96 protein-coding genes and 216 pseudogenes are annotated in these 177,037 nt (G+C 72.9%); 77 read left to right on the top strand and 235 right to left on the bottom strand.

Going from position 1 to position 177,037, the window contains the following annotated elements; all coding sequences use genetic code 11:
• Window positions 1–443: 443 nt before the first annotated feature.
• From UK94_RS43805 to UK94_RS07740, 4 genes and pseudogenes are all read left to right on the top strand, one after another.
• Window positions 444–532: pseudogene (locus UK94_RS43805) on the top strand (tyrosine-protein phosphatase); the annotation flags it as partial.
• A 1-nt stretch (window position 533) separates the two neighbouring features.
• A partial coding sequence (locus UK94_RS43800; protein ID WP_235486910.1) for a tyrosine-protein phosphatase occupies window positions 534–732 on the top strand: 199 nt, incomplete at both ends.
• A 10-nt stretch (window positions 733–742) separates the two neighbouring features.
• Window positions 743–1,199, top strand: a 457-nt coding sequence (locus tag UK94_RS43795) for a tyrosine-protein phosphatase (protein WP_235486908.1), incomplete at its 5' end; no start/stop codon positions are given.
• Window positions 1,200–1,278: 79 nt separating this feature from the next.
• Window positions 1,279–1,803 carry a lytic transglycosylase domain-containing protein gene (locus tag UK94_RS07740; RefSeq protein WP_041939745.1) on the top strand — a complete coding sequence of 175 codons (525 nt, stop codon included), beginning with the start codon at window positions 1,279–1,281 and terminating at the stop codon, window positions 1,801–1,803.
• Between the two features lie 82 nt (window positions 1,804–1,885).
• On the opposite strand, the gene UK94_RS07735 is transcribed toward UK94_RS07740, so the two are convergent.
• A complete protein-coding gene (locus UK94_RS07735) occupies window positions 1,886–2,104 on the bottom strand; it encodes an RNA-binding S4 domain-containing protein (RefSeq protein ID WP_173402704.1) in 219 nt (72 codons plus the stop codon).
• Between the two features lie 628 nt (window positions 2,105–2,732).
• Here UK94_RS07735 and UK94_RS07730 point away from each other — a divergent pair.
• The 15 genes and pseudogenes from UK94_RS07730 to UK94_RS43735 form a co-directional block, all read left to right on the top strand.
• Window positions 2,733–4,193, top strand: a complete 1,461-nt coding sequence (locus tag UK94_RS07730; protein WP_235486906.1) for a helix-turn-helix domain-containing protein — start codon at window positions 2,733–2,735, stop codon at window positions 4,191–4,193.
• A 217-nt stretch (window positions 4,194–4,410) separates the two neighbouring features.
• Window positions 4,411–4,558, top strand: a pseudogene (locus tag UK94_RS43790) (ACP S-malonyltransferase); the annotation flags it as partial.
• Between the two features lies 1 nt (window position 4,559).
• A pseudogene (locus tag UK94_RS07725) lies at window positions 4,560–5,339 on the top strand (ACP S-malonyltransferase); the annotation flags it as partial.
• Window positions 5,340–5,441: 102 nt separating this feature from the next.
• Window positions 5,442–5,733 (top strand): annotated as a pseudogene (locus UK94_RS43785) (3-oxoacyl-ACP synthase); the annotation flags it as partial.
• A 14-nt stretch (window positions 5,734–5,747) separates the two neighbouring features.
• Window positions 5,748–5,822, top strand: a pseudogene (locus tag UK94_RS43775) (hypothetical protein); the annotation flags it as partial.
• A 1-nt stretch (window position 5,823) separates the two neighbouring features.
• A pseudogene (locus UK94_RS43770) lies at window positions 5,824–5,967 on the top strand (3-oxoacyl-ACP synthase); the annotation flags it as partial.
• Between the two features lies 1 nt (window position 5,968).
• A partial coding sequence (locus tag UK94_RS43765; protein ID WP_313949464.1) for a 3-oxoacyl-[acyl-carrier-protein] synthase III C-terminal domain-containing protein occupies window positions 5,969–6,380 on the top strand: 412 nt, incomplete at its 5' end.
• A gap of 178 nt (window positions 6,381–6,558) precedes the next feature.
• Window positions 6,559–6,804 carry an acyl carrier protein gene (locus tag UK94_RS07715; RefSeq protein WP_009742445.1) on the top strand — a complete coding sequence of 82 codons (246 nt, stop codon included), beginning with the start codon at window positions 6,559–6,561 and terminating at the stop codon, window positions 6,802–6,804.
• Window positions 6,801–7,018 (top strand): annotated as a pseudogene (locus UK94_RS43760) (beta-ketoacyl synthase N-terminal-like domain-containing protein); the annotation flags it as partial. The gene UK94_RS07715 and the pseudogene UK94_RS43760, both read left to right, overlap by 4 nt.
• 1 nt (window position 7,019) lies before the next feature.
• Window positions 7,020–8,027 (top strand): beta-ketoacyl-ACP synthase II (locus UK94_RS07710; RefSeq protein WP_235486904.1); only part of this gene is annotated, 1,008 nt, incomplete at its 5' end.
• Between the two features lie 469 nt (window positions 8,028–8,496).
• Window positions 8,497–8,694, top strand: a pseudogene (locus tag UK94_RS43755) (carboxyl transferase domain-containing protein); the annotation flags it as partial.
• 1 nt (window position 8,695) lies between these two features.
• Window positions 8,696–9,336 (top strand): annotated as a pseudogene (locus UK94_RS43750) (carboxyl transferase domain-containing protein); the annotation flags it as partial.
• Window position 9,337: 1 nt separating this feature from the next.
• Window positions 9,338–9,382: pseudogene (locus UK94_RS43745) on the top strand (hypothetical protein); the annotation flags it as partial.
• 1 nt (window position 9,383) lies between these two features.
• Window positions 9,384–9,728 (top strand): annotated as a pseudogene (locus UK94_RS43740) (carboxyl transferase domain-containing protein); the annotation flags it as partial.
• Between the two features lies 1 nt (window position 9,729).
• Window positions 9,730–9,827: hypothetical protein (locus tag UK94_RS43735; protein WP_235487015.1), on the top strand; the 98-nt coding region annotated here is incomplete at its 5' end.
• 162 nt (window positions 9,828–9,989) lie between these two features.
• On the opposite strand, the gene UK94_RS07700 is transcribed toward UK94_RS43735, so the two are convergent.
• On the bottom strand, window positions 9,990–10,357 hold a 368-nt coding region (locus UK94_RS07700), incomplete at its 3' end, for a DUF222 domain-containing protein (protein WP_235487013.1).
• A 291-nt stretch (window positions 10,358–10,648) separates the two neighbouring features.
• Here UK94_RS07700 and UK94_RS43730 point away from each other — a divergent pair.
• The 5 genes and pseudogenes from UK94_RS43730 to UK94_RS43705 form a co-directional block, all read left to right on the top strand.
• Window positions 10,649–10,841, top strand: a pseudogene (locus tag UK94_RS43730) (MFS transporter); the annotation flags it as partial.
• Between the two features lie 26 nt (window positions 10,842–10,867).
• Window positions 10,868–10,910: pseudogene (locus UK94_RS43720) on the top strand (hypothetical protein); the annotation flags it as partial.
• Window position 10,911: 1 nt separating this feature from the next.
• Window positions 10,912–11,552, top strand: a pseudogene (locus tag UK94_RS43715) (MFS transporter); the annotation flags it as partial.
• Window position 11,553: 1 nt separating this feature from the next.
• A pseudogene (locus UK94_RS43710) lies at window positions 11,554–11,651 on the top strand (hypothetical protein); the annotation flags it as partial.
• A gap of 1 nt (window position 11,652) precedes the next feature.
• The coding region (locus tag UK94_RS43705) for an MFS transporter (protein WP_235486903.1) at window positions 11,653–12,031 on the top strand (379 nt) is incomplete at its 5' end.
• Between the two features lie 51 nt (window positions 12,032–12,082).
• Here UK94_RS43705 and UK94_RS43700 read toward each other — a convergent pair.
• The 8 pseudogenes from UK94_RS43700 to UK94_RS43660 form a co-directional block, all read right to left on the bottom strand.
• Window positions 12,083–12,510, bottom strand: a pseudogene (locus tag UK94_RS43700) (ATPase); the annotation flags it as partial.
• 1 nt (window position 12,511) lies between these two features.
• A pseudogene (locus UK94_RS43695) lies at window positions 12,512–12,581 on the bottom strand (hypothetical protein); the annotation flags it as partial.
• Window positions 12,582–12,615: 34 nt separating this feature from the next.
• A pseudogene (locus tag UK94_RS43685) lies at window positions 12,616–13,118 on the bottom strand (ATPase); the annotation flags it as partial.
• Between the two features lies 1 nt (window position 13,119).
• A pseudogene (locus UK94_RS43680) lies at window positions 13,120–13,389 on the bottom strand (AAA family ATPase); the annotation flags it as partial.
• Window position 13,390: 1 nt separating this feature from the next.
• Window positions 13,391–13,790, bottom strand: a pseudogene (locus UK94_RS43675) (AAA family ATPase); the annotation flags it as partial.
• A 15-nt stretch (window positions 13,791–13,805) separates the two neighbouring features.
• Window positions 13,806–14,292: pseudogene (locus UK94_RS43670) on the bottom strand (ATPase); the annotation flags it as partial.
• A gap of 85 nt (window positions 14,293–14,377) precedes the next feature.
• Window positions 14,378–14,572, bottom strand: a pseudogene (locus UK94_RS43665) (hypothetical protein); the annotation flags it as partial.
• Window positions 14,573–14,625: 53 nt separating this feature from the next.
• A pseudogene (locus tag UK94_RS43660) lies at window positions 14,626–15,007 on the bottom strand (hypothetical protein); the annotation flags it as partial.
• Window positions 15,008–15,923: 916 nt separating this feature from the next.
• On the opposite strand from UK94_RS43660, the gene UK94_RS07680 reads away from it, so the two are divergent.
• The gene (locus UK94_RS07680; RefSeq protein ID WP_011606752.1) at window positions 15,924–16,346 is read left to right on the top strand and encodes a hypothetical protein; all 423 of its coding nucleotides are present in this window, start codon (window positions 15,924–15,926) and stop codon (window positions 16,344–16,346) included.
• On the opposite strand, the gene UK94_RS43655 is transcribed toward UK94_RS07680, so the two are convergent.
• From UK94_RS43655 to moaA, 3 genes are read right to left on the bottom strand one after another with little or no spacing between them, the layout of a single operon-like run.
• Entirely contained in the window at window positions 16,310–16,747 is a 438-nt protein-coding gene (locus tag UK94_RS43655; protein ID WP_231861339.1) for a DUF6457 domain-containing protein, read from the bottom strand. The two genes, UK94_RS07680 and UK94_RS43655, sit on opposite strands and share 37 nt — an antisense overlap.
• A 2-nt stretch (window positions 16,748–16,749) precedes the next feature.
• On the bottom strand, window positions 16,750–17,367 hold the full coding sequence (locus UK94_RS07670) for a molybdenum cofactor guanylyltransferase (RefSeq protein WP_041939747.1): 618 nt from the start codon (window positions 17,365–17,367) through the stop codon (window positions 16,750–16,752).
• Window positions 17,364–18,350: a GTP 3',8-cyclase MoaA gene (gene moaA / locus UK94_RS07665; RefSeq protein WP_011606755.1), complete on the bottom strand. Its 987-nt coding sequence runs from the start codon at window positions 18,348–18,350 to the stop codon at window positions 17,364–17,366. Before moaA ends, UK94_RS07670 begins: the two co-directional genes overlap by 4 nt.
• Window positions 18,351–18,727: 377 nt before the next feature.
• On the opposite strand from moaA, the pseudogene UK94_RS43650 reads away from it, so the two are divergent.
• The 5 genes and pseudogenes from UK94_RS43650 to UK94_RS43630 form a co-directional block, all read left to right on the top strand.
• A pseudogene (locus UK94_RS43650) lies at window positions 18,728–19,150 on the top strand (ROK family protein); the annotation flags it as partial.
• Between the two features lies 1 nt (window position 19,151).
• Window positions 19,152–19,597, top strand: a pseudogene (locus tag UK94_RS43645) (ROK family protein); the annotation flags it as partial.
• Between the two features lie 246 nt (window positions 19,598–19,843).
• Window positions 19,844–21,507: pseudogene (sepH, locus tag UK94_RS07655) on the top strand (septation protein SepH); the annotation flags it as partial.
• A gap of 986 nt (window positions 21,508–22,493) precedes the next feature.
• Window positions 22,494–22,991: pseudogene (locus UK94_RS43640) on the top strand (YhjD/YihY/BrkB family envelope integrity protein); the annotation flags it as partial.
• Between the two features lie 35 nt (window positions 22,992–23,026).
• Window positions 23,027–23,651, top strand: a 625-nt coding sequence (locus tag UK94_RS43630; RefSeq protein ID WP_235486902.1) for a YhjD/YihY/BrkB family envelope integrity protein, incomplete at its 5' end; no start/stop codon positions are given.
• Window positions 23,652–23,983: 332 nt separating this feature from the next.
• On the opposite strand, the pseudogene UK94_RS43620 reads toward UK94_RS43630, so the two are convergent.
• The 4 pseudogenes from UK94_RS43620 to UK94_RS43605 form a co-directional block, all read right to left on the bottom strand.
• A pseudogene (locus tag UK94_RS43620) lies at window positions 23,984–24,120 on the bottom strand (LytR family transcriptional regulator); the annotation flags it as partial.
• 1 nt (window position 24,121) lies between these two features.
• Window positions 24,122–24,271: pseudogene (locus tag UK94_RS43615) on the bottom strand (LytR family transcriptional regulator); the annotation flags it as partial.
• Between the two features lies 1 nt (window position 24,272).
• Window positions 24,273–24,452, bottom strand: a pseudogene (locus UK94_RS43610) (LCP family protein); the annotation flags it as partial.
• Window position 24,453: 1 nt separating this feature from the next.
• Window positions 24,454–25,213 (bottom strand): annotated as a pseudogene (locus UK94_RS43605) (LytR family transcriptional regulator); the annotation flags it as partial.
• Between the two features lie 1,167 nt (window positions 25,214–26,380).
• Here UK94_RS43605 and UK94_RS43600 point away from each other — a divergent pair.
• The 7 pseudogenes from UK94_RS43600 to UK94_RS43570 form a co-directional block, all read left to right on the top strand.
• Window positions 26,381–26,803: pseudogene (locus UK94_RS43600) on the top strand (aminopeptidase P family protein); the annotation flags it as partial.
• Between the two features lies 1 nt (window position 26,804).
• A pseudogene (locus UK94_RS43595) lies at window positions 26,805–27,056 on the top strand (aminopeptidase P N-terminal domain-containing protein); the annotation flags it as partial.
• Window position 27,057: 1 nt separating this feature from the next.
• Window positions 27,058–27,266 (top strand): annotated as a pseudogene (locus tag UK94_RS43590) (aminopeptidase P family protein); the annotation flags it as partial.
• A 1-nt stretch (window position 27,267) separates the two neighbouring features.
• Window positions 27,268–27,374 (top strand): annotated as a pseudogene (locus UK94_RS43585) (hypothetical protein); the annotation flags it as partial.
• 1 nt (window position 27,375) lies between these two features.
• A pseudogene (locus UK94_RS43580) lies at window positions 27,376–27,810 on the top strand (M24 family metallopeptidase); the annotation flags it as partial.
• 1 nt (window position 27,811) lies between these two features.
• A pseudogene (locus UK94_RS43575) lies at window positions 27,812–27,916 on the top strand (M24 family metallopeptidase); the annotation flags it as partial.
• Window position 27,917: 1 nt separating this feature from the next.
• Window positions 27,918–28,072 (top strand): annotated as a pseudogene (locus tag UK94_RS43570) (aminopeptidase P family protein); the annotation flags it as partial.
• 220 nt (window positions 28,073–28,292) lie between these two features.
• On the opposite strand, the gene UK94_RS07630 reads toward UK94_RS43570, so the two are convergent.
• The 10 genes and pseudogenes from UK94_RS07630 to UK94_RS43535 form a co-directional block, all read right to left on the bottom strand.
• Window positions 28,293–28,634: an Lsr2 family protein gene (locus tag UK94_RS07630; protein ID WP_011606763.1), complete on the bottom strand. Its 342-nt coding sequence runs from the start codon at window positions 28,632–28,634 to the stop codon at window positions 28,293–28,295.
• A 1,603-nt stretch (window positions 28,635–30,237) separates the two neighbouring features.
• Complete coding sequence (locus UK94_RS07620) at window positions 30,238–31,062, bottom strand: ABC transporter ATP-binding protein (RefSeq protein ID WP_055749241.1); 825 nt, start codon at window positions 31,060–31,062, stop codon at window positions 30,238–30,240.
• Window positions 31,063–31,156: 94 nt separating this feature from the next.
• Window positions 31,157–33,219: pseudogene (locus tag UK94_RS43565) on the bottom strand (SpoIIE family protein phosphatase); the annotation flags it as partial.
• 1 nt (window position 33,220) lies between these two features.
• Window positions 33,221–35,083: PAS domain-containing protein (locus UK94_RS43560; protein ID WP_268761245.1), on the bottom strand; the 1,863-nt coding region annotated here is incomplete at its 3' end.
• Window positions 35,084–35,172: 89 nt separating this feature from the next.
• A pseudogene (locus UK94_RS43550) lies at window positions 35,173–35,509 on the bottom strand (acetate--CoA ligase family protein); the annotation flags it as partial.
• 1 nt (window position 35,510) lies between these two features.
• Window positions 35,511–35,833 (bottom strand): annotated as a pseudogene (locus UK94_RS43545) (acetate--CoA ligase family protein); the annotation flags it as partial.
• A gap of 1 nt (window position 35,834) precedes the next feature.
• A pseudogene (locus UK94_RS07610) lies at window positions 35,835–37,556 on the bottom strand (GNAT family N-acetyltransferase); the annotation flags it as partial.
• 1 nt (window position 37,557) lies between these two features.
• A partial coding sequence (locus UK94_RS43540) for a hypothetical protein (RefSeq protein WP_235486900.1) occupies window positions 37,558–37,818 on the bottom strand: 261 nt, incomplete at its 3' end.
• Window positions 37,815–38,893, bottom strand: a pseudogene (locus tag UK94_RS07605) (acetoin utilization protein AcuC); the annotation flags it as partial. The pseudogene UK94_RS07605 and the gene UK94_RS43540, both read right to left, overlap by 4 nt.
• Before the next feature lies 1 nt (window position 38,894).
• Window positions 38,895–39,083 (bottom strand): annotated as a pseudogene (locus UK94_RS43535) (acetoin utilization protein AcuC); the annotation flags it as partial.
• A 219-nt stretch (window positions 39,084–39,302) separates the two neighbouring features.
• On the opposite strand from UK94_RS43535, the pseudogene UK94_RS43530 reads away from it, so the two are divergent.
• From UK94_RS43530 to UK94_RS43510, 5 genes and pseudogenes are all read left to right on the top strand, one after another.
• Window positions 39,303–39,782, top strand: a pseudogene (locus tag UK94_RS43530) (AMP-binding protein); the annotation flags it as partial.
• Between the two features lies 1 nt (window position 39,783).
• A pseudogene (locus UK94_RS43525) lies at window positions 39,784–40,059 on the top strand (acetoacetate--CoA ligase); the annotation flags it as partial.
• Between the two features lies 1 nt (window position 40,060).
• A pseudogene (locus UK94_RS43520) lies at window positions 40,061–40,173 on the top strand (hypothetical protein); the annotation flags it as partial.
• Window position 40,174: 1 nt separating this feature from the next.
• Window positions 40,175–40,452 (top strand): annotated as a pseudogene (locus UK94_RS43515) (acetoacetate--CoA ligase); the annotation flags it as partial.
• A 1-nt stretch (window position 40,453) separates the two neighbouring features.
• A partial coding sequence (locus UK94_RS43510) for an AMP-binding protein (protein WP_235486898.1) occupies window positions 40,454–41,312 on the top strand: 859 nt, incomplete at its 5' end.
• 192 nt (window positions 41,313–41,504) lie between these two features.
• Here UK94_RS43510 and UK94_RS43505 read toward each other — a convergent pair.
• The 4 genes and pseudogenes from UK94_RS43505 to UK94_RS43485 form a co-directional block, all read right to left on the bottom strand.
• A pseudogene (locus UK94_RS43505) lies at window positions 41,505–41,677 on the bottom strand (sigma factor-like helix-turn-helix DNA-binding protein); the annotation flags it as partial.
• Window position 41,678: 1 nt separating this feature from the next.
• Window positions 41,679–42,012, bottom strand: a pseudogene (locus UK94_RS43500) (sigma-70 domain-containing protein); the annotation flags it as partial.
• A gap of 39 nt (window positions 42,013–42,051) precedes the next feature.
• Window positions 42,052–42,241 (bottom strand): annotated as a pseudogene (locus UK94_RS43490) (sigma-70 family RNA polymerase sigma factor); the annotation flags it as partial.
• Between the two features lies 1 nt (window position 42,242).
• Window positions 42,243–42,770: sigma-70 factor domain-containing protein (locus tag UK94_RS43485; RefSeq protein ID WP_313949463.1), on the bottom strand; the 528-nt coding region annotated here is incomplete at its 3' end.
• Window positions 42,771–43,797: 1,027 nt separating this feature from the next.
• On the opposite strand from UK94_RS43485, the pseudogene UK94_RS43480 reads away from it, so the two are divergent.
• A pseudogene (locus UK94_RS43480) lies at window positions 43,798–44,159 on the top strand (glycoside hydrolase); the annotation flags it as partial.
• 1 nt (window position 44,160) lies between these two features.
• Window positions 44,161–44,918: trehalase family glycosidase (locus tag UK94_RS43475; protein ID WP_268761244.1), on the top strand; the 758-nt coding region annotated here is incomplete at its 5' end.
• A gap of 127 nt (window positions 44,919–45,045) precedes the next feature.
• Here UK94_RS43475 and UK94_RS43470 read toward each other — a convergent pair.
• From UK94_RS43470 to UK94_RS07575, 8 genes and pseudogenes are all read right to left on the bottom strand, one after another.
• A pseudogene (locus tag UK94_RS43470) lies at window positions 45,046–46,970 on the bottom strand (vitamin B12-dependent ribonucleotide reductase); the annotation flags it as partial.
• Window position 46,971: 1 nt separating this feature from the next.
• Window positions 46,972–47,172: pseudogene (locus tag UK94_RS43465) on the bottom strand (hypothetical protein); the annotation flags it as partial.
• Between the two features lies 1 nt (window position 47,173).
• A pseudogene (locus UK94_RS43460) lies at window positions 47,174–47,437 on the bottom strand (hypothetical protein); the annotation flags it as partial.
• A 1-nt stretch (window position 47,438) separates the two neighbouring features.
• A pseudogene (locus UK94_RS43455) lies at window positions 47,439–47,741 on the bottom strand (vitamin B12-dependent ribonucleotide reductase); the annotation flags it as partial.
• Between the two features lie 42 nt (window positions 47,742–47,783).
• Window positions 47,784–48,093: pseudogene (locus UK94_RS43445) on the bottom strand (vitamin B12-dependent ribonucleotide reductase); the annotation flags it as partial.
• Between the two features lie 780 nt (window positions 48,094–48,873).
• Window positions 48,874–49,144 (bottom strand): annotated as a pseudogene (locus tag UK94_RS75860) (ATP cone domain-containing protein); the annotation flags it as partial.
• A 1-nt stretch (window position 49,145) separates the two neighbouring features.
• Window positions 49,146–49,323: pseudogene (locus UK94_RS43435) on the bottom strand (transcriptional repressor NrdR); the annotation flags it as partial.
• A 385-nt stretch (window positions 49,324–49,708) separates the two neighbouring features.
• Window positions 49,709–50,014, bottom strand: coding sequence for a LysM peptidoglycan-binding domain-containing protein (locus tag UK94_RS07575; protein WP_011606776.1), 306 nt, complete (start codon window positions 50,012–50,014; stop codon window positions 49,709–49,711).
• Between the two features lie 521 nt (window positions 50,015–50,535).
• Between UK94_RS07575 and lexA the strand changes: the two genes are divergently transcribed.
• Window positions 50,536–51,297: a transcriptional repressor LexA gene (gene lexA, locus UK94_RS07570; RefSeq protein WP_011606777.1), complete on the top strand. Its 762-nt coding sequence runs from the start codon at window positions 50,536–50,538 to the stop codon at window positions 51,295–51,297.
• 223 nt (window positions 51,298–51,520) lie between these two features.
• Here lexA and hflX read toward each other — a convergent pair.
• Both hflX and UK94_RS43430 read right to left on the bottom strand, forming a co-directional pair.
• A pseudogene (gene hflX / locus UK94_RS07565) lies at window positions 51,521–52,793 on the bottom strand (GTPase HflX); the annotation flags it as partial.
• 1 nt (window position 52,794) lies between these two features.
• Window positions 52,795–52,981, bottom strand: a pseudogene (locus tag UK94_RS43430) (GTPase HflX); the annotation flags it as partial.
• 437 nt (window positions 52,982–53,418) lie between these two features.
• Here UK94_RS43430 and UK94_RS75855 point away from each other — a divergent pair.
• Window positions 53,419–54,291 (top strand): annotated as a pseudogene (locus UK94_RS75855) (helix-turn-helix transcriptional regulator); the annotation flags it as partial.
• A 1-nt stretch (window position 54,292) separates the two neighbouring features.
• Here UK94_RS75855 and UK94_RS07555 read toward each other — a convergent pair.
• The 8 genes and pseudogenes from UK94_RS07555 to miaB all read right to left on the bottom strand — a co-directional run.
• The coding region (locus UK94_RS07555; RefSeq protein ID WP_235487009.1) for a glyoxalase at window positions 54,293–54,611 on the bottom strand (319 nt) is incomplete at its 3' end.
• Between the two features lie 366 nt (window positions 54,612–54,977).
• Window positions 54,978–55,831 (bottom strand): diaminopimelate epimerase (gene dapF, locus UK94_RS07550; protein WP_235487007.1); only part of this gene is annotated, 854 nt, incomplete at its 3' end.
• A 147-nt stretch (window positions 55,832–55,978) separates the two neighbouring features.
• Entirely contained in the window at window positions 55,979–56,869 is an 891-nt protein-coding gene (locus UK94_RS07545; protein ID WP_011606782.1) for an EAL domain-containing protein, read from the bottom strand.
• A gap of 108 nt (window positions 56,870–56,977) precedes the next feature.
• Window positions 56,978–57,170 (bottom strand): annotated as a pseudogene (locus tag UK94_RS43420) (tRNA (adenosine(37)-N6)-dimethylallyltransferase MiaA); the annotation flags it as partial.
• A gap of 10 nt (window positions 57,171–57,180) precedes the next feature.
• Window positions 57,181–57,913 (bottom strand): tRNA (adenosine(37)-N6)-dimethylallyltransferase MiaA (miaA, locus tag UK94_RS07540; protein ID WP_235486896.1); only part of this gene is annotated, 733 nt, incomplete at its 3' end.
• A gap of 71 nt (window positions 57,914–57,984) precedes the next feature.
• Window positions 57,985–58,857, bottom strand: coding sequence for an alpha/beta fold hydrolase (locus UK94_RS07535; RefSeq protein ID WP_055749234.1), 873 nt, complete (start codon window positions 58,855–58,857; stop codon window positions 57,985–57,987).
• Between the two features lie 13 nt (window positions 58,858–58,870).
• Window positions 58,871–59,704 (bottom strand): class III extradiol dioxygenase subunit B-like domain-containing protein, encoded by an 834-nt coding sequence (locus UK94_RS07530; protein ID WP_011606785.1) that lies wholly within the window; start codon window positions 59,702–59,704, stop codon window positions 58,871–58,873.
• Complete coding sequence (miaB, locus tag UK94_RS07525) at window positions 59,701–61,194, bottom strand: tRNA (N6-isopentenyl adenosine(37)-C2)-methylthiotransferase MiaB (RefSeq protein ID WP_011606786.1); 1,494 nt, start codon at window positions 61,192–61,194, stop codon at window positions 59,701–59,703. Before miaB ends, UK94_RS07530 begins: the two co-directional genes overlap by 4 nt.
• A 329-nt stretch (window positions 61,195–61,523) precedes the next feature.
• Between miaB and UK94_RS07520 the strand changes: the two genes are divergently transcribed.
• The 11 genes and pseudogenes from UK94_RS07520 to UK94_RS43375 all read left to right on the top strand — a co-directional run.
• Complete coding sequence (locus UK94_RS07520) at window positions 61,524–62,258, top strand: amino acid ABC transporter ATP-binding protein (protein ID WP_011606787.1); 735 nt, start codon at window positions 61,524–61,526, stop codon at window positions 62,256–62,258.
• A gap of 229 nt (window positions 62,259–62,487) precedes the next feature.
• Window positions 62,488–63,088 (top strand): annotated as a pseudogene (locus tag UK94_RS43415) (transporter substrate-binding domain-containing protein); the annotation flags it as partial.
• A gap of 1 nt (window position 63,089) precedes the next feature.
• Window positions 63,090–63,148: pseudogene (locus UK94_RS43410) on the top strand (hypothetical protein); the annotation flags it as partial.
• A gap of 1 nt (window position 63,149) precedes the next feature.
• Window positions 63,150–63,219, top strand: a pseudogene (locus UK94_RS43405) (hypothetical protein); the annotation flags it as partial.
• Between the two features lies 1 nt (window position 63,220).
• On the top strand, window positions 63,221–63,480 hold a 260-nt coding region (locus UK94_RS43400; protein ID WP_235486895.1), incomplete at its 5' end, for a transporter substrate-binding domain-containing protein.
• A 102-nt stretch (window positions 63,481–63,582) separates the two neighbouring features.
• Window positions 63,583–63,702, top strand: a pseudogene (locus UK94_RS43395) (amino acid ABC transporter permease); the annotation flags it as partial.
• A 1-nt stretch (window position 63,703) separates the two neighbouring features.
• A pseudogene (locus UK94_RS43390) lies at window positions 63,704–63,768 on the top strand (amino acid ABC transporter permease); the annotation flags it as partial.
• 1 nt (window position 63,769) lies between these two features.
• Window positions 63,770–64,084 (top strand): annotated as a pseudogene (locus UK94_RS43385) (ABC transporter permease subunit); the annotation flags it as partial.
• Between the two features lies 1 nt (window position 64,085).
• A pseudogene (locus tag UK94_RS43380) lies at window positions 64,086–64,203 on the top strand (amino acid ABC transporter permease); the annotation flags it as partial.
• A pseudogene (locus tag UK94_RS07505) lies at window positions 64,200–64,903 on the top strand (amino acid ABC transporter permease); the annotation flags it as partial. The pseudogenes UK94_RS43380 and UK94_RS07505, both read left to right, overlap by 4 nt.
• 14 nt (window positions 64,904–64,917) lie before the next feature.
• Window positions 64,918–65,117, top strand: a pseudogene (locus UK94_RS43375) (amino acid ABC transporter permease); the annotation flags it as partial.
• Between the two features lie 71 nt (window positions 65,118–65,188).
• Here the strand turns inward: UK94_RS43375 and UK94_RS43370 are convergent.
• The 11 genes and pseudogenes from UK94_RS43370 to UK94_RS07485 all read right to left on the bottom strand — a co-directional run.
• Window positions 65,189–65,680 (bottom strand): annotated as a pseudogene (locus tag UK94_RS43370) (HDIG domain-containing protein); the annotation flags it as partial.
• A 1-nt stretch (window position 65,681) separates the two neighbouring features.
• Window positions 65,682–65,806 (bottom strand): annotated as a pseudogene (locus UK94_RS43365) (hypothetical protein); the annotation flags it as partial.
• Window position 65,807: 1 nt separating this feature from the next.
• Window positions 65,808–65,918, bottom strand: a pseudogene (locus UK94_RS43360) (hypothetical protein); the annotation flags it as partial.
• Between the two features lies 1 nt (window position 65,919).
• Window positions 65,920–66,790 (bottom strand): annotated as a pseudogene (locus UK94_RS43355) (Rnase Y domain-containing protein); the annotation flags it as partial.
• Between the two features lie 920 nt (window positions 66,791–67,710).
• A complete protein-coding gene (gene recX, locus UK94_RS07495; protein WP_011606792.1) occupies window positions 67,711–68,313 on the bottom strand; it encodes a recombination regulator RecX in 603 nt (200 codons plus the stop codon).
• A 3-nt stretch (window positions 68,314–68,316) separates the two neighbouring features.
• Window positions 68,317–68,538, bottom strand: a pseudogene (locus tag UK94_RS43350) (DNA recombination/repair protein RecA); the annotation flags it as partial.
• Between the two features lies 1 nt (window position 68,539).
• Window positions 68,540–68,867, bottom strand: a pseudogene (locus UK94_RS43345) (DNA recombination/repair protein RecA); the annotation flags it as partial.
• Window position 68,868: 1 nt separating this feature from the next.
• A pseudogene (locus UK94_RS43340) lies at window positions 68,869–68,911 on the bottom strand (hypothetical protein); the annotation flags it as partial.
• Between the two features lies 1 nt (window position 68,912).
• Window positions 68,913–69,026 (bottom strand): annotated as a pseudogene (locus UK94_RS43335) (DNA recombination/repair protein RecA); the annotation flags it as partial.
• Between the two features lies 1 nt (window position 69,027).
• Window positions 69,028–69,357: pseudogene (locus UK94_RS43330) on the bottom strand (DNA recombination/repair protein RecA); the annotation flags it as partial.
• Between the two features lie 167 nt (window positions 69,358–69,524).
• Window positions 69,525–69,713: pseudogene (locus tag UK94_RS07485) on the bottom strand (DUF3046 domain-containing protein); the annotation flags it as partial.
• A gap of 191 nt (window positions 69,714–69,904) precedes the next feature.
• Between UK94_RS07485 and UK94_RS73055 the strand changes: the two are divergent.
• From UK94_RS73055 to UK94_RS07470, 8 genes and pseudogenes are all read left to right on the top strand, one after another.
• A pseudogene (locus tag UK94_RS73055) lies at window positions 69,905–70,016 on the top strand (hypothetical protein); the annotation flags it as partial.
• A gap of 1 nt (window position 70,017) precedes the next feature.
• Window positions 70,018–70,328 (top strand): annotated as a pseudogene (locus UK94_RS43325) (DEAD/DEAH box helicase); the annotation flags it as partial.
• A 1-nt stretch (window position 70,329) separates the two neighbouring features.
• Window positions 70,330–72,243, top strand: a pseudogene (locus UK94_RS43320) (helicase-related protein); the annotation flags it as partial.
• 32 nt (window positions 72,244–72,275) lie between these two features.
• Window positions 72,276–72,574, top strand: a pseudogene (locus UK94_RS43310) (DEAD/DEAH box helicase); the annotation flags it as partial.
• Between the two features lie 42 nt (window positions 72,575–72,616).
• A pseudogene (locus UK94_RS43300) lies at window positions 72,617–74,656 on the top strand (DEAD/DEAH box helicase); the annotation flags it as partial.
• Window positions 74,653–75,694: pseudogene (locus tag UK94_RS07475) on the top strand (MFS transporter); the annotation flags it as partial. The pseudogenes UK94_RS43300 and UK94_RS07475, both read left to right, overlap by 4 nt.
• A gap of 1 nt (window position 75,695) precedes the next feature.
• Window positions 75,696–75,753: pseudogene (locus tag UK94_RS43295) on the top strand (hypothetical protein); the annotation flags it as partial.
• Between the two features lie 528 nt (window positions 75,754–76,281).
• Window positions 76,282–77,187 (top strand): DNA-formamidopyrimidine glycosylase family protein, encoded by a 906-nt coding sequence (locus tag UK94_RS07470; protein WP_011606797.1) that lies wholly within the window; start codon window positions 76,282–76,284, stop codon window positions 77,185–77,187.
• 212 nt (window positions 77,188–77,399) lie between these two features.
• Here UK94_RS07470 and UK94_RS07465 read toward each other — a convergent pair whose 3' ends face one another.
• From UK94_RS07465 to rimP, 74 genes and pseudogenes are all read right to left on the bottom strand, one after another.
• Window positions 77,400–77,963, bottom strand: a complete 564-nt coding sequence (locus UK94_RS07465; RefSeq protein ID WP_011606798.1) for a sigma-70 family RNA polymerase sigma factor — start codon at window positions 77,961–77,963, stop codon at window positions 77,400–77,402.
• A 516-nt stretch (window positions 77,964–78,479) separates the two neighbouring features.
• Complete coding sequence (locus UK94_RS07460; RefSeq protein ID WP_157734151.1) at window positions 78,480–79,235, bottom strand: hypothetical protein; 756 nt, start codon at window positions 79,233–79,235, stop codon at window positions 78,480–78,482.
• Window positions 79,236–79,398: 163 nt separating this feature from the next.
• Window positions 79,399–80,160: pseudogene (locus tag UK94_RS07455) on the bottom strand (PspA/IM30 family protein); the annotation flags it as partial.
• A gap of 1 nt (window position 80,161) precedes the next feature.
• Window positions 80,162–80,281, bottom strand: a pseudogene (locus tag UK94_RS43285) (PspA/IM30 family protein); the annotation flags it as partial.
• A gap of 1 nt (window position 80,282) precedes the next feature.
• A partial coding sequence (locus UK94_RS73050; protein WP_255355680.1) for a hypothetical protein occupies window positions 80,283–80,334 on the bottom strand: 52 nt, incomplete at its 3' end.
• A gap of 145 nt (window positions 80,335–80,479) precedes the next feature.
• A complete protein-coding gene (locus tag UK94_RS07450) occupies window positions 80,480–80,674 on the bottom strand; it encodes a hypothetical protein (protein WP_011606803.1) in 195 nt (64 codons plus the stop codon).
• Between the two features lie 189 nt (window positions 80,675–80,863).
• Window positions 80,864–81,331 carry a DNA starvation/stationary phase protection protein gene (locus UK94_RS07445; RefSeq protein WP_011606804.1) on the bottom strand — a complete coding sequence of 156 codons (468 nt, stop codon included), beginning with the start codon at window positions 81,329–81,331 and terminating at the stop codon, window positions 80,864–80,866.
• A 341-nt stretch (window positions 81,332–81,672) separates the two neighbouring features.
• Window positions 81,673–81,952, bottom strand: a pseudogene (locus UK94_RS07440) (helix-turn-helix transcriptional regulator); the annotation flags it as partial.
• 220 nt (window positions 81,953–82,172) lie between these two features.
• A pseudogene (locus UK94_RS43280) lies at window positions 82,173–82,819 on the bottom strand (nicotinamide-nucleotide amidohydrolase family protein); the annotation flags it as partial.
• 1 nt (window position 82,820) lies between these two features.
• On the bottom strand, window positions 82,821–83,406 hold a 586-nt coding region (locus UK94_RS43275; RefSeq protein WP_235486893.1), incomplete at its 3' end, for a competence/damage-inducible protein A.
• Window positions 83,396–84,046 (bottom strand): CDP-alcohol phosphatidyltransferase family protein, encoded by a 651-nt coding sequence (locus tag UK94_RS07430; RefSeq protein ID WP_235487005.1) that lies wholly within the window; start codon window positions 84,044–84,046, stop codon window positions 83,396–83,398. The genes UK94_RS07430 and UK94_RS43275, both read right to left, overlap by 11 nt.
• A gap of 191 nt (window positions 84,047–84,237) precedes the next feature.
• Window positions 84,238–85,833, bottom strand: a pseudogene (locus UK94_RS07425) (radical SAM protein); the annotation flags it as partial.
• A 142-nt stretch (window positions 85,834–85,975) separates the two neighbouring features.
• Window positions 85,976–86,745, bottom strand: a pseudogene (locus UK94_RS07420) (helix-turn-helix domain-containing protein); the annotation flags it as partial.
• 1 nt (window position 86,746) lies between these two features.
• Window positions 86,747–86,843: pseudogene (locus tag UK94_RS73045) on the bottom strand (helix-turn-helix domain-containing protein); the annotation flags it as partial.
• Window positions 86,844–86,947: 104 nt separating this feature from the next.
• Window positions 86,948–87,167 (bottom strand): annotated as a pseudogene (locus tag UK94_RS43270) (DNA translocase FtsK); the annotation flags it as partial.
• Between the two features lies 1 nt (window position 87,168).
• Window positions 87,169–89,176, bottom strand: a pseudogene (locus UK94_RS07415) (DNA translocase FtsK); the annotation flags it as partial.
• Between the two features lies 1 nt (window position 89,177).
• Window positions 89,178–89,590 (bottom strand): annotated as a pseudogene (locus tag UK94_RS75850) (cell division protein FtsK); the annotation flags it as partial.
• A gap of 402 nt (window positions 89,591–89,992) precedes the next feature.
• Window positions 89,993–91,314, bottom strand: a pseudogene (locus UK94_RS07410) (ribonuclease J); the annotation flags it as partial.
• Between the two features lies 1 nt (window position 91,315).
• The coding region (locus UK94_RS43260; RefSeq protein ID WP_235486888.1) for an MBL fold metallo-hydrolase at window positions 91,316–91,678 on the bottom strand (363 nt) is incomplete at its 3' end.
• Window positions 91,675–91,817 (bottom strand): annotated as a pseudogene (locus UK94_RS43255) (4-hydroxy-tetrahydrodipicolinate synthase); the annotation flags it as partial. The pseudogene UK94_RS43255 and the gene UK94_RS43260, both read right to left, overlap by 4 nt.
• A 1-nt stretch (window position 91,818) precedes the next feature.
• Window positions 91,819–92,301 (bottom strand): annotated as a pseudogene (locus UK94_RS43250) (dihydrodipicolinate synthase family protein); the annotation flags it as partial.
• Window position 92,302: 1 nt separating this feature from the next.
• A partial coding sequence (locus tag UK94_RS43245) for a dihydrodipicolinate synthase family protein (protein WP_235487002.1) occupies window positions 92,303–92,682 on the bottom strand: 380 nt, incomplete at its 3' end.
• Window positions 92,683–93,250: 568 nt separating this feature from the next.
• Window positions 93,251–93,445, bottom strand: coding sequence for a hypothetical protein (locus tag UK94_RS07400; protein ID WP_041939753.1), 195 nt, complete (start codon window positions 93,443–93,445; stop codon window positions 93,251–93,253).
• Window positions 93,446–93,466: 21 nt separating this feature from the next.
• Window positions 93,467–93,868 (bottom strand): annotated as a pseudogene (locus UK94_RS43240) (hypothetical protein); the annotation flags it as partial.
• A 3-nt stretch (window positions 93,869–93,871) separates the two neighbouring features.
• Window positions 93,872–94,057: pseudogene (locus tag UK94_RS43235) on the bottom strand (hypothetical protein); the annotation flags it as partial.
• Window positions 94,058–94,140: 83 nt separating this feature from the next.
• Window positions 94,141–94,606: pseudogene (locus tag UK94_RS43230) on the bottom strand (hypothetical protein); the annotation flags it as partial.
• Window position 94,607: 1 nt separating this feature from the next.
• Window positions 94,608–94,885: pseudogene (locus UK94_RS43225) on the bottom strand (hypothetical protein); the annotation flags it as partial.
• A 68-nt stretch (window positions 94,886–94,953) separates the two neighbouring features.
• Window positions 94,954–95,146 (bottom strand): annotated as a pseudogene (locus tag UK94_RS43220) (hypothetical protein); the annotation flags it as partial.
• A 33-nt stretch (window positions 95,147–95,179) separates the two neighbouring features.
• Window positions 95,180–96,295 carry an acetate/propionate family kinase gene (locus tag UK94_RS07390; protein WP_011606815.1) on the bottom strand — a complete coding sequence of 372 codons (1,116 nt, stop codon included), beginning with the start codon at window positions 96,293–96,295 and terminating at the stop codon, window positions 95,180–95,182.
• A gap of 62 nt (window positions 96,296–96,357) precedes the next feature.
• Complete coding sequence (locus UK94_RS73040) at window positions 96,358–96,492, bottom strand: hypothetical protein (RefSeq protein WP_011606816.1); 135 nt, start codon at window positions 96,490–96,492, stop codon at window positions 96,358–96,360.
• Between the two features lie 100 nt (window positions 96,493–96,592).
• Window positions 96,593–97,085 (bottom strand): annotated as a pseudogene (gene thyX, locus UK94_RS07385) (FAD-dependent thymidylate synthase); the annotation flags it as partial.
• 1 nt (window position 97,086) lies between these two features.
• Window positions 97,087–97,187, bottom strand: a pseudogene (thyX, locus tag UK94_RS43215) (FAD-dependent thymidylate synthase); the annotation flags it as partial.
• Between the two features lies 1 nt (window position 97,188).
• Window positions 97,189–97,366 (bottom strand): annotated as a pseudogene (gene thyX, locus UK94_RS43210) (FAD-dependent thymidylate synthase); the annotation flags it as partial.
• 567 nt (window positions 97,367–97,933) lie between these two features.
• Window positions 97,934–98,082 (bottom strand): annotated as a pseudogene (locus UK94_RS43205) (histidine--tRNA ligase); the annotation flags it as partial.
• Window position 98,083: 1 nt separating this feature from the next.
• Window positions 98,084–98,457, bottom strand: a pseudogene (locus UK94_RS43200) (ATP phosphoribosyltransferase regulatory subunit); the annotation flags it as partial.
• Between the two features lies 1 nt (window position 98,458).
• A partial coding sequence (locus tag UK94_RS43195) for an ATP phosphoribosyltransferase regulatory subunit (protein WP_235486886.1) occupies window positions 98,459–99,256 on the bottom strand: 798 nt, incomplete at its 3' end.
• A gap of 207 nt (window positions 99,257–99,463) precedes the next feature.
• A pseudogene (locus UK94_RS43190) lies at window positions 99,464–100,213 on the bottom strand (UDP binding domain-containing protein); the annotation flags it as partial.
• Window position 100,214: 1 nt separating this feature from the next.
• Window positions 100,215–100,987: nucleotide sugar dehydrogenase (locus UK94_RS43185; protein WP_235486884.1), on the bottom strand; the 773-nt coding region annotated here is incomplete at its 3' end.
• A pseudogene (locus tag UK94_RS43180) lies at window positions 100,968–101,113 on the bottom strand (UDP-glucose 4-epimerase GalE); the annotation flags it as partial. The pseudogene UK94_RS43180 and the gene UK94_RS43185, both read right to left, overlap by 20 nt.
• Window positions 101,114–101,126: 13 nt before the next feature.
• Window positions 101,127–101,359 (bottom strand): annotated as a pseudogene (locus UK94_RS43175) (NAD-dependent epimerase/dehydratase family protein); the annotation flags it as partial.
• Window position 101,360: 1 nt separating this feature from the next.
• Window positions 101,361–101,608 (bottom strand): annotated as a pseudogene (locus UK94_RS43170) (GDP-mannose 4,6-dehydratase); the annotation flags it as partial.
• Window position 101,609: 1 nt separating this feature from the next.
• Window positions 101,610–101,825: pseudogene (locus tag UK94_RS43165) on the bottom strand (NAD-dependent epimerase/dehydratase family protein); the annotation flags it as partial.
• A 1-nt stretch (window position 101,826) separates the two neighbouring features.
• Window positions 101,827–102,012, bottom strand: a pseudogene (locus UK94_RS43160) (SDR family NAD(P)-dependent oxidoreductase); the annotation flags it as partial.
• A gap of 455 nt (window positions 102,013–102,467) precedes the next feature.
• Window positions 102,468–102,907: pseudogene (locus UK94_RS43155) on the bottom strand (GDP-mannose 4,6-dehydratase); the annotation flags it as partial.
• A 9-nt stretch (window positions 102,908–102,916) separates the two neighbouring features.
• Window positions 102,917–102,993, bottom strand: a pseudogene (locus UK94_RS43150) (hypothetical protein); the annotation flags it as partial.
• A 1-nt stretch (window position 102,994) separates the two neighbouring features.
• Window positions 102,995–103,136 (bottom strand): annotated as a pseudogene (locus tag UK94_RS43145) (SDR family NAD-dependent epimerase/dehydratase); the annotation flags it as partial.
• A gap of 1 nt (window position 103,137) precedes the next feature.
• A pseudogene (locus UK94_RS43140) lies at window positions 103,138–103,184 on the bottom strand (hypothetical protein); the annotation flags it as partial.
• A 1-nt stretch (window position 103,185) separates the two neighbouring features.
• Window positions 103,186–103,418: GDP-mannose 4,6-dehydratase (locus tag UK94_RS43135; RefSeq protein WP_235486882.1), on the bottom strand; the 233-nt coding region annotated here is incomplete at its 3' end.
• Between the two features lie 1,085 nt (window positions 103,419–104,503).
• Entirely contained in the window at window positions 104,504–104,887 is a 384-nt protein-coding gene (locus UK94_RS43130) for a hypothetical protein (RefSeq protein ID WP_235486881.1), read from the bottom strand.
• 2,062 nt (window positions 104,888–106,949) lie between these two features.
• Window positions 106,950–108,686, bottom strand: a complete 1,737-nt coding sequence (locus tag UK94_RS07350; RefSeq protein WP_235487000.1) for an Hsp70 family protein — start codon at window positions 108,684–108,686, stop codon at window positions 106,950–106,952.
• A 138-nt stretch (window positions 108,687–108,824) separates the two neighbouring features.
• Window positions 108,825–109,577, bottom strand: coding sequence for a 4-hydroxy-tetrahydrodipicolinate reductase (dapB, locus tag UK94_RS07345; protein WP_041939755.1), 753 nt, complete (start codon window positions 109,575–109,577; stop codon window positions 108,825–108,827).
• A gap of 116 nt (window positions 109,578–109,693) precedes the next feature.
• Window positions 109,694–110,337: pseudogene (locus UK94_RS43125) on the bottom strand (pitrilysin family protein); the annotation flags it as partial.
• Between the two features lies 1 nt (window position 110,338).
• Window positions 110,339–111,027 (bottom strand): pitrilysin family protein (locus UK94_RS43120; RefSeq protein WP_235486879.1); only part of this gene is annotated, 689 nt, incomplete at its 3' end.
• Window positions 111,028–111,091: 64 nt separating this feature from the next.
• Window positions 111,092–112,048 (bottom strand): annotated as a pseudogene (locus tag UK94_RS43115) (polyribonucleotide nucleotidyltransferase); the annotation flags it as partial.
• 1 nt (window position 112,049) lies between these two features.
• Window positions 112,050–112,139, bottom strand: a pseudogene (locus UK94_RS43110) (hypothetical protein); the annotation flags it as partial.
• Between the two features lies 1 nt (window position 112,140).
• Window positions 112,141–112,535 (bottom strand): annotated as a pseudogene (locus UK94_RS43105) (polyribonucleotide nucleotidyltransferase); the annotation flags it as partial.
• A gap of 1 nt (window position 112,536) precedes the next feature.
• Window positions 112,537–113,226 (bottom strand): annotated as a pseudogene (locus tag UK94_RS43100) (polyribonucleotide nucleotidyltransferase); the annotation flags it as partial.
• Between the two features lie 278 nt (window positions 113,227–113,504).
• Window positions 113,505–113,774 carry a 30S ribosomal protein S15 gene (gene rpsO, locus UK94_RS07330; protein ID WP_009742365.1) on the bottom strand — a complete coding sequence of 90 codons (270 nt, stop codon included), beginning with the start codon at window positions 113,772–113,774 and terminating at the stop codon, window positions 113,505–113,507.
• 217 nt (window positions 113,775–113,991) lie between these two features.
• Window positions 113,992–114,620: pseudogene (locus UK94_RS07325) on the bottom strand (riboflavin kinase); the annotation flags it as partial.
• 1 nt (window position 114,621) lies between these two features.
• A pseudogene (locus UK94_RS43095) lies at window positions 114,622–114,921 on the bottom strand (bifunctional riboflavin kinase/FAD synthetase); the annotation flags it as partial.
• Between the two features lie 66 nt (window positions 114,922–114,987).
• Entirely contained in the window at window positions 114,988–115,911 is a 924-nt protein-coding gene (gene truB / locus UK94_RS07320) for a tRNA pseudouridine(55) synthase TruB (protein ID WP_011606829.1), read from the bottom strand.
• Complete coding sequence (locus UK94_RS07315) at window positions 115,908–117,137, bottom strand: bifunctional oligoribonuclease/PAP phosphatase NrnA (RefSeq protein ID WP_235486877.1); 1,230 nt, start codon at window positions 117,135–117,137, stop codon at window positions 115,908–115,910. Before UK94_RS07315 ends, truB begins: the two co-directional genes overlap by 4 nt.
• A gap of 94 nt (window positions 117,138–117,231) precedes the next feature.
• Window positions 117,232–117,719, bottom strand: a pseudogene (locus UK94_RS07310) (ribosome-binding factor A); the annotation flags it as partial.
• Between the two features lies 1 nt (window position 117,720).
• Window positions 117,721–117,837 (bottom strand): annotated as a pseudogene (locus UK94_RS43090) (ribosome-binding factor A); the annotation flags it as partial.
• A 221-nt stretch (window positions 117,838–118,058) separates the two neighbouring features.
• Window positions 118,059–118,391, bottom strand: coding sequence for a DUF503 domain-containing protein (locus tag UK94_RS07305; protein WP_011606832.1), 333 nt, complete (start codon window positions 118,389–118,391; stop codon window positions 118,059–118,061).
• Between the two features lie 86 nt (window positions 118,392–118,477).
• A pseudogene (locus tag UK94_RS43085) lies at window positions 118,478–118,897 on the bottom strand (translation initiation factor IF-2); the annotation flags it as partial.
• 31 nt (window positions 118,898–118,928) lie between these two features.
• A pseudogene (locus tag UK94_RS43075) lies at window positions 118,929–118,979 on the bottom strand (hypothetical protein); the annotation flags it as partial.
• 13 nt (window positions 118,980–118,992) lie between these two features.
• Window positions 118,993–119,827 (bottom strand): annotated as a pseudogene (locus UK94_RS43065) (GTP-binding protein); the annotation flags it as partial.
• 1 nt (window position 119,828) lies between these two features.
• Window positions 119,829–121,543 (bottom strand): translation initiation factor IF-2 N-terminal domain-containing protein (locus tag UK94_RS43060; protein WP_235486875.1); only part of this gene is annotated, 1,715 nt, incomplete at its 3' end.
• 348 nt (window positions 121,544–121,891) lie between these two features.
• Window positions 121,892–121,979, bottom strand: a pseudogene (locus tag UK94_RS43055) (YlxR family protein); the annotation flags it as partial.
• 1 nt (window position 121,980) lies between these two features.
• Window positions 121,981–122,095: DUF448 domain-containing protein (locus UK94_RS43050; RefSeq protein WP_235486998.1), on the bottom strand; the 115-nt coding region annotated here is incomplete at its 3' end.
• A 7-nt stretch (window positions 122,096–122,102) separates the two neighbouring features.
• A pseudogene (locus tag UK94_RS43045) lies at window positions 122,103–122,349 on the bottom strand (transcription termination/antitermination protein NusA); the annotation flags it as partial.
• A gap of 1 nt (window position 122,350) precedes the next feature.
• Window positions 122,351–123,200, bottom strand: an 850-nt coding sequence (gene nusA / locus UK94_RS07295) for a transcription termination factor NusA (RefSeq protein ID WP_235486873.1), incomplete at its 3' end; no start/stop codon positions are given.
• Window positions 123,201–123,318: 118 nt separating this feature from the next.
• The coding region (rimP, locus tag UK94_RS07290; protein ID WP_268761242.1) for a ribosome maturation factor RimP at window positions 123,319–123,973 on the bottom strand (655 nt) is incomplete at its 3' end.
• 1,130 nt (window positions 123,974–125,103) lie between these two features.
• On the opposite strand from rimP, the gene UK94_RS07280 reads away from it, so the two are divergent.
• Window positions 125,104–125,637: a DUF4439 domain-containing protein gene (locus tag UK94_RS07280; protein ID WP_011606839.1), complete on the top strand. Its 534-nt coding sequence runs from the start codon at window positions 125,104–125,106 to the stop codon at window positions 125,635–125,637.
• A 15-nt stretch (window positions 125,638–125,652) separates the two neighbouring features.
• On the opposite strand, the pseudogene UK94_RS43040 reads toward UK94_RS07280, so the two are convergent.
• The 36 genes and pseudogenes from UK94_RS43040 to UK94_RS42905 form a co-directional block, all read right to left on the bottom strand.
• A pseudogene (locus UK94_RS43040) lies at window positions 125,653–125,801 on the bottom strand (transcriptional regulator); the annotation flags it as partial.
• Window position 125,802: 1 nt separating this feature from the next.
• Window positions 125,803–126,108: Rrf2 family transcriptional regulator (locus UK94_RS07275; RefSeq protein ID WP_235486871.1), on the bottom strand; the 306-nt coding region annotated here is incomplete at its 3' end.
• Between the two features lie 237 nt (window positions 126,109–126,345).
• Window positions 126,346–127,079 (bottom strand): annotated as a pseudogene (locus UK94_RS07270) (ABC transporter permease subunit); the annotation flags it as partial.
• 220 nt (window positions 127,080–127,299) lie between these two features.
• Window positions 127,300–127,720, bottom strand: a pseudogene (locus tag UK94_RS43030) (ATP-binding cassette domain-containing protein); the annotation flags it as partial.
• Window position 127,721: 1 nt separating this feature from the next.
• Window positions 127,722–127,989 (bottom strand): annotated as a pseudogene (locus UK94_RS43025) (ATP-binding cassette domain-containing protein); the annotation flags it as partial.
• 130 nt (window positions 127,990–128,119) lie between these two features.
• Window positions 128,120–128,327 (bottom strand): annotated as a pseudogene (locus tag UK94_RS43020) (sulfonate ABC transporter substrate-binding protein); the annotation flags it as partial.
• 1 nt (window position 128,328) lies between these two features.
• A pseudogene (locus UK94_RS73035) lies at window positions 128,329–128,412 on the bottom strand (hypothetical protein); the annotation flags it as partial.
• Between the two features lies 1 nt (window position 128,413).
• Window positions 128,414–128,529: pseudogene (locus UK94_RS43015) on the bottom strand (sulfonate ABC transporter substrate-binding protein); the annotation flags it as partial.
• 1 nt (window position 128,530) lies between these two features.
• Window positions 128,531–128,683 (bottom strand): annotated as a pseudogene (locus UK94_RS43010) (sulfonate ABC transporter substrate-binding protein); the annotation flags it as partial.
• 1 nt (window position 128,684) lies between these two features.
• Window positions 128,685–129,199 (bottom strand): ABC transporter substrate-binding protein (locus UK94_RS43005; protein WP_235486869.1); only part of this gene is annotated, 515 nt, incomplete at its 3' end.
• 313 nt (window positions 129,200–129,512) lie between these two features.
• Entirely contained in the window at window positions 129,513–130,364 is an 852-nt protein-coding gene (locus UK94_RS07255) for a DUF4081 domain-containing GNAT family N-acetyltransferase (RefSeq protein WP_011606844.1), read from the bottom strand.
• Window positions 130,365–130,377: 13 nt separating this feature from the next.
• Window positions 130,378–131,426: pseudogene (gene ispG / locus UK94_RS07250) on the bottom strand (flavodoxin-dependent (E)-4-hydroxy-3-methylbut-2-enyl-diphosphate synthase); the annotation flags it as partial.
• 18 nt (window positions 131,427–131,444) lie between these two features.
• A partial coding sequence (locus UK94_RS73030) for a hypothetical protein (protein WP_268761246.1) occupies window positions 131,445–131,532 on the bottom strand: 88 nt, incomplete at its 3' end.
• A 123-nt stretch (window positions 131,533–131,655) separates the two neighbouring features.
• Window positions 131,656–131,995, bottom strand: a pseudogene (locus UK94_RS43000) (site-2 protease family protein); the annotation flags it as partial.
• A 1-nt stretch (window position 131,996) separates the two neighbouring features.
• Window positions 131,997–132,256 (bottom strand): annotated as a pseudogene (locus tag UK94_RS42995) (peptidase M50); the annotation flags it as partial.
• A gap of 1 nt (window position 132,257) precedes the next feature.
• Window positions 132,258–132,840: site-2 protease family protein (locus UK94_RS42990; protein WP_235486867.1), on the bottom strand; the 583-nt coding region annotated here is incomplete at its 3' end.
• A 178-nt stretch (window positions 132,841–133,018) separates the two neighbouring features.
• Window positions 133,019–133,489, bottom strand: a pseudogene (locus UK94_RS42985) (1-deoxy-D-xylulose-5-phosphate reductoisomerase); the annotation flags it as partial.
• A gap of 1 nt (window position 133,490) precedes the next feature.
• A pseudogene (locus UK94_RS42980) lies at window positions 133,491–134,242 on the bottom strand (1-deoxy-D-xylulose-5-phosphate reductoisomerase); the annotation flags it as partial.
• Window positions 134,243–134,830: 588 nt separating this feature from the next.
• Window positions 134,831–135,060, bottom strand: a pseudogene (locus UK94_RS73025) (plasmid partitioning protein); the annotation flags it as partial.
• A 1-nt stretch (window position 135,061) separates the two neighbouring features.
• Window positions 135,062–135,700 (bottom strand): PHB depolymerase family esterase (locus UK94_RS42975; RefSeq protein WP_313949462.1); only part of this gene is annotated, 639 nt, incomplete at its 3' end.
• Between the two features lie 61 nt (window positions 135,701–135,761).
• A pseudogene (locus UK94_RS42970) lies at window positions 135,762–136,092 on the bottom strand (23S rRNA (adenine(2503)-C(2))-methyltransferase RlmN); the annotation flags it as partial.
• A gap of 1 nt (window position 136,093) precedes the next feature.
• Window positions 136,094–136,729, bottom strand: a pseudogene (rlmN, locus tag UK94_RS42965) (23S rRNA (adenine(2503)-C(2))-methyltransferase RlmN); the annotation flags it as partial.
• 1 nt (window position 136,730) lies between these two features.
• Window positions 136,731–137,030 (bottom strand): annotated as a pseudogene (locus UK94_RS42960) (23S rRNA (adenine(2503)-C(2))-methyltransferase RlmN); the annotation flags it as partial.
• 184 nt (window positions 137,031–137,214) lie between these two features.
• Window positions 137,215–138,132, bottom strand: a complete 918-nt coding sequence (locus tag UK94_RS07225; protein WP_041939758.1) for a phosphatidate cytidylyltransferase — start codon at window positions 138,130–138,132, stop codon at window positions 137,215–137,217.
• Window positions 138,133–138,273: 141 nt separating this feature from the next.
• A pseudogene (locus UK94_RS42955) lies at window positions 138,274–138,409 on the bottom strand (ribosome recycling factor); the annotation flags it as partial.
• Window position 138,410: 1 nt separating this feature from the next.
• A pseudogene (locus UK94_RS42950) lies at window positions 138,411–138,589 on the bottom strand (ribosome-recycling factor); the annotation flags it as partial.
• Between the two features lies 1 nt (window position 138,590).
• Window positions 138,591–138,643, bottom strand: a pseudogene (locus tag UK94_RS42945) (hypothetical protein); the annotation flags it as partial.
• Window position 138,644: 1 nt separating this feature from the next.
• Window positions 138,645–138,727: pseudogene (locus tag UK94_RS42940) on the bottom strand (ribosome recycling factor); the annotation flags it as partial.
• A 1-nt stretch (window position 138,728) separates the two neighbouring features.
• Window positions 138,729–138,831, bottom strand: a pseudogene (locus tag UK94_RS42935) (ribosome recycling factor); the annotation flags it as partial.
• A gap of 342 nt (window positions 138,832–139,173) precedes the next feature.
• Window positions 139,174–139,661 (bottom strand): annotated as a pseudogene (locus UK94_RS07215) (elongation factor Ts); the annotation flags it as partial.
• Between the two features lies 1 nt (window position 139,662).
• Window positions 139,663–139,788 (bottom strand): annotated as a pseudogene (locus UK94_RS42930) (elongation factor Ts); the annotation flags it as partial.
• A gap of 302 nt (window positions 139,789–140,090) precedes the next feature.
• A pseudogene (gene rpsB / locus UK94_RS42925) lies at window positions 140,091–140,602 on the bottom strand (30S ribosomal protein S2); the annotation flags it as partial.
• Window position 140,603: 1 nt separating this feature from the next.
• Window positions 140,604–140,689: pseudogene (locus UK94_RS42920) on the bottom strand (30S ribosomal protein S2); the annotation flags it as partial.
• Between the two features lies 1 nt (window position 140,690).
• Window positions 140,691–140,781, bottom strand: a pseudogene (locus UK94_RS42915) (30S ribosomal protein S2); the annotation flags it as partial.
• A 1-nt stretch (window position 140,782) separates the two neighbouring features.
• A pseudogene (locus UK94_RS42910) lies at window positions 140,783–140,880 on the bottom strand (30S ribosomal protein S2); the annotation flags it as partial.
• Between the two features lies 1 nt (window position 140,881).
• Window positions 140,882–140,961, bottom strand: a pseudogene (locus tag UK94_RS42905) (30S ribosomal protein S2); the annotation flags it as partial.
• A gap of 184 nt (window positions 140,962–141,145) precedes the next feature.
• On the opposite strand from UK94_RS42905, the pseudogene UK94_RS75845 reads away from it, so the two are divergent.
• A pseudogene (locus tag UK94_RS75845) lies at window positions 141,146–142,501 on the top strand (peptidoglycan DD-metalloendopeptidase family protein); the annotation flags it as partial.
• Between the two features lie 72 nt (window positions 142,502–142,573).
• On the opposite strand, the gene UK94_RS07200 reads toward UK94_RS75845, so the two are convergent.
• From UK94_RS07200 to UK94_RS42625, 60 genes and pseudogenes are all read right to left on the bottom strand, one after another.
• Entirely contained in the window at window positions 142,574–143,641 is a 1,068-nt protein-coding gene (locus UK94_RS07200) for a tyrosine-type recombinase/integrase (RefSeq protein ID WP_011606854.1), read from the bottom strand.
• A 278-nt stretch (window positions 143,642–143,919) separates the two neighbouring features.
• Window positions 143,920–144,160, bottom strand: a pseudogene (locus UK94_RS42900) (DNA-protecting protein DprA); the annotation flags it as partial.
• Window position 144,161: 1 nt separating this feature from the next.
• Window positions 144,162–144,707: pseudogene (locus UK94_RS42895) on the bottom strand (DNA-processing protein DprA); the annotation flags it as partial.
• A gap of 1 nt (window position 144,708) precedes the next feature.
• Window positions 144,709–144,921: pseudogene (locus tag UK94_RS75840) on the bottom strand (DNA-protecting protein DprA); the annotation flags it as partial.
• Between the two features lie 314 nt (window positions 144,922–145,235).
• Window positions 145,236–145,583: pseudogene (locus tag UK94_RS42885) on the bottom strand (ATP-binding protein); the annotation flags it as partial.
• 1 nt (window position 145,584) lies between these two features.
• A partial coding sequence (locus UK94_RS07190; RefSeq protein ID WP_235486866.1) for a YifB family Mg chelatase-like AAA ATPase occupies window positions 145,585–146,774 on the bottom strand: 1,190 nt, incomplete at its 3' end.
• Window positions 146,774–147,130 carry a YraN family protein gene (locus tag UK94_RS07185; protein WP_041940994.1) on the bottom strand — a complete coding sequence of 119 codons (357 nt, stop codon included), beginning with the start codon at window positions 147,128–147,130 and terminating at the stop codon, window positions 146,774–146,776. The genes UK94_RS07185 and UK94_RS07190, both read right to left, overlap by 1 nt.
• Before the next feature lie 297 nt (window positions 147,131–147,427).
• Window positions 147,428–147,724: a DUF2469 domain-containing protein gene (locus UK94_RS07180; RefSeq protein WP_011606858.1), complete on the bottom strand. Its 297-nt coding sequence runs from the start codon at window positions 147,722–147,724 to the stop codon at window positions 147,428–147,430.
• Window positions 147,721–147,995 (bottom strand): annotated as a pseudogene (locus UK94_RS42880) (ribonuclease HII); the annotation flags it as partial. The pseudogene UK94_RS42880 and the gene UK94_RS07180, both read right to left, overlap by 4 nt.
• A gap of 1 nt (window position 147,996) precedes the next feature.
• Window positions 147,997–148,446: ribonuclease HII (locus tag UK94_RS42875; RefSeq protein WP_235486865.1), on the bottom strand; the 450-nt coding region annotated here is incomplete at its 3' end.
• Window positions 148,447–148,721: 275 nt separating this feature from the next.
• Window positions 148,722–149,687, bottom strand: a 966-nt coding sequence (gene lepB, locus UK94_RS07170) for a signal peptidase I (protein WP_235486863.1), incomplete at its 3' end; no start/stop codon positions are given.
• A 121-nt stretch (window positions 149,688–149,808) separates the two neighbouring features.
• Window positions 149,809–150,133 (bottom strand): 50S ribosomal protein L19 (rplS, locus tag UK94_RS07165; RefSeq protein WP_235486861.1); only part of this gene is annotated, 325 nt, incomplete at its 3' end.
• A 263-nt stretch (window positions 150,134–150,396) separates the two neighbouring features.
• Complete coding sequence (gene trmD, locus UK94_RS07160; protein ID WP_011606862.1) at window positions 150,397–151,191, bottom strand: tRNA (guanosine(37)-N1)-methyltransferase TrmD; 795 nt, start codon at window positions 151,189–151,191, stop codon at window positions 150,397–150,399.
• An 83-nt stretch (window positions 151,192–151,274) separates the two neighbouring features.
• Window positions 151,275–151,817, bottom strand: a complete 543-nt coding sequence (gene rimM, locus UK94_RS07155; RefSeq protein WP_011606863.1) for a ribosome maturation factor RimM — start codon at window positions 151,815–151,817, stop codon at window positions 151,275–151,277.
• 47 nt (window positions 151,818–151,864) lie between these two features.
• Window positions 151,865–152,098 carry an RNA-binding protein gene (locus UK94_RS07150; RefSeq protein ID WP_009742328.1) on the bottom strand — a complete coding sequence of 78 codons (234 nt, stop codon included), beginning with the start codon at window positions 152,096–152,098 and terminating at the stop codon, window positions 151,865–151,867.
• A pseudogene (rpsP, locus tag UK94_RS07145) lies at window positions 152,099–152,468 on the bottom strand (30S ribosomal protein S16); the annotation flags it as partial. It abuts the gene before it with no gap.
• 23 nt (window positions 152,469–152,491) lie between these two features.
• Window positions 152,492–152,638: pseudogene (locus tag UK94_RS42860) on the bottom strand (30S ribosomal protein S16); the annotation flags it as partial.
• 206 nt (window positions 152,639–152,844) lie between these two features.
• Window positions 152,845–153,412 (bottom strand): annotated as a pseudogene (locus UK94_RS42855) (signal recognition particle protein); the annotation flags it as partial.
• 1 nt (window position 153,413) lies between these two features.
• A pseudogene (locus UK94_RS42850) lies at window positions 153,414–153,885 on the bottom strand (signal recognition particle protein); the annotation flags it as partial.
• Window position 153,886: 1 nt separating this feature from the next.
• Window positions 153,887–154,169: pseudogene (locus tag UK94_RS42845) on the bottom strand (signal recognition particle protein); the annotation flags it as partial.
• Between the two features lies 1 nt (window position 154,170).
• A pseudogene (locus tag UK94_RS42840) lies at window positions 154,171–154,218 on the bottom strand (hypothetical protein); the annotation flags it as partial.
• A gap of 1 nt (window position 154,219) precedes the next feature.
• On the bottom strand, window positions 154,220–154,340 hold a 121-nt coding region (locus UK94_RS42835), incomplete at its 3' end, for a signal recognition particle receptor subunit alpha (RefSeq protein ID WP_235486990.1).
• A 483-nt stretch (window positions 154,341–154,823) separates the two neighbouring features.
• Window positions 154,824–155,200 (bottom strand): annotated as a pseudogene (locus UK94_RS42830) (signal recognition particle-docking protein FtsY); the annotation flags it as partial.
• Between the two features lies 1 nt (window position 155,201).
• Window positions 155,202–155,277: pseudogene (locus tag UK94_RS42825) on the bottom strand (hypothetical protein); the annotation flags it as partial.
• Between the two features lies 1 nt (window position 155,278).
• Window positions 155,279–156,092 (bottom strand): signal recognition particle receptor subunit alpha (locus tag UK94_RS42820; protein ID WP_235486859.1); only part of this gene is annotated, 814 nt, incomplete at its 3' end.
• Between the two features lie 69 nt (window positions 156,093–156,161).
• Window positions 156,162–156,771: pseudogene (locus tag UK94_RS42815) on the bottom strand (AAA family ATPase); the annotation flags it as partial.
• A gap of 1 nt (window position 156,772) precedes the next feature.
• Window positions 156,773–157,102 (bottom strand): annotated as a pseudogene (locus tag UK94_RS42810) (hypothetical protein); the annotation flags it as partial.
• A gap of 9 nt (window positions 157,103–157,111) precedes the next feature.
• Window positions 157,112–158,328: pseudogene (locus tag UK94_RS42805) on the bottom strand (chromosome segregation protein SMC); the annotation flags it as partial.
• Between the two features lie 252 nt (window positions 158,329–158,580).
• Window positions 158,581–159,050: pseudogene (locus UK94_RS42795) on the bottom strand (chromosome segregation protein SMC); the annotation flags it as partial.
• A gap of 104 nt (window positions 159,051–159,154) precedes the next feature.
• Window positions 159,155–159,390: pseudogene (locus UK94_RS42790) on the bottom strand (hypothetical protein); the annotation flags it as partial.
• 1 nt (window position 159,391) lies between these two features.
• Window positions 159,392–159,504: pseudogene (locus UK94_RS42785) on the bottom strand (hypothetical protein); the annotation flags it as partial.
• Window position 159,505: 1 nt separating this feature from the next.
• A pseudogene (locus UK94_RS42780) lies at window positions 159,506–159,611 on the bottom strand (hypothetical protein); the annotation flags it as partial.
• A gap of 1 nt (window position 159,612) precedes the next feature.
• Window positions 159,613–159,667: hypothetical protein (locus UK94_RS42775; protein ID WP_235486988.1), on the bottom strand; the 55-nt coding region annotated here is incomplete at both ends.
• 10 nt (window positions 159,668–159,677) lie between these two features.
• Window positions 159,678–159,821, bottom strand: a pseudogene (locus UK94_RS42770) (hypothetical protein); the annotation flags it as partial.
• A gap of 1 nt (window position 159,822) precedes the next feature.
• Window positions 159,823–159,998, bottom strand: a 176-nt coding sequence (locus UK94_RS42765) for an AAA family ATPase (RefSeq protein ID WP_235486986.1), incomplete at its 3' end; no start/stop codon positions are given.
• Window positions 159,999–160,837: 839 nt separating this feature from the next.
• Window positions 160,838–161,011: pseudogene (locus UK94_RS42760) on the bottom strand (acylphosphatase); the annotation flags it as partial.
• Between the two features lies 1 nt (window position 161,012).
• The coding region (locus tag UK94_RS42755) for an acylphosphatase (RefSeq protein ID WP_235486983.1) at window positions 161,013–161,122 on the bottom strand (110 nt) is incomplete at its 3' end.
• 419 nt (window positions 161,123–161,541) lie between these two features.
• Window positions 161,542–161,915, bottom strand: a pseudogene (locus UK94_RS42750) (DUF2786 domain-containing protein); the annotation flags it as partial.
• Between the two features lies 1 nt (window position 161,916).
• Window positions 161,917–162,306 (bottom strand): DUF2786 domain-containing protein (locus UK94_RS42745; RefSeq protein ID WP_235486857.1); only part of this gene is annotated, 390 nt, incomplete at its 3' end.
• Between the two features lie 205 nt (window positions 162,307–162,511).
• Window positions 162,512–162,875, bottom strand: a pseudogene (locus tag UK94_RS42740) (zinc finger domain-containing protein); the annotation flags it as partial.
• 1 nt (window position 162,876) lies between these two features.
• A partial coding sequence (locus UK94_RS42735) for a DNA-formamidopyrimidine glycosylase family protein (RefSeq protein WP_313949461.1) occupies window positions 162,877–163,477 on the bottom strand: 601 nt, incomplete at its 3' end.
• A gap of 97 nt (window positions 163,478–163,574) precedes the next feature.
• Window positions 163,575–163,731, bottom strand: a pseudogene (locus UK94_RS42730) (ribonuclease III); the annotation flags it as partial.
• A 1-nt stretch (window position 163,732) separates the two neighbouring features.
• A pseudogene (locus tag UK94_RS42725) lies at window positions 163,733–163,846 on the bottom strand (putative dsRNA-binding protein); the annotation flags it as partial.
• A gap of 1 nt (window position 163,847) precedes the next feature.
• Window positions 163,848–164,164: pseudogene (locus UK94_RS42720) on the bottom strand (ribonuclease III); the annotation flags it as partial.
• Window position 164,165: 1 nt separating this feature from the next.
• Window positions 164,166–164,229, bottom strand: a pseudogene (locus UK94_RS42715) (hypothetical protein); the annotation flags it as partial.
• 1 nt (window position 164,230) lies between these two features.
• Window positions 164,231–164,362 (bottom strand): annotated as a pseudogene (locus tag UK94_RS42710) (ribonuclease III); the annotation flags it as partial.
• Window positions 164,363–164,777: 415 nt separating this feature from the next.
• Window positions 164,778–165,455 (bottom strand): annotated as a pseudogene (locus tag UK94_RS42700) (phosphate starvation-inducible protein PhoH); the annotation flags it as partial.
• Between the two features lie 14 nt (window positions 165,456–165,469).
• Window positions 165,470–165,640 carry a 50S ribosomal protein L32 gene (gene rpmF, locus UK94_RS32250; RefSeq protein WP_009742317.1) on the bottom strand — a complete coding sequence of 57 codons (171 nt, stop codon included), beginning with the start codon at window positions 165,638–165,640 and terminating at the stop codon, window positions 165,470–165,472.
• A 57-nt stretch (window positions 165,641–165,697) separates the two neighbouring features.
• A pseudogene (locus tag UK94_RS42695) lies at window positions 165,698–165,785 on the bottom strand (DUF177 domain-containing protein); the annotation flags it as partial.
• Between the two features lies 1 nt (window position 165,786).
• Window positions 165,787–166,254, bottom strand: a 468-nt coding sequence (locus UK94_RS07100) for a YceD family protein (RefSeq protein ID WP_235486855.1), incomplete at its 3' end; no start/stop codon positions are given.
• Window positions 166,255–166,600: 346 nt separating this feature from the next.
• Window positions 166,601–166,772: pseudogene (locus UK94_RS42690) on the bottom strand (pantetheine-phosphate adenylyltransferase); the annotation flags it as partial.
• Between the two features lies 1 nt (window position 166,773).
• A pseudogene (locus UK94_RS42685) lies at window positions 166,774–166,841 on the bottom strand (pantetheine-phosphate adenylyltransferase); the annotation flags it as partial.
• Window positions 166,842–166,876: 35 nt separating this feature from the next.
• Window positions 166,877–167,089: adenylyltransferase/cytidyltransferase family protein (locus UK94_RS42675; protein ID WP_235486854.1), on the bottom strand; the 213-nt coding region annotated here is incomplete at its 3' end.
• Window positions 167,086–167,226: pseudogene (locus UK94_RS42670) on the bottom strand (16S rRNA (guanine(966)-N(2))-methyltransferase RsmD); the annotation flags it as partial. The gene UK94_RS42675 and the pseudogene UK94_RS42670, both read right to left, overlap by 4 nt.
• Window positions 167,227–167,241: 15 nt before the next feature.
• Window positions 167,242–167,643: RsmD family RNA methyltransferase (locus UK94_RS32245; protein WP_235486981.1), on the bottom strand; the 402-nt coding region annotated here is incomplete at its 3' end.
• 11 nt (window positions 167,644–167,654) lie between these two features.
• Window positions 167,655–167,775: pseudogene (locus UK94_RS42660) on the bottom strand (hypothetical protein); the annotation flags it as partial.
• A 13-nt stretch (window positions 167,776–167,788) separates the two neighbouring features.
• Window positions 167,789–168,919, bottom strand: a pseudogene (locus UK94_RS42650) (helicase-related protein); the annotation flags it as partial.
• Between the two features lie 41 nt (window positions 168,920–168,960).
• Window positions 168,961–169,361 (bottom strand): annotated as a pseudogene (locus UK94_RS42640) (ATP-dependent DNA helicase RecG); the annotation flags it as partial.
• A 1-nt stretch (window position 169,362) separates the two neighbouring features.
• A pseudogene (locus UK94_RS42635) lies at window positions 169,363–169,461 on the bottom strand (hypothetical protein); the annotation flags it as partial.
• Window positions 169,462–169,504: 43 nt separating this feature from the next.
• Window positions 169,505–169,832 (bottom strand): annotated as a pseudogene (locus UK94_RS42625) (ATP-dependent DNA helicase RecG); the annotation flags it as partial.
• Window positions 169,833–170,049: 217 nt separating this feature from the next.
• Here UK94_RS42625 and rpmB point away from each other — a divergent pair.
• From rpmB to UK94_RS42610, 4 genes and pseudogenes are all read left to right on the top strand, one after another.
• Window positions 170,050–170,238 carry a 50S ribosomal protein L28 gene (rpmB, locus tag UK94_RS07085; RefSeq protein WP_055409184.1) on the top strand — a complete coding sequence of 63 codons (189 nt, stop codon included), beginning with the start codon at window positions 170,050–170,052 and terminating at the stop codon, window positions 170,236–170,238.
• Between the two features lie 1,520 nt (window positions 170,239–171,758).
• Window positions 171,759–172,100 (top strand): annotated as a pseudogene (locus tag UK94_RS42620) (D-alanine--D-alanine ligase A); the annotation flags it as partial.
• Between the two features lies 1 nt (window position 172,101).
• Window positions 172,102–172,341 (top strand): annotated as a pseudogene (locus UK94_RS42615) (D-alanine--D-alanine ligase A); the annotation flags it as partial.
• A gap of 1 nt (window position 172,342) precedes the next feature.
• Window positions 172,343–172,862 (top strand): annotated as a pseudogene (locus UK94_RS42610) (ATP-grasp domain-containing protein); the annotation flags it as partial.
• 72 nt (window positions 172,863–172,934) lie between these two features.
• Here UK94_RS42610 and UK94_RS73020 read toward each other — a convergent pair.
• The 4 genes and pseudogenes from UK94_RS73020 to UK94_RS07065 form a co-directional block, all read right to left on the bottom strand.
• Window positions 172,935–173,027, bottom strand: a pseudogene (locus tag UK94_RS73020) (hypothetical protein); the annotation flags it as partial.
• Window position 173,028: 1 nt separating this feature from the next.
• Window positions 173,029–173,331: pseudogene (locus UK94_RS42605) on the bottom strand (DUF3515 family protein); the annotation flags it as partial.
• 1 nt (window position 173,332) lies between these two features.
• On the bottom strand, window positions 173,333–173,527 hold a 195-nt coding region (locus tag UK94_RS42600), incomplete at its 3' end, for a hypothetical protein (RefSeq protein WP_235486850.1).
• A gap of 225 nt (window positions 173,528–173,752) precedes the next feature.
• The gene (locus UK94_RS07065) at window positions 173,753–173,986 is read right to left on the bottom strand and encodes an Lrp/AsnC ligand binding domain-containing protein (RefSeq protein WP_009742309.1); all 234 of its coding nucleotides are present in this window, start codon (window positions 173,984–173,986) and stop codon (window positions 173,753–173,755) included.
• A gap of 271 nt (window positions 173,987–174,257) precedes the next feature.
• On the opposite strand from UK94_RS07065, the pseudogene UK94_RS42595 reads away from it, so the two are divergent.
• From UK94_RS42595 to UK94_RS75835, 6 genes and pseudogenes are all read left to right on the top strand, one after another.
• Window positions 174,258–174,406: pseudogene (locus tag UK94_RS42595) on the top strand (bifunctional hydroxymethylpyrimidine kinase/phosphomethylpyrimidine kinase); the annotation flags it as partial.
• A 1-nt stretch (window position 174,407) separates the two neighbouring features.
• On the top strand, window positions 174,408–175,091 hold a 684-nt coding region (gene thiD / locus UK94_RS07060; RefSeq protein WP_235486848.1), incomplete at its 5' end, for a bifunctional hydroxymethylpyrimidine kinase/phosphomethylpyrimidine kinase.
• Window positions 175,092–175,276: 185 nt separating this feature from the next.
• A pseudogene (locus tag UK94_RS42590) lies at window positions 175,277–175,515 on the top strand (UDP-N-acetylglucosamine 1-carboxyvinyltransferase); the annotation flags it as partial.
• Between the two features lies 1 nt (window position 175,516).
• A pseudogene (locus UK94_RS42585) lies at window positions 175,517–176,202 on the top strand (UDP-N-acetylglucosamine 1-carboxyvinyltransferase); the annotation flags it as partial.
• Between the two features lies 1 nt (window position 176,203).
• A pseudogene (locus UK94_RS42580) lies at window positions 176,204–176,377 on the top strand (UDP-N-acetylglucosamine 1-carboxyvinyltransferase); the annotation flags it as partial.
• Between the two features lie 33 nt (window positions 176,378–176,410).
• Window positions 176,411–176,587 (top strand): annotated as a pseudogene (locus UK94_RS75835) (UDP-N-acetylglucosamine 1-carboxyvinyltransferase); the annotation flags it as partial.
• Window positions 176,588–176,698: 111 nt separating this feature from the next.
• Here the strand turns inward: UK94_RS75835 and UK94_RS42565 are convergent.
• A pseudogene (locus UK94_RS42565) lies at window positions 176,699–177,032 on the bottom strand (NAD(P)H-dependent glycerol-3-phosphate dehydrogenase); the annotation flags it as partial.
• Window positions 177,033–177,037 lie beyond the last annotated feature (5 nt).

The following is a 177,037-nucleotide window of genomic DNA, read 5'->3' as shown; positions in this document are numbered from 1 at the left end:
ACCACAGCCCCTCGACCGACCACAGCCCCTAGACCAGCCATGGCCCCCCGACCGGCCACGGCCCCTCGATCGACCGCGCCCCCTCGACCCACCACAGCCCCTCGACCGACCACAGCCCCTAGACCAGCCATGGCCCCCCGACCGGCCACGGCCCCTCGATCGACCGCGCCCCCTCGACCCACCACAGCCCCTCGACCGACCACAGCCCCTCGACCAGCTGAGGCCGCCCGGCGACCACACCGGCCGCCCGCCCGGCCAACGCGACGCCCCGGCACCGGGCTGAGCGCGCCTGCCTCGCGGACTGACGGCGCCCCGGCATCCGGAGCACGCCGGGCTCCCCGTGGGCTGCGAACGCCTCGGCCCCGGGCGGTCCGGGCCGGCCGGCAGCACCGATTCGCCTGTTTCGGCCCGGCGGATGGCACCTGTGGTCCTAGGATCGCCTTGTGGAGCGTTGGTTCAACCTCGCGGGCTGCGACAACGTACGCGATCTAGGCGGGCTGCCCACCGTCGACGGAGCGGCCACCCGGCACGGNGTGTTTCTGCGATCCGATTCGGTACAGACGCTGACCGAGGCCGACGTCATCCTGCTGCGGGAGACCTTCGGCCTGCGGACGATCATCGACCTGCGAGCCAGGGAGGAGGCGGCCCGAGAAGGCCGGGGTCTCCTCGCCGAGCAGCCCATCGACTATCACAACCTGTCGTTCCTGCCCGGTGAGTGGGTGATGCCCGACGNCCCGCGATNCCCCGCGATCGTCCGGGACCTCGACTCGGTTGACCGCATCGAGCACTACCTGGACTACCTGCGCCTTGCCGGCCCCGCCGTGGCACAGGCACTGCGGGTGCTGGCCCAGCCCACCGCGGGCCCCGCGCTGTTCCACTGCGCGGCCGGCAAGGACCGCACCGGCGTCCTCGCGGCCCTGCTGCTGAGCATCGCCGGGGTCGACCGGGACGCCATCGTCGCCGACTACGCCCAGACCAACGAGCGGATCCACCTGGTCAACGCACGCCTGGCGAAGCGTCCCTCCTACAACCGGCCGACCGCCCCGCTCACTCCCGACCAGCTCTCCTGCCGTCCGGAGGTCATGCGGGGCTTTCTCGCCGGTGTCGACGCCGGTTGGGGTGGCCCCGCCGCCTGGGCCATCAAGGAGGGACTCACCGAGTCGGACCTGATCGCGCTACGCCGGACCCTGGTCGCGTAGTCAGGGCCGGGAACGGCTCGTCCGGAGCGCCATGACCGACCGGACCCCGCCTACGGCGCCGCCGCCGGACGATGAGCACATGGTCCACCGCGTGCCCCCGAAGGCGGTCCTGGCCGCCCTGCTGGCGGTCGTGCTGGTGGCGAGCTGCGGCGTCCTGCGGCGGACCCACCGCGTGCCGGACGACCTGGTCCCGGTGTTCCGCTCGGCCGCCACCGCGTACGGCATCCTCACCGCCGCCCAGCTCGCCGCGCAGGCACGCGTGGAAAGCAAGTTCGACGCGCAGGCGGTGTCGCACGCCGGTGCCCGCGGCATCATGCAGTTCCTGCCGACCACCTGGGCGGCATTCGGGCTCGACGGCAACAAGGACGGCGTGGCGGATCCGCTGGACCCCCGCGACGCCATCCCGTCGGCCGCGTACTACGAATCGTGGCTCGCCGAACAGGTGGCGCACCTGCCCGGGGATCGCGTCTCGCTGATCCTCGCCGCCTACAACGCCGGGCCGGACGCCGTGCGCCTCGCGGGCGGCATCCCCGACTTCGGCGAGACCCGGGCGTACGTGACGAAGGTCCGGGACTGGGCGGACACCTTCTCCGACCAGCTCTGACCCAACCTGCTCCGACCCCCAACCTGCTCCGACCCCCAACCTGCTCCGACCTCCGGCCAGCCCGGACGGACCACCCGATTCCTCAGCCCACCCGCAGCCGCTCCCCCGACACCACGACCTCGTCGCCGGGGACCAGCTGGCGTCCGCGGCGGCTCTCCACCTCGCCGTTGACCCGCACCATCCCTCCCGCCAACAGCCCCTTCACATCCGACCCGACCCCGACGACGTCGGCGAGCTTGAGGAACTGGCCCAGCCGGATCGCGTCACCCTGGATGCTCACCTCGCGCATGCCCTCAAGCATCGCCGGTCCCCGAAACCGGGCGCGCGGGGCATCCCCCGATGCGCCCGCCCCGGTGCAGCCGCCCCGTCGCGCCCGCCCGGTCCGCCGGCCTTGCGCCGGACACGCCGCACAGCGGGCTGCTCGCGGCCGACGCCCCGCACAGGCACCATCGGGCGTGACCGGCGCGACCGCGAACACACCCGCTCACCCGCGGCACCGGCCCCTCCGGACCATCGTTCGGGAACGACAATCCACATCCCGGGCGGAGGGCTGAGGCATGCTGGCGGACGTGGCAGGTATCCCCTCGGACCCGTCGGACGGCACGGGCAGACGCGGCAGCGGATCCCCGCGACCAGCGAAAACGCCCGGTAGCGGTCCGCCGGCACCGCGCGCCGCGCGCCCGCCTGTCGCGCCGGACCGCCGGACCGTCCCGCTCCCCGGCTCGCCCGCCGCGCCGGCCGACCCGCTCGGTCCACCAGACGGCCCGCAGGACTCCCCGGACAGCCTGCTTGACTCGGACGAGCCGCGCGCTCCGTCGGAGAGTCCCTTCGCCTCGTCCGGAGACGGGGACGGGGACCCCACGCCGGCCGAGGCCGATCGGGCTGCGGCGCGACGGCGCATCGCCGCGCGCGGGCGGGCAAGGCGCGGCGTGCGCACCCCAGCCCTCGGCACCGCGGCCCCCGGCGAGCTGCCCGCCCTCGACGACTACCCGGACCAGCGCATCCCCCCGCTGGACAACCTGCGAACGGGTGCCCCGACCGGCGACGGCCCGGGATCGGCAACCGTCGGCGGCACCAGCGAGGACGTGGTCCGCCGGGTCGAACGCTCCAGCGGGATGCTCGCCTCCCGCGCCGCGGCGCGGATGAGCGAGGTCCTGCCCTGGTTTCCGGCCATGTCGGCGAGCCATCGGGCCGGGATCCAGCTCGTGGTCCAGGCCGGCATCTCCTCGTTCGTCGAGTGGTGTCGGCGACCGGAGCACGCCCGGGAGCTGTCGGAGGACGTCTTCCGGGTCGCCCCGCGCGAGCTCGTGCGGGCGGTGACCTTCCGTCGCCTGGTCGATCTGGTCCGGGTCGCGGTGGAGGCGATCGAGGCCGAGGTGCCGAACCTGGCCGGCCCCGAGGACGAGCTGCGGCTGCTCGCCGACGTCCTGCGCTACTCCCGCGACATCGCCTTCGCCGGTGCGGTCGTCTACGCCCGCGCGGCCGAGGAGCGCGGCGCCTGGGACGCCCGGCTGGAAGCGCTGGTCGTCGATCACGTGGTGCGTGGCGAGGTGGACCGGGCGCTGCCGTCGCGGGCGGCGGCGGTGGGCTGGCGCAACCCGCCGGCCGTGACCGTCATCGTCGGCGGCGCCGAGGGCAACGCGCCGGAGGCGGTGGTCGACGAGGTGCACCGGCTGGCTCGGGCGGCCCAGCTGGAGGTGCTTGCCGGGGTCCATCACAACCGGCTGGTGATGGTGGTCGGCGGCCGGTTCGCCACCTCCGACTTCGCCACCTCCGACGACATCGGTCGAACCGACGGGCTGGCGGCCGCCACCGCGGCCGGGGACACCGCGACCGCCGGCGGCCCCTCCGGCGCCGGCGCGCCGGGCGGCCAGGCTCCCGACCGGCAGCCCGGCGCCACGGTGCACACCGCACTCGACGCGGCCCGGGCACTGCTGCCCGCCTGCGGTCCGGGGCCGGTCGTCGTCGGCCCGGTCGTCGCCGACCTGACCGGCGCACCGCGCGCCGCCCGGGTGGCGCTCGCCGCGACCGACGTCGTCGCCGCCTGGCCGGCCGCGCCCCGGCCGGTCCAGGCCCGGGCGCTGCTGCCGGAGCTGGCGCTGGCCGGGGACGCCGATGCCCGGCGGGTGCTCGTCGAGGAGGTCTACCTGCCGCTGCGCGACGCGGGCACGCCGTTGTTGGAAACCGCCGGGGCGTATCTCGACTTCGGTTCGTCCCTGGAGGCCACGGCCCGAGCCCTCTACCTCCATACCAACACTGTCCGTTACCGGCTCCGAAAGGCCGCGGAGGTCTGCGGACTCGACCCCGCGGATCACCGGGAGCGTTTCATCCTGCATGTTGCGCTCGTCCTGGGACGCCTCGACGGTGCGTTATCTACAGGGAAAACATGATCGGGCGCATCGCTCCGGAGTCGTCGCACCCCAGTGCGAGAACGGTCACATCGGGCCACTCTGCTGGCCTGTCACGCGAATCCGGCCCGATGCCCGCAGCACGAACGAATTCACGGTGACGGCAGATCGGTTTGTAGGCCATCTACAACGCCCGGTCGGGACATCGGTGAGTGGCCGCCAGCGACAAGTAGTCCTCCCGAAGGGTTAGGTAGTACACGTGCTCGCGATCCTCGCACCCGGCCAGGGTGCACAGACCCCCGGACAGCTCCGCGCCTGGCGCGGTCTCCCCGGGGCGGAGGAAAGGCTGCGCTGGTGGTCGGCCGCGGCTGGCATCGATCTGCTGGAGGTCGGGTGCGAGGCGCCTGNCGAGACGATCCGGGACACGGCGATCGCCCAGCCGCTCATCGTCGCCAGCGGTCTCGTCGCCGCCGAGCAGCTCGGCCTGCCGGTCGCCGCCCCGGTCGGCACCACCTCGCTCGTCCTGGCAGGCCACAGCGTCGGGGAGATCACCGCCGCGGCCCTCACCGGCATCCTCTCTGCGGAGGAGGCCCTGGTCCTCGTGGCCCTGCGCGGCCGCGCGATGGCCGAGGCGGCCGCGCGGACCGAGACCGGGATGACGGCGCTGCTCGGCGGGGAGCCTGAGGCCGTGACCGCCCGGCTGGCCGAGCTCGGCCTGACCGCGGCGAACCGCAATGGCGCCGGCCAGATCGTCGCCGCCGGCACGACGGAGGACCTCGCCCGGCTCGCGGCGGAACCGCCCGCGGGCGTCCGGCTGCGCCCGCTGTCCGTCGCCGGCGCCTTCCACACTCACCACATGTCCTCGGCGCGCGACGCGCTCGGCGCCGTCGCCGGCGGCATCCGGCCGGCCGCGGCCCGGGTGGCGACCCTGTCCAACGCCGACGGTACGGTCGTCACGGACCCGGCCGATCTCCTCTCCCGACTCGTCGCCCAGGTTGCCGCGCCGGTCCGGTGGGACCTGTGCCTGGCGACGCTGCGGGGGCTCGGCGTCACCGCGGTCATCGAACTGCCGCCGGCCGGCACCCTGGCCGGCATCGCGCGTCGCGAACTGCCCGGCGTGAAGATCCTCGCCGTGAAGAGCCCCGACGACCTGCCCGCCGCGCGGGAGCTGATCGCCGAGCACGTCGGNACCGACCACCTCAGCCAGGCGCCGGCGAGCCCAGCGCCGCGGACGCCGCCGGACCTGGCGACGGACGACGCGGCCCTCGTCGGGGTGCGGGCGTGAGNGCCGTGAGCGGAGCCCGGATGCTCGGGCTCGGCGTCTACCGCCCGACGCGGCTCGTCACCAACGACGAGATCGCCCAGCGGGTGGACACCTCGGACGCGTGGATCCAGAGCCGCACGGGCATCGCCACCCGGCGGGTCGCCGACGAGGAGGAGACGACCGTCGCCATGGGCGCGGCCGCCGCGGAGAAGGCGCTCGCGGCCGCCGGCCTGACGGCCGACACCATCGACCTCGTCATCGGCGCGACCTGTACCTCGCCTTCGCAGATTCCCGGCGCCGGGCCGCAGATCGCCCACCNCATCGGGGCCGGNAACGCCGGCGCCTTCGACATCAACGGTGCCTGCGCCGGGTTCAGCTACGCGGTGTCGACGGCCGCCGACATGGTGNGCGCCGGCAGTGTGCGCCACGTCCTCGTGGTTGCCACCGAGCGACTGTCGGACTACACCGACTGGGATGACCGCAGCACCTGCATCCTGCTCGCCGACGGTGCCGGGGCGACCGTGATCGGCACGGCCGAGACCGACGAGATCGNCCCGGCGGTCTGGGGCCATGACGGCTCCCGACCGGAGGTGATTCGCGTCCCCGGCTACGGGGACAACATGTTCCGCATGGAGGGCCAGGCGGTCTTCCGCTGGGCGATCTCCCTGGTGCCGACCGTGCGGCAGATCTGCGAACGGGCCGGCGTGGCGCCCGACGAGCTCGCGGGTATCGTTCCGCATCAGGCCAACCTGCGGATCGTCGAGGCACTCGCGACGGGCATCGGCGCCACGAACGCCGCCGTCGCCCGCGACGTCGTCGACTCGGGCAACACCTCCGCCGCGAGCATTCCGCTGGGGCTCGCCCGCCTGCTCGACACCGGCGAGATCCGCCGGGGCGACCCGGTGCTGCTGTTCGGTTTCGGCGCCGGCCTGACCTACTGCGGGCAGGTCGTGCGATGCCCGTGACCCTGTTCGACCTCGCGGCGCGGACACCCGCGCGCCGCGCCGTGCCCCCGGCGGCCCGATGACCAGGCCCGCCGCACCCCTGTCCCAGGTACCAGCATCCTGGCGCCTGCCCGCGACGATCGCCTGATCGCGCGCAGCCAGCGCCGCCACCAGCCCAGCTCTCACAGGAGGAACCACCGTGTCCCAGGACATTCTCGCCGGCCTCGCCGTCATCCTCGAAGAGGTCGCCGGTGTCGACCCCGCCGACGTCACCCCCGAGAAGACCTTCATCGACGACCTGGACGTGGACTCGCTGTCCATGGTCGAGGTGGTCGTCGCCGCGGAGGAGAAGTTCTCCGTGAAGATCCCGGACGACGACGTGAAGTCCCTCAAGACCGTCGGCGACGCGGTCTCGTACATCCAGCGGGCTGGTGTGGCGGCGTGACCACAACCCCAAGGCAGGTCGTCGTCACCGGCCTCGGGGCAACCACTCCCCTCGGTGGCGATGTCGCCTCGACGTGGGAGGGTCTGCTCGCGGGCCGCTCCGGCGCCCGGCGGCTCACCGAGGAATGGATCGAGAACCTTCCGGTCCAGATCGGCGCGCCGCTCGCGGCGGAGCTCCCGCTGGGTCGGGTCGAGGCACGCACCCTCGACCGCAGNCAGCAGATGGCACTGGTCGCCGCCCGCGAGGCGTGGGCTGACGCGGGCTCGCCCGACGTCGACCACGAGCGCCTCGCGGCCTGCGTGGCCTCGGGGATCGGCGGCGTGATCACGCTGCTCACCCAGCACGACGTGCTGCGGGAGAAGGGTGCCCGGCGGGTCTCGCCGCACGTGGTGCCCATGCTCATGCCCAACGGACCGGCGAGCACCGTCGGCCTGGAGTTCAAGGCAAAGGCGGGCGTGCACGCCCCGGTCAGCGCCTGCGCGTCCGGCTCGGAGGCCATCGCCCTCGGGCTGGACATCATCCGGGCCGGCCGGGCGGACGTCGTCATCGCCGGCGGGACCGAGGCCGCGATCGCGGCCCTGCCGATAGCCGGCTTCGCGCAGATGCAGGCCCTGTCCCGCCGCAACGACACGCCGGAGACGGCGTCCCGCCCGTTCGACAAGGCGCGGGACGGCTTCGTGCTTGGCGAGGGCGCGGCGATCCTGGTCCTCGAGGCCGCAGAGCACGCGGCCGCCCGCGGCGCGCGGGTCCACGGCACGCTGGCGGGCGCCGGGATCAGCTCGGACGCCTACCACATCGCCGCGCCGGATCCCACCGGTGCCGGCGCCGCGCGGGCCGTTCGTGCCGCGTTGCGCTCGGCGTCGCTGGAGCCCACCGACATCGTCCACATCAACGCGCACGCCACGTCGACCCCGGCCGGTGACGTGGCCGAGGCGGTGGCCCTGCGCTCCGCCCTGGGCGACCACATCGACGCGGTCGCGGTGACGGCGACCAAGTCGATGACCGGTCACCTGCTCGGGGCGGCCGGCGCGGTGGAGGCGGTGGCCAGCATCCTGGCCCTGCGCGAGCGGATCGTCCCGGCGACCCGCAACCTCGACGCCCTCGACGACGAGATCGCGCTCGACGTGGTGAGCATCGACAACCGCAAGATCGGCACGGGTGCGGCCCTGTCGAACTCGTTCGGCTTCGGCGGCCACGACGTCTGCCTGGCCTTCACGGTCTGACGGCCCCGCCGCGGGGACGGCCCATGCCGCCCCGCATCGGCCGGAATTCCGGCCGGCCCGGCCGGCACCGTCGGCACGCCGGCGGAACCGCACGCCGCGCCCAGCCGGGCGCGGATCCGGATCCGCCGGCCGCAGCGACAGGGCACCGAGCGGGTGCCCGCACGGCTCAGCACCACCCCCGTTCCACCGCTGAGCACCGCACCAGATCCGCCCATCGCAGTCACCTACATGTCGCCGTGACGCCGGCCGCCCCACCGCTGCCACGGCACCGCCCGCCGGTGCGGCGGGCGCCCATGGTCGCCGGACCGAGTGTGTCGCGGGTACCGGCGCGTACCCCAGGTGGTCGCGCGTCGGCCGATGAACCGGTCCGGCGCCGTTCAGGCAAGGAGACGCACGGTGAGTCTGTCCACGATCGACCGAGTTGACCCACGCACACCCGAGGCCCGGCTTGCCCGGTTCTTCGACGCCNACACGGTGTCCCTGTTCGCAGCCGGCGACACATCCGGGGTCGTCGCCGGCCAGGGCCTCGTCGACGGGAACGAAGTCGTCGCATTCGCCACCGACCCGACCGTACAGGGTGGGGCGATGGGGCGCGACGGCTGCGCCCGGATCGTCCACGCCATCGAGTCCGCCGTCCGACTGGGCTGCCCGGTCGTCGGCATCTGGCNCTCCGGTGGCGCCCGGCTCCAGGAGGGTGTCGCCTCGCTCGACGGCGTCGGACGGATCTTCGCCGCGACCGTCCGGGCCTCCGGCCGCGTCCCGCAGCTCTCGCTGGTGCTCGGCGCGGCGGCGGGCGGCGCCGCCTACGGCCCCGCGCTGACCGACATCGTCATCATGGGGCCCGAGGCGAAGGTCTTCGTCACCGGCCCGGACGTGGTGCGGTCGGTGACGGGCGAGGAGTGCACCGCCACCAGCCTCGGCGGCCCCGAGGTGCACTCCAAGCGCAGCGGGGTCGTGCACGTGACCTGCGACTCCGAGGACGAGGCGATCGAGCGGACCCGCGCGCTCGCGGTCCTGCTCGCCGACCAGCGTGACATCGGCCAGGTCGCCGGGCGCGAGCTCGCCGAGCTGCTGCCCGAGAACCCGCGCCGGGCCTACGACGTGCGGCCGCTGGTGAACGCCGTGCTGGACGGCGAAGGCATCGAGCTGCACCCGAAGTGGGCCCCGAACATCGTGACCTCGCTCGGCCGGCTCGGTGGCCGCACTGTCGGGGTGGTCGCGAACAACCCGCTGCGCCGCGGTGGCTGCCTCGACGCCACCTCCGCCGAGAAGGCGGCGCGCTTCGTGCGCATGTGCGACTCGTTCGGCGNGCCGCTGGTCGTCCTGGTCGACGTGCCCGGCTACCTGCCGGGCGTNGGACAGGAGTGGGAGGGTGTCGTCCGCCGGGGGGCGAAGCTGCTCTACGCCTTTGCCGAGTGCACCGTGCCGCGGGTCACCGTCGTGACGCGCAAGGCCTACGGCGGCGCGTACATCGCGATGAACGCCAGCTCGCTCGGGGCGACGGCCGTGTTCGCGTGGCCGACGGCGCAGGTCGCCGTCATGGGCGCCGAGGCCGCCGTCGGCATCCTGCACCGGCGCAAGCTGGCCGAGGTGCCGGCCCAGCGCCGGCCGGACGTGCTGGCGGAGCTCACCGAGGAGCACATCCGCACCGTCGGCGGCATCGACCGGGCCGTCGAGCTGGGCGTGATCGACGCCGTCGTCNCCCCGGCCGCGACCCGAGGCGCCGTCGCCTCCGCGCTGGCCAGCGCGCTCGCCGACGCCCGCGCCGACAAGAACGTCCACGGCAACATCCCCCTGTAGCGGCCACCGGGGCCACCGCGCCCCGTCTCCCAGTGCCCTCGGACCCCCCTGACCCGGGGCCCGAGCCGCAGATCGTTCCGACGCCGACCGCCTCCCCCGGCCGCCGCGCCGCCCGATCGTGACGCTCATCCGTCCGCCAACTGCATCCAGGTGCGCACGACNTTGCTCATCTGCCGCGGGTTCATCCACAGGGCGGCACGGGCGAAGATCGGATCCGCCCGCAACGCGACCTCACGTCGCTGCGGTGCGGCGGCGGGCGCGATCGCCCGCATGTGCTCGAAACTGAGGGTGCCCGCGCGGAAGGCCGCGCCGGAGGCCGGCAGCGCCTCGACGGCATGCGCGACCGCCAGTGCCGTGGCCGTCGTGGGGTGCACCAGCCGGCATTCCCGCCGCAGCCAGGCCGCGGCCGACCGCGCACCGTCGAGCCGCCAGAGCTCGCGCCGGTCGAACTCGGCCAGCAGCCGGATCCACAGCGCGTCGGTGGCGTCGACCAGCCGGCGGACGTCGACGACCAGCAGGGCGACCTCCACATCGGGCAGCTCGCGCGCGTCGACGGCGACGACCCCGCCCAGCAACGCCTCGACATCGATCACGATCACCAACCCCTCCCACACCGATGCACCGCACCGGACTCCGGCGGAACTCCGCCCACCCCACGGCACATCAATCGAACGTCTGTTCGCATAGTAGATCGGGACGCGCCGAAAGCCAACCGCCGGTTCAGCTCCGTCACCGACCGGGTCATCACCATCGGGCGAGACGTTTACCTGTTGNGAAATAACGATCTGCCGCCGGGCGTTGGTCAGCCTGGAGGTGTGTGCATGTCCCTGCAGGTCGACAGTCCCGGCCGGCCCCCGGCGACGGAGCCGGACCGGCCGGACCCCGACACCACCGCCACGGACGGATCCGCCGTGGTGGCCTCATCGAAGGGCGGCACCTTCGCCGCCCTGCGGATCCCGAACTTCCGCCGCTTCCTCACCGGCCAGGTCGTCTCGCTGTGCGGGACCTGGATGCNGACCATCGCCCTGGGCTGGCTGGTNCTCTCGCTGGGCGCCTCGGGGACCGCCCTCGGCCTGGTGACGGNCGCGCAGTTCCTGCCGGTGCTGCTCTTCGGGCCCTACGCCGGCCTGATCGCCGACCGGACCAACCGGCGGCACCTGTTGATGTTCACCCAGGTCGGTTCCGGGCTCGCCGCGCTGGCCCTGGGCGTCCTGGATCTCACGGGCACCGCCCGGCTGTGGATGGTCGCGGTGGCCGCGGCGCTCATCGGCCTGTGCAACGCGGTCGACAATCCGGCCCGACAGACCTTCGTGCAGGAGATGGTCGGCTCCGACCACCTGCCGAACGCGATCACCCTGAACTCGGTGACAGTGAACGCGGCCCGCATCGTCGGACCGGCCATCGCGGGCGTGGTCATCCTGGCCGTCGGCACGGCCGGGTGCTTCCTGTTCAATGCGGCGTCGTTCGGTGCGGTGCTGGTCGCCCTGCACCGGATGGACACCTCGGCGCTGCACGAACGGCCGCCGGTGCAGCGGGCACCGGGGCAGCTACGGGCCGGTTTCGCCTACGTCCGACGCACCCCGGCACTGCGGATTCCGCTGATCATGATGCTGGTCATCGGCGCGCTGTCGTACGAGTTCCAGGTCGTGCTGCCGCTGGTGGCGCGGGAGACGTTCGGCGGCAACGCGGCGACCTACAGCCTGATGACCTCCGCCATGGGGGCCGNCGCGGTCGTCGGCGGGCTGCTGGTCGCCCGTCGCCGCCGCATCGGCGTCCGGCCGTTGGGAATGATCGCCGCAGCCTTCGGTCTCGCCTTCCTTCTCGNCGCCGCCGCGCCCTCCATCGAGCTGGAGCTGGCCGCGCTCGTGCTGGTGGGCGGGACGAGCGTCGCGTTCATCTCGACGGGGAACGCGACCGTGCAGCTCTCCGCCGACCCGGCCATGCGAGGGCGGGTGATCGCGCTGTGGTCGGTGGCGTTCCTCGGCACGACCCCGTTCGGCGGCCCGATCGCGGGCTGGGTCGCGCAGACTTTCGGCCCGCGTGCCGGCCTGCTGCTCGCCGCCGGCGCAGCCCTCGCCGCGGCCGCGTTCGCCTTCGCCTCGCTGCGCCCCGCCGCCTCGCCACGCGCCGCCGCCATCCAGGCCCAGCCCCAGCCCGGGACGGGCGAAGGCGATCGCCTGCCCCTCGACGGCCGCTCGACCTAGACACTCGGCCCAGACGCTCGGCCCAGACGACGCTCGACCCAGACGCTCGACCTAGACGCCGGGGCCCTCCTGGCCCTGACCGGCGGCCGACGGCCGGCCGGCGGGTGGGACCGGCGGGGCCACCGCCGGCGCCGCGGACGACGGCCCCGGCGCCTCGACGGAGCTGCTCGCCGCCACGCGGCCGAGCTCGGGCAGCTTGTGCAGCTCCCGGGTCTGGCCGCGGTGCGCCCGCACGGCATCCGAGTGGTAGCGCTCGGCAACGTTGAGGAAGTCCGGCTCGTGGTAACGACGGCCGTCGACGGTGGGCCCCGTGCGGCCCTCCATGATGGCTTCCACATCCTCGCCGGTGATCGTCTTGTGGGTCTCCAGCGCGTGGGTCAGGGCGAGGATCTCCCGCCGGTTCGCGCCCAGCACCGCCTCGGTCCGCTCGTAGAGCTCGCGCAGTTTGACCTCGACCTGCTCACCGAAGGGCCGGTCGGNGTCGATGGAGGCGTTGCCCATCTGCTGTTCGAGCATGGACAGCCGGGAGGCCAGGGTCTCGCCCATCGCCNCCGAGGAGATGAAGTTCGCGACGAGCAGCGTGNCACTGCGCAGGTCACCGCCGACCCCGACGGTGTTGTCCCCCTCGAAGAACATCCGCTCCCCGGCGAGGGACGCCAGCGAGACCATCACCTGGATCTCGATCTCGGACTTCCACATGAACATCCGGTCCTCGACGGCGACGTGGGCCACGAAGCCGCCGACCCCGCCGCGCCGCTCGATGGTGGCCAGGTCGATCACGCGACCGCGCTGCATCCGGTAGGCGACGACGGCGTGGCACGCCTCGTGCAGGGCGATGCTGTGCCGTTCCCGGTCGATGTGCTCGTGGTCGTCGGCGAGGCCGTACTCCTTGATCACCCGGGCTCGGAGAATGTCCTGCCAGGTGATGACCTCGCGACCGTCCTTGACCGCCTGCACCAGCGCCTCGTTGACGGTGTCCTTGATCGTCGCGCCGGTGGACTCCGGGCTCATGATGGCCAGCCGCTCGATCTGCTCCGGGGTGAGCTCGTGGCGCACCTTCGCGAGGTAGCCCTCGAAGGTGCGGATGNGGCCCTCCTTGCTCGGGTAGCCGACCTTGTACTGGCGGTCGATGCGGCCGGGACGCAGCAGCGCCTCGTCCAGCGACTGCGGCATGTTCGTCGCCATCATCACCAGGATGCGGTACTTCGGCGGCGGCTTCGGACGCATGCCGAGCGTGCGGCGCACCACCCGGTTGAGGAACCCGCGCGGCTTCTTCAGCCCCGACATCTCGGTGAGCAGCGCCTGCAGGGTGCCGTCGAACCCGCCGCCACCGCCGCCCATCACGAACTGCTCGCGGGNGGCCTCCCGGGTGATCTCCGAGCGGGCGGCGGAGCTGAGGTAGGACAGCCCGTTACACAGGTCGCCGACGCCTCCGTCGCGCGCGCCGAACGCGTCCGGGCGACGGCCGGCCGCCCCCGGCCCACCCAGGCCTCCCGGCGCGGCCGAGGCGGGGGAGCCCTGGCGGGCGAACCATGACCGGGCGCCGTTACCCATCCCACCGAAGCCGCCGTTCAGGGCGCCGCGGCTGCCCAGCGTGTCGGCCTCGTCGAAGAAGACGATCACACCGCCATAGCGCAGCGAGAGCTTGCGCAGCTTGCGGAACAGCGACTTGACCTTGAGGATGCCCACACCGATGAACATCGCCGAGAAGGCACCCGGGTCGACGAACACGAAGGGCTTGCCGGTCTCGCCGGCCACCNCCTCCGCGATGAGNGTCTTGCCGGTGCCGGGCGGCCCCCACAGCAGGATGCCCCCGGGCACGTGGCCGCCGCGGCTCTCGATCTCCTCGGGCCGTTCCAGGTAGAAGACGTTCTCCTGGACCCGGCTGACGACGTGGTCCTGGCCCCACACGTCGGCGAAGCGGGTGGTGATGTCCTCCGGGAAGTAGGTGTCGACGCCGCCCTTGGACAGGAACCAGAACATGACGACGAACTGGCCGACGACCAGGACCATCAGCAGGACGATCTGCAGGACGAACGGGATGGCCTTCCACAGGTCGCCAGGCACCTGGACGAGGGCGTCGAAGACCGAGGTGTGGGACAGCCGGGCGTAGACGAACAGGGCGAGGGCGAGCGCCACGATCCACTTCGCCGCGCGGCTGAGCCGGTAGCGGTTCCAGTCGTTGAGCCGCAGCATCCGGCGTTCCGCCCGGCCGAAGACCCGGTCGGTCCAGAACACGTGGTACGCCGACCACCGCTCGGNGATGAGCATGTGGAGCTGGTGCAGCACCTCGAGGCCGAACAGGACGAGCACCCAGGCGCTCTTGCGGGCCTGGATCCGCAACGNGTCGGCCCAGGTCATCAGCGGATCGCCGGAGACGTCCGCGGCCACCACGAACAGGAACACGGCGCCGAGCAGGATCAGGAACTTCACCCGGTCCCACAGCGGGAGCGGTCGGCGGCGTGGCTTCCCGTCGCCCTCGGCCGTCGTCTCCGGCTGTGCCGCCGCGGTCGACGCCGCCGACCCGCCGGGCGGCGTGGGNCCGCCCGGTCCGTCTGNGCGGATCCCGTCTGCGTGGTCCATCACGCCCATCTCTACTGCCCTCGGTCCGTCGGCTCGATCGTGAAGGACTTGGCCACATCGCCGATCTGGTCTGCGTGTTGCGCGTAGCACAGCGACGAACACGCGAGGATGAGCTGATAGAGAACCGTCTGCCCGTTGTCGAGCAGACTCGTCTGGTCGATGGTGACCAGGCCGGCGTCGGTCTGCACCTGGTAGACGAGATGCACCCCGTGCACGCCGTCCTTCTTGTGCACGACCTCATCCGCCAGCAGCAGGAAGTCGGGCGTCAGCCGGGCGCCGTAGGGGTCCTGGCGCACGGCCTTCTCCTGGGCGGCCACCGCGTCGTCCACCGACAGGACGAAGTTGCGCAGGTCGTTGGTCGACACCGCGTTCGCCTCCTCCGGCAGCAGGTGGNGAACCTGNGCGAACCCCTTGGGCAGGGTGGCGTCCGGGACGAGCAGGNGCGAGGCGTCGAATCGCCGGGCCGCGTCGATGCCCACGACCCANTCCCGTGACATCAGCCCCTGCAGCATCTCGGGACTGACGTTGCGGGCATCGATACCGAACAGGGCGGGGCCGGGCATCTCCTGGTGATTCCACCCGTTCGGAACCTTCAGGAACGCGCCGTCCTTCTTGTTCGTCACATATTCGTAACTCGGCGAGCCGCAGCCGCCGACCAAAAGCACCGCCGTCGCTACCGTGAGCAGTAGCAGGGTGNCTGGAAGGGACTTTCGGCGCGGACAGGTCGTCCGACGTCGAGCCGCCACGGCAAACCTCCCGCCTCGCAAGGTCGAACGCATGGTGCGGCGCCGGGCCATGGGTCCATAACGCTTTCTCCGAAAAGTGTGGCCCAGAAGCCGCCCGACGTGCACAACCTTCACCAAAAAGGGTGAGGCTCCATACCCTCCGCTGTCGGGCGTCGACCGGCGACGCCACCGTCCCGTGCAGGCGCGCCACCTGCCCATGAAGGGCCCCCGAGGGCCGGTCCGACGCCGCGGGGCCGGTCCTTCGGGCGGCCAGAATCACCGTCCCGTGCCGGCCCGGTCGTCGGCCCGCAGGTCGCCCCGGGCACGACGTGCATCACCGCGCGTCGGGCCGGTCGGGTCCCTGTTGGATTACCCGGAAGGCCCTGGCCGAATCCGCGGGAGGCGGTCCGCNCCGCCTGCTCACCCACACCGGGTCTCACCCATCGGACGAGCGTGCCGGTCGATCTCCCGGCCGGAGCCGACGCAACCCCCCGCGGTTCCCAACCGACCACATGGGGACACGACGGCCACGGGGGACCCGCCGGCCGCATGAGGACACGGCGGCCGTGGGGCACACTGTCGGTATGGCGCACTATCGGCGTGGCCGGAAGGTTCCCGCGCTTCGTCCCACGCGACGCCACCTGGTCGGGGGACTGACGGTGGTCGTGGTGTTCGCGCTGGTGGGGCTGACGGCGTGGAAACCGATCGCGGCCGTGCCCGCGCTGGCGACGATCGTCGTCCTCGGCGTGATCGACTGGGCCGTCGTGACGGCCGCGCCCGGCGCGGACGACCTGCCCTCCGGGCCGGCGGCCTTCACCGGCGACGAGCCCGAGTGGCCCGACGACCTCGACACCCCGACGCAGGTGCTACCCCGCCTGACCTTCGGCTACGCCCGGGCCACGAGCGGTGGCGAGCAGTACGAGGAGCCCGACCAGGACGCGGTGCGCACCATGGCGATCGACATGCGCGGCTACCTCGACGAGGCGGGCCCCGGCCGGATGGGCTGAGCGGTCTCGGCCCCGGCTGCGGTCTCGGCCCCCGCTGCGGTCTCGGCTGCGGTCTCGGCCCCGGCCTCGGCTGCGGCCGCGCGCCGGTCGAGCAGGCCGAGCACGGCGGCCGTCGCCGCCCGGACCGCCGCCGCCGCGTCGGTGCCGCCGACGGCGGCGTCCCGGCCCGCCGCGAGGCCCACCAGGAACGCGGTCAGCGGCGCCGCCGGGCGCGCGACCCCGTGGGCGACGTCCCGGGTGAGGTCGAGCAGCGCGGCCACGTCGACGCCCGCCAGCTCCAGGCCGAGCTCGGCGCCGACCTGCGCGAACCATCGGTCCAGGACGTCGCCGCCGGCACCGCGCGGCGAGCCCTCCCCGGGCGGCTGGCCGTGTCCGGGTCGCGGGCTGTGGGCGGAGGTCATCGTCACATCGTGCCCGGTCGGACCCGGCCGGCCCAGCGCCGGGCACGGGCCACGTCGGCGGGCGCGTCACAGTCCAGGCACGCGAGTGCGTCCGCGCGCACGGACATCACCACCTGGTCGGCGAACAGACCGCGCACCGGCCGCCCGACCGGGTCCGCGGGCAACGCGGCACGCAGCCTCGCGGTGCGCCAGACCGCGGCGAGGTACTGGCGCCGCCCGCCCGGGTCGACCAGCACGGCGGCGTGCGCCGCCGGCTCCTCGGCGCCGCGGCGCAGCAGTTCGATCTCCCGACCGGTGAGGAACGGCAGGTCGGCCGCGAGGACGGCGACGAACGGGGTGGCGATCGCGACCAGCCCCGCGGCGATCGCCGCGACCGGGCCGCCGCCCGGCGGGTCCTCCCGGCACCACCACACCCCGCCCTCGGGAGGCGCCGCGAGGTCGCGGCGGGGGCCGACGACGACGATGCGCTCGGTACCGGTGCCGCCGGCGACCGCGGCGAGCACCCGATCGAGCAGCGTGGTGCCGCCGACGACGACGCCCGGTTTGTCCCGGCCACCGAGGCGGCGAGCGGCGCCGCCGGCGAGCACGAGCGCGCTGCAGCCGGCCTGCGGGACGGTCATCCGCCGATCGCCGACATGGGCCGGTCCGGCTGCCGGAATCCGTGCTCGCCGATCCCGTGGCCGGTCTTCTTCCCCCGCACCGCGGCCCGCCACAGCGCGGCGAGCCGCTCGTCGTCCGCACCGGCGCGCAGGGCCGCGCGCAGATCGCTCTCCTCCCGCGCGAACAGGCAGTTGCGCACCTGACCGTCGGCGGTCAGCCGAACCCGGTCGCAGGCCGCGCAGAAGGGCGCGGACACGGAGCCGATCACCCCGACCCGGCCGGGGCCGCCGTCGACCTCGAACAGCTCGGCGGGCGCGCTGCCGCGCCCCGGCAGGGGCCGCAGCGTGAACTCGGCGCGCAGGGCGGCGAGGATCTCCGCCGCGGTGACCATCGTCGAGCGCTGCCAGCCGTGCTGGGCGTCGAGCGGCATCTGCTCGATGAACCGCAGCTCGTAGCCCCCGGCCAGCGACCAGCGCAGCAGGCGGGCGGCCTCGTCGTCGTTGACGCCCCGGACGAGGACGCTGTTGACCTTGACCGGGGCGAGGCCGGCCGCCGCGGCGGCGCGCAGCCCCGCGAGCACGTCGCCGTGCCGGTCGCGGCGGGTGATCCGGGCGAAGCGGGTCGGGTCCAGGGTGTCCAGGGAGACGTTCACCCGGTCCAGGCCGGCCGCGCGCAACGGCTCGGCCAGCCGGACGAGCGAGAGCCCGTTCGTGGTGAGCGAGAGCTCCGGCCGCGGGCGCAGGGTGGCGAGCCGGGCCACCAGCGCCGCGAGACCCGGCCGCAGGGTCGGCTCACCGCCGGTCAGGCGGACCTCCGTCACGCCGAGCAGCCGCACCGCGATGCCGACCAGCCGAACGACCTCGTCGTCGGTCAGCAGGCGCGCCGACGCCAGCCAGGGCAGGCCCTCGGCAGGCATGCAGTAGACGCACCGCAGGTTGCACCGGTCGGTCAGCGACACCCGCAGGTCCGTCGCAATGCGACCATGGGTGTCGACAAGACTCACCGGCCTAGCGTATAGAGCCCAAGCGCCCGAACCCACCGGACCCTTCGGATGAGGCGAACTGCCGAGCGGACCGACCGGTGATGCCGACGGGGCAGACCCGGTCGGGCCGGCCGCACCGCGCCCGGCACCGTCCACGGACGCCGCCGGGCGGCGGGCCGGGGACGTCGCGTCGCGTCCGCCGACGACCACCGCAGGGGCTGGCGGGCGGGCGGGCGGCGCCCGTGGTCAGCGGGCCTGCGAGACTTAGCACTCGGCGGTCGATGGACCGGCCCACCCGGGCGCGCGTGCGGCGGGGGGCGCCGTCCGCGCACGCGACCGCGGGGCCGGCGACGCCGGCGCCACAGGCGGGCACTTTCGGCGCGGGGAGGGGCTGGGCAATGCAGGTCTTCGGAGTTGACGTCGGAGGGAGCGGGATCAAGGGCGCTCCGGTCAACGTCGAGGACGGCACGCTGGCCGCGCCCCGGTTTCGGATCCCGACCCCGCAGCCCGCCGAGCCCGCCGCCGTCGCGGCGACCATCGCCGAGGTCGTCGGCCACTTCGACTGGTCCGGTCCGGTGGGTGTCGCCCTGCCGTCGGTGGTCAAGAACGGCGTGGCGCTGACGGCGGCGAACATCGCGCCGTCCTGGATCGGCACCGACATCGTCGGCGTGCTCGCCGGCGCCCTCGGCCGCGCCGACGCCGACGCCACCTCGGTGCCGGCGCAGCCGGGCGGATCCGCCACTGCGGCGGACATCACCACGGTGAACGACGCGGACGCGGCCGGGATCGCGGAGATGGCCTTCGGGGCGGGCCGCGACACCNCCGGGCTGGTCGTCATGACGACGTTCGGCACCGGCATCGGAACCGCCCTGTTCCTGCACGGGCAGCTCGTTCCGAACACCGAGCTCGGGCACCTGGAGATCCACGGACACGACGCGGAGACGAAGGCCTCCGACGCGGCCCGCGAGCGGGAGGACCTGTCGTGGGAGAAGTGGGCCAAGCGGGTGACCCGGTACCTCAACACGCTCGAGGCACTGCTCTGGCCCGATCTGATCATCATCGGCGGCGGGGTCAGCAAGAAGGCCGACAGGTTTCTCGACCAGCTCGAGCTGCGCACCCGGGTGGTGCCGGCGCAGCTCCAGAACGAGGCGGGCATCGTCGGTGCCGCGCTGTCCGGCCTGGCCGATCAGAGCCGCCCGCGACCCTCGGCCCGCCCGGCGCGGCGGCGGGGACCGGCGACCCGGCCGCCCGGCGGCCGGCGACCGTAGGATCATCCGGCCGGCTCCCGGCCCGGACGGACAGGCCCGACTCGGTCAGACTGTGCGTGTCGTCCGCCGCCAGCCCGCCAGCCGGCCGCATCGATGGCAGGCTGTCACCTACCGGGACGCACAGGCCTAAGGCGGGTTCGGGTGCGTCATGCCGATCTGCCCGCGGGCTCGTCGGCCGACCGGCGCGATGTGCGCCGCGGCGTGCCGACCCGGGCAGGGTACGGCTTCGAGTGAACAGGAGGCGCCATGCGTGAGCTGAGGGCGGTCGCACTCAGCGAGGACGGCGGCTACCTCGTGCTCGCGGACGCAGGCGGCAGGACCGACGGCGAGCAGTTCCGCGTGCCGGTGGACGACCGGCTCCGTGCTGCCCTGCGCGGAATGCGCCGCAGCGAGGTGCGCACCGAAAGCGCGCTGACCCCGCGGGAGATCCAGGCCCGGCTGCGCGCCGGGGAGACCGCTGCGGAGGTCGCCAGAGCGGCCGGCATACCCGTGGAGCGCGTGGAGCGTTACGAGGGTCCGGTGCTGGCCGAGCGTGCGCGCGTCGTGCAGGAGGCCCGGGCTGCGCTGCTGCCCAAGGACCCCGGTGGGGTGCCCGGACGGCCGCTCGGCGAGGTCGTCGACGCCCGGCTGATCGTCGCCCAGGACAATCCCGCCGCCGCCCAGTGGGACGCCTGGCGCCGCGTCGACGGGATCTGGCTCGTCCAGCTCACCTCGGACAGCCGCTGCGCCCGCTGGACGTGGGATCCGGTCGTGCGCCGGGTGCGCCCCCACGACGACGCCGCCCGGGCGCTGGTCGCCCCGGAAAGCACCGAGCAGGCCCCCCCGCCGCCGCCCGCGCCGCCCGTGCTGCGGGCCGCCGGTCCGGCGCTGACACTCGTCTCCGACCAGGGTCTGCCCGCCACGCCGGCGCAGCCGGCGGTCGCCGCCGCCCCGCTCCCGGCGGTGCCGCAGGAGCCCGTGGTCCGGCCCCATGTCCAGCCCACCGCCTTTCCCGCCGTCCCGGCGGCCGCCTACCCCGCCGAGGATCGTCCGTCAGGTGGCGGCGGGACGACCCCGCAGCGCCCCGCGGCCGTGCCGCCGGCCGCCGCCACCATGCGGCACCCGTCGCCACGCGGCGACGGTCGCTGGCAGCCGGCGCCCCGGGAGCACTGGGACGAGCCTGCCCGGGCCGAGACCTTCCGCGCTGTGCCGGAGCCGGGCCCGGCCGCCGGCCACGACGACCCGCCCGCCGACTACACCGCTGACTACACCGCCATCACCCGGCCCGAGCCGGACCCGGCCGGCGCGGCGGCCGGCCGGTCGGCCGACGGGCCGGCTCTGGGCGCCAGCACGCGGCCAGCCGAGTCCTGGGCCGCCCCGGTGGGGGGCGAGGCGGCCGGCGAGGCTCCTGATCCTTCCCTGCCCGCGGAGGAGGCTGGTGCCCGCCGCCCCGAGCCGCAGACACCGCGGCGCACGGCGGCGACCCGGGTCGGCTCCCTCTCCCGAGGGACCGGCCGCCGGGTCGCACCCGAGCCGGGCGGTACCAGGGCCGGCAGCGCGCCGCCGGCAGCCGCCCCCGGTCGCGCCGCGCCGGCCGCCCGGTCCCGACCGGCCGCCTCGGCCCCGGGTGCGGCCGGATCCGCGCGAACGGGAGGAACCTCCCGAGCCGCCGTCGCCCAGGCCGGCACACCGGCCGTGACTTCCGCCACATCGCCAGCCGGATCCGCCGCGGTGTCCGGCCCGAGCGCCGCCGCCGAGTCCCCCACCGGTCCGGCTGGGCCGGTCGTCACCCCTGCGGGCCGGCGTCCGCGCCAGGCCGACGATGCCGTCGCCGCAGCGCCATCCGCGGGCGGCGGCGCCTCCACCACCCCCACCGAGGAGTCCGCCCGGACACCCGCGGTGAGCCCACCGTCGGGCCCGAGCGTCGCGGANGGGGCCCCCGGCGCGGCCGTGAGGCAACGTCGAGGCGCATCGGCGCCGGCAGCCTCGGACGAGCCGACTTCCACCGATCCGGAGGAATCGACGACAGAGGGTGTCGACGAGTCGACCACAGAGAAGTCGGGTGNACCCGCTGCGTCACGAGGCCGCCAGAATAACGGCACCCGTGGGGGGGAACGTCCCGCAGGCGGTCGACGCGGACGCAAGTCAGTGCCAGCATGGGACGACATCGTCTTCGGCGCCCGACGGCCCTGATCAGGCCGCAGCTCGCCGGGGGNGAGCAACCGTCCGCGGATCCGAAGCTCCGCGGACACCACGCCGCTCTGGATGCAATGACGCCACGAGAGCCGGCTGTGAGTAAACCGTCACATGGTCAGCAGGAACGTCTGACCGCCTAACACAGTTGGAGTAGATGTGACAGGGACTACCACGAAGCCGACGCTGACCAACCTCGATCGTTGCGACCGGTGCGGTGCCCAGGCATACGTGCGGGTGGTGCTGCCTGGCGGCGGGGATCTCCTTTTCTGCCGGCATCACGCNAAGTCGCACGACTCCAAGCTGCGTGAGATGGCCGTCGAATACCACGACGAGACCGACAAGCTCAGCGTGTCCTGAGCCCGACGCTCAGGTATCAAAGGGGCATGCCACGACCACGTGGCGTGCCCCTTTCGCTNCTCCTCGGCGTCACGGGGAGTGGACACGGTNACCTCGGGCCACGCGTTTTCCCGTCCGTTCCCCCGATCGGGGGATCTACCCCGACACCGCGTGGGCGCCGTTGACCTCCCTGCTCTCCACCAGGCCATACGGTGGGGCCGTGTCCGCCATGGGGAAGGAGGCGTCCACCCCCGTGGCTCCCAGCCCGGTGCGGGGCCGCTGGTCGGTGCTGCTGCGCCGGGCCGTCCTCGAGGCCAATCCGGAACTGGTCGCCCACGCCCGGGAGCGCCGCACGGTGGCCCAGGCGAAGGTGNGGCGCAGCGCGATGTTCCGTCGTCTTGACCGCCAGCAGCGCCGGGTCCCCCGGGGGCCGTTGCGGCTGGCGCGCACGACGCTCGCCAACGCCTGGCGCCACCGGGTGCTGGGCCTGGCGGCGGAGGCAGGATTCTGGCAGTTGCTGTCCCTGCCCCCGTTGCTGCTGTCCCTGCTCGGCGCGCTCGGCTACGTCGCCGACGCCATCGGCGGGGACGCGCTCAGCAGCATCCGGGACAGCATCCTGCGCGGAGCCGGTGACCTGCTGACCGAGTCGGTGGTCGACGACGCGGTCCGGCCCACCGTGGACGAGATCCTCTCCCGCGGCCGGCCGGATGTGATCTCCATCGGCTTCGTGCTGTCGCTGTGGACCGGTTCGACGGCGATGGCGACCTTCGTCAACACCATCACCATCGCCTACGGCCAACGTGACCGGCGTTCTGCGGTGCGTAGCCGACTGGTGGCGCTGGGGCTTTTCCTCGCGCAGGTCACCAGCGGCGTGATCATCCTGNCGGCGCTGATCCTCGGACCCGGGCTGATCTCCCNCATTCTCGACGCCGACCAGCACCCGTCGGTCGACCATCTGCTGACCCTGCTGTTCTGGCCGGTCGTCGGGCTGGTCGCGCTCACGATGCTGACCTCGCTTTACCACCTCTCCCTGCCAGTGCGCAGGCCCTGGTGGCGGGCGCTTCCGGGGGCGACCCTGGCGCTGGTGTGCTGGCTGGTCGGCAGCGACGTGCTGCGGCTGTACCTGGAGATCGTGTTCAGCCACGAGCTGGTCTACGGCTCGCTGGGTGCACCCGTGGCCGCGCTGCTGTTCTTCTACATCACCGCGCTGGCGGTACTGCTGGGCGCCGAACTCAACGCGGCGCTGGACGAGCAGTCCTCGCAGCGGCGGAAGAGGCGGGACGGCGGCCCCGCCACCGACGACACCCCGCCTCCCCCCGCCAGCCCACCCGCTGCCGACGCTCAGCCCGCCGATGGTCAGCACGCTGACGCTCAGTCGGGCGGCGGTCAGTCCACCGGCGGCTCGCCCCCCGGCGACGGTCCGTACTCGGTCGACGGGCAGGCCGATCCGCCCGGCCCCGGCGGCGTCTCGTTCGACCGTTGCGCCGTCGACGACATCCCCACCGCGCCGACGACCGCGCTGTGGCCAGGGGCTGCTCAGTAGGTGCAGGAGACGCCCGCCGGGGCGGCGGCCGCAGTCGGCTGTGCGCCGGCCGGGGCGCCGTCGCCCGCGGCCACGGCCGCCGGGCGGGACCAGGACACCGCGACGGCCCTAGTGGTGGCCGGACCGGCAGGCAACGCGCCCGCCGGGCTCGCCGTGGCGGCGCGACCACCGAAGGGCTTCAGAAAGGCACCGAGCTGGTCGGGATCGGGCACCAGCACGCTCTGCCCGGCACGTTGACCGGCCGCGGCCGGCACCGTGGCGAACNCAACCCCCCCGGAGCCGACGGACTGCATGCGGACCGCCAGCAGGCGCAGATCGGCCAGTGAGGTGCNGTCGTCGAGGGTGATCGCGGAAGTCGCGGCGTCGACCACATTGATCAGCTTCGCTGGATTGAGCAGCGTGTCGGTCGAGGCGATCCGTTGGAAGACGACCCCCAGGAACTGCTGCTGGCGGCGGATCCGGTCGATGTNGCTCTCCGGCAGACCGTAGCGCTGGCGGACGAAGGCGAGGGCCTGCGCGCCGGTGAGCCGGTTCTCCCCCACCTGGCCGGAGAACCCCGAGTAGTGGTCGTGCAGGTTGTCGAAGCCGCGCGCCTTCAGCTCGGCCGGCAGCTCCCTGATNCAGACGGTGACTCCGCCGAGCGCGTCGGTCATCCCCTGGAAGCCGACGAAGTCGATCTGGACGTAGTGGTCGACGCGGATCCCGGTGAGACCCTCGATGGTCGCGACCAGCAGGGACGGGCCCCCGTAGGAGAAGGCCGAGTTCAGCTTGGAGCGCTGAGCCGCATGCTGGGTGCCCCGCNCATCGGTGTAGGCCGGGATCCGCACCCACAGGTCACGCGGGAAGGAGATCAGGGTCGTCGACCCGTTGCCGTCGAGGTGGGCGAGGATCGTGGTGTCCGACCGCTGCCCCTCGGCCACCCCGAACTCGCCGTTGGTCCCCGCCCGGGTGTCGGATCCGACCAGCAGGATGTTCTGCGTCCCGCCGGCGGCCGACGCCGGCCGGTCCACGCCGGCGGAGAAGGTCAGGGGGGTGTGTCGGACCCTGCCGTCGTAGTGTCGCAACACGGCCCAGCCGCTGGTGGCCAGCACGAGCACGACCGCCGCCAGCACCGCCGCGACCGCCGTGACGCCGCGGCGGATCGAGCTGCGGCGCGGCCCGGGTTCGCCGGTCTCGGGCAGGTCCGGCCGGGTGGGGCCGGGCGGCGCGGCAACCCGACGGCCGGCGTGCGGCGCTGCGCGGCCGGCCCGAGGATCACGCTCGGTGTAGGGATCACGTCCCGCTCCGGGATCGCCGTACGGATCGCCGTAGGGATCGCGGGAGCCGCCGCCCGCGCCGGGCTGGGCCCGCGGACGAGCCGGACGATCCACCGCGGGTGGAGGCGACCCGGCGTCGCGGCGCGGCCACTGCCCCGCGGGCCAGTTCTCCTCGGACGCGGGCCGGGGGGCATCGCGTCGAGGGACATCGCGTCGAGGGACATCGCGTCGCCGGCCGTCATCCTCTCCCCCGCGGCGTTCCTCGGGCGGCCCGTGCCGTTCCGGCCGATCCGGAGGCCAGGTCATGGCCGCCTCCCCCTCCCTCATGCACCGGGAGCAGATCTCCCGCGCCGGTGACACCGTCGGTGTTCCGGGCATCCGTTCCAGGCGGGCCGCCCCGCCAGTGTCGCGCGCCTCACGCCCGCCGACGCGACCGCCGTCCGCATCCGACAGCCCGGCGATGCGCCCGGCGGGGGCAGGACGCCGAGCGGGCCGACCTCGCCGAGCCCGCCGTTCACACCGAGCCGGCGGCCGCCGAACCACCGGGCCGCCGGCGCCGGCCGGCCCGCGATCGACGCGGTGCCGTCGATCGCGGCGGCAGGCCGCGAGCCGACGAACGGAACACTCCGGGACAGCCTCTCACCGATCCCGTGCTGTGGTGCACCCTCGCCGTCCTCGGCCGCTGTCGGATGGGCGACCGGCCATGCCGGCTACCGCGAGTCCGACGACCGCGGTCCGACGCGCCCGATCCGACGAGCCCAGTCCGACGAGCCCGGTCCGACGACGGCGGGACGAGTCCGACGAACGCTCGGCGTGCGGTGCCGACTCGCAAATCCATGGGCGAGGCCGTCGAACCGCAATTGCGGGCCTGTGTCGACGATCGGGCCGACAATGCTGACCTCGCCCGGATGTGAGGTCACTGACAGCACCCTCGTGGCGTCACCCTCGTCGACTCGGATGTCGGGGCTCGGCGGGGGCCGCCCGAGCCTGCCCCGGCAGGCGGATGAACGCGTGGATATCGGACCAGGATTGGCGGGGACCGACGACGTCCGCACCCGGACCGATCCTCCCTCGGACACACCGCCCCGGGCCCTTACCCGGGGTCCGGCACCCCCGTCAACGGACAGCGACAGAAAGTTACGTAACGGCACATTGGGCGGATCTCGCACAACCGGTTGCTTGCTCGCGTTAACCCGTTCGAAGTGGGAAGGCCAGCCCTTGGGTAACCCACCNATGCCGCCGGGCACGGCCGGCATGCTCCCTCGACCACGCCGATCGGATGACGGCATGCGTGAGTACCCGATCGCCGAGCGGCGGATCGGCTCGGGCGCCATCCGGATCTCACTTCATCCGGACGATCGGCGTACCGAAAATCCGGCTCCGATCNCGGCGAGATGTCCACCGCGGTCCCGATGGACGATGGACCGGTTCAGCACTACCCACCGGCGCTCGACCCGGCCTACCGTTAACGGTATGAGTGCCCAGTCCCACCAAAGCACACCTCCAACGGCCGGCACGGGGGTACCCGAGGGAGCCCCGGCGGAGCGTGACCAGAACGTCATCACAGCCGACGAAGCGGACGTTGTCCGCCCCCGCACCGATGTACCCGGGGTGGCGACGGATTCCACCGGCGCGGAGTCGGATTCGGCGCCGGCGGCCGCCGGGGCCGGCGAGTCGACGGTCGAACCGACGGCGTCTTCCGGCCGCGAACCCGGCCAGGCCAACCACGATGAGGAACCGCACGCGGCGTTCCGGCGGTTTATGGCAACCGGCTGGGCGCCCATTGACGACGCTGCGCCATCCCGCGATGACTGTGCACCCTACACCGCGAAACGCCGCGCCTTGTTGGGCTCACGGTTCCCGACCGATGCCCTCGTGGTGCCCAGCGGCGGCCTGNGGGTACGGGCAAACGACACGGATTTTCCGTTCCGTCCGGGAAGTGACTTCTTCTGGTTGACAGGCTGTCATGAACCCGATGCGGTGCTGGTTCTGCTACCCAACGCGGCCGGTGAGCACGATGCCACGCTGTATCTCGCCGGCCGCTCGGACCGGTCCAGCTCGGCGTTCTACACCGACCGCCGATACGGGGAACTCTGGGTCGGTCCCCGGCCGGGGGTTCGCGAGACAGCCGCGGCCCTGGAGATCGAGTNCCGGCCGCTGACCGATCTGCCGGGCGCGCTGGCCCGGCTGGCCCCGGGAAACACCAGGACGCTGCGGGGAATCGATCCGCTGGTCGACCGCTCGGTGCTGCGGTGGTCGGACGACAGATCGGGCGACGACCGCGATGTGGTCCTCGCGCAGGCCCTTTCCGAGCTCCGGCTGGTCAAGGACGACTTCGAGATCGCCCGGTTGGACGAGGNGGTCGCGGCGACGGCGCGAGGCTTCACCGAGTGCGTGGGGGAAATCGGCCGCGCGATGGAGCTGCCCAACGGGGAACGCTGGTTGGAGGGCACCTTCTGGCGGCGTGNCCGGGTCGACGGCAACGACGTCGGCTACGGCTCCATCGTCGCCTGCGGACACCATGCGACCACCCTGCACTGGGTGCGCGACGACGGACCGGTGCGCGCCGGTGATCTGGCCCTGCTGGACATGGGCGTGGAGGGCAGATCGCTCTACACCGCCGACGTCACCCGCACGCTGCCGATCACCGGCCGATTCACGGACCTGCAGCGCCAGGTATACGACGTGGTTCTGCGCGCGCAACAGGCCGGCATCGACGCGGTCCGCCCGGGAGCCTCGTTCCTGGCTCCACACCGAGCGGCGATGCAGGTCATCGCCACCGCGCTGGCGGACTGGGGGCTGCTGCCGGACGGAGCCCAGGCATCGCTGTCGGAGGACCCGCACGCGCCGGGCGCCGGGATCCACCGCCGATACACGTTGCACGCCACGTCGCACATGCTCGGNCTGGACGTGCACGACTGCGCCCAGGCGCGGGACGAGACCTACCGGGATGCGGCGCTGGAGCCGGGGATGGTGCTGACGGTCGAACCGGGTCTGTACTTCCAGCCCNACGACCTCACCGTTCCGCCCGAGCTGCGCGGCATCGGGGTCCGGATAGAAGATGACATCCTGGTCACCGGGCAGGGATGGCGCAACATGTCCGCCGGGCTTCCGCGAACCTCGGAAGACGTCGAAAACTGGATGGGCCGCCATCTGCCCAACTGACGGAACGAACAGAGCCGACGACAGCGCGCGTCGGCTCTGAGGTCAAACGTTCCTGCCACACCGGCCAGGCCGGTGTGGCAGGAACCTGCCCTGGCAAAACCTGATCAGCAGGTCTTCGGGCAGCGGGGCCTGCGGCCCGCGGCCGAATACCGCGGGCACGACGGGTACTACTGGGTCCACCGCTTCGAGTCTCGACCCGGAAAAGTCGTCAAGACCAGGATCAGTGGGCCTTGTCGTACGCCTCGACGATGTTGGAGGCGATACGGCCACGGTCACTCACCGTGTATCCGTTGCTGCGCGCCCACTCGCGAATGTCGGCGGTGCGGTCGGTTCCGCCGGTACGCCGCGAAGCGGTACGCACGCCACGGCGGCTGCCCGCCGCACGGCCGCCGGAACGGCGGGCCGCGGTCACGAACGGGGCCAGCGACTCACGCAACTTCGTCGCGTTCTTCTCCGACAGGTCGATCTCATACTGCGCACCGTCGAGGCCGAAGCGGACAGTCTCGTCGGCCTCTTCTCCACTGAGATCGTCAATCAACGAGACGATGGTCTTCTGGGCCATGCCACACTCCTTCAGGTCAGCGGACCGCAGAACTCACGCGTCTAGTATTACCACGAGAACACCGGGAACTGTCACGCCTGGTTCGGCGGACTCNCAGACTTGGGGCCGCCGAACACGAAGACACCGGTCTAGGCACGCTGGTGAGGCTGTCGGAGTGCGGAACCCAAAGACTGTGGCCAAGCTCGGCATGATAGAGGCGATCATGTTCTGCGAATCACACCTTCCGAGCCGAAACGCCGGCCGCAAGCGGACAGTTGGGCCGCCGTCGGCCGGGCGGCGACCATGTCCGCCGACCTTGGGACACCGATCGTGTTCGTCTACCGACTCCGGGGCCGATTGCCGGGCAATCGGCCGGCATCAGCCGGCGGGTGCTTTGGGGTGCTGGCGCCGCGAGCGGAACCGACCGGTACGAATGCCAAAGGGGATCGTGGCGGCGGATGAGTACGCCTGATTCCGGCGCCGACCCTATGGCTCGGCGCACGGACGAGTACCCACGGACGTGGGTGGTGGACGGTGNCAACGTCATTGGGTCCCGGCCCGACGGCTGGTGGCGCGACCGTCCGGGCGCTGCCCGGCGCCTGCTCGCCGATATTTCGGCCTGGATCGCCGGGTCCGACGGGCACGTCGGATCGCAGCGGTCAGCGGAATGGCCGACGGGGATCGTGGTCGTTCTGGAAGGGGCGGCCCGGGCCGGGGTTCCCGCCGCGGGGGTGGTCGTCGGGCCGACTCCGGCGAAGCCCCTGGCTCCCGACGCCCACTCCGCCGGGAACGGCGGCCGGCGCACGGGGAAGGGCGAGCACTCCGCCGAGAACGGCGATCGCGTGAGGAAGGTCCGCCGCTCCCTCCCGGACGGCGACGGCAATTCCGGGAACAGCACCGATCCATCGGACGCGACGATCAACGACGGTGCCGGCGACGACGGTGCCGGCGACGACGGTGCCGGCGCCACACCCACGCTCACAGTCGTCCACGCCCCCGGAAGCGGCGATGACGCGATCGTCGATGCCACCCGCGAGGCCGGCCCCGGCGTCGTCGTGATCACCTCGGACCGCGGTCTGGCCGCCCGCGTCCGAGCCCTCGGCGCCGAGGTGCGCGGCGCCGGGTGGCTGCGGGACCGGCTTCGGCGCTGAAGGCGCCCGCCGCCACCCGGCCGCGCCCGGCCCCGCCCGGCGGGCGGCCCCGCCCGGCGGGCTCACTGCCCGACAGCTCCCGGCCGGGGCCCGCGCGGCATACCCCTTCCGGGGCTCTCAACGCGCGTTCGGGGCCAGGGGGGTGCTGTGGGAGAAAAAAGACCCGGCCCTCGCGTCAACACGATTCTGGCGCCTTCTGAGGGCCTCGCGTCGCCCGGGCGCATCAGGCCGCGCCGCGGCAACCACGCAACACCTGGGGTACCCGCCGGCCGATACGCCTGCGCGGCTCACCCAGGCGGTGGTCCGCCGGCGCGATGCCGGCCGCGTCGAACCCCGGCTCCCTCCTTCACGCCCGGCACCCTCCGATCCGCCAGACGGTCCCTGAGACCCGTGGCGCGGCCGGCCAGCTCAGCAGAGCCGGGCGAAGCAGAGGGGCGAAGCGGAGCCAGCCGGGCCGGCGGGCGGGCGCAGGCTCAGACGGCCACGGACACCGGTCGCCGCGGCGGCGGGCCGGCGGCCAGACGGGCGGCGTAACGCCCGGCCGTGACGCTCACGTCGAGGGGAATGCCGAAGCAGTCGGACAACCGGGATGCGGTGAGCACCTCGGCCGCCCGACCCGCCGCCCGCACCTGGCCGCCGCGCACCAGCAGGGCGTGGGTGACGCCCACCGGGATCTCCTCGACGTGATGGCTCACGAGGACGCTGACGGGCGCCGACGGGTCGGCGGCGAAACGGGTCAGCCGGCGCAGCAGTGCCTCCCGGGCCCCGAGATCAAGCCCGGAGGCGGGCTCGTCGAGCAGGAGCAGCTCCGGGTCACTCATGAGCGACCGGGCGATCAGCACGCGCTTGCGCTCGCCCTCGGAGAGCGTTCCGAAGCGCCGGTCCCGCAGCTCCCGGCAGCCGAACTGGGCCAGCAGGCCGGCAGCACGGGCGAGGTCGACGTCGTCGTACGGCTCGTCGCCGCGCCCGAGCACCGACCAGCCGGCGGTGACCACGGCATCGAGCACCCGCTCGTCCGGGGGCGGCGTCTCGACCAGCGCCGGGCTGACGGCGCCGACCCGGTAGCGCAGCTCGAGAAGGTTCACCGTGCCCAGCCGATGACCGAACAGGTCGACCGCGCCCGAGGTCGGGAACAGCCGGCCCGAGGCCACCTGCAGGAGGGTCGTCTTTCCCGCGCCGTTGGGGCCGAGGACGACCCATCGTTGACCGGGAAGCACCTCCCAGGAAACATTTCGCAGAAGGTACGACCCATCCCGCACGACATTGACGTTGTCGAGCCGCAGCACCGCGTCCGGCATGCCGCTCACGTTACGCGAGCGGTGCCCGCCCGGCGGAGTCGGGACGGCCCGACCCCACCACACTCGCCCCGTGCCGCCCGCGCGGGCGAGCCGATCACGGCGCGCCCGGATCGGCGGGGACCGACTCCACCAGATCGACCTCCGCCCAGACCACCTTGCCGTCGGGGATCGGACGGAAGCCGTGCCGCACGGCGAGCCGGGAAACCAGGTCGAGCCCGTGCCCGGCCTCGTCGTCCGGCGCTGCGTGCCGGCGCCGGGGCAGCCGGCCGCCACCGTCGGCGACCTCGACGACGGCCCGGTCGCCGAGCCGCCGCAGCCGCACGGACAGCGGCGGGCGGCCGTGGCGCACGGCGTTGCTCGTCAGCTCGGACAGGACCAGGACGACGGTGTCGATGATCTCGACCGGCAGGTTGGCGTTCTCCAGCGCGAGCCGGCACTGTGCCCGCGCCGCCCGCAGCCCGGACGGCCCGTCGACGGTGACGTCGAGCAGCGTGGGCCCGGCGGTCGGTTCGTCGGGCAGGCGGGCGAGCAGCAACGCCACGGCGTCGTCGGCGGGTGCCGGCTGGTTGTCGCGGCCGAGGCCCGCGCAGGCGGCGCTCGCCAGCGCGTCGAGGTTGTCGTCGGACGCGTCGCTGGTGCGGGCCAGGACGGCCGCGAGGTCCGAGACGCCGGCGTCGACGTCCCGGCCACCCCCGCGGACCAGGCCCTCGGTGAACAGGGCGATGAGGTAGCCCCGGCCCAGACGGACGGTGTACTCGGTGGCGTCGGTGTGCCCCGACGGATCCCGGAGGACGTCGCCGAGCGGGGAGCCGACCGCCATGTAGAGCCGCGAGACGAGGCCGTCCGGGGCGACCACGAGGGGCGGCGGATGGCCGGCGCTGGCCAGGGTCAGCACGCCCGTGTCGAGCTCGGCGATCGCGTAGATGCAGGTCGCGATCTCGTGTCCGGGCATGTCCGCGACGACGCCGTCGAGCAGCGCCAGCACCTCGCCGGGTGGCAGATCGAGCCGGGCGCAGGCCCGCGCGGCGGCGCGTAGCTGCCCCATCACGGCGCTCGTGCGCAACCCCCGGCCCCGGACGCCGCCGATCACCAGGGCAGCCCGGCCCGCCCCGAGGTCGATCACGTCGAACCACTCGCCGCCGGCGTCCCCCTCGGCCCCGGCGGGCAGGTAGCGCGAGGCCACCTGCAACCCCCGGGGCACCACCGGCGCCGCGCCGCGCAGGGTCTCGTGCAGCTCGTCGGCGCCGCTGCGCGCGCTGTGCTCGCGGTCGATGCGCTCCAGGGCGACCCCGGCGCGGGCGGCGAGCTCGGTCAGGAAGGCCAGGTCGGCCTCGGTGAACGGGGCCCGGTCACCGACGGCGGTCAGGCTGAGCACGGCCGCGACCCGGCCGGCCAGCACCACGGGTAGCACGGCCGTCGTGTGGGCACCGGCCTGCCGGATCCAGCGCGCGATGTCGGACGGCGGCTCCCAGCCGTCCGCGGCGTGGCTGACGATCTCCCCGACCCCCCGGGCCGCGACCTGGCTGACCGGGTTCGACGACGAGGCGAGCGCGGCGATCCAGGCGCCGGTCGAGGGCACGGCGCCGGTCGCGGCGGAACCGGCGAGGATCAGCGGCCGGAGCTGGGGAGTCGGCGGCGCCCCACCCGTCCGCCCGGCGCCGTCCGGCCCGGCCCCGGCGACCGGTTCAGTTCCAGCGACCGGTTCAGTTCCAGCGACCGGCGCAGATCCGGCGATCTGCCCGGACCCGCCGACCTGCCCGGATCCGCCGTCCCGCTCGGTTCCGGTGACCAGCGCGCCGTCGCCCGCCGCCGGGACCGCGGTGGGCGCGAGAGCCGGACGGGCCGCGACCAGGTGGACCGCGCACAGGTCCGCGATCTCCGCCACGATGAGCTCCGCGACGGCCCGCAGGGACGACTCCGGGTCCTCGGCCGCGGTCACGATCTCCGTGGCCCGGGTCAGCAGGCGCAGCCGCTGGTCGCTGCGCTGCCGGGCCGCACGCTCCTCCGCCGCCGCGGTGAGCGCCGCCTGAGCCCCCGCCGCCTCGGTCACGAGCCGCTCGTGCGCCCTGGCCCGTTCCAGCGCCCGTGCGCCGGCTGCGGCGATGCCAGCGAGGTAGGCCCGGTCGGCGGCGGTGAAGGTCCGCGGGGCCGGAAAGGNGAAGGTCACCACCCCGAAGGCCGAACCGTCGACGGCGACCAGCGGCAGCATGGCCCACGCCTGCTCACCCGCCGCCGCGGTGGCGTCGGCGAGACCGGACACCGGCCAGCGAGCGAGCAGCTCCTCCCGGTCGGCCAGGAACAGCGGTCGCGCTCCCCGCACCACCTCGGCCACCGGATGCACCGCTCCCAGCGCCACGTCCGGCCAGCGGCCGGGCCGCTGTGCCGGGTCCCCGCCGGGACGGGTGAACCGCAGCTCCTCGCGGCCGTCGTCGACCAGCGCGACCCCGCGCCCGGCCGCCCGCGCCGCCTGACCGCCGACGTCCAGGATCGCCGCGAGGACCTCGTCGACCGTGCTGGCCCGGGCCAGCGCGACGGAGTACAGCCCGCCGGACTCGGCCCGCTGCGCGGCCGCCTCGGCCTGTTCGACGGCCGCCTCGGCCCGCTGATCGGCATCGGCCCGCGCCGCCTCGGCGGCCCGCTCCCCGGTGAGGTCGCGGACGACGCCGAGCCACTCGGTCGGCCGGCCGTCCCGCGCCGGCCCGTTGCCGGCGGCGGCCTGGCCGCCGGCGGCATCCTCCGGGGGCCCGGACACGGGCAGCACTCGGGCGGTGACGACGCGCTCGGCGACCCCCACGCCGCTCGGCGCGGAGATCCGGAACTCGGCCTCGAAGGTCTCGCCGCGTTCGACCGCCCCCCGCCACAGCCGCGCGACCCGGTCCCGGTCGTCCGGATGCACCCCGGCCAGCCAGCCGCCGCCGGCCAGGGCCCCCGGTTGCTGGCCGGTGGCGGAACGCCAGCCGGGCAGGTCGACGTCGAGCGCGCCGTCCGCCGTCGCGTGGAACACGTCCAGGCCGGCGGCGTCGGCGAGCCCGCGGTAGCGCGCCTGTGCCCGCAGCCGCTCCCGATCGGCGATCTGCAGGCCGGTGACGTCCAACGCGACGAAGGACACCCCCACCGGACCAAGCTGCGGATCGCTCACCGGGAACCAGCTCGCCAGCCAGGTCAGCGGCGTCCCGGCCGGTCCCGCGACCCCCACCTCCAGATCCACCACGGGCTCGCCGGTACGCAGCACCCGGGCCAGCAGGGCGTCGAGTTCGGCATCGCTGTCACCGAGCACCTCGGACACGGTGCGGCCCAGATGGTCCCGGGCGGACCGGCGGTCCAACCGGGTGAGCGCGTCGTTGACACGTACGAACCGGCCGGCCCGGTCGAGCAGGGCGAGTCCGACGGGTGCCCGGACGAACAGGGCGTCCACCATCGCGTACGCCGCCACCGCGGGATCCACCCCGCCACCAGCACCAGCACCGCCACCACCACTGCCACCACCGCCACCCCCGGTCGGCGCCGGTGCCGGTGGCCCGCCGCGGGCAACGCTCAGCGGCCCGCGCTCCGGGGGGGCGTCCTCGGGGACTCGCCGCGGGCCGGTCCCGTCGATGACGTCGCGCGGCGTCGCATCACCGGCCGGCGGCCGATCGACCCGCGGGACCAGTGGCCATCCCGCGGGCAGCACGGGCAGGTCCCGGCCGGCGCCGCGCTCGGGGTCCTGGCCGGGCACGCGGGTCGGCCCCGTCGAGGCCGGCCCGGTGGTGATCGGCCTCGTCGAGATCGGCCCGGTGCTGGTCGGCCCGGTGGTGATCGGCCCCGTCGAGATCGGCCCGGTGCTGGTCGGCCCGGTGGTGATCGGCCCCGTCGAGATCGGCCCGGTGCTGGTCGGCCCGGTGCTGATCGGCCTCGCGCCGTCCGGACCGCTGCCGGCGGGACCTGTCGCCCCCGATTCGGGCGGCCGCTGCGCACCCCGCTCCGGGCCGTACATCGGCACCAGCTGCGCCTGCCCGGGTGTCCCCGCCCCGGGGGTGCTCATGGCCTCGATGGGCCCCCCGGAATCGGACTGCGGCACCCCGAAGGCGCCGGATGCGGGCCAGACGGGCGGCTGCCCGGAGTACGGCGACGTCATGGGAGACGATTGTGGACGGTGTGACCATGTTGTGCCGAACCGCCCCGGACGGGGGATCGGTCGACTACAGGCAGCGCCGGGGTCCAGAAACGCCGCGGTCCGGCGTCCGCCCGGGGGACGGACGGGCCGGCCACGACCTCCGCCGACAGCACGGTGACCCGCCCGGTCGACACGATGACCGGGTCAAGAGTGAGATGAACCACCTCGGGGACGTCGTCGGCGAGCCGGCCGACGCGCAGCACGAGATCCTCCAGCGCCGCGATGTCGACGGGAGTCGAACCGAGGTAGCCCAGCAGCAGCGGCGCCGCCCGCACCGAACGGACCAGCCGGGCGNCGTCGACGTCGGTCAGCGGCAGGATGTGGTGGGCCCGGTCGCCGAGCAGCTCCGTCGCCGGGCCCGACAGGCCGAAGGAGACCAGCGGGCCGTACTGCGGATGCTCCTCGGACCCGACGACCACCGACACCCCGACCGGCGCCATCCGCTGCACGACGATCGGCACCTCCGGCCCGAGCTGGGAGCGCAGCGACGTCCAGGCCGCGCTCACCGCCGCCGCGTCGGGCAGGTCGAGGCGCTGCCCGCGCAGGTCCGGCCGGTGCCGGTACGGGCGTGAACGGGCCTTGACGGCCACCGGGTACCCGAGCCGCTGCGCCGCCTCGNCGGCGCGCCGCGGCGAGGTCACGAGCTCCGCCGGCTCCACCGTGATGCCGTAGCAGTCCAGCAGCGCGGCGGAGCGTTCCTCGGGCAGCCGACCGGTCAGGCCGGCGATGAGCGCGCGGGCCTCGTCGGTCCGCACGGCCGTCGCCGGCTCGGTGCCGGTCGGGCGGGACCGCCACTGCGCGTAGCCGACGACGCGACGCAGTGCCGTCACCGCGGCCTCCGGGGACGCGTAGGCCGGGATGCCGGCGAGCTCGCTCGGCATGTCGACGCCCTGCACGGAGGCCAGGATCGGCACGGTGATGCGCTCGGCCGCCTCGACGGCGCCGGCGGCGACCGGGCCCGACGACGAGGGCGGCAGCCGGGCCAGCGTCACGACGAGTGCGTCGGCCCGGTGCGCCGCGGCGAGCAGCGCGGCCGTGATCGCCGCCGAACCGCTGCCCGCGGGCAGCAGGACCTCCTCGGCGATCAGGCCGGCGGCGTCGGCGGCGTGCGCGGTGAGCCGGACCAGTGCCCGGGAGTCACCGATCACCGCGACCCGGTTTCCCGCGGGCAGCGGCTGCGAGGTGAGCAGCAGCGCGACGTCGAACGCCTGCGAGATGCGGTCCACGCCGATCACGCCGGCCTGCCGCAGCAGGGCGTCGTCGAGCGCGGAGCGGCCGGAGTAGACGGTCACGATCGGCTTGCGCCGGCCGAGACGGCGCGCCAGCCGGGCGAACTTGCGCGGGTTGCCGAACGTCTCCAGGTGCATGATCACCGCGTCGGTCTCCGGGTCCTCCTCCCAGTACTGGAGCAGGTCGTTGCCGCTGACGTCGGCCCGGTCCCCCGCCGAGACGAACACGGACAGCCCGACCCCCCGCGCGGCGGCCGCCGCCAGGATCGCCCCGCCGAACGGGCCGGACTGCGAGTAGCAGCCGACCCGCCCGGCCGGCGGCATCTTCGGCACCATCGACGCGTTCAGGCCGCCCGCCGGGTTCTGGATGCCCATGCTGGCCGGGCCCACGACGCGCATGCCGTCGGCTCGCGCCTCGGCGGCCAGGGCGGCGTCGGCGGCGTCGTCGCGCTGGTCGGTGAGCACGACCAGGCCCCACACGCCGGCCCGCCCGCAGGCGGCCACGACCCCGGGCACCTCGGCCGGCGGCACGCACACGACGGCCAGGTCGATCGGGCGGGGCACCTGTTCGATGCCGCTGTAGGCGCGGATCGAGGCGACCGCGGTGCCGGCCGCCGCGGCGGCCGGGTTCACCGGGTAGACCGGCCCGTCGAAGCCGCCGGTGAGCAGGTGGCGCAGCACCGAGTTGCCCACCGAGCCCGCGGCCCGCCCGGCGCCGATGACGGCGATCGACCGGGGATGCAGCAGCCGGCCGATGGAGGCCGCCTCCGCGCGGTGCTCGCGGGCGCGCATCACCGTCACCGACTTCTCGGTGGGGGTGATCTCGAACGACAGCCGGACGGCGCCGGAGTCCCAGGCCCGGGCGACGGTGTAACCGGCGTCGAGGAAGACACGGATCATCTGGCGGTTCTCGCCGAGCACGTCGGCGTCGAAGCGGCGGATCCCGCGGTCCCAGGCCGCGGCGGCGAGGTGCTCCAGCAGCACCGAGCCGAGACCCCGACCCTGCTGGGCGTCCTCCACGAGGAAGGCCACCTCCGCCTCGGTCGGCCGGGCCGCGGCCCCCTCCCAGTGCGCCACCGCGACGAGATCGTCCCCGATCATCGCGACGATGGNGCCGCGCAGCCGCTGGTCCACCACGGTCATCCGGTGGATGTCGGCGTCGCTCAGCGCCCGGCGGGCGGTGAAGAAGCGGAAGTAGATCGACTGGGGGGACAGCCGGGTCCAGAACGCCCGCAGCAACGGACCGTCGGTCGGCAGGATCGGCCGGATGTGGGCCGTGCCGCCGTCGGTGAGGATGACGTCGGCCTCCCACTCCGCCGGGTACGCCAGGGGCGTCCCGTCCCCGGCCGGGGAGGGCAGCGGCGCGGCGCTCACCGGTCCACGGTCGGGTCGAGACCGTGCAGGGGCAGCACCTCGCGCCGGGTGGCGGCGACCGCACGGTCCAGCGGGTCGTCGGGGTCGCCCTCGCCGGCGTCCCAGGGCCGGTACCGCACGCTCACCCCGTCGCCGAGGGTCCGGGGCATCCCCGCGGTGGCCCCGACGGAGTCGTGGCCGGTGGCGGCCCGCACCCGCTGCGGGGCCTCGACGCGCCACTGCGCCGGCAGCGCGGTACCCGGTTCGAGGGAGTGGTGGGCGGCGACGGCCAGCAACTGCGTCCACGCCCGCGGCACCACCGCGTCCAGCGCGTACCCGCCGCCGCCGCAGGCCAGCCAGCGGCCGTCGCACAGCTCGTGGGACAGCGCGTGCAACGCCTCGTAGGAGGCCCGCTGCCCGTCGACCGACAGCTCCAGATCGGCCAGCGGATCGAGGGTGTGGGTGTCGCAGCCGTGCTGGGTCACCAGCACCTGCGGCCGGAACGACCGCAGCAGCACCGGCACGACGCCGGAGAAGGCCCGCAGCCAGCCGGCGTCGCCGGTGAACGCGGGCAGCGCGACGTTCACGGCGCTGCCCGCGGCGCCGGGCGCGCCGACCTCGTCGGGGAAGCCGGTGCCGGGGAACAGCGTCCGCCCGGTCTGGTGCAGCGAGATCGTGAGCACCCGCGGGTCGTCGTAGAACGCCGTCTGCACCCCGTCGCCGTGGTGCACGTCCACGTCGACATAGGCGATCCGGCTCACCCCGGCGGCGAGCAGCCAGGCGATCGCGATCGCGGGATCGTTGTAGATGCAGAAGCCGCTGGCCATCCCCGGCATCGCGTGGTGCAGACCGCCGGCGATCGACACGGCGTGGCGCGCCGGTCCTCCCCACACCGCCCGGGCGGCCTCGAGCGTCCCGCCGGTGATCAGGGCGGCGGCCTCGTGCATCCGCTGGAAGACGGGATTGTCGGCGGTGCCGAGGCCGAACAGGGCCGCCATCCGGGCCCGGGTGGGGTCGGGCGCGGCGCGGACCGCGTTGAGGTACAGCGGATCGTGGACGAGTTCGATCAGCTCGTCGGGGGCCAGGGTCGGGGTGGNGATCCGCAGCCCCGGGGCGTCGAGCACGCCCAGACTCTCGGCGAGGTCCATCGTCAGGCCCAGCCGGACGGGGTGCAGCGGATGCTGCGGCCCGAAGTCGTAGCCGGCCATGGCCGGATCCCACGCCAGGATGGTGGGTTCGACCGCCGACGGCAGGGTGCCGCCGGACCGCTGTGTTCCGCCCGGCACCGTCACCCCTCGACGGTAGCCCGAACGGGTCCTGTGCCGGTAGCGGTGGTGANGGTCCCGACCGGCCACCGGCGGATCGAGGTTCGCCGTAGATCCGCGCGAAATGCCCTAGGGTCAGTGCCCGTGGCAGCAGACGGACCCGTGGCAGCAGACGGAACGGCACCGCAGCGTCCGGTGCCGGCGGGCGCGGAGCACTCCGCGGCCGCCTCCTCGACCGGGGTGCGTCCCGGCACGCCGCTGTGGGAACCCTCCGCGCGGCGGGTCGAGCAGGCGGCGGTGACGAACTACCGCGGCTGGCTCGCCGCCGAGCGCGGCATTACCCTCGGCGACGAGGCGGCCCTGTGGGAATGGTCGGTCACCGAGCTCGGCCCCTTCTGGGAGTCGATCTGGGACTTCTGCGCGGTCGAGGGCGAGCGCGGCGACGGCCCGGCCCTCACCGGGACCGGGATGCCGGGCGCCGTCTGGTTCCTCGGCGCCCGGGTCAACTACGCCGAGAACGCGCTCACCCGGCGGGGTGGCGCGCCGGCGGTGATCGCCGTGCGGGAGGACGGCGCGACCGCGGTGGTCTCCTGGGATGAGCTGCGTCGCCAGGTCGCCCGCGCCGCGGCCGGCCTGCGCGCCCTGGGCGTCACCGAGGGCGACCGGGTCTGCGGGGTGCTGCCGAACACCGTCTACGCGACGGTGGCGATGCTCGCGGCCNCCAGCATCGGCGCGGTGTGGTCGTCCTGCTCGCCCGAGCTCGGCGCCACCGCCCTCACCGCCCGCTTCGCCCAGATCGCCCCGAAGGTACTCGTCGGCGTCGACGGCTACACCTACCGCGGCCAGAGTCACGACACCGTCGCCGCACTCGCCGCGCTCGCCGCCGACCTGCCCGGACTCGCCGCGACGGTCATCGTGCCCTACCTGGCGCCGGACGCGTTCGCCCGGGCCCGCGACGCGGGGCTGCCGGGCCTGCTCACCTGGGACGAGCTGATGGNGGCGGAGAACGCCGAGCTGGAGTTCACCCGGGTCGCCTTCGACGCGCCGCTGTGGATCCTCTACTCCTCCGGCACGACGGGACCGCCCAAGGCGATCGTGCACGGGCACGGCGNCATCCTGCTGGAGCACCTCAAGGCGCTGGCGCTGCACCTCGACCTCGGCCCCGACGACCGGTACTGCTGGTTCACCACGACCGGCTGGATGATGTGGAACTACCTCGTCTCCGGCCTGCTGGTCGGCGCGACGGTCGTGCTCTACGACGGCGCCGCCGGCCACCCGGCGCTCGGCACCCTGTTCGGCCTGGCCGAGGCGCTCGAGGTGACCTGCCTCGGCACGTCCGCGGCCTACCTGCAGTCCTGCCGCGACGCGGGCCTCGTGCCCCGCGACCATGNCGATCTGTCCCTGTTGCGCACCATCGGGTCCACCGGGTCGCCGCTGTCCGCCGCCGCCTACGCCTGGGTGTACGAGGCGGTCAGCCCGCAGGTGATGCTGACGTCGGTCAGCGGCGGCACCGACGTCTGCACCGCGCTGGCGGCCGGCCTGCCGACCATGCCGGTGCGCGCCGGGGAGATCGGCTCGCGGGCGTTGGGCTGCGCCGTGGCGGCCTTCGACGCCGACGGCAAGGAGGTCGTCGACGAGGTCGGCGAGCTCGTCGTGACCGCGCCGATGCCCTCGATGCCGCTGTTCCTGTGGGGTGATCCGGACGGCAGCCGGCTGCATGACAGCTACTACGCGACCTACCCCGGGGTCTGGCGGCACGGCGATCGGGTGCGGATCACGCCCGACGGCGCGGTCGTCGTCGAGGGACGGTCGGACGCCACCCTCAACCGCGGCGGGATCAGGATCGGCACCGGGGAGCTCTACAGCGTCGTCGAGGAGCTCGCCGAGGTCACCGACAGCCTCGCCGTGGACACCTCGGACGCCCCCGGCGGCGGGTTGCTGCTGTTCGTCGCCCTCGCCGAGCCGGGCCTCACCGCGGAGCTCGCGCAGCGGATCCGGCAGACGCTGCGCACCGAGCTCAGCCCGCGGCACGTGCCGGACCGGATCCTCGAGATCGCCGCGGTGCCGCGGACGCACACCGGCAAGAAGCTGGAAGTCCCGGTCAAACGGCTGCTCACCGGCGCGGCGCTGGCGGACGTGGTGAGCCTCGACGCGGTCGCCAACCCGCAGGCCCTGCTGGCCATCGCGGCCGCCGCCGAACAGGCCCGAGCTGCCACCGGCGAACAGGCCCGAGCGGCCGCCGGCGACTAGGCCTCGACCAGGCCTCGACCAGGCACGCGGCCACCACCGACAGCAAAGCCGGATCTTCGCTGGTCCCAGCGAAGATCCGGCTTCCATGGAACACCCGGCCACGCCGTCACCGGCGTGCCGTGCCCCCCGCGGGGGCTGCCACCCGTGGCCCTGTGCGCGCCCGCCGTGCCGGCGGTCTTCGGCCGCGAGCGGTCAGTCGAGAAACTCCCGCAGCCGGCCGGCGACGGCGGGCTTGCGCAGCTCACGCAGCGTGTCCCGCTCGATCTGGCGGATCCGCTCACGGGTGAGCCCGAGCCGGTTACCCACCTCGGCGAGGGTGTGCTGCTTGCCGTCGGCGAGGCCGAAGCGCAGCCGCATCACCTCCCNCTCCCGCGGGTTGAGGCCACCGAGGACGTTCTCGATCTCGTCCTGCATCGCGCCGTACGAGGCCGCGTCGGCGGGGGAGGTCGCGTCCGAGTCCTCGATGAAGTCGCCGAGCACGGAGTCGCCGTCGTCGCCGACGGAGGTCTCCAGGCTCACCGTGTCCTGCGCGTAACGGCGCAGCTCGACGACCTGCTCGATCGGCATGTCCAGCTCGAGGGCGAGCTCCTCGTCGGTCGGCTCGCGGCCGAGCGTCGAGACGAGCTGGCGCTGCAGCCGCGTGATCTTGTTGATCTGCTCGACCACGTGGACCGGGATCCGGATGGTCCGGGCCTGGTCGNCCAGCGCTCGGCCGATGGCCTGGCGAATCCACCAGGTNGCGTAGGTCGAGAACTTGTAGCCCTTGGCGTAGTCGAACTTCTCCACCGCGCGGATGAGCCCGAGGTTGCCCTCCTGGACCAGGTCCAGCAGGGTCATCCCGCGGCCGCTGTACTTCTTCGCGACGGAGACGACCAGGCGCAGGTTCGCCGAGACGAGCTGCTGCTTGGCGGCATGGCCGTCCTTCACCANCAGGCCCAGGTCACGGCGGAGGTCCGCGGGCAGGTCGGGGTCGGACTCCAGCTTGTGCTCGGCGAAGAGACCGGCCTCGACCCGCTTGGAGAGCTCGACCTCCTGCGCGGCGTTGAGCAGCGGCACCTTCCCGATCTCGCGCAGGTACATGCGCACGAGGTCGGCGGTGCCGGCGTGCTCGGCGGTGGAGCGGGTGGCGGCGGTGACGTCGTCGGTCGTCTCCTCCTCTTCGAGGAGTTCGACGCCGGCGGCGCTCAGCTTGGCGATGAGCGCGGGCAGCAGCTCGAGGCCGATGTCCGCGGACTCGAGCGCGTCACGCAGCTCGGACCGGCTGATCTCGCCGGCCTCGCGACCGCGCGCGATGACCTCGGCGACGGCACTCACATCGAGTTCGTCGCCGTCATCGGGAACGGCGGCCAGCGAACGGCTGGGGGTACGGGCAGAGGCAGCGGACCGGCGAGTGCGCCGCGGGCTACGCGGGCGGTTCTCGTCGGTGCGCTCGGCAAGTTCCAGGGCAGGCAGCGTCATCAGTGGCAAATCCGATGGTCGGTGCGGGTGGGACGTCTGTTTCCGTGCACGTGGGAGGTAACGAACGAAGTCGCGGAACCATTCCCCGTGCAGGCGCACCCGGACATCAGCGATCGCCGGGCCTACCGGCAGTGTAGACCCATGCCCTCGAGACGCTGAACTCGCTGTCGCGAAGACTACCTGGCAGATCCCGTGGTGTGGCGCGTTCCGCGAACTATCTTGACCTTCTCGCGTGGNCAGACCCCCGTCGAGAGNCCAGATCCTGAACGTTGAGTACTCGACCACTCACCAGGTGTGAGGATTTTCGAGGGGCTGNCGTCCGCACCACATTTTCCGTCCAGTACCGCCATCGGGCGGCGTCGGTCANCCGACAATCCCGACAGTGCCGCCGCGTCTCCCCGATGCCCCCCCGATGCCTCCCGAGACCCCCTCGAGAACCGGCTCGGCAGCGTGGCCCGGACTCGGATCCGGCCGGATCGGCATATCCGTACCACCCACTCGGGCGGCACCCGGCGCCCGGCCTGTCTCACCCCGAGACCGCCACAGCGCCAGGAACCCCACAGCCCCGAGGCACCACAGCCCCGAGAGCACCACAGCCCCGAGAGCACCATGCCGGTGAGACCGGGACGCCCAGTGAGACCGCGACACCCGGTGAGACCGCGACGCCGCGACCGCCCGCGGTCCTGTCCTCGACCGCCGGTCGCCCGACGCATCCGGTCGGCCGCGGGGTGCCAACGAGGTTTTCGTTAGGCAGACCACACCAGGGGCACCCTCCCCTTGTGCACAGCGTGTGACGGCTACTCTCACACGATGTCCGTCCCCAGCCTCCCGGCAGAGNTGGCGGAGTTGCGCGAGACCGCGGTCTCCGTGCTGCGCGGCAACGACCTCGGCGACATCACGNGGCCGTCGCCGACGCTGTACCCACACCAGTGGCTGTGGGACTCCTGCTTCATCGCGATCGGGCTGCGCCATCTCGACCCGCAGCGCGCCGCCGCCGAGATCCTCTCCCTGCTGCGCGGGCAGTGGNCGAACGGCATGATCCCGCACGTGATCTTCGCGGAGACCACCGACTTCTACCATGCGGGTCCGCAGCGCTGGCGCTGCGATCGGGTGACGACCACCGCCGGCGGCGCGCAGAGCACCGGCGTCACGCAACCACCGATGATCGCCGAGGCCGCGGTCCGGGTCGGTGCCCTGATGTCCGACTCCGAACGCGGGGAGTTCTACCGCCGGCTGTTCCCCGGGCTGCTGCGCTTTCACCAGTGGCTCTACGACGAGCGCGACCCGGACGACGACGGTCTGGTGTCACTCGTTCACTCCTGGGAGTCCGGGATGGACAATACCCCGACCTGGATGGAGATCACCAGGCCGGTGGCGCCGCTGGGCGTGNGGGCGCTGCGGCGCATCAACGGCGACGATGCCCTGGACGCACTGCGCCGCGATTCCAAGGAGGTCCCCTCGGACGAGCGGCTCACCTCGGGCGACCTGTTCACGCTGTACCGGATCGTGCGCGAGCTGCGCCGGGCGCACTACAACTTCCGCGAGATTCGGCGGACCATCGTGCCGCTCGTGCAGGACGTGGCGTTCAACGCGATCCTGGTCCGCGCCAACGAGCACCTGAGCACCATCGCCGCCGAGATCGGCGAGGTCATCCCTGCCAGGTTGCGCCGGTCGGCGCGGCGCACCCGGGAGGCGATGGGGGAACTCGTCGTCGACGGCGTCTACTACAGCCGCGACTTTCGGACCCGGACCCTGCTACGCCACGAGACGATCGCCGGCCTGCTGCCGCTCTACGCCGGCGTCGTGCCCGAGGACCGCGTCGACGAGATGGTCAAGACACTCACCTCGCCGCGCTACTGGTCGCGCTTCGGCGTCGCGAGCGTCCCTCTGGACGACCCGAACGTCCTGCCCCGCTGCTACTGGCAGGGCCCCCTCTGGGTCAACATGAACTGGCTGATCGCCGACGGGCTGGAGCGCTACGGTCGGCTCGACGCCGCCGAGAACCTGCGCCGCAACACGGTCGACGTGATCGCCTCCTCCGGGGCGATGTTCGAGTACTACTCGCCACTCGACGGTTCGGGCGCCGGCAGCAACCGGTTCTCCTGGACCGCCGCGCTGCTCATCGACCTGCTCGCCGCCGAACGCTGATCTCCTGCGAGACGACAGCCCTGGGTCGATGCCACCGCTGGTGGCAACGCGGCGGACCGTCATCGCCGGCTGGCCGGCCCGGCCGGCGGAACCCCTCCCGGCCGGGCCGCGGACCCCACCGGACCGCTCAGCTGCAGCCGCTGGTGGAGCCGCACTGCTCGCAGACGTAGCAGCTCCCCGCGGGGCGCATCGTCACCCCGCAGGTGAAGCACAGCGGCGCGTCGACGACCGTCTGGGCGAGCAGCGACTCGCCGGGCGTCGCCAGCCGCAGCTCGCGCGCCACGTGCGCGGGCCCGTGGCCGACAGCGACCCCGTTGCTGCCCGGCCCCGGACGGCTGGCCGGCGGCGCCGACCCGGCGCCGACCGGACCCGCGGCAGAACCCCCCACGGCAGAACCCGCCGCGGCTGAACCCACAGCCGAACCCGCGCCCGGCTCCGGGGCGTGCGCGCCGGGCAGCGCGTCCGCGAGTGGCCCGGCGGGCGCCTCGACGGGGTCGACGACCGCGTCGGCCTGCACTCCGTACCGGCCGTTGACCTCGCGGAGCCGTTCGGCCGCGGTGGAGATGCCGAGCTCGGCACGGCGGTCGGCGTCGAGGTAGTCCAGAGCCAGCCGGCGGAACAGGTAGTCCATGATCGACTGAGCGATCCGGACGTCCGGGTCGTCGGTCATCCCGGCCGGCTCGAAGCGCATGTTGATGAACTTGCTGACGTACGCCTCCAGCGGCACCCCGTACTGCAGGCCGATCGAGATGGCGATCGCGAAGGCGTCCATCACGCCGGCCAGCGTGGAGCCCTGCTTCGACATCTTGATGAAGACCTCGCCGAGGCCGTCGTCCGGGTAGGAGCCCGCGGTCAGGTACCCCTCCGCACCGCCGACGGCGAACGAGACCGTCTGCGACGGGCGGGTCTTCGGCAGCCGCCGGCGCACCGGCCGGTACTCGATCTCGGCGGCCCCGGCCGCGGCGGTCCCGACGAGCGCGGTCCCGACGGGCGTGGGCGCGCCGGCCGGGGGCGCCGCCAGGGCCGCGGCGGTCGCGGCGCTCGCCGCGGCGTCCCGCTTCGCCCCCCGGACGTCGGACAGCGGCTGGCCGACCTTGCAGTTGTCCCGGTAGATCGCCAGCGCCTTCAGGCCCAGCCGCCAGCCCTCCAGGTAGATCTCCTCGACCTCCTCGACGGTCGCGGTCGAGGGCATGTTCACCGTCTTGGAGATCGCGCCGGACAGGAACGGCTGCACCGCGGCCATCATCCGCACGTGCCCCATCGGGGAGATGGCCCGCTCGCCGATCGCGCAGTCGAACACGTCGTAGTGCTCCGGACGCAGGCCGGGGGCGTCGACGACGTGGCCGTGCTCGGCGATGAACTCGACGATCGCCTCGAGGGTCTCCTCCGGGTAGCCGAGCGCGCGCAGCGCCGCCGGGACCGTCTGGTTGACGATCCGCATGCTGGCGCCGCCGACCAGCTTCTTCATCTTCACCAGGGCGAGGTCCGGTTCGATGCCGGTGGTGTCGCAGTCCATCGCCAGGCCGATCGTGCCGGTCGGGGCGAGCAGGCTCACCTGGGCGTTGCGCCAGCCGTGCCTGTCGCCGACGGTCTGCGCCCGCGCCCATTCCTTGGACGCCACGGCGAGGACCCGGGTGTCCTCGGTGTGCACGGACCGTACGGCGTCGTTCGCGGCGGAGTGCTTGCGCACCACCCGGCGGTGCGCGTCGGCGTTGCGGGCGAAGCCGTCGTAGGCGCCGACGATGCCGGCGAGCTCCGCCGAGCGCCGGTAGGCGGTGGCGGTCATCAGCGAGGTGATCGACGCGGCGAGCGCGCGGCCGCCGTCGGAGTCGTAGGCGCGGGCGCTGGCCATGAGCAGCGCCCCGAGGTTGGCGTACCCGATGCCGAGCTGGCGGTAGGCGCGGGTGACTGCGGTGATCTCCGGGGTCGGGAAGTCCGCGAAGCAGATCGAGATGTCCATCGCGGTGATGATCAGCTCGACCGCGGCGACGAACCCCTCGGCGTCGAAGGTCCGGTCCGGGCGCAGGAACGTCAGCAGGTTCAGCGACGCGANGTTGCAGCTCGAGTTGTCCAGGTGCACGTACTCGCTGCAGGGGTTGGAGGCGCTGATCCGGCCGCTCTCGGGGCAGGTGTGCCAGTCGTTGATCGTGCCGTCGTACTGGATGCCGGGATCCGCGCAGGCCCACGCCGCCTCGGCGATGGTGCGGAACAGCCCCTTGGCGTCGATCGTCTCGATGGTCCGACCGTCGAGGCGNGCCCGCAGGTCGAAGCTGCTCCCATCGACGACCGCGCGCATGAACTCGTCGGTGACCCGGACCGAGTTGTTGGCGTTCTGGTACTGCACGGAGGCGATGTCCCGCCCGCCGAGGTCCATGTCGAACCCGGCGTCCCGCAGTGCCCGGATCTTGTCCTCCTCCCGGGCCTTCGTCTCGACGAACTCGACGATGTCCGGGTGGTCGACGTCGAGCACGACCATCTTCGCCGCCCGCCGGGTCGCCCCACCCGACTTGATCGTGCCCNCCGACGCGTCCGCGCCGCGCATGAAGCTCACCGGGCCGGAGGCCGTGCCGCCGGAGGACAGCAGCTCCTTCGAGGAGCGGATGCGGGACAGGTTGAGCCCGGCCCCCGAGCCGCCCTTGAAGATCAGCCCTTCCTCGCGATACCAGTTGAGAATCGACTCCATAGTGTCATCAACTGAAAGGATGAAACACGCGGAGACCTGCTGGGGGGCTGGGGTTCCGACGTTGAACCAGACCGGGGAGTTGAAGCTGAACACCTGGTGAAGCAGCATCCAGGTCAGCTCGTGCTCGAAGATCTCGGCGTNGGCGTCGGTGGCGAAGTAGCCGTGCTCGCGGCCGGCGGTGNCGTAGGCGCGCACGACCCGGTCGATGAGCTGGCGCAGGGAGGACTCCCGGCCCGGCGTGCCCAGCGCCCCGCGGAAGTACTTGCTCGTCACGATGTTCGACGCGTTGACCGACCAGGATGCGGGGAACTCCACCCCACGTTGTTCGAAGTTGACCGAGCCGTCCCGCCAGTTGGTCATGACGACGTCCCGGGTCTCCCAGGTGACCTCGTCGTACGGGTGGACGCCGGCGGTGGTGCGCGAGCGCCGGATCTTCAATCCGCTCGCCCTGGCCGCAGACCTGCCCGCCTTCGTGCCGCGACTTTCGGTCATGACGCTCCTCGTCCTGTCTTCTCATCGGCGCGCGCTGGCGCACTGGTGGTGGCATCCCCGCCCGGGCCCGGTCCACTGCATGCGTGGACGGCGGACCGCGGGCGAATCGGCGTGCCGGCCGAGCCGAACCCCGGGGTCAACCGGTCCGGCGGGAGCGGCACGCATGGCGAACACACCGACCCCGGCGGCCCGACTCCCATCCCGGCGCCCGTCCGGCCACGGACACGGCCAGGTGGGGGACGGCCGGGACACGCGAAACCGGGTCGCCGCGACCGGGCCGCGCGGGCATCGAGTAACGCGGAATCGGGTCACACGGGTTCGGACGCCCACGCCGGCCGGGTCAGGTCGTCCCGTGCGCGCGGGAACGGGCCGGCGGGGCGGCGATGCTGCTGGTGGGACGGGCGGGCGGGGCCTGCGCGGCCCGGCGGCGGCCCGTCAGGTGCGGGTGGCCGAGGCGCCGCGCGCCCGGCCGACCTCGTACTCCCCCGTACTCGGCTCGGCCCGGCCGAGGCCGCCCTCGACGATGTTCAACGGGTTCCCGCCGCTGCGGCGGCCCGGGGTCTCCGGGTGCTCGCGAACGGCGGCGAGCATGTCCCGGCCTGGGCGGCCGGGGCGTGAGGTGTCCGAGTCGACCCGCCGGCCACCGGACGGGGGGCTGTCGGGGCCGGCCCGCTGCATCGGGTCCGCCGGGTCGGTGAACGCCCCACCGGTGTGGCGGCCGGCCGGGCCCCCCAGCTCGTCGAGATCGTCGAGGTCGTCCGGCTCGGCGCCGCGGCGGGTACCGGACGTCTCGGCCCGCAGCGCCGCGATCGCGTTCTCGAAGTCGCCGAGCGACTCGAAGGCCAGGTACACCGAGGCGAAACGGAGGTAGGCCACCTCGTCGAGCTCGCGGAGCGGGCCGAGGATCGCCCGGCCGATCGCCTCCGCGGGGACCTCCGCCGAGCCCGAGGAGCGCACGGCATCCTCCACGCGCTGGGCCAGCAGAGCAAGATCATCGTCGCGCACCGGCCGGCCCTGGCACGCCTTGCGCACGCCGGTGATCACCTTGGCGNGGCTGAAGGGCTCCGCCACGCCGCTGCGCTTGAGCACCCGCAGCGACGCCTCCTCCATGGTGGTGAACCGGCGACCACACGACAGGCAGGATCGCCGCCGCCGAATCGCCGAGCCCTCTTCGGCCTCCCGGCTGTCGACGACACGGCTGTCCGGATGCCGGCAGAACGGGCATCGCACGCGATACGCCTCCTTCGTCCGGTCCGGCGCGGACCACCCGGCGCGGCGGGACGACGAGCCGGGAGCCGGCCCACGCCCGAGCACCGGCCAAGCCGTCCTGTGGACGGCCGCCCGCACCTCTGTGGAAAGCCTGTGCATCAACCTGTGGATGACTTACGCCCTCGTAAGCACCAGATGTTGTGTCCAACCTAGCGCACAACCCCAGTGATGGGGACACCGGCCCCCCCGCGTGTCACACCGGGACATCAGCCCGCGGGGGCGCGACAACCCTGCGCGAGGGCGCCTCACCCGCCCGCTGCCGCCGGAGACCGGCCCGTCACGGCGACGAGCCGCCGAGCGCCGGCCGGGATCAGACGGTGGCGGAGTGGACCGCCCGACCGGNGGGTCAGCCCAGCACCAGAAACTGGCCGGGGGTGAGCTCGACCGAGGGGAGATGGTTGATCCGCATCAGCCGATCCACGACGACACGGGTGTCGGCGTCGGGGTCGAGCGCAACGGCGATCTCCCACAGCGTCTCTCCGGCGAGCACCAGGTGACCCCGCGGCGGCTCGCCGGACCACGCGATCGAGGCGCGCGGCAGGACGCCCACCAGCACCGCGGCGAGGGCCAGCGCGACGACGGCGACCACGACAACCCGGCCGCGGCGGGTCAGCCGCAGCGGCGGCAGCGGCTCGCCGGCGCCACGGCGCACCGCCGACCGAGAGACCGGCGAGCGAGAAACCGGTGAACGAGACAGGCACGCCCCCGGAACCGGCCTCCCGGCACCGACCCCGGCGGCCGGCCGGGCCACTCGCACCCGCGCCGGACCGCCCGCCGGCCATCTCCCGGCCCGGCGCGCCGCCCGTTCCCGGGCAGCCGCCAGATCGACCACCTGCGTGGTGTGCGCGCTGTGCACGGCTTCCTCCCCAGGCACCCCGAACCAGGTCGCGGACGCCACGAACTCCCGTTCGATCGAACCCCTGATCGATTGTCGCACCGGAGACCCGCCAGGAAAAGGGACACGCTCGAACAGACGTTTGAGATTCCGCGACCGGGCGGTTACCGTCGAGACGATCAGGTTTGCACCGGGCGGTTTCCCCCGGTCGCGGACAGCCGGGTGCCGTGGGGGGTGCCGGTCTCGCCGGGCGAGGCCGTCAGCCGCGCGCACGTCCGGCGCGCGGCCGCGCGGCGACCAACCGGCGACGGAGTAGGCGACGAGGAGAGCGGTAGGCGATGACCAGCCAAGGCAGGGGTACACGCCGGGGCGGGGCCCGCGGCAACGTGCGGGCCTTTCCCGAAAACCCCGCGGACGCAGCCGGCCTGACCCCCCGGCAGCGCAAGGTGCTCGAGGTCATCCGGGCCGAGGTGGAACGGCGCGGGTACCCGCCCAGCGTGCGGGAGATCGGGGAGGCGGTGGGGCTGACCAGCACGAGCAGCGTGGCGCATCAGCTCAAGGTGCTGGAGGAGAAGGGCTACCTGCGCCGGGACCCGAACCGTCCGCGGGCCATGGAGGTGCTCAGCCCCGACCGGCCACGGCGCAAGGCCGATTCCGGCGCGGCGGCTGTCGTGTCGACGTTCCCGGGCGCCGCGGCGGCGCCGGCCGGGGTGGGCGGCGAGGGGTCCGCGGCCTACGTGCCGGTCCTCGGGCGGATCGCCGCCGGCGGGCCGATCCTGGCCGAGCAGGCGATCGAGGACGTCTTTCCCCTGCCGAAGGAGATCGTCGGCGAGGGCACTCTGTTCCTGCTCCGGGTCGTCGGCGAGTCGATGATCAATGCAGCGATCTGTGACGGCGACTGGGTGGTGGTGCGCCAGCAGCCGGTCGCGGACAACGGTGAGATCGTCGCCGCGATGATCGACGGCGAGGCGACGGTCAAGCGCCTACGGGTCCGCGACGGGAAGATCTGGCTGCACCCGGAGAATCCGACGTTCAGCGACATCCCCGGCGAGGAGGCGACGATCCTCGGGCGGATCGTCGCCGTGCTGCGCCGGATCTGACCGTGGACGGCCGGCCGCGCGAGGCGGCCGGCCGGTTCGGCTGCCACGAACCGCGGGACAGGTGCCACCGGCCGTGCCGTGCCCGTCGGCGGCGGGTCAATGCCGGTCCCGACAGCCCCGGTCCCGACAGCCCCGGTCCCGACAGCCTCGGTCCCGAGGGAACAGGGCTGACGGGCCAGGGCTGGGGGAATGGGTCAGGGCTGAGGGCAGGTCAGGGCTGGGATCAGGGCTGGAAGGCGTGCAGTTCCGCGGCGAGCGACGGGGACACCCTCGCGAGCAGGCGGGTGCCGTCCGCGGTGTGCTCCAACTCGAGCACCTCGCCGTGGGCGTGCACCCGTGAGACGAGATCGCCCCGCGTGTAGGGGACGAGGACCTTCATCTCCACGTCGGGGTGGGGAACCCGGGCGCACAGGGCGTCGACGAGCGCGGTCAACCCCTCCCCCGTGCGCGCCGAGACGAAGACAGCGTCGGGCGCGAGCTGGCGCAGGCCGGCGAGGACGGTCGGCTCGGTGGCGTCAACCTTGTTCACGACAATCAACTCGGCAACGTTGCCCGCGTCGATGTCGTTGAGCACCTCGCGCACCGCGGAGATCTGGGCGGCCGGGTCGGGAGCGGAGCCGTCGACGACGTGCAGGATGAGGTCCGCGTCGGCGACCTCCTCCAGGGTCGAGCGGAACGCCTCGACGATCTGGTGCGGCAGGTGCCGGACGAAGCCGACCGTGTCGGTGAGGGTGAACGCCCGGCCGTCCGGCAGGGTCGCGCGCCGCACGGTCGGGTCCAGCGTGGCGAACAGCGCGTCCTCGACGAGGACGCCGGCGCCGGTGAGACGGTTGAGCAGCGATGACTTGCCGGCGTTGGTGTAGCCGGCGATCGCCACCGCGGGCACCTCGCCGCGCCGGCGAGCCGACCGCTTCGTCTCCCGCACGGTCGCCATCCCGGCGAGCTCCCGGCGCAGGCGTGCCATCCGGGCGCGCAGTCGCCGGCGGTCCGTCTCGATCTTCGTCTCGCCGGGTCCACGGGTCCCGATGGGGGCACGTCCGCCGCCGCTGGCCGCAGCGCGGGACATCGACTCACCCCAGCCACGCAGGCGGGGCAGCATGTACTGGAGCTGGGCGAGCTCGACCTGAGCCTTGCCCTCCCGGGACGTCGCGTGCTGGGCGAAGATGTCGAGGATGAGCGCCGTCCGGTCGATGACCTTGACCTTGACGACCTCCTCGAGCTGGCGCAGCTGGCCCGGGGTGAGCTCGCCGTCGCAGATCACCGTGTCCGCGCCGGTCGCGGCGACGACCTCGGCGAGTTCGCGGGCCTTGCCGGACCCGACATAGGTCGACGCGTCCGGCCGGTCGCGACGCTGCACGAGCGCGTCGAGCACGACCGAACCCGCCGTGGTCGCGAGGGCGGCGAGCTCCGCCATGGAGGCCTCGGCCGACCGCAGCGAACCCGACGTCCACACTCCGATGAGGACGACCTGCTCCAGCCGAAGCTGGCGGTACTCGNCCTCGGTGACGTCGTCGAGCTCGGTGGCCAGCCCGGGCACACGGCGCAGTGCCGCGCGCTCCTCCAGGTCGAAGCCGTCTCCCGAATCGTCATAGAAACCCGAGAGGTACGCCGAATCCGCATCGGCGAGGTCGATGAGGGATCTGTCGAAAGTGGACGCCGTCAGGGCGTCGGCAGGAAGAGTCATACCATCCGTTCTCAACGCGGCTCNCTGCCGCGAGATTCCGCGCCGCTTCGTCCGGCCAGGTCACGCGCNGGTTCCGGCGACCTGATGAGGTCCGCGACAGGGGCCGGCGCGGGCGTCGGTCGCTGCCTTGCGGATTCATCCCGTCTCCGACCAGGGTCCCACGCCGCCATGACGATCGCGAACGGTTTCCGGGTTGGCATGCCGTGGCCTTCACATCGGCCGGCACAGGCACCCGGAACGGGGCATGGGCGCCCAGACAGCGCAACGGACCCTCGGCGGCCACCTCACCGCGCTGCGGGCGCCCTGGCCTCGCCGACCTGACGCAAAGCGCTCCCGTGCACCACTGTCGTGACCGCGGGTCGACAAGCCCCCGGCACGAGGTAGACGCCCCGTTCGGGGCGCCCCGAACGGGACGTCGGNCGCGTACCGTCGACGCCGTGTACCGGGAACGACCGGCGACCCGGCTGCCGGCCACGATCTGGTCCGCGCACGGCCCGTCCGGGCCTGCCGGCGGCCTCGATCAGGCGGGGGCCGACCCGCTGCGGCGACGCCTGCCAGCGGGTGGCCCGGCCCCCGACGGGCGGGTGGCGCAGGTCCACCGGATCCTGCCCGACGGCTGCATCGACATCATCTGGAGCTCCGACGGCCGACTGATCGTCGCCGGCCCGGACACGGTCGCCACGCTCGCGAGCTGGGCGCCGGGGGTGCGCCACCTCGGCCTGCGCTTCGATCCCGGGTGCGGTCCGGCCCGGCTCGGGGTGCCCGCCGCGGAGCTGCGCGACCGCCGCTCGGAGCTTGCCGACCTGTGGGGCGCGGGGCCGGCTCGGCGACTCGCCGAGCGGCTCGCCGACGCGGGCGACCCGGCGTGGGTGCTCGAGACGTGCGTTGCCGCCCGTCCCCGCCACCCGGCACTGGGCGATCCGCTCATGCCGACGATCGTCGCCGGCATCCGGGCCGGATTGCCGGTGGCCGAGGTGGCGCGGGCAGCCGCGCTCAGCGAACGTCAGCTCCTGCGCCGCTGCCGGCAGATGTTCGGGTATGGCCCGAAGACACTCGCCCGCATCCTGCGGCTGCAGGACGCGCTGCGCTCGGCGCGGGCCGGCCGGCGCCTGGCGGTGGTGGCCGCCGACGCCGGCTACGCCGATCAGGCCCATCTGGCCCGGGAGGTGCGTGCCCTGGCCGGCGTCACGCTGACCAGCCTGCTGGACCCCCCGCCGAGGCCCCGGAGGACGGCGGGGGACAAGCCTGCCGGTTCTTGCGGTCAGGCAGTCGCGACGGCGGGTAGCGGGGCGAACAGGTCGACGTGGTTGNCGTCCGGATCGAGGACGGTCGCGTAGCGCTGGCCCCAGAAGGCGTCCCAGGGCGGCAGGTGGCCGGGGTGGCCGGCGGCGAGCAGGTCGGCGTGGAGCGCGTCCACCTCGGCGGGACTGTCACAGGCGAAGGCCAGGGTCACCCGCCCGGCGCCGCCGGTGGCCGGCGACCAGTCCGGGTCGAAGGAACGGATCGTCTCCTCGGTGTCGAAGGCCAGGCGCAGCCCGCCGGGCAGGGACACCTCGACGTGCGGTTCGGCGTCGGCGCCGGCCGGCGGGTCGAGCCCGAGCAGGCGGTAGAAGGCCAGGCTGCGGCCCATGTCGGCGACGATCAGGCCGATGAGACTGAACGTGGATGGCATGACCGCACCGTAGGACGTCGCAGGCCAGGCGGTCTTGTCGAAAACGGACGTCGCCGTCGGCGGACACGCCCGAGGTCCGCCGGAGCGGATCAGCGGCCGGAGGAGCCGGGCAGTCCGGCGGCCGCCAGGATCTCGGTGGCGTCGGCGACCCCGGCCACGTCCGCGCTCGCGGCCGCGCCCTGCCCGCCCGGGTCCGCCGGGCCCAGGGTGGCCGGGCCCAGGCTGGCCGGGCGCAGCACACCGTCGTAGACCAGCTCGGCCGGTCCCCGCAGCAGCACGGTGCCGGGACGCCAGACGACCACCAGGCCGCCGCCCGGGACGTCNACCTCGACCTCGACCTCGACCGCCGACGGCGCCGCGCCGGCGCCGTGGCGCACCCCCGACACAGCCGACGGGCGGACGCCCGCCGCCGCGCTTTGCCCCGGCTCGGCGTCAGGCGCGGGCTCGGAGGCGAGGGCAGATCCGGGGGTGGGACGCAGACCCTGGCGGGCGGCCCAGGCCACCGCGACCGCGCAGGCACCGGTGCCGCAGGAGGCCGTCTCCCCGACCCCGCGTTCGTAGACCCGCATGGCGACCCCACCCGGCCGCTCGACGACGATCTCGACGTTCACCCCGTCCGGGAAGTCCACCGGGGAGAACGCGGGGGGGCGGGTCAGGTCGAGATCGCGCAGCGCGGGCACGTCGAGATCGTCGGCGAAGCAGACCGCGTGCGGGTTGCCCATCGACACCCCGACCGCCGTGAAGTCGCGCTCGGCGACGGTCACCGCCGACCCGGCCCCGGCAGACAGCCTCGGCGGCCCCATGTCGACCGTGACGTCCCCCGCGGCCGGCACCTCCACGAGGCGCAGGCCGGCGCGGGTCGCGATGGTGAAGCGGCCGGGCTGGGCGTAGCCGGCGGCGACCAGGTAGCGGGCGAACACGCGGGCGCCGTTGCCGCACATCTCGGCGACGGACCCGTCGGCGTTGCGGTAGTCCATGAACCAGCGGGCGGCCCCGGCGAGGGGGGCGACCTCGGGGACGGCGGCGGACAGCACGACCCGCAGCACGCCGTCCGCGCCGACGCCGGTGCGCCGGTCGCACAACGCACGGACCAGGTCCGCGGTGAGCTCGAGGTCGCCGTCCGGGTCGGGCAGCACGACGAAGTCGTTGCCCGTGCCATGGCCCTTGACGAAGCGCAGCTCCCGGTCGTCCCGCACGAGGCGATCGTACGGCGCGACAACCCAGGCCGCCGAGCCGCCCGGGCCGATGGGGCCGCCCGGGCCGATGGGGACGATGGGGACGATCAGCGGATCAACCGTTCAGGTCGATCACACCGACGCCGCGACTCATCCCCCGGCGGCGCGCACCCACTCCCCCATCCGGTCGTCGGTCCGCGCCGGCGGCCTGTACCAGCGGTCCGGGCGGCCCCGCCCCAGCGCGATCATCCGGGCGTCCTCCACCGGGACCGGCGGGCAGAACACCGGCCCGATCGCCCGGTCGCAGCCGAGCTCGACCACCCGGGCGGCCAGCCGGGCGGTGTCCACGCCGTCGGCGACCACGGTGAGCCTCCGCTGGTGAGCCAGCCGGGCGATCGCCGCGACGACGGCCTCCCCCTCCAGGTCGCGCATGGTCGCCCGCAGGAAGACGCCGTCGAGCTTGACGAGGTCCAGCGGCAGCAGGTCGAACATCGCCAGCGACCCGAACCAGGTGCCGAACGACTCGACGGCGATCGCGACGCCGAGGCCGCGCAGCCGCTCCAGCAGGCGGGGCACCACCGGCGCGGCGAGCCCGAGGTCGCGCTCGCTGAACTCCAGGCCGATCGCCCCCGCCGGCAGCAGCCGGCCGGAGAGCAGCCGGTCGACCTCGGCGACGAAGGCGGGGCTGGCGAGCTGGCGGCCGTCGACGTTGACCCACAGCCGGGGCGGGCGGATCGGCGTGCCCACGGCCATCCGGTGCCAGGTGCGCGCCTCCGTCACCGCCATCCGCAGGACCCACTGGTCGACCTGGTGGACGAGGCCGGCGGCGGCGGCGATCGGCATGAACTCCGCCGGGCCGAGCACGCCGCGCTCAGGATGCTGCCAGCGCGGGTGGGCTTCCATTCCCGGAACCGAGCCGTTACGCAGGTCCACCTCGGGTTGGAAATGCAATCGCAACGAGCCGTCGTCGAAAGCGGCGTAGAGGGCGGGAACGAGAGTCAGGTCGGGTGGGGAACCGGCAGCAGCGGAGGGCGCGGTCACATCGATCTCTCCAGACGCCGAGCGGGACCGGCCGCCGCACGCCGCGCGTCGGTGACGCCGTGGTTCGGCGCCGACCCGTCGCCCCGGAGCCGTTTGACCGATCACCCGTCAGAGCGAACCCACCAGCCGTAGCACCTGGGTGACATCCGGTTGGTCCAGCCAGACTATCCGCTCGTCCCGACGAAACCAGGACCTTTGCCGTCGGGCAAAGCGTCGCGTCGCGGTAATTGTGGCCTGCTTGGCCTCCTCGGCGGAGTCCATTGCTCCGTCGAACCAGGCGAGCAGCTGAGCGTATCCCAGCNCACGGGACNCCGTACGACCTTCCCGGAGGCCCATTTCCGCCAACCTTCGCACTTCGTCGGGAAAACCCGCGCCCCACATTCTCTCCACCCGTTCGACGATCCGTTCGTCGAGATCGGTCCGGTCGATCCCGATCTGGACGACGTCGTAGACGGAGCGATGCTCGGGCAGGGTGGCCTCGAAGGTTCCGGTCAGCTCGACGACCTCCAGCGCGCGCACGATGCGGCGACCGTTGGTGGGCAGGATCGCCGCCGCGGCCCGCGGCGCGAGCCGCGCCAGCTCGCCGTGCAGCGCCGGCGCCCCGCGGCTGGCCAGCTCCCGCTCCCAGCGCGCCCGCACGGCCGGATCGGTGCCCGGGAAGGTCAGATCGTCGAGGGCGGCGCGCAGGTACAGCCCCGACCCACCGACCAGCACCGGGGTCCGGCCCACCGCGAGCAGGCCGTCGATCACCCGTCGGGCGTCGGCCTGGAAGCTGGCGACGTCGGCGGCGCGGGTCACGTCCCAGACGTCGAGCAGATGGTGGGGCACCCCGCGGCGCTGCTCCAGCGGGACCTTGGCGGTGCCGATGTCCATCCCGCGGTAGAGCTGCATCGAGTCGGCGTTGACGACCTCGCCGCCGAGCGCGAGCGCCAGCTCGATGCCGAGATCGCTCTTGCCCGCGGCCGTCGGCCCCACCACCGCCACCACCGGTCCCGGTCCCGAACCCGACTCTGATCCCGACCCTGACCGCTCCCGCGTGCTCATCGCCCCGATCGTGCCACGCGCCGGCGCGGCATCGGCGCGCCCGCCCGATCGGCAGCCCTCGGCCCAGCCGGTCAGGCGGCTCCGGAGCTGGCCTCGGCGACGGCGGGCGCCTGCCGCCGCGCCGGCAGGCCCGACGACCGCCAGAAGCCGACCAGTGTGGCGACCAGCGCGTCCGGGGCGTCGGCCGCCGGGTCGTGGCGGGCACCCGGCAGCACCTCGTAGCGGGCCGCGAGCCGGCGGGCCATGTCGGCCTGCACGGCGGCCGGCCATCCGTCGTCGCTCTCACCGTGCGCGACGAGCACCGGCAGGCCCACGCCGCGGGCGACCGCCGCCAGCTCCGTGACCCGGTCGGGGGTGTCGAGCAGGTGCTGGGCGATCGCCATCAGGGCGGTCTGGTTGTGGGCGAAGAACCGTCGTCGCAGGAAGTCGGCCGTCGGCGCCGGCCGGGGCCGCTCCATGGCGTGCAGCGCCGCCCACACCGCGGCCGGCCCGCCCCGCTCCAGGACCAGCCGGATCGTGCGCAGCGCGGCCTGACGCCGCCCGACGATCCCGGCCGGTCCGGAGGACAGCAGGGTCAGCGTGCGGATCCGGCCGGGGTCGGCGATGACCGCCGCGCGGGCGACGAGGCCGCCGAAGCTGTGCCCGACCAGGTGCACGCCGTGCCCGCCCGGTGCGCCCGCCTGCAGGCCGAGCGCGCCGATCACACGATGCACGTCCTCGGCAAACGCCTCCAGGCTGTAGGCCGCGATCTCGTCGGGGCCGGGCGACTCGTGCTGGCCCCGCTGATCGAGCGCCGTCGCGGCAAAGCCCGCGGCGGCCACCGCCGGCATGATCGGCAGAAAGTCCTCCTTGCTCGCCGCGTAGCCCGGCAACAGCAGAACCGCCGGGGCGTCCACCGACCCGCACCGCAGCGCGGCCAGGCCGGCGACATCGGTCCGCCACACACCTGGCGGCAGCTCAGCCGGACTCCCTACCACCTTGCGCGACCCCCCGATTCCAAACGGCAACCAGATAGCCGACACCGTAGGGCGCGTCGTCATAGGTGAGCTCGCTGGACCAGGCTTCGGTTGGCGTGTCGTCCCGAGTCGCGGCGAGTAGCGCACCGGCGAGGACCTGCCACGAGGCCCGGCCGGCGGCCAGCAGCTCGGCCGCCAGCTCGGGATCGAGGTCGAGCAGCGCACCGGGATCGGGTCCGGCCAGGGCCGCCGCCGCGGCGGCGTCGAACGCCGCGGCGCGCTCGTCAAACCCCCCAGGCGCCTTCAGGGTGCGCCGCGCCGAGCCGTCCCCCATGACCAGCAGCGCGAGCCGCTGCCCGGGCCGGGCCTGCACGACGAGGCGTTCACCGAGGTCGGCCGCCTGCCGCGGGGAATGGCCGGCCGGCACCCCGAGCGCCGCGCGATCCCCGGACCAGCCGGCGCTCGCCAACAACCAGGCGCCGACGGTCAACGACAGAGGCAACGACGGCGCCACGGCGGCGGACGGCCCTGGGACCGGCGGCCCCGCGAACGGCGGCCCTGCGAACGGCGGCCCTGCGAACGGCGGGCCGGCGGGGGGCGGCCCGAGCGGCACGCGCAGGTCCACGCCGAAGCCGGCGAGCGATCCGGCCGACTCGGACCCGAAGCGCGTCTCGGCCGGTGCGTCCCCGACGACCACGATGCCGTCCGGCCGCGCGGCGCACAGCCGCCGCACCGCGTCCACGGCGGCGGCGCGGGCGTGGACCTGCTCACCGCGGCCGACCTCGGGGACCAGCAGCGGCGGGTGCGGGCAGACGGCCGCGGCGACGAGGGTCACCGACGGCCCGGACTCGGCGCCGGGCCCACCGACGGCATGCCGAGGGCGACGGTCTGCCGGGCCGCCGTGGTGCCGGCACCGTCGCCGGCGGCGGGCACGGGGGCGGTGCGGGCGAGTTCCCAGGCGTCACCCGCGCGGGTGCGGCGGTGGGACAGCAGCGGACCGTCGGCCGTCAGATGATGCGGCGCCGCCCGTGTCACCACGGTCTCCACGACGTCACCGGGCCGTGCCGCAAGTCCCGCACCGGCCCGGAAGTGCACGAGACGACCGTCGCGCGCCCGGCCGGACAACCGGCCGGTGGCGTCGTCCTTGCGACCCTCGCCCTCCGCGACGAGCAGCTCGACCCGCCGGCCCACCAGCTCGCGGTTCTGCGCCCAGGAGACCTCGTCCTGCAGCGCGACCAGGCGGGCGTACCGCTCGGCCACGGTGGTCCGGTCGATCTGGCCGTCCATCGTCGCCGCCGGGGTTCCCGGACGCGGGGAGTACTGGAAGGTGAAGGCCCCGGCGAAGCGCGCCTGGCGCACCACGTCAAGGGTGTCGGCGAAGTCCGCCTCGGTCTCGCCGGGGAAGCCGACGATGATGTCGGTGGTGATGGCCGCGTCGGGCATCGCCGCCCGCACCCGCTCGACGATGCCGAGAAACCGGTCCCGCCGGTAGGAGCGGCGCATCCGGCGCAGCACGTCGTCCGAGCCGGACTGCAGGGGCATGTGCAGCTGGTGGCAGACGTTGGGCGTGGCGGCCATCGCCTCGATGACGTCGTCGGTGAAGTCCCGCGGATGCGGCGAGGTGAAGCGCACCCGCTCCAGGCCGTCGACCCGGCCGCAGGCGAGGAGAAGCTTGGCGAACGCCCCCGGGTCGCCGAGCGAACGGCCGTAGGAGTTCACGTTCTGCCCCAGCAGGGTGATCTCCAGCGCTCCCTCGCCGACGAGCGCCTCGACCTCGGCCAGCACGTCGCCCGGCCGGCGGTCGCGCTCGCGGCCGCGCAGGCTGGGCACGATGCAGAAGGTGCAGGTGTTGTCGCAGCCCACGCTGATGCTGACCCAGGCCGAGTGGTGGCTGGCCCGCCGCGTCGGCAGCGAGCTGGGAAACACCTCCAGCGCCTCGGCGATCTCCAGCTCGGCGGCGGCGTTGTGCCGGGCCCGTTCCAGCAGCACCGGCAGGCGATGCAGGTTGTGGGTGCCGAAGACGACGTCGACCCAGGGCGCCCGGTCGAGGATCGTCGAGCGGTCCTTCTGCGCCAGGCAGCCCCCGACGGCGATCTGCATCCCCGGGTGGCCCTTCTTCACCGGGACGAGCTGGCCGAGGTTGCCGTACAGCCGGTTGTCGGCGTTCTCCCGCACCGCACAGGTGTTGAACACGACGACGTCGGCCTCACTGCCGGGGGGGGCCGGAACGTAGCCGGCGGACTCGAGCAGTCCGGAGAGCCGTTCGGAGTCGTGAACGTTCATCTGGCACCCGAACGTGCGTACCTCGTAGCTGCGGCCCGTCACGTCAACCAGCCTACGGCGCGTCGCTCGCGGCCAGGTGGGCGACCGGCGCCCCGCCAGGCCGGACCGCCGGGCCGGGTCGACCGCACCGCGACGTCGCCCGGAGGGACGTGGACCCCCGAATCCATGTCGTTAAATATACAGATTCGCGGTCTTCGACGGCCCGTCGCGTATCATCCNCGAATGTCGCCGCAACGGTCCGGAAACGCTGGCGCAGCGGCCGTCCACCTGTCCGGCCCACGACAATCCGCGCGCCTGGCCCGTCCGTCCCGGATCCGCCGGGATGCTCGGTCCACCACCACACCGTTCTGCCATTGTGTCGGGAGGTCGATGTGCCCCTGGTGACCCTGGAGGGAGTCGGGAAGTCCTTCGGCGACAACCGGGTACTGAGCGACGTCGATCTTTCTGTCGAGGCGGGAGAGGTCGTTGTCGTCATCGGGCCCTCCGGGTCCGGGAAGTCGACGCTGTGCCGCTGCATCAACCGGCTGGAGACGATCGACGAGGGCCGTATCCTGTTCGAGGGGAACCCGCTGCCCGCGGAGGGGCGGGAACTCGCCCGGATGCGCTCCCGGGTGGGAATGGTTTTCCAGTCGTTCAATCTGTTCGCCCACCGCACGATTCTCGACAACGTGACGCTCGGGCCGACGAAGGTGCTCGGACAGAAACGGGGCCAGGCCGAGGCCCGCGCCCGCGAACTGCTGACCAGGGTCGGCATCGCGGACAAGGCCGACCGGCTCCCCCGGCAGCTCTCCGGCGGCCAGCAGCAGCGCGCCGCCATCGCCCGGGCGCTGGCCATGGACCCGGTTCTCATGCTGTTCGACGAGCCGACCTCGGCCCTGGATCCCGAGATGATCTCCGAGGTGCTCGACGTCATGCGGTCCCTGGCCGCGACGGGAATGACCATGATCGTGGTTACCCACGAGATGGGCTTCGCCCGCTCCGCCGCCGACCGCGTGGCCTTCATGGCCGACGGTCGCATTCTGGAGATCGCGCCGCCCGACGACTTCTTCGGCGCGCCAAAGTCGGACCGGGCCAGGGACTTCCTGGCCAGGATCCTGCAGCACTGATGCGCAAGCACTGAACGCAAGAGCTGGTCGCAACGCAAGGGCTGGTCGCAAGCACCGACGCAAGCACTGCCACAAGCACTGACCGGGGCCGGCCCCGGCGCCGGGCCACCCCCATGGCCCGCCGCGCGCCGGGCGGGAGCCGCGCCCCGGGCGGCACACCGGGACACCTCCTTCGACACCAGACCCCGTTCCGGACCCGGCGGTCCGGGGCACCGCGAGAGGATCGGTCATGCGTACACCGTTCAGTCGGGGCCGGCGGCCATCCGCCGGGCGTCCTACCGGTGACCCCGGGCAACCCGGCGGGAACTCACCCCGACGTTCCGCCGGGTCCGGCCGCGCCCGGCGGCGCGGCGGCGCGCTGCTGCTCGGCGCCGCGATGGTCGCCACCCTCGGCCTGACCGCCTGTGGCAGCAGCGACGACGACACCAAGGACGCGGCGCCCACGGGCGCCGCGGCCAGCTTCGCCCCGGGCACCACGATGGCCCGCCTCCACGACGCCGGGAAGATCACCGTCGGGACGAAGTTCGACCAGAACCTGTTCGGCCTGAAGAACCTCAGCGGCAAGCCCGAGGGCTTCGACGTCGAGATCGCGGAGATCATCACGGATGCCCTCGGGATCCCCCGGGACAAGGTGAACTTCGTGGAGACGGTGTCGGCCAACCGTGAGCCGTTCATCCAGCAGGGCCGGGTCGACATGGTCGTCGCCACGTACACGATCAACGACAAGCGCAAGAAGGTCGTCGACTTCGCCGGGCCGTACTACGTCGCCGGACAGTCGATCATGGTGGCGAAGAAGAACACCGACATCACCGGCAAGGACTCCCTCGCCGNCAAGAAGGTGTGCTCGGTCAGCGGGTCCACCCCGGCGGAGAACATCCGCAAGGTGGCACNGGCCGCCCAGCTGGTGCTGTTCGACGTGTACAGCAAGTGCGCGGACGCGCTGAAGAACGGGCAGGTGGACNCGGTCACGACCGACAACGTGATCCTGCTCGGCCTGATCGACAAGGATCCGGACGCCTTCAAGCTCGTCGGCGGCACCTTCACGAAGGAGCCGTACGGCATCGGGATCAAGAAGGGCGACACGGCCTTCCGGACGTTCATCAACGACACGCTGGAGGCCTCGTACTCCGACGGCCGCTGGGCGAAGGCGTTCAGCTCGACCGTCGGGAAGGTCGAGCCCAACACCCCGACCCCGCCGCCCGTCGACCGCTACACCTCCTGACCCACCGGTCGCGGTGATCGGCTGGTTCCGCCGGTCACCGCGACCAGGCGTTCCACCGCACGAGGGAGCTTCGCGATCGACGCCGTCTTCGACAACCTCGACATCTTCGCCGAGGGATTCCGCCGCACGGTGGGCCTGAGCCTGTTCGCGGCGATCGCGGCGCTGATCCTCGGCACCGCGCTCGCGGCGATGCGGGTCTCGCCGGTGCCTCCCCTGCGCTGGNTCGGCACCGCCTACGTGGAGATCGTCCGCAACACCCCGCTGACAGTGGTGTTCTTCTTCGTCGTGNTCGTCCTGCCGCAGGTCGACATCGTGTTCTCCTACTTCACCTTCGCGGTGGTCGCCCTGTCGATCTATCACGGAGCGCTGGTCTGCGAGGCGGTCCGCTCGGGCATCAACGGGGTCGACCTCGGTCAGGCGGAGGCCGCCCGCGCGCTCGGCCTGACCTTCACCCAGTCACTGCGGATGATCGTGCTGCCGCAGGCGTTCCGCAACGTGCTCCAGCCCCTCGGCAGCGTGATCAGCGCCCTGATCCGCAACACCTCGATCGCCGCGGCGTTCGGCGTCCAGGAGCTGACCGGGGTCGTGCAACGGCTGACGACGGNGAACCCGGACTCGGTCATCGCCGTTCTGCTCGGCGGCGTGGTCGCCTACCTGATCCTCACCCTGGCACTGGCGGGCGCACTGGCCCTGACCGAACGACGGGTGGCGAGGGCACGATGAGCGGCACGCCGATCGTCCTGGCGGATCCGCCCGGCCCCCGGGGCCGGCGGCGCATCCTGATCTCCAGCATCGTCGCGCTCGCCGTCATCGCCGGGCTGATCACGTTGGCCCTGCTGCGGCTGGCGGACCACGGGCAGCTCGACGGCGAGCTGTGGAGCGTGTTCGTCGACCAGCCAGACCTGCGGACCCTGCTGTGGAACGGCCTGCTCGACACGCTGCGTGCGGCGCTGACGGCGATGGTCTTCGCCGTGGTCCTCGGCGTCGCGCTGGCGATGGCGCGGATGTCGCGGCACCGCGCCGTGCGCATCCCCGCCACCGCCGTGGTCGAGCTGTTCCGCAGCCTGCCGGTGCTCATGCTGATCCTGTTCGCCTACCTGGGGCTGCCGGCGCTCGGCTGGAAGCTGTCGGCTTTCTGGGCCCTGGTGCTCGGCCTGACCGCCTACAACGGGGCGGTGATCAGCGAGATCTTCCGGGCGGGGATCGCCTCGATCGACCGGGGGCAGACCGAGGCCGCCGCGGCGCTCGGGCTGCGGCCGGTGCAGGTCTTCCGGCTCATCCAGTTCCCGCAGGCGGTCCGGCGGATGAGCCCGACCCTGATCAGTCAGCTGGTGACCCTGCTCAAGGACACCTCCCTCGGTTTCGTCATCGCCTACAGCGAGCTGCTGCGCTCCGGGCGCGGCGCCGTGGAGTTCCTCGGCAGNCGGTACGCCCTGNCGATCTACACGGCGATCGCGGTCATCTACATCGTGACCAACAGCCTGCTGTCGGCACTGGCCCGGTGGCTCGACCGGCGGCAGAACCGCCGGCTCGGCGGCGGGCACGCGCAGCTGCCCCTGGACGCCGCGACGGCCGCCGGCGCCCCGCCGGCGGCAGCGGTGCCCGAGCAGGGCGGCTCGGGTGGCACCCTGACCTGAGCCGTCCCGACCGGGCGCCCGGTCCAGCGATCCGACAGGACGCGCGGTCAGCGGGCCGACGGGACGCCCGGTCAGCGAGCCGTGCCCACCGCCCGGGTCTCCCGGACCACGGTCACCCGGATCTGACCCGGGTAGGTGAGCTCGTCCTCGATCTGCCGGGCGACGTCGCGGGCGAGCAGGTGGGCGGCGACGTCGTCAACCTCCTCGGGGACGACCATGACCCGCACCTCCCGGCCCGCCTGCATCGCGAACACCCGGTCGACCCCCGGGCGATCACCGGCGATCTGCTCGATCCGTTCGAGCCGCTTCACGTACGACTCCAGGCTGTCGCGGCGCGCCCCCGGCCGGCCGCCGGAGATCTGGTCGGCCGCCTGGGTCAGCACGGCGCACAGCGAGCGGGGCGCGACCTCGTTGTGGTGCGCCTCGATCGCGTGCACGACCTCCTCGGACTCCCCGTAGCGGCGGGCCACGTCCGCGCCGATGAGGGCATGGGACCCCTCGACCTCGTGCGTCAGCGCCTTGCCGAGGTCGTGCAGCAGCGCCGCGCGCTTCGCCAGGGGCAGNGCCATCCGCAGCTCCGCGGCCATGATCCCGGCGAGGTGAGCGCTCTCGATGAGGTGCGCGAGCACGTTCTGGCCGTAGCTGGTGCGGTAACGCAGCCGCCCGAGCAGGGTGACCAGCTCGGGGTGNATCTCGGAGATCCCGGTCTCGAGCAGCGCGTCCTCGCCGGCGCGCACGCAGCGCTCCTCGACCTCCACCTGAGCGCGCGCGTACTCCTCCTCGATGCGATGCGGGTGGATGNGCCCGTCGGACACCAGCGCCGCGAGCGTGATCCGGCCGATCTCCCGGCGCACCGGGTCGAAGCAGCTCAGCAGGACCGCCTCCGGGGTGTCGTCGATCAGCACGTTCACCCCGGTGACGGACTCGAAGGTCCGGATGTTGCGCCCCTCGCGGCCGATGATCCGGCCCTTCATCTCGTCGCCCGGCAGGTGCAGCACGGTGACGACGGACTCGGTGGTCTGGTCGGAGGCGACCCGCTGGATGGCCGTGGTCACGATTCGGCGGGCGCGTTCCTCGCCCTCCTCCTCGGCCCGCGCCTCGATCTCACGGACCAGCAGGGCAGCCTCGCGGCGGGCCTCGTGCTCGATGGTCGAGACGAGCTCGGCCCGGGCCTGGACCGCGGTGAGCTCGGCGATGCGCTCCAGCGCCGCCTGCCGGGCGGCCTCGTCGTCGGCCGCCTCCGCCGTCCTGTGGGCCAGCTCGTCCTCCCGGTCGAGCAGGTCCTGCTCACGCCCGGCGAGCCGGCTGGCGTGCTCGTCCAGACCGGCGGTGCGCTCTTCGACTCGCTGTTCCCGGGCCGCAAGTGCCTCCTCCCGGCCGCGCAGTTCGGCCCGCCGGACCCGCAGCTCCTCCTCGAAGGAGGTCCGGGCCGTGGCGATCTCGGCCCGGGCGGCCTCCAGCTCGACGCGGGCCGCGTCGCGTACCGCGGCCTCCGCGCGGGAGGCGTCGGCCGCAGCCTCGGCACGAGCCTGGTTACGCAGCGAGGCGACCTCGTCCTCGCCGCGTCGGCGGATCTCCGCGGCCTCCCGCTCAACCCGGGCGAGTCGCTCCGCGGCCTCACGTTCCGCCCGAGCGACGATCTGCGCCGCCTCGCGCTCGGCCGCCCGTCGCACNGACGCCGACTCCCCCGGCGCCGACTCCCGCAACGCCGACTCCCGCAATGGCGCTTCGAGCGATGTGTCCTCCGTCGCGGCAACCCGGCTAGGCGTGTCGGCGACGGCCGCCACGGCGAGGACCGTCCCCGTGTCGACCGTCTCGGCGATCCGGCCCGTATCCGACGCGTCGGCGGGTGATCCGGCGGCCGGCGTGGGTGCACCACCGATCGCCGCCCCGGGCTCCGGCGCGGCGGCCGCATCGTGGTGGGGCGCCCGAGGGGCCGGGGAGCCGAGGCCGGCGTCCGGTGCGGCCGCTGACTCGCCGTAGGCCGCACCGGGAGCGTCACCCGCCGGCCGTTCGCCTTCGGCCGCGGGCCGGACGGGGGGCAGTACCCGCACCGCGGGTCCGTCGTCGTCGTCGAGCGCAAGCGCGTCGACGGAGGCCGCCATACCCGAGGAGCTCCGGGTTGCGCGTGTCGCGGCGCCGTAATGCCGGTCCCCCCGCGCCGTGCGCGCCAGCCACGCCACGGCGAGGATAAGNGCGACGAGCACGAGGAGAACGAGCGACAAGAGGATGACGAGAACGCCGTCCACCGCTGCTCCCTCCGCTATCGTCGGACCCGCCCAGGCGGGCTGGATCGGAGCGGCGAAGGACCCACGACCCGGCGCGATCAGCCGTGGAGGGGCAGCGCGGACTCCANCATTACGATAAGAAGCCCATGGCGGCAAGCTGGAGCAGACCATCAACAGAGATGGCCCATCCCGNCATGGCGACTCGGANACCCGCTCGCGGCGGCTGCCTCCTTGTGAAGTTGAACGAGCTATCGTCACCGCGTCCCCGCGGAGGATCCTGTCACCTTTCTGGGAGAATAAGACGGGTCACATTCTCCGGTCAAGAAATTCGTCACATTGACAACAGGCGGAATTCCCGCTAGAGCTCAGGCGGAGGGGCCGAGGTCGCCGTCGTCCCACGTCGGCGGCTCCTCCTCTTCGGTACCGGCGCCGACCAGCTCCTGCACGACCCGGATCGCGAGCTCGGCCGGATAGCCCCGCCGCATGAGCATGGCCAGCAGCCGTCGCGTCCGCGCCTGCTCGGGCAGCCGGTCCATCGATCGCAACCGGCGCCGGACCAGATCCCGGGCCGCGTCCTCCTCGTCCTGCGCGGCGAGAGCGGACGTGGCCCCCTCGACCACGTCCGGCTGGACTCCCCGCCGACGCAGCTCCGCGGCGAGTGCCTGCCGACCCAGCCCGCGGTGGGTACGCGCCGAGGACACGAAGGCGGCGGCGAAGGCCTTGTCGTCGACGAGCCCGACTGCGGTCAGTCGGTCGAGCACCGTCGCGGCGACGTCGTCGGTCACGCCTCGACGGCGCAGGGTCGCGGCCAGTTCGGCCCTGCTACGCGCCCGCGCCGCCAGCTGGCGCAGGCAGATCTCCCGCGCGACGACGACCGGATCGGCCGGCCGACCGGCACCGGGATCGCCTGCGGCGTCGGTGCCGGCGGCCGGACGGCGGCCGGCGTCGCGCCGACCGGCTCCCACCATCGGTCAGAGGTCGATGGGGACCGGTGCCACCGCGTCGGATTCGACGCTGGGCAGGATGCCGAGCTTTTCCTTGATCTTCTTCTCGATCTCGTTGGCCAGGTCGGGATTGTCCCGCAGGAACGACCGGGCGTTCTCCTTGCCCTGGCCGAGCTGGTCGCCGTCGTAGGTGTACCAGGCACCGGACTTGCGGATGATGCCGTGTTCGACGCCCATGTCGATGAGGGANCCCTCGCGACTGATACCACCGCCGTAGACGATGTCGAATTCGGCGGTCCGGAACGGCGGGGCGACCTTGTTCTTCACCACCTTGACTCGCGTGCGGTTACCCACGGCCTCCGTGCCGTCCTTGAGCGTCTCGATACGGCGGACGTCGAGGCGCACCGACGCGTAGAATTTCAGCGCCTTTCCACCGGTCGTGGTCTCCGGCGAACCGAACATGACGCCGATCTTCTCGCGGAGCTGGTTGATGAAAATCGCGGTCGTGCCGGAGTTCGCCAGCGCGGCCGTCATCTTGCGCAGGGCCTGCGACATCAGCCGGGCCTGGAGGCCGACGTNGCTGTCGCCCATCTCACCCTCGATCTCGGCCCGCGGGACCAGCNCCGCCACCGAGTCGATGACGATGATGTCCAGCGCACCGGACCGCACCAGCATGTCCGCGATCTCAAGCGCCTGCTCACCGGTGTCCGGCTGGGAGACCAGCAGGTTGTCGATATNGACCCCGAGCTTCCCGGCGTACTCCGGGTCGAGGGCGTGCTCGGCGTCGATGAACGCCGCGATGCCGCCGGCCGCCTGCGCGTTCGCCACGGCGTGCAGGGCGACGGTCGTCTTCCCGGACGACTCCGGGCCGTAGATCTCGATGACGCGGCCCTTCGGAAGGCCACCGATACCGAGCGCGACATCCAGCGCGATCGAGCCCGTGGGGATGGCCTGGATCGGCGGCCGGGTGTCGTCCCCCAATCGCATGACCGATCCCTTGCCGAACGCCTTGTCGATCTGCGCCAGGGCATTGTCCAGCGCCTTGTCACGGTCGAGTCCTGCCGCCATTGGGGTTACTCCATGCTGAGGTCGTCGATTCTTGGCCACGGAGGTGACGTTAGGCCGTGGGTCCGACAGTTTCGAGGGCCGGGGGTGATCTGTGGATAAGTGCCCNCATGGGGATAACTCTAGCCGAACAGGCGTTCGACGNCTCGGCGACACGCCGATCGGCGCGCTCAGCGCTCCCGGGCGGGCACGTCGAACTCGTCGCACACGGCCCGCCACACGGTCTTGGCGTCGTCACCGCGGGCCAGGGCCGCCTCCACCGTCGCGCCGCCGAGCCCCGCGAGCACATGATCGCGGGCAAACGACTCCGCGTAGGCCGAACCGAACCGTATGTCCATCTTCGCCCAGAACTCGGTCAGNCTCACCTCACCAGTGTGCACCGGCCGGAAAGGGTCGGGTCAACCGCCGCCGCGGCGATCGGTCCCCCTCTCGGCGGGCGCCGCCGGACCCGAACGCACCCGGCGCAACCGGGCGGCCCACAGCCGGACTCCCGAGCCCGACGGACCGCGGCCGCCGGAATCTGTCGGTGCCGCGTCGCAGACTGGACGACGTGCCCAGTCGCAGCCCCACCGATCAGCCGGATCCGCTCGCGCCGTTCTCCGCGCCGACGCGGAGCTGGTTCGGCGCGGCCTTCGCCGCCCCGACGCCCGCCCAGCACGGTGNGTGGGAGGCGATCCGTGGGGGCGGCAACGCGCTGGTCGTCGCCCCCACGGGCTCCGGAAAGACCCTCGCCGCGTTCCTGTGGTCCCTGGACACGCTGGCCCGGTCGCAGCCGCCGCCAGAGCCGACGCGCCGGTGCCGGGTGCTCTACATCAGCCCGCTCAAGGCGCTCGGCATCGATGTGGAACGCAACCTGCGCGCCCCGCTGGCGGGGATCCGGGGTGCCGCGCAGCGCCTCGGCCTGCCCCAGCCCGACATCACCGTGGGGGTTCGTTCGGGCGACACCCCGGCCGCCCAGCGGCGCGGCTTCGGGANCCGTCCGCCCGACATCCTGATCACCACGCCGGAGTCGCTGTTCCTCATGCTGACCAGCGCGGCCCGCGAGGCGCTGCGCGGAGTCGGCACGGTGATCGTCGACGAGGTGCACGCGGTGGCCGGCACCAAGCGCGGCGCCCACCTGGCCCTCAGTCTGGAGCGCCTCGACGCGCTGCTGGACCGGCCGGCACAGCGGATCGGCCTGTCGGCCACGGTGCGCCCGGTCGAGGAGGTCGCGCGCTTCCTCGGTGGGGCGGCCCCGGTGGAGGTGGTCCGGCCGCCGGCGGCGAAGACCCTCGAGATCGAGGTCGTGGTCCCCGTGGAGGACATGACCCGGCTGGGCGAGCCGCTCGTCGACGCGCCGGCGGACGGCTCCGCCGCGGCCGCCCCGCCCCGGGCGTCGATCTGGCCGGCGGTCGAGGAGCGCGTGCTCGACCTGGTGCTGGCGCACTCGTCGACGATCGTGTTCGCCAACTCGCGGCGGCTCGCCGAGCGGCTGTGCGCACGGCTGAACGAGCTCTACGCCGACCGGCTGGTCGAGGCCGCGGCCGCTGCCGACGGGCCGGAGTCGAGCCCGGCCGCGGCCAGTTCCGACGGCGCCGGCGCACCCCCGGCGCGCCTGGCCCCGGCCGCGATGATGGGCGCGGCCGGCCAGGGCGGCGGCACCGCCGCCGGGTGGCCGGAGGTCGCGCGGGCCCACCACGGCAGCGTCAGCCGCGAGCAGCGGCTGCTCATCGAGGAGGATCTCAAGGCCGGGCGGCTGCCGGCGGTCGTGGCGACCTCCAGCCTGGAGCTGGGCATCGACATGGGCGCGGTCGACCTCGTCGTCCAGATCGGCTCACCGCCGAGCGTGGCCGCCGGCATGCAGCGCGTCGGGCGCGCCGGTCACCAGGTCGACGCCACGAGCCTCGGCGTCGTCCTGCCGCAGCATCGCGGGGACCTGCTCGAGAGTGCCGTCGTCGCCGAGCGGATGCGGGCGGGGGCGATCGAGGAGGTCCATGCTCCACGCAACCCGCTCGACGTGCTCGCCCAGCAGATCGTGGCGATGACGGCGATGGACGACTGGTCCGTCGCCGATCTCGGCGTGCTGGTCCGGCGGGCGGCGTCCTTCGCGTCCCTGCCGGGGTCGGTTCTGGAGGCCGTGCTCGACATGCTCGCCGGGCGCTACCCCTCCGACGCCTTCGCCGAGCTGCGCCCCCGCATCACCTGGGACCGGGCCACCGGCATCCTGCACGGCCGGCCCGGCGCGCAGCGGCTTGCGGTGACCAGCGGCGGAACGATCCCCGACCGGGGCATGTTCGGCGTGTTCCTGATCGGGGAGAAGGCCAGCCGGGTCGGGGAGCTCGACGAGGAGATGGTCTACGAGTCGCGGGTCGGCGATGTCGTGCTGCTCGGCTCGTCGAGCTGGCGGATCGAGGAGATCACCGCGGACCGGGTGCTGGTCACCCCGGCGCCGGGCCGCCCCGGCCGGCTGCCCTTCTGGCACGGCGACGCCCCCGGTCGGCCCGCCGAGCTCGGCCGCGCGCTCGGGGCCTTCCTGCGCGAGGTCGGCCGGCTGCCGGCGCCGGCGGCGGCCGAGCGGATGCGGGCCGCCGGGCTCGACGACTGGGCCGCCGCGAACCTGCTGCGCTACCTCGACGAGCAGCGGGCCGCCGTCGGGCATCTGGGGGACGACCGGACGATCGTCGTCGAGCGGTTCCGGGACGAGATCGGCGACTGGCGCCTCGCGGTGCACTCGCCGTTCGGCGCCCCGGTCAACGCCCCCTGGGCCCTGGCGCTCGGGGCGCGGCTGCGGGAGCGGTACGGCACCGAGGTACAGATCATGCACACCGACGACGGCATCGTCGCCCGGATCCCGGACGCGGCGGAGGTGCCGGGCGCAGATCTCGCCCTGTTCGAGCCGGACGAGATCGANGCGATCGTGCGGGCGGAGATCGGCGGCAGCNCCCTGTTCGCCAGCCGGTTCCGCGAGTGCGCCGGGCGGGCCCTGCTGCTGCCGCGGCGCACCCCCGGCCGGCGGACCCCGCTGTGGCAACAGCGCCAGCGCAGCGCCCAGCTGCTCACCGTCGCCGCCACGTTCAGCGACTTCCCGATCGTGCTGGAGACGATGCGGGAATGCCTGCAGGACGTGTTCGACACCCCGGCGTTGGTCGGGCTCATGCGCGAGGTGGCAGCCCGATCGCTGCGGGTGGTCGAGGTGGAGACGGCGTCCCCGTCGCCGTTCGCCTCGTCGCTGCTGTTCGGCNACGTCGCCGCGTTCCTGTACGACGGCGACGCGCCGCTGGCNGAACGCCGCGCCCAGGTGCTGTCGCTGGACAGCTCGCTGCTCGCCGAGCTGCTCGGCGAGGCCGACCTACGGGAGCTGATCGATCCCGCCGCGCTGGCCCAGGTGACCGCCGAGCTCACCCGGCTCGCTCCCGAGCGGCGCGCCCGCGACGCCGAGGGGGTCGCCGACCTGCTGCGCATCGTCGGCGACCTGACCACGGCGGAGGCCCTCGCCCGGGGGGCCACCCCGGCCTGGCTCGCCGAGCTGGAGCACGATCGCCGGATCCTGCGCGTGCGCATCGCCGGGGAGGAACGCTGGGTGCCCGTCGAGGACGCGGGCCGGCTGCGCGACGCCCTCGGCGTTCCCCTGCCGGTGGGAGTGCCCGAGGCGTTCACCCAGCCGGTGCGCGACCCGCTGGGCGATCTCATCTCCCGCTACGCCCGCACCCACGGGCCGTTCGACGCCGAGGAGCCCGCGCGGCGCCTGGGGCTGGGCACGGCGGTCGTCGTCGGGGTACTCGAGACCATGGCCGCCGAGGGCCGGCTGGTGCGCGGCGAGCTACATCCCGAGCGCACGGGCCTGCAGTGGTGCGACGGCGGGGTGCTGCGCGCGCTGCGCCGGCGCAGCCTCGCCGCGCTGCGCCGCGAGGTCGAGGCCGTGCCGACCCGGGCACTCGGCGCCTTCCTGCCCGCCTGGCAGGAGGTGACCAGCGGTCGGGGCCGGGGGGTCGACGGCGTGCTGCGGGCCGTCGAGCAGCTCCAGGGCGCCCTGATCCCGGCGAGTGCCTGGGAGCAGCTCGTCCTGCCGGCCCGGGTCACCGACTACTCCCCGGCGATGCTGGACGAGCTGTGCTCCGCCGGCGAGGTCCACTGGGCAGGCGCCGGCGGTCTACCCGGCGGCGACGGCTGGCTGACCCTGGTCACCGCCGACGCCGCCGCCCTCCTGCTGCCCGCGGCCGACCTCGACGCCGCCGCCGGGCAGCCGCACGCGGCGATCCTCGACGCCCTCGCGGACGGCGCGGCGCTGTTCTTCCGGGCCCTGTCGGACCGGGTCGGCGCGCTCGACGACACCGCCCTGACCGCGGCCCTGTGGGATCTCGTCTGGGCAGGCCTGATCACCAACGACACCCTCGCACCGCTGCGCGTGGCCCTGGGTGCCACCGGCGGTACCGCCGCGGGCGCGGCGCGGCGGCGCCCCCCGCGGCCGCGGCAGTCCCGCTACGGTCGGCCGACGCTGCCGCGGCGGACCGGTCCCCCCACCGCGGCCGGCCGGTGGTCGCTGCTTCCCGAACGCGACGAGGACCCCACCCGCCGTGGCCACGCGCTCGCGGAGGCACTGCTCGACCGGCACGGCATCGTCACCCGGGGGGCGGTGACCAGCGAGCGGCCGCCCGGCGGTTTCGCCGCGGTCTACCGGGTGCTCAGCGCGTTCGAGGACGCGGGCCGGGCCCGGCGCGGCTACTTCGTCGAGTCACTGGGCGCCGCCCAGTTCGCCGTGCCCGGCGCGGTCGATCGGCTCCGGGCGATCGCCGCGGCGCAGCGTGACGCGGCCCAGGTCCCGTCCTGGGCACCGCCTGCGATCGGGTCCGCCCCCGGCACCTCGGCGGAGAACGGGGGCCTGTGGGCGCGAGCGGATCCCCGCCGGCCCGGATCCGCGACGGGTCGGGCCGGCGGCGGCCCCGCGGCGGTAGTTCTCGCCGCCACCGATCCGGCCAACCCCTTCGGTGCCGCACTGCCGTGGCCGGAGCGGCCGGGACCGGGAGCGGACACGGCGGCCGGGCACCGGCCTGGCCGGAAGGCGGGAGCCCTGGTCGTCCTCGTCGACGGCGAACTGGTCCTCTACGTGGAGCGTGGCGGACGGTCCCTGCTGTCGTGGACGGCGGACGAGCGCCTCACCGGGACCGCCGTGGAAGCCCTGGCCCGCGCCGTCGTGGACGGCTCACTCGGCCGGCTGACCGTGGAGAAGGCCGACGGGGAGCCGATCGCCGCGAGTGGCCTCGGCGCGGCCCTCGAACGCGCCGGCTTCCATCCGACGCCGCGTGGCCTGCGGCTGCGGGCTTGACCAACCAGATCGGCGCCCGCGAGGAGGGCGGGCGCGGGCCGGCGGTGCGATCCCTGTGGGACCACCGGGTCAGGGCGCTGACCGTCGGTCTCGTCACGATCATCACGCTGGTCGCGTTCGAGGCCCTCGCCGTGGTCACGGTGCTGCCGGACGTCGCCGCCGATCTCGACGGCCTCGGCCTGTACGGCTGGGCGACCAGCGCGTTCTTCCTCGGCACGACGGTCGGCATCGTGCTGGCCGGTGCCGGCGCCGACCGGACCGGGCCGGCCCGCCCGTTCGCGGTCGGGCTGCTGTTCTTCTGCGCCGGGCTGCTGCTCGCCGCGCTGGCGCCGACGATGGGCCTGCTCGTCGTCGGCCGGGGGCTGCAGGGCCTCGGCGGCGGGTCGATCCCGGCGATCGCCTACGCCACGATCGGCCGCGTCTACCCCGCCGAGCTGCGACCCCGGGTGTTCGCGGTGCTCTCCACCGCCTGGGTGGTGCCGGGCCTCGGCGGGCCGGCGCTGGCCGGCCTGATCGCCGCCCACGCCGGTTGGCGCTGGGTCTTCGGCGGACTGCTGCCGCTGACCGTCGCCGCGGGGGGCATCCCCGTCCGGGCGCTGCGCGCGCTGCCGGGGCGACCGGCCGGTGGGCACGTCCGGATCCCGATCGTCGCGGCGGTGCGGATCAGCGGCGGCGCCGGCCTCGTCCTGGCCGGGCTGACGAACCGCTCGCCGTCCGGCCTGCCACTGATCGCCGCCGGCATCGCCTGCGGTCTCGGCCCACTGCGCCGGCTGCTGCCGGCCGGTACCCTGCGCCTGCGTCCCGGCGTCCCTGCCGCCGTGGCCGCCCGAGGCCTACTGACCTGGGCCTTCTTCGGGGCGGACACCTTCGTGCCCCTGTCGATCACCGCGGTGCGGCACGCGTCGACGACGACGGCGGGACTCGCGGTGTCGACGGCGACGCTCTGCTGGACGGCGGGCTCCTGGACGCAGGCCCGACTCGCCGAGCGCCGGTCGTACCGGGAGCTCATCGGGGCAGGACTCGGCCTGGTCGCCCTCGNCACGGGCGGGTTCGCCTCCGTGCTGCTGCCCGCGAGCGTGCCGCTGGCCGTCCCGATCNCCTGCTGGGGAGTCGCCGGGATCGGCATCGGCCTGTCGTACTCGACCGTCGTCACGCTGGTCCTCGGCGAGACGCCGCCCGACCGGCACGGGATGGCCAGCACCGCGGTGGCCCTCAGCGACAACCTGGGCACTGCGTTCGGCGCCGGGCTGAGCGGGGTGGCGGTCGCGGCGAGCCAGGCGAGGACCGGCGCGCCGGACACCGGGCTCGCGGTCGCCTTCGGCCTCACGGTCGGCGTCGGGTTGTTCGGCGCGATCGTGGTCGCCCGGCGGCTACCGCGACACCGCTCGCCCAGCCCGGCACGCGCACCCCGGCCGTGACCGGTCCCGTTCCCGGGACCGGGACCGGGACCACAGCGACAGGTGACGCAAGGAGTCGAACGACGGAAGGTGGACGACGGATGGCAGAGAGCGCATGACGGAGGTCGGAAGGCGGACGACGCAAGGCCGACGAGCAAGGCCGACGAGCAAGGCCGACGGCGCAGGCACCGGGCGCGTCGGCCCGGAGGATGCAGGGAGGATGCGGGGATGCCCGAGGGCGACACCGTGTGGCGGGTGGCCCGGCGGATGGACGCCGCGCTCGCCGGCGCGCGGCTGCTGAGCAGCGACTTCCGGGTGCCACACCTGGCCACGGCCGACCTGTCCGGCCAGCGGATCATCGGGGTGGCGGCGCGCGGCAAGCACCTGCTGACCAGGTTCGACGGCGGGTTGAGCCTGCACACCCATTTTCGGATGGAGGGCTCGTGGCACCTCTACCGTCCGGGGGTGCCCTGGTCGGGCGGTCCGGCCTGGCAGATCCGGGTCGTGCTCACCACCGCGGAGCAGGTCGCGGTCGGGTACCGGCTGGCGATCGTCGAGCTGCTGGCGACGAGCCGCGAGCAGGACGCCGTCGGCCATCTCGGCCCGGACGTGCTCGGCCCGGACTGGGATCTGGACGTCGTGGTGGCGGCGCTGCGGGCAGTGCCGCAACGGCAGATCGGTGCCGCGCTGCTCGACCAGCGGATCATCGCCGGCCTGGGCAACATCTGGCGGACCGAGGCCTGCTTCGTCGCCGGGGTCTCCCCCTGGACGCCCGTGGGCGACGTACCCGATCTACCGGGGCTCGTCCGACGAGCCCAAGCGATGATCAGGACCGGCGCCCACGGCGGGCATCAGGTGACGACCGGGTCTACGCGACCCGGGGAGGAGCACTGGGTCTACGGCCGGGCCGGGCGGCCCTGCCGGCGGTGCGGAAGCCGGATACTCACAGCCGACCAGGGCCGGCTACCCGGCCGGATCGACGAGGAGAGCCGGCGCACCACCTGGTGCCCCCGGTGCCAGGCCGGACCGGCGGCTCCCGCGGGAGCCGTCGCCCGTCGCGGACGTGCGAACCGAGGCGCCGAGGCGCGCTCCGGCCGCGTCCGCCGGCCTGATGCCGGGGAAGGTGGTGCCTGATGGTGCCCGAAAGTGCCTGGTGACGGCCGGTAGAACCGGATGCTGCCTGGTGGTACCGGATAAGTGCCTGGTAGTGCGCCAGAGGTGCGTGGTGGTGCTGGAAGAGCGTGGTGGTGCTGGAAGAGCGTGGTGGTGCTGGAAGAGCGTGGTGGTGCTGGAAGAGCATGGTGGTGCCGGAGGTGCATGGTGCACGCCGAATCCTGGCGAGACCGTCAGTTCCGCGAGAAGGAGATCAGTCGCGCCCGGCCGCGGGTGAACGCACCCTCGGCCGCCTTGAGGCTGATCTCCAGGTCCGCCGCCGCCTCCCGCGTGCTCATCCCGGCCGCCCGCGCCATGATCACCTGGCGCTCGCGACCGCGCAGCGAACCGGCCCGGGCCAGCAGCCAGCGGGCCTCCGCCCGGTCGCAGACGGCGTCGTCCGGCGCCGGTTCCCACGGCTGCAGGTACCCGCGGACGACCGCCCGCTCCGCGCGCTGACGGGCCCGGTGGTGGTCGACGCACAGGCGCAGCACCGTCGTCGTCAGGAACTGACCGACGCGGCTCGCGTCGAGGTCCCGGAAGCCTGCCGCACGGATGAACGCCTCGTGCACGCAGTCCTCCGCGTCTGCCTTGCTCGGCAGCCGACGGCGGGCGATGTGGATCAGCCGCTCCCGGTGGGGCAGCATCAGCGACCATCGCTGCTCGCTGTAGGGCCGGTCCAGCTCGGCCAGGGATGTTGCAGTTGCCGTCGCGGTTGCGGAATCAACCGGGGGGAACTCCCCGGCAGGGCATGTCACGGTTCAGTCCACCTCTGACTTGCTCGGACCGCGCCACCCCCCAGCGCGATCACGGCCGGCCCGGTGCGCGCCAGCACCGGCAGAACCGCGATGCGCCTTGGTCTTCTATGTCCGCTGAGTGCCAAGCAGCGGACTTTGGACAAGCCGGACATTACNCATCCACTCCTGGGCAAGCCAGTCCCGACTTCTCCGTACACGCGGGACGGCCGCCCAACATGCACGCACCGTACGCTCCACGGACCCGGAACCGACGCTCCGTTGCNGGAGCAACACCACCAAACGGTGGCAAAATGNCAAGAAACCCAGGAGAATGGCGTTCTCNAGCCCAACGGACGGTATGCCTAATTGCCATTCGTCACGCACCGTATTCAGTGAACCGGCTGTAAACGTGGCGATCTACGACCCGAAGGTGCTACCCAGTCGAATAGACGACACGTGGTCGGAGCCTCGCAGTTCGTACCGGCCCGAGCATGGGTGCTCTCGCCGCACGCGGCGGGGCCGCGGCAAACCGGACGGCTAGACGCCCGCGAGATCCCGCAGGGCGGCCGCGTATCCCCGCAGCGTCTCGGTGTCCTCGCGCAGCCTGATCAGGCCGGGTGCCGACGACGACACGGTACCGACCGCCTCTCCGGCCGCGGCGAGCAGGTCGTCGAAGACCGCGACCGACGTCGTCATCGACGCCACCAGGGCCTCGGTGGTCCGGGCGAGTTCGGCCCGCCGCCCGGAATCGGAGACTGCCCGAGTAGCCGCCTCGCAGGCGACGACCCGGGCCGCCCCGACGCGCAGGCCGTCGACCAGATCCGCCGCTCCGGCCGCCGCCGTCTGCAGCAGCGATCGGGCCGCGCCCGGGCCGAGGGAGCGGGTCATCGCCATGAGCGCGGCCAGCCCCGCCTCCCCGCGGCGCAGTGGCTCGGCGGCCGCGGACCGGCGCAGCTCCCACGGACTCGGCGCGGGGGTGCGCGGCAACGGGAGCCCGCCGTCGGCCCGTCGCAGCAGCGCGAGCTCGCGTCCGGCGAGGGCCGCCCGGGCGAGGGCGGCCCCGCCGGCCACCAGCCAGCCCCAGGAGTCGTCGACCACGGCGGCCACAGGCGTCAGCGCGGCGACCCCGGTCCAGATCGACACGGCGGCCGCCTCCCGGCGCCGAGCCCAGCGCAGCCCGCGCCCGGCCCGGCGCTCGGCCCGCACCAGCGACCGTCGCTCGACATCGGCGCCGACCCAGGCCGGCAGGGAGGGCACGACGGCGGCTGCGGCGTCCGCGGTCGCACGCGCCACGCTGGACCGCCCGTCGAGAAACGCCTGAACGCGATCCCACGCCCGGCTCTTGGGACCGGAAGGACCGGAAGGACCGGGGGTGCCGGAGACGCGGGAGGAGCCGGGGGAAGCGGCCCGGCCGTCGCGCGTCGACCAGTCCGTCACCGTCGGCTCCCCACGTGCTTCACGCCGCCGGACCGCCCGGCGCGGCCGCGGGGCCGCCGGCACCCTGGCCGCCCGCGGCGGGCGGCGGCGCGCTCCGGCCGGCGGCATCGGGCGCCCGGTACGGCTCGCCGTCGGACTGCCCCTTCGTCAGCGACGCCCGCTGCGGGTCGCCACCGGCGCCGGCGCCGAGGGCGTTCGGTGTCCCGCTGCCCAGGGCCGCACCTGGGCCGCCCCCGCCGCCGAGATCACCGCGCAGCTCGGCCAGCCGGGACAGGGCCCGGGCATCCATGGTGGCGCGGCGGACCTCGACCATCCGCGCCTCCATCCCCTGCGAGGCGAGCTCGTGGCGGCCGAGCGCCACCGCGTAGCGGTGCTCGACCTTGTCGCGGATCTCGGCGAGCGTCGGGGTGTCGCCGGCCGGGGCCAGCGTCGACATGCCCTCCATCGCCTGGGTCATCTGCTCCTGCATGGCGGCGTGCTCGATCTGGGTCAGCAGCCTGGCCCGCTCCGCCAGGTGGCGCTGCATCCGCGCCGTGTTGTCCTCGACGGCGGTGCGGGCCTGGGCCGCCGACGCCGCCGCCTGGCGATGCAGGTTCTTCAGGTCTTCCAGCGAGGTCTCCGCGGAGACGAGCTGGCTGGCGAACGCCTGCGCGGTTTCCTCGTAGCCGGCCGCGGAGACCGGATCACCCGAGGCTCGCGCGTTGTCGGCCAGCAGCAGCGAGGAGCGGGCCGACTCGGTCAGGCCGGCGACCTCCTCGGCCTGCCGGGCCAGCCGCATCTCNAGTTGACGCTGATTTCCCACGACGAGCGCGGCCTGCTGCACGAGCGCCTCGTGTTGGCGGCGCGCCTCCTCGATGGCCTGGTCGATCTGCACCCGCGGGTCGGCCCGCTCGTCGAACTTGNGGTTCGCCGACGCGGACAGATACCGGGCAATCTTGCGGACGACATTCGCCATACCACGATCGTNGCACGACCTCGGCCCACTGGTGACCCGGCCGGCACACCAAACGCGTCGTCCTTCCGTCAGACGGGAAGGCCTGCCGGCAGACCTGAGGGCCCACGTCACACGGGCGGGCCCACGTCACACGGGCGGGCCCACGTCACACGGGCGGGCACAGCGGAGTACGACCTCGTCCCCGGCAGACCAGGCACGACCGGCAGGCCGGCACGAAGCCGCCGCGCGCCGTGGCGAAGACGACCAGTTGCTCGCCCAGGCCGTTACAGGCCTTGCAGACCTGGATCGGCAGGTGTGCCGGGGCCGCGTCATCCTCCTCGGGTTGCGAGGCGGTGCTCACCTGATCTTCTCTCCCTGCAGGCCAGGCCCGGGAGCCAGGCCCGGGTGGACGACGACGAACGCAAGCTGCACCGCGAGAACTACCCGGGGAGAGTGGCAGACCGACCCGCACGCCGCCACCGGAGTCGCCCATTCGGGCGGGTACCCCGGCGGCGGCCCTGTGGGCGGCGGCCCCGGATGCGGACCGGGCTCAGACCATCGCCTGGAACATCCAGTGCTGTTCCTCCAGCTCGCGCACGACGTCGATGATCAGATCCTGGGTGACCGGGTCGGGCTGCTCGGTGGCGTCCATTCGGGTGCGCGTCCGGGTGATGACCTCGGCGAGCACGTCGGTGATGAGCCGGACCACCTTCTCGTCGGCGAGGTAACCGACCTCGACTCCGTGCAGGTGGGTGCCGCGGGCGATCGTCGACGACTGGCCGTCCGGGTTGACCCCGATGGCCACGGCCCGCTCGGCGACGGCGTCCGCGAAGCGACGGCTCAGCTCCACGACCTCGTCGAGCTGGCGATGCACGCTGCGGAAGTTCCGGCCGATGACGTTCCAGTGCAACTGCTTCGCGAACAGGGACAGATCGATCAGATCGACCAACGCGCCCTGCAATGCCTCGCCGGTGACGGAACGGGCCTCGTCGGACAGTGGGCTACGGATCGCACTCATGCTCGTCCTCTCGGGTCGGAGCCGTTTGCGTTCCCTGGCGTGCCCCGCAAGGAGATCCGTACGCGGAACCTCCGCTACCGTCCCGCTCCGTCACCGTAGCCCGCTGTCACCCAAGCCGATTGTCACCCAAGCCCGTTCGACGAAGCCCGACCGGGGCCCGACCCGTCCGCCACCACGCGGGAGGTGCCGAGGTGCCCAGGTGCCCAGGTGCCGAGCGGTGACCTGTCCCGCACCGACCGCTGACAGTCAGCGGCGGGACGCGACACACAGAGATCAACTCGGGACGACGATCAGCTCAGAACGGAGCCTGCGGCCGTCGGGCGAACGCCGACCGACGAGGCTCAGGCAGCCCGATCCACGACCGTCGGGCGGGCCGGCACCACGACCGTGGCTCCACCGACGCCCGCACCGACCGCCAGCTCGGCGAGCTCCAGATCCTCGCTGACCTCACGCAGCAGGTCCGCGAGCCGGACTCCCAACGCCTCGCAGATGGCTGCGAGCAGCTCGGAGCTGGCCTCCTTCTGCCCACGCTCCACCTCGGAGAGGTAGCCCAGCGACACCCTGGCCGCCGAGGACACCTCCCGGAGCGTGCGGTGCTGATCTTGACGGCGGCGGCGCAACNCCTCGCCGATCATGCGTCGGAGCAGGACCATCGAGCCTCCTCCTTCGTCCGCGGGATGCGTTCACCGTATACCCACCACCGTGGCCCTCGGGCCCTCGTTGATGGGACTGTAACTGTGTAAGCACCTCGGGTCCGGCGATTACTCCCGCGATCCGCCGGTGGCGTCGTCGACGAAGGCGGCGATGTCGCTGCCCGGCAGTCCTGCCAGGGTACGCCGCNCCAGGTCCAGAGCGGTCACGGCGGCGAAGGCGCGCACCCGCTCGCGGTCACCGGGCAGGCGGAGCGAGCGGGTGATCGTCCCGTCCGGGCCGGCGAGACCCAGGTGCACCGTTCCCGCCGGCTTGCCCTCCAGCTCACCCGGACCGGCGACACCCGTGGTGGCCAGCCCGTAGTCGGCACCGAGGCGCACCCGCACCCCGGCCGCCATCGCCGCGGCGGTGTTGGCCGACACCGCCCCCTCGGCGGCGAGCAGGGCCTGATCGACCCCGAGCGCCGACGCCTTGACGTCGGTCGCATAGGACACGACGCCGCCGCGGAACACCACACTCGACCCGGGCACGTCGGTCAGCCGGCCGGCGAGCAGCCCGCCGGTGATGGACTCGGCGACGGCGAGCGTCGCCGACCGCGCGCGCAGCAGCCCCAGCACGACGCTCTCCAGCGAGTCCTCCTCGCCGCCGTAGACCCCGGCGCCGAGCGCCGCGCGCGCCGCGGCCTCCACCGGGGCGATCAACGTCTCCGCCTCGGCCCGGTCCCGCGCCCGGGCGGTGATGCGAACCCGGGTCTGGCCGCCGCTGGCCAGGAACGCGATCCGCGGGTTGCCGATCGGTGCCAACCGGTCGACCTCGGCCGCGAGCGCCTCGGCGACCNCCGACTCCCACATCCCGGCCGTGCGCAGCACCCGGTGCACGACCACCGCCGGCTGGCCTGCGCGGCGCAGGATGTCGGGCAGGACACTCGCGGTGAACATGTCGTTCATCTCGAAGGGGACGCCCGGCATGGCGTACACGACGCCCGCACCGATCTCCATCCGGATGCCCGGTGCGGTGCCCGGCCCGTTGGGCAGCGGCTGCGCACCCACGGGCAGGTCCGCCTGCCGGTAGTTCATCACCGGGACGTCGCGGACCTCGCGTCGGCCCATCGCCCGGAACCGCCGGCGCAGCTCGGCCTCCAGGAAGTCGTCGCGGCGCAGCTCGACACCGGCCGCCGCGGCGATGCCCTCGCGAGTCAGGTCGTCCTGGGTCGGCCCGAGACCTCCGGTCATCACGACGGCGTCGGCGCGCTCCAGCGCCACCCGGATCGCCGTGGCGATCACGTCGACGTCGTCGCCGACGACCGTGGAGGTCTCGATCGTCACCCCGACGTCGGCGAGCTGCCGGCCGAGCCACGCGGCGTTGCCGTTGACGATGTCGCCGTAGAGGAGCTCGTCCCCCACCGCCAGCAGTTCAGCGCGCATCCGTCAGCCCCTCGTCGTCGGTGATGCCCGTCCCGGCCGCGGGCTCGCCGGCCGCGTCGCGCGCGGTCTGGCGCCGCAGCGCGAGCGCCCGGTAGACGTAGTCGATCCCGGTGGCGACGGCGACGACCACGCCCGCGGCGAGGATCACCGCCCGGCTGGTCGCGGCGACCCCCGCCAGGGGCAGCACATAGAGCCCGATCGCCACGTTCAGCAGCAGTGTCTTCGCCTTGCCCCCGCGGCTCGCGGCGATCACCCCGAAGCGGATCACCCACAGCCGCAGCAGCGTGACCCCGACCTCGCGCAGCAGGATCACCGCCGTCACCGGCCACGGCAGCTCCCCGAGGACGGACAGCGAGATCAGCGCGGCGCCGGTCAGCGCCTTGTCGGCGATCGGGTCGACGAGGATGCCGAAGTCGGTGACAAGGTGCCAGTGGCGGGCGATGGACCCGTCGACCTGGTCGGTGATCGCGGCGACGGCGTAGGCGACGAAGGCCGCGTAGCGCCAGCCGTCGTCGTCGGGACCGGCGAACAACACCAGCACGAAGACCGGCACGAGGATCAGCCGGATGATCGTCAGCAGGTTGGCGACGTTGAGTACGGACACGCTCGGACGCGGGTCCGCCCCGTTCGCGGCGGCCAGGGGACCACCGCGATCGACGGCGCCTGGTTCGGGCGGGGCCGAGGAGAGGTCGACGGGTGGCAGCTCGCGGGTGGGCTGACCGGCCGGCGACGGCCGCCGGCCGCCGACGCCGCGCAGGGCATCGGCTCCGCCCAGGGCATCGGCTCCGCCCAGGGCATCGGCTCCGCCCGGGGCGTCGGCTCCGGACGCCGTCACGTCCCATCCGCGCGGGGCCGGCCCACCAGGACCGTCGCCCGCGCCCCGGTCGCCGACGGCGCGGCCTCGCCCCGCCCGGCCGAGGGACGGGCCCGGTCGAGCACCGCGGTGAACTCGGCGACCAGGTCGACCCCCTCGGTCGCGACGACCCGGGCCTCGATCAGGTCCCCCACCTCGACACCAGGCTGGCCGGGCTGGCCGGGCAGACCGGGCTGGCCGGTGCCGGACGGGCCCCCGGCGGGCGGGCCGGCCGCGGCACCGGCGGGGCCGGGCAGGCGGACCAGGCAGGAGCCGTCGGCATCGGGCTGCTGGTGGCCGGCACACCCGGCGGCGATCCCGTCGGTGATCTCCTCGACGAGGACCTGGACCCGGCTGCCGATCCGCTCCTGCGCCCGGGTGGCGGTGAGCTGTTCGACGAGATCGGTGATCTGCACCCGGCGCCGCTCGATCTCCTCCTCGGCGATCTTGCCTGGCAGGGAGACCGCCTCGGTGCCCTCCTCGTCCGAATAGCCGAACACGCCGACCGCGTCGAGCTCGGCGGCCTCGAGGAACTCCGCCAGGATGTCGACGTCCGCTTCGGTCTCCCCGGGAAAACCGACGATGACGTTCGACCGGGCGCCGAGGCCGGGCAGCAGGCCGCGACCGCGGTCGAGCAGGTCGAGGAAGTGCTCGGAGCCGCCGAACCGACGCATCCGGCGCAGCACCGCCGGGCTCGCGTGCTGGAACGACAGGTCGAGGTAGGGGGCGAGACCCGGCGTGGTCAGCAGCACCTCGAGCAGCGACGGGCGCAACTCCGCCGGCTGCAGGTAGACCGTCCGCACCCGCACGATGCCCGGCACGGCGGCAAGCTGCGGCAGCAGCTTCTCCAGCGCCCGCAGGTCACCGAGATCCTTGCCGTAGGAGGTCGAGTTCTCGCTGACCAGCACCAGCTCGCGCGCACCCTCGCCGGCCAGCCACTCCGCCTCGGCGAGGACGTCGTCGGCGGGACGGGACACGTGCGAGCCGCGGAACGACGGGATCGCGCAGAACGCGCACCGCCGGTCGCAGCCGCTGGAGATCTTCAGGGCGGCGACCGGCCCCGCCGTCAACCGGCGCCGGCCCGGGCTACCCGCTGCACTCCCACCCGCAACACCCCTGGCGTGCCCGGGAACGTGCACGGCGACGTTCGCCGACGCGCCCCGTTCCACCGGGGTGATCGGCAACAGGGTGCGCCGGTCCCGCGGGGTGTGGGCGGGCACCGTGGCGCCGCCGAGGACCGCGTCGAGATGCTCGCCGATGCTCGGGTAGGCGTCGAAGCCCAGCACCGCGTCGGCCTCGGGCAGGCTCGCCGCCAGCTCGTTGCCGTAGCGCTCCGCGAGGCAGCCGACGGCGACCACCGCACGCGGGCCCGCCCCGGCCGGTTCGCCGTCGCCGGCCCGCAGGTCGTCCGCGGCCAGCAGGGCGTCGATGGAGTCCTTCTTCGCCGCGTCGACGAATCCGCAGGTGTTGACCAGCACGGCGTCGGCGTCGGCGGCGTCGGCGACCAGTTCCCACCCCTGGGCGGCGAGCCGGCCGGCGAGTTCCTCCGAATCCACCTCGTTCCGGGAACAACCNAGCGTGACGAGAGCTACCCGGCGCGGGACGTGAGTGGACACCAGGTCAGGCTACCGGGGCGGTGGCACCCGGCGCCGCACCAGCCCGACATGGCCGACTCGCGCAGGGCGTCCGCCGGTCGCGATCAGTCGACGGGCGCGNCAGGCGCCGTGGCGAGCGCGGACGGCGCCGGGCCCGCGGCGAGGGGGCTGCGGCCGGCATCCCCGACCTCGCACTCGCCGGAGGCGGCCACGCTGACCCGGATCGTCACCACCTGACCATCGCCGCCGGAGGGGCCGAGGCTCCTGCCGTTGCACGACACGTCGACCGCGCCCGCATTACCCATCCTGATGCTCAGCGCCCCCGGCGCCGTGACGGTGCGGCTGTCGCCGGAGTGCAGCAGCTGCGCGAGCAGCACGTGCCGGTCGTCGTCACGCACCTCCAGCCAGCTCTGCGCGTCGCGCGCCGCCAGCACGACGTTCACCCCCGCCGGGGGGGTGGTGCTGGGTGCGGCGGCGGGTGCGTTGCTCGGCGCCGCGATCGGTGCCGGCGCGGTCGGCGGGGGTGCGGCGGCGTCGCCCTGCCGGGTGGACCCGGAGGAGCCGGACGACCCGGAACCGGGTATCAGCAGGGCGATGACGGCGATCAGGCACACCGCGGCCAACGACACGATCATCGCGGCGCCCCAACGGAACCCACCGTGCCGGCGCCGGGACCCGCCTCGCAGCGGGTCGAACTCGCCGGGCGGGACGCCGAGCACCGGCCCGGTCAACACCTCGTGGGAGGCGTCGTAGGCGTCCAGGACGGGGCCGGGGTCGAGACCGAGGCTGGTGGCGATGCTGCGCAGGTGGCCGCGGGCGTAGACCGTGCCGCCGCAGCGGGAGTAGTCGTCCCGTTCGATCTGGTCGATCAGGCTTGCCCGCACCCGAGTGNGCTCACTGACCTCGTCGATCGTCAGGTTGCGCTCGCGGCGGGCCGCGGCGAGCAGCGAGCCGGCACTGACCGGCTGCGGATCGTCCACGGATTGCATGAGCGACCTCCGCAAGCGTGAGTTTCTGCCTACCGTGGNGGCACCGGCTCAGTTTACGGTCCGTCACCCGGCCTCGACAGCGCAGACCCGGCCACCGGCACTTCCTAGCCGCTACGCAGGGTCGTGAGCAGGCCTTCCAGCTCGTCGGGCATGACCAGCACGTCGCGGGCCTTCGAGCCCTCGCTGGCCCCGACGATGCCCCGGCTCTCCATCAGGTCCATCAGCCGGCCCGCCTTGGCGAACCCGACGCGCAGCTTGCGCTGCAACATCGACGTGGAGCCGAACTGGGTACTCACCACGAGCTCGACGGCCTGCAGGAACAGCNCCAGATCGTCGCCGATCTCCTCGTCGATCTCCTTCTTCGCCTCGCCGCCCCCGTCGAACACGTCCTCCCGGAACGCCGGCGGCGCCTGTTCCTTCGTGTGGTCGACGATCGCTGCGATCTCGTCCTCGGAGACGAACGCGCCCTGGATACGGGCCGGTTTGCCCGCGCCCATCGGAAGAAACAGCGCGTCGCCCAGACCGACCAGCTTCTCGGCGCCGGCCTGGTCGAGAATCGTGCGGCTGTCGGCCAGCGACGCCGTCGCGAACGCGAGCCGGGACGGCACGTTGGCCTTGATCAGACCGGTCACCACGTCCACCGACGGCCGCTGGGTCGCGAGCACCAGGTGGATGCCGACCGCGCGGGCCATCGCGGTGATCCGGCAGATCGCGTCCTCGACGTCGCGCGGGGCGACCATCATCAGGTCGGCGAGCTCGTCGACGATGGTCAGGATGTACGGATACGGCGTGTACACCCGCTCGGAGCCGGGCGGAGCGACGATCTCACCTTTGCGGACCTTGCGGTTGAAGTCGTCGACATGGCGCACCCCGCAGGCGGCGAGATCCTCGTAGCGGTTCTCCATCTCCTTGACGACCCACTGCAGCGCGTCGGCCGCCTTCTTCGGGTTCGTGATGATCGGCGTGATCAGGTGCGGGATGCCCTGGTAGTTCGTCAGCTCGACCCGCTTGGGGTCGACGAGGACCATCCGGACCTGGTCCGGCGTCGCCCGCGCCAGCACCGAGGTGATCAGCGTGTTGATGCACGTGGACTTGCCGGCGCCGGTCGCCCCGGCGATGAGGATGTGCGGCATCTTCGCCAGGTTCGCCAGCACGTAGCCGCCCTCGATGTCCTTGCCGAGGCCGACGACCAGCGGATGGGAGTTCGCCAGCGCCTCACCGCTGCGCAGCACGTCGCCGAGCGAGACCAGTTCCCGGTCGGTGTTGGGGATCTCGACGCCGACCGCGCTCTTACCCGGGATCGGGCTGATGATCCGCACGTCCGGGCTCTTCACGGCGTACGCGATGTTCTTCGCAAGCTGCGTGATCCGCTCGACCTTCACCGCGGCACCGAGCTCGACCTCGTACCGGGTCACCGTCGGACCCCGGGTGAAACCGGTGACCCGGGCATCGACCTTGAACTGGCCGAAGACATCGGTCAACGAGGCGATCACGCCGTCGGTCGCCGCGGACCGGACCTTCGGCGGCGTACCGGAACGCAGCAGCGTCGGCGAGGGCAGCGTGTAGTCGCCGTCGGTCGGCGGGACCAGGTGCTCGATCTCGTCCGGGGCGCTCGGGGACCCCGGCCCGGGCACGCCGGTCGCCGTGTCCGCGGCGCCGCCGGTCACCTTCGCCGCCCGGGTCCGCCCGCGTCGGGCCGCGGCCGCCGCCGGCCGCGCCGCCGCAGCGGCCGCAGCGGCCGCACCGGCCGCCAGGTCCTCGTCGTCGGGCTCGCCGGCATAACCGGTGTCGGCCTCGGGGCCGGCGAGCTCCCCGAACAGGTCGAGGCCGAGGTCGCCGGCCGCGGACGCGGCGTCGGCAGCCTCGGCGTCCGCGGCGACACCCCGCCGGGAGCGACGCCGGGACCGGCCCCCGCCCTGCCCGGCAGCCTCGATGTCGAACACCTCGTGGGGCCCCGGATCGGACAGGCCCGCGCCGCCCAGGTCCGTGCCGTCCACGTCCGCGCCATCCGCTCCGGGGGGCGCGGCGCCCGCCCGGCCGCGGCGACGGCCCCGGGCCGGCCGGGTTCCACCGGCGGCGTCCTCGTCGAGCAGATCGTCGGCGAGCGCCGCATCGTCGAGCTCGTCGTCGTAGTCGGAGTCATAGCCGTCGTCGAGGCGCGCCGCGGGATCGCGCACCCCGGCGGTGAGCCGCTCCACGAGCTCGGCGAGCCGCTCGGGCACCTGCCGGATCGGCGTCGCCGTGATCACCAGCAGGCCGAAGGCCGCGATCAGCAGCAGCAACGGGACGGCGACGAACGGCGTCACAGCGCTCGCGAGCGGCAGACCGCCGAGNAGGCCGACGAGGCCGCCGGCCCCCCGGACCCGCCCGATGCCGTCGGAGAAGTCGGGCAGCCCGCGGGCGATGTGCACGACGCCGAGCAGGCCGACCCCGAGCGCGGCCCAGCCGATCACCACCCGACCGCGGCTGTCGGGGTCGCTGGGCGCACGCACGAGCCGCCAGGCGGCCCCCAGACCGAACAGGGGCAGCGCCCACGCCCCGGCGCCGACGAACAACTCCAGGACGGCGGCGACGAAGGATCCGACGGGCCCGCCCGCGGAGAACCAGACCGCGACGGCGGCCAGGATCGCCCCGCCGAAGGCCGCGAGCCCCAGCCCGTCGCGCCGGTGGGCGGGATCGATGCGCAGGTCGCGTGCGCCCCGCCCGGTTCGACGCAGCAGGGTGCCGAGCAGCGTCGCCGCCGTCATCCAGACCTGGTAGACGGTCCGGACGACGGCCCGGCCGACCATCAGGGTCAGCGGCGGGCGGCGCTGGCGGTCCTGCGCCTTCGCCCGGCCGGCGGGCGCGGACCGGGTGGATCCCCCGGGCCGCGCCGCACGGCCGCCCGCGGGCGCGCGGGCCTTACCGCCGGCGGCCGGGCGGCTCCTGCCGCCCGCGCCACCGCGCGTTGCTGTCCGACGCCCATCGCCCCCCGGCGGGGACGTGGCCGTCCCCGTCTGCACACGCGTACGCGCGCCGCTGGTACGTGTGGCCACCGTCGAAACGGTACACAGCCAGGTGGCCGAGTCCCTGCAACCCCGACGAACCGGGCGCGCCGTGCTGGGCACAACCACCCGCACGGGCAGGCGAGGACGGGCCACCCCGCCGGCTCAGACCTCCAGGACCACCGGAACGATCATCGGCCGACGGCGGTAGTGCTCGTTGACCCAGCGGCCGACCGTTCGCCGCACGAGCTGCTGCAGGGCGGAAGTGTCGTTCATCCCGCCGCGCATCGCGTCCGCCAGCCCGTCGCTGACGAGCCGGGCCACCGAGTCGAAGGTGGCGGGCGAGTCGGTGAAGCCGCGGGCGGACAGGTCGGGGCCGACCACGACCTTGCCGGCGGCGGCGTCCACCACGACGGTGATCGTGATGAACCCCTCCTCGCCGAGGATCCGGCGGTCCTTCAGGCTCGGCTCGCCGACGTCGCCGACCGCGGCGCCGTCGACGTAGACGTAGCCGCAGGGCACCGCGCCGGTGATGCGCGCCCGGCCGTCGATCAGGTCGATGACCATGCCGTCCTCGGCAAGCACCACGTGGTCCGCCGGCACGCCGGTGGCCTCGGCGAGCTTCGCGTGCGCCCGCAGGTGACGCCACTCGCCGTGCACCGGCATGACGTTGGACGGCCTGGTGGCGTTGAGGACGTAGAGCAGCTCACCCGCGGGGGCGTGGCCGGAGGTGTGCACCTTGGCGACGCCCTTGTGGACGACCTTCGCGCCGTAGCGGGTCAGGCCGTTGATGACCCGGAAGACCGCGTTCTCGTTGCCGGGGATGAGGCTGGACGCCAGCACGACGGTGTCCCCGGCCTGGATGCGGATCTGGTGGTCGCGGTTGGCCATCCGGGACAGCGCCGACAGCGGCTCGCCCTGCGACCCGGTGGAGATCAGGCAGATGTTGCGGTCGGGCAGCGAGTCCACGTCCCGGGCGTCGACGATCAGACCCGGCGGCACCCGCAGCAGGCCGAGATCACGCGCGACGCCCATGTTGCGCACCATCGAACGGCCGACGAAGCAGACCGAGCGGCCGTGCGCCTCGGCGGCGTCGAGGACCTGTTGCACGCGGTGCACGTGGCTGGCGAAGCAGGCGATGATGATCCGGCGGGTCGCGTCCCGGAACACCCCGTCGAGCACCGGGGCGATCTCCCGCTCCGAGGCGACGAACCCGGGCACCTCGGCGTTGGTCGAGTCGGACAGCAGCAGGTCCACGCCCTCGCGGCCGAGCCGGGCGAAGCCGCCGAGGTCGGTGAGCCGGCCGTCGAGCGGAAGCTGGTCCATCTTGAAGTCGCCGGTGTGCAGGACGAGGCCGGCCTCGGTGCGGATGGCGACGGCCACCGCGTCCGGGATCGAGTGGTTCACCGCGAAGAACTCGCACTCGAACGGCCCGTAGGTGTGCCGTTCCTCCTCGCGGATCTCCTGCGTGACCGCCTTGATCCGGTNCTCGGCGAGCTTCGCGTTCAGCAGCGCCAGCGTGAGGCGGGTGCCGACGATCGGGATGTCGCGGCGCTCCCGCAGCAGGTACGGCACGGCGCCGATGTGATCCTCGTGCGCGTGGGTGAGGATCAGCGCGTCGATGTCGGCCAACCGGTCCCGGATGGCGGTGAAGTCCGGCAGGATCAGGTCGATCCCGGGCTGGAAGTCCTCGGGGAACAGCACGCCGCAGTCGACGATGAGCAGTCGGCCGGAGTGCTCGAAGACGGTCATGTTGCGGCCGATCTCGCCGACTCCACCGAGCGGGATGATGCGCAGGCCGTCCGCGCGCAGCGGCGGGGGCGGGCCGTAGTCGGGGTGCGGGCGGCTCATGAGACCTCACCCGCCGCCGCGACGGCGAAGCCGGCCGACGGACCGGACGGTAGCCGGCGTGTGCCGGGCCCGCGCGGGTCACCGACGTCCAGCGTCGCCTCGGCGAGGTCGGCGCGCAGCCGCGCGACCTCGGCGGGGGNGGCGTCGACCAGCGGTGGCCGGACCGGACCAGCCGGCAGCCCGGCGAGCCGCAGCGCGGCCTTGGCCAGGATCACCCCCTGGGTTCGGAAGATTCCCTCGTACGCGGGCAGCAAGCCCTGATGCAGCGCGATCGCCCGACCCACCTCACCGGCCCCAATGGCCTCGATCATGGCACGGATCGCCGGGGTGGCCACGTGCGAGACGACGCTGACGACCCCACAGGCCCCGATGGACAGAAGCGGCAGGGTAAGCGCGTCCGTGCCGGAGTAATACGCCAGGTCCGTCCGCGCCATCACCCAGGAGGAGGCGGCCAGGTCGTCCTTGGCGTCCTTGACCGCGACGATACGCGGGTGTTCGGCCAGCCGCACCAGGGTGTCGGTCGCCACCGGCACCCCCGTCCGGCCGGGAATATCATAGATCATCACGGGCAGGCCGGTCGCGTCGGCGACGGTGGTGAAGTGCAGGACGAGTCCGGCCTGCGGNGGCTTGCTGTAGTAGGGCGCGACGACGAGCAGACCGTCGGCACCCGCGGCCTCGGCCGCCCGGGCGAGCTCCGCCGTGTGGGCGGTGTCGTTGGTCCCGACGCCGGCGACGACGCGGGCGCGCCCGGCCACGGCCTCGACGACGACCCGCACCAGGCGGGCCTTCTCCGCGTCGGTCGTGGTCGGCGACTCCCCGGTGGTGCCGTTGACGACGAGCGCCTCGTTGCCCGCATCCACCAGGCGGACCGCGAGCTGCGCCGCACCCGCCTCGTCGAGAGCGCCGTCCGCCTGGAACGGCGTGATCATCGCCGTGATCATGCGCCCGAACGGCGCCGGCGGCAACACTGACATACCGGTCACGCTAGAGCGCACCTCCGACATCATCTCTCCGGCCCGCGCGAAACCGCCGAGCCCGCGGACAACCACCCTTGCCGCACCCATCCCTGCTGCGCCCGGCGCCGTTCGGCACCCGGCGCGGACCCATCGTCCGCCCGACCCGCCACCCCGGCCAGACCGGCGCGGCCCAGGCCGGGCGTGCCCACCCAGGCCAGACGGCCGCACCGCCCCGCGCCGACGGACAGGCCGCCCGCCGCCGCCGGGTCCGCATCACCCGCACGCACAGGGGCCACCACACCCGCCACCCTGCACCCGCGCCCCAACGCCTCGTCCTGCCTCCGCCGCGGCCGGCACCGACGCGCCGCGGCGGAGGAGGACCGGGCTGCACCCGGCCGAGCCGCCGCCCAAGCCGGCCGCCACGCCGGCGGTCGCGATCTCGTCCGGCCCGGCCCGGCCAGCATGGCCGACATCCCGGACGCGCTCCCGACCCCCGATCCACCCGCTACCGCCGGCAACGGCGCAGGCCCCGCCACTGACGGCGCCCGCCGCGAAACCCGACCGCGGCACCGGCCGGCACCGAACGGGCCGACGAGGCGCGGACAAGGGGGACAGACTAGTGCGTGCGAACGGACCCCCCGGGCGCCCGGCCGGGCGATCCCAGCCCCGGCATGCTCCCGCGGCTGCCCGCGCCCAGCATGTTGCGGTCGAGCCGGAACCACAGGTCCCGGCGACCCAGGCGCACCAGCGACCGCAGCCCACCGGAACGAAGCGGGCCGAGCGCCACACCCGGGCCGTAGTTCTTCGGCATCCGCCACCGTCCCGTTCGCCGCTACAGAGCCTCCAGCGTACCGCCACCGGGTCCGGCGGGGACGGTCGCGGCGGCTCCCGCGGGCCGTGCGGGTGGATCCGTCCCGGCGACCGGGCGGGCGGGGGCGGGGGCGGGCGGCGTCGAATCGGGTGGGGCGTGCCAGCCGGCGGCCCGCAACCCGGCGAGGACCGCCAGCGCCACCAGCAGGGCGAGCAGGGTCGTCTTCGCCGGACCGAGGACCCAGGCGGCCAGGCTGCTGCGCTCCCGGGTGAGCAGCACCGTCGCCGCGAACGAGGAGGGCAGCGTGATCACGGCGACGGCGTCCGGGGCCAGCTCGACGGGCACGGCCGACAGGCCCACGGTGAGCAGCATCAGCACACCGATCGCGCCGGTGATGCGGGAGACGTCCGCGGAGACGCTGAGNCNCACGACCAGCCGGGACCGCGGCGGCCGGCGCGCGTCGGTGGTGTAGAAGGCGTACACCTCCCGGTTGCGCTGGACGTCCTCGATGTAGGTGCGCGGCACCGGGTCGCCGAACAGGTCGATCATCATCGGGGTGTCGAGTTCGATGCTCGTGTCGTCGGTGCCGATGCTGACGTGGTAGCTGCCCGTNCCACCCGAGTCGACGTCGACCAGCGCCGCGGGGTGCAGGAGCTGGCGCCACGGCGGCCCGGACCGGCCGAGCACCGGGCGGNCGCGGACGAGCACGGTGCGCAGCTCCTCGCTTGTCTTGATCAGAAACGGCCGGTAGGGGTCGAGGGTGACGGCGGCGAGCGCCTCCCAGCGCCGCCCGTACTCGGCCACGGTCGTCAGCACCGGTTCGGCCGCCGCCCCAACGCCGACGAGCGCGTCGATCCAGGTGGTGAACCCGGTCAGGTACCCCTCGACGGCGGCCAGATCACGCCCGTCGGGGACGTCCGGGTCCCGCCAGAGCTCCCCGACGGCGAGCAGCAGCGTCTCGGCGCTGCTGAGGGGGTCGAACGGCTCGGCGAGGGCGGCGGCCAGCACCCGTTCGGCGTCGACGACCAGGTCCTGCCACCGGCGCAGGCGGGACACCGGCACGGCGAGCTCGGCCTCGCGCTCCAGGTAGGTGCGGATCGCGTCGAGCCGCAGCGGGCGCCCCCGCCCGGGCACCAGGCGCGGGTAGTTACCGGACAGCCGNCCGGGGCGGAAGCGGGAGATGGCGTCGACCATGCGGCGGGCCGGTTCCTCCAACGGCACCCCGAGCGGATCTGCGAGCCTGGCGATCAGGTTGCCCTGGAGTGCCACCGACGTGCCGTAGGGCATCAGGTGCGCGTCCGAGCCCCCCGGACCGGTCAGGTCGAAGGCCACCAGGGCCCGCTTGGACAGCGTCGAGACCGGCAGCAGCACCAGCACCTCGGGCGGCAGCCGGCCGACGGTGTTCACCCGGCCCGCCCCCGTCACCGGGACGATCTGGTTNAGCGCGTCGTCCAGCGGACCCCAGTTGACCGAGCGGGCCAGCCGGCACCGGTTGGCGCTGAGGATCNTGAACTGGTCGACCACCCGCCGCCGCAGTCCCTGGAAGGGCGCCGGCGGAGCGAGCAGGGTCAGCGTGACCTCGTCGACGTCGGTGAGGTCGAGGACGGGGGCATGCTCGGCGTCGTCGCGCCGGCTCCACCGCCGCAGCCGACCGATGGCGCCCGGCCCGGCCGCACCGGGCGCACCGGTGGTTCCCGTCACGGATCAGGACATTACCGGCTCAGCCGGTCGCACTCACCCTGCGCCACCGGCGAGGACGTCGCGGACCCCGCGGGCAATCTCCAGATCCTCCCGGGCGGCGAGGACCAGCGTGCGCACCGGCGCTTCCGGCGGGCCGATCTCGCGGTCGACCGTGCCGTCGGCCGGGGCGGCGTTGCGCGCCGGGTCGACCGCCACCCCCAGGTGGCCGAGCCCCGCCGCGGCGCCGGCCCGGACCGTCGCCGAGCCCTCTCCGACCCCGCCGGTGAACACCAGGGCGTCCAGACCGCCGAGCGCCGCGGTCATCGCCGCGATCTGCGCCCGCAGGCGGTGCAGGTAGACATCCAGGGCGAGCGCGCAGGCCGGGTCGCCACCGGCGGCGCCGGCCTCGACCGCGCGCAGGTCCGCTGTGCCGGCGAGCCCGAGCAGTCCGGACGAGCGGAAAAGACCATCGGTGAGCTCCGCGGCGCTCACCCCGGCCTCGGTCTGCAACCACAGCAGGGCGCCCGGGTCGACGCTGCCCGAGCGGGTCGCCATCACCAGGCCCTCCAGCGGGGTGAAGCCCATGGTCGTGTCGACGCCGACCCCGTCGAGCACGGCGGCGAGCGAGGCGCCCGAACCCAGGTGGCAGGTCACGATGCGCCGGGCGCCGGTGAGCCGGGCGGCGCGGCGGGAGGCGTGGGCGTGGGAGAGCCCGTGGAAGCCGTAGCGACGGATGCCGTACCGTTCCCGCCACGTCGCCGGCAGGGCGTAGGTCACCGCCGCCGCGGGCAGCCGGCTGTGGAATGCCGTGTCGAAGCAGGCAACCTGGTCGGCCTCGGGCAGCGCCGCCCGCACGGCGTCGAGCGCGTCGAGCGCCGCCGGCTGGTGCAGCGGGGCGAGCGCGGTCAGCGCGCGCAGCCGGCCGGCCACCGCCTCGTCGACGACCACCGGCCGGGTGAACTCGGTGCCGCCGTGCACGATGCGGTGCCCGACCGCGACCGGCTCGCCGTGCGCGGCGCCGGCGAGCTCGCCCAGCGCCGCGGCGAGCTCGCCCGGGTCGGCGCGACCGGCCGGAGAGTCGAGGTCCCGGGCGGCGAGCAGGGTGTCGTCCGGGCCGACCAGCCGCAGCTTGAGGCTGGCCGACCCGGCATTGACCACCAGGACGTTCACCGTCGAACCGGGTGCCGCCGGGCCGGGCCCCGTCAGACCGGGAGCTGTCGGAGGGGGCACCGTCAGTACGGCCGGGCCCAGTCGCGGATCGCCGGATCGACCTCGTCGTAGGTGTCGGGCAGTTCGAGCTCCGCGGCGGGCAGCGGGCCCGTGGCCTCGGAGTCCTCCCGCCGCACGGCGTCGACGACGTTCGCCATGCGCTGTTCCTCCCTCCGCCGGCGCGGCGCCGGCTGTCCCGGCGCCGGCTGTCACAGCGCCGGGCTGTCACAGCGCCGGGCTGTCACAGCGCCGACTGACTCAGCCCTCCCCGACCAACGGACTGGAGGCGACTTCCGTGCCGTCGTCCAGGGTGGAGATGCGGAAATCCGAAAAGACGTTGGGCGCCACCGCGTGCAGCTCCCGCAGGATCGCGACGGCGAGTCCGCGAATCTCCACGTCGGCGTGCTCGCTGGCGCGCATCGCGATGAAATGCCGCCAGGCCCGGTAGTTCCCGGTGACGACGATGCGGGTCTCGGTCGCGTTCAGCAGCACCGAGCGGGCGGCCTGCCGGGCCTGCTTGCGCCGCGAGGTGGGGGCGGCGATGTCGGCGAATCGCTTCTCCAGCCCCTCCAGCAGCCGGCCGTACGCCTCCAGGGACGCCGCCGCCGCCTGCTCGAACAGGGCGTGCAGCTCCGGGTCCCCCGCCACGACCTCGGGCTCGACGATCGCCGCGTCACGCTCGGGGACGTAACGCTGGGACAACTGGCTGTAGGAGAAGTGCCGGTGGCGGACCAGCTCGTGGGTGAGGCTGNGCGAGACACCGGTGAGGTAGAGCGAGACGGTGCCGTGCTCGAGCACGGACAGGTGCCCGACATCGAGGATGTGGCGCAGGTAGCCGGCGTTGGTCGCGGTCNCCGGGTTGGGCTTGCTCCAGCTCTGGTAGCAGGCCCGGCCGGCGAACTCCGCCAGCGCCTGCCCGCCGTCCGCATCGGTGCTCCACGGCACGTCTGCCGGCGGAAGGAACTCGGTCTTCGCGATCACCTGGACCCGCAGCCGGGCCGTCGCCGGACCGGTGGGCGCCGCCGCGGGCACCGGCGTCGCGACGCCGGGTACCGCCTGGGATGCCGTCCCGGGAGTCAGGTCGGACGCCGGCTCGGACACTGCCNCCTCCATCGCCCACCGCGGCACCCGGGGCGGCCCTTGCCCCGGCGCGGACTTCCACCACGGTAGCCGCCACGAGGTTCCCGGCGTGCGCCGGACCTCGCGGACCGGCCCGCGGCCGCCTGCCCTCCCGCCGGGCGGTGCGCAATCAGTCGAGCCGGTCAGCAATCAGTCGAGCGGGCCAGCAATCGCCCAACGCGGCCGGTGTCGGCACCCACTTACCCGTCCGGTCACGCGATCGGCGCACAGGGATTGGGGGTCGGCGCGAGCGTGGTACACCGGTTGTGGACGCCTCGTCAGTCCCCAACGACGAGGAGTCGCAGTGCCCGCTCACGCGACGTGGTCTGGCGCGGTCGGGGGTCTCCGCCCCCGTCAATCCCCGGCCGCCCAGCCACGTCGCGGCGGGCAGCCCTCCCCCGCGATGGCGCGGCGGCCCACCCGCCGCGCGCATCCCGGAGAGCCCGCCAGGCCGAGCGCGAGGCCAAGCCGGCGTCGGGGTCAGGACGGGGTCGGCAGCCAGGCGGCGGGGTCGGCAGCGGCCTGGTCACCGGTCGCCATGTTCTTCACCTCGTGTTCCCGCCCCTCGTCGAAGGGCGGGAACCAGACGAAGCCGATGCCCTTGCGGGCGGCGTAGCGGACCTGCTTGGNGATCTTGTCCGGCTGGTGGTAGGTCTCGACCTTCAGTCCGCGGGCGCGCAGGGCGGTCGCGGTGGCCAGCGCCGCCGCCCGGCGCTGCGCGGCGGGGATCACCACGAGCACGTCGGCGGGGCTCGCCGGGCCGCTCGGCAGCAGGCCCTCGGCGAGCAGCTTGGCGAAGATGCGGGTCAGGCCGATGGAGATGCCGACCCCGGGCAGGGCGCGGCGGATGAACGAGCCGGCGAGGTTCTCGTACCGGCCGCCGGAGCAGATGCTGCCGAAGTCCGGCCAGTCGACGAACTTCGCCTCGTACACCGTGCCGGTGTAGTAGTCGAGGCCGCGGGCGATCGACAGGTCGGCGACCACACTGCCCGTGGGCAGGTCGGNGAGGTCGTCGAGGACCTGGGCGAGCTCGTCGAGGCCCTCGGTGAGCAGATCCGACTTCACGCCGAGGCGGCGCACCTCGTCGACGACCCCGGGGCCCGTCGCCCGGATCGCGGCGAGGTCCAGGCAGGCCCGAACCTGGTCCGCGTCCAGCCCGGCCTGGGCGCCGAGCAGCGTCGCGACGCCGTCGGGGCCGATCTTGTCCATCTTGTCGGCGATCCGGATGACCGCGAGCGGATCGCCGATCCCCAGCCCCTCGTAGAACCCCTGCAGCACCTTGCGGTTGTTGATGTTGAGGGTCCAGGGCGGGACGCCCAGGGTGCCGAGCACCTCGTGGACGATCCGGGGCAGTTCGGCGTCGAAGTGCAGGGGCACCCGGTCGACGTTGATGACGTCGATGTCGCACTGGGTGAACTCGCGGAAGCGGCCCTCCTGGGGCCGCTCGCCGCGCCACACCCGCTGCATCTGGTAGCGCTTGAACGGGAATACGAGCTCGTTGAAGTGCGCCGCCACGTACCGGGCGAACGGCACGGTCAGGTCGAAGTGCAGGCCGAGGCGGGCGCTGTCGTCGTCCGCGTCGGCCTGCAGGCGGCGCAGCGTGTAGACCTCCTGGGAGGTCTCCCCCTTCGCGGTGAGCACGTCCAGCGCCTCGACCGACGGGGTCTCCACCGAGCAGAACCCGTAACGCTCGAAGGTCGCCCGGATCGTGTCGAGCCAGCGCTGCTCGACGATCCGGACCTCGGGCAGCCACTCCGGAAAACCGCTGACGGGCAGGGGGCGGACGATCGGCGCGTCACTCATCGCCGGGAGGTCTCCTCATCGATCTCGAACGGACGGGCACCTGCCGGCCCGGGCGCGGCCGACCGCGACGCCGGGCGGGGCTCACCGATGTCGAACGAGACGACGCATGCGTTGCACCCTACCGCAGCGGATCACCCGGACCGTCCCGCCGGGACGGGGCCGCTGCTCCATCGGGCCCCGTGCCGGCGGGCGGCACACCCGCGCCGGTCAGGACCGGCGTCCCACCGGCGCCTCGATCTCCGTATCACGCACGGCCGCGGCGTCCGGGCCGGCCGCGGCGGGCAGCCCGAACCGCGGCCGCTGCTCCGGCACGGGGCTGGGAATCACGCCGGTGGGCCGGCCGGGGGCCAGGTAGACCCAGCCGGCCTGGCGCCACCGGTCGCCGTCGAGGGCGTGCCGGGCGTCGATGATCAGCTTGCGGCGGACGAGCTGGCCCAGCCGGGCCGGGTCGAGCTCGGCGAACTGGCGCCACTCGGTGAGCAGGACGACGGCGTCGGCGTCCGCGGCCACGTCCTCGACCGTCTCGCTGTAGGTGACGCCGGGCAGGGCGCGCCGGGCGTTGGGAATCGCCACCGGGTCGACGACGGTCACGTCGGCGCCGGTGCGGGCCAGCAGGTCCGCGACCGCGAGCGCCGGCGAGTCCCGCACGTCGTCGGAGTTGGGCTTGAAGGCGGCGCCGAGCACGAGCAGCCGCCGGTGCGCCAGCGTGCCGTCGAGCGCCGCGGCGACCAGGTCGACGACCCGGTCCCGGCGCCGGTTGTTGATCTCGTCGACCTCGCGCAGGAACCGCAGCGCGACGCCGACACCGAGCTCGTCGGCCCGCGCCTGGAAGGCGCGGATGTCCTTGGGCAGGCAGCCGCCGCCGAACCCGACGCCGGGACGCAGGAAGTTGCCGCCGATGCGGACGTCGTGGGACAGCGCCTCGGCGAGGGTGAGCACGTCGGCGTCGACGGCCTCNCACACCTCGGCCATCGCGTTGATGAAGGAGATCTTCGTGGCGAGGAAGGAGTTCGCCGCGGTCTTGACGAGCTCGGCGGTCGCGTAGTCGGTCACGATCACCGGCACGCCCTGGGCGATCACCGGGGCGAAGGCCGCCCGCAGCGCCCCCTCGGCGGCGGGCGAGGCCACCCCGAACACCAGCCGGTCGGGATGCAGGGTGTCGGCGACGGCGAAGCCCTCGCGCAGGAACTCCGGGTTCCAGGCGAGCTGGACGCCGGCCAGGTCGGAGACGGTGTCGGCATCGGTCCCGGCGTTCGCCGGGGCGAGCCGGGCGAGGGCGCGGGCGATCCCGGCGGCCGTGCCGGCCGGGACGGTGGACTTGCCGACCACCAGGCACGGCCTGGTCAGCAGGGGCGCCAACCGCTCGATGGCCGCGTTGAGATGGCTGAGATCGGCCCCGTAGCCGTCGGGACGCTGCGGTGTGCCGACACACACGAAGTGCACGTCGCCGAACTCTGCGATCTCCTCGAAGGAGGTCGTGAAGCGCAGCCGGCCGGTCGCGAGGTTCGCCCGCAGCAGATCGGCGAGATCGGGCTCGAAGAACGGGATCTCGCCCGCGGAGAGCCGGGAGATCTTCGAGTGGTCGACGTCGACGGCAAGCACCTCGAAGCCCAGCTCGGCCATGCAGACCGCGTGCGTGGCGCCGAGGTAGCCGGTGCCGATGACCGTCAGCCGCGGTCGGGGCCCGCCGCCCGCCGGCGCCGCGTCCTCATCACTGTCCGACGTGCTCATCAGGCTCCCCTTCATCGTCGTACCCCCCTGGATTGAGGCGCTGGAACTGCCAGGCGTCCCGGCACATGTCCGCGACGCTGCGGCGAGCGGTCCAGCCGAGCGCCTCGCGGGCGAGCGTGGCGTCGGNGACGAGCGCGGNGACGTCCCCGGGCCGCCGGGCCACGACACGGTAGGGAAGATCCCGGCCGCAGGCGGCGGAGAACGCCGCGTGCAGCTCCCGCACGGACGTCCCGGCGCCGGTCCCCAGGTTGACGACCCGGTGTCCCGACTGGTCGGCAAGGTGGTCGAGGGCCAGGCGATGGCCCTCGGCGAGGTCGACCACGTGGATGTAGTCGCGCACCCCGGTGCCGTCGGGGGTGGGGTAGTCGTCACNGAAGACGGACAGCTCGGCGCGGCGGCCCACCGCCACCTGGGCGAGGTAGGGCATGACGTTGTTCGGCACCCCACGGGGATCCTCGCCGAGCAGGCCCGACTCGTGCGCGCCGACGGGGTTGAAGTACCGCAGCGAGATGACCTGCCAGGCCGGATCGCGGGCGCAGACGTCGGCGAGGATCTGCTCGCACATCCACTTGGTGCGCGAGTAGGGGTTGGTCGGCCGGGCCGGCGTGTCCTCGGTGATCGNCACCGTGTCGACCGTGCCGTAGATGGAGCAGGACGAGGAGAAGACCAGCCGGTGCACGCCGTGCTCGGCCATGACGCCGACCAGGCCGAGCGTGGCGTTGACGTTGGTGTCGTAGTACTCCAGCGGCATCTCGACCGACTCGCCCACCGCCTTGAGGGCGGCAAAGTGGATCACGGCGTCGATCGGCTGGCGGCGGAACACCTCGCCGAGAGCCGCNCGGTCCCGGACGTCGAGCCGGACGAACTCGAGGTCCCGGTCGGCAACCTTGCGCAGCCGGTCCAGAACCCGCGGGGAGCTGTTGACGAAGTTGTCCACACCGACAACCCGGTGCCCCGCCGCGAGGAGGTCGACACACGTGTGCGAGCCGATGAATCCCGCGGCGCCGGTGACCAGGACCGTCCCGNTCCGGTCCGTCGACGTCATACCTCGACCATCCCGTTCCTCTTCGTCAACTCGCTCACCTTCGTCAGTCACCCCGGACGACCCGGGTTCCCGGCGGACGGCTCGAGGGGCACCACAACGCACGCGGCCCGGACAACAGGCACAGGAGAACATAACCCCCAGGTCGAACGGTCACCGCCCCCGCGTTCCCGGTCGGCCTGCCGCTGCCGGCGGCGCCGACATCCGCGCCCTCGGGCCGGCCGGCGCTCCACGTTCGCCGGCCCACACCCGTCGCGGCGGCACCGTGAGCGCGCGGTTTCCGGAGTGTCGCACCGGACACCGCGCGGGCCCGGATCTTCGGTGACCTCGGGTACGCGTTGCGCGCCCGGACGACGCCGGCGGGTAGAGGCCCGGGAAACGGTTCGGATCCCGCTGCGGCGCGCGGCGGCCGGGGCGCCGACAGAACCCACCGCGTGCTCAGGCGACCTGGCGGCTCTCGGTGAGCTGGCCGGCAAACCAGGAGATGGTGCGGGTCAGGCCGTCGTGCAGGCTCGTCCTGGGCTCCCAGCCGAGCCGGGTACGGGCGATGGTGATGTCCGGCTGCCGGACGGAGGGATCGTCCTGGGGTCGAGGGACGAAGGTGATCGGCGCCGTCGACCCGCACAGGTCGCGCACCAGCTTTGCCGTGTCGAGGATCGACATCTCGTGCGGGTTGCCGATGTTCACCGGGCCGGGCAGGTCCGAGTGCAGCAGCCGGAGGATCCCGTCGATCAGGTCGTCGACGTAGCAGATGGACCGGGTCTGGGATCCGTCGCCGGCGACGGTGATGGGCTCCCCGCGCAGCGCCTGGGAGACGAAGGCGGGGATGGCGCGCCCGTCGTCCACCCGCATCCGGGGACCGTAGGTGTTGAAGATCCNCACGATCNCCGTGTCGACGCCGTGCTTGCGGCGGTAGGCCATCGTCACCGCCTCGGCGAACCGCTTCGCCTCGTCGTAGACGCTGNGCGGGCCGACCGGGTTCACGTTGCCCCAGTAGGTCTCCGGCTGCGGATTGACCTGCGGGTCCCCGTAGGACTCCGAGGTGGAGGCGAGCAGAAAGCGGGCCCGCTTCTCCCGGGCGAGACCCAGGGCGTGGAACGTGCCGAGNGAGCCGACCTTGAGTGTCTCGATCGGCAGCTCATAGTAATCGAGAGGNGAGGCCGGAGAGGCGAAGTGCAGCACGACGTCGACCGGGCCGGAAACATAGATGAAATCATTCACGTCCCGGTTGACCAGCCGGAAACGGGGATCGACGAGCAGGTGCTCGACGTTGTCCGGCCGGCCCGTGAGGAAGTTGTCGAAGCAGATGACCTCATAGCCGTCGCCGAGCAGACGCTCACAGAGGTGACTGCCGAGGAAACCGGCGCCGCCGGTGACTATCGCACGCACGTCGAGTGCTCCCGGATCTGAAACATCGAGGACCCTGGAAAGCGGCCACCGACCGCCGGTGGGACGGGCGGCGGCGCGGATGGACCACATCCCGAGAGCCTGGCAGGAGTGNGNCGCAGCGGGTCGGACGGCGCCGCGTGAGCAGGTGAAACCGGACCTCAGATCATCCGGAATCGAGGGATCACCGTAGCCACTCGTCCGCCCGGGTGGTCAGCACAGCCACTGCCGGATCGGCCAGGAAAGGCCGCGCGACACCACCACAGCACTACCCCCCAGTAGCCTAGACGGCCGGCTACGCCGACCTCTGGGGCATGGTACACAGGACGTCGCCCGGATAGTCCACCGCCCCTCCCCCAACGTCAGCCTGATACAGGAAATCCGCGGTCGGGCACCATCCGTGGTCACGCCGCGTGGACGGTCAATGCTCCGACTGAGCCGTTCGCATTCGGTGAGCAAACCGCCGCGGTCCGGCCGGTGGAGGCTGCGGTGCGTCGCGGGCCCGAGTCGCCTGGCAGTCGCGCGGACGCTTCCCGGCCGATTCCCGGGCCGGGCCGGCCCCCTCGATCAGCGCGGGTCGCGCTCGAGAGCGATCGCGTGCCGCATCGCCGCGCGTCCCCGGCGGGTGTCCCCGGCGTCGCCGTAGGAGACGGCGAGCCGGTACCAGCGTCGCCAGTCGCCCGGGTCCGCCTCCACCTCGGCACGCCGTCGCGCGAACACGGCGTCGGCGGAGGCCCGATCGATGCGCCCCGAGGGCCGGCGAACCAGGACCGGCTCGCCCGCCTCGACCGCCTCGGCCCCGCCCGCCCTGTCCGAACTCCCGGAACTGCCGAGACTGTCGGCACCACCCGCCCCGGCCGCCCCGGCCGCCCCGGCCGCCAACAGGCGGGTGAGCCGACCGCTTTCGCGGCCGAACCGCAGCTCGCGCGCGAGGACGACGAGCCCGACCACGGGCAGCAACAGCACCCCGGCGCCGAGCCCGCGGGNGGCCCAGCGATCGTCGCCGAGCAGGACGACACCGCGCCAGCCGATCAGGCCGAGATAGAACAGGCAGGCAGCGACCAGGACGGCGACCGTCGCCCGGGCCCTCACCGGCCAGCCCCGTCGCCCCCGGGCGCAAGCCGGAGCCGGGCCCCGGCCGAGGCCGCCACCGCCAGACGCCCCGCCTGACGCGCGCAGCAGAACAACGCGACGTGCAGGGGACGGCCCGGCGGCAGGGAGACTCCGCCGTCGATCTCGTAGCGGGTGTTGGTCACCTTACGGGCCTGCGCGCGAGGATCGTCGGCGGCTGTCGGCGGCCCGTCCGGCCGGCAGACCACCATCATCTCCGTGCAGCCGGCCGGCCAGGTCCACTGCAGCCGTTCACCGGCCCACCGTAGCCCGACGGGCGGGGGCAGGACGTCGGCGGCGTTGACGGCAGGCGCGGCGGTGCCCGCATCCGGCTCGTCGGGACGTCTGGTCGGAGGTGGCACCGGGCCAGCGGTCGACGGCGGCACCGGGTGAGCGGCCGGCGGCTCAGCGGTCGGCGAAGCGGACACCGGCGAAGCGGACGACGGCTCAGCGGTCGGCGAAGCGGGCACCGGCGAAGCGGNCGGCGAAGCGGGCACCGGCGAAGCGGGCACCGGCGAAGCGGACGACGGCGGGTGGAACGCCGGCGAGTCGGACGACGGCGGGAGCAGCGACGGCGGGAGCGGCGACGGCGGAACCGGATCGGCCGTCCCGACCGGTGCGGACCAGGCTCCGCCCACACCCGCGGCGACCTCGTAACGCGGCATGGCACCGTCGGGCGGTGCGCCACCGTCCTCGAGGCTGGTGCCCGCGGTCACGCCGACCGCCCGGCCCACGCCGTCGGCGGCGAACCTGGTGACCCGGTATCGCACCTCGCCGGCGGTCGTCGATGGTTGCCAGCTCACCAGGACCGAGCGGGCATCCCGCCGCGCCCACACCGCCGTCGGCGAGGCGACGGCGCCCCCGGGCGGGTTCACGCCCGCCGGTCCACCCGGCACGGCGGGGTCGGGGCGGCTTCGCGCGAGCAACGCCGAGGCCTCGGCGTGGTCGGTGACCAGGGCGAGGGCCTCGGCAAGCAGGCGTTCACGGTCGAGCGCACCGGCCGTCCGGGCGCGGGCGACGAGCGCGTCCGCGGCGGTACAGCGAGCCTCGGCCAGGGACAGCAGCTCCCCGGCGAGCTGGTTGTCCGGGCCGGGCACGTCAGCGGCGGTCTCGGCGAGCCGCCGGGCCGCGGGAACGACCGCCTGGTAACGCCCGGCCGCGATCAGCGGCGCGAGCGCCGCCCACCGGCCGGCCGCCACTCGAATCGCGGTCTCCACCTCGTCGTCCATCGCCCGGATGGGCGGCAGGGTCTCGCCCGCGTACTCGCGGGCGGCCGCCACGTGCTCGCCGGCCTCCACCGGGCGGCCGGCCCGCAGCGCCGCACGGGCGCGGGACACCGCCGCGCGCCAGGCGTCCGCGCGCGCCGATGGCGGGCTGCTGGTGGGCCGAGCGCCCCCGGGCGGTCGGTGTCCCGCCGCGGCGGCCGGGGGCGGCAGCGGCGGTGCGGGGACACCCTGCTCGCGGGCGAGGGAGCGGATCACGGCACGCGCGCGGTGCGGGTCGAGGCCGTCCGCCTCCGCCTCGGCGACGAGGTCGGCCGCCTCCGCCGGGAGCAGCGCGTCCTCGACGAGGACCGCCGCCGCCACCCGCGGCCGCAGCCGCTCGCTCGTCGCGGCGGCGAGCGCGTCGAGGTAGGCGTCCGCGTCCCCGTCGACCAGCAGCGCGCCGACGGCGGCCAACAGGTCGTCGAGCAGCGCGCGGCGGCGGTCCGGCCGCCGGGCGCGATTGCGGGCCAGCGCCTCGTCGCGCAGGTCCCGGATCCGCTCGCGCGAGGCGCCGGGCGGCACGCCGAGCAGGTCGAACAGGCTGCGCGGCGGGTCGGACGCGGTGATCCGGCCGAGCTCGTCGAGGTCCGCGCGGATCTGACGGAGCACCTCGGCGGGAATCGGATCGGGCCGCGGGCGGTCGGCCGGCCCGGTGGCCGGGGTCGCGGGGACGATCCGATGGNGCCGCGTCCGCAGCGCGAACGCGGACTCGTCGATGCCCTGGGTTGCCGCCCACGCCCGCAGGCCGGCGACCCGGTCGGCCGGGATGCCCCCGAACCGGGCGACGAGGCGGGCGACGGCGGCGTCGAGCACGGCGAACCGCTCGTCGTCCCGGGCGGCGCGGGCGGCGGCGACCCGATCCCGCAGGGCGAGGCGCGAGGTGCGGTCGGTGAGCGCCGCGGCCAGCTCGGTGTGCAGGTCGAGCAGGCCGATGATCACACCGCGATAGCGGGGATGGTCCCGGCTGCGCTGCCAGAAGGCCCAGACCTCGGCGATGCGGGCACGGATCGCCGCGTCGTCGAGCGTGTCCACCTCCGCCAACGGGATGTCGTAGATCTCGAACGGGTCGCTGTGCTCGGCGCCGCCGCGGCGGTGCACCACGGCGAGCACCCGGCGACGGTAGTCGTCGGAGTCGAAGGCCCGCATCGTCGTCCCCCCGTCAGACCCGGCCACCCGGCGGACCACCCAGCCCGTCCTTCGACCCGCCCGGGAGGCCACCGCGTTCCCGGCGGGCCCGGGCGACCTGCTCCCGCTCGCGGGCCACGTCGGCCTGACTCAGCGCCGCCGACGTCTCGACCCGCACCGTCAGCGGGCGGTCGGCGAGACCCTCGTGGGTGGCCGTGACCTCGAGGATGCCGTCGAAGCCCATCCGGAACACGATCTGGATCTGCGACCCGGCCGGGAAGCCGGGCGGGATGCCGGTGATCTCGGCCTCGGCTATCACCTTGTTGTCCTCGACCCGGGTCGACTCCACCCCGCCGGCCTGTTCGACCACGTAGACGGTGACGGCATCCTGGTCATCACGCACAGTTCCGAAGGAACGCCGGACCGCGATCGGCAGCCGGTCGTTGCGGTGCACCAGGAACACCGCGCCCTGCTCGCCGTGGCGGCTGAGCGCCAGGACGCCGAAGCCGCGGGAGACGACGTTGACGACCTGCACCTCGACGGTCCGACGCACCCGCTGGGCGGTCAGGCCGAGTGCGTCGGCGAGCCGCCGGCAGGCCGCGTCGAGATCGGCCGGGGCGGCGGCGTCCACCCCGGCGCCGTCGACGAGCTGACCGCGAGTGACCAGATCGGCGACCACCAGCCGTTCCAGGGCCTTCTTCTCGCCGTAGACGGCGGCGCCGCGGGCAACCGCGAGATCCGGGTCGGTCAGCTCGACGGGCACCCCGAACTCGGCGGCGAGGCGGCGGCCCACGGCGGGCATCCGGGAGGCGCCGCCGACGAGCAGGATCCGGTCGATGCCGCGGACCCCGCGGGCGAGCGCCGCGTCGCGGGCGGCCCGGGTCAGGGCGACGGTCCGGTCGAGCAGCCCGGCGGTGAGCCGTTCCAGCTCGTCGCGGGTCAGCACCACCCCGGTGCGGCGACCGGCGTGCTCGACGACGACGGTGGTGGCAGCGGCGTCGGTGAGGTCCCGGCGCGCCCGCTCGGCGGCGAGCAGCAGCGCCTGGGAGCTCTCGCCGGCGTCGAGGGGGTCCGGGGCGCCCGGATGCTCGACGAGGAACCGGTCGCACAGGTGCAGCACGATCTTCTCGTCCCAGTCCGCGCCACCGAGCTGATGATCGCCGTCGATGGCGACGACGGAGACCCGCCGGTCCGCGAGCTCGACGACGGTGACGTCGAACGTTCCGCCGCCCAGGTCGTAGACGAGGGCGACCTCCTCGGCCGTGGCGCCGGGGCCACCGAGGGTGCGCCGGCTGCCCATCTCGAAGCGGGCGAACCCGTAGGACAGGGCCGCCGCCGTCGGCTCGTTGATGACGTCGACGACGTTGAGCCCCGCGTACTCGCCGGCCAGCACCGTCGCCCGGCGCTCCTCGTCGCCGAAGTACGCCGGAACGGTGATCACGACGTCCTCGACCCGCTCGCCGGTGGCCAGCGCCGTGTCGGCGACCAGCGCCTTGAGGATCAGACCGCTGACGGCCGGCGCCGACCAGGCCGCGCCCTGGGTGATGAAGCGCCAGTCACCGTCGCCCATCCGCCGCTTGACCAGCGAGCAGACGTCGTCGGGCCGGGCCCGGGCGAGCTCGCGGGCGGTCTGCCCGGTGAGGTAGTCGTCCGCGCCGACGAACAGCACGACGCTCGGCAGCGTCAACGCGCCGTCCGACAGCGGCACGATCAGCGGCTCGCCGGCGTTCGACACCCGGGCCAGGCAACTGAACGTCGTGCCCAGATCGATTCCGAAGACGCTGCGGGTGGCCGCCNGTGGCCGGCGGTCGACGTGTCCGACCACACCCGGAACCTATCTTNCGCGGCCGAGCCGGGGTCCGTCGAGGCCGAGGGATCAGAGGCCGAGGGATCAGTCGAGGTCGAGGGATCAGTCGAGGTCGAGCAGGTGCTCCAGGCCGACGGTCAGGCCGGGACGGTCGGCGATGCGTCGCACGGCGAGCAGCACGCCCGGCATGAAGGAGGTGCGGTCGTAGGAGTCGTGCCGCAGAGTCAGCGTCTCTCCCGCGCCGCCGAGCAGCACCTCCTGGTGGGCGACGAGCCCCGCGAGGCGCACGGCGTGCACCGGCACGCCCGCAACCCGGGCACCGCGGGCGCCGTCGAGCGCCGTGGCCGTCGCGTCCGGACCGCCCGGCGCGAGTCCGGCGGCCTCGCGGGCCTGCGCCACAAGCTCGGCCGTGCGCCGGGCGGTGCCGCTCGGCGCGTCGACCTTGTTGGGATGGTGCAGCTCGACGATCTCGACGGAGTCGAAGAAGCGGGCGGCCCGCGCGGCGAACATCATCATGAGCACGGCGGCCACGCCGAAGTTCGGGGCGACCAGCACTCCGACCTTCGGCGCGTCGCCGAGCCAGCCGCGCACCGTGGTCAGCCGCTCGTCGTCGAAGCCGGTGGTGCCGACGACGACGTGCCGGCCCGCCTCGACGCACCAGCGGACGTTGTCGAGCACCGCGTCCGGCGTGGTGAAGTCGACGACCACGTCGGCTGCGGCGAGCGCCGCCCGGTCGTCACCGGCGTCGATCGCGGCGACGAGCGCGAGGTCCCCGGCGGCCTCGACGGCGGCACACACCGTCGATCCCATGCGCCCGCGCGCACCGAGAACCCCCACCGCGAGCTGCTCGCTCATGCCTCTCCCCTCCGCCGGCCGGCGGCCGCTGCCCGGCTCAACGGGCGACGGCCGCGCCGAAGTCGTGGTCGTCGAACGGCCCGATGACGCCGAGCGCCCAGGGCTGCTCGACGAGNCTCGCCGCGACCTGCCTGACGTCGTCCAGGGTGACCGCGTCCACCCTGGCGATGATCTCGTCGACGGACAGCAGCTCGCCGTGGACGAGCTCACTCTTGCCGAGGCGGCTCATTCGCGAGCCGGTGTCCTCCAGGCCCAGGACGAGGGAACCGTGGCTCTGCCCGCGGGCGCGGTCGAGCTCCTCGGCGCTGATCCCGCGTTCGGCGATGGACCGCACCTGGTCCCGGGCGATCGCCAGGACCTCGTCGGCGCGCTTGGGCGCGCAGCCGGCGTAGACGCCGAACAGACCGGCGTCGGCGAAGTGCGACGCGAACGAGTACACCGAGTACGCCAGGCCCCGCTTCTCGCGGACCTCCTGGAACAGCCGGGAACTCATCCCACCGCCCAGCGCCGTCGAGAGCACCCCGAGGGCGAAGCGGCGCGGATCGTGCCGGGACACCCCGACCGTGCCCAGCACGAGGTTCGCCTGCTCGGTGGGCCGCTCCGACACGACGATGCCGGGCGCCGGCGGGTAGTCGTAGCGCCCGGCGCGCACCGCCGACGGATCCCCGGCCGACGTCAGATGGTCGCCGAAGGCATCCGCGACGAGCGCGAGCACGCGATCGTGCTCCAGGTTCCCGGCGACCGAGACGACCATCGCCGGNGGCACGTACCGGGATCGGTAGTAGTCGGCGATCGTCTCACGGCCGAGCCCCTCGATCGACTCGATCGTGCCGAGCACCGGCCGGCCGAGCGCCGACGCACCGAGCATCGCCTCGGCGAAGACGTCGTGGACGACGTCGCCCGGGTCGTCCTCGTGCATGGCGATCTCCTCGAGGATCACGCCACGCTCGGCCTCGACGTCGTCGGCGGTCACCAGCGAGTTGGTGACCATGTCGGCGACGACGCCGACGGCCATCGCGAGGTCGGAGTCCAGCACCCGCGCGTAGTAGCAGGTGTACTCCTTGCCCGTGAAGGCGTTGAGGTCACCGCCGACCGCCTCGACCGACGCGCTGATCGTCAGGGCGTCCCGGGTCGGGGTGCCCTTGAACAGCAGGTGCTCGAGGTAGTGGGAGCAGCCGGCGGTCACCGGGGTCTCGTCCCGCGAACCGACGCCCACCCAGACGCCGATCGCGGCCGAGCGGACTCCGGGGACACGCTCGGTGATCACGCGCAGCCCGCCGGGCAGCACGGTGCGCCTTACCGCGCCGCCCAGCAACGTCTCGCTGCCGGAGCCCCCGGCGAGCAGGCGGGCCACCCGCTCGCCGGCGTCCGCGGCGCCCCGAACCGAGGCGCCGGTGCCGCCGGCGCCGTCGGTGGAGCGGGTCAGGTCAGGGGTGGGGGTGTCGGACACGGCGGGCCGTCAGGAAGCCGCCGCCGCGTCCGCGGCCTCGGCACTCGGCGAAAGGCTGATCTTNCCGCGGGCGTCGATCTCGGTGATCTCCACCTGGAGCTTCTGTCCCACGGTCAGCACGTCCTCGACCTTCTCCACCCGCTTGCCGCCCGAGAGCGTCTTGAGCTTCGACACGTGCAGCAGGCCGTCCCGGCCCGGGGTGAGCGAGACGAACGCCCCGAAGTTGGTGATCTTGACGATGGTACCGAGGTACCGCTCGCCGACCTCGGGCATCTGCGGATTGGCGATCGCGTTGATCGCCGAGCGGGCGGTCTCCGCGGACGTGCCGTCCGCCGCGCCGATGTAGATCGTGCCGTCGTCCTCGACGGTGATCTCGGCGCCGCTGTCCGCCTGGATCTGGTTGATCATCTTGCCCTTGGGCCCGATGACCTCGCCGATCTTGTCGACCGGGATCTTGACCGAGATGACCCGCGGGGCGTGCGCGGACATCTCGTCCGGGCTGCCGATCGCCTCGGCCATGACGTCGAGGATCGCCAGCCGCGCGCCGCGGGCCTGTTGCAGGGCCGAGGCCAGCACCGAGGCGGGAATGCCGTCGAGCTTGGTGTCGAGCTGCAGGGCGGTGACGAAGTCGCGGGTGCCGGCGACCTTGAAGTCCATGTCGCCGTACGCGTCCTCGGCGCCGAGGATGTCGGTCAGCGTGACGTAGGCGTCGTCGGCGTGCACGAGCCCCATCGCGATCCCGGCGACCGGCGCCTTGAGCGGCACGCCGGCGTTGAGCAGGGACAGCGTGCTCGCGCAGACCGACCCCATCGACGTCGAGCCGTTGGAGCCCAGCGCCTCGGAGACCTGCCGGATCGCGTAGGGGAACTCCTCGCGGCTGGGCAGTACCGGCAGCAGTGCCCGCTCGGCGAGCGCACCATGGCCGATCTCGCGCCGCTTCGGCGACCCGACGCGACCGGTCTCGCCGGTGGAGTACGGCGGGAAGTTGTAGTTGTGCATGTAACGCTTGGTGCGGTCGGGGNTGAGCGTGTCGACCGTCTGCTCCATGCGCAGCATCGCCAGCGTGGTGACGCCGAGGATCTGGGTCTCACCCCGCTCGAACAGCGCCGAGCNGTGCACCCGCGGGATGTAGTCGACCTCGGCCGACAGCTCGCGGATCTCCGTCGTCGACCGGCCGTCGATCCGCACGCCCTCGGTGACGATGCGGGAGCGGACGAGCTTCTTGGTCAGCGCCCGGTAGGCGGCGCCGATCTCCTTCTCCCGCCCCTCGAACTGGGCGGCGACCTTCTCCGCGGCCAACTGGCGGACCCGGTCGAGCTCGTTCTCCCGCTCGGACTTGCCGGCGATGCGCAGCGCGGCGGACAGCTCGTCGCCGACGGCGGCGGACAGCGCCTCGAGCACGTCGTCGTGGTGGTCGATGAAGACCGGGAACTCCCGCGTCGCCGCCTTGCCGGCGAGCGAGGCCAGCTCGCTCTGGGCGCGACACAGCTCGCGGATGGCGGGCTTGGNGGCCTCGAGGCCCGCGGCGACGACCTCCTCGGTCGGCGCGGGCGCGCCGCCGGCGATCAGCTCCACCGTGCCCGGGGTCGCCTCGGCCTCGACCATCATGATCGCCACGTCCGAGCCGTCCTCGACGACACGACCGGCCACGACCATGTCGAAGGTGGCCCGGGCCAACTCCGCATGCGTCGGGAAGGCGATCCACTCGCCGTCGACGTACCCGACCCGGGTGGCGCCGATCGGCCCGGTGAAGGGCAGCCCGGACAGGGTCGTCGACGCGCTGGCCGCGTTGATCGCGACCACGTCGTAGAGCGTGTCCGGGTCGAGGGCCAGCACCGTGGCCACGACCTGGATCTCGTTGCGCAGCCCCTTGGCGAACGAGGGGCGCAGCGGCCGGTCGATGAGGCGGCAGGTGAGGATCGCGTCCTCACTGGGCCGGCCCTCGCGACGGAAGAACGAGCCGGGGATCCGCCCCGCGGCGTACATCCGCTCCTCGACGTCCACCGTCAGGGGGAAGAAGTCGAGCTGTTCCTTGGGCTGCTTGCTGACCGTCGTCGCCGAGAGCACCATCGTGTCGCCCAGGTAGGCGACGGCGGAACCGGCGGCCTGCCTGGCCAGCCGACCGGTCTCGAAGCGCACCGTACGGTTTCCGGCCGGGGTCGCAATGACCGCCTCGGCCGCATGTGTCGAGTCGTCCACTCGAACCACTCCATCCTCTTCTTCGGCCGGGTCCACGCAGCCGATCTTGTTCTTCGGCCGGGTCCGCGTCCCGAGGATGCCGGTGCTCAGTCGAAGCCCCCGGGGAGGACGAAGCCCGCTCCCGGCGACCACGACCGAGGACCGGCGGCTCTCGCCGCCACGGACCCGGTCAGGTCCTCCGATCCGCCGACGGAGACCTCCGCCGACGGGCGACGCATCTGGTATCTACCCCCGATGCGTCAGAGGGAGCGTCCCCGAAGGGCCGCTCCCTCTCCGCGCTACCGCCGTAGCCCGAGTCGCTCGATCAGGGCCCGGTATCGGTTGATATCCGTCTTCGACAGGTAGTTCAGCAGCCGGCGGCGGCGCCCGACGAGCAGGAGCAGACCGCGGCGGCTGTGGTGGTCGTGCTTGTGCACCTTGAGGTGCTCGGTCAGGTCGCTGATCCGACGGGTCAGCATCGCGACCTGCACCTCGGGTGAGCCGGTGTCCCGCTCAACGGTGGCGTAATCGGACATGATCTTCTGCTTGACGTCGCTCGCGAGCGGCACGCTCCACCCTCTCCTTCTGCTTCGGGACGGCGCGCGCCCGGGGTCTGCCTCACCCGAACCGACCGCCGGACCACGGCCTCATCGCCGTGTGGTCCGGACACGCCGCACCCGCCTGGACCCGAAGCCTATCAACCCGAGGGGAACCGCTCGGACACCGGTGTCCCCCGCACCCGCGGGTCGCCACCCAAGGCCCCCCGCGCTTGGACGAGGCCCGCGCTCAGACGGGCAGGGTGACCGTCCTGGTCGCCTCGACGTCGGCAGCCATCTGGGTGACGAGCTCGTCCACCGACTCGAAGCGCAGCGTCGGACGCAGGCGGCTGGTGAACTCGTAGGCCATGTACTCGCCGTAGAGATCGCCGTCGAAGTCCAGCAGGAACGCCTCCACCCGCCGCTCCCGGCCGGCGAACGTCGGGTTCGTCCCGATCGAGATCGCGGCGGGCTGACGGTGGCCGTCCCAGCAGGCGAAGCCCGCGTACACCCCGTCGGCCGGCACCGCCGCCCATGGCGTCACCTCGACGTTGGCCGTCGGATAGCCGATCGTCCGGCCGCGGGCGTCGCCGTGCACGACCACACCCTCGACCCGGTGTGGCCGGGCCAGGGCCGCGGCGGCCGACTCCACGTCGCCCTCGGCGACGCGGCGGCGGATCTCCGTCGAGGACAGCACCCGGTCCCCCGAGCGGACCAGGCGGACCCCGTCGACCTCGAACCCCTCCCGGGCCCCGTCCGCCGCCAGCGTGGCCAGCGTGCCGGCGGCCCGGTGGCCGTAGGTGAAGTTCTCCCCCACGACTACCACCCTCGCACCGAGCTGTTCGACGAGCATCCCGTGCACGAACTCGGGCGGGGGGANCCGGCTGAAGTCCAGCGTGAACGGCTGCACGCACAGCGCGTCGACGCCGATCGCCGCGAGCAGCTCGGCCTTGTGCCGCAGCGTCGTCAGCAGGGCCGGATGGCTGCCGGGACGGAGCACCTCCCCCGGATGCGGATCGAAGGTGAGGACGACGGCCCGCTCGCCGCGCTCCCGGGCGCGGGCCACCGCCTGCCCGATGATCTGCCGATGCCCGAGGTGCACCCCGTCGAAGAAACCGATCGTGACGACCCCGCCGCGCCACTCGGCCGGCGTGTTCTCCGCCCCTCGCCACGTTTGCACGTGGGAAGCCTAGGACATTCTCGCGCGGCACGGTCGAGCGCCGCCCGCCCCCGGCCGTGCGAGGGGTCAGGCCGGAGCGAACACGACCAGCGAGCGGACCGCCTCGGCGCTCTCCTCGACCAGCGCCAGCACGGACCCGTCCGGGCCGAACACGCCGTAGGTACCCGGCCGCCCTACCGGCGCCAACCGGCGGCCGTGGCGCACGTCGACCGCCGCGTCCCCGGCCACGTCCCGGCGCGCAAAACCGGCCGAGACGGCCTCCGACAGGCCGACGACCGCACCCGCGCCCAGCTCGGCGAACGTGTCGAGGCTCACCGCCCGGTCCAGCCCGAACGGCCCCACGACGGTGCGCCGCAACGCCGTCAGGTGCCCTCCGCAGCCCAACGCCGCCCCAAGGTCGCGGGCGAGCGCCCGGATGTAGGTCCCGCTGGAGCAGCCGACCGTCACGTCGAGATCACAGCCCCGCTGGTCCGCCGCGCCGTCGGCGTCGCGGCGGGCGACCAGGTCGAAGCGGTGCACCGTGACCCGGCGGGCGGCGAGCTCCACCTGCTCGCCGGCCCGCACCCGCGCGTAGGCGCGCACCCCGCCGACCTTGACCGCGCTGACGCTCGACGGAACCTGGTCGATCGTCCCGGTCAGGGCCGCCATCGCCTCCGCGAGCCGCGCGGGGGCGACGTCGACGGGTCGGTCCTCGAGCGGCTCACCCTCGGCGTCGTCGGTCGTCGTGGTGCGGCCGAGCCGGATCGTCGCGTCGTACACCTTGTCGGTGAGCGCGAGGTGACCCAGCAGCCTCGTGGCCCGGCCGGCGCCGAGCAGGAGCACGCCGGTCGCCATCGGGTCCAGGGTGCCGGCGTGGCCGACGCGACGCTGGCCCAGGATGCGCCGGGCGCGGGCGACCACGTCGTGCGAGGTGAGCCCGGGCGGCTTGTCGACGACGACCAGGCCGTCGACCTGCGGTCCCCCCGCCGAGCGGGACCCCCGCGGGCTCACCGGACGCTCACGGCCGGGCCCCGCCCGGCCCGATCCTGGCCGGGAGCAGCGGCGAGGTGGGGGGTCGGGTTGGAGGCCGGGTTGGAGGTCGGACTGGAGGCGGGGTCGGGGGCGGGGGTGGAAGCAGGGGCAGGGGTGGAAGCAGGGGCGGGTGCGGGAGCGGGCGCGCAGGCACGCCCGGCCGCGGCGTCGGGGCCGGTCAGTCCCCCGCCCGCGGGGTCGGCCAGCCGCGGCGCCCGAGCCAGCGCCGCCCGCACGGTGTCCATGAGCTCCGTCAGCTCCGCGCTCGTCACGAACCCCGCGGCCAGGCGGTGGCCGCCGCCCCCGAGACCGGCGCACAGCGCGCCGACGTCCACGCTCCCCTTGGACCGCACGGAGACCTTCCAGACGCCGTCGTCCTGCTTGCAGATCAGGGCGACCTCGGCCTCGGACGCCGTGCGCAACGTGTCGATGAAGCCCTCGATCTCGTCGTAGTCCAGCCCGGCGGCCCGCAGGTCGCCCTGGCCGCACCAGGTCCAGGTCAGGTCGTGCTCGGGTTCCAGCCGGGCACGACCCAGCACCTCGCCGAGGAGCTTCAGGTAGCCGAACGGGTGGGTGTCCCACAACGCCCGGCTGATCAGATCGTGCCGAATGCCGGTGGCCAGCAGGCGCGCGGCGAGGCGGTGCACCGCGGGTGTCGTCGCCGCGAACCGGAAGGAGCCGGTGTCCGTGACCAGGCCGGTGTAGATCGCCGCGGCCAGGTCGGCGTCCAGCGACACCCCGAGGGCGTCGATCAGGCCGACGACCATCGCGCTGGTCGAGGCGGCCTCGCCGTCGACGAGGTTGAGGTCGCCGAAACGCGTGTTGGAGGCGTGATGATCGACGACGATCATCCGGCTGCCGGCGGCGATCCGGGCGAGCCGGCCGAGCCGGGACCGGCTGGCCGCGTCCAGGCAGACCACGAGACCCGGCCGGGCGGTGATCGCCGCCGGATCGACGAGCAGCTCCTGGCCGGCGAGGAAGCGCAGCGTCCGGGGAACGGCGAAGGGCTCGGCGTCGAAGGACACCTGCGGCCGCGCCCCGAGCATCCGCAGCGCCAGCGTGAGGGCCAGCGCCGAACCGAGGCTGTCGCCGTCGGGATTGACGTGCGCGACGAGCAGGATGTCGTCACCGGCGTCGACGGCCGCCGTCAGCGCGGCCACCACGGCCGCCCGGTCGGCCGCCACGAGATCGCTCGCGTCGCTCATCGCCCGTCCCATCGCCGTGTCCGTGGCCCGCCGGCCCGTGTCCGTGGCCCGCCGGCGCGCCGACGGTCTGTCCCCATGGAGCGGCTGACCACCCTCAGCGCCCGGCGGTCGGATCGCCGCCGGGTGACGCCGGATACACCTGGCGCCCGGCGGACGCGCCTGCCTCCCGTGCCCCGGCATCGCCGCCGAGGGCGTCGCCGGCGTCGGCGTCGAGCTCCTCGACCCTGTCGAACTCGTCGAACTCGTCGACAAGGTCCTCGTCCTCGTCGTCCTCGTCGACGGTCCGCGGACGACGGTAGGGGTCCTCGTCGCCGGCCGGCCGGGCGTCGCGGCGCACCTCGGCGAGCCGGGCATCCCGCTCCCGGGCGACGCTGATCAGGTCCTCGAGGTGCTTGGCGTCGTCGGGCAGCCGGTCGTGCACGAAGGTGAGGGTCGGGGTGACCTTGACCCCGGTGGCACGGCCGACCTGGCTGCGCAGCAGGCCGCGAGCGGACTCGAGGGCCTCGGCCGACGCCCGGCGGGCGTCCTCGTCGCCGTACACGGTGTAGAACACTGTGGCGTCGACCAGGTCGGGCGTGACCCNCACCTCCGTGACCGTCACCATGCCGAGGCGGGGATCCTTCACGCCGCGTTCCAGCGCGGACGCGACCACCTCACGAATTCGCACGGCCAGCTTCCGTGCCCGGGCCGGATCAGCCACCGTAGACCTCCTCGCTCCGTGTTNCCTCGGCGTCGTTCCCGCGGCGAGCCCGCCCACCCGGAGACGCCACCGTGATCGATACCGCGCGGGGATCGATGCCGCGCGGGGGCCGCCACCGCGCGCGGGCCAGCCACCGCGCGGGAGTTCGCCCCGCCCGCCGGAGCCCCGATCGCCCGGTGATGCCATGCCAGGCAGACGCTTCGCGCCCTCCGGCGAGCAGTTCAGTCGAGGGTGTCCGCCGCCAGCTGAGGTTGCCCGTCGGCGTCGTCCTCAGACAGGCAGCGTTCGCGCGCGGCGAGAATCTCGACCTCCGGGTGTCCTGCCACCAGCTGTTCGCAGGCGCGCAGGACTTCGATGCAGTGCGCCCGGTCGGCGGCCACGACCGCCATCCCGATCTCGGCCCGGCGGTGCAGGTCGAGATGTCCCGTCTCGGCGACGCTGAGGGTGAACCGACGGCGCAGCTCAGCCACGATCGGCCGAACCACGGAGCGCTTCTCCTTCAGCGAGTGCACGTCCCCGAGCAGCAGGTCAAGGCTGAGAGTCCCGATCCACATGATCGTCTCCCGCGGTGTGACACGAGCCGCCGGTGCCNGCCGGGCGCGCAGGCGCCCGACCGGCCGGCACCGACCGGCACCGTGACTCAGACGCGGGGAACCTCCCGCTGCTCGAAGGTCTCGATGACGTCATCGATCTTGATGTCGTTGAAGGACCCGAGACCGATACCGCACTCGTAGCCCTCGCGGACCTCGGTCGCGTCGTCCTTGAACCGCTTGAGCGACTCGACCGTGAGGTTGTCCGCCACGACCACGCCGTCGCGGATGAGGCGGGCCTTGGTGTTGCGGCGGATGATGCCGGAGCGGACGAGCGAACCCGCGACATTGCCGATCCGCGGCACCCGGAACACCTCGCGCACCTCGGCGGTACCGAGCTGCGCCTCCTCGTAGACCGGCTTGAGCATGCCCTTGAGGGCGTTCTCGATGTCCTCGATGGCCTGGTAGATCACCGAGTAGTACCGGACCTCCACACCCTCGCGGTCGGCCAGCTCCGTCGCCTTGCCCTGNGGGCGGACGTTGAAGCCGATGATGACCGCNTCCGACGCCGACGCCAGCATGACGTTGGTCTCGGTGATCGCGCCGACACCCNGGTCGATGATCNGCAGACCGACCTCGTCGCCGACGTCGATCTTGAGCAGGGCGTCCTCGAGAGCCTCGACCGAACCGGAGACGTCGCCCTTGAGGATGAGGTTGAGCTGGGTCTTCTCGCCCTCCTTCATCCGCTCGAGGATCGTCTCCAGCGTCGGGCGGCCACGGCTGAGGGCGAGCTCGGCGTTACGCTCCCGCGCCTGCCGACGCTCGGCGATCTGGCGGGCGACCCGGTCCTCGGGCACCACCAGGAAGTTGTCGCCGGCATCGGGAACGCTGGTGAAGCCGAGCACCTGCACCGGGCGGGCCGGACCCGCCTCGGTGACCTGACCGCCGTGCTCGTCGAGCATCGCCCGGACCCGGCCGAACGCCTCACCGGCGACCACCGAGTCGCCGACCCGCAGCGTGCCGCGCTGGACCAGCACGGTCGCCACTGGGCCACGACCACGGTCGAGCCGACCTTCGATCGCGACGCCCTGAGCCTCGGTGCCCGTCGGGGCCCGCAGGTCGAGCGAGGCGTCGGCCGTCAGGATGATGGCCTCGAGCAACCCGTCGATGTTCGTCTTGTTGCGGGCGGAGACGTCGACGAACATCGTGTCGCCGCCGTACTCCTCGGCGACCAGGCCGTACTCGGTGAGCTGACCCCGCACCTTCGCCGGGTCGGCGCCCTCCTTGTCGACCTTGTTGACGGCCACCACGACCGGAACTCCGGCCGCCTGGGCGTGGTTGAGCGCCTCGATGGTCTGCGGCTTCACCCCGTCGTCGGCCGCGACCACGAGGACCACGATGTCGGTCACCTGGGCACCGCGGGCACGCATGGCGGTGAACGTCTCGTGACCCGGGGTGTCNATGAAGGTGATCGGCCGCTCGTCGCCGTCGACCGTCGCCCGCACCTGGTAGGCACCGATGTGCTGGGTGATGCCGCCGGCCTCGCCCGCGACCACGTCGGTGAAGCGGATGGCGTCGAGCAGCTTCGTCTTGCCGTGGTCGACGTGACCCATGACGGTCACGACCGGCGGCCGGATGCTGAGCTCGACGTCGTCGCCGTACTCGCCGCCGAAGGACAGGTCGAAGCTCTCCAGCAGCTCCTTGTCCTCGTCCTCCGGGCTGACGATCTGCACTTCGTACCCGAGGGTCACGCCGAGCAGCTGCAGCGTCTCGTCGGTGCAGGACTGGGTCGCGGTCACCATCTCACCGAGCTGGGTGAAGACGACCTGGACCAGCGCGCCGGGATTCGCGTCGATCTTGTCCGCGAAGTCGGCCAGCGAGGCGCCACGCGGAAGTCGGATGGCCTGCCCGTTGCCACGGGGGACCATCGCGCCCATCCGCGGCGCCTCCAGGCCGCTCTCCCATTCCTGGCGCTTGGCGCGCTTGGACTTGCGCTGCCGGCCGGGACGACCGCGGCCACCCGGGCCGAACGCGCCCGCCGTGGTACCGCCACGCCCACGACCACCCGCCGCGGGACGGCCGCCACCGCCGCCACCGGGACGACCCGGCGCGCCGGCACCGCCGCCACCGCCGCCGCCACCACCGGGACGACCGGGAGCGCCACCACGACCGGCGAAACCGCCGGGACGCGCGCCGCCACCGCCGCCGCCACCGCCGGGACGGCCGGGAGCGCCGCCACCGCCGGGACGGCCGGGAGCGCCGCCCGCAGGACGGGGCTGGAACATGTTCGCGTTGGGCCGCGGACCGCCGCTACCGCCCGGCCGCGGCGGCATCCCGCCGGAACCGCCGGGGCGCGAACCGGGACGCGGCGGCATCGAGCCGGGCGAGGGGCGCGGACCGCCGGCGCCGGGAGCACCGGGACGAGGCCCACCCGGGCGCGGGCCCGGGCGAGGCGCACCCGGGCGCGGCGGGGAGGCCGGGCCGGAGCCGGACTGGCCGGCCGACTGCCGGGGCCCGGCAGACGGCGTCGTGTACGGATTGTTGCCGGGCGCGGACGGCCGGGGGCCGGGACGCGGACCGGGACGCGGGCCACCGGCGGACGGGGCGCTGGGAGCGCTGCCGCCGGGCGGCGGAACCGGGGCACCGGGACGGGCACGACCGGGGGCCGCCGGGCCGCCGGCGGGCCGCGGGCCGGGCCGGGGACCCGACGCAGCGGCCGGGGAGGACACCGGCGGGATCGACGTCGCGGCGGGCGGCGGCGCGGCCGCGCTCGCCGCGATGGGCCGCGGCTGGGATGCCGGCGGGCTCGCCGCCGGCGCACCGGGAGCCGGCGCGCTCGGGGCCGCCGGCGCGCTCGGGGCGGCGGGGCCGCCGGGACGAGCGGCCGGGCCGGGACGACCCGGGACGGGACGGGGGCCGGGTCGAGGCGCGAGGCCAGGACGCGGCGGCGCCGGACGGGCGCCGTTACCGGGCCCCGGCCGACCGCCGGGACGCCCGCCCGAGGCGGACCCGCCCTCGGCGGGGAAGGCTTCCTTCAGCTTGCGGACGACGGGGGCTTCGACTGTCGACGAAGCGGACTTCACAAACTCGCCCAGATCCTTCAGCTTGGCGAGCACGGTCTTGCTGTCGACACCAAGCTCCTTGGCGAGCTCGTGTACGCGGGCCTTTCCTGCCACGGTGCTCCTTCGTTCGGCCCGCGGTCCGTGCCCGCGTGACCTCGTTACCTGCCGGTCGTGATCATGGCTGGGTGCTCATTGAGCGATCATCGCTGTCTCGACCTGCTTCCCTGTCGACGTCATCTGGCGCCGCCTCCCGGATCGGGCGCCGTCGCTGGNGGCGTCCGTCCCGTCTGACCCGGGCGCTCCGCTGCCGCAGACCACCCGTACCTCCTACCTTTACCCGACTTTCGCTCCATCCGGAGCCCCCGCGGCGGATGGATCCCGCTTGCGGGATCCGACAACCGCGGGGCGAATCCGCTCCAGGTACAGCCTGACCTGCACCGACCCGAGCGGACCTGACACCCNCAGCGCTCGCGGGAACGCCTTGCGACGCTCCGCGAGATCGAGGCAGGCGAGGTCCGGATGCACGTACGCACCCCGACCATGCATACGGNGGCGAGCATCCGGCAGGAGCTCACCGCTGTCCACGACGATACGCACGAGGTCGGAACTCGGCGCACGGCTTCGACATCCGATACAGGTACGGACGGGCTCCGCACGACACGCCATGAGAAGTCTATCCCGCCCGACCCCGAGAGTGCCCCCCCGCGGTGGGAGAGCGGCGCGGAACCCCGGGTGGCCCGGACCGCCGCGGCGCACCCGCCGACGGCGGCTCGGCGGCGGCCGGCGGCCCACCGGCCCGGTCCTCGGCGTCGGAGTGGATGTCGATGCGCCATCCGGTCAGCCGCGCCGCCAGTCGCGCGTTCTGTCCCTCCCGGCCAATCGCCAGCGACAGCTGGTAGTCGGGGACGACGACCCGCGCCNACCGACTCGCCAGATCCGTCACCTCGACCCGGGCCACCCTGGCCGGCGACAGGGCGCTGCCGACAAAGGTCGCGGGGTCGGCCGACCAGTCGACGATGTCGATCTTCTCGCCGTGCAGCTCGGCCATGACGGCGCGCACCCGGCTGCCCATCGGCCCGATGCAGGCGCCCTTGGGATTGACCCCGGCCACCTTGGAGCGGACCGCGATCTTGCTACGGTGGCCGGCCTCGCGGGCGATCGCGGCGAGCTCGACCGTGCCGTCGGCGACCTCGGGGACCTCCAGCCGGAACAGGCCCTTGACCAGCTCGGGGTGGGTTCGCGAGAGGGTCACGGTGGGACCGTGCGGCCCGCGGGCGACGTGCACCACATAGCACTTGATCCGGTCGCCGTGCTCGAGCCGCTCGCCGGGCACCTGCTCCGCGGGCGGGAGCACACCCTCGATCGTGCCGAGATCGACAAGCACCACCTTGGAGCCAGCCCGCTGCTCGTGATGCTGCACCACGCCGGAGACGACCTCGTGCTCACGGTCGGCGTACTGCCCGTAGGTGACCTCCTGCTGCGCCTCCCGCAGACGCTGCATGATCACCTGCTTCGCCGTCATGGTCGCGATCCGGCCGAAGTCGGCAGGCGTGTCGTCGTACTCGCGACTGGTCCCGTCGGGACCCGGCTCGCGCGCGAGCACCGACACCTCACCCGTCGTCCGGTCGATGACCACCCGGGCGTCGGGAGCCGACCCGGCCGTGTGGTGATACGCCGTCAGCAGGGCCGTCTCCATCGCCTGCACCAAGGTGTCGAAGGCGATGTCCTTCTCCCGCTCGATACCGCGCAGCGCGGCCACGTCGAGCTTCACCGGGTCATCTCCTCACCGGCCGCGCCCTGGGCGTCGACCTGGCGGCCCTCGTCGTTGGATACCGGCCCCGGCGACGCCGGGTGATCGTCCTGCGTCGCACCACCACGGGCGGTGTGCNCCTGCGGCGCATCGGCGCTCACGCCGGAGTCCGGAGAGTCCGGCGCATCCCCCGACGGTTGCGCCGGCGACTCGCCGGAAAGATCATCATACCCCTCGGCCGCGAACTCGACCTCCACCGTCGCCCGCTCGACCTGCGCATAGGTCACCCGCGCGACGCGACGACGCTGCGGACGCCCGCGCCGGGCAGGCCCGGTGGCAACGGCCAGATCCGCCCCGGCCTCGTCGGCGGACAGCACCCGGCCGGACAGAACCTCCCCGGCGCTGTCCCGCACGGTCACCAGCCGCCCGACGGCGCGGCGCCAGTGCCGGGGCGCGGTCAGCGGCCGGTCGACCCCCGGGGAGGTGACCTCCAGGACGTAGGGCCCGGCGCTGAGGCCCTCGCCCGCCGCCTCCGCCGCGTCGAGCAGGTCCGACACCACCCTGCTGGCCTCGGCCACCGCGTCCAGGTCGATGCCACCGTCGCGGTCCACCGCCACCCTGACCACGCTGCGCGAACCGGCCCGGCTCACCGCCACATCCTCAAGATCGAAACCTGCCCCGGCCAGGCCGGACGTCAACCGGTCGCGCAACGCCGGCCGGACGGTCCCCGCCCGCCGAGCCGCTCCGGATGAGCCTCGGCCCCGTCCGTGACCGGACTCCCCCGCCCCTGACACCTGGTCCGTCCCTTCTCGTGTTCACGCCTGTCCTGATCGTCTCGCCGCCCCTGCCGGCCGGGCCACCCCGGCAGCCCACCGGCCACCGGAATCCGGTCCCCGGCAATCCGGTCCCCGGCATGCCGGCCACCAGGGGCGATACCCAGGTTCGGCCGGACACCACGGATACACCGCCGGGTTGGCCGGCGACGACACACGGTGATCCTCGCCGACGGACCGCCGCCCAGGAGCCCACCGGGCCACGGCGGCGGCGAACAGGATGAGATCCATAGCCTACGTGCGCCGCCGCACCGACCGACCGCGGCCCGCATGCCGGGGTGCCGACGCCAGGCCGACGGTCCACCCGGACGGGTCGGACGGCGCTCTGCCCGGCCGCCGCGATGTGCGAAGCTCAGGACCGTGGACCCGGCGCCCCGCACATCCGTCTCGCGGCGGCGCGTCCTGGTGGGACTCGGCGGGCTCGCCCTCGCCGACGCCGTCGGGGTAACTGCCTGCACGACCACGGTCTCCCGCTCGACCGCGTCGAACGGCGGGCTCGGCGCGCCGGACATCGCCGCGGCGCGGGGCGCGGTCGTCCGAGCCACGGCACTGGCGACGGCCTACCGGAGCGCGGCCGGACGCCATCCGTCCCTGCGCTTCCTGTTCGACCCGCTGCGCGCCCATCACGAGCTCGCCNCATCGACGCTGGGAGCACAGATCCCGGCCGCGGTCGCGACGATCCCGACGGCGTCCGCACCCACCGGGCCCACTCCGACCAGGCTCACTCCGACCAGGCTCACACCGACCACGCACGCACCGACCACGCACGCACCGACCGGGGCCGCGGCGACGGCCGCCGTCGACGAGTCGGCCAGGGCCCGCGCGGCGACGCTGGCCTCGCTGCGCGCCGCCGAGAGCGGCGCGACGGCCGCGGCGCGCACCGACAGCCTGCGCGTGAGCGGCGTGCTCGCGCCGTTGCTGGCCAGCCTGCACGCCGCCGGGGTCGCGCAGGTGGAGCTGCTCGACCTTTACAGCGCGCGGGTCGGCGCCGGCCAGCCCGCCGAGACCGCCGGCGGCGTCGGCGGTCTCGCCGGTGTCGGTCTCGGCGGTGTTGGTGTCGGTCTCGGCGGTGTTGGTGTCGGGAGTGCTGGGTGACGGCGGGCAGGCGGGACGAACCGGTCGTCGCGGCCGCCGGGACGGGGGCGGCCCGGCAGAGCCCGGCGGCGCCTGGGCAGGCGGCGGCCGTGGCAGCCCTGAACACGATGCTCACCGCCACCCATGCCGCGATCTATGCGGCCGCGACGGCCGGCGGTGCGCTCGCGCCGCTGGGCCCCCCGGCCGCCGGCGCCCGGGAGCTGGCCCGGCTGAGCTGGGTCGCCCACCAGGCACTACGCGATGACCTCATCGCCGCGATCGGCACCCGCGGCGGTCAGCCGGCCCCGGCACTGCCGGCCTACCGGATCCCCACGACGCCGGTCAGCGTCGCCGCGTCGCTGACCCTGCTGGCCCAGATCGAGGACGCCTGCGCCGCGGCGGCCCACGACGCCACAGCCGTGCTCGTCGCCGACGCCCGGGCGCTCGCCGTCGACGCCCTGGGCGGCACGGCCGTGCGGGCCCAGCGAGCGCGCCTCGCGGCCGGCCTGCCACCCGCCACAGCCACCCGCGCGCTGCCGGGGGCGTCGTGAGCGCCCGCCGAGCCCCTAGCGGGTCGTCCAGGCGTCGGGGTCGTTACCGAGGGCGGTGACGATCTCCGGGAGGCGGCCGCCGGCGACCTCGGCGAGGGTCACGTTCTCCAGGACGCGGCGCAGGTTGACCCGCACGGCGATCCAGACGTCCTGCAGGTTCTTGGNCGCGCCCTCGTAGCAGGCATCCTCGGGGCGGCGCCCGCGCACGCTCGCGAGCGGGCCGTCGGTCACCCGGATCACCGTGGCGACCGTGATCTGGTCGGCCGGGCGGCCCAACTGGTAGCCCCCGTCGGCGCCCCGGCGGCTCTGGACGAGCCCGGCCCGGCGCAGATCGGTCAGGATGTTCTCGAGGAAGCGCAGCGGCAGATCCTGCGCCAGGGCCAGCGATTCGCCCTTGACGAGCTGTCCGTCACTCGCCGCCAACGTCAGGAGTGCGCGCAGCGCATAGTCGGCGCGAGCGGAGATCTGCATGCACCCATATTGCCGCCCGGCAGCGCCCAGCGCGCCCGACGGGTTGAGCTGGCGCGCCGCGGGTGCACGCCCCGACACTCACCGTCCACCGTGGAGTTCCCCCGCAGGGGAGAGGGGACGCCTCTCGATCACCCACCGCCGCCGGAATGCCCGCCGTCCGCGCCGCCGGCGCCCGCATCCGCGGGCAGATCCGGCGCCGCGCCGTCCCCGACGCCTCCCCCCGGCTCGATCCCGCCNCCGGCCAGGCCGCGTCCCCGGTTCCCCCGGGCCGCCCGCACCGCGGACGTCCCCTCGGCGACGAGCCCCCGGCGCACGCGCATCCGCTGGTCGGCGGTGTTGAAGGTGGCGTCGACGATGACTCCGATGACGAAGATAGTGATCATCGAGGCCATCACCCCGACCGTGTCGAGCAGCTCCCGGGAGTTCTGCAGGTCGGCGCCGACCGAGGGATGGCCGGGAACGATGACCAGCAGCTCGCCGGCCATCAGGCTGCGCCAGGCGAACGCCCAGCCCTGTTTGAGCCCCGCGAGCACCGAGGGCAGGGCCGCCGGGGCCACCACGTACCGGTACAGGGAGAAGCCGCGCGCACCCATGCTGCGCCCGACCCGGACCAGCAGCGGCGGCACGTAGTCGACGCCGTAGATCACCCCGTTGGCGACGGAGGGCGCGGCCCCGAGCACGACGACGAACGTGATCGCCGACTCGCTGAGCTTGAACAGCAGGATGGCCAGGGGGAACCAGACGATGGAGGGCATCGTCTGCAGCGCGGTGATGAAGGAGCCCACCGCGGTCCGCAGGATGGTGGAGCGGGAGACCGCCACCCCCACCACGACCCCGATCACGACCGCGAGAGCGTAACCCTCCAGCGCCCGGACCAGGGTGCGTGCCAGGGCGTCCCAGAAGTGGCTGGTGCCGAGGCGGCTGCCGAACTCCGACAGGGCCTTGCCCGGCCCGGGCAGCACGTAGGAGGGNTTCCAGCCACTCCAGACGACGACCTGCCACAGCAGCAGGAACAGGACGAGGGCGCCGATCTTCGGCCAGGTGGCGGCCCAGGCCCGGGCCGCGAACGGCCGCCGTTGCGCGGTCGGGATGTCGAGCGCGTCGAGACCCGCGAGCGCCGCGTCCACCTCGAGACCGGTCTCGGCGTCGAGCTCGGTCGACCGGCCGTGGAGCTGGGTCGTGGTGGCGCTGTCAGTGGCCATGCCGGCCGACCTCCTCGCGTAGTCGGGTGGTCACCTCGGTGGCCAGCTCCGCGACCCGGGCCGAGTCGATGCGCCGCGGCCGCTCGATGTCGACGTCGAAGATCTCCGCGACCCGGCCGGGTCGGGAGGACAGCAGCACGATGCGGTCGCCGAGCCGCACGGCCTCGCGGACGTCGTGCGTGACGAAGATGACCGTGACGCCGGTCTCCCGCCAGATCCGTTCCAGCTCGTCGTGGAGCAGGTCACGGGTCATCGCATCCAGGGCGCCGAAGGGCTCGTCCATGCAGAGGATGTCGGCCTCCTGCGCGAACGCGCGGGCCAGGCTCACCCGCTGGCGCATGCCCCCGGACAGTTCATGGGGACGCTTGTCGGCCAGCCCGGCCAGGCGGACCATCGCGAGCAGGCCTTCCNCCCGCTCCCGCCGCTCGGCGCGGCGGATACCCCGCAGCCGCAGCGGCACCTCGATGTTGCCCCCCGCGGTGAGCCATGGCAGCAGCGCCGAGTCCTGGAACATCATCCCCGCGCGGCGACCGGTGGTGTCCACGGTGCCGGTGGTCGGCGCGTCGAGACCGGCGATCAACCCGAGCAGGGTCGACTTGCCGCATCCCGACGCGCCGAGCAGACAGAGGAACTCGCCGGACCGGACGTCCAGGGAGACGTTGTCCAACGCCTGGACACGNGCGGCGCCGGAGCCGAAGAACCGGCTGACGCCGTCGATGCGCAGTGCGGTGTCGGAGNGGACAGCGGTCACGGATCATTCCCCCGTTGCGGTGGAGACNCACGCCCGGCGAGGGCGCCCNGCGGGTGGATCAGGAGTCGGAGACGGTCGGCTTGCCCTGCTTCGCCAGGACGTCGTTGAGGATCGTCAGGTCGAAGATGCCGTCGAGCTTCGGGTTCTTGATCAACCCGAGCTCCTCCTGATGCCTGGCCGAGGTGACCAGGGAGGCGGCAATCGGGTCGGGCGTGAACGTCAGCGACTTCCACGCCGAGGTCAGGACCTTGTCCGACAGCGGCTTGNCGGCAAGCTTGCCCAGGGCCGTGTTGGTGACCGTCGCGCCGGCGGCGCGGTCGGCGTTGAGAGCGTTGATCGACGCCACGTTGGNGCTGACGAGCCGGTGCACGATCTCCGGGTTCTTCTTCAGGTAGTCGGTGCGAACCAGCAGCACCGTCGTGACGAACTGACCCTTGGTTTCGGGCCACTGGTCGGCCTCGTTCACGANCACCTTGCCGCCCGCGGCGACCAGCCGGGACGCTGTCGGCTCGGGCACCCACGCGCCGTCGATCGCCTTGTTGGTGAAGGCGTCGACCGTGATGGAGTTGTCCTGCGGCTTGATCGAGACGTCGCCGCCGCCCTGGGTGTCCGTCTTCAGGCCNTTCTTCTTCAGGTAGTAGCGCAGCGCCACGTCCTGGGTGTTGCCGAGACTCGGCGTCGCGAGCGTGGTGCCCTTGAGCTGCGCGACCGAGGTGATGTCCGGCCGGACCACGAGCGCCGCGCCGCCCGACGTCGCGCCGGAGACGATCCGCACGGCCTCGCCGTTGGACTTGATGAAGCTGTTCACCGCGGGGTTCGGCCCGATGTACCCGGCGTCGAGTGCCCCGGACAGGACGGCCTCGGCCTCCTGCACGCCGGAGTTGAACGTCGACGTCTTCAGCGTGACGCCGGAGCCGAGCTCCTTGGCGAAGATCCCCTTCTCGACGCCGTAGAGCGCGGGCGCGTGAGTGAGGTTCGGGAAGTACCCGAGTCGCAGAGTCCCGCTCACCTGGCCGGGCGTCGCGTTCGCCGTCGCCTTGGCGTCATCGCCCGAGCTCGAGCAGCCCACCACCGCCAGCGCCAGCGCCCCGGCGGTGATCAGTGGCGTCATGGCCCGCCACAGTCTGCTCAGCCTCATGAAAACCCCCTCGGCGCAGGCAGACGCCCGCGCCATGCAAGTCAATCGACGTCATCGGGATGGTAAGCATGCCAGATGCCCCGCATCCTGGCCATGCGCCTTCATTGCGAAGACATCGTCCGGTAACAAACGCATCGAATCTCGGGAGCAACTCCCGCAAAACGGACAGGATTCGAGGATGAGGAGTTGATCCCCACGGACCATCCCGGAACAGGCTGAGGACCAGGTCACAGTCCTGCCCGACGACCGCGACGCAGCGGCGGGGCGGCGGGGCGGCGGCGGCCACACCTGCCTGCGACGGAGGAGAAGCGGGTCAGAAGAGGATCGAGGCGAAGGTGCCCACGCGCTGGAATCCGACCCGCTCGTAGGCTCGGCGGGCGGCGTGGTTGAAGTCGTTGACGTACAGACTCACCCGCGGGGCGAACGCCGCCCGCGCCAGCGCGACGACGCTGGCGGTGCCGGCTGCACCCAGGCCGCGCCCGCGCAGCGCCGGATCCACCCAGACGCCCTGGATCTGGCAGACGTCCCCGGCCACCGCGCCGATCTCGGCCTTGAACAGGACGCGGCCGTCGACGATGTGCGCGAACGAGCGCCGCTGCCCGATGAACTCCGCGACGCGGGCCCGATAGAGGGCTCCGCCGTCGGCGAGGACCGGGGACACCCCGATCTCCTCGGTGAACATGGCGATGCAGGCCGGCAGCAGGATGTCGAGCTCGTCGGGCCGGACGGGCCGCACGGCCGGGTCGGGCGCGATGAACGGAGGCTCGTCGATCACGAGCAGCGGCTGGTCGGACCGGACCTCGCGGGCCCGTCCCCAGGTCGGCTCGAGGTGCCGCCACATCGCCATGACCGACGAGGAGAGGCCGACGACGGAGGAGCAGCGGCGGCCCTGCCGGCGGGCCCGCTCGGCGAACAGCTTCGCCGAGGCGGGACCCGCCGCCACGGGCCAGAGGTTGGCACCGGAGTAACACACCGAGGCCAGGCGGCCGTCCACCGTGTGACCCCACATCTCCGCGCCGAGCCGCCACGGGTCAAGCCCGGCGGCCTCGACGCGGGACGCGACGAACACGTCGGCAACCGGATTACGGGCCAGCAGCTCACGCACGGCGGGGAGATCCCGGTCGTCGAGCAGTCGCGTCGGCGCGGAGCGCAGCGGCAGGCCCATCCGGTCGCGCCGCCTAGCTGACGGTGACCGAAGGCTCGCCGGACGGGGTACCGTCCGCCGTCATCTCCTCGGCCAGCCGCATGGCTTCCTCGATGAGGGTCTCCACGATCTGCGCCTCGGGCACGGTCTTGACGACCTCGCCCTTGACGAAGATCTGGCCCTTGCCGTTACCGGACGCGACGCCGAGGTCGGCCTCCCGCGCCTCGCCCGGCCCGTTCACCACGCAGCCCATGACGGCGACGCGCAACGGGACCTCCATGCCTTCGAGACCGGCGCTGACCTGGTTGGCGAGGGTGTAGACATCGACCTGGGCCCGACCGCAGGACGGGCAGGACACGATCTCGAGCTTACGCTGCCGGAGTCCGAGGGACTCCAGGATCGCGGTGCCGACCTTGACCTCCTCGACCGGCGGCGCGGACAGCGAGACCCGGATGGTGTCGCCGATGCCCTCGGCGAGCAGCGCGCCGAAGGCGACCGAGGACTTCACGGTGCCCTGGAAGGCGGGGCCCGCCTCGGTCACGCCGAGGTGCAGGGGGTAGTCGCAGGACTGGGCGAGCAGGCGGTAGGCCTGGATCATGACGACCGGGTCGTGGTGCTTGACCGAGATCTTGATGTCGCGGAAGTCGTGCTCCTCGAACAGCGAGCACTCCCACAGCGCCGACTCGGTGAGCGCCTCCGGCGTGGCCTTGCCGTACTTGGCGAGCAGCCGCTTGTCGAGGGAACCGGCGTTCACCCCGATCCGGATCGGGATGCCGGCGCCCTTCGCCGCGCGGGCGATCTCGCCGACCTTGTCGTCGAACGCCTTGATGTTGCCGGGGTTGACGCGGACCGCCGCGCAGCCGGCGTCGATCGCGGCGAAGACGTACTTGGGCTGGAAGTGGATGTCCGCGATCACAGGGATCGGCGACTTGCGGGCGATGGCCGCCAGCGCGTCGGCATCGTCCTGGCTGGGGACGGCCACCCGGACGATCTGGCATCCGGAGGCGGTGAGCTGGGCAATCTGCTGCAGTGTCGCGTTGACGTCCGAGGTCAACGTGGTGCACATCGACTGCACGGAGACCGNAGCGTCACCCCCGACCNGGACGTTGCCCACGTTGATCTGCCGGCTGTGCCGCCGAGTACCGAGCGGTCGGGCCGGAGCGGCTGGCATGCCCAGAGTAACGGTCACGTTGTCCTCACTGGCGAATCGGAACTGGTGAATCGAAAAAAAGGATCGACGTGCGACTGATTCGGCCTGTCGGCTGCGGGACGCAGGGCAGTAGGGCGCACGGTCTCGCGCAACCGTGCGGAATCACTGGTTCAGGCGGATCGGATTGAAGATGTCGGCGGACAGGAGGAGCAGGCTGAACCCGAGCAGGACGACAACCGTGGCGTACGTGGCCGGTAATAGCTTGGCGAAATCCACCTTCTGTACCGGTCCACGGTAGCCCCGAAGCCTGCGCAGACCATGTCTGGCCTGTTCGAAGCCCAGCACGGCGATGTGGCCACCATCCAACGGGAGCAGGGGCAGCAGGTTGAAGATGCCGACCGCGAGATTGATCGCGGCGACGAGGATGAGGAACTGGCCGATTCGGTCGAGCACCGAGCTGTCGGGCGCCGAGACGACGTCACCGCCGATGCGCGCCGCCCCCNCGACGCTGATGAAGCCCTGGGGATCGCGATCGTTGCTGAAGATCTTACCGACGTCGCCGATCCGGTGGGTCAGCGTGTTGTACATGCCGGTGAAGCCGGAGCCGATCACCTTGAAGGTCTGCGGAACGGCCTCGATCGGGTTGTAGTGGACCGTGTCGAGGCCGGGCCGGACGCCCAGGGCACCGACCCGGTCGTCGCCCGACTCACCGGTGACACGGTTGCGGCGGACCTCGACGAGGTCCGGGGCGAGGGTCAGCTGCNGGCCGTCGCGCTCCACCACGAGCGAGGCGGGCCCGGCGCCGTGTTCGCGCACCCGGCGGGTGAAGTCCTTCCAGGTGTGCACCGCGACGCCGTCGAAACTGACGATCCGGTCGTCGGGCCGCATTCCCGCGGCGGCGGCGGGGCCGGGGCCGGAACACTTTGCGGTCGTCGCCACGCAGCTCGTCGAACCGATCTTCGATTCGCTGACCTGTTTGGTGCCGAGCGTGACCAGAACCGCGTAGATCAGGACGATGGCGATGACGAAGTGCACGAAGGAGCCGGCGGACATGACCACCAGGCGGGCCCGGGCCCGGGCGTTGTGGAACGCCCGCGGCTCGTCTTCCGGATCGATCTCCTCCAGCGGCGTCATCCCCTCGATCTTGACGAAGCCGCCGGCGGGGATCGCCTTGATGCCGTACTCGGTCTCGCCGCGCTGGCGGGACCAGATCGTCGGTCCGAAGCCCACGAAGAACTTCGACGCCTTCAGGCCGTAGTGCCGGGCGGTGACGAAGTGACCGCCTTCGTGCAGCACCACGGACACGAGGAGCGCCGCGGCGAACGCCACGATGCCGAGAATCGCCATCAGGCCGGCCTCCGACCGACGGGACACCGGTCGGGGGTGCCCGCACGGGCCCTGGCACCCCGCGAACCACCGCGCCCGGCCCGGCCCGAGCGGATCACGCCGATCCCGGATCGGAAGCCGGCAGGGTGGGATTCACCGCCCGCCAGGGACCCACCGCTCACTGCGGACCGAGCGTGCTTCACGCCGATTCCCGTTCGCTCTCGCGCCGGATCAACCGCTGCGCCGCGTCGCGTGCGGCCCGCTCGGTGGCGAACACCTCGTCGAGCGAAGGGTGATCGACGACCTCGTGTTCGGCGATGACCTCGGCCACCAGATCGACGATACGGACGAAGGGCAGGCGTCCGGCCAGGAAGGCGGCCACCGCCTCCTCGTTGGCCGCATTGAACACCGCGGGAGCGGTGCCACCCCGGCGACCGGCCGTGCGCGCGAGCTCCACGGCCGGGAAGGCCACCTCGTCGAGTGGTTCGAACGTGAGCGCCTGGGACCGGGTCCAGTCCATCGGCGGCTGCGCCTCGGCCACCCGTTCCGGCCAGCCCAGGGCCAGCGCGATGGGCAGGCGCATGTCGGGTGGCGAGACCTGGGCCAGGGTGGACCCGTCGGTGAACTCGACCATCGAGTGCACCAGCGACTGGGGGTGCACGACGACGTCNATGTCGTCGTAGGGCACCCCGAAGAACAGGTGCGCCTCGATCAGCTCCAGCCCCTTGTTCATCAGGGTGGCCGAGTTGATCGTGACCACGGGGCCCATGTCCCAGGTGGGATGGGCCAGCGCCTGCTGCGGGGTGACGGCGGCGAGCTCGTCGCGGCGGCGCCCGCGGAACGGGCCGCCGCTGGCCGTGAGGACCAGCTTGCGTACCTCGTCCCGACGGCCGCCGCGCAGGCACTGCGCCAACGCCGAGTGCTCGGAGTCCACCGGAACGAGCCGGTCCGGGTCGCCGCCGAGCGCGTCCAGGACCAGGGGACCCCCCGCGACCAGCGACTCCTTGTTCGCCAGCGCCACCGTCCGGCCGGCGGCCAGCGCGGCGAGCGTCGGCGCGAGTCCGACCGACCCGGTGATGCCGTTGAGAACAATGTCACAGGGCCACTCGGCGATCTCGCTCGCCGCATCGGGCCCGGCCAGGATCTTCGGCACGGCGAACTCGCCCCGGCGGTAGCCCCGCCGTGTCGCCTCCGCGAAGAAGGCGAGCTGCAGGTCCTGGGCCGCCGATGCCGCCGCCACGCCCACCGCCTGGACACCGAGATCGAGTGCCTGGGCTGCCAGCAGGTCCACCCGGGACCCGCCGCCCATCAGCGCAACCACCCGGAAGCGCTGTGGATTGCGGCGTACGACGTCTATGGCCTGGGTTCCGATCGAGCCCGTGGACCCGAGCAGAACAACTTCACGCAGGTTCGAAGCCTCCACCACACCTCCATTGTCTCAGGCCCGTCGACGCCTCGGCGCCGCCCTGTTCGGTTCATGACAGGTGCCACCCGTAGATGTGCAATGGGTCTGACGGCCACTACCTTTTGTGACCTCATCCTCTCCCCGTCGGAGCCAGGTCGTCCTCGACCCGGCGGGGTCGCCGGTCTCGCACCCAACCGGGGGGGCTCATCCGTCCGAGGCCGCCGACGAGGGGGTCCCGGTCGCCGAGGGTGACACCGCCGGCACGGGAGTCCCCGACCCGCCCGTCCCGGCGCCCGGGCTGGTACTCGCCGAAGGCGATGCGTTCGCCGTCGACGACGGCGGCGCCGGCGTGGTCGGCGTGGCCGAGGCGGCGGGCGGACCGCTCGGGGCAAGCGGTCCGGGCGGGCGGAGCACCCCGCCCGAGCCCGCCGTTCCCGCGTCGCCGCCGCCGACGTCCCCGGACGTGGGGGTGTAGCCGAAATAGGTCAGTGCCACGACGGTGGCGCTGAAGGCGTCCGAGGTCGGTCCAAGCGCCGGACGTGCCTGCGCACCGGGCCAGGTGTGTCCGGCACCCTGCATGGCCAGNAACCCGACGTCGTGCCCGCNCGGGCAGCCGGTCCACACGGTGCGCTGCCAGGCCGCGGTGTCCCGGGAGGCCTGGGTGGCGCCGCTGCACCGGAGCGCGGAGGCGTAGCGGGCGAGCCGGTCGGGCGTCGACTGGGCGACCACGCCGGCGAACGGTGCGGGACGGGGGGCGCCGCCGCCGTCGAGCGGCGCGATCTGGTCGGCCGTCCCGTGGATCTCCAGCAGGTTCGTGGTGGGCGCCGCGCAGGAGGNGGGCAGCACGCTCGAGCCGACCGTGACCGCCGCCGCGAACCGGCCCGGCAACGCACAGGCCGTGGTGAGCACCATGTTCGCGCCGTCGGCGTACCCCACGGCGAAGATGCGTTTCGCGTCGAGGCACATCCGACCGGTGAGCTCGTTGAGCAGCGTCCCCGCGAACAGCACGTCGTCGGGGCCGACAGCGGCGGAACGCGGAAAGTTCCACCGATCCTGGGCCCCGATCGGCGCCGCGACCGCGAAGCCGGCCTTGGTGGCCTGGTCGGCGAGCCCGGTGTAAGCCTCCAGATCGTCGGTGCTCTGCCCGAGATCGTGGAAGGTGAGGATCAGTGGCAGCGCCCGAACCTGCGCGCCCGCGGTGGGAACGGCGAGCACGTAGGTGCGGTCGGTGCCGCCGACCCGCAGCGTGCGGGTACTCACCCCGGACGGCAGGGTCCTGCCGGTGACGCACCCGCTGGGCGGCGGCGGGGGGACGGTGGGCGTCGGCGACGCCGAGGCCGCCGCCGCGTGCGGCTCACGCCCGCCGGCGGGACCGATCGCGGAGGATGGCCCCGAGGCGTGGTCCGAGCCGGGATCCCGCGAGATGGCGTACCACAGCAGGAGCAGGAGCACGCCGACCGCAGCCGTGATCGGCAACCAGACCGTGTTCGCCGTCCGCGCACGATGCCGAAGAGAACCGCGCCGACGGCTCGCCGGACTACCGTAGGACACGGCTGCCGTGCGCAGGCGAGCCACTCGCCGCGCCGGCGACCCCGACAGGTCTCGCGGACTCGACGGGCCTCGCCGACTCGACGCGTCTGGCACGTCCGGCGGGCTCGGCGGCGAGCTGACCGCAGGCCGCCGCTATCTCCCGACCACGGGTGTCGCGCACGGTGGTCGCGATCCCCCGCTCCCGCAGCCGTCGGACGAACGCGCGCTGGCCGGCGGGCGCACTGGCCTGCCAGGACGAACCTTCCGTCGGGTTCAGCGGAATGAGATTGACATGCGCGAGGCGGCCGGCGAGCAGGGTCGCGAGCGCGTCGGCGCGGNCCACGTCGTCGTTGACCCCGTCGATCAGCGCGTACTCGATGCTCACCCGCCGGCCGGTGACCTCGGCATACTCCCAGGCGGCGGCAAGCACCTCGGCGACCGGCCAGCGCGTGTTGATCGGCACCAGCTCGTCGCGCAGCTCGTCGTCCGGGGCGTGCAGCGACACCGCCAGGGTCACCGGCAGGCCCTCGCCCGCCAGCCGGCGCATCGCCGGCACGAGTCCGACGGTGCTGACCGTCAGCCCACGCGCCGACAGCCCCAGCCCCTCCGGCGACGGCGCGATCAGACGACGCAGCGCAGCGGTCACCGCGGTGTAGTTGGCCAGCGGCTCACCCATGCCCATGAAGACCACGTTGGACAGGCGCCCCTGGCCGCCGGCCAGCTCCTGGCGGCGCAACACACGAGCGGCGTGCACGACCTGTTCGACGATCTCCGCCGTCGACAGGTTGCGGGTCAGCCCCCCCTGACCGGTGGCACAGAACGGGCAGCCCATGCCACAGCCCGCCTGGCTGGACACGCAGACCGTCGCCCGATCGGGATATCTCATGATCACGGACTCGAGGAGCGCGCCGTCCGCGGTCCGCCACGCCGTCTTGCGGGTCAGGCCGTCGTCGCAGCTCAGCGTTCGGGCGGGCANGAGCAGCCGCGGGAGCAGCGCCTCGAGGAGCGGTCCGCGGGCGTTCTCGGGCAGGTCGGTCATCGCGTCGGTCTCGTCGGCGTCGACCAGCCGGGCGAAGTAGTGACGCGACACCTGATCGGCGCGGAAGGCGGGCTGGCCCAACGCGACCGCGACCTGGCGGCGTTCGTCCCTGGACAGATCTGCCAGGTGTCGCGCGGGTCGCGCGGCACGCCGGGTCAGAGACAGGCGGACCGGCCGGCCGGTCCCGGCGGACACCGGGCCGTCCGGGGAGTCGGATTCGGCGGTCATGGGAGTCATCGCGGCTCCAGTGTGCCAGGAGGCCGCCGCCCAGACGAATGCGGCGATCGCCCACGCGGGCCGCGCGCACCGCCCGGCGCCCCCGACCAGGCCACCACCACCGCGGATGTTGGCCGCTGCCACCGGCCCGTACCGGGAGGGCACTCAGGTCTCGCCGCGTCGACTCCCGCGGGCGGACGNCTGCTCAGTCGAGGAAGGCGGTGAGCAGCAGCCAGGCGACGGGGGCGGTGCACAGCAACGAGTCCAGCCGGTCCATCACGCCGCCGTGCCCGGGCAGCAGGTTGCTCATGTCCTTGATGCCGATGTCCCGCTTGAGCAGCGACTCGCCCAGGTCCCCGATCGTCGCCGTGCAGGCGGTCGCGAGACCGATCAGGACCCCCTGCCACGCGTGTGCTCCCAGCGGCCAGGCCAGCAGGATCCCCGCCACCAGCACGCAGCCCACCGCGGAGCCCGCGAACCCCTCCCACGACTTGCCGGGAGACACGCTCGGGGCCATCTTGTGGCGCCCCCCGGAGAGGACCCCCGCGGTGTAGCCGCCGACGTCACTGGCCACGACGGTGGCCAGGAAGGCGAGGACCCGCCAGCTGCCGTCGGATGGTTCGGTCAGCAACGCCGCGAACCCCGCCGGGAACCCCACGTATCCGGCGACGAAGGCGATGCCGCCCACGTCCCGGACCAGCCCTTCGGCCGGCCCGACGGCGCGCACCGCGACGCCGGCGCCGACGGTGGCGGCCAGCGTCAGCAGCAGGCCGGTCGTCCCCTCGACGTAGGCCACAGCCGGCATCGCGAGCGCCCCGGCGACCAGCGGCACGGGCGGTACCCGCACTCCGGTGAGCCAGACCGCCCGGATCACCTCCCAGGTGCCCAGGGCGACGGCGACGCTGATGACGCCGACGAACGCCGCCCGCACGGTGAACAGCGGGACGAGAATGATCGCGCCGAGCAGGACGCCGACCGCGATCGCGGCCGGCAGGTTGCGGCCGGCGCGGGAACGGCGCGGTGGGACCTCTGCGGGCCCGGCGCCGCCGGCAGCGGCCCCGGTCGCTTCGGCGCTTCCGGAAGGCCCGCCGTCAACCACGGCGCGGCCGTCGACTGCCGTCATGAATGCCTGTATCTCGACTATCTCGACAGAGGCGGACAGAACCGGCACGCATGCCCCGCCGTCGCCCTGCACGCGCCGCCACGATCATCTGGCTCGCATCGAGGGGTGGGCGGGCCGAACCGGCTCCGGGGGCGACGATGGTCAGACCGACAGCAGGTCCGCTTCTTTGAGGCGGAGGAGCTCGTCCACCTGCCCGACGTAACGGTGGGTCGCCTCGTCGAGGTCCTTCTCCGCCCGCCGGCCCTCGTCCTCACCGGCATCGCCGTCCCGGACGATGNGGTCGATCCCGTCCTTGGCATGACGTCGGACATTGCGGATGCTGACCCGGGCCTCCTCCGCCTTGGAGCGGGCAACCTTGACCAGGTCGCGCCGGCGCTGCTCGGACAGCTCAGGGAAGACGATGCGGATGATCGTGCCGTCGTTGCTCGGGTTGACCCCGAGATCGGAGTCGCGCACCNCCTTCTCGATCGAGGCCAGCGACGACTTGTCGTACGGGGTGATGATCACCATGNGCGGCTCGGGGATGTGGAAGGACGCGAGCTGCTGCACCGGGGTCGGCGCACCGTAGTAATCCACCACGATCTTGGAGAAGACCNCGGGCGTGATACGACCGGTACGGATGTTCGCGAAGTCCTCCTTGGCGACCGAGACGGCCTTCTCCATCTTCTCCTCGGCATCGAGAAGTGTGTCGTCGATCACCGGTTTTCCTTCCGTCCACTCTGACTCGCCNGCATCCGTCCGGCTCCAACAGCAGCCTGCCGGCCGGCCGCCCTCCGGACAGGGACGCCTTCCGACCGGCGACATGACACGTGCTGCCCGTGCGCGCCAGGGCCCCGGCCCCGTCGATGATCGCACAACCGTGGCAATCAGTGTCCCGCACGAAGCCGCCCCCGCGGAGCCCGGGGGGACGCGCCACGCCGAACATGTCGAACCGTCGTGTTGCCGTCCCGGTACGTGACACCGGGCGCCGTCGCGGCGGTCTCTCGCGAACGCGAAACAGGCGGGCGGCCACTGTCCGCCCGCCGTCCCGTGTACCTGCGCTCAGGCCTGCCGGATGTTGAACCGGGAGAACCGGCCGACCTCGATCTTCTCGCCAAGCGAGGCGCCCGCCTGGTCGAGCAGGGCTCGGATGGTCACCTTGCCATCCTTCACCCACGGCTGGTCCAGCAGCACGCTGCTCTTGACGTAGCCGTTGACCTTGCCCTCGACGATCTTCGTAATCGCCTGCTCGGGCTTGCCCTCCTCGCGGGCAGCAGCCTCATAGATCTTGCGCTCGGCCTCGAGCACCTCGTTGGGAATCTGGTCCGCGGTGACGTACAGCGGGTCCGCGGCCGCGATGTGCTGGGCGAGGTCGCGGGCGAGCTGCTTGAAGTCGTCGGTCTTCGCCACGAAGTCCGTCTCGCAGCGCAGCTCGACGAGCACTCCGAGAGTCGGGGGCAACTGCGGGTCCGTCCGGTGCAGGTAGGACTCGACCAGGCCGTTGGCGGCGCTGCGCGCCGCGCGCTTGGCGACCTGTGCCTTGCCCTTCTNCCGCAGCCAGGACTTCGCCTTCTCGACGTCGCCGTCGTTGTCGACCAGCGCCTTCTTGACGTCGCTCATCCCAGCCCCGGTGAGCTCCCGGAGCTTGCGAATGTCGGCGGCTGTGATGTCTGCCATGGTGCTCTTCTCGTCGGTGTCCGTCGGAATGCTGTCGTTGTCCTAGAGGCGTGGCGCGGTCCCAGAGGCGTGGCGCGGCGGGAGGGCCACCAGTGGCCGGCTACCGCCGCCGGTACTCCGCCCTCGCGCCCGCCGACCGGGCGCTCCAGGCCCTCAGGTCAGCGGGCTCCCCGCGTCGGCGATCTTGCGCCGCCTGCCCGGACCGCCCCGGGTAGCCGCCACGAGGTGGCCGCAACCGATACCGGCTGCCGGGCGGCGCGCGCCGGGCGCCACGAAGGCCCGGCGCGCGGAGCGACCCGAGGTCAGACCGCCGTACCGACCGCCGCGTCGGTCTGGGCCTCGGCAGCGGCCGGCGCCGGCTCCTCTGCTGGCTGCTCCTCGCTCGCCGCCGGCGCGGTGCCCTCGCCGCGCAGCAGCGCCTGCTCCCACTCGGCCAGCGGCTCCTCGCCTGCGGACTGCTCGGGCTTGGCGTCGGCGGCCTTGGAAGCACCGGCCCGCGCCATGAGGCCGTCCGCGACGGCGTCGGCCACCACGCGGGTCAGCAGCGCCGCGCTGCGGATCGCGTCGTCGTTGCCGGGAATCGGGTAGTCGACCTCGTCGGGGTCGCAGTTCGTGTCAAGGATCGCCACGACCGGGATGCCCAGCTTGCGCGCCTCGCCGACCGCGATGTGCTCCTTCTTCGTATCCACCACCCACACCGCGCTCGGCACCCGGCTCATGTCCCGGATGCCGCCGAGGGTGCGCTCCAGCTTCGCCTTCTCCCGGGTCAGCACGAGCTGCTCCTTCTTCGTGCGGACCTCGGTACCGCCGGTCANCTCGATCTCCTCGAGCTCCTTGAGCCGCTGGAGACGCTTGTAGACGGTGGAGAAGTTGGTCAGCATGCCGCCGAGCCAGCGCTCCTNCACGTAGGGCATGCCCACCCGGGCGGCCTGCTCCTCGATGGCCTCCTGGGCCTGCTTCTTCGTCCCGATGAACAGCACCGTGCCACCGTGCNCCACCGTCTCCTTGACGAAGTCGTAGGCGCGGTCGATGTACGAGAGAGTCTGCTGCAGGTCGATGATGTAGATGCCGTTACGCTCAGTGAAGATGTACNGCTTCATCTTCGGGTTCCAGCGCTTGGTCTGGTGCCCGAAGTGCACGCCGCTCTCGAGCAGCTGCTTCATGGTGACGACGNCCATGGCGCGTCGCTCCTCTCCGTCCGGCCGCGGCCGGACGCCTCGGTTGTGACGGCGCCGCCTGACGACGGCTGCCCCTGACGCCCGGAGTGGTCGTGGCCGTCGCGATGCGACGGACCGAGGAGACCCTTCCGACGGCCTGGTGAGGACCCTCGGAAGCGGGCGTGCGAACTGAACCCGCGATGCGGGCCCTGCCGACCATGATACCCGGACCCGCGCCACGGCCCAGCGGAAAACCCGCCCACCCCGGCCGTCAAGATCATGTGCCGCCGCGGCATGCCCGCCGGCGGCGCCAGCCTTCGCCGATCTTCGGCCCGGCGGGGCGAACGGAGTGCAACGACCGCACAGCAGGCCGATCCGCGGGTCGACGTCTCATCTCGAATCAATGCCGGAGCAAGTTATCCACAGCCATAAATCCCGGACTACCCAACCAGCGCAAAACATCGCACCGTGGAACCGGCCGATCCGCCGCTCTCGCGGACCGGCCAAGCGGCGGCCGGGATCGTCGCCCCGGACGCCACCCGGCCGCCGCGCCTCCCTCGACCCCGGAGGTTGACACCGCCATGCCAAGACTGCCCCGCTTCGATCCGCTCTGGCTCGTCATCCCGGCGATCGCGCTGCTGATCGCCGTCGGCTGGCCCAGCAGAGTCCCGATCAACCCGCGAGCGAGCGGGCCGCCCGCCACCGTCGCCGCACGCGCCGCCGACCCGGACGGCTCACTGCCAGGCAGCGAGCCGGAGACCGGCCTCGGGACCGGTCCGCAGGGCGGGGCGCTCCCGGACGACCCGATCGCCCAGGCGCTGGCGGTGGCACAAGGACCTGTCGCCGTCACACCCCGAGCGCCCGTCCAGGAGGTGGGGACCACCAACCCGCCCCCGCGTCCGATCATGTCGCCTGGCGCGCCCTCCGCCCGAACGGTCCCTTCCGCACCGGCGCCCAGCGCCTCCCTGCCCGGACGCGACGCCGCCTCCGCACCGGGGCCCGACGAACCCTTCTCCGTCCACCGACCCCCCGAGCCGGGCTCGACCCGGCCCGGGGACGCTCGGCGACCGGCCCTGTCCCCGCCGGTCGCCAGTCCGCCGGGCGGTGGCGCGCTGGCGCCTCGCCGCGCATCACCGCCCGGCGCTTCGGACCGGCTCGCCGCCACGACGGCGCCCGCGGCCGCAGCGGGCATTCCGCTTCTGCGGTGGCCGCTGCCGGGTCCGGTGGCGGTGAGCCGAGCCTTCCAACGTCCTGCGACGCCCTTCGGCCCCGGCCATCGTGGCGTCGATCTGCGGGCCTCGCCGGCCAGTGCCGTGCTGGCGGCCGCCGCCGGAACGGTGAGCTTTGCGGGTCCCGTAGCGGGACGGGGAGTGGTGACCGTCGACCATGGAACGGTCCGGACGACCTACGAACCCCTGCGGCCTACCGTCCGCGTTGGCGCCGTCGTCCAGGCGGGTGATCTGCTCGGCTGGATCACCGACGGCCACCCCGGTTGCCCCACGACGACGTGCCTGCACTGGGGGCTGCTACACGGCGTGGAATACCTCGACCCGTTGNGTTCGTTCCGGCGGGTTCCGCCCCGGCTTCTACCCCTTCGCCCTGGATGACCGACGACAGTCCGCTGCGAGTCACGCGCGCGGGTGCGCCTGCTCGAAGGCCGCGCGAAGTCGCTCCGGGGTCACATGCGTGTAGATCTGTGTGGTGGCGAGACTGGCGTGGCCGAGAAATTCCTGGACAGAGCGCAGATCTGCACCTCCCTCAAGCATGTGCGTCGCCGCCGAGTGGCGCAGTCCGTGCGGCGTCAGCCCCGGGGGAACGATCCCCAGCTCCACACAACGCGCCAGGACCCGCCGCACCGTGCGTGGATCGAGCCGGCCCCCGAGCTGTCCCAGCAGCAGAGCCGACCCACTTTGGGGTGCGGCGAGGAGCGGACGGCCCGAGGTCCGCCACGCCCGCAGCGCACCGGCAGCGGGCACTCCGAACGGAACACTGCGCTCCCGGCCGCCCTTGCCCAGTACCCGCAGCAGCCGCCGCTCGTCGTCGATGTCCCCGAGGTCCAGGCCGCACAGCTCGGACACCCGTACCCCGCTGCCATAGAGCAGTTCGAGCACCAGCGCGTCACGCAGGCCGAGGGCCTCTCGCACGGCTGCATCGTCATCGCGGCCTGGTCGTGTACCCGTAAGGTGCCGTACCTGCGCAGCGGCCTGGTCGCCCGGCGCCTGGCCAGGCCCGGACACGGCGTCCAGGAGCTGACGCGCAGCGACGGCGGTCAGGACCTGTGGCACCTGCCGGACCGCGCGCGCGCCGACCAGCCTGGCGGCCACGTCGGTTGTCAGGAACCCGCGGCGGGCCGCGTAGGCCGAGAACACCCGGGCGAGCGAGGCCCGCCGTGCACGTGTCGCCGGAGCGGCACCGGCCGCGCGCATACTGGCCAACCAACTGCGCAGCACCGTCAGATCCAGGTCGGCGAGCTCCGGGCGTCCCTCCCGCTCCGCGTGCGCCCGCAGACTCGCCAGATCGGCGACGTAGGCACGGACCGTCTCCGGCGACCGGTCAAGCTCCGCGACCAGATGGCGCCGGAAGCCGGCGATCGCCGCGGCCCAGCCCGCTTCGGCGCCCTCGACCGCCGCCGGCCCCGAAACAGCGCGCGCGCTCGCCGTCCGGGCTCCGTCGGGGGCCGAAACCGCCGGAACCACCCGGCCGCGCACAGGACCACGCCCNTGGTGCGATGCCATGCGATGACCGTCNCCGGACCTGGTCGCCGCGTCAAGACCCGCTGACAGCGGACGTTGTGTCGCGTGGCGTCGCGTGCATGCGACGGATTCGGCTCGGCGGCATCGGCGGCATCGGCGGCAGCGTCGGCAGCGCGTCGGCTCCGCGGCACCGGCGCGACCGCGTCGGCTCAACCGCACCGGCCAACGATCATCGAAGAGAGACCCCGCCGGATCGGACAGCATCCGGACGGGGTCTTCGCTCAGCTTCGGCGAGATCGGGACCGGGCGTTGGACGGCGCCCGGCCCAGCGAGGTCAGTCGGTACCCAGTAGGGACGCTCTCGACCAGCCCCTCCACGGTCAGCGGCCCCAGCATGGCCAGCACCTCCTCCGGGCGCAGCCCAGTCCGCTGGGACAACACCGACACGCCGACCGCCGCGCGGGAAGGCATGGCGTCGAGCAGGCCACGCACCATCGCTGACAGTTCGTCGCGAGGCCCGGCGNCTGTCGGTGGGCGCTCAGCGAACCTGCCTACGGCCGCGATCTCCTCGCTGATGTCCTCGGCCCCGGTGACCAGCACGGTCTGCTCCCGGAAGTCACGGAGCAGCCGGTGGCACCCGGCGCTCATCGCGCTGGTGACGGGGCCGGGTACGGCCATCACCTGGCGGCCGAGGCGACGGGCGTGGGCGACGGTGTTGAGGGCCCCGCTACGCAGGCCCGCCTCGACCAGTACGGTCCCTCGGCACAACGCGGCGATCACCCGATTCCGGGTCAGGAAACGCCGGCGGAAGGGCGGGGTCCCAGGCGCGACCTCGCTGACGACGGCTCCCGTACGACCGATCTCGGCCAGCAACTCCACATGGGCGGCCGGATAGGGTACGTCGACGCCGCCGGCGAGGACGGCGACGGTCGGTCCGGCCGCGGCCAGCGCGCCGCGGTGTGCTGCCGCGTCGATCCCGAACGCCGCCCCCGACACGATCGCCCAGCCCTGCTCCGCCATCGCGAAAGCTATCTCGCCGGCGAGATGCAGTCCGTAGCTCGTCGCGGCCCNGCAACCCACCAGGGCGACCGCCCTTGATGCGAGTTCACGCAGGTCTCCGGGGCCGCGCACCCACAGGCACAGGGGCGCGCCGATCGCGGAGCCGTCGCCCTCGTCGCGCAGGCGATCCAGCGCGTCGAGCTCGATCGGCCATTCAGGATCCTGCGGGCATACCAGCCGGGCACCGACCCGGGACGCGGCGTCCAGGTCGCGGAGGGGATCCACGCCGGGATGCGCCGACCGCACCTCGGCCCACACCCGGGCGGCACCTCGCCGCCCCACCTCGACGGCCACGCGCTGATGTTCGGGTCCGAACACCCGGGTCAGAGCGATCCGGCCGAGGCGATCCGCGTCCGTCTCCACCGTGCCAGCGGGCACCGCCGGCAGCGGGGTGACGCCATCGGTCGGCTCCCCGCCNTCCTGCTCGGGCGACGGAGCTCCGAAATCGGCCCCACGCGCCGGCGACCGCAGCGGGGCCGCCCCGGGTGCGGGCCGGCCGGTCCCGGGCTCGGGCAGCTCGGAGGGCATGCCGGACGCGCTCATGCCGCCCATCCGGGCAACCTCAGGTCCAGCGCGGCACCGAACTGTTCCGGTCCGGGCGATGGTCGCCCGGCGAGGTCGGCGAAGGTCCAGGCCAGGCGGTGGACACGGTCAAGGCCACGGGCGGTGAGCAGGCCTGCGTCGAAAGCCCGCTCGGCCACCGCGGTGACCTTCGTGGGTAGCGGCCAGAGCCGACGCAACGCCGGACCGGGCACCTCCGCGTTGACCCGCCATGGGGTGCCCGCCAGCCGGGCGCCGGCACGTTCCCTGGCTCCCGCCACCCGGGTGGCGACCTGCGTCGAGGTCGCCGAGCGGCCCACATCTGCCCTGAGCTCGGCCCGGCTCGGNGCGCTCAGGGCGACCTGGATGTCGATCCGGTCCAGCAACGGGCCGGAGAGTCGGGCGAGGTAGCGCCGACGCACCAGGCTCGGGCACTCACAACCCGTCCCTCGCGGCCCCCGGGCCTTCGCGCAGGGGCACGGATTTGCGGCGAGGACGAGCTGGAACCGCGCCGGAAAGCGGGCTGTCGCCCGAGCTCTGGCCACCTCGATCGTGCCACTCTCCAGCGGCTGGCGCAGCGCGTCGAGACTCTGCCGATTGAACTCGGGGGCTTCGTCGAGGAAAAGAATTCCGCGATGGGCCTGGCTGGCCAGCCCCGGGCGGATGACCGCCGAGCCCGACCCGATCAACGCCGCCGGGGTCGCGCTGTGATGCGGGCTGCGGTAAGGCGGGCGGGTGACGAGAGGAGCGTTGGACGGTAGCAGGCCGGCCACCGAGTGCACGGCCGTCACCTCCAGCGAGGCGTCGGTGTCCAGCATGGGCAGCAGGCCGGGCAGCCGATCGGCCAACATCGTCTTCCCGCTGCCGGGCGGCCCCTGCATGAACAGGTGATGCCCGCCCGCCGCAGCGACCTCGACGGCAAGCCGACCCCGGGTCTGGCCGGCCACGTCCGCCAGGTCCAGGCCCGGCACTTCGGCCGGGGTGGGCGCGGTGGGCGGCGGCGCCGTCACCTCCGGCGCCGCAGCTTCCCCACGCAGGACCGACAGCACGCCGGCCAGATCGATGGCCGGTTCGACACGGGCGCCGGGCACCAGCGCCGCCTCGGCCGCATTGGCCGCCGGGACCACCACGCGCTCGACACCCGCAGCTGCCGCCTTGAGCACCGCCGGCAGCACTCCCCTCACCGCGCGCACACGACCGTCCAACGCCAGCTCGCCGATGAACACCCGACGCAGCAGGGATTCGGGCGGAACCACCGCGGCAGCGCTGAGCACCGCAACCGCCATCGCCAGGTCGAAGCCGCTGCCCGCCTTCGGCAGGGTGGCGGGAAACAGGCCGAGGGTGATCCGCCTGTCCGGCCACTTGTGGCCGGAGTTGACCACCGCGGCGCGGATCCGGTCGCGCGACTCGTGCAGGGCAGTGTCGGGCAGGCCGATAAGAGTCAGCCGCGGCAGGCCGTCGGCCAGATCCGCCTCAACCTCGACCAGATGTCCCTCGACCCCGAGGACCGCGACCGCCCGGGCTCGGGCGAGCGCCATCAGAACGCACCCCGAAGATGCTCGACGCGCACCGGGCCGACCGGCGGCCGCGACACCAACACCACGTCGAAACGCACGGAAGAGGGCGCGTGCGGGTGCTCCGCGAGCCAGCGGGCGGCCAACCGGCGGATCCGAGCCGCCTTCCGACCGACCACCGCTTCCGCGGCGGACCCAAAGCGCGTCCCGGATCGGGTCTTGACCTCGCAGAACACCAGATCTGCGCCGTCCCGGAGCACGAGATCGAGCTCGCCTTCCCGGCAGCGCCAGTTACGGTCGAGGATCGCCGCGCCCCCTGCCGCCAGATGCCGGGACGCGACCTCCTCTCCGAACCGACCCAGTGCGTCCTTCGCGCGCATCGCCACGCTCCCGTCCGCCGGGGGACGTGCGCCCGCCGNCCTGCTTCAGCGTCGGCGCTGCGGGCGGAAACAACCAGGGGTCTTGATCAAGATGTGGATGACGGACTTTGTCCACAGGTAGCGCGCAAACAGACGGGTCCGGTCGGGCACAGGCCAGGGGACCCCGGCGGAGGNGGGCGGCCGATGAACGAAGCGCCNCGGCCGGAGNGCCGCCTACGTGGTCACCAGGGCGAGGGCGGAGTCGAGGCAGAGCCGGCTGGNAGCATCACAGAGGGCCTGCGACCCACGAGCGGAGCGTCAGAGCTCGGCCTTGGTCAGCTCCTCCACATTGATGTCCTTGAAAGTGACGACCCGGACATTCTTCACGAAGCGCGCAGGCCGGAACATGTCCCACACCCAGGCATCCCGGAGGGTCAACTCGAAGAAGACCTCACCGTCCGTACTGTTCCTGACCTCGATCTGATAGTCGTTGGCGAGGTAGAACCGGCGTTCGGTCTCGATGACGTACGAGAACAGCCCCACCACGTCGCGATACTCGCGGTAGAGCTGAAGCTCCATCTCGGTCTCGTACTTCTCGAGATCTTCCGCGCTCATGCGGTCTCCGTGACGCCGTGCAGGCTGGTCGCAAGCACTCTGTCCTCCAGCCGCAATGATCGGGCTTCCCTCGTCGGCACCGCATGCGCGGCCACGTTGACGTACGACTTCCGATGCTCGTCACACGGTCCGTACCGCGCCAGCGCCGCCGCGTGGGCCGCGGTGACGTATCCCTTGTGCTGCGCGAAATCGTACTCGGCATAGCGCGTGTGCAACGCACGCATGATCCGGTCCCTCGTCACCTTCGCCACGATCGAGGCCGCCGCGATGCNGGCGGCAACCCGATCCCCCTTCACGACCGCCAACGACTCCGTACCGAAGCCGGCGACCGCGAACCCGTCCGTGAGCACGTAGCCCGGCCGATGTCCCAACCGCGCGACAGCACGTCGCATGCCGGTGATGTTGGCCACGTGTACTCCGGTCCGGTCGATCTCCGCTGCCGGGATCACCACCGCGGACCAGTCCGCGGCCGCTCGCAGGACCTCGTCGAAGAGTCCTTCTCGGACCTGCTCGGTCAGCAGCTTGGAGTCGGCCAGCCGGGGGGACAGCCGGCGCCTGCCATCAGGACCGAGCACCACAGCGGCCACAACCAGAGGACCGGCGCAGGCACCACGACCGGCCTCGTCGACGCCGGCGACCGGGCCGAGCCCACAACGCACCAACGCCCGTTCGTAACCGAACAGGCCGGCGTCGCGCCGGATCACGACCCCACGCGGCCTCATGGGGATCCGGGCCGCGGCGGGACCGGACTCCCTGCCATGGCGGGCGGCCGGTGGCGGCGCCGGGCCCGCCAGGCCGGCGGGGCCAGCGCGACGATCGCCACCAGGGACGTGTCGTCTGTCGCCGGCAGGCCCGGCCTGGGCTGGGCCGCCCCCGCACCGGATGCCGCCGACGCCCCGGGTGCGGTGGGCGCCGGCGTCGCGCGAGGAGCAACCGACGCGTCGGGGATCCCGCTGAAGGTGCCCGGTACGCCGAGAAACCCGAGCCGACTCAGCGNCCAGACCCGGACGAAGGCACGCCCCACCACCTTGTCCTTGGGGATCGGTCCGTTCTGGCGGGCATCGGACGACGCCCCCCGATGATCTCCCATCACCCAGAGATAGCCAGCAGGTACCTTCACCGGGCCGAAACGCTGGTAGTCGTTCTGATACACGTATGGCTCGTCCAGCGGGTGGCCGTTCACCGTCACGCGGCCCTCCGCATCACAGCACGCAACCGTGTCGCCGCCGACCCCAATGACCCTCTTGATGAAATCGGTTTCGCTTGGGGCCCCGAGGCCGAGCAGGTTCTGTGCACCGCGGACGAACTTGCTGACGACATTGGTGGGCTTGGGAACGATCGACTCCTGATGGTCGAAACCCGTTCCCTTGCCGTTGAAGACGACGATCTCGCCCCGATGCACGTCACGAAAGTGATAGACGACCTTGTTGACCAGCACACGGTCGTCGACCAGCAGGGTGCGTTCCATCGACTCCGACGGGATCCAGAAGGCCTGGACCAGCAGGGCCTTGATGAGCAGCGCCAGCAGAAACGCGACCAGAACGAGCACGGGCAGCTCGCGCAGGAAGGAGCCCCGGCCCCGGACACCCGATCCGGGTCGACCGACTCGGCGACCAGTCCCCGGTTCGTCCGCGCCTGGGGCCGGCTCTCCGCCCGTGCCGTCGAGCGCGGCCGGGCCGCCGACGTCCTCACGGGCCTCTGCGGGGTCAACAGTCCGGTCGGACCGTTCGTCGGCGGATTCACTCCGCAGAGGTGAAACCCGCGGTGACCCCTCGGAGGCGGGGCCGACCCGTCGTGGATCATCGACGGGCCGGCTGCCACCTGCGTCTCCCGGCGGACGATGCCCACCCGGACTGGATGCGTTCACTCCGCCACCTCGCTGGATCGACCGTCTGACCTCATCGGACCGGTCGACGTGCCACCAGCCGCCCCATGCGACGTCGTTGCGGACCGTGCCGCCCATCTTCGTCCAAGAAGGGGGTCAACACGCGCACGGAGTACCGGCAAGTCGCCGACAATCGGCCCGGGCGGGGCACTGAGTGACTGAGGACGTCAGCGCGAGATCGGGTCCCGCTTCTCCTTGNTCTTGGCGGCCTTACCGCGGAGCTGACGCAGGTAGTACAGCTTCGCCCGACGAACGTCACCGCGGGTCACGATCTCGATCTTGGACACGATCGGGCTGTGCAGCGGGAAGGTGCGCTCGACGCCGACGCCGAAGCTCACCTTCCGGACGGTGAAGGTCTCCCTCACTCCGCCACCCTGGCGACGGATGACAGCACCCTGGAAGACCTGGATGCGCTGACGGTTTCCTTCGACGACCCGCACGTGGACCTTGAGGGTGTCGCCCGGCCAGAACTCGGGCACGTCGGTCCTCAGCGACTCGGCGTCGAGGCTGTCCAGGGTGTGCATGGCAGTCGCTTCCTGAAGAGGTTGAGAGTGGATCGTCCGCGCCCTCGGCCCACGACCGCGGCGAACAACCCATGGCCGAGCCCGACCCGGACCCGTGCGTCGACAGGTTCCACCACGGAGACGTCCCGCAGGGATCATTCGACCTGAGGCCACCCGAGCCGGTCACGAACCGGCGGACACTGCATTGTACTGTGCCACACGCGCGGGCGACTCCGACCACGCACCCCAGGGCGGCCACCCGCCCCGGCCGTCGGCCGAGCCTGTCAGGCCCGAGAATCACGATGCCACGGCGGTCTGCGCTGACCGCCAGGCGTGGCGGCCTGTTGGACTTCGGCCGCGACGGCGTCGAGAACGGCACGGTCTGCGTCGGACAACTCGGCCTGCGCCACCAGATCAGGCCGCCGCGCCACGGTACGGCGAAGCGCTTGCGCCCGCCGCCACCGGGCCACCGCCGCGTGGTCCCCGGATCGCAGGACCGCCGGTACCTCGACGCCCCGCCAGACCTGCGGACGCGTGTACGCCGGGGCCTCAAGCAGACCGTCGGAAAACGAGTCGTCGGCCGCCGACGCGCTGTTGCCAAGCACCCCCGGCAGGAGACGGGCTACCGCCTCGAGGATGACCAATGTGGCGACCTCGCCGCCGGCCAGCACGTAATCACCGATCGAGATCTCGTCATCCGCCCAGGTTTCGATCACCCTGGCGTCGATACCCTCGTAACGACCACAGCAGAAGACCAGCCACGGCTCCTGCGCGAGCTCCTCGGCGTGACGCTGCGAGAACGGCCGGCCCGCCGGGGTCGGCACCACGACACGCGGGCGGCGCGCCGGGTCCGATGCCGCGATCTCCGACAGCGCCGCGTCCCACGGCTCGGGGCGCATCACCATTCCCGGGCCACCGCCGTAGGGGGCGTCATCGACCGTCCTGTGCACGTCACTGGTCCACGCGCGCAGGTCGTGGGTACGGACCTCGAGGGTGCCACGTTCCTGGGCCCGGCCCACCAGGGACAGGCGCAACGGCTCCAGGTAGGCAGGAAAGATCGTCACGACGTCGGCGCGCATCGGCAGCTCCCGGAGCGTCGGGGTCGGCCCCGAACCGGGGGCGCCCGCAGTGGCGGGTCGTCGCCGGCCGGTCCGGAGCGGAATCAGTCGAGATCGAGCAGACCGGGCGGTGGGTCGACGACGATCCGACCCGCCGCCGGATCCACGGTCGGGACGATTTCCCGCACAAACGGAACGAGATGCTCGCCCCCGCCCGGACGCCCGACAGCGAGCAGGTCGCCCGCCGGCGCATGGATGACATCCGTCACCCGCCCCAGCGTGGCACCGGCAGTCGTGACCGCTTCCAGGCCGACGAGGTCACGGTCCCACCAGATGTCGCCGCCTTCACCCTCGGCGTCCTCGTCGTCGTCCACCGGTGGTCCGGCCTCGGCGGAGTCGATGGTCAGCAGAACGTCGCGGAGAGCCTCCGCGGCGCCACGATCCTCGACTCCCTGGAAGCGGAGAAGCAGACGGCCCGAATGCCAGCGGGCCTCGGCGACCGTGAGGGGGGCACCGCCGCCCTCACGCCCGAGCACCGCACCCAGCGCGAACCGGCGCTGCGGCAGATCCGTCCGCACCTCGATCGTGACGTCGCCCCGAACACCATGCGGTCGGCCGATCCGGCCGACGACGATCGGCTCAGTCACGGAGGTGAACGCCGGGTGGACCGGTGACGTCGCCAGACCGACGCGTGTCAGCGGTCCACATCGACGACGTCGATCCGCAGTCCACGGCCGCCAACGCCGCCCATCACCGTGCGCAGAGCACGGGCTGTGCGGCCCCGCCGACCGATGACCTTCCCGAGGTCGTCGGGATGCACCCGCACTTCCAGGGTTCGGCCGCGCCGACCGTTGTTGAGATCCACGCGAACATCATCTGGATGATCGACGATGCCCCGCACGAGATGCTCGAGGGCCGCTTCCAGCACCTACTGCCCCGCGGCGGTCGGCGCGTCCGCGGCCGGCGCGTCCGCGCCATCCGCCGACGCGGCCTTCTTGGCCTTCTTCGGAGTGGTCGCCGGACGGTCCTCGGCGCCCGCGGCGGCCCGTGCCGCCGCCTGGAAGATCTCCCGCTTGTCCGCCTTCGGCTCGGCGACCTTCATCGGCGGCGGGGCCGGCAGGTTCTTGAACTTCTGCCAGTCACCGGTGACCTTGAGGATCGCGAGAACCGGCTCGGTGGGCTGAGCCCCGACCGACAGCCAGTGCTGGGCCCGCTCGGCGTCGACCTTGATGATGCTCGGGTCGGACTTCGGGTGGTACTGCCCGATGGCCTCGATGACCCGGCCGTCCCGCTTGGTGNGGGCGTCGGCCACGACGATGCNGTAATGCGGCTCGCGCATCTTGCCGAGACGCTGCAATTTAATCTTGGTTGCCACGGTGGTCGAACGGCTCCAGACGTGTCGGTGACCGCCGAACCCCGGAGGTACGGGAGGTCCGACGGTGGGAAGCACCAGCGCCGGAACAACCACTCGAATCACTCTCGTACAGCACGAGATCGGAGGGCAGCCACACCGACGCTGGCAGGCAGGGCCTGCACTAGAGCTTACAGTCTGCCAGACCGCAGCCGTCAGCCGCGCACCCGGGAGAGCACGGACTCTCCAGGCGGGGCCACGCCTGTCAGCGACCGCCGCGCGAACCTCCGGGCGGCATTCCGCCAAGGCCGTCCTGCTGACGNATGAGGGCCGCCAGATCCGGCATGCCCTCCGGGAAGCCAGGCGCCTTACCGAGGCGCTCCTGGGCCGCGGACTTCTGCGCCTTGGCCTGCGCCGCCCGCGCCGCCGGGTTTCCCTTGCGGTTCGCGCCCTTCCCCTTCTTGGCGGCCTTGCGGGCGGAGGCGGCCTTCGCCCGGGCCATCCCGCCGGGCAGCCCCATCCCACCCGCCATCTGGCGCATCACCTTGCGGGCCTCGGCGAAGCGGTCGAGCAACTGGTTGACCTCGGTAACCGTGACGCCGGACCCGCGGGCCACGCGCGCCTTACGAGAGGCCTGAAGGATCTTGGGGTCACGCCGCTCCCCCGGCGTCATCGACCGGATGATGGCGACCACCCGGTCCACGTCGCGGTCATCGACCTGGGCGAGCTGCTCCTTCATCTGCCCCATGCCGGGCAGCATGCCGAGCAGGTTGCCGATCGGACCCATCTTGCGGACCGTGAGCATCTGGTCGAGGAAATCCTCGAGGGTGAACTCCGAGGCCGCCATCTTCGCGGCCATCGCCTCGGCCTGCTCGGCCTCGAACGCCTTCTNCGCCTGCTCGATCAGGGTGAGGACGTCGCCCATCCCGAGGATCCGCGACGCCATCCGCTCCGGATGGAAGACGTCGAAGTCGTCGAGGGCCTCGCCGGTGGAGGCGAACATGATCGGACGCCCGGTCACCTGGGCGACCGACAGCGCCGCGCCGCCGCGGGCGTCACCGTCGAGTTTGGTCAGAACCACGCCGCTGAACCCGACGCCGTCGGCAAAGGCGTTGGCCGTCGCGACGGCGTCCTGACCGATCATGGCGTCGAGGACGAAGAGAATCTCGTCCGGCGAGACGGCATCACGGATGTCCGCGGCCTGACGCATCAACTCCTCGTCGACGCCCAGCCGGCCGGCCGTGTCGACGACGACGACGTCGAAGACCTGGCGGCGGGCGTGGGCGAGGGCGTCACGAGCCACGCGGACCGGATCTCCGACGCCGTTACCGGGTTCGGGGGCGAAGACTTCGACACCGGCGCGTNCCCCGACCACCTGGAGCTGGTTGACCGCATTGGGGCGCTGCAGGTCGGCAGCGACCAGCAGCGGGGTGTGCCCCTGTGCCTTCAGCCACCGCCCCAGCTTGCCCGCGAGGGTGGTCTTGCCCGTGCCCTGCAGGCCGGCGAGGAGGATCACCGTGGGCGGCGTCTTGGCGAACCGCAGAGTCGTCGTGCCGCCGCCGAGGATGGCGACGAGCTCCTCGTTGACAATCTTGATGACCTGCTGGGCCGGATTCAGCGAGGCGCCGACCTCGGCCCCCCGCGCCCGNCTCTTGATCGCCGCGACGAAGCTGCGCACCACCGGTAGCGCGACATCCNCCTCCAGCAGCGCCACCCGGATCTCCCGTGCCGTGGCGTCGATGTCCGCATCGGTCAGGCGCCCCCGACCACGCAGCGACGTGAAGACCTTGTCGAGGCGGCTGGAAAGGGTGTCGAACACGCGCACACACTCCGAGATCGCAGGCGGACCGCAGGCACCAGCGTACGCACCCGACGACGAGGACAACACACCCCGCGTCCGAACACCCCCGGCCACCCGGCTACGGTCAGNCGGCACTGGACGGCCCCTCGCCCTACGGCAGGCCCTGGTCCCGCTGGGCGACCAGGCACGCCGACGCACCGCGCGACGCTGCCGGGCCACCCCGCAACCATGCGCGGCCCGGCGAGGCATACCCGCACGGACGCCGACCAGGTCTCCTACCGGCCGGATCCGCCCTCTGCNCTGAGGACGGCGAGACGCCTCGCCGGACGCTCACCCCCCAGCCGGAAACTCGCCGAGGACGATGGTCGCGGCTTACCGAGGAGCCTCCCGGCTCCGCTCAGCGCTGAAGCCTAGATCACATTCAGAGCGACGGGAAGACCTTGACGTGTGACACTCCGTGGTCTTCTTGCGGCGCACGACGAGATGGGCNCGCCCGGTCCGTCAGACCGGCTCGCCGAGCAGGGCGTCAACGAAGGCCTCGGGCTCGAAGGGAGCAAGGTCGTCCGGCCCCTCACCCAGGCCGATCAGCTTGACCGGCACGCCGAGCTCGCGCTGCACAGCGATGACGATCCCGCCCTTAGCCGTGCCGTCGAGCTTCGTCAGCACGACGCCGGACAACTCCACCGCCTCGGTGAACACCCGGGCCTGGACCAACGCGTTCTGCCCGGTGGTGGCATCCAACACCAGCAGGACCTCGTCAACAGGGCCGTGCTTGCCGACCACTCGCTTGATCTTCGCCAACTCGTCCATCAGTCCGGTCTTGGTGTGCAGACGGCCGGCGGTGTCGATCAGCACCGTGTCGGCGGCTGAATCGATGCNCCGCTTCACCGCATCGAAGGCGACCGAGGCCGGGTCGCCGCCCTCGGCCCCGCGGACGGTCACGGCGCCGACCCGCNCCCCCCAGGTCTGCAGCTGGTCCGCGGCCGCCGCTCGGAAGGTGTCGGCTGCGCCGAGTACCACCGTTCGCCCCTCGGCCACCAGCAGCCGCGCGACCTTGCCGCAGGTCGTGGTCTTTCCGGTGCCGTTGACCCCGACGACGAGAACGACGGCCGGACGATCCGGCACCGACGTCCGCAGCGAACGATCGGTCGCGGTGCCCACCTGGGCGAGCAGCTCATCGCGCAACATCGCCCGCGCCTGGGCCGGAGTACTCGCGCCGAGCACTTTCGTGCGTTCCCGCAGCGCCGCCACCAGCTCACCGGTGGCCACCACGCCGACGTCGGCGAGGAGCAGAGTCGCCTCCACGTCCTCCCACGTCTCCTCGTCGAGATTGTCACCCGAGAGCAGGGAGAGCAGGCCGCGGCCGAGTGCGTTCTGCGAACGGGACAGGCGCAGACGCAGGCGCACCAACCGGCCGGCCGCCGGGGCCGGCATCTCCGCCGGGGGACGCTGCTGCGGCGGAACCGAGGGCGCGAGGTTCTCCGCCGGGCCCGCGGTCGCGACATCCCCGATCACCGGCGGACCGGACGCGTCCGCTCGGGGCGGCGCGGTCTCGGGCGCGGCGGGCAGGCCAACGTCATCGATCGTCCGGGTCGGCGCATCGCGAGGCACCTCGGCGTCGTCACCGACACCGGGAGACAGGTCGGTGTCGGACCGACCGCCCCTTCCGACAGCCCGGCGGGGGCGCCGCCGCACGGCACTGCCCACCACGAGTCCCATGGTGGCCAGTGCGACGACGGCGATGACGACGATCAGGATGAGGAGCTCCACCCCCCGATCCTGACAGATGGCCGGGGCGGTCCGGGGTGCTCACCCACCCCGGCACCCACCCGGGCCGGGTCAGACAGCCGCGCGATCCCGCAACCGCTGACTGATCACAGTCGTGACTCCGTCACCGCGCATCGCCACGCCGTACAGGGCGTCGGCGATCTCCATGGTCCGCTTCTGGTGAGTGATGATGATCAATTGGGACTTCTGCCGCAGTCCCTCGATGGCGTTCAACAACCGGCCGAGGTTGCGATCGTCCAGCGCCGCCTCGACCTCGTCGAGGACGTAGAACGGTGACGGACGAGCCCGGAAGATCGCCAGCAGCAGCGCGAGTGCGGTCAGCGATCGCTCCCCACCCGACAGCAGTGACAGTCGCTTGACCTTCTTGCCCGGCGGGCGGGCCTCGACCTCGATTCCGGTGGTCAGCATGTCGTCGGGATCCGTGAGCACCAGCCGCCCCTCCCCGCCGGGGAAGAGGGTGGCGAAGACCACCTCGAACTCCCGGGCGGTGTCGGCGAAGGCCGCGGCGAACACCTCACGAACCCGGACGTCGACCTCCTCGACCACGAGCAGCAGGTCCCGTCGGGTGCTCTTGATGTCGTCGAGCTGCGCCGACAGGAACGCCGCCCGCTCCTGCAGAGCAGCGAACTCCTCCAGGGCGAGTGGGTTGATCCGGCCGAGGNGGGTCAACTGCTTCTCCGCGGCGGCCGCCCTCGCGGTCTGCTCGGCCCGATCAAACGGCGCCGGCGTACCGTCCGGATCGTCGGGCGGAACCGGCACCTGCGGCCCGAACTCGGCCACCAGGTCCTCGGCTCCGATCCCGAACTCCTCCATCGCCCTGGTCTCGAGCGTCTCCGCCCGCAGACGCTTCTCCGCGCGGGCCAGTTCGTCGCGGTGGGCCGCATCACGCAGCGCCGCGACCTCGGCAGCGAGCGCCCGCGCCTGCTCGCGCACGGCGGCCAGGTTCGTCTCGGTCGCCCGGCGCAGGGCTTCGGCCTCCGCACGCTCGGTCGNGGCTCGGNCCAACGAACGGTCCAACCGATCCAGGGTCACCTGGGTGGCGTCCCCAAGCGCCGCCGCGACCGCGGCCTGCCGCTCGCGCACCTCGCGCCGACGGGCGGCGGCAACCCGGGCCGCGCGTTCGCTCGCCGCGGCCCGGATCAGCCCGTCCGCTCGGCCCTGCAGGCCGCGCGCCCGTTCCTCGCTGGTCCGCACGGCAAGCCGAGCCTCGACCTCGGCGGCCCGCACGGCCGAGGTAGCGGAGACCAGCCGGTCCCGCTCGGCCGGCGTCGGCTCGTCGATCTCCGGCTGCGCCGAGGTCGCGGCGAGGGCGGTCTCCAGCTCGGACAGAGCACCATAGGCCCGGTCCCTGGCCGTCTCCGCGCGGCCGCGGGCGGCCTCGAGCCGCGCCACCTCCGAGCCCGCACCGCCCCACGCCCGCTCAAGCTGTGCGACCTGCTCGGACAGCGCCCGATACCGGGCGTCGGCCCCGTGCAGGGCGGCCAGCGCCGCGTCGATGGCCGAACGGGTCCGCGCCACTTCGGTCCTGGCGGGCTCGAAGGACTCGTGCGCCGTCTCGGCCCGTCGAGCTGCTTCCACTACTCCGGCCTCCGCCTCGTCGGCCGCTGCACGCAGCTCGATCGCCGACGGCGGATGTGCGCTGCCCCCGATCGACGCTGCGGGACCGAGGACGTCGCCGGACCTTGTGACAGTCCGCAGGTCGGGCCGAGACCGGACGGCGAGCTCGGCGGCGGCCAGATCGTCGACGACGACGGTGCCTTCGAGCAACGACACCAGCGCGAAACGGAAGCGGTCGTCGATGAACTCCACCAGCTCCAGAACGGGCACGCAGCCTTCGGGGAGCGGGCCCGCCATGCCAGCGACCGGCTCGTCCAGCTCGCCGCGACCCCGGCCGGGACGCGGCCAACCGCCGGCATCATGGGCGTCGCCTGCGGCCTCGCTCCCGTCGCTCATGGTCCCGGGAATCACCACCGCAGCTCGGCCGGCATCGGCCTGCCGCAGCCAGGCGAACGCGGTCAGTACCTCGGTCGGCGTGGCGACCAGCAGCGCGTCGGCGGCCGGCCCCAGCGCCGCGGCCACCGCCACCTCGGCTCCCGACCGCACGGTCACAACGTCGGACAGCCGACCGAGGGGCACAAAAGAGGGGTCCAGGGGCGGGAGTTCGGATCGTCGCCCGTCGGCGGGGCCGGAGTCCTTCGCCGCACCTGATCGATGCCGANGGCCACCAGGTCCGCTTCTCTTCCCGCCAGAGGACCTCGCGGGCGACGCTTCGCCTGCGGAGGTCCCGTCATGAGCCCCCTCGCCGCCGCCCCGCGGGACGCCCGTGTCGGCGGTCGGCTCGCTGTCGGAGGCCCGCACCCGCGCGACGGCCTCGAGCAGAGCCGCCACGCCGTCGGCTGGCGCGAGCGAAAGCTGCAGTGCATCACGGCGCGCCGTCCAGGATGCCCGGTCCCNCTCGGCCGCACGCTCNTCGGCCCGCAGCATCTCCAGGCGATCGGTCGCGCTGGCGTGCACCGCCACGGCGGCGTCGTGCCTTTCGGCGAGTTCCTCTCGAGCGCCCTCCATCTGGGCGAGCTCCGTCTGCAGCGCGGTCGTGGACTGTGCGGCCTCCGCATCGCGCTCCCGCGCGGCCGTCAGGGCCTCCGTCGTCCGCGCGATCTCCTCCTCCGCGCCGGTCGCCCTCGACCGCGCGGCCTCGACCTGACCGGCGAGCCGAGCGAGCTCCTCACGCCGGGAGGACGCGGCGCGAGCGGCGGCGATCAGCTCGCGTTCCTCGTCTGCCAGCGCTGCCTCGAGATCCGCCCGTCTGACGACCACCTCCTCGAGCAGCTCGCGATCGCGTTCCAACCGCTCGGTGAGCGCGATCTCCTGCTCCCGGACCGCGATCGCCTCCTGCTCGAGCTCATCTGGATCACGGCGACCTCGTAGTTCATCGGATCCNATCCGCAGCAGCCGGGCTCGCTCGGTCGCCAGCGAGCGGGTTCCCAGCAACCGCTCCCGCAGGGAGGCCATCGCATACCAGGTCTCCTGCGCCGCGGCCGCGNGGGGGACGACGGCGGCAAGCTCCGACTGGAGCTGCGCCTCACGCTGCGCTGCGGCATGTTGCGCCGATTCCGAGTCGGTGAGCCGTCGCCGCAGCGCCTCCTCGTCCACGACGTCCGAGGCGATCGCGGTCCGGGCAGAGTTCAGCTCGTCCGCGAGCAGCCGAAGCCGGGCGTCTCTGAGCGATGCCTGGATGACTCCGGCCTTCCGCGCGATCTCCGCCTGCCGGCCGAGGGGGNCGAGCTGCCGACGTAGCTCCGCGGAGAGGTCGGTGAGTCGGGTGAGGTTCGCCGCCATCGCCTCAAGCTTGCGCAGCGCCTTCTCCTTGCGCTTGCGGTGCTTGAGAACCCCGNCGGCCTCCTCGATGAACGCACGGCGATCTTCGGGGCGTGCGTGCAGCACGGCGTCAAGCTGGCCCTGGCCCACGATCACGTGCAACTCGCGGCCGATCCCCGAGTCNCTCATGAGCTCCTGGATGTCGAGGAGCCGGCATCCCGTACCGTTGATCGTGTATTNGCTCTCCCNGCTGCGAAACATGAGACGACCGACGGTTACCTCGGTGTACTCAATCGGCAACGCGCCGTCGGAGTTGTCGATCGTGAGCAGCACCTCCGCCCGACCAAGCGCCGGGCGCGCGGGTGTGCCCGCAAAGATGACGTCCGACATGGTNCCGCCCCGCAACGCCTTGGCGCCCTGCTCCCCGAGCACCCAGGCGATGGCATCGACCACATTGCTCTTACCCGACCCATTCGGGCCCACCACACAGGTAATTCCGGGCTCGAGATGCAAGGAGGTCGAGCTCGCAAAGGACTTGAAGCCCCGCAGGGTCAGGCTCTTGAGATGCACCGGTCTCCGGAGCGGTGAGGAGGGCTCGCCGGACTGGTGACGGATGGCCGGGATCAGCCGACGTGGGAGTGCCCATCCTATCGAGCAACACAAAGCGACCGTACGGATACACTCCGCGCTTGCGTCCCGAACAGGGCCCGCAGAGCCGGAGAAGTAACCTATTACGCCAGGATTCCCGCAAGACCGACACTGCGGTCCCAGCCCCCGAACGGGGACGGAACATCGCAGCACTTCGGGGCCACGCCAGGAGTCCTCCCCCAAGCGACGACCCCGACGCCACGACGACCGCCCCCGACCAAGCAACGCCTCAATTACAGTATGTAGCCATTCGCGCACATACCGAGGCCAAAAAATCGCTCAGAGCCGGGCGTAGTCAGTACGAAGGGGCGCTCCGGTCAGGAAACGCCCCCGATAGCCGACCTTGCGGTTCAGCTGTACGCCGGCTCGGCGTCGAGTGCCCGGACATCCTCCGGTACGTCGACACCACCGACCAGTGCCTCGTTAACCTCGCGTACTCGGGTCAGTTCAGCCTCAAGCTCCGCAACTCGAGCACGGAGCCGGCGTACCTCGTAGGAGAGACNCAGGTCGCTGCCGGAACCGACGTGGCCGAAAAGGGCCTTCGCCATAGTGATGGTCCTCCACGATGAGTGACCTAGTGGGTGTCGGACAACACAAGATCCGAACAGATCAGAGTGCGCCCCAAACAATGGCCCTAGAGTCCCACGCCGAGTGACCGAAAGTCAAGAGCATGTCACATGCCCCCCGACTGATCCGGTGAACACGCAAAAACTTGACCGTCATCCTGACGACAGTTGGGCCAGCACAGTGTCCACAAGCAGTCACTTCCGGCGAAAGTCAGCCAGATCGCCCTGTGCCCTCTGCCACACCACCTCGACCCGATCCGTCCAGCCTGGAGTGTGCCCCGTCACGAGCAGACGGGCAAGATTCTGGCACGCTGGCGCCCCGCCCTCCGCAATCACCACGACAGCACCATCGGGCATATTGGTAGCCGTNCCCACCAAGCCGAGCCGGCGGCCGCGGGTGCGCACGTAGTCACGAAAACCGACGCCTTGAACACGGCCGACGACACGAGCCGTGAAGCGGACCACGGTCGGGCCAGGCATCGTCTGCTTGATGGGTACCTCGCTCATCAGCACGGTAGGGTACAGCCCATCGTGGACACCTCATCTCTCTCAGACATGGCAGGCCGATCGAGCGAGGCGCGACGGCCGGTGGAACCTCAACGGAAGCGGCCGCTGGGGCCGCACTCCCGCCGCAGGTCCACCGCCGTGGCACTCGTCTGCGGAGCCCTCGGGTCGGCGCTGCTGATCAGCGGTTGCGGACAGAACTTCTCCCAGGACGGTGGAGCGCTACCCGTCCCGCACGCAAGCACCGACGGCGATCGTCATGTGACGCCGGAACCGGTTGACGGCGCAAACAAGATCATTGGACCTGGCTACGCTCCGCCACGGACCTCCGGCCCCACGCAGACCGCGGTTCCCAATCTTCCGGGCGGCAAGCTCTAGCCAGGAAGATCTGTCATCTATCCACGCGAGCCGATCGCTGGCGAGACTCGACCGGACACCCGGTTGCCGAGCCCGAGATCGGCTCGCTCGCCGGCCAGGTAGCCCTCCCGACCGCCGCTGCCGGAAAGCTGACGCGCTCGCGGTGTACGCAGGCGCGGGTAGACGGCGGCGAGATGCGCGTCCACCCGCTGACTCCGGTCCGCGAGGACCACCGCGACCGAGGGGTGGCTCTCCAGGCCGTCGCGTTCGTCTGCCCGCTGCTGAGCCTGGGCCCGCTCACGCGCCGTCCGCTCCGTACGGGCCAACCGCTGCGCGACGGCCAGGGCGAACCCGGCCATCCACGACCGGCGGAACGCTCTCGGGTCCTCATGCCGCGGCGGACGCGTGACGGNCAGTCCGTGTGCTTGCTGCACAAGCACCGACGTGAACAACACCTGCACCCGGCGAATGTCCGCATCCATGCCGAAAAGGTGCGCGGAATGCTCCGTCCCGCGGTCACGGCGAACCGTGCGGTGCACGAGCCGGCACCCCAGCGGGGCCGCGATGCTCGCCAACAGCGAGACCTTGTCTCGGGCGTAGGGCGAGTCGAGGGCAACCACAAGGTCTGCGGCGGCGACCCGGCTCGGCGCGGCCTCCTCGATGAGCGCGCGGTCGATCCCGTACTGCGCGATGAGCTCGGCCGCCTTGACGTTGTACGACTCCCTGGCGGCCTCGGTGAGACCTTCGGCCTCCGCCATGGCCAGGAGTTTCCGCACCCGGCCGAGCAGCGCATCCGGATTCATGGCATCTCCGTCCCTCTCGCCTCGGGCGGCCACAGCACGACCCGACGCCGTCGGTGGAGCCTCACCGAGCCGGGAACATCCCGACTCGGCCCCGGATGAGGCGGCAGTGTGGTCCAGCGCGAGAGCGGGCTCTCACCGGCCTCGCNCTGCCACGTTCGCGGTCACCTCTCAAGGAGGCGTNCATCTTCGAACGTCTGATCGAATCCTACCATCTGGGTCGGCGGGGTGGGCGCTGGCAGGTGGGGCAGGTGAAGCTGGATCTGTTCATGAATGCGTCGCGGCGGATCGTGTCCCCACACCGGCCGCAGGGCTGCCCTGCGCGACCATAGACCGCCAGTGACCGCTCAAACAGTCCACTGACCCCGTCGGTCGAGACATACAGCCTGTCGAAGGACGTCCCACCCGCGTCGAGGGCCGCAATCATGACCGTGCGGACACAATCCAGCAGCCGGCGGACCTCGGGACGGGTCAACGTCTCGGTCGGATGGGCGTAGTGCATCCTGGCCGCCCACAGCGCCTCGTCCGCATAGATGTTGCCCACACCGCTGACCAGCGTCTGATCGAGCAGCNCCCGCTTGACGCCGGTACGGCGGTCACGCAGTCGCCGGACGACGAGGTCCTCGTCGAAGGCGGGATCAAGCGGGTCCCGGGCGATGTGGGCGACCGGCTCGGGCAGCTCCCCGCCGCCGACGGCGACCGCCAAGCCGCCGAAGGTGCGCTGGTCGACGAACCGCAGTTCCCGGCCTCCGTCGACGAAGGTGAAGCGAATGCGCAGGTGTCTCTGGTCCGGAGTCGTCGGCGGCACCACGAGTAGTTGACCACTCATACCGAGATGCGCGATCAGGGCATCGTCGGGTGCGGCAGACGGGGGCGACTCCAGCACGGGCAGACCCGCCGGCGCACCCTCTGTCCCCGGTTCGATCGCCAGCGCCGGCGCCGCGGCCGCAACCGCGGCCGCGAGGTCCGTCCTCAGCGCTAGCCAGAGGTACTTGCCGCGACGTCTCGCGGCCGTCACCCGCTGCCCGACGAGCAGAGCGGCGAAGTCGCCGGCGCCGGCCGGATGACGGCGCACGGCACGCGGATGACACACCGCAACCGAGGCGATCACCCGGCCAACGACACCGCGCTGCAGCCCGCGGCGCACGACCTCCACCTCTGGTAGCTCAGGCATGATCTCCGACCGTCGGGGATGATGTCAGGGGCGGAACCGATCCGGGCCATCCGTACGAAACGGGACGTCAGTGCATGACAGTCGCCGATCACCAGCGTCAGGGGCCCGAGACGTGCCCCCGGCTCGATGGACCTGCCACGGAAGCATCGCCGAGCACTGCGGGACCGGTCGGGCGGCTGTCTCCATCCTGCTGTGCCGCCGCGGCCGCTCGGCTCTCCAGCACTGCGAAGGCCGCTGCCGCGGCTCGCTGCTCCNCTTCCTTCTTGCTGCCGCCCTCTCCCTCTCCCAACGGCTCGCCGGCGATGCGCGCGTGCGCGGTGAACCTCTTGGCGTGATCGGGACCGGCCTCCTCGACTACATATTCGGGCGNCCCGAGGGCGAGCAGGGCCGTCTGCTCCTGCAACGAGGTCTTCCAGTCCAGGCCGGCGCCACGACCCGCAGCCTCGTCCAACAACGGATCGAACAGGCGATGCACGAAAATGGAAGCCGCGTCGAGGCCGGCCGAGAGATAGACCGCCCCGATGATGGCCTCAAGGGTGTCGGCCAGGATGCTCGCCTTGTCGCGGCCTCCGGTCGTCTCCTCCCCCCGGCCGAGCAGCAGGTAGGGCCCGAGACCGTCTGGACCGATGCCACGGGCCACGTCAGCGAGTGCCCGCATGTTCACCACCGAGGCTCGTTGCTTGGCCANCTGCCCCTCGGGAAGATCAGGATGACGGAGGAAAAGCGCGGCGGTCACGACGAGACCGAGCACCNCATCACCCAGGAACTCCAACCGCTCGTTGGTTGGAAGACCGCCCTTTTCGTAGGCGTAGGAACGGTGCGTGAGCGCCCGGTCCAGCAGCTCCGGATCGACGGCAGCCTCGAGGACCTCGATCAGGCCATCCCNGGGCGGAGGAGGCGGAAGATGGNGCGTCATCCGGCCAACCCAGCCAGCGCCCGCCGCCGCGCAACCAGAGTCGCCATCGCAGCCCGGGTTCGAGGGACGAGATCCCCGCGTACAGCCAAGGACGCCACCCTCAGCGCCGCGAGCAGCCCGCCGGCCCCGGCGTCCACGGATCCTCCTCGGGTGTGCTCCGCATGGACCGCGATACCGTCGACCCCTAGCACGATCGTTCCCCCTCGCACATCAGGATCTTCCAATGTTCCCCATGCCGGATCCAGGCCGGCATCGGTGCCGCCGGCAGAACCTCGACGTTCCCAGCTCGATACACCTCGAATGGTCGACAGCACGACATCTCCGGTGTAGCCGTCAGTCACCGCGACCTCCAGCCGCCGGTCTGAGCCTGCTACGGGAGACCANCCAGCCGCCGCCCGATCCTGACCGGCCGACTCAGGTCGGGCCAGGACACTCTCCACCGTGCACGGACCGGCATAATTCAGATCGAGCGACCGAAGCAGCTCGTCGGCGAGGCGCCGTGCCGGATCCAACAGCGCTTCTCGTGGTGCCACCAGCCCGACCCGGGGTGCCTCCACCGCGAATCGCAGGGCCGCATATGCGCTGCCCAGCAGCGCGGACTGGGCAAGCTCATCGGCCGTCACCCCTGTGGCCGATCCTGCGTCGCACAACACGACGCCCGCATCCTGCCGCCCGATGATCGCAGCCAGTACCGCTCGTGTCGCGCCCGGAAGCAGTCCGTGGGTGAACTGGGCGGCGGCGACAACCGACTCGACGGGTGCCACCGACACCATCGCATCGGCGTCACCCTCACGTGCCAGCCGGGCTGCCACCCGGACGCCGGCGTCCCTGCGCGAGCGGACCTGACGAAGGGCAGCGGGCCCGCCGGCCACCGTGTGGGTGGCGGATCTCAGCAGCACCCTTTCGCCAGCCGAGATTCCAAGCCGTGCCAGCTCCTCACGGACACCTTCGGCAGGCGAAACCAGGATCAGCACCAGGCGCGGGTCCGCGTCCAACGCGGTGGGCAACGCCTCAAGGAGGGGCCCGAAAGGGAGCCCCTCCCCAAGCAGATCAACGGCGATGNGGGTCACATCGGCTCAGACGTCTAGCACCTGACGGTCGTTGTACCGGCCGCACGTCGTGCACACAGTGTGCGGCCGGATCACATGCCCCCGGGAGCACTTCGCGAGGGTCGGCACCTTGGCCTTCCACTGCGAACGGCGAGACCGGGTGTTGCTGCGCGAGGTGCGTCGCTTCGGGACGGCCACTATTTCTTCTCCTTGCTCTCGTCAGGGTCGGACCGACCCTGATCAGTTCCCGTCGGNGCGCCGTCTTCCGCAAGAGCGGACAACGCAGCCCACCGCGCGTCGAGGCGGTCGTGGGAGTGATGTGGCCCGACCTCGTCGAGCCGTGNCCCGCAGTCCGCGCACAGTCCCGCGCAGTCCGGCCGGCAGGTGGGGGACAGCGGCAGGTCCAGCACAAGCGCGTCCCGGACCACGGGCTCAAGGTCGGCGTGGTCGTCGACCAGGACCCGCGCGTCGTCGTCATCCGCCACGTCCACGGCCCGGTCAGCGTAGTAGAAAAGCTCCCGGACCTCGACAGTGCCGACGTCGGACACCTCGTCGAGACAACGACCGCACTCGCCTCGCAGCGGGGCCACGATCGTGCCGCTGACCAACACCCCCTCGATCACCGACTCCAGTCGGAGATCCAGCGCGGCAGTGGCTCCCGCGGGCACCCACATCATCTCGGTCCCGAGATCGGCAGGTAGCGCCGCCTGTGTCCGGACACGGCGCATCGACCCCGGCCGTCGGCCGAGCTCACGGGTGTCGAGCACCAAGGGGCCCTTGGGCGCCCTACGGCGGGGGTGGGATCCAGTCATGGCGGCAGTCGAATTCACGTCTAGGTTCGGCTCGGGAAAGCCCGCAGTGGCGGGCCCTACGTGGAGGGTGGGACTGTTGCAGCGCCGGCTGACGACCGAGAAGCCAGCCCCCCGGCCGCCCTTCAAGGCACCCCGGAGGACCGCCGGACGCACCCCAGCAGTCGCCGACTACGCGTCCAGCGTATCCGATCGCGTCGCGACCCGACCGGCCCGCTGCCGGCGCCTGCCAGTCGGCACCTGCCAGGAGACAGGCCTCATGGCCACCCATCCAGCCCATTCCAGCCCCCCTGCAAAGTGGACTGGCGGGCGAGCGGCATCGGACGCACCCCGGCGGCTGCAGAAGCGGCTACTCGACCGCGCGCTCGCGGAGCTGCTTGAGCACCACGTCGGGCACGAGGTGCGAGACGTCCCCGCCGTAGCGAGCGACCTCCTTCACCAGGCTCGAGGACAGAAAAGCATACTGCGGGTTCGTGCTCATGAAGAGCGTCTCCACACCTGCGAGCGAATTGTTCATCTGGNCCATCTGCAGTTCGTAGTCGAAATCGCTGACCGCGCGCAGACCTTTGACGATCGACTGGATACCACGGNCACGACAGAAGTCGACCACCAGGNCGTGTGATGNGTCCACCACGACGTTGGACGGCGCCATCGGATGATTGCGCACCGCCTCACGAATGAGCTCCATGCGCTCGTCGATGGTGAACAGGGTGGCCTTGTTCTTGTTGATCGAAACGGCGACCACCACCTCGTCGAAGAGCTTGCTCGCCCTGATGACGATGTCGAGATGGCCATTGGTGATCGGATCAAATGAACCGGGACAGACTGCCCTCCTCATGATCGAATACCGTACCAGAGAACACCCTCCCCGTACCTCCGGTCACGTAGTGCACACAGGCCGTCCGGCCATGCAACCGGACCCGACCGGTGGGACCTTTCGACCACGCAGACACCGTCCGCAGCCAGCCATGCGCTNCCGCGGAGCTTTGNGAGTACTTCGCCGAGCTCGACGTCGCTCATCGCATAGGGCGGATCGAGAAACATCACATCGTAGGGATCCCCGGAAGTGTTCTGCACCACACGCGCTACCGAGGCCTGGATGATCTCTGCGCCCGAAAGACCCAGGGCAGTCACGTTTCGCCGCAGGGCTCGGACCGCTGCCGGGTCATGGTCGACAAGAAGCGCGTGCGCCGCGCCACGGGACAACGCCTCCAGGCCCACCGCACCCGAGCCCGCGTAGAGATCCGCGACCCGGGCACCCGGCAGGTCGACACACGTCGACAGCGTGTTGAACAGACCCTCGCGGGCGCGATCGGATGTCGGCCGGGTGGCTCGACCTGCGGGAACGAGGAGTTGGCGTCCACCTGCGGTTCCACCGATAATTCGCGTCATCGAGGCGCCGGTCATCCCTTCTCGAGAAACGCGGCACTGGCGTCATCAAGCGCGGCGTCAAGCAGCCGCCGCAGAGCAGGATGCCGATCCAGTTCGGGATCGGCATCAACCAGCCGGGTTGCCTCGGTGCGCNCCTCTCGGATCNGGTCCTCGTCTCTCAGCAGCGCCAGCAACTTCAGGGATCGGCGTCCCCCGGACTGAGCCGCGCCGAGTACGTCCCCCTCCCGGCGCTGAGCCAGATCGAGTCGAGCGAGTTCGGCGCCGTCGTTGGTCGCGGCGACCGCTCCCAGCCTGTGCCAGGCTGGCGTTCCCTGGTCCGTCGCTGTATGCAACAGACACCACCCGGGTGCGGTGCCGCGCCCCACCCGTCCCCGCAGCTGGTGCAGCTGCGACACCCCGAACCGATCCGCGTCGAGAACCACCATCACCGTTGCGTTGGGCACGTTCACCCCGACTTCGATGACTGTGGTCGCCACCAGCACATCGATCTCTCCCTGGGCGAAGCGGGTCATCGTGGCCTCCCGCTGCGCCGCCGGGAGACGGCCGTGAAGTGGTTCCACCCGCAGGCCCGCGAGTTCACCGTCCATCAACTGTGGCAGCACGTCCGTCACCGTCGCCGCCGGACGTCCCGTTTGCCCCGCCGGCTCGTCCGAGAGCGCGCCGGGGTCGTCGTCCAAGCTGTCCCCGCCGATTCGGGGGCAGACAACATAGGCCTGGCGACCGGCCGCGACCTCGTCACGGATCCGGCCCCACATCCGATCGGCCCACGAGCGGATGGCCGCGGGAACGACGAACGTGGCGATCGGAGAACGGCCGCTCGGCAACTCGGTGAGCTCGGATACCTCGAGATCACCGAAGACCGTCATGGCCACGGTCCGTGGGATCGGGGTCGCCGTCATGACCAGCAGATGCGGGGGTCGCCGGCCCCGCGCCCGCAGTGCGTCTCGCTGCTCGACCCCGAATCGGTGCTGCTCGTCGACGATGATCAGCCCGAGATCCGCGAAGACGACCTCCTCGTGTAGCAGAGCATGCGTCCCCACGACGAGACCGGCTGAACCCTCTGATATGTCCGCCAACGCTTCCCGCCGAGCGCGGGCGCCCATCGAACCAGTGACCAGTATCACACGAGTCGCTTGTTCATCGGCGCCGAGCTCACCGGATCGCGCGAGATCACCAAGCATCTCCCGCAGGCTCCGGTAGTGCTGGGCAGCGAGCGTCTCGGTCGGAGCGAGGAGAACAGCCTGGCCGCCCGCGTCAACCACGATGAGCATCGACCNCAGCGCCACGACCGTCTTGCCCGACCCGACCTCGCCCTGNAGGAGGCGGTGCATCGGCACCGGGCGCCCGATGTCCGCCGCGATGGTGGCACCCACCTCACGCTGGCCCGCTGTGAGAGGGAAGGGCAGTGCGGCGTCGAATGCGGCCAACAGGCCGTCCGGCCTGGCGCTGCGGGCGGTCGTCGCCAACGCTTGCACGTCGCGGCGGCGGCGCGCCAGCGCGACCTGCAGAACCAGAGCCTCGTCCCAGGTCAGACGCTTGCGCCCCGTAGCGACCTCGACGCGGCTGGAAGGCTGATGCACCAGCCGGTACGCCTCGGCGAGCGTGCACAGTCGATGCCGCCGACGCAGGTCCTCCGGCAGCGGGTCCTCAAGAGGGCCGAGGGAGTCCAAGGCCAGGCGGACGCATCTGGCCAAGGTCCAGCTCGGTACTTTGGCGGCNGCGGGGTAGATCGGCACCAGCGCGTTTGCGAACTGCGCGCCGGTGACGTCGCCCTCGACCTCCGACTCCAGCAGCTGGACCTCGGGGTTGGTCAGCTGGNGGTGGCCGCGGTACTCGTCGACCTTTCCGGCGAACAGCGCCNTTGTCCCAGCACGAAGGTCGCGTTCCCGCCAGCTCTGGTTGAAGAAGGTCAGAGCGAGTGGATGGGTGCCGTCCGTCACTGTGACCCGCAACATGGACCGGCGGCTGCCCCGCATCGGTCGGCGCTCGATCTTCTCCACCCGCGCCTGGACCGTGACTGTGTCACCGACGACCAGGTCGGCAAGATCCGTCAGTTCGCCCCGCTCGTGATACCGGCGGGGCAGATGCGCCAGGAGGTCACCGACCACATGCAGCTCGAGGCCCTCCGCCAACAGGGTGGCGGCCCGCGGACCGAGGAGTGACTTCAGGGGCGTGTCGAGGTCGACCACACCCAGATATTGCCCGAACCGCCGACGGCGCCAAGCTCGGTCGCCCCGTGCCCCACGACCGAGACCACATCGCCTGGGGTAACCTCAACCTGGTCTCTGCTGCGCGAGTTCTCCCGACCAGGCCATCAGGCTCACGGGATGAGTATGATCGCGGTCCTGACCGCCCGACGTCCCGGGNATACNCCGGGATCATTACTACTTCGACGGAGTGTTTCTCGTGTCTTCGGTGTGCGACGTCTGCGGCAAGGGGCCGGGCTTCGGTATGTCGGTCTCCCACTCCCACCGACGCACTCGCCGTCGCTGGAACCCGAACATTCAGACCGTCCGGGCCGTCGTGGGTGGAACCCGTCGGCGGCTGAACGTCTGCACCTCCTGCATCAAGGCGGGCAAGGTCGCGCGCGCCTGACGCGCTCTACGCCACTTCGTCGAGGTAGGGCTCGGGTTCGCTGACGAACTGATGCCCGGTCTGGCTCGTCCAGACATGGTGGCCTGGCACGGGTTGGCTCAGGGTCCAGATCCCGGCATGCTTCAACCGGTGGTGGTGACGGCACAGTGGATCCGTGTTGTCGACCCGGGTTCTCCCACCGTCCGCACGCGACGTCGTGTGATCAAGGTCGCAGTCTCGGGCTGGCTTGGAGNATCCTGGAAAGACGCAGGTCCTGTCCCGCGCGCGGATGAACCGGGCCATCGCCGGCGAAGGGTGGCGTCTGTCTCCCACCTCGAGTACCGATCCGTCGATGGGGTCGGTGACGATGCGCCGCCAGCTCGAACGTGAGCCGTGAGCGAGTTCGCGGGCAAGCTCCGCCGGGATCGGNCCATACCCCTCGAGCTCGCCGGGTGCGCTCGATAGCCCCATCAACGCTGCCAGGGACACCACGACCGAAACCTCGGTGGCGACCGGNCCGTGCCGCTCGCCCAGCACCAGATCAACCAGAACGTCGGCCCGTCGCTCACCGATACTGCGCTCGTCGTCCGGTCCTCCGGCGTCCCGGGCCAGCGCATCGATGTGTCGATAGGCGGCGACCATGCGATCCGCGGGCAGCAACGCCAACAGCTCCCCCATGCCGTCCTCCCTGGGGCGGGTTCGGACGTGGCGATCACGTTCGCGCCGGCGCCGACGCTGGTCCGCTCCGGCCGGGTCGACGGCGAGAACCGACCTGGTCACCGCCGATCGGAAGCTGGGGCAGCTCGCCCGCGCTCCGCGTGCCAGCACCCTGTTCTCGACCGTCCGAGCCTGGCTGGCGTCGAGGCTCTTCGTGACGTCGGCCATCGCCCTCACTCGGTCAGGATCGATCTCGCCGGACTCCAACGCCGCAAGTGTCTCGGGTAGCCGACTGACCACGGCCACTGCCAGCTCAAGCTGGCGCCCGGCGGCGGCAGGCGCGCAACGTGCGACGGCGGCGAGCTCGTCCCCGGCGAACTCGCTGAATCCCCGCTCCACGCCCTCCCGGTCGCCCGCGAGCGGCGGACGCAGCTGAGCGAATCTGGCCCGCACGCGCAGGCGCCACGCCTCGAGCCTCGCCAGTTCCCGGGCGATCCGGCCGTCGAGCTGGAGNCACTCTGCATCGCTCAGATCATCCACGGACCGCCCGAACACGGTGGCCGATCCGGGTGGCGGACTCGCCCGGTCCGCGTCCACTGATGCGGACCGGCCTGCGCGCTCACCCTCGGTGGACAGGGCNTCGCCATCTTGAGGAGTCTTGTCGACCCCTGACATCGAATCGAACATGTATTCGATTATGCACCACCGCTGCGGCAGCGTGGCTGCGACTCCCGCATCGACGTGGCCGGCGCAGGTCGGACGCAGGTCGACGCCGGCCATCGGGCCGTCCGTCGCCAGCCGGTCAGACCCGAACGGTGANGGCGCCGGACGCCGTCACCGGGTGCGGCCCCGGACCTCGGCCGCCGATCCGTTAGTGTCCCGGCATGGCAGGCACCAGGCGTCGGATTCGACTCGCCCTCCTGTTCGGCGGCCGTAGCACGGAGCACGCGATCTCCTGCGTGTCTGCCGGCGGCGTGCTGCGCGCGCTCGACCCCGACGTCTACGACGTCGCCCTGGTCGGCATCGACCCGTCGGGGCGGTGGGTCTTCATGCCCGACGCGAAGGCCCTCACGCCGGCAGACGGGGCGCTTCCGCAGGTCACGGCGTCTCGAGGGACGAGTGTCGTGCTTGCTCCGGACCCGACCGCGGCACGTTGGTACCCGCGCGATGGCGGGGAGTCCATCCAAGGCCCACTCGGGGACGTCGACGTGGTCTTCCCGCTTCTGNACGGCCCCTTCGGCGAGGACGGGACCATCCAGGGTCTCCTCGAGATGGCCGGGGTACCTTACGTCGGCTCAGGTGTCTTCGCGAGCGCGGCTGCCATGGACAAGCAGCACATGAAGTCCATGCTTCAGGCCGCGGGCCTGCCCGTCGGCCCGTACGCCGTGGTGCGGGCCGGCCAGACCCTGTCCGAGGCCGACCAGGACCGCCTGGGCCTGCCGGTCTTCGTCAAGCCGGCCCGCGGTGNCTCCAGCATCGGCATCAGCCGCGTGGATGCCTGGGCCGATCTGGACACGGCGGTCAAGACGGCCCGGGCGAACGACCCCAAGGTCCTCGTCGAGGCGGCGATCACGGGACGTGAGATCGAATGCGGGGTGCTCGGCCGGCTGGACGGGCCCGGTGCGCAGGCCAGCGTCCCGGCCGAGATCACAGTCACCTCGGCTACGGGCTTCTACGACTTCGAGGCGAAGTACGTCTCCGACCAGACCCGCTTCGACATCCCCGCGCGACTGTCTCCGTCGGCGCTGGCCCGAGTGCGGCAGGTGGCGGTGGCGGCGTTCGAGGCACTCGACTGCGCGGGACTCGCGCGGGTCGACGTGTTCGTCACCCCGGACGATCACGTGGTCGTCAACGAGGTCAACACGATGCCTGGCTTCACCCCGACGTCGATGTTCCCCAGGATGTGGGCGGCGAGCGGGATCACCTATCCGGATCTGGTCGACCGGCTCGTGCGGCTTGCACTACGTGACGGCGCCGGACTGCGATGACCGTCCGGCCGCCGGTCCCAGGGACGGCGTCGAGCGGCCGCCGGGGGTCACGGCGTCGTCGAGGCGCTGTGNGCGCGCACGGCCGGGCCGACGGAGACCAGGATGTCGAAGGGTTGCACCTCGCTCGACGCGGAGCCCGGCAGGGTGAGGACGACGTGGGGCGATNGGGTCGGAGTCGAGTACCGCACGGTCTCACCGAGCTTGTCCGCGAACCAACCGACACCATCGACCTCCGACAGCATCGAATCCGGTCGGTAACTCGCCGGCACCCCCGAGATTCCGCAGGTCAGGACGATCGGTCCGCCACCGTAGGCCGCCGCGGTGTCCTGTGGCGGATCAAGGTGACGCCGCTCGAGGCCGTGACCGAGCGAGGACGGCAACACCCGGATGAGGGCCGCGCAGGACGCCCGGTCGGCCGGCGCCGGCACCGGGACATTGGTCAGCCGGACCGGTCCCGGCCCACCGCAACNGGCCATCAACAGGCATGCCACGGCGCCGCAGGCGGTGAGTCCGACGGCCACCCGGCGCGGCGCCAGAACCAGGGGCCGGGTCCACGGCCGCCAGCCGGCGCTGCTCGAGGTGACCCGCCAGGCCGCCGCCGACCGGCACGCCCGTCGAGCGGCGAGCAGACGTCGACGGTGGTTGTCACGACCCACTTCTGTCACGACCGCTGCTGTCACGACCCACTGCTGTCATGTCCTGATTGTGGCCGTCGCAGAGGCCGCCCGCCGAGTGGTCAGCGACCCCACCGACAGCAGCCATCGCCGGCTAGTGGTCGGAGTCTGCCCATGATCCTCCCGGATCCCCGGGCGCATGACTGGCACGCGAACGATCGGCGGGCGGAGCGCCAGCACGGCCGCCGCCCCTGCCAAGGCGCGGGCCGATGGCCGTCAGAAGTGGACGACCGGACAGGTCAGCGTGCGGGTGATGCCGTCGACCGACTGCACCCTCGACATGACCATCTTGCCCAGATCGTCCACCGTGGGCGCTTCGGCGCGCACGATGACGTCGTAGGGACCAGTCACGTCCTCGGCCTGGGTGACCCCAGGGATCTGCTCGATCTCCTTGGCAACCGACGCGGACTTGCCGACCTCGGTCTGGATAAGGATGTACGCGTGGACCACAGACGCTCCCTCGTCGGACGTCAACAGCCCGTCGAGCAGAACTACGGGCCGACAGAAGGTAACAGGCAAACGGGCCGGATGAGAGCCTCTGAGGCCGAGGAATTTCTTCGACTCGACCGACGGGCGCNGGTCGACGCCCCCCCACACGCTCATCCGGCCCCAATCCTGGGGTCCGACGGCCCGACCTCGTACCCGATTGTGATGGCAACCACGATTCTCGCTACTGATAGTGAAGCCCGAGGAGACACATGAGGGTTCGGAGCGTCCCGTGATCGAATCCGCTCCCGTCGCCGCATCCCCGGTCGCCCCCCCGGCCGCGGCGCCGCCACGGGTACTGACCATCGCGGGTTCCGACTCGGGCGGCGGGGCGGGGATTCAGGCTGATCTCAAGACGATGCTTGCGTTCGGTGTCCATGGGATNAGTGCCGTCGTCGCCGTGACGGCACAGAACTCGCTTGGCGTCCATGGCGTCTGGGATCTTCCGGCCGAGGCGGTCCGCGCCCAGATCAGGGCGGTGGTGGACGACATCGGGGTCGACGCGGTCAAGACCGGCATGCTGTCCTCGGCGGCCCTGGTCGCCTTGGTCGCCACGGAGCTGGAGCGCGTGGGGGCGCCGATCGTGGTCGATCCGGTGGGCGTGTCGAAGCACGGCGATCCGCTGCTCGCACCGGACGCGGTCGACGTCGTCCGTCGGGAGCTCATGCCGCTGGCGACGATCGCGACTCCGAACCTGGACGAGGTCCGCCTGTTGACCGGTGTGGCTGTGCGAGACGAGACCGACCTGCCCCGAGCCGCTGCGGCGATGCTCGCGCTGGGGCCGCGCTGGGTACTGATCAAGGGTGGTCATCTCCCTGGTGATGCAGTCGATCTGCTGACCGACGGCTCAACGGAGATCCTCTTGCGTAGCCGTCGGATGGACCGGCGACACACCCACGGCACTGGTTGCACACTGGCCTCGGCGATCGCCTCGAGGATGGCGCGAGGAGATTCACCCACGCAGGCAGTTCGGGCCGCGAAGGAGTACGTCAGTGGCGCGCTCGCGGCCGGTTTCCCCCTCGGGGCTGGGATCGGCCCAGTAGATCACGGTTATCGTCACCGCAGGTAGCGGGCGGCAATCCGGGCCGAGCCGGCCCGTGTGATGTCTGGTTCAATCGCCCCGCCGCATGTGACCGAACGCATCCNCATCATCGCCGTGGGAGGTAGCCCGTGAGGGCGAACAGTGCTGCAGTGGCCACGCAGGGAGGGGCTACCCCGGGAGACACCACCCAGGCAGGCACCACCCAGGCAGGCATCACCCAGGCAGGCACCGACCATCGGTGGTACCGGATCAGCGGCGGCGTTCCGCTGCGGGGCTCGGTCGAGGCGTCCGGTGCCAAGAACTCGGTCACCAAGCTGCTCGTGGCCACCCTGCTCACCGCACAGCCGTGCACGTTGACCCGGGTGCCGCGGATCGCGGAGGTCGACGTCGTCCTGGGCATGCTCACGGAGCTCGGAACCCAGGTGGAATGGCTCGACGAGCACACGGTGCGNCTCACCACCGAACAGATCGTCGACGCCTCGCTGTCGGAGGCCTACTCCGGGGTGAACCGCATCCCGATCCTCATGATGGGTCCGCTGCTGCACCGCGTCGGCGAGGCCGTGATCCCGCTCCCCGGCGGGTGCCGCATCGGGAAACGACCCGTCGACTTCCATCTCGCCGGGCTGCGGGCGATGGGTGCGGAGATCGTCGAACAGGTGCGTTCCGTGCAGGTCAAGACCCTCGGCCTGCGCGGCACCCACGTCGCCCTGCCGTTCCCGAGCGTCGGCGCGACCGAGAACCTGCTGCTCGCGGCGGTGCGCGCGCAGGGCACCACGGTGATCTCCAACGCCGCGGTGGAACCGGAGGTCGTCGACCTCATCCTGTTCCTGCAGCAGATGGGCGCCCTGGTCGACGTGGAGGCCGATCGGACGATCGTCGTCCAGGGCGTCGCAACGCTGCGCGGCGCCACGCACGCGCCCATCCACGACCGGATCGAGGTGGCCTCGTTCGCCGCCGCCGCGGTCGCCACCGGGGGCCGGGTGGAGGTGATCGGCGCCCGGCAGGAACACCTGATGACGTTCCTGAACCACCTGCGCCGGCTCGGCGGCGAGTTCGAGGTGACCCCGCGTGGCCTGACGTTCTTCCGAGCCCGGCCGCTCAACGCCGCCCATGTGCAGACCGACGTGCACCCCGGCTTNATGACCGACTGGCAGCAGCCGCTGGTGGTGCTGTTGACACAGGCCCGGGGAGTCTCGGTGATCCATGAGACGATCTACGAGGACCGGTTCGGTTACACCCGCCAACTCGCGGAGATGGGGGCCGACATCGCGCTGTCGACGCTCTGCCTCGGCGGAAAGTCGTGCCGGTTCGCCNCACGCGACTTCGAGCACTCGGCGGTCGTGAGNGGCCCGACGCCCCTCACCGGCGGTGATCTTACGATTCCCGACCTGCGGGCGGGCTTCGCCTATGTGCTCGCCGCGCTGGTAGCGGACGGAACGAGCGTCATCCGCGGGACCAGGTTCCTCGAACGCGGATACGAGGACCCGATCGGCAAACTCCGCTCGATCGGAGCCCGCGTCGACGCCGATCCGGTACCCGCCCCCCACGCAGCCGGGCCCTTCGATCTGGCACCGATCATCACCGATGTGGTCGGTACTCCGGTCCCGGCTCCCGGCTCATCAGGTCCTTGACCNCCTCCAACGGCGGCAGCCCCTCGTAGAGCACCCGCTCGACCTGTTGCGTGATGGGCATCGAGACGCCGAACTGATCGGCCATGGCGAGCAACGGTCGACAGGACCGCACCCCCTCCGCGACCTGCCGCTGCTCCGCCTCCACCTGCTCCAGGCTGAGTCCGCGCCCCAGCTTCTCGCCGAAGGTCCGGTTGCGCGACAGCGGTGAGCCACAGGTCGCCACGAGGTCGCCGAGCCCCGCCAGGCCGGCGAAGGTCATCGGTTCGGCGCCCAGCGCGATGCCGAGCCGTGCCGTCTCGGCCAGGCCCCGGGTGATCAGGGAGGCGAGGCTGTTGGTNCCGA

It is taken from the genome of Frankia sp. AvcI1, assembly GCF_001420875.1.
Classification (GTDB): Bacteria; Actinomycetota; Actinomycetes; order Frankiales; family Frankiaceae; genus Frankia; species Frankia alni.
Note: the sequence above shows the minus strand (reverse complement) of the source record. Positions and strands in the feature narration are given on the sequence as shown.

Bases quoted from the DNA above. Each gene is read 5' to 3' on its own strand.
- UK94_RS07740 (WP_041939745.1), top strand. From the start codon at position 1,279: ATGGTCCACCGCGTGCCCCCGAAGGCGGTCCTGGCCGCCCTGCTGGCG.
- UK94_RS07735 (WP_173402704.1), bottom strand. From the start codon at position 2,104: ATGCTTGAGGGCATGCGCGAGGTGAGCATCCAGGGTGACGCGATCCGG.
- UK94_RS07680 (WP_011606752.1), top strand. From the start codon at position 15,924: ATGGCGCACTATCGGCGTGGCCGGAAGGTTCCCGCGCTTCGTCCCACG.
- UK94_RS43655 (WP_231861339.1), bottom strand. From the start codon at position 16,747: ATGACCTCCGCCCACAGCCCGCGACCCGGACACGGCCAGCCGCCCGGG.
- UK94_RS07670 (WP_041939747.1), bottom strand. From the start codon at position 17,367: ATGACCGTCCCGCAGGCCGGCTGCAGCGCGCTCGTGCTCGCCGGCGGC.
- UK94_RS07630 (WP_011606763.1), bottom strand. From the start codon at position 28,634: ATGGCCCAGAAGACCATCGTCTCGTTGATTGACGATCTCAGTGGAGAA.
- UK94_RS07620 (WP_055749241.1), bottom strand. From the start codon at position 31,062: ATGCCGGACGCGGTGCTGCGGCTCGACAACGTCAATGTCGTGCGGGAT.
- lexA (WP_011606777.1), top strand. From the start codon at position 50,536: ATGACCAGCCAAGGCAGGGGTACACGCCGGGGCGGGGCCCGCGGCAAC.
- recX (WP_011606792.1), bottom strand. From the start codon at position 68,313: ATGGTGGGAGCCGGTCGGCGCGACGCCGGCCGCCGTCCGGCCGCCGGC.
- UK94_RS07470 (WP_011606797.1), top strand. From the start codon at position 76,282: ATGCCCGAGGGCGACACCGTGTGGCGGGTGGCCCGGCGGATGGACGCC.
- UK94_RS07445 (WP_011606804.1), bottom strand. From the start codon at position 81,331: ATGAGTGCGATCCGTAGCCCACTGTCCGACGAGGCCCGTTCCGTCACC.
- UK94_RS07400 (WP_041939753.1), bottom strand. From the start codon at position 93,445: ATGCCGAAGAACTACGGCCCGGGTGTGGCGCTCGGCCCGCTTCGTTCC.
- UK94_RS73040 (WP_011606816.1), bottom strand. From the start codon at position 96,492: ATGGCGAACGTCGTCGACGCCGTGCGGCGGGAGGACTCCGAGGCCACG.
- dapB (WP_041939755.1), bottom strand. From the start codon at position 109,577: ATGAGCGAGCAGCTCGCGGTGGGGGTTCTCGGTGCGCGCGGGCGCATG.
- UK94_RS07315 (WP_235486877.1), bottom strand. From the start codon at position 117,137: ATGAGCGACGCGAGCGATCTCGTGGCGGCCGACCGGGCGGCCGTGGTG.
- UK94_RS07305 (WP_011606832.1), bottom strand. From the start codon at position 118,391: ATGTGGATCGGGACTCTCAGCCTTGACCTGCTGCTCGGGGACGTGCAC.
- UK94_RS07255 (WP_011606844.1), bottom strand. From the start codon at position 130,364: ATGGGCCTGCCGCTGCGCTCCGCGCCGACGCGACTGCTCGACGACCGG.
- UK94_RS07225 (WP_041939758.1), bottom strand. From the start codon at position 138,132: ATGACGGCAGTCGACGGCCGCGCCGTGGTTGACGGCGGGCCTTCCGGA.
- UK94_RS07185 (WP_041940994.1), bottom strand. From the start codon at position 147,130: ATGCGCGCGAAGGACGCACTGGGTCGGTTCGGAGAGGAGGTCGCGTCC.
- UK94_RS07180 (WP_011606858.1), bottom strand. From the start codon at position 147,724: ATGAGCGCGGAAGATCTCGAGAAGTACGAGACCGAGATGGAGCTTCAG.
- trmD (WP_011606862.1), bottom strand. From the start codon at position 151,191: ATGCGCGCCGACGTCGTGACGATCTTTCCTGCCTACCTGGAGCCGTTG.